Source organism: Bacillus pacificus (assembly GCF_020861345.1).
GTDB classification, from domain to species: Bacteria; Bacillota; Bacilli; order Bacillales; family Bacillaceae_G; genus Bacillus_A; species Bacillus_A pacificus.
Map to the genome: position 1 here is coordinate 4,540,001 of NZ_CP086328.1, position 215,000 is coordinate 4,755,000.

Consider the following 215,000-nt stretch of genomic DNA (forward strand, 5'->3'; position numbering starts at 1 on the left):
TAGCGCTTCTTTTAATTCTTCTTTGACCACCGTCATGCACCCCGATTCTATACGGATTATTATTTTATAATTCTTATAAAGAGTGTACTCCTTTTCTTATAAATCGTCAATATTTCTACTATAAGTATGTGGTTTATTTTTGTATATAGCCTTATTCTTATGTATCTTTCCCTATTTTTTATGCATTTACAATAGAAAAAAAGTGCGACATAATCGCACTTGGAATACTATCATCTGAGGAGGTATGCCCTACACTTCACTTTATGTAAGACAATAAAATATGTATAGACACTCGCCTTACTTCTATATATTTTATCTCCACAATGGATTTACTTTATATAAGAAAGAACATCTTCAACATGTCCCTTCACTTTCACTTTACGCCACTCTTTTACAAGCTCACCGTCTTTATTAATAAGGAATGTAGAGCGCTCAATTCCCATGTACTCTTTCCCAAAGTTCTTTTTCAACTTCCAAACATCATACAATTCCGCTACCTTATGATCTTCATCTACTAAAAGTACAAATGGAAGTTCATGCTTCTCAATGAACTTCAGATGTCTGTTCGCTGAATCAGGACTTACACCAAGAATAACTGTGTCCTTCTCTTGAAATAATCCATATGCATCTCGAAAATCACATGCTTCAGTTGTACACCCTGGAGTCATATCTTTCGGATAAAAATATAGAACTACATTTTTACCACGAAAATCAGCTAAGCGAACTTGTTCCCCGTTACTTCCCTCTAATGTAAATTCTGGAGCCATTTCTCCTACTGTGATCATTGTTATCACTCCTACTCTTTTCTTTTACTATAACAAATGCTTCCTTATTTTTCATTGTCTATTACAGACCTCATTACAAAAGCAAACGGTAATGTATATCCAATTAGCGCTTCTCCAATCGCAATCCACCGCCCAATTCCAATCGGAGATATGTCACCATATCCAACAGACAATAAAGTAACTGCGCTAAAATACAAACAAATTTCAACCAGTTGAAAAGAGTGAGCGTTTAAGCTTTCTCCATCCTCTTTCAAAACTGCAAAACCCATTTCCTCTAATACAACGTAACTTAATCCAAATGCAATCAATACTGTTGTATAAATCAAAAATAATGTAGCTAAATTATACAGCGAAAAAAAACGCGTTGAATCCGAATAGGAACTCCATAATAATTGGACACTCCTCAAAATAGCAATTGCTGCAATTAATAGAATAAATCCCCATAACATGTCCTCCACCTCATTTTATATGTATGAGACAGCCATTAGATTTATCCCTTAGAAACGAACAAGCTTTTATAATTAATTCCCTGCACCACGGTACCTTTTTACCCCTTGATTCCAAAGAGTAATTGCAATCGTAAAACAGATAACACCAACGAGCGGTGTTGCAAATGCATAGCTATTCCACTCTGTTTTCCTTAAAAAGTACGCTGCTGGATACACTCCGACAAACGCAAATGGTAGGACAAACGTTAAAATAAAGCGAATCACACGGTTATAAATATTAACAGGATAGCGGCCATAATTCCCTATGTTATACATTAGCGGCATAATCGAACTTTTCGCGTCCGACCAAAAACCAAGGCTTGCAAGCGTAACAAATATCCCTCCGTATACAAGTGCGCCCCCTCCTACCATCAACAAGAATAAGAAGATATCGTACCAGTAAAAAGATAATTGCAACTCCACTGCTGCGTAGCCCATTACAACCATTCCCGTAATCGCTCCAATTAAAGATTCAAGCTCCATTCTCTCTAATATAATTTGAAATAAACTATGAATCGGTCTCGTTAATATGCGATCCATTTCTCCTTTAATAATGTAACGATCATTAAAGTCCCATATGTTAAAGAAAGCTGAGAAAATGGCAAACGGCACTAAAAAGAAACCATAAATAAAGATGACTTCTTCTCTACTCCAACCTTTTAATGCTTGCGTATGTCCAAACACAACAAGAATAAAGATTAAATTAACAGCCTGTAGTGATAAATCAGAAAGTAACCCAACGATAAAATCGCCCCGATACTCCAATTTTGTTTTTATATATTGACTTGCATATTGCAAAAATAGTTTTATATATATCATCTCATCATCCCCCTTGTACAATTAGACGTTTTCTCGCCGTTCTCCACATGAGTACAATCGGAATAATAAGTACAATGGCCCAAATTACTTGGAATAATAATGCCTCATACAATTTACTTCCTTGTATACCTTCTGAGAAAATCATACTCGGAATATAACTAATAGCCTGAAACGGTAAAAACATCATTGCCTTTTGGGCCCATAACGGATAAAAACTAATTGGTAATAACAGACCTGAAAACAAATCAATAACAACACGTTTTGCATACATAATTCCGCTATTATTAAATAAGAAGAATGTGAGCATTCCCGTCATTAAATTAATTTGTGTATTAATAATAAAACTAAATATTAAAGATAAGAAGAAATATAACCACGTTTGAAAGTTCGTTGTAATTTGCAATGAAAATAATAAGGTAACGATGACCATACCCGGAATTGAAAAGAAGGCAAAGCGAAATATTCCTTCACCAAGACCTTGCATCACTTTCATCCCTAAATAGTTATATGGACGTATCAGTTCTACCGCTACACGTCCTTCTTGAATCTCCATCGCAATTTCCCTGTCTATATTATTAAAATAAAAAGCACGTGCCATCCACGCAATTGCGATATACGTAGTCATTTGCGAAATAGATAAACTTTCAATATTCTCTTTTCCGCTATAAATTGCTTGCCACAAAAAATAATATGCGCCGATATTAATTGTATAAATTAAAATCCCGCTATAGTAGTTTGTACGATACGCAAGCATCATTAAAAAGCGAATTCGAATCATTTCAATGTACTTACCCATGTTTAATACCTTCTTCATAAATGTTACGAATAATTTCCTCTGTAGACACTTCATTAATTTTTAAATCTTTAATTTGAAAGGCTTGTACCACTTTAGAAATAAGCATTGAAATAATAACTTCTTCATTCGGGATTTTGGCAATCCAAGCGTTTTCCTCTTTCGCTTTCGACCAAACGACATGACTATCTGGCATAACCATTGATAAAGCCTGATAGGAAACTGGTGCGACAAACTGAAAATGTATTTCTTTCTCTGCTCCCCACTGCGTACGAAGGTTATTTAAAGAACCGTCATACATAATATTGCCTTCATCCAGCATGATAACGCGCTCACATAAAGCTTCAATATCAGTAATATCATGAGTTGTTAATAAAATCGTTGTTTTATAACGTTCATTCATTTCTTTTAAAAATTCACGTATTTTCAATTTCACAAGTACATCTAACCCAATTGTTGGTTCATCTAAAAATAATAACGGCGGATTATGAATTAATGCTGCCGCTAATTCACACCGCATTCTTTGACCTAAAGATAGCTTTCGAACTGGCTTATCTAATAAAGGACCAATATCTAACGTTTCGATCACGTGCTCCATATGTTCTTTATACTGAGCGTCTGATACACCGTACACTTTTTTTAATAAACGAAACGATTCTTGTACCGCAATATCCCACCAAAGCTGTGAGCGTTGCCCGAAAACAACACCAATCGTTCTTACAAATTCTTCCCTCTGCTTATGCGGGTTCATCCCGTTTACTAAAATGTCTCCTGATGTCGGAGTCAAAATCCCCGTAAGCATTTTAATTGTCGTTGATTTACCAGCACCATTCTCACCGATATATCCAACCATTTCACCTTGTTTCACAGTAAAAGATACATCATTTACTGCTGGTACTATTTTATAATTACGATTTAATAAATCGCGAAATGCACCCTTTAAACCTGGACGACTTGAATAGGCTGTAAATTCTTTACGTAACCCTTGTACCTCAATTACCGATTTCATAACCGGACCCCCTTCCTAAATGTCACAACGAATAGTTTACCCAACTGCCTTCTCTATCACAAACAATACGTCTTTTCGAAAAACATGTTAGAATAATACATAGATTTTTGTAAGGAGATGAATGGTAGTGAAATTCACAAAATCAGAAGCATTACATAAAGAAGCTTTAGAACATATCGTTGGCGGTGTTAATAGTCCTTCTCGTTCTTTTAAAGCAGTTGGTGGCGGCGCTCCTGTTGCTATGGAACGTGGAAAAGGTGCTTATTTCTGGGATGTAGACGGAAATAAATATATCGATTATTTAGCAGCATACGGTCCTATTATTACTGGACATGCTCACCCGCACATTACAAAAGCAATTACAACAGCTGCTGAAAATGGTGTACTTTACGGAACTCCAACAGCGCTAGAAGTAAAATTTGCAAAAATGTTAAAAGAAGCAATGCCTGCATTAGATAAAGTCCGCTTCGTAAACTCTGGTACTGAAGCTGTAATGACAACAATTCGTGTCGCTCGCGCTTACACAGGCCGCACAAAAATTATGAAATTCGCTGGTTGTTACCACGGTCATTCTGATTTAGTACTTGTAGCAGCTGGATCTGGTCCTTCTACACTAGGAACTCCTGACTCAGCGGGTGTACCACAAAGTATCGCTCAAGAAGTTATTACCGTTCCATTTAATAATGTAGAAACTTTAAAAGAAGCATTAGATAAATGGGGACATGAAGTAGCAGCTATTCTTGTAGAACCAATCGTTGGAAACTTCGGTATTGTAGAACCAAAACCTGGCTTCCTTGAGAAAGTGAATGAACTTGTTCACGAAGCTGGTGCACTAGTAATTTATGATGAAGTTATTACTGCTTTCCGCTTCATGTACGGTGGTGCTCAAGACTTACTTGGCGTAACACCAGACTTAACAGCGCTTGGTAAAGTTATTGGCGGCGGACTTCCAATCGGTGCTTACGGTGGTAAGAAAGAAATTATGGAACAAGTTGCCCCTCTTGGACCTGCATATCAAGCTGGTACAATGGCAGGAAATCCTGCTTCTATGGCATCTGGTATTGCTTGTCTAGAAGTTCTTCAACAAGAAGGGCTTTATGAAAAATTAGATGAACTTGGTGCAATGCTTGAAAAAGGAATTTTAGAACAGGCTGAAAAACATAATATCGATATTACATTAAACCGCCTAAAAGGCGCTTTAACTGTATACTTCACAACAAATACAATTGAAGATTACGATGCAGCACAAGATACAGACGGAGAAATGTTCGGTAAATTCTTCAAACTTATGCTGCAAGAAGGAATTAACTTAGCACCTTCTAAATACGAGGCATGGTTCTTAACGACAGAACATACAAAAGAAGATATTGAATATACAATTGAAGCTGTAGGTAGAGCATTTGCCGCTTTAGCAAACAATAAATAATCCCGTCATTAAAAGGAAAAAAGAAAGCACACCTTTCTTTTTTCCTTTTTTCTATTTCATAAATCCTTTATCAATAGTATAATTATTCATAATTATCTGTTTAATTTTATTTTATATCCTTACTATCTTTGTATACAAGGCTGCTCACGCCTCAAATAGTAAGATTATTCAAACTTTCATAAGAGGGGGGATTGACGGATGCTCAATAAAACAAACACATGGACACCGTCTTTATTTCGAGATTACAAAAATGCAGAACACGATGCATGTGGAATCGTTTCCGTTATGGAGAAACGAAAAATTCCTACAAAAGAAAATATTGACCTTTGCATACAATCGCTCGTCAAAATGAATCATAGAGCTGGTTTCATTAATGGCGAAGGTGATGGAATCGGTATTCACATTGATGTACCAAAAGCACTTTGGAATGAAAAATTAAAAAGTAGCGGATATAATCCAACGATCGTGGATCATCCCCACTTTATCGTTGGACATTTTTTTCTAAACAAAAACGAAAATATAGTTAATTTAAAAAATCATATTCGTACACAACTAAACAACGAAAACTTTGCAATTCTTTTCGAAAGTGATGATGTAATAAACTCCGATGCACTCGGTCCACTTGGTAAACAAGAAGAACCTTTATTTTGGCAAGTTGCTCTTATCGCAGAAAATGAAGTTACAAATATTGAGCAAACATTATTTACAGTAACGATAAAAATAGAAGAAAATGAAGCGATTCATGTTGCTTCCTTAAGTCGTGATCACGTTGTATATAAAGTTCTCGGTGCTGGGGATACACTTGTTGCCTACTACAATGATTTACAACACCCACTTATTGCTTCAACTATGACACTAGGACACAATCGCTATTCTACTAATACATTATCTAACTTCTTTCGTGTACAACCATTTAGTATCCTCGGACATAATGGTGAAATTAACACAATTGCAAAATTACGCGATCAAGCTGAAATGATTCACGTTCCACTTACTGCTGGGGGCAGTGACTCCCAAGATTTAAACCGCACCTTAGAAACTCTACTTGTTCAATACAACTACAGTTTATTTGAAGCAATGGATATACTATTCCCGCCAATTATTAATGAAATTAAACTTTATGAACCACATTTACAAGATTTATATACGTATATACGTGAAGCATGGGGCCATTTTGCACAAGGTCCAGCTGGCATTATTTCACGTTATAAAGATGAAGCTGTTTTCAGCGTGGATTCCCTTGGGCTACGACCAGTATGGAAAGTAGAGACAGAAAGCTCTTATATTTTCTCTTCTGAACCTGGAGTTGTATCACCAACTGAATATGTAGCAGAACCAAAACCACTCGCTCCAGGGGAAAAAGTCGGACTAAAGTGGAATGAACAAGATGAGCTTGTTCTTTATGAATATGACAAATACCAAGCTCAAGTATATGACCGTTTTAAAAAACGAGTGGATACTAAAGATTATCATTTAAACTTATCTACTCCTGAAACGAAAGAAATCCAAGGATTATGTGATTCTATGCAAGTTGAAACAAAACAATACGTTGCTTTCGGATGGGATCGTGAACATATTCAGCTTCTTGAACAGATGGCAACAAAAGGCGTTGAGCCAATTCGCTCACTTGGGCATGACTCACCACTCGCTGCACTCGATACTGATAGACGAAATATCGCTGACTTCATTAAGGAAAGTGTAGCTGTCGTTACAAATCCAGCAATCGATCGCGATCGAGAAGTTGAACACTTCTCCACACGAACGATACTTGGCAAACGTCCAAGTTTATTGGCTGGTGCTAAACAGCCATTTGTAGTTGAGATGCTTTCCCCAATCATTTTAGAAGGAAGTGTAGCACAATCTATTGTAGAAGAATTACACACAATTACGTACGAGCAACTTATACAACTATTCAATACTCATAGCTCTATCGCTACAATCTCTGCTACATTCAGTCAGGCAGAAACTTTACAATGTGCCTTAAGTCGAATTAGTTCTGAAGCGATAACAGCCGTGAACGATGGAGCTTCCCTATTATTAATAGACGATGCTGATGCTCACCTAAATGGACGATTATGGATTGATCCGCATTTAGTTACCGCGAAAGTACATCAAGTATTAAGCGAAAATAAATTACGCCGAAACTGCTCTCTCGTTATACGTTCTGGTGCCCTTCGCTCCTTACACGATATCGTCACACTGTATGGATTAGGAGCAGATAGTATCAATCCATATTTACTATTTGCAACCGTAAATGATGGGACAAAAACACCAATTACGAATTTATATCATGCACTTAATAAAGGACTGGAAAAAGTCATTTCAACAATTGGAATTCATGAATTGCGTGGTTACGGTCGCCTCTATTCTTCTATCGGGTTACATGAAGAAATCGCAAATATATTGCAAATTACAAATTTCTTAGGTTCAAATGATTTAGCTTTTTCTCTTGAATCACTTGCTGAAGATGCACAAATGCGAGCTAACGATTATAACAATCCTAAAGTTAGAATGCGAAAATCTTTTCATATATTCCCGCGAATTTGGAAAGCAATCGGCGATGTTGCAAAGGGAAACTCTTATGATGATTACCGTGAAAAATTAAGTGAATTAGAAGAAAATAACCCAATCGCAATTAGACATCTTGTTCAAACGAAAGAAACAAAACATGTCGTTCCGGCTGAAGAAGTGTCCATCAGTATTCAAAATCATGATTTGCCATTTATTATTAGTTCCATGTCATTCGGTTCTCAAAATGAAATTGCCTTTCGTGCATATGCAGAAGCAGCCGATCAGCTAAATATGATTAGTTTGAACGGTGAAGGCGGCGAAATTAAAGATATGATTGGAAAATATCCACATACACGTGGACAACAAATCGCGTCCGGACGATTTGGCGTAAACGCCGAACTACTCAATTCATCAAACTTAATTGAAATAAAAATTGGGCAAGGTGCCAAGCCTGGTGAAGGTGGACATTTGCCAGGTTCAAAAGTAACAGCCAAAATCGCCGAAGCGCGTAATGCTACAATTGGCTCTGATTTAATTTCACCTTCTAACAACCATGATATTTATTCCATTGAAGATTTAGCTCAAATGATTACAGAAATTAAAACGGCTAATCAGCTTGCGAAAGTAGCTGTAAAAGTCCCTGTCGTCCCTAACATTGGAACAATTGCTGTTGGTATCGCAAAAGCTGGTGCTGATTTTATTAACATTAGCGGATTTGATGGTGGTACAGGAGCTGCACGTATTCACGCATTGCAACATGTAGGGCTTCCTGTAGAAATTGGTGTGAAAGCCGCTCACAATGCTTTATTAGAAGCAAATATGAGACATAAGGTAGAAATTTGGGCTGATGGTGGTATTCGAAGTGTGAATGATGCCTTGAAAATTATGCTCCTTGGAGCAAACCGCATTGGATTTGGTACATTATCCATGATTGCAATCGGCTGTACAACTTGCCGCGGATGTCATCTAGATACTTGTCACGTTGGAATTGCAACACAGATTGAATCTGAAGCTCAAGCGAAAGAACACGGATTACGCCGCTTCGTCCCGCGTGAATTAGAAAGCGCCGTGGCTGGATTATTACATTTATTCACTACTTTTGGCGAAGAACTAAAACGATTAACAGGAAATCTCGGCTATACAAATTTACAAGAAATTGTCGGGCGTTCCGATTTATTAAAACAAGTTCGAGGCAAAAATTTATTAAACTTATGTAATTTACTACAAACGATAGAACATCCATCTAGTACAAAAACAGAACACGTACTAGAAAAACAATTTGAAACAATTCATTCCCCCCATTCAAAAGAATTAGTGGGCGTTGGCGTAGAACAACGCGTTATGGGTGGTCTAGAATCTTGTTATCGCGTTCGTAGTAAATTATATGAAGACACGAAGCTTGAACCACTTACATTAAAGTATACGAATGGCTCGATTCCTGGAAATGGATTAGGTGCTTACAATAGTGAGAACTTATTTATACACGTAAATGGCGGCGCACAAGATGGTATTGGTAAAACCTCCTTTGGTGGTGGTATTTATATAACGAAAGCAAAAGGAAAAGACGGTCTATATTATAACGGTTCTGTCGGAAAAGGTTTTGGATACGGTGCACAAAAAGGGGCGCTATACGTTCAAGGTAACGCTGATGCTCGCGCTGGCATTCGCCTCTCTGGAGCAGACATGATAATTGGCGGACGCATGATAAAGCCACTCCGTGAAAAAGAGCAAGGGAATATAGGAGCATACTCTAATATTAAAGGTTTCGCTTTTGAATATATGACAAATGGGCGCGCTCTTGTTTTAGGGGATCCTGGTCCATGGATTTGCGCTGGTATGACTGGCGGTGTTGTTTATTTACGCCATGATTCAAGCTTAGGTTTAACAGAACAGGCCTTAAAAAGAAGAATCGCAAAAGGAGCAAATGTTACATTACAACCACTTAGTAAAAATGGTGTGCAAGATGTGACCGAGTTATTACTAGATTATATCCGTGTATTAAATGAACATGAGCAATACGAGGAAGTTGCTTTATTGACACCGTTACTCGATGATATGCCGCAACAGTTTTTTGAAATCATCCCGAAAAAAGAGCAGGCTGATCCATCTATCTCAACAGAGTGATATGCCTATTTTTCATCTTCAAGAAAAAAATTGACGAAGTACACTTCTCATAGTAATCTATAGTAACAATTTGAAACCTGCTGAAATTCAGCAGGTTTTTTTACTAAAAATTGATGTTTAAAAAGAATTAGGAAAAAGTATAAAATGAATCTTAATTTCTTATTAACGTCACTAAAATATCACTTGCTAACATATTGTAATGAATGTATAGTATCATGTTGTACATTCATTATGACAAGAGAAAGGATCTTATTAAGGGTATGAAACTTGGTGCTCGCATTTTAAAAACGGGTATTGCCATCACATTAGCTTTATTTGCTTGTATTTTACTTAACTTACCGAGTCCAGTATTTGCGGGAATCTCAGCTATCTTCGCTGTTCAACCGTCTGTATACCGTTCGTATTTAACTGCACTTGAACAAATTCAAGCAAACGTCATTGGTGCGGTATTCGCTATCGCATTCGCTACTGCTTTTGGACATAATCCTTTTATTATTGGATTAACATGTATATTAGTAATTGCTCTTACATTGCAATTACGATTAGAAAACACAATATCAATTGCTTTAGTAACAGTTATCGCTATTATGGAGTATCAAGGTGAAGATTTCTTTAGTTTTGCCTTACTTCGATTTGCGACGATTATGGTTGGAATTATTGCGGCTTCACTTGTAAATTTAGTGTTTATGCCGCCAAAATACGAAACAAAGTTATATCATCGCATCGTTGATAATACAGAAGAAATTGTAAAATGGATTCGAATGAATAGCAGGCAAGCTTCTGATTTTACAACATTAAAAACTGATATTGATCGTATGAAAGAAAAAATGATCAAACTAAACCATTACTATTTGCTGTATAAAGAAGAAAGAAGCTATACGAAAAAAGTAAAGTTCGCAAAAATTCGTAAGCTTGTTTTATTCAGACAAATGTTAGCGACGACAAGTCGTGCTTTAAGTACATTAAAATCATTACATCGTACTGAAAACGAACTGCGCTATATGCCAGAAGAATTCCAGGAATCTATTCAGAATGAACTTGATTCATTAACACATTATCATGAACAAGTTTTATTAAAATTTATTGGTAAAGCAAAAAAACAACAATCTGTTGAAATGCTTGATGAAGTTGAAACAGGTAAACAGGAATTAATTGATATCTTTATGGAATATCAAAACAAGGATGATGAGGAAGCATATAAAACATGGCTACATCTCTTCCCTCTTATTTCTGCTATTATTAACTATAGTGAAGAAGTAGAGCATTTAGATTTACTTGTGGATAGCTTCTACACATACCATAAACCAGAAGCAGAACTCAAAATCGACGATAAAAAAGAAGACGAATAAAAAACAGCTCCTTTTACGCTAAAGGAGCTGTTTCTGTTATATGTTGAAGTTGATATAAATTGTAATAAAAACCTCTTTTTTTCATTAATTCTTCATGAGAACCTGTTTCTTTAATTTCACCATCTTCAATGTAAATAATCGTATCCACATGCGTAATCGTCGCCAATCGATGCGCAATTATGATCGTCGTTCGATCAGCAGCTAACGTTTGAAGCGCCTCTTGAATATATCGTTCATTTTCTAAATCCAAAGCGGAAGTCGCCTCATCTAATATAAGTAACGATGGATTCTTTAAAAACACGCGTGCAATCGCTACACGTTGCCTTTGCCCACCAGATAACTTCACACCGCGTTCCCCGACGACAGTATCATAACCATCAGGTAACTCAATAATAAAATCATGAATTTGCGCAGCTTTGGCAGCTGCAATTACTTCTTCCTCTGTAGCTTTCGGATTCCCATATAAAATATTTGCCCCGATTGTATCGCTAAATAACAAATTATCTTGCAGTACAATTCCAATATGACTACGTAAATTTCTCATATCATACTTTCTAACATCTATCCCATCTACATAAACTGCGCCTGAAGAGACATCATAGAAACGCGGGATTAAACTAGCAAGAGATGACTTCCCTCCCCCACTCGCCCCTACAAGTGCTACCTTCTCTCCTGGCAACATAGTTAACGAAAGGTTATGTAATACCTCTTTTTCATCCGAATTGTAACGAAAAGATACATTATCAAATATCACTTCACCATTTAATTTTTTCGTTTGTACCGCACCTGGTACATTCACAATATCGTATTTTTCGTCTAACAGTTCAAACACCCGATCCATCGATGCGAAAGACTGTGTTAATGTCGTAGAGGAATTAACAAGGCGGCGAAGTGGACTATACAAACTATCCATATATCCAACAAAGGCAACCATAGTTCCTAATGTTAACTGCCCCTGAATCACTTCATACGCTGCAAAACCGATCACGAGTAACGGCCCTAAATCTGTTAACGTATTTACTGCCGAAAATGTTCTCGCCGTCCAACTCGTATGCGTTAACGCTTTCGTCAAAAATTCATTATTTCTTTTTTCAAATTGCTTCCCTTCATACTCTTCTAATGCAAAGCTACGTGTCACTTGCATCCCTTGAATACGTTCATGTAAATACCCTTGCATCGTTGCTAACGCTTGTGAACGCTCTTTCGTCAATTTTCGAAGACGCCCGAAAAAATATTTCACTGCCACTACATAAATAGGTAAAATTAATAGCGCAACAAATGTCAATTTTATATTCATAGAAAACATAACAATAATAGCAATAGCAATTGTTGCCGTATCTAACCAAACATTCATCAAACCAGTAATTACAAAATCCTTCGTTTGTTCTACATCATGAATGACACGTGAAATAATCTCCCCTGTTTTTGTATTCGAATAATAACGTAAACTCAACTTTTGTAAATGGCCAAAAATATGTTTTCGCAAATCATATAGTATTGTATTTGCGATACGCTGCGCAAAATATTGACGATAATATTCAATCGGCGGTCTTAACACTGCAAAAATAAAAAAAGCAATCCCAATCGCTGTTACTAGTTGGGACGTCTTATCTTGAAATGACCCTCCGCCCTGAATAACATCATCAATAATATACTTTAATAACCACGGCATAATGAGCGGGATGCCGAATTTAACTAGACCAATCATAATCGTAATAGCAATAAGCCATCGATATGGTTTAACAAATTGCAAATATCTTTTTATACCTTGCACATAATCCCCCCTCTAATAGGACAAACCTGCGGGGAAATCCCCTGCAGGTTTGTTTTAATTTCTGTACATTAAATATCTCTCATACCACATATCTACAAAGTCTGGTGCGAATGGCCCTTTTCTTTGATGAATCCATTGTGTTAGTTGTGCTACATTTCGTTTTAAAATCGTATCAATCACAGGTGGATATTGCATAATTTGACTATGTTTTTCATATTCATCTTCATCTAAAAGTGTATATGTCATATCTGGATACACTTTAATATCTAAATCATAATCAATATACTTTAACGCTTCAGAATCATATGCAAAAGGTGAGCTTAAATTACAATAATAATATACGCCCTCTTCCCTTAACATTCCAATCACATTAAACCAGTAGTTTGCATGAAAATAACAAATTGCTGGTTCACGAGTAATCCATGTTCGGCCATCTGATTCTGTCACTACTGTACGATCATTTGCTCCGATCACAAGACTTTGTGTCCCTTTTAAAATCGTTGTCTCTTCCCACATTCTATGAATGGAGCCATTATGTTTATAACTATGTATTTGTACTTTTTCTCCTTCTTTGGGAAATCCCATATATGCTCCCTTCCTTCAACTGCGAATGCCCTTTGAACTGCATTCACTTTTTTTCTATTATAACTTTTTTGTCGAAATTTTAAAACTAAAGCGATAAGACTCTATGTTTCACACTGAATACCATATCCATAGTCTTTCTTAGGGGATGGGGCCAAACGAGGAAAGGAGAATAAAGTGAAACTTTAATCAGTGGGGGTCTTACTGCTCATTAAAGTGGGATAAAAAAAGTCCTTCCTCATTTCCATGTACAGAAGGACCTTTTACCTAAAGGCAACAATATATCTTATCCTAAATTTGAAATCATTTTTTCAGTTTCAAAAGATTGAATCACACTATTTGTTTGCTCTTCAAATTTCTCATGTAATAACTTAAGTGCTAATTCTGTTCTATATATTTCTTGGCGAATAAAATGTAATTCCTTTTTATCGCACGTATCCTTTTCGCTCATTTCAATTTGCTGATACTTCTCTAGGTGAGCTTGTAACTTCAACAACTCATCCATCGTTTCCAATTGCTCTCCTACCAACTTATCAAAATCGTTCATTACTTACCCCCTTTTGGATTTATTTATCAGTTATTATTTCCTCATTACATATTTCTAATCTTTAACTTCCTTCTCCTTTGACTACATTTGTTGACTTATTAGAAGTTATGTCGTTCGTTTTATTTTCATTACCATGACCAAAGCACAAAGAAAACACTTCTCCCGAATTAGAGAAGTGTTTTTCTTTCATTACTGATTTGAACTAGAAGATTGTGATTGTTTTGCAGCTGATTGTGCATTTTGTTTTTTCACAGCATGCACGTCTGTTTCAGTTGCAAATTCAGTACCATAACTAGCGTTTGCACTTTGTGCACCAGAAGCTTGTGCTTTCTTTGCTTCTGATTGTGCGTTTGCTTGTTTTACTGCTTGCACATCTGTTTCAGTTGAAAACTCTGTACCATAACTAGCATTTGTACTTTGAATGCTAGCACCAGAAGTTGCCTTGTTATAACCTTGTTGTTTTTTACTCATCTTTCTCACCTCCACAACCAATAATGTAACCAATTCACTTAGAAGCTATCCGTGATTTTCTTTTTTTAATCTCCGTATATATCTCTTGTCACTCATTCAAACTATAGAAAATGGAGGTGGAAATATGTATATAGGACGCGATATGACTGAACTAACGATGATTTCAAAAAATGAGTGGAAAGAAGATGAATTAGCTTATTTTCATCATTCATTACAACAGATTCTGCCGTATTTAAATACAGAAGGTCAAAGTATTTACAAAGAAATTGTAATAGAAATTGAATCAAGAGGGTGATGCTAGTTGGACTCATGGGACAAAAATTTCTTACGATTAAAAAAAGTGTTCCCAATCTAGGGAACACTTTTTTGTTTATCCCGCTTTAATGGACAGTAAGACCCCCACCTCAAAATGCAGCGAAAGCAAAGAAGTTAGGTGGGGGGGGGCGGGCTGCCCATTAAAGTCCGATTGGTGACGGCTAATAATCAGTGGGGGATGAAGAAAACCCCCACTGATTAAAGTTTCACTTTATTGCATTGTAATTTTCTCAACACAACTCTCATAAATCGTACGATGCGATTTAGAGAAAGGTAATTGCTCAAATGCTTCTTTCGATACAATTTTCAATGTATCTGTTTCAACAATGTCACCAGTTACTTTTCCGTAAAATACGAATATATCCCAAGTGCGATGTGTAAAAGTATGTTGTACATTCATTGCGTATTCTTCAATAGAAATCGAAAGCTCAAATTTTTCTTTCATATAATCTATAAGCTGTTCCTTCTGATTACGAATCCCTTCGCCAAGTTCAATATTCGGAAACTCCCACATATTGGCTAATAAACCGGTACTTGGACGTTTATTAATGACGTAACGACCATCTTCTGTTTGAAGTACTCCTGCAACAATCGGTACCATCGTAGGGGCTTTCGCTTTACTTTTTACTGGTAATTCCTTTTGAACACCTTCAGCATATCCCCTGCAATGCTCACGTACAGGACAAAGTAAGCATGCTGGATTTTTAGGAATACAAATCAGTGCTCCTAATTCCATCAAACCTTGATTAAAATAAGATGGATTTTCAGCCGAAATAATTTCACGCACAATCTCTTCAAACACTTTTCTCGTTTTCGGTTTTGCAATGTCATCCCATACTGATAAAATGCGAGATAATACACGCATAACATTTCCGTCAACTGCCGGCTCTGGTATACCATATGCGATACTTAAAATAGCACCTTTTGTATAGGGACCGACTCCCTTTAATTTCTCAATCTTCTTTACATCACTTGGCACAATCCCGCCATATACTTCTTTTACTTCTTTTACGGCTGCATGTAAATTTCGCGCTCTAGAATAATACCCTAAACCTTCCCATGCTTTTAACACTTCTTCATCATCAGCATTTGCCAAAGCTTCTAGAGTAGGAAACTTCCCCATGAAATTTGCGTAATATGGTTTTACAGCTTCTACCCTAGTTTGCTGCAACATAATTTCCGAAACCCAAACACGGTATGGATCTTTATTTTTACGCCACGGTAAGTCGCGTTGCTCTTTTTCAAACCAACCAATTAAATCATTTTGAAACTGCTCTATGTTAAAATTATTTAATATTTCAAGTGTCAAACTTGGTCCCCCTCATTTTTTTGCATATAAGTACTATTATAAAGATTTTAGGAAAAAATTTAAGTAAGATGACATAGGAAATAGAAGGCAAAGGACTTGAGGTATCGAATAAAAAGAGTTACATTAATAAAAAACGGAGGTGGATTTCTATGGACACAGCCACTCACCTTGTTATGGGCGTTACTCTAGGCAGTTTGGCCACGTTAGATCCAGCCATAGCACAAAGTGATATTGGGCCACAAGCAGTTATGCTTGCTACAATTGCCGGCTCCAATATTCCTGACATCGATACAGTTTTAAAATTGCGTAATAACGCTAAATATATAAGAAATCATCGTGGGATTACTCATTCCATTCCTGCAGTGATTCTTTGGTCTTTCCTTATAAGTGGCATCTCTTTCGCCTTCTTTTCAGACGCTCCATATTTGCATCTACTACTTTGGTCCTTTATTGCCGTCTTTCTTCATGTCTTTGTAGATATTTTTAATGCCTACGGTACACAAGCATTACGGCCCTTCACAAAAAAATGGGTAGCGCTCGGCATCATTAATACATTTGATACCGTCATTTTCTTTATCCATATACTCGCAATTGCTTGTATGCTCGTAGGTTCCCATAAAGGATATACTGCCTTAGCTGCGTATATATTAATGATCGTTTACTACATCGGACGGATTATGATGCATAGAAATATAAGAAGCGTTGTACAAAAACGTTTCAAAAATGTTGAGAAAATAATCATTTCTCCTTCTTATCGATTTTATCATTATCATTTAGCAGTCGTTACAACCGATTATTACTACGTTGCTAGATGGCATCGCGGTAACATCATGATTTATGATAAGTTCGATCGGGTACCGTTCCCAGATAATGCTATTATGCACGCAGCTAAACAAGATGAAAACATCTCAGCATTTTTATCTTTCTCCCCTGTATATCGCTGGGACATTTTCGATTATGATCATTATTATGAAGTTCGATTCATTGATTTGCGATATCGCAGTAAAGACTATTATCCATTCGTTGCGATCGTTCAACTCGATCATAATTTAAATATTATTAGTTCCTATACAGGATGGATTTTTAGTGAAGAAAAACTTCGAAAAAAACTTGAGTTACTTCCACATTAAAAAAAGCGACTTCAGTCGCTTTTTTTAATGTTTCAAATGATCTTCTTGATTGATTAGATGGCTATATTTCGGATTATTTGTACGCATTTCATGAAGGCGTCCTCCATGATTATTAATCCATGATCGCACAACTTGTTCAGTCATTTCTTCTCCTTGATAACGACCTGATTTCGCATAAGTCGTTTGAAAATCTTCCCATAGTAATTCAACCCACGCACGAGCTTGCGCGTAAGAAAGCTTGTCATTTTTGTCTAATAGTTCTTTCGTTAATGCTTCATAAATATAATTCATGTTCTAGTCTCCTTTACCTAATTATCCCTTCATTTCTAAAGGATAGTTTCTTCTATTTTGCACATTCTATAATTGATACTTCTTCAAGAGGTATCAACTGATGATGAGGAGGGCGTTCGCAATGGGTAAACAAGCCGAATTTTGGTCTGAGTCAAAAAACAACAGCAAAATCGACGGTCAACCGAAAGCGAAATCACGCTTCGCTTCGAAACGACCTAACGGCACAATTAACACGCACCCACAAGAACGTATGCGTGCTGCAAATCAGCAGGAAGAGTAGTAACAAAGTAACTTAACTTCCTACACGAGGTGATAAAGATGAGCTACCGTGATCGCTTAGATAGTCGTTCTGAATTATTTAACCATACGTGGACTCGTCCGAAACATGCAAAAGCGCAAGTTAACGGACAGACGCAACAAACCCAGTCTCTCATTATATTGGCGAATGAATGTAAAAAACGCCAATTTTAGAATCTCCTATCTCCTGTAACGCCTACCAAAGATGAAAACCAGAGAGATATTCGCTCTCTGGTTTTTATTTTTCTTGCAATAAAGAAATCGGTATTCCAATCTCTTCATTATCATTTTGCTTATGTCCCCAAGCAAATACCCCATTGAAATACGTAATTTCAAATAATATACCAGGTTCTTCTACTAATTCATATGTCTCACCGATATGGAATTTGTTTATGTCAGTCATATAAGCGCGAGCCATTGCTATCTTTCGCATTAATACATCGAACTCATTTACAATTCCAAGTTGCTCAGCTTTTATCGCTTGCTCTTTCAAAACCCCAATTTCTTCCCTTAGCTCATATGGTGTCATTTCACTGTAGCGTTTTGGCATATTCATTTTGTTCCCTCATCCCTCTTCGCGTTTCATTTGTAAAAATATCTCTATCTCATCAATAGAGAATCCTTTACGATATAACGCTTGTTTCATCTTATTTTCAAATGTCCATCCATCATACTTCTTATATTTCTCATAATATTTATTCCCATGATAGTGTAACGCTTCTTGTTGCTTTTCGTCATCTTTTTCGTCTTTCAATTCTTCCAAACAAATTTGAATCACATCTCTAGAATATCCTTTACGAACAAGCATTTCGTCTAACTTTAGCTTCATTTGTAAAAAGGAATGCTTTTGATAAGATTTCTTTTTCTTTTCTATAAGAATTAAAGCATTCTCAATTTGCTTTTCCTTCGGATATTCTTGTAAACTATGCGTAATAATTAGATCCTGAACACCTTTATTTAACAACTCTCTTTTAATAACCGTTGGACCTTTTCGATTCACATTACTTTGTGTTCTCGTATATAAAATAGCATACTCTTTATCATTAATATATCGGTCATGTAATAATTTCGAAACGACTTCAGAGATGATGGCTTGTCCCACTTCTTTTTTTCGTAAAAAATCTTCTATTTCTAGTTTCGTTCTCATTTGATAGGATAAATAGGAAATTGCTTGTAAATATGCTTTTTGTACCTCTTCATTGTACAAAATATTTCCTAACGCTATTTCATCAATTTCTAAGCCCTTTTGTAATCCGTGTTTTATTAAGATTACTTCATTCACACTAAATCCGTATTCTTCACCTTGACCTTTATCGATATAAATATTAAACCGTTCTTTCGATCGTTTTTGCACTTCTATTTTTGTAATGACAGCCATACTCTCACCTCTCTATTATTTTAACATAGTCAAGGAACGTTTTTGCTTTTCAAGAATATATATAATGAGGAGGAAATAATTGTGAAAATCGCAATTTCTGGTGGTACCGGTTTTATCGGTAAATACCTTTCTACTTTTTTTATTCAAAAAGGATATACTGTTTACATTCTCTCGCGAAAAAAAACTGCTGAAACTTCCGGTCCTAACCTTCAGTATGTACAATGGACACCAGATTTACGAACCTTCCCCCTCTCTTCTATTGATGTAGTTATTAATCTAGCTGGAGAGTCTATTAATAGTAGATGGACAAAGAAACAAAAGAAAGTCATTTTAAACAGTAGAATTCAAACAACAAAAGGACTCATTAAACAATTGCAGGCACTCCCTACAAAACCACACACATTTATTAACGCAAGCGCAATTGGATACTACGGAACGTCTGAAACTGAGTCTTTTACAGAACAGCATGTGACTCCTGGAAATGACTTTTTAGCAAATACAGTATATTCATGGGAACAAGAAGCATCTAAAGCACGTTCTCTCGGAATACGAACAATCTACGCAAGATTCGGAGTCGTCTTAGGGCCAGACGGAGGAGCTCTTCCAAAGATGCTACTTCCCTATCAATTTTATATCGGAGGTACAGTCGGGTCTGGAAACCAATGGTTATCATGGATTCATATAAATGATGTCGCTTGCATGATTGATTTCATCATACACAAAGAAGAAATTGATGGACCTCTTAACATTACAGCTCCCGAGCCTATAAGAATGAAGGAATTTGGAGAAATCATTGCAACTATCATAAAAAAACCTCATTGGTTACCTGTCCCTTCATTCATGCTTCATGCTTTACTTGGTGAAATGAGCATACTTGTACTAGAAGGGCAACATGTATTACCTAGTAAAGCAATTGAGCATGGGTATCAATACACATTTCCGTCAATAGACCATGCATTACAAAATATACTTTCGCATACAATGTAGTACTTCTAAAACACAGTTTTACAGGGGGCCCTTTCAAAACTTTCATTTTCTAGCATCCGGAGCATTATTACACAAATAATCTTTCAGTTACTTTCCTTTACATTCCATTAACATTATAAAGTAACAGAAATGAGGTACCTATGAAAATATTGCTCAAACAAGCCATTGTCTATCCTATTACATCCCAAAAATTTCAAGGGGATGTACTCGTTATAGGAGAAAAAATTGCTGAGGTCAAGCCTTCCATTCAACCTACTCAAGATATGACAGTTATAGACGCACGTGCTCTTCATCTCTTACCTGGATTTATTGATGTCCATACCCATCTTGGTCTCTATGATGAAGGTACTGGTTGGGCTGGCAATGACGCAAATGAAACATCTGAAGTTTCAACACCACATATCCGTTCTTTGGACGGAATTCACCCTTTTGATATTGCATTTCAAGATGCGGTACAAAATGGAATCACAACTGTTCACGTTATGCCAGGAAGTCAAAACATTATCGGTGGTACGACTTGTGTAATAAAAACAGCTGGAACTTGTATTGATCATATGATTATTCAAGAGCCTGCTGGCTTAAAGATTGCCTTTGGAGAAAATCCTAAAAAGGTCCATAGTAATGGCACAAAAGAGTCCATTACGCGTATGGGAATTATGGGATTACTTCGGGAATCATTCTATGAAGCACAGCACTACGGGCATGAAGCTGATTTTCGAATGCTTCCTATCTTAAAAGCATTACGCCGTGAAATACCCGTACGTATCCACGCTCACCGAGCAGATGATATTAGTTCTGCTCTACGCTTTGCAACAGAGTTCAATCTTGATTTACGTATTGAACATTGTACAGAAGGACACTTTATTGTTGAAGAGCTTTCAAAACACAATTTGAAGGTTTCAGTTGGCCCCACGCTTACACGCCGTTCTAAAATCGAACTAAAAAATAAAACATGGGATACTTACCATATATTATCAAAAAATGGAGTGGAAGTTTCCATCACAACAGATCACCCCTATACACCCATTCAATATTTAAATGTTTGTGCTGCTGTCGCAGTAAGGGAAGGATTAGACGAAAAAACTGCACTAGAAGGAATCACTATATTTCCAGCGCGAAATTTACGTTTAGAGGATAGAATTGGAAGCATTGAGACTGGAAAAGACGCCGATCTTGTGCTCTGGACCCATCATCCTTTCCATTATTTAGCCAAGCCTGTACTAACTATGATTGATGGAAAAATAATTTACAAAAAAAATAAAAAAAACTAGTTTATTTTTTTGACTAGATAAAGTATTATACGATTATAAACTGAATGAAACCATAATCAATTTGTGTCGTGATTATCATTTTCAAATTGATGAATGGGGAAGGCAAATGGTGCGCCACCAGCGTTAGAAACTGGTTCTAGTGGGTTCGATTCCCACCCCGAAATTTTTTAAAGATTGATATAAAAATTTCGAGGGTGGGGTGTTTTTTCGTCATGCTACCCTCGTGTGAGGAGGAGTTAGTATGTTGAAAAAACGCGACTTACACGACAGCCACGTTCTATACGAGTTAATGGTGGATCCAGCTGTCTTCCCTTTTGTGCGTCAAAAGGCTTATTCTTATGAGGAATATTTATTTTTAACGAAACAAACGATTGAAGCTGAAGAGCGTGGGGAATTAATTTCACGCACAATTTTAGACGAATGGGGTAACCCTATCGGAACAATTACTTTATTTGATGTGCAAGAAAAAGCCGGCTTCCTTGGAACATGGCTTGGCAAACCTTATCACGGAAAAGGCTACAATAAATTGGCAAAAGATTCATTTTTTAGCGAACTTTTCTACGAGTTAGATATTGAAACGATCTTTATGCGTATTCGCAAAATAAATATTCGTTCTATTAAAGCTGCAGAAAAATTACAATATGTAAATCTAGCAAACGAAACAAGAAAATCCGTTTATGATGAAATTAACGCGAATGAAGAAGTATATAACTTATATGAAATTCCAAAAGATCAATATACACTTGCTACAATGCGAGATACAACGTTCCAAGATTCTCATCACTTAAAAGAAGCGTAATCTAAATTTTCAGAAATAATAATTAACCATTAACATTTTGATATATACGTATATCACCCCATGTCTCTGGAAACGATATATAGTAACTTTAGGACACGAGGTGATTTGTAATGGATAAAAAGAAACGTGACAAAGCAAAAAACGCATTATCTAGTACACAAGAAGTTCTCTACCAACGAGAATTTCGTAAAGCAGATCGCGCAGCGGGTTATCGCTCAAAAAGTATTTAAAGTGAGAATGAATAATTAGAAGTTCTCCCCCCTAATTATTCATTCTCATTACATATTTTTTCTACTCTATCACGTAGAAAAAAGGTTCCTTATAAATAAGGAACCTTTTTTCTGTGGATAACGTTATCCACAGAATTGATAGAATTGTGAATAAATTACAAAAACCCTTCACAAGTTTGTATGTTGTAACGCACATCAAATGTTAGAATTGTGGATATTTTTCTAAAAATTGTGGATAATGTGGATATAGTTGTTAATATTCCGACTTTACTGTTTAATGAAAGCGCACTCTTCATGTGGATAAGTCTTTATCTTGGAAAACAATAAAAAACCCTCTTTAAACATACAAAAGAGGGTTTCATATTAAGTAAATGATTGTGCAAGAGCAGGTGATTTAATAGGTATATGATTCGGTTCTACATGATTTTCTGCCAAAATTGTATCCACAATATGATCAGCTGGCTCTGGGCGATAAATGCTTTTCATCGCTTCTTTCATTTGAAGAAGCTTCATATCATCTTGTAATAACGCCTCTGTTTTTGCAAAAACCTCACTATCATCACGAATGACAACTGCAGCCCCTTTTCTTTCAAAGTACATCGCATTTTCATTTTCTTGTCCTGGAACAGGCTTATATAAAATGACAGGTACTTGCAATGCTGCCGCTTCACTTAACGTAATACCGCCTGGCTTTGTAATCATACAAGAAGTAACACGGAATAGTTCATCAATATTTTCTACATAACCAAATACTTTTAATGCATCAGGATTTTTTTCCTGTAACCCTAATAAATCCTGTTTTAACGCTTCATTTTTCCCACAAACGACAACTACTTGTAAATCAGGTACTGACATAAATGATTGGCATAGTTCTTTTACACTTCCTAATACCCCATGAGCACCTGCTACAATTAGTAAAATCTTTTTATTCTTACATAACTGATATTTATTATATATAATGTCTGGATTAATCTTTAACTCAAAACTACTACGAATCGGAATTCCAGTTTCAACAATTTGCTCCGCAGGCACACCAATATCAACCATAACTTTTTTTACGTGATCAGTTGCTACAAAATAACGATCTACTTCCCGATGAATCCATATTTTGTGCACACAAAAATCCGTTAATACGTTATACACAGGAATTGAAATACCTGTTTGCTTTTTTAATTCTGGTACAGCTATAATCGGAAAGGTATTAATAACAATATCCGGTTTCTCCGCTTGTAAAAGTAATTTCAAACGTTTTCTTCCAAAATTAGCATACCAAGATGCTATTTTTTTATCATAAATTTTTTCTACGCCATAATAAAACAAGCGGTACAATTCTTTTCCTATTGTATAACTTTTTAAATATAAATATTTTGTAATATCGGTTATAACCGGATGTGATTCTCCGAACAAATCGCATACAATTACATCTTTAATTCCTTTTTGGCGAAATGTTTGTTCTAATGTTTTCGCTACTTGCACATGACCGTTTCCGTAATGTGCAGTTAATATTAAAACCTTGGGGTTTTTTATCAAACAAATCCACTCCTAGCTTATTGTTTCTCCATATTGCATATACGACAATAGGAAAAACATTTTCCTTAAAAATTACATAAACAGACTCTAATATTTCTCTTTCAGCTATGTACCTGTCGTGGATATGCAAAGCATATAAGATTGACCCCTTAATCCTATCTGTGCTCATATCTTTACATTATACTTTCCTATAAGAGCTTTCGCAATAACTTACAAATGTTCTCTATTCCATGATACTCACTCTTTTACTTCTTAATTCTTTTTACTATTTTGATTTCCCTTTACAATTATGTAAATTTCTCCACTTATTCCTTACAAAAATATGGATATTCTATTTTCAGTATACTCTTTTCTCCATATATACTCTAGGTTTTATTGTAAAGAAAGCAAAAAGCCTAACCCAATATTTGGATTAGACTGCTTGTAAAATATGTCTTGCTTCTTCTACATTTTTTTCAGTAGGCGGTTCTACATTTGCGAGTGGATACTTATGCCCAAGTGCCTCCCATTTATATACACCAAGCTTATGGTATGGTAGCACTTCAACTTTCTGAACATTAGACAGACTTTGAATAAAACTAGATAGTTTTTGTAGATCCTCTTCATTATCAGTAATACCAGGAACTAATACGTGTCGCACCCAAATCGGTTTATTTTTATCCGATAAATAACGAGCAAATTGTAAAATATGTTCATTTGGTTTTCCTGTTAATTTACGATGTTTCTTTGAATCAATATGTTTCAAATCCAATAAAACTAAATCTGTGTACTCCATTAAAATATCTAGCTTATTTTGGAATTCTGGTTCTTCAGAATAACAACCACCTGAAGAATCAATTGTTGTATGAATTCCAATTTCCTTACATTTCTTAAATAATTCAATTAAGAAATCTAGTTGTAATAATGGTTCCCCACCACTAACTGTTATACCGCCTCCGGAAGCTTCAATAAAAGGAAGGTAACATGTCACATCCTGCATTACTTCTTCGACTGTTATTTCTTTTCCTTTACCGATCTCCCACGTATCAGCATTATGACAATATTGACAACGTAATAAACACCCTTGTGTAAATATGACATAACGAATTCCTGGGCCATCAACAGTACCACAAGACTCTACAGAATGAATTCTTCCTTTTACCATGTTACTTCCTCCTTTATTGAAACAGCCTCCCTCTGCTATTTATAAAATGCAGAGGGACACTTTTTTCATTTACATGCTTTCATGCATTGTACGGTTAATTACATCGATTTGTTGTTCACGAGTTAATTTAATAAAGTTTACAGCGTAACCAGATACGCGAATTGTTAATTGTGGATATTTCTCAGGATGTTCCATTGCATCCATTAATGTTTCACGGTTAAATACGTTAATATTTAAGTGATGTCCTTCTTTTACTGCATAACCATCAAGCATTGATACTAAGTTACGTACTTGTACTTCATCCTCTTTACCAAGTGCTTTTGGAATAATAGAGAATGTATTAGAAATGCCATCTTGTGCATCTTCATATGGTAATTTAGCTACAGATAATAATGAAGCTAACGCACCTTTTGTATCACGTCCATGCATTGGGTTCGCACCTGGTGCAAATGGTTCTCCAGTACGGCGACCATCTGGAGTGTTACCAGTTTTCTTACCGTATACAACGTTAGATGTGATTGTTAAGATTGACATTGTATGAACAGAATTTCTATATGTTTTGTGTTTACGAAGTTTATTCATAAATGTTTTCACAAGATTTACAGCAATTTCATCTACACGGTCATCATTGTTACCGTATTTAGGGAAATCTCCTTCGATTTCAAAGTCAACTGCAATTCCGTTTTCATCGCGAATTGGTTTTACTTTTGCGTATTTAATTGCACTTAAAGAGTCTGCTACTACAGATAGACCCGCGATACCTGTTGCCATTGTACGAAGAACATTTGTATCATGAAGTGCCATCTCAATACGCTCGTAGCTATATTTATCGTGCATGTAGTGAATAACATTTAATGTGTTTAAATATAGACCCGCTAACCATTCCATTGTCATATCAAACTTATGCATAACTTCTTCATAATCTAATACTTCAGAAGTAATCGGTGCGTACTCAGGACCAACTTGTGCTTTAGATTTTTCATCTTTACCACCGTTAATCGCATATAGTAATGCTTTTGCTAAGTTTGCACGTGCGCCGAAGAACTGCATTTGTTTACCAATTCTCATTGCAGATACACAACAAGCAATTCCGTAATCATCGCCGTAGTCAGCACGCATAATGTCATCATTTTCATATTGAATTGCTGATGTTTTAATAGACATTTTCGCACAGTAGTTTTTAAAGTTCTGTGGTAATTGTTTAGACCAAAGAACTGTTAAGTTTGGTTCTGGAGCTGGTCCTAAATTATCTAGTGTATGCAAGAAACGGAATGAGTTCTTTGTTACTAATGGACGGCCATCTAATGCCATACCGCCGATAGACTCAGTTACCCAAGTTGGGTCACCAGAGAATAATTCATTATAATCAGGTGTTCTTGCAAATTTCACAAGACGTAATTTCATAATGAAGTGATCCACAATTTCTTGTACGTCTTCTTCTGTTAAAGTACCATTTGCTAAATCTCTTTCAATATAAATATCTAAGAATGTAGAAGTACGGCCAAGACTCATTGCAGCTCCGTTTTGCTCTTTAATTGCTGCAAGATATGCGAAGTATAACCATTGGAATGCTTCTTGAGCAGTTGTTGCTGGCTTAGAAATATCAAAGCCATGAGAAGCAGCCATTTGTTTTAACTCTTGAAGTGCACGTATTTGTTCAGATAACTCTTCGCGTAAACGCATTGTATCTTCACTCATTACACCGCCAGTTAAATTTAAATCTGCTTTCTTCGCTTCAATTAAATGATCTACTCCATATAATGCTACGCGGCGGTAGTCACCGATAATACGTCCACGTCCGTATGCATCTGGAAGACCCGTAATAACACCTGATTTACGAGCAGCTCTCATTTCTGGTGTATAAGCATCAAATACACCTTGGTTATGAGTTTTTCTCCAATCTCTAAAAATACGACTAAGCTCTTTATCCATTTCGTATCCATAAGATTCACAAGCTTGTTCCGCCATACGAATACCACCATACGGTTGTAAAGAACGTTTAAATGGTTTATCAGTTTGGAAACCGACTACTTTTTCAGTCTCTTTATTTAAATATCCTGGTTCATGTGATGTAATAGAAGAAACAATTTTTGTATCCATATCAAGAACGCCACCGTTTTCACGTTCTTTCGTTGTTAAATCCATTACTTGATCCCAAAGTTGTTTCGTTGCTTCAGTTGCTCCTGCTAAGAAAGATTCATCTCCCTCGTAAACGTTTACATTATTTAAAATGAAATCGCGAACATCAATCTCTGCTTTCCATTTTTCACCTTTAAAGTTTTCCCATGCGTTTTTAACATTTTCTAATACTTGAGTCATCCTAATCTCCTCCATTTTTGATTAGTACAGGACTAAGATTTTTTATATAACAGCTTACACACTTAGAATACTACTTTTTTACGAAAGTGAACGAAATAGTTGTGACATGTTTGTGAAATATTGAGCAAACTACTATATACATAGTGTTAACTTCATTTGAAAGTCTTTAAAATTAACCCTTTCCTTAATTGTATTTTTTTGGTATTCTTATATACGAGTCCTATTTTGTAATATAAGAACAATACCCATTGTAGAGCTGTAATACTCTTATCTCCTAATCTGTTATAGTTTTTATAGCAGAACAAAAAAGTGTACATATGTTGTACACTTTTTTGTTACCTATAAAATGAAACTTTAATCAGTGGGGGTCTTACTGCCCATTAAAGTCGGATAAAATATCTCTTTTTCTATTTCCATCATGGAATCCACCACGACTGCCTGTTAATACAATTAATTGCTCTAACCCTTCTATATGATCACCAATAATTCGAAGTACAGCTGGTGGATGACCTATTTTAGCAAAATGTTCACTGGGTCGAATACGGTTCATCTTATCGACTTCAACACGACTTACACATGCAACTTCAAATCCTGAAAGAATAGCTTTCACTTGAGCTACACACGGTGCCAGTAAAGATCTATATCCAATTTCTTTCAAACACTTACGACTAAACGCATTCGGTACAGCGATAAGAGAGCCTACGCCTAGATCTTTTCTATCACAAGCTAAATTTAATGCATATTTAAATGCAGTTACAAGATGAAGCGGTACTCTTAAATCTAAATAATGATTTAGATCATTTAATGCAACGTCTGTTCCATCTGCAATAGCTTTCGCAAAAGGATATAACTCACTCGCTGGAATAACAAAATCGCCGTCTATAAATAACACAATTTCTCCTTTTGCGAAATACGTTCCAAGTGAGCGCCCCACATCATTTCCGAGTGCTTCTTTATATACAATTGTCGTTGCTCCCTTTTCTTTTGCAATCGTTGCTGTTTGATCAGACGAACCATTTACAACAACGATAATTTCAAAAGGTTCAATTTTGCGAAGCTCTTCTATAACGTTTCCAATTGTTTTCTCTTCATCTTGTACAGGAATAATGACCGATAATTGCTTTCCCTTATACAAATTCGATGTAACGCCCCATCCTTGATAAAAATCTTTAAAATCTAAAGTATGATAGACACTATCTCTTTTCCTATTTCCATCATAATACCCTCCGCGTTCATCGCTACCTACTATTCGCTCCGCTACAGCTTCTATATGGTCACCTATCATCCTTTTTTCAGAATGAGAAAGACCCGTGCCATACGCAGCATGCTCGGTCGGCCGAAATTTATTTGGTGTAATAACGTCAATTGCACAATGTCGACTAATTCTCCATTTGCTTTGAATAAGGCGTAAATGAGCGACAATAGGATTAACAAAACATTCATACCCAATGCTTTGAACAACTTCTTTCGTCAACGCGTGAGGTACAGATAATAAAGAATCAATCTTTAACTCTTCACGCTCTAGCATTGCATTTAATATTTGGCGCCATACTGTCACTGAGTGCGGTTTTTGTTTCTTTAAAAATAACGCATCCAAATTATTTAAAACGATGTCGGCCTGATCATGTAAAATTGGATTTAGGAATAATTGTAACTTTGAAGTTTGAATAGCAAAATCTCCATCTATAAATAGTAATACGTCACCTATCGCGTGTTTTGCGCCAACTGCACGGCCAACATCATTCCCCAGTAGCTCTGTATACTTGATTACTTTACACCCTAAACGATCAGCAACCTCTTCTGTTCCATCATTACAACCGTTTGCTACTACAATAATCTCTACTGGATTTAATCCTTTTGCCGATTGAATAACGTCTGAAATCGTATCCACTTCATTACATACAGGTATAATAATCGATAGTGACTTAGCCATTGTTTTCTTCACGAAACCATTTAATAGTTTCTTTCAACCCTTGTTCCCACGTTACTTTCGCTTGAAATTGAACAAGTTCTCTTAATTTCGTTACATCTGGTCTTCTATTTGGAATTTCTTCAAAGCCATGTGGATATACCTCTTCGAAAGGAACTTGAACAATTTTTGAAGAAGAATTCGTTAATTTTTTTATTACTGCTGCTACTTCTTTTATACTCTTTTCATTCTCAGAACCTATATTAATAATCTCACCATTTACCTTCTCATCCATTGCTCGAATCGTTGCCTCTACCGCATCACTTACATACGTAAAACAACGTGTCTGCTTTCCATCTCCATATACGAGAATGTCTTCTCCTCGCAGTGCTGCGCGGATAAATCGTGGGATTACCCCTGCATACGGACCATCTTTCGCTCTTGGACCATAAATATTAAAATAACGAACAATCGTTACAGGTAAACCTTCTAAAGCGTATCCTAAACATAATGTTTCTTCTAACGTTTTACAAATTGCATAACTCCAACGTATTTTAGAGGTTGCACCGTATAATCGATCTCCTTCTTCAGAAAAGGGCGGCTTTGCCTTACCATATACTTCTGAAGTAGACGCAAAAACTACTTTCTTCTTTCCTTTTAGCGCTGCTTGTAAAATGTTTCTCGTTCCATCAAAATTCGTTTCAATAAGCTCTATGCTCTTTTCCATTGTCGTTTTCACACCTAAAATTGCTGCTAAATGAAACACTACATCATGTTGATTTACTAATTCATAAATAGAATTTTTATCTAAAACACTTATTGGAATAACCCGAATTTCTTTCATTAACTCATCATGATATTTATTTTTCCCTTTATAGAAGTTATCAACGATAGTGACATCATAACCTCTTTTCACCAGCTCTTCAGCTAAATGCGATCCAATAAATCCTGCTCCACCTGTGATTAAACATTTCTTACTCATACACTCACCTTCTTTATAATTCCACGTGTATCTACGACTTGCTTTATCCCTTTAAAAACCTTCCAATCGATATTAGAGTGGTCTGTTAAAATTAAAATACAATCCGCTTGTTTAACGACTTGTTCATCCAAAGAAACAGATTGATACACCTTATCTCCAAATTTTGCAGAAGAAATATATGGATCGTGATACGCTATCTCATATCCTGCTTTTATTAACAATTCAATAATTGGCAACGCTGGCGATTCTCTTAAGTCATTTACATCTTTTTTATATGCAATCCCTACAATTAAAACCGTTGCAGGTGATTGCACCACACCTTTTACTTTCCGGACCACTTTCTCTGGCATTTCCTCATTAATTACATGTGCCGCCTCAATTAATTGACTAATTGCTCCATTCTTTTTTATTCTCCACTGGAAATATAAAGGATCTACCGGAATACAGTGTCCCCCTATCCCTGGTCCTGGCCAATACGGCGTAAATCCAAATGGTTTTGTAGATGCCGCTTCAAGTGCCTCATAAAAATCAATTCCTAAACTTTCACATAGTGTATTTAACTCATTTACTAATGAAATATTGACTAAGCGCTGAATATTTTCAAATAGCTTACACATTTCTGCTACTTTTGGGGAGCTAACTGGAACAACTACATCAAATATAGTGCTATACAAATCCTGTACTTTTTGTTTACACATTTCTGTTTGTCCACTAATGACTTTTGGAATCGTTTGAACTGAATATTGACTATTAGCTGGGTCAATTCTCTCAGGAGAATACCCAATATAGAAATCTTCTCCTACCTTTTTTCCTGTTTGAGAAATAATCGGAATAATAACTTCCTCGAGCGTACCTGGATATGTGGAACTTTCGAAAATGAAGGTTTGTCCTTTTTGAAGGTTTTGTTGTATATAATGCGAAGCTGAAATGAGGGCACTTAAGTCCGGTTCTCTTTGTTCATTAATTGGAGTTGGGACAGTGACAATAACATAATCACTATTTTGAAAATCAGCAATACCTTGATCCGGTGTATTTACTATTAATTTTTTTCTAGTCAATAAACTCTGTAACAATTTAGAAGAAACATCTGGAATATAACTTTCTCCCTGTATAATTGATTCTATTTTTCTAGTATCTTTATCTAATCCAAGCACTGTATGCCCTCTCTCTGCAAAATGAACTGCCAAAGGAAGACCAACATATCCTAATCCGATAATGGCAACTGTACTACTAACATTCATCTGTATTCTCTTCTTCCTTTCTCAATTGTTGAATGATATTTCTATTCCGCTCTCCATCTGTAAAACTCCCGCGCTCGTCTGTGGATTGCAATAAATATGCAATCGCCTCAAGTTGATCACCGAAAATACGATCAAATGCTGGAATACGCCCATTTACAAATCCATGTTGCTCTGGGCGTACTCGATTTGTTTTTATGACATCTACAAAGTCTACCGCTGTAATAGAAAATCCCTCCAAAATAGCTTTCATTTGAGCGAGTGGTGGAATGATAAGAGAATCATATCCGATTTTCTCTATTACCTTTTTATGCATAGCATGTGGTACTGCCGTTAATGAGTTATTCCATAAATCTGGTCGTTTCGCTACCAAATTCACAAAATATTTTCCCATGCTAATTGGGTCTGTCGGATGAAACATATCTAATAAACACTGTAAATCATTCAATGCCACATCATTTCCATCTTCGATAGCATGTAAAAATGGAATTAGTTTTTCCCCTGGAATAACAAAATCACCATCGACAAATAAACAAATATCGGCCGTAGCATGCATAGCTCCTATCGCTCGGGCTACATTATGTCCAAGCGCTTCCTCAAATTCAATAACAATGACATTCTCTAGCTTTGCTTGTTTAACTGTCTCAACGTCCGCTCCATTCGCAACAACTATAATTTCATCTATACCTGATTTTTTCACTTCTTGTATAACAGATCTTATAGTCATCTTTTCTTCTGATACTGGGATAATTGCACTATATTTCGCTTTTTTCTTTTGTAATAAAACTGGTTTATACTTTCCTATAAATTCTCTATCCCTCTTTCCTTCCGAAAAGCCGCCACGCTTACCATATATTTCGATTACGTATTGCAAAGCACGTAAATGATCCCCCATAATACGGCTAGTCGCTTTCGGATAAGGAGAACCGGGTGATGTACCAGTATGAACAGGACGCACTTTATTTGTATGAATGACATCGACTGAAGCCATATCGACAATATCTACTCCTCTAGACATCGCCATCGCTTGAAATAGTGCTGGATCCGCTAAATTCCACCAACCAAACTTCTGAATAACTTCTCTACTCATTGCATGCGGAATTGCGATTAAAGATCCAACAACAAGCTCTTTTTTATTCAAATAACGATTCAGCATAAATTTGCCAACTGTCGTATAATGCGGTCTCATCTTTAAATAAACAGACCATGTTAAATTATTCACAACAATTTGGTGACCTTGCTGAATGCCTTTTATAAAACGTTGTAGCTCTTTATTATCAATGACGATATCACCGTCTAAAAACAAAACAATGTCGCCTTTCGCTTCTCTTGCACCAATTGCCCGTCCAACATCATTACCAAGAGAATATTTATAATAAATGACATGGCAATGATGTTGTAAGGCTATTTCTTTTGTTCCGTCTGTCGATCCATTATCTACTACGATAATTTCATATGGTTTCAATTTCTCCACTTCTACTAAAACTTGTGATAAAGTACTCGCTTCATTATGCGCTGGAATAATAACTGATACCCTCATACTTGTACCACGCTTACCCTTCCAAGCGAACATAAGAAATGATAGGAATACGTACAACTACATCTTCCGGTGGTCCATAAGAAGGAGAAGTACGAACACTTACTGCCCCGTCTGTCACAGATAACAGAATACCTGCAACAATTTCGGCCGCTGTCACAACTTGCACTAGCTCACCAACATGATTACGTAATTCTTCAGTAAATAACATATATAAGTCTCCTTTCTTACGCTTCTTTAATTGATATAATACTTGTAAATGGCAATAAAACTTCTGTTCCTATTCCTTCTTGCAGTGTTAAGAAATCATCACCAACTGCTACAATTACACCTGTTAACTGTCCAACTGTCACCGTAATTTCTACGTTTTTACCCAAATACTGCTCTGCAATTTCTTTAAAAGGTGATGTATTACATTCTTTTAAAATGTTACAAATAATAGATTGAAATCTACTTGATTCAATAAATTCTTCCGTAGCTTGCTTAGAGTTTCTTTGAATAAATCTCGCGAAGTTTTGTGAAAATAAAAGTCGTTCCACAGCAGGTAATAACTTATTATCTAAAAAATAATCTAATTGTCTATTAAACAATCTCGATAACTTTTTCCAATACTTACCGAATAAACACATACACTTCTCCTCCTATTATTTTTAAATTATAAAAATATATCCATACATCTTAATGTATACAAAGCAGACTCTTTTTGTGATAGGTAAGACATACATTTTTCAACGAAACAATATGTTCTAATCACATAAAAAAAGACTACCTAAACAGATAGTCTCTTACACTTCAATATTTCGTAACATCGTATAAATGTCATTATTCACTTTACCAAAGGATTTAATGTTGTTTTGAATGTTAGATAATAAAACGACATATACACTTCCATTTTTACTAAATCCATTTAAACAGTTCCAGCCTGGCATTACACCGTGGTTCGAGTAACTTCCCGGGTCTACATACCATCCAAACCCGTAATCTTTTTTTCCACCTGTAAACATTTGATCGTAGCTTTCTTTTGAAATCAACTTTCCAGAGAAGAGCGCTTCATTAAATAAATATAAATCATGGGCACTTGTATATATATCACCACAACCATAAAGTTGTGACATACTTGGAATATTAGGTGTTGTCATATTGTTATTTACTATTTTATAACCTGTCGATGGAAATCTTGTTTGTTCTAGCTCTCTACCAAAACCAGAATGTTTCATACCAGCAGTAGCAAAAATATGTTGTTTAATATACTCTTCTAACGGTTGTCCGCTTACCTTCTCAGCAATATAGGCGAGTATTGAATAGTTAGAATCGGAATACTTCCATTTCTCTCCTGGACTTCCAATACGCTTTTGCTTTCCTATTCGTTTTATCAATTCTTCATGAGAGATATCCTCTGTTCCCTGCTCATACTCTGGAATTCCTGATGTATGTGTTAGTAAATGTTTTAACTGAATACCATTACCTTGAGGGAAATCTGGAATATACTTCGCAATCGTATCCTCTACATGTAACTTATTTTGATCTTTTAATTGCATAATAGTAGTCGCTACAAAAGCCTTTGAAATAGAACCAATATAAAAAGTTGTCTCTGAATTATTCGGTACTTGTTTTTCTTTGTTCGCCATACCGTATCCTTTATTCAAAAGAACCTTTCCGTTCTTCACAATAACCGCTGTCCCGCTAAATCCTGTTTTTTGCAAATATTGATCTAATTGAGCGTTTTCATTAATTTCTTGAGGTGGTCCCTCAGCAGGCTTTTCCACAGCTTGTGCTTGCTTCACTTGTTCTTCCTGCTCTTTTTGTTTTTTTGCTTCTTGCTTCTTTTTTTCTTCTTTCTTTTTTAGCTCTTCTTGTTTCTTCATTTCTGCTGCTGCTTTTAAAGTTTCTTCTTTCTTATTATGCGCAACAATTTTTGTATACATGAAATATACAAGTGAAAATAGTAAGACGAGAATGATTGTTCTTTTTATGTATACAATTGGCCGACGTGATTTCCCATTCGCATTATTTTTTTCGTGATCCATGATTGCTTTTTTCCCCTTATTTACCGATAATTTAATTCCACTACACAAGATTCATTCCGGATCTTTTTCATAGATTTTCGACATTCCATTCGATGTCATCCCTACTTTATCACGCACTGCACATATTACCAACCTATATGTATAAAAAAGAAAAAGAAAATTTACAAAAGTAAGATTGCTGTTAAATTTTTAACATAAAAAAGAGGATATCCCCTAAAAATTGATGTTATCAATCTTTTTGGATATCCTCTTTTTTCATTATTTATACGTGTTTTTTCATATCATCGGCAACAGATTCAACATTTGTACCTACGATAACTTGAACACTTGTGTTACTTAATTTCATAACACCTTTTGCACCAGCACGTTTTAATGCTGCTTCGTTTACTTGACCAGCATCTTTCACTTGTAAGCGTAGACGTGTTGCACAGTTATCAATAACTGTTAAATTTTCTTTTCCACCTAAAGCTAATACGTAAGTTTCACCAATTGAACCTGCAACTGGAGCTTCTTCACCTTCAGCTAGTTCCTCTTCGTCTTCACGACCAGGAGTTTTTAGGTCGAACTTCTTAATTAAGAAGTAGAATACTACAAAGTAAATTGCTGCGTAAATTAAACCGATACCTGCTAGTAACAATGGTTTTGTTGCAATACCGAAGTTTAAGAAGTAATCGATTGCACCAGCACTAAATGAGAAACCATCGTGAATGCCGAGTGTTGTTGTAATGAATAGAGACAGACCTGTTAATACAGCATGAATACCATATAATACTGGTGATAAGAACATGAATGAGAATTCAATTGGTTCTGTAATACCAGTTAAGAATGAAGTTAATGCTAGACCACCTAACATACCTGTAACCATTTTACGTTTTTCTGGTTTAGCAGCCGCAATCATTGCAAAACATGCTGCTGGTAGACCGAACATCATAATTGGGAAGAAACCAGTCATGAACATACCTGCTGAAGGATCTTTTGCAAAGAAGCGTGCAATATCACCATGAACGATATCTCCAGCCGCATTTGTAAAGTCACCAAGTACGAACCAGAAGTATGTGTTCATGACGTGGTGTAAACCGATTGGAATTAATAAACGGTTTAATAATCCAAATAAACCAGCACCAATTGAACCTAAGTTCACGATGCCATGTGCTACCGCATCAATACCACTTTGAATTGTTGGCCAAATTTGACCGAATACTAATCCTAAAAGAAGCATTACGATTGAAGTAATGATTGGTACGAAACGTTTTCCTGCAAAGAACCCTAACCATTCTGGTAGTTTAATCTTATGGAATTTGTTGTATAGTAACCCAGCAACAACCCCTGCAATAATACCACCGAGTATGGCCATATTAATTTTCGGCGTTAACGCCGCTGCTTTTGAAACCTTTGTCATTGTATCTGCTAATTTAGTTGGATCTACTGAACCGACTAAATCTTGAACACTTTTTAATTTATCGTTTAACTCTGCTGCTGAATATGTCTTACTTAGAGCATTCGTTGTATTTTGTAAAACAAGATATCCGATTGCTCCGGCAAGTCCAGCTGCTCCACTACCGTCAACAGACAAACCGATTGCAACACCAATTGCAAAAATAAGTGCTAAATTATCAAAAATTGCTGCACCGGCCTGTGCCATAACAGGAATGTTAAATACGTCTTCTTGTCCTAAACGAAGCAATAATCCTGCTGCTGGTAGTACGGCAATTGGAAGCATTAACGCTTTACCAATACGTTGTAAAAACTGCAACATTTTAATTCCCCCTATCAAATTTATGAAATCGTTATCATTATAAGTACGCCTTAGAAAACGCTTTCTATTTACATAACCATAATAACATATAGTTGTATAGATGTGTAGTTTTTATTTTCGAATTTTTTATGGATAAATCTCCTATTTCCAAACTGTTATATAAAAGGAAATTTCTCCTTTTTCACTACAGAATATTCAAAACGAAAGACCCTCTATAGAACATGCAACTTTCGTTTTATCATTCCACTTTTTCATGTTATTATTTATTTCCGAGCATATCGGGAAAAGTAAACTTAGTTAATTCGAAATAGGAGCGTTGGTACTATGCAGTGCATTGAAACAAACAACTTACAACAGTTGTTAGAACAAGTAAAACCATATACGAAAAAAGGAAAGCTTGCTACTTATATCCCCGAACTAGGAAATGCCAATCCAGATGATTTAGGGATTGCCATTTTCCATAAAGAAACAGAATACATCCATGCTGGCAACTCACAAACACTATTCACTCTTCAAAGTATTTCAAAAGTAATTACACTTGCACTTGCCCTTTTAGATCGTGGTGAAGAATATGTATTTTCTAAAGTTGGAATGGAACCAACTGGTGATCCATTTAATTCTATTATTAAGTTAGAAACGACAAGTCCTTCTAAACCACTTAATCCAATGATTAATGCGGGGGCACTAGCCATTACAAGCATGTTAGCAGGTAAAGATAATGAAGAAAAAATGGAGCGCATTCTTCATTTCGTACGTGAAATAACAGATAATCCTACTATTAATTATTCTTCTAAAGTTGCTAATTCAGAATTAGAGACAGCTTACTTAAATCGCTCACTTTGTTACTATATGAAACAAAACGGAATTATCGATTGTGACATTGAAGAGCTGATGGATTTATACACTCGTCAATGTGCAGTTGAGGTAAACTGTATCGATTTAGCACGTATCGGCTTAATTTTTGCGATGGATGGATATGATCCATATAAGAAAAAACAAATTATCCCTAAGCATATTACAAAGATTTGTAAAACATTTATGGTTACATGCGGTATGTATAACGAGTCTGGTGAATTTGCGATTCGTGTTGGTATCCCCGCAAAAAGTGGTGTAGCTGGTGGCATTTTCGGCTGCGTAAAAGGAGAAATGGGAATTGGTATTTTCGGACCAGCTTTAGATGCAAACGGAAATAGCATCGCTGGTTTTAAAATCCTTGAACTTCTTTCTGCTCAAGAAGGTTGGAGCATTTTTTAATTCAGAACCATCCTGCTATACTAGCAGGATTTTTTTTGCATAAAACCATCAATTTTATTAGCTACCGATCCCCTTACAAAAACCGTGCTGAAAGTTTCTCTATATTATGCATATTTGCTCCCCCAACCTGAATAGTATAGTACAACCTAGCGCTATATGTGGAGGTGTGAAAGATGAAACTAATATTTCAAATGGGAAAACAGCCTGTTCTTGAAAAAACAATTCTTCTTTTTATATTGAGTATTGTAGAAAGCTTAAAGCTAAAAGTTGTTTCACTCGATGAAGCTCACCGATACATATTCAATTTAGAAGTACTTGAACTATTAATGGATCGGAACATCGATGATCAAGTACTTGAACTTATTCATTTCGGAATGGGACTTGAAGACGTTCATCATGTGCTTCCTGAAGAATTTGAGCATACGATTGAAGAATTAAAGTGGCTTTGTATCCAAGTATTAAGTGAGTACAGTATGCATGAAGAATCGGAACAATTAATTGAAGATATACGTTAAAAAAGCACCTATGTAGGTGCTTTTAATGTTTTTTCAAACTATTTTTATACGTTTCAATATTTACTGGTAGCTCTTCCTCTTCTAAAGTATGTTCATTTACATCTTTATGAATGAATGCTCCTTTAGGTGGTTGATGGTCATGCCCTTTTTTCTTATGATCAAATGCTTTTCCGCGTCCCATACGGATCCCCCTTTCTTTAAAAGAAATCCGTATTAGTATGGAGAAAAGTACGTCGATATATGCAATCCTTTGCCATATTTCCAAGGAAATACTCGAACGTTGTTTTTTGTTCTCCTTACAACAACTGATCGATCCCAATAAGAATTAATAACACTCCCGCAATAACCGTAGCCCATTTCCCTAAGTATTCTGCTAAGTATCGTTTTCCTACATACGCAAAACCACTTATACAAATAAAACTAAACACACCAGAAATAATCGCTGTAAGCCAAAGGTTTAAATTTGTTACCCCAGCATCAAATCCACCTGCAATATTATTAATTGATAATGCAACGCCCAAAACAATTGCTTCTGAAAAACTAATTGTTTTAGAACCATCAAAATCTGCTTTTTCCGGATCACGTAAAATCCCCATAAGTACACTATCATCTTTAGAGTCTACGGTCTCTTTTTTACTCAAGAAAGGCTGACATAAAATAAACACTCCAATTATTCCTAAAACAATTGCCCCTATCAAATTTGCCGTAAACTCTGAAATAAATAATGCGATCCAACTCCCAAAAAAGCCAGCTAATAAAGTAAATAAAAACCCAAAAAATGCGATGATAAAATTGTTGAACCACGAAATTCTAATTTTACGAATGCCATATGCAATTCCAACACCTGCATTATCTAAATTAGAAGCAATCCCAATTAAAAAAATTGAAAATAGACCTGCCGTACTCATAAACAGCCACCCCTTTTTTCTCACTTTTCCATGCATCTTATGAAAATGTTGAGCAACTGTGCCTGTCTGTTTCATATACATGTAATAAATGCTCAACATTTTTTCAACAACAAAAAGGAGTGCCTTCGCTATGCCTAAAGAAAATCCAAATGAGCGGCTTAGTACATTAATAAAAAAACTTTTAAAAGAACGTGCCTTATCTATGCGCCAACTCGGAATGCTTACAAATATTGATCCCGCAACAATCTCAAGAATTATGAATGGTAAACAACCGCCAAAACAAAAACATCTACAAAAATTTGCAGAATGTTTGCAAGTTCCACCCCAATTGTTATTTGATGAAATGTATCCTGATTCTCCTCACATTAATAAAGAAAAGACGGATATGTACACATCTCTTGATACCATTCAGCAAACGCTGCAATCCTCTAACTTATTCGATTTCGACTACACAACAACCCGTGTGAAACAAGAACTTGAAAATTATGAACGATATGCTCAAACAACAGAAGGAGAAAAACGTATTCATGACAGTTTTGCAAGTAAGCTAGAACAAATTGATAGTGCTGGTCCTTTCATTGAACAATTAACGGATATGTATCAACAATTTTGCAATGAAACGATTCCAAAAGAAGAGCGTGCAGTTCTTGGAGGGGCATTACTGTATTTCATTTTATCGACAGATATTATTCCTGACTATCTCTTTCCAATTGGCTATTTAGATGATGCAATTGCTGTTGAATTAGCAAAAGAGAAATTAATCGAACTAAAACGAAAGACATAGAAAATAAAGAACTATTTCAGTTGTTTCTATTCAACTCTGAAATAGTTCACTAAAAAATCGTACAAGTATACATACCTGTACGATTTCAACATACTAATCTATTTTTTCGTATGACACCATTCATATATAAATGCTGTTATTACTTTTGTAAATTCGATTAATTGTTCCACTTCAACTTTCTCATTTATTGAATGAGCCTCTTCTAATGTACCTGGTCCGTAAATAACAGCTGGAATATGAAATTCACTAAACCAACCACCATCCGTTACCGTTGCAGACATATCTAAAATTGCATTTTTAGATAAAGTTGATTCATGTACTAAGCTAAGCGTTTTTACAGCTGCATGTTCACTATCTATTTCTAAAGAAGGGAAAATTTCACCACGATCCACAATCATTGATTCTCCGCCCCACTTAAATTGTGGTGGATTTTCACTTAACCATGGATCGGCAGCTGCTACTTTCCCAATATACTCTTCAATTTCTTTTATTATTTGTTCATGTGTTTCATTCGGATAAAAGTGTACTGTTATCCATAATCGGCACTCATCCGCAATAAACGCTGCATGTCTTCCGCCCTCAATAACAGCTGGATTAATTGTTGTTGTTCCAGATGGATAGCCTTCATATGTTTTCATGACTGCCCAATGACGCTCTAATTCTTGTAAACTTTGTACAATTTTCATCATTTTTTCAATCGCACTCGCTCCAAATAAACGTCCTCCAGCATGAATCATTTGTCTGCGTGTTGCATCATGAAACGTTTGGGGGCTTTTCACAGTAATCCATCCAGTAATTACGCCCCCCTGTCCTTGCATATGTAAATCACTCGTATCCACTACGACTGCAAAATCAGCATCATAACCCCTTTTGCAACATTGAAGCGTACCTGCCTCTCCAACTTCTTCTCCGATTACGGATTGAAAGATTAAATCTCCGGGCAATTCAATGCCTGCTTCTTGTAAAAGCTGAATAGCAAATAATGCCCCAGCTAATCCCCCTTTCATATCTGCCGCACCACGTCCAACTAACCAACCATCTCTTATAAATGGCTCAAACGGACTCGTTTCCCACGCCTCATCTGCTGATATTTCCGCTACATCCATATGCCCATTAATAATAAGACTTTTATGTGTGTCACTTTCTATCCCTTTTTTCACCCCAACAACGTTCGGGTCATTCGGATATACATCCCATTTATCAACACTAAAATTTCGTTTTCTTAGAAACTGTGCAACAAATTCTTGCACCTCATTTGTATTTCTCGCCGGCGGTGCTGGTGTTTCAAAACGAATTAATGTTTTTGTAAGCTCTAGTAACTCATTTTTTCGTAGATCAATCTGTTCTAATAGCTGTGCAACTTCTTCATTCATCGCTAATTCCCCTTTGCATACGTAGTATGTTCCCAGCTTTATTTTCACAAAAAAAGAGACTGTTTACAATTTTACAGTCTCCAAATTAATCACTATTATAAACTCTCTATTTCTGTTGTCTTTGTCTTTTCAATATGCTCTAAGTTACTCCCCTTATTTCTTGTCGCACGGTAAAACAGTAAACAAACAATCATAAAGGGAATACCACAATACAATGCCATTCTTTGTTCTGGAATAAAGGCCATACCTACAATTACTGTTATATTTAATACTAACGCAAGCAGTGGAACGAATGGATATAGCGGTGTTTTAAATTTCAAGTCCTTCACATCCCCGCCCTGCTTAACATATGACCTTCTAGCTAATAAGTTAGATAGAGCAATAGATGCCCAAACTAGTATTGCTCCAAATCCAGCAATAGAAAGCAACCATAAATAAACTGTATCTTCCGCATAAATACCTGATAGTAATGAGAGACAACCTACAATTGTACTTACAATCAATGCATAAATTGGAACGCCGCTTTTAGATAACTTACTAAAAATCGGACTAATCATTCCTTGATTAGACATAGACCATAGCATACGAGAAGTTGCATATAGCCCTGAATTTGCAACGGATAGAACCGCTGTAATAATAACGAAATTGATAATATCAGCTGCATAAGGAATACCAATTTTATCAAATACAACTACGAATGGACTTTCTATCACTCCTGCTTGTTGCCATGGGAATAATCCTGCAAGAATGAAAATAGATAATACAAAGAACACAAGTATACGCCAAACTGTATTATTAATTGCCTTCGGGATTGTTTTTTCTGGATTTTCACTCTCTCCAGCTGCAATACCAACTAGCTCTGTTCCTTGGAAGGAAAAATTAACAGCAATCATCGTAATTAAAATAGCGGATAATCCATTTGGAAACAACCCACCATAATCAGTAAAGCTAGAAAACATTGGTGCTGGCTCATTTCCTTTCATATCTAGAAAACCAAACATTGCTGCCCCGCCCAAAATAATAAATGCAATGATTGTAATGACTTTAATACTTGCAAACCAAAATTCAACTTCTGCAAAACTTCTTGAAGATAACGCGTTAATAGCAAAAAGTAGTACCGCAAACACTACGCACCAAATCCAAGACGGTACATCAGGAAACCATCGTTTCATTAAAATACTAACTGCAATGAGTTCAATACCTATTGTAGCCGACCAGTTTAGCCACGACATCCATCCGACTACATAACCCGCTGCAGGGGAAATATGCTTCGTAGCATACGTTTGATAAGATCCTGCGTCAGGCATCGCAACAGCTAATTCTCCGAGACAGAGCATCGTTAAATACATAACAAACCCTCCAACAAGATAAGCTACAATCGCTCCTCCAGGCCCAGCTTCATGAATTGTATACCCCGATCCTAAAAAAAGTCCGGTACCAATAACTCCTCCAAGTGCAATCATAAATATGTGTCTGCTTTTCAATTCCCTTTTTAATCCTTGGTTTTGATCCATCATACAAATCCCCCCTTTTCCCTTTGGAAACCTATTTCATGTAAGCGTTTTTAAAATTGTTTATACGAAAAATAATTATTGAAAAGAGCAAAATACATAGTATTAATCACTACCTGTTATTAAAAGATCATCCCTCACTGTTATTAATAACTTTTTATTAGCGATAGCTTGTCCTTCTACTACTTCTAATGACTCGATATACCCACTGATTCCTACCTTAATTTCTACTTTCTGTTTATCTATTGTTTCAATTAACGCTAATTTCTCCCATTCGTATACGTAAGAACTTTCCGTAACAAATAACTTCTCAACTTTCCCATAACAAGGACTATACACGCCTTCTATAACCGTCTTCACTTTGTACACTCCTCCTTCTTATTAATTGGTACTGAAACGTTGCATATCCCTCCTTTAGAGATTTCAACTATTCTTTATGCAAAATGCGTACCAATCTTAAATTCCTATTTAAAATGAGGGTTCCTCACAAAAAAATCTTCATAACCGCAAATTTTTTCTACCGTGTAAGAAGTTTTAAAAGGAAAATCGCAAAAAAATTTTGCGATTTTATAAGAATTTTAATAAAATTATAAAAAGTCAGTCTTCATAGGGTGAAATGAGGAGAAGATAATCTATGCGTACAGAAGAAATTAATTTGAAACAGATCATTGAAATGAATATGCTATATGAAACTTTGCTCAATGAACTCGATATCGGGATTCATATTATTAATGAGGAAGGTAAAACGATTATCTATAACCGTAAAATGATGGAAATTGAATCAATGGAGCGCTCAGATGTGCTATATAAAAGTCCTTTAGAAGTATTCGCATTTGAAGAAAATAAAAATAGTACTCTTATAGAAGCATTAAAATTAGGAAAAACAAACAAAAATATAAAACAAACTTATTTTAACAATAAAGGGCAAGAAATTACGACGATTAACGATACTTTCCCAATAATAGAAAACGGGAAAATTAAAGGTGCTATTGAAATTTCAAAAGAGATGAATCACTTAAAGCAAACAATAAAAATGGACTCTTCCCGAAAACAAAACACTAAATTTACCTTTGATCACATAATTGGTGATTCTGAAGCCATTCAATCCACCATTGCGGAAGGAAAAAGGGTAATTCGCACATCATCCTCCATACTTCTCGTAGGAGAAACAGGAACTGGAAAAGAACTATTTGCACAAAGTATCCATAATGAAAGTCAACGTTCGGGCAAACCATTTATTTCGCAAAACTGTGCCGCTATACCTGATACACTCATGGAAAGCTTATTATTTGGTACGAACCGCGGTGCATTTACAGGAGCTATCGATAAAGCCGGTTTATTTGAAGAAGCAAACGGAGGAACTTTGTTATTAGATGAGATCAATTCGTTAAGTCCAGCACTTCAAGCGAAGTTACTGCGAGCTATACAAGAAAAAACAATACGAAGAATCGGAGGCACACAAGAAAAAGAAATTGATGTTCGTATTATAGCAACTATTAATGAAGACCCTCTTGAAGCTATGAAACACAATCGATTGCGGGAAGACTTATATTACAGATTAAGCGTCGTTACTTTATGTCTCCCGCCTTTACGTGAACGAAAAGAAGATATTCCAGCTCTTGTTCAGCACTTTATCGAAAAGTACAACATTCAATTTGGACTCGGCGTAACAGATGTAGATATACATGTAAGAGAATTCTTATATGCATATGATTGGCCTGGAAACGTACGAGAATTGGAACATGTCATTGAAGGTTCAATGAATTTAGTTGAAGATGAAAATATCATTACAGCGTTTCACCTTCCCACTCGCTTTCGCGAACGAATAAAAAAAGAATTCAATATGCAACCTCTCCTAACTAATAACGATACTGATGCGCCAAAAACGTTAAAGCACACAATAGAAGCAATGGAAAAGAACTACATCACTCAAATTTTGAAAGAGTATCACGGTAATATTTCACAAGCTGCAAAGTTTTTAGGATTAAGTAGGCAAAACTTACAATATCGAATTAAAAAATTGCATTTACACATATAAAATAAGACGTTAATCAGTGGAGATTTTGTCCATCTTCCACTGATTACTAGCCTAACTTTTATTTCCTACTAAAACCGCATTAAATTTTTTCCAAGTACAAATAAACATTTGGTAAAATATGCTACAATAAACATATAACATACTAGAAAGGAACGATATATATGAGTAATGATAACAAATTAAAGTTATTACAATACTTAGCCTTCTTCCCTACCATTGTATGTATGATGTTACTAGTTGATATAAACGCCTATCCTTATGCAAAACTATTAGCAACAATTAGCGGCTCTTTTGCAGCTATTATGCTTGCTGCTTTTTGGAATTTGAAGATACGTATGAAGAAAGAAAAATCTTCTTAACGCCAAAACATAAAAAATCGAGCCTACACAGCTCGATTTTTTTATTACTATTAAAACTCAACATTCTCCAAATACAAACCACTTGCCTCAGCAAGGCAATTAATCTGATTACGTTGTTTCGCCTCTAAAATCTGTGGAATCGCCTCTGCATCTAATTGTCCTAACCCAACTTCAATTAATGCTCCAACAATTTTTCGGACCATGTTATGAAGGAATCCGTTACCACTTACTCTAATTTGTACAAATCCTGCTTCTTCCATCACTTCAAGTGTATATACTTCTCGCACCATAGACTTTTTCTTTGATTTTGCATTTGAAAAAGCAGTAAAGTCATGTGAACCAACTAAATGTTTCGCGGCTTCTTTCATGCTTTTCACATTTAATTTTTTATTCACATGCATGCTGTATTTACGCATAAATGGGTTCGTGTGCTCTTCATTCCAAATTTTATAAAGGTATGTTTTTGCTTTAGAATTGTAACGGGCATGGAATCGATCATGTACTTCTTCTACATTCGTAATACTAATATCATTAGGTAAATATTGATTTAAATATTTTTTTACTTTATGTTCCACTAACTTCTCATCACTTTGAAAGTTAGCAACTTGATTCAAAGCATGCACACCAGCGTCTGTTCTACTACAACCGATAATTTCAGTTTCTTTTCCGACCATTTCAGAAATGACACTTTCGATTTTTCCTTGAATCGTATTATCGTTATTACCGAGACGCTGCCATCCTTTAAAACGTGCACCGTCGTACTGAATCGTTAATTTATAATTGTGCATAATATTCTCCTTCATAGAAAATATTCCCTCATACCATGAGGGAATATTAATAAACTTTACTTTCTAACAAGCTTCACTACATTTTCTACATGAGCTGTATGCGGGAACATATCAACTGGTTGTACATATTCCACTTCATAGCTCTTCATTAACGCTTGTACATCACGTGCTAATGAAGAAGGGTTACAAGATACGTAAACAACTTGTTTCGGCTTCACTTTTAAAATTGTTTCCAGTAATTTATCATCGCAACCTGTACGAGGTGGATCGACAACAATTACATCTGGACGCCATCCTTCTTTTACCCATTTCGGTAACCATTGTTCAGCTTTACCTGCTTCATATTTCGTATTTGTAAATCCGTGACGCTTCGCATTTTTTCTTGCATCTGCAATTGCTTCTGGAATTACATCCATACCACGTACTTCCGCCGCATCATTTGCAAGCCAAAGTCCAATTGTACCAACGCCACAATACGCATCTACAATTTTCTCATTTCCAGTTAAGGCAGCGGCTTTTTTCGCTTCATTATATAAAACAACCGTTTGTTCTGGATTCAACTGGAAGAATGCACGTGCTGATAATTCAAATGATAAATCACCAAGTGTTTCTTGAATTACTTCTTTTCCAGCTAATTTAAATGTTTTATCACCGAAAATAACAGATGTTTTACGCCAGTTTACATTTTGCATAATTGATTTAACAGCTGGCATCTGTTTTTGTACTTCTGCAATAAATTGTTCTTTATTTGGCAACTCTTCTTTTGTTGTAATAAGTGTAACTTGTACTTCCCCTGTTTGAACTGCAGTACGTGTCACAATTGTACGTACTAAACCTTTTTGTTTTTTCTCATTGTAAATAGAAACATTTAATTTTTCTAAAATACGTCTTACAACTTTTGTCGCTTCATTCGTTGCTTTATGTTGAATCATACAATGAGCAATATCAATTAACTGATGTGAATTTTGTTTATACAGTCCTGTAATAACCTTTTCGTCTTTACGCCCCACTTGTAGTTGACTCTTATTACGATAATGCCATGGATTTTCCATGCCTAGCGTCGGACGAATTTTCTCTTCCAAACCGTTGTTCATATACTTCTGGAATGCTTGTACAACGATATCACGCTTTTGATTTAATTGTTCTTTATAGTCTAAATGTTGCAATTGGCAACCGCCGCACTCTTCATATACCGGACATGGCGCTTTCACGCGATGTGGTGAAGCTTTACGAACCTTTTTCACTTTCGCTTCAGCGAAGCCACGCTGAATTTTCGTCGTTTCAGCAACAACTTCTTCTCCTGGTAATGCCCCTGGAATGAAGACAACTTGTCTCTTAAAATAACCAACGCCTTCTCCGTTAATCCCAAGACGTTTAATTGTCACAGGAAACGTTTGACCAACTTCCAACTTACTCTCATGTTGCTTTTGTATCATTATTACACCTCTACTCTATACTTTTCCATAAATATAACGCTGCATAACTGCAGTATGGTTCACACTCTTGTTTCACGTTTTCTAAAAATGCATCATCAGGTTTATCATCTAATTGAAATACACCTTGTACTGCACGCTGAATCCCAATGTCTGCTTTCGGAAACATATTTTTCCGTCCAAGCCCAAACATTAAAAAGTTTTGCACTGTCCATGCACCAATCCCCCTAATTGGTAACAATTGTGCTGCAACTCCTTCTTCTGTTTCGTTTTCTATTCTAGTTAAATCTAACTTACCACCTATAATACACTTTGCTAATCCTACCATATATTCAGCTTTTCGCTGACTAAACTTCTGCACTCTCAATTCCTCTATTGAAATATTTGCTACTATTTCTGGAGTGGGGAAAAAGAATACACCGTTCTTCTCTGTTCCATATCGTTTCACAAACTGTTCTGTTAACACAGTAGCAAATTTCAAATTTATTTGTTGATGAATGATACAGCGAAGAAGACAAGCAAAATAATCAAATTCTAAAATAATTGGAGTATAAGCATATGTTTCAAATAGTGGACGTAATGATGTGCTTAAAAAATGATTTTGTATATCTTGAAACGGTTCATTCCAATGAAAAATGGCCCTCATTCGTTTCATGACTTTCTCTGAATCTCCTGTCTGACTAGAAATCCAAAACTGTGGATTTTGAACAGTACCAATCCCTTGCAGACGAACAACAATCTGTCCCTCGTCTATACAAAGCGGGACATAAATAACTTTCTCATCTAATTGAATGACGTTAAGAGGATCAAAAGATAAACGTTTTAATACTTCTTCAAAATGATACGGATACTCTAACGTAACATGTTCGCTCCACATACGTTTCCCCATCCTTTTTACACATCATTATAGCATGAGAAAACCGCAAGCATACATGCTTACGGTTGATTGCTTTTTACTAAGTCATCTAGACTTTTAAAATGATACCCTTTCTCGCGCAAATCATCAATGATTTTTGCAAGTGCTTCTGCATTATCTTTTGATATGGCATGAAGTAATAAAATAGATCCTGGATGAATCATCGTCATAACATTATTATGCGCATATTGCCATCCTCTTTGCTGATCTACTTTCCAATCCAAAAATGCAAGTGACCAAAATACATTATAGTAGCCCATTTCTTTCGTAAGAGCTAACGTTCTTTCACTAAATACGCCGCGCGGGGGACGTACATATTTCACTTCTTTTTGTCCAGTTACTTTTTTAATTTCTTCCGTTACACTCGTTAATTCTTCACGAAGTTTCTCATCGTTTACCGCTGTGAAATCAGGATGACTCCAAGAATGGTTTCCAATAATGTGTCCTTCATTCTTCATTCTTAACAATAAATCTTTTTGTGTTTTAATGTAATGCCCCGTTACAAAGAAAGTTGCTGGTACTTTTTTCTCTTTTAATACGTCTAAGATTTTCCCTGTGTATCCATTCTCATAACCATTATCAAATGTTAAATAAATATCTTTTTTCTTCGTATCCCCTAAATAAAAACCGCCATTTTTTTGTAGTAAATCTGTATATAACTTTCCTGCATCTGGTACTGTTTCATTTTTAGGGCGCGGGATTCCCCAGTTATGTGGAGTATTTGTATAAGCTAATGCCGAAACTGGAACAAGTGCCATCATAATTGAAAAAATGAGACCGATATATAACCATTTATGTTTCATAAATAGTCTCCTTTCCATATATAATCGTACTTGTAGTTTCTGTTGCTACGCATTCTTTCATGCTGAACATGTTTTTCTATATATACCAAAAAAATGCATCTCGAATGATTCGAGATGCATTTTTGTTTACTTAAATACTGGCTCTTTAAAGCTAGCTAATTTTTCAAGTGATGTTTTATCAACATCTGCATGTAAGCTATTACCGTGGGAATCCATTGTTACAACTGCTTTAAATCCATCGATACGTAAATGCCACATTGCCTCTGGAATACCAAATTGTAAGAAATCAACATCTTTCACTTCTTTAATACATTCAGCATAATATTGCGCTGCACCACCAATTGCGTTTAAATATACACCGCCGTGTTCTTCTAAAGCTGCTAATGTTTTCGCACCCATACCGCCTTTTCCAATGACAGCTCTAATACCGAATTTCTTCATAATGTCACCTTGGTACGGTTCTTCACGAATACTTGTCGTTGGACCTGCCGCTTTAATTTGCCAATTGTCATTTTCATCTTTCACAACAACTGGACCACAGTGGTAAATAATTTGCCCATTTAAATCTACTGGACAATCGTTATCCATTAAATGCTTATGAATTGCGTCACGACCTGTATACATCATGCCATTAATTGTTACAACATCACCAACGCGAAGTTCACGAATTTGCTCTTCTGTAATTGGTGCTTGTAATACAATTTCACGTTGCTCTGTTTTTTCTTGTACTTCTTGCTCCAGTGTATCTTCACCTTCTTGATATAACCAATCCATAATTTCACCTGTTTCAGGATGGATTGTTACACCAAGGCGGCGATATGCCCAGCAATTATACGCCACAGATACGTAGAAACTAGCTGGCAGACGGTTATATACGCCAATTTTACAACCAAGTAAAGTTGTTTCTCCACCAAATCCCATCGTACCAATGCCAAGCTTATTCGCATTTTCTAATACGTACTCTTCAAGTTGTTGTAATTCTGGGATTGGATTAACATCATCTAATGTACGGAATAATTGATTTTTTGCTAATTCGTAACCTGATGTGCGGTCTCCCCCGATACCAACACCAATTACACCTGCACTACATCCTTGACCTTGCGCTTGATATACTGCATGAAGAAGGCATTTACGAATCCCTTCTAAATCACGGCCAGCTCGTCCAAGTCCTTCTAGTTCGCATGGTAAGCTATACTGAATATTTTTATTCTCACAGCCACCACCCTTTAGGATTAAACGTGCATCAATATAATCTTTTTCCCATTGTTCAAACTTAATTACCGGTGTACCTGGTCCTAAATTATTTCCACTATTGTCTCCAAAAAGAGAATCAACAGAATTTGGACGAAGTTTACCATCTTTTGTCGCCCGCTCAAGCGCATTATAGATGGCTTCCTTCAACTTTAATTGGTTCACACCAACTGGTGTATAAATTTTAAACGTTGGCATCCCTGTATCTTGGCAAATTGGCGAGATGTTATCATCAGCCATTTTAATATTATTTGTAATTGTGCCAAGTGCCATCGCAGAACGAGTCCCTGCATTTTCTCGCTCTTTCGCTTGTTGAATCGCACGACGAACATCTTTCGGTAAGTTCGTTGACGTTTCAACAATTAGTTGATACATGCTTTCTTGAAGCTTTTCCATTGTTACTTCCCCCTCAATTGTGAACGCTACCAAAACGTTATGAGCTGAAAATTTCATTGTTATGCTCTTTCACTTTTTATTTGTTTCACGCTATTCAAGCATAAATGAAATTTTTCACAACTTGATTATACCTCTTTTTCTATCGTCCTTCTATTATCCACACAGAAAAAGGCTACCAAATTGGAATTGGCAGCCTTTTTAATATATTATTCGTCTTTTTTAAATTGCTCACATTTTAATTCTAATTCATCTAACATTGCAAGAAGACGATCTACATCTTCTAATTCTACTTCTTCAGGTTCAATTGTATCAATTACTTCAATGAACATATTTAAACGTTCCTTTAAATATACTAATTGTGTATCTTTATCTTGAATTGCTTTTCCCATGAAGGCACTCTCCTTTTAATTCGAGTTGCTTTTATTATACCGCAAAAATGATTACAATGGGTATGTAATTTCATCAATTTTGTCACGGTTATTCACTATAATGTAAGCCCTCTCTCTTTTTCCTCTAAAAAGTTTCACTTTATAAAAAGTACATATTCTTCTATTATAGAGAATGGACAAATTGTTATTTCAATAGTCAAAGGAGTATTTCATATGACGATATCACAAAAAATGAAGCCGATTACTCCTTCTTACGATCCATGGGAAGCGTATATGGACCTTGAAGAGTACGGCAAACTACTATTAACAAATGTTGAGTTTACAACGACGACGTTATGCAATATGCGCTGTGAGCATTGCGCTGTTGGTTACACGTTACAGCCGAAAGACCCGAATCCGCTTCCGATGGATCTTTTATTAAAACGATTAGATGAGATTCCTCATTTACGTTCTTTAAGTATTACTGGCGGAGAACCTATGCTTTCAAAAAAATCCGTCGACAACTATGTAACACCACTCTTAAAATATGCCCATGAACGAGGCGTTCGCACTCAAATCAACTCAAACTTAACTATAGATTTAGCACGTTACGAGCAAATTATTCCTTATTTAGACGTACTGCACATTTCTCATAACTGGGGAACAATTGATGATTTCGTTGAAGGTGGATTTGCAATGATGGAGCGTAAACCTACGTATGAACAACGTGCAAAGTTATTTGAACGAATGATTACAAATAGTAAAGCTCTATCAGATGCAGGTGTACTTGTATCTGCTGAAACGATGCTGAATAAACGAACTCTACCACACATTGAACATATTCATCGTCAAATCGTTGACGAAATGGGATGTAAACGTCATGAGGTTCACCCAATGTATCCAAGTGACTTTGCGAGTAATCTAGAGATTTTAACAAAAGCTGAAATTCGTGATGCAATTGAGCATTTACTAGAAATTCGCGATGAAAATGTATGGATGTTATTTGGAACTTTACCTTTCTATGCTTGTAGCGATGACGAGCGAGACATTGCCACATTTAAAAAATTACAAAAGAGCAAAAATGTCACAGTTCGTAATGATCCGGATGGCCGTTCTCGTTTAAATGTAAATATTTTCGATGGAAATATTATTGTAACGGACTTTGGTGATGTTCCACTTCTAGGAAACATACAAACAAATACGTTACAAGAAGCGTATGAAAAATGGAGCGCTTCAAAAACAGCAAAATCATTAAGCTGTCACTGTCCTGCAGTAAAGTGTCTTGGACCGAATGTTCTTGTAAAAAACAGCTACTATCCGACAGAAGATTTCTTATCAAAAACAGCAAATATTACATTATAAAAAAACGTCAGCTTATAAGCTGACGTTTTTTTATGTTATTGCGAGTGAGAAGAAGAAATGAATTTAAAATACAAATGATCATGAATTGGAATAGCCGCTCCAATTCCTTGAGAAGTAATATTTTTTACAACGAGCCTTTTTTGATTTCCCTTTAATACAAGGTATACTTCTCCAAATGTTACTTTCCCTTTTTCATTTACTGCTGGTGTATAAGCATATAAATATCCAAGTTGACTCGGACTAATGTTATACACACGTTCATGTCCTGTGCCATAACCAATAGTCGTTTTAAATGAAAGCGGCAATTGTACCTTTTCAAGTGCTTTGAGAAGCATCATTTTCTTCACATCTGCAGCATCTTTCATATCTGCTGTTAAATCGCCTTCAACCGTCTTTTGCGTTTCTTGCTTATAGCGTAGCGGATATAGGCGATCTCCTCCTCGATTATCATACACATTGCGATTTACTTGTTTATATTCCCAATTGATTGATGTATCAACCGATTCATAATGCAAAGCCCATTGACCTAAATAAATCTTCGCTCGGTACCCTACCGCAAGTGGCGCATTCGAAATTGTCGTTTCATTAAACATTCGAATTAAGTCTGGGTTTTCGATTTTAATATTCGCTGTTTTCAATAGTTCTTGAGCAAACTTACTCGGCTGCAAACGCGGTAAATCTTGCGCATCATTCGGAAACGTATTGTCTTTAGAAATATTTAAAACAGATGAAGGCATTTTTGTTTCTACCGTTGTCTTTGCAAAACTCATGTTAGGAAATAATAGAATAAACGAGACCATAGTTGAAAGACATATGCTGTATACTCGTTTCACCTGTCTGGCTCCTTCCTATGTAAAGGTATATATACTACTTTGTTTATTGTTTTCTCTGGGCACAATTGTTATGCCTATTTTTCATAATAAATAAAAACCAATTCCCATAATGACATACGCTGCTAATAAAGTACCACCTTCAAACCAATTTGTATCTCCATCATTTGAAATCGCAATCGTTAAGAAAACAGCTGTAATCATAGAAACAAGTTCTGGTATCGTAAATACTAAAGGCATCCTTTGCGTGAAGAACATAGAAAGCAGTACTAATACAGGAGCAACAAACATGGCAATTTGTAATGTAGAACCTATTGCAATCTCAACTGCAATGTTTACTTTATTTTTATACGCCATAATAATTGCAGATGCATGTTCCGCTGCATTCCCGACAATTGCGACGATAATAACCCCTATAAATAGTTCTGACCAACCAAATGATTTTGCAACTGTCTCAAATGTATGCACGAGCGCCTCTGACACATACGCTACCGCAATTGTTGCTATCGCTAAAATGAGTAATGCTTTCCCTTTCGACCACTCTGGTTCTTCCTCATGAGCGACTTCATCACTTTTATGCTGATATACACCACGGTGCGTAACTAACTTAAATAGCAATGCAGCAAGGTACATAATAATCATAATAATCGAGACACCTATACTTAACTGATACGTCTTTCCAGCGTCCATCTTCATTGAAAAAATCTCTGGAATAACAAATGCTACTACTACAGCAAAGATTAATAAAGCCGAATTATGCCTTGCATCATACACATTAAAACTTTGTCTTTTATATTTAAGCCCTCCCACAAAGAAGGATAGCCCTCCTACTAATAATAAATTTCCAAGTACAGAGCCCGTTAAAGAAGCTAACACTACCTCAATTAATCCTGCCTGAAGTGCAAAAATTGAAATGATTAGTTCAACAGCGTTACCGAAAGTAGCATTTAATAATCCACCTATTCTAGGACCAGATACAATTGCCAAACTTTCTGTCGCTCTCCCCATAAAACCCGCTAATGCGATAATCGTAATACAATACACAGCGAACATAATTGTTTGAGGCCAATGAAGTGTTTTCCCAAGTACAGACAGTGGTACACCTATAAGCGCTACTATAAGAAATATTTTATTAAACATGCTTTTCATCCTTCCATCGTATGTATTTCTCCTCGATATTATTATTATTCTTCTCCTAACTTGTCCGATTTCATCACAATTGCGTTTAAAAAATCGGATTGAAGAAAACAGTATGAAAGATATTTAAATTATCTTGTTGAAACAGACAGAATTATAAATTATGAAAAGGGGTTAAAATTATGCACTTAAAAGAAAAAATCGCAACTATTATTCAAGGTCAACGTACCGGTGTATTATCTACAGTACGAAATGAGAAACCTCATAGCGCCTTTATGATGTTTTTCCACGAAGATTTTGTACTATATGTTGCAACAGATCGACAATCAAAAAAGATAACAGATATTGAAAACAATCCAAATGTACATGTACTACTTGGTCGTGAAGGAAAAAAATTAGATGAAGATTATATCGAAGTGGAAGGCTTAGCCTCCATCGAGGAAGACTCCACATTAAAAAACAAGTTTTGGAATAATAGCTTAAAGCGTTGGTTACTCGGTCCTGAAGACCCTAATTATGTACTAATTAAAATCAACCCCGATACAATTTATTACATCGATGGTGCCGGTACGACGGAGCCCGAGTTTTTACGACTATAAAGTGAAACAAGCCCCCCTTTAGGTGGGCTTGTTTTGTCGAAAAGTTCTTCTGAAAAAAACAATAAAATAGGTGGAACTTTCTAAAGATTCTGTTATATAATAGCATTAACTTAAATAAACTGTATTAAAACAGATTGAGAGGAGAAATAAAATTGATGAAAAGAGAAGAACGTAAAAACATGATTGAGTTTATCGAAAAGAAAAAAGGGATTGAGCGTGACGAATTATTGTTTATGACAGATGATGAAGTAGAACATATTTATAATGTAACGTACTTTTTATATGAAGAAATTGCAGAGTAGTATAATAATCCCCACCTTATGAAAAATATAAGGTGGGGATTATTTCTTTATCTATCCAGCTCTTTGCGAGGCGGTAAAACCCCATTCACTTTATACGTGAGAATGATTTTCATGTATAATAATGTAAGATTGGAGGAATTTTACTATGAGTTCATGGCTCTTATTCGCACTATTATCAGCAATTGCTGCTGCCCTTGTATCTATTTTCGGTAAGATTGGTTTAGATGGAATCGATGCCAATGTTGCTACGACAGTTCGTTCTATTATCATGGCATTATTTATGGTAGGCGTTATTATTATACAAGGTAAATTTCAAAATATTGGCGACGTACTTCTAAATAAAAAAGCACTGCTTTTTATCACATTAAGTGGAGTTGCAGGTGCTTCGTCATGGCTATTTTATTTTCTTGCACTTAAAACAGGAAAAGTTTCACAAGTAGCTCCTGTCGATAAATTAAGCGTCGTATTTTCTATCATTCTCGCTATGATTATACTCGGCGAAAAATTAAACTTTATGACTGGTATTGGTGTTGTCTTTATTACAGCTGGTGTACTATTTATTGCTTTCAGCTAAAAAAACCGCTACTCGCGGTTTTTCTTTTTCTTTATGTAAAACCATACGACACATGTAACAACTACTGAAATGGATAAAATCCATATTCCATAATGATGCAAACTATACTCAACAAAACGCCACTTCTCTCCTAACTTCCAGCCAAGTCCAATAAAAACACTTATCCAAATAAACGCACCACCGTAAGCGTACAAACAAAAACGCCAAAGTGTTAAATTCGACATCCCAGCAAAATACGCTGTTAAATGACGTACTCCTGGGATAAAATAACCAACTATTAAAAGAAATGGGCCATATTTTTCAAATAAAATATGTGTTTTTTCAATGTGATGTTCTTTAATTCTAATTTTCGGGCCATATTTTTTTAAAACAGGGAGTCCAAGTTTTAAACCTAATATGTAGCTTAATGTAATGCCTAACATCGCACCAGCCATCCCACTTAAAAACGCAGCAGTTCCTGACATAACGCCTTTTGAAACGTTATAACCAACGAAAGTCAATAAAAACTCATCTGGTATCGGTAATCCAACAATCCCACCGGCCAAAGCTATAATAATTCCAAAATACCCATAATGTGCGATTAACTCGCCAATATGTTGTTCCATTCGGAAGACACATCCTATACACGATCGTTATTCCATATTGTGCCCTTTCTATCTTTCAGACAAACATGGTATACATATTCACTATACATTGTTTTTATAATGAACTCTACTTCTATCCATTCCTTTAGTAGGAAGAAATTGAACTATTAATCAGTGACCTCGCTCATTCTTAGTGCACATCAATCATGTGCTAGACTCCCGCCTTCTTCCCTTATATCTATCTCTTCTTGAAGGGCTAATCTTACTATCCACAAATACCGGGATTAAAAAATAAAAATTCATATGCTTGTTTTTTTGTTACAATAAAGGAAAGTTACTTTTCGCAACGGTTTAACTCTCAGGAAAAATGATATACCTAGCAAAAACATAGTTTGGTCGATATAATGCAACTTCTACCTATTAAAAGAACATGCACCCTTTACATACAACATCATTTTTCTAAATTATACAGGGGGAACGAACATGACCATTGAAAATCAATTTATCCAAAAGGTTTACTATAAAACATTTTTAACAGAAGAAACTTCTACTCCAGTATCAGAAGTACTCGGTGAAGCATATATAAATGAATCTACAAATGAATTCTCCAACATTTCTAATATTCGCTTTGCTCAAGGTGAATTGTATTACCAAAATAAAGACTTTGAAGCAGCGATATTTAAATGGGAGAAAGTAAATAATGAGCTTGCACTTTGGGCAACCAAAAATATTGCAGATGCTTATTTTGAACTAGGATTCTTACCAAAAGCAGAAGAAATGTATCAATCTATCCAAACGGAAGATACAACTCTTACAATGGAAGTTTCCTTACAACTTCTTTCTCTTTATATCGAACAAGATCGTTTAGGTCTAGCATTTAAGACGATTAGTGAAGCTGTTGCATTTCAACCTGACTATCCAAATATTACTTCAATTGCTCGCTCGTTCTATGAAAAACAAGAAGATTGGAATAACGCCATCGAACTTGCCGTTCAAGAAGGAATTCGAACAAAATCATTACATTGGTTCGATACTTTAATTAATTATGTGAATCAAGGATTTACGAAACAAATCAAACCAGAATATTTCTATGAATCTTTAAAAGCTTTATATGCAATTGATCAAGTCCAATTTAAGGAACTTGTTATCGCTCTTTGGAACAGCTATCAAAATGAAAAATCACATCTACCTTGGATTCAAACAATCAATCATTTATTCTTACATATTGAGACAGACAACAATGACGATTGGCATGAAATTGTTGAACGCTATCAAGATACGTACTTTGAATTAATTACTGGTGAACATTTCATGCATGAAATGCAAGGACTTGTACCTGACTTATTAACAAATTGGTTTAGTTTAACGAGAGCAAAAGACGCCCTATTCGTCTCTGCTGCAGTGTTAGCGTGGAATGAAGTTTCACCTACAACTTTAGAGTCATTACTCGTAAAAAGTGCGGGAGCCCTACTCTCTAATTCAACAGCTGAAACAAATGTAAATATGGAAACTGTTTCTCATTTATTCGAAACAATTGCTGTATGGGCTGAAAAAAATGATGTAGATTTAAGTCATCAATTTACGTTACTCGTTCATGAACTATGTGATTTAAATGTTACAAAATTACTAATTGCGGGAACTAGTGACCATGATAAATTATCATTCGTCAATTCAATATTAGGAGAAAACATCTTAACTGAAACTATAACAACTCCTATTCTATTTAAAGATGATAGCCAAACTGAAATAACAGAATTCACTGCGTTAGATGTGCACAATATACCGAACTTTGATGAATTCCATCAAATAATGGCTACACCTGAACAATCAGAACTTGAGAACAAATGTATAGAAATTAAATTACCAAGTAGATTTTTGAGAAAGAATAAATTTGCATTTCTTGTTACACCATCTGTTCAAGGACAAGTGGATAAAAACAGCTCATATTTTGAATACTTACAAGCCGCAGATAGCCTTATTTACGTATTAAATTCTGCTTCATCGTTACATGGTGAAGAACTTGATACATTACTTTATTTACGTGAACAAGTACCAAACTTACAAATTCATTTCGTATTACACACAAATAGTGCGGATACGAATGAAAAACTAATAAGTAAGATGAAAGTCCATTTCCCAAATGCGCAGTTCTTCCCATACTCTCCTTCACAAGAGGGGAGCCAACAACTTGGGGACGTGACAGAGTCTATTCTTTCTAATCTAGCAGAACGAGATATAGAACAAGAACGTATCGAAAAACTAATATGGTTTACTCAAAAGACAATCGCATACCTTGTAAATGAACGTGTGGAATTAGAAAATACATTAGTCAAATCAGTACGTTGGAATAAACATATCTCAGTAAAACTAAACGGATTTATTAACAATCTTACTGCTCTTGAAAAAGATAAAATTCGTTCTATTACAGAATCTTATCTTTTAACGAAAGAAGAAATCACAAGAGATATCCATTCTCAAATTCCTGAATTATTACAGAGCTGCTCTGACCTTGTTCAAGAAGATAGTGATTTCAAATTAGTTCATGAAGAATTAAATACTGCGATGAACGAACGAATTCAAAAACATGTACAGCAAGTGCTTCTCCCTAAATTTACTGGGTTTATTCAAGAGTGGATTGAAACAGCGCATAATGAATTTATTCAAGCTCAATCTTATTTAGATGAAATGAGTGAAACGTTTAATAAATTATATAAAGAAGAACGTATGAAACTTCCTTGCGATTTCAAATTACTAGATGATTGGCATCGAGATGTTGTACGTATGACAAATAGAATTACAGTATCGAACATCAATATTTTATTACGCTTTACACCAACACAATTTTTCTTAAAGAGTGCAGGAAAACTGTTTGGTAACATGCAAAAAAATCAATCTATGCTTGCAAACAAATATAAACAATACATTGAAACGGAAGATTATACGGAAATTGCTCAAACAATCTCAAAACAATTCTTCCTTCAATTTGAAGTATTTGAAGGCGCATTAGAACGAGATATCATGATGTTCTTTAAAGATCCACTTAGCATATTGAAACAAAATGTAGAAGCCGCTCAACTTGAAATACAGGAAGACGAGCAAACATTAGCAACGTTAAGAAGCAATCCAGAAACTTATCACGATCCGTTAGCATTCTTTAAACTGCAACTATTGCAGCACAAATTCGTTTTAAGTACGAACAAAAACAATGAAGACGTCTATGAATTTAATGAGTCTCCTACGATTTAACATAAAGTGAAACTTTAATCAGTGGGGGTTCTTCATCCCCCACCTAACTTCCTTGCTTTCGCTGAATTTTGAGATGGGGGTCTTACTGCCCATTAAAGCGGGATAAAAAACCAAGCAAACTGAAATTTGCTTGGTTTTTTACTTTAATTCATTATTTTCATATGTTCGAATGGATAATAAATTGCCGCTAATTCTCCTAATACATCCGCTTTATCAATGAGTCCTAAACCATTTCTACTATCTCTGCTTATTAAGCGATTATCTCCCATAACAAAAATCTTATTTTTAGGAACTGTAATCGGTCCAAAGTCCTCCGTTAAATTCATAAGTTTTTTTTCAGCTTGTTTTTTATTACTATACAAATACGCTTCCTCTATCACTTCATGATTCACATATAATTGATCATTTCTCACCTCAATAACATCGCCAGGCAAACCAATAACCCTTTTCACATAAAAATTATCTGTCTTTACAACAATAATATCTTCTCTCCCATAACTTTCAAATTGCTTTGCCAACTTATTCACAATCACCTTATCCCCATCTTGTAACGTCGGCTTCATAGAAGCCCCTTTTACAGTCGTAGGAAAAAATACGAAAATTTTCGCCAAAAACACGAGCAAACAAGCAATTGCAATTGTTCCAAAGAATTCACGCAAACGTTTTTTCTTTTGCATCATTCCACCATCTCATCATCTTTTTACTTTTATTATAAAGACTTCAACCGTGTATTTTCCACAAAATTCTGAATTATATAATTATAATATTACAAAAATACAAATAATGATATTCAAGAATGTATTATTTTGTACTATATCTTGCATTTATCATTATATTTTTAGTTACTTAGGAGGACTTTTTCTATGAAAGTTATGCTTAAAAATGAAAATACTGGTCAAATTAAACAAGCAAAAATTGGTTTTAGTTGGACTGTATTTTTCTTTGGTTTCTTCCCTGCTATACTCCGTGGAGACTGGAAATGGTTTTTAATTATTTTAGTCGCTAGTATATTTACATTCGGATTCTCTAACTTAGTCTTCTGCTTTATTTACAACAAGCTTTACATCAATGATTTATTATCCCAAGGTTATAAAGCAGCAGATGAATACAGCCTTTCTGCTCTACAACAAAAAAACATTGTAGCATAGTAACAAAAAAGATACTCTTCAAATAGTCTATCCACTATTCGAAGAGTACCTTTTTATATTCCCACATATACAATACACATTTGAGCCGCTACATATGTAAACCAAATCCAAAGTGGTTCATACTTTAATTTGCGTCCTCCAATATCTGTCACGCCAATAATAAAATCAGAAATGACAAATAGTAAGCCACCAAAAGCTGGTATCCACCATATTCCTGTATTCTCATAGTATAAGGCGAACGCAAAGCAAGCCATGCCTCCAACCCACAATCCGTAAATTAGCGCTCCTATCGTAAACAATTTATCTTGTTTCTCATTTCGAATAAAGAAGAACCATCCTATAATGAGAAAGAGTCCGTATACAAGTAAACCAATCCAAAAACCATTCCATGAAATGCCTGTTTGCAAAAATGCTTTTACATAAAAACAATGCGCAAGCGCGAAAGTAATCATCCCTCCAATTAGCCTGTGACCAATTGGAATTAAACCTGCCATAAATAAATCCCCTACAGTTGATAACGTCATACCTAGTGCAACCCACGTACTATAATCTACTGATGGATCTTGTAACCATATCCAAATTGCACTTGCTGTTAACGAAAAACTAAGAATAAGACGCACCGCTAAAGGTAACGGCATGTTATTTCTTGTTTTTTTCGTCTGCCCTATTGCGTACATTGCACCAATTAAAAAAAGAATGATTTGTCCAATTAATACCATATAAAGTAGATTCATAACATGTTCTCCCCAATAAATGCTTTTTGTATCTTTTTTCGTTACACCTAGTCTATTATCCTTTTTCTATTTAAAAAAAGAAGAACTGTACTGTTCTTCTTTTGTAATCGTCTTCTCTTTCTATGCTACTTGTTTTTCTTGCTCTATTTTTTGCTTAGCTGGTGTCCGATTCACCACAATAATTCCCGCGGCTACACATGCTAAACCGAATAGTACGAATGAGTGAATTGCTTCTCCTAAAATCATGCTCGATAATAGCACACCAAATACGGGTATGAAGAACATATACATTGATACTTTTCCAACCTTGTTGTACTTCATAATTGTATTCCAAATGCAAAATCCTGCTGCGGATAAGAAAGATAAGTAAATCAGCATAAGTATTGCATGTACACTGAATGTAAATGGCATAACTCCAACTTGCAAAGCCCCTATACATAATAGCCCGATAGAACCAAAAATCATTTGGTATGCTGTCATATAGCCAACATCTAATGTTTTACTACCTTCTTTCGCCAATATATTCCCATACGAGTACAACATTGCTGCACTCAGAAGTAATAAACTACCGATTCCGAAATGGAATGACAAACTACCATCACTCGGCACGTTTACTAAAATGACACCACAGAAGCCGATAGAAACTCCAATTACTTTTCTCACATTAAGAGCATCATCTTTATATAAAAAATGTGCGAGTAAAATTTGAAAGAATGATGATGTTCCTGAAATGATAGCTCCTTCAATACCAGAGCTATAACTCATCCCAATATAAAAACATATATATTGAAGAAATGTTTGAAATAAGCCAATTTGTACTAACTGCTTCCCCGTTCCTTTTTTGAAGCTCATATCTTTTCCTAACGCTTTAAAGAAGAATAAAAGCATAACCCCAGATAAAAAGAAACGATAGCCAGCAAATAATATTTGCTCTCCAACTTCTTGTGGCTGAATTCCAAGTTCAGCATAACTTAATTTAATAAAAGGAAATGCGCTTCCCCATAAAAAAGTTGCTACTATTGCAGCAATAAATACGCCAATCGGATGGGTAAAAAATTTCTCTGTCTTCACTTGTTGTCTTCCTTTCCGACCTTTTTATGAACAGTATTCATATATACCAAAGGAATTGAGAAAACACAAGTTTTCAGTTTCTAAACAAACAAAAACATATCATCTAACGAAAACATATGCTATACTATAGAATAATTACAACATAATAACTATTAAAATCAGTTTCAACAGAAATGCTGCTATCCATTATGGATGGCAGCTTTCGTCGTTTTATAGGGGTTTCGATTTTGATTCTTTTTCTCAATAAGAATTTGGAAGGAGCGAGTAGTAATGAACTCAGAAGTAAAAACATTACAAGTACAAAAGTCTATTTCTCATCCCTCTTTATGGGATACATTAAAGAAACATTATGAACTTATATTTGCAATCGCATCTGGTATTTTCATTTTAGCTGGTTGGTTATTCACAAAGAACGATGTAATGAATGTAGGCATTACTTGCTATATCCTTGCTTATATAGTTGGTGGATATGCAAAAGCAAAAGAAGGTATTGAAGATACAATTGAGGAGAAAGAGCTAAATGTCGAAATGCTTATGCTCTTTGCTGCTATCGGCGCTGCAATCATTGGCTACTGGGCAGAAGGCGCGATTTTAATCTTTATCTTCGCACTAAGCGGTGCGATGGAATCTTATACATTAAGTAAAAGTCAAAAAGAAATTTCAGCGCTTCTTGATCTACAACCTGAAGAAGCATTACGTATTTCAAATGGAACTGAAGAACGTGTTCCTGTTGGACGATTACAAATTAACGACATTATTCTAATTAAACCAGGTGAGCGCGTTCCTGCTGACGGTACAATTCATAGCGGTGAAACAAATATCGATGAGGCAGCGATTACTGGTGAACCTATTCCAAATGAAAAAAAATATGGTGATGAAGTATTTGCTGGTACTGTAAATTTACGCGGTGCTATCGAAGTTACAATTACGAAGCCGAGCGATCAAACATTATTCCAAAAAATTATCCGTCTCGTTCAAAGTGCACAGAGTGAAAAATCACCATCACAACTATTCATCGAAAAGTTTGAAGGAACATATGTAAAAGGTGTACTACTCGTTGTTGCGCTTATGATGTTCGTCCCTCATTTCTTGCTGGATTGGAGCTGGAATGAAACGTTTTATCGCGCTATGATTTTACTTGTAGTCGCATCTCCTTGTGCACTCGTTGCTGCCATTACACCAGCAACATTATCTGCTATTTCTAACGGTGCAAGAAACGGAATTCTCTTTAAAGGTGGCATACATTTAGAACGTCTCGCTTCAGTAAAAGCAATTGCCTTTGATAAAACAGGAACATTAACAGAAGGAAAACCTACTGTAACAGATGTATATGTTCGAGAAAATATGACAGAAAAAGAAGTACTTTCTATTACAGCAGCAATTGAAAGTCACTCTACACATCCTTTAGCTGAATCTATTGTGAAATATGCAAAACATACGTATGACATTACATTAAAAAAACCAGAAAACGTTGAAGATGTAACTGGTTTTGGGCTAAAAGGAATATTCGAAAACAAAGCTTATAAAATAGGTAAAGCTGATTTTATCGGTGAAGAAACAAAGACATTTCATAATGGTATTTCTGCCTCACTTGAAAAAGAAGGTAAAACTGTCGTTTATATTAGTGATGAGGATGGCATCCTTGGACTTATCGCTTTAAAAGATACTCTTCGCCAAGAAACAATAGCTGCTATTCGCGAATTACAAAGCATCGGTGTCGAGGCCATTATGATTACTGGAGATAATGAAGAAACAGCAAAAGCTATTGCCTCTGAAAGTAACATAAAGGAATATTACGCATCATGCTTACCAGAAACAAAGGTTGAAACGATTAAAAAGCTAAAAGAAAAATACGGGACAGTAGCAATGGTCGGAGATGGTATAAATGATGCCCCTGCACTCGCTACTGCTAGCATTGGTGTAGCGATGGGAGAAGGAACAGACGTAGCTTTAGAAACGGCAGACGTTGTACTTATGAAGAACGAGTTATCTCGACTTTCACAAGCAATCCGTTTATCAAAGCGAATGAACCGTATTGTAAAGAAAAACGTAATCTTTTCACTAGCTGTAATTGCAATGCTCATTTGTTCAAACTTCTTACAATTTTTAGCTCTTCCATTCGGTGTTATCGGACATGAGGGAAGTACGATTCTTGTTATTTTGAATGGCTTACGATTATTAAAAGGAAACAAATAAGAACGGGTCCCTCATAGAGGACCCGTTTTATTTTAGTGATAGCTATTATGCCCGTTCGCACTACCGCTTGTTTTATGCTTTGGATGCGAACTACTCTTTTGTTTATTATTATTTTTATTGTTGTGATTCTTTTTATTATTACTCATGAAATATCCCCCCTGTTCCCTATTATTATGGAACAAGAGCTCACTTTTCATTACGGGAATTATTGTCACCCGTCCTATAATGATGGAGTAAACCATTAATTTCACCGCCGAGTAAAATTACCCATCCAGTTAAGTAAAACCATAACATTAAAACAATGATACCACCGAGACCACCATATGTATTCGCGTAATTCGCAAACTTATCTACATAATAAGCAAATGAGTACGATACCACAATCCATCCTACAGTAGCAAATGTTGCTCCTGAAATGACTTCTCTTCTTTTTAACTTTCGATCTGGTGCAAATGTATATATAAAACTAAACAATGCAAATAGCACGAAGAAACTCGCTACTAACCGCGTAATACTCCACACGTAAGAAAAACTATCCGATAACCCAATTGCTTTAAATACCGCTGCTCCAATGACTTGTCCAAACACTGGAACAATTAGCGCAAACACAATCATAAAAATAATCGCTAATGTAAACACAATGGATAAAGCTCTCGTTTTAATAAAGGAACGTGTTTCTGTTACATCATACGCACGATTAAAAGCATTCATAACCGCATTTACCCCGTTTGAAGCAAACCATAACATTGATAATAAACCAAATGATAATAAACCACCATTTTGCTCATTTACAACTTTATCAACGTTTACTTCAATTAAAGACATTGCATCTTCGGGTACGTACGGTTCTAATAAGTTGAGCACACTTTCTGTTTGAAGGTCAATGAATCCAAGAAGCGTAATTAAGAAAACAAGCCCAGGAAAAATCGCAAGCAAGAAGAAATAAGCGAGCTGTGCTGCCAAGCCCGCTACATCATCGCGCATCGTCCGGTCATACAAATCTTTACCAAACGAATAAGTACGATTTCTTCTCACCTTTTCTAAAATTTTTCTCATATATGTTTAAACGCTTTTCTTCTCTTCTTTATCTTGCTTCAACTCAATGTACGCTTCAGTTTTTTTTTCCTCTACATTAGAGTCTTTCATAAATAGTTCACGCGCTTCTTTCATACCGCCATCTTCAGCAACTACTGGCTCTTCTTCTGCTTTCAGTTCATCTACTTTTGGAGAAACAGCTTGAATTTCAATCGTTTCTGGCTTCTCTGCTGGCTCAACCTTTTTCTTACTAAAAATTTCTTTCGTTTCTTTTAACGTCTCTACAACAGATGGCGTCAATTTTTTAATTTCTGCAACTTTCGCTTTCACTACATTTAAATCAGCAAGTTCGCGTCCTTTATCTGTAACAGTTTGCACTTTTTCTTTGATCTTTGCATTTTCACCAATTTCAATCATCTTTGTTTTTGCTTTTTCTGCAGTATTTTTTACTTTTTCACGGTTTTCTTTCTTCAACATAGATACAGCTACACCTGCAGCTACACCAATCGCAATGTTTCGAGCAATATTATTTTTCTTTGCCATATTCCTTCACCCTTTCATTTCTTATGTTAGAAAGTATTTCTTTCTAAGCTTCCTCATATTCCTTGTTCTTTTCGAATGAAAGCTAATAGCTTTGCACACCCTTCTGTTACAAGGTCATATACTTCTTGGAAATTCCCTGTATAGTAAGGGTCGGGAACGTCTGTCCAGCCACCGTCTGGAACAAAATCGGACAGCCTACCAATATAGCCTCCAGTTTTACCTAAACTTTTTAAATCTGCTATATTCTTGTTGTCCATGGCAATAATATAATCAAACTTTGTTAAGTCTTCTTTTTCTACTTGCCTTGCTTTAATTCCTTCAAAAGTGACTGCATTTTCTTTTAAAATTTTTTGTGTTCCTTTATGTGGCGGATGGCCAACATGCCAATCTCCAGTTCCTGCAGAATCAATGACAATTTTCTCTTCGAGTCCCTCTTTTACGACAAGATCTCGAAAAATCGCTTCTGCCATTGGAGAACGACAAATGTTCCCAAGACAAACAAACAATACTTGAACCATATTTTTGTTTCTTCCTTTCTTGGTGCATTTCTTTATATATACTTATAGTATAAACAACCAATTATTAAATATAAAGGAAATCCCTACTAATTTAATAGGATTGAAAAGATTCATTAACGAAAATGATAAAAAATGTTAAGATAACCTTATGTTATTTCAAAGGGGGACACTTCGGTGGATTTATCCGTAAAGTCAGAAGAAAATGTTGAATATATGGTCGAAGCTATTAAAGAAAAATTACGTATGGTTAATGCTGGAGCGATGAGAGCTGCTAGCTTTAATGAAGAAATGTACGAAGACTTACGTGACATTTATGAGCATGTTATGAAACGTGAAACATTCAGCATTAGTGAAATGCAAGCTATTACAGAAGAATTAGGTACATTAATTAAAAAGTAAAGGAGCCTCGTTTATGAGGCTCTTTTTTACTTCCAACAAATTCATGACAACTCTTCTCTTTCTCTCAACCAACTGTAAAATATTGTACAATAGAAGTAGAACCTCACCTTAGATTTTTTTCTCCATACATACTACTCACAAATAATAGCAACACTACCATTGCTAACTGTTTTTACTGGAGGTGCTTACTTATGAGCAATTGGTACAGTAAGACGAAAGATCAAACATTAATCAACTTAGAAACAAATGAACAACACGGTTTAACAGATGAAATCGTAAATGAACGTTTAAAGCAATATGGTTTTAATGAATTAGCTACAAAACAAAAACGCACTTTATGGCAACGTATTTTCGCCCAAATTAATGACGTCCTCGTATATGTCCTTATTATTGCTGCTCTTATTTCAGCCTTTGTAGGTGAATGGGCTGATGCAAGTATTATTGCGCTCGTTGTAGTTTTAAATGCTGTTATCGGTGTCGTCCAAGAATCGAAAGCAGAACAAGCTTTAGAGGCATTGAAAAAGATGGCGACACCTAAAGCTATCGTCAAGCGAGATGGTGAACTAAAAGAAATTCCATCTGAGCACGTCGTTCCAGGTGATATCGTTATGCTCGACGCCGGACGATATATCCCATGCGATTTACGCCTTATCGAAACCGCAAATTTAAAAGTTGAAGAATCTGCTCTAACTGGTGAATCTGTCCCTGTTGATAAAGATGCAATCTACCACCCTTCCATGCAAAGTGATGAACAAGTACCACTCGGTGATCAAAAAAACATGGCCTTCATGTCTACCCTTGTAACATACGGAAGAGGCGTCGGTGTTGCTGTTGAAACTGGAATGAACTCACAAATTGGTAAGATTGCTACCCTGTTGCATGAAGCAGACGATGATATGACACCACTTCAAAAAAGCTTAGCACAAGTCGGAAAGTATTTAGGCTTTGTTGCTGTAGCGATTTGTATCGTTATGTTTCTCATCGGCTTTTTACAAGGACGAGATACACTAGAAATGTTTATGACTGCTATTAGTTTAGCCGTTGCAGCTATTCCAGAAGGTTTGCCAGCTATCGTTTCCATCGTTCTTGCAATTGGTGTGCAGCGTATGATTAAACAAAATGTTATCATTCGGAAACTACCAGCTGTCGAAGCTCTCGGTTCTGTCACAATTATTTGTTCAGATAAAACAGGTACGTTAACACAAAATAAAATGACCGTTACTCACTTTTATAGTGATAACACATACGATCAATTAGAAAATTTAAATGTAAATAATAATGTGCAACGTCTATTGTTAGAAAATATGGTGCTATGTAACGATGCGTCTTACAACAATGAATCACAAACGGGAGACCCGACTGAAATTGCTCTTCTCGTTGCCGGAAGCACTTTTAATATGCAAAAAGATTATTTAGAAAAAATACATGAACGCGTTAACGAGATGCCTTTCGATTCAGATCGTAAAATGATGTCAACCGTGCATACATACGATGACAGCTATTATAGCATGACGAAAGGTGCTATCGATAAGCTCTTACCTCGATGTACCCACATATTGAAAAACGGTAAAATCGAAGTTCTAACAGAGGCTGATAAAAATCAAATATTAGAAGCTGCCGGGGCAATGTCCCGAGAAGCTTTAAGAGTACTTTCATTCGCATTTAAACAATACAATTCAAGCAATGTGGATATAGATCATCTCGAAGAAAACCTCATCTTTATTGGTCTTGTCGGTATGATTGATCCACCGCGAACTGAAGTAAAAGATTCCATTACAGAATGTAAAAAAGCCGGTATTCGCACAGTTATGATTACTGGTGACCATAAAGATACCGCCTTCGCCATTGCCAAAGAACTTGGTATTGCTGAAGACATATGTGAAATTATGATTGGAACTGAATTAGATAACATTTCAGATACAGAACTAGCAAGCAAAATTGATCACTTACATGTATTCGCTAGAGTCTCTCCAGAACATAAAGTAAAGATCGTAAAAGCATTACGTGCAAAAGGCAATATCGTTTCTATGACTGGTGATGGCGTCAATGACGCTCCATCTTTAAAACAAGCAGATGTTGGCGTAGCGATGGGCATTACAGGAACAGACGTTGCAAAAGGGGCAGCGGATGTCGTATTAACAGATGATAATTTCTCATCTATCGTGAAAGCTGTTGAGGAAGGTAGAAACATTTATCGTAACATAAAAAAATCAATTCTCTTCCTACTCTCTTGTAACTTCGGAGAAATTATCACTTTATTTTTAGCCATTTTACTCGGCTGGGCAACACCACTACGACCTATTCACATTTTGTGGGTAAATTTAATTACAGATACGCTGCCTGCATTATCACTTGGGGTTGATCCTGAAGATCCTGATGTGATGAAGGAAAAACCACGACATGCGAAAGAAAGCTTATTTAGCGGTAGCGTTCCTTTCCTTATTTTCAATGGGGTTGTCATTGGACTTTTAACGCTAATAGCCTTTATCGCCGGAGCAAAGTTCTATACTGGAGATACAAATTTATTCCCTCTTTTCCCAGAGCGAATTGATGAGGATGCTCTATTACACGCTCAAACGATGGCATTTGTCGTTCTTAGTTTTTCTCAGCTCGTTCATTCATTTAACTTGCGTTCAAGAACGAAATCAATTTTTTCAATTGGGATTTTTACAAATAAATATTTAGTCTTCTCCCTTCTTATCGGTGTTCTTATGCAAGTTTGTATCATCTCCATTCCGCCCCTTGCAAATATATTCGGTGTGCATGCATTAACGCTGCGAGATTGGGGATTTGTTCTCTTATTAAGTATCATTCCGCTCGTTGTGAATGAAATCATTAAATTAGCGAAGAAAAACTAAAAGGCAATGAGGAATAGTCCTCATTGCCTTTTCATTTACCCTTGTAATTCTTTTTTAATGTTCTCCGTTAATGTAGCCATACGTTTGCGACTTTCTTCACGCTCACGTTTGTTTTGCTCTTCAATTTGTTGTGTTTCTTGCATACCTCTTGAAATAATGTTCCAAGTTTCCTCGAGTGTTTCCATCTTAATACTAGAAGAACCGGATAATCTCGCTACTTCCACACTTTGCGTTGCGATATTTTGTGCATTTTTCTTAAGTAATTCATTTGTACGGCGATCCAGTTCAGCCATGGAATCTGCAACAAGCTTTTGACGCTTCGCATTTACCGCTTGAATGATACCATTTTTAAAGATAGGAATCGTCGTAATAAATGCTGTATTGATTTTACCAATTAATTTATTATTACCACGTTGAATCATTCGAATTTGTGGTGCTGTCAGTAACGCAACCATACGCGCTTTTTCTAAATCATCAATACGTTGTTCTAAAATTTCAACAGAGTTTTTAAGCGACTCTAATTCAATACCTGCTAATTGATCATTATTACGTACACGCTCTTCATACATCGGAACTAACTCTGTATTTAAACGCTCTAATAACATTTCTCCTGCTACTACGTATTTTTCTAAGTCTAAATAATATTTTAAGTTTTGCTCATATAAACCATCTAACGTACCAATTGATTTTTTCATTTCATCTTGATACTTCGTAATTTCCACATACACTTTATCAATTTCACGGCCCATCGTTTGATACTTGCTAAAGATTTGTTCAATCATTTTATCCGCTTTTTTGAACATACGTGAGAAGAAACCACTTTTCTCTTCCGCAAAGTCTTTGCTATCGAATCGGTCCATAATTTTACCAAGCTGTTTTAATAATTCACCAGAATCTTCTATCTTTGATAATGACATCGTATGTAAAATTTGATCAGCAAAACGTGAAATTTCCATAGAAGGTTCTTTTCCAAGTTCAATTAATTCTAATTGATCTTTAATATCTACCGCATTATAAATACGTTGTACATCCGCATCTTGTCTAAGTTGCAAGCGAACATCTTGTGCTGTTTGCTCATTTAATTCTGTTTTCGAATCTAGTACGACTGGGTTATTCATATGGTATTCTCCCTTTCCTTATAAAAATGGACGAAATAGTCCTTTTATTGTTTGTGATAAATTTTTATAGGCTGATGAACCATGAAACTCAAGATCGAAATTAACTTCTTCAAGCCAATGTGAATCAAATGCCCCAGCTTCAATATACGGTTCAATATCGTTTCTTCCCGTTGGATTGAAATGGAATACATCTACTCCAATTTGATTTAAAAATAGTAATAAAACAGCATCAGAACGAGTTAACTCTCCACTCTTCTCATTATTAAATATAACAATTTTCGGTACATCTTGTGAATAATCAAATTTCTCAAGCTGTTCTAAAATATTCGGTGGTATTTGAGAAAGTTGCGCGAAAACATATAGCGCTACATCTTGTTTCGTCTCTTTTGCAATTGGTTTACACATTTCACTTTCACACGTATGGATAATCGCTTCTGCAATACCATGTTGTAATCCTTCTGGCAATCGTTTATGCGGCCACCAATGACTGTTCATAATTAAATCTGGATGCAATTTCCCTCCGCGGTCTAATGCATCTCGATAATGGTATTGGAAATTTGCTTTTTGTTCTTTCGTAAACGGAAATGTATTAATTAATAAACTGTTATCAAATGATGTAACAGCCTTTAATCGCTGAAAATACTCTTTATCATTCTTTGAAACACCTGATATTTTCGCAAATAGGGATGGAATATAAATGTGTTTATTTTCAACAAAGAATGTCGGGCGTACAAACGCCTTTTCTTTCGTAATTAAAAATAGTTCATCGTATGTTGTTTTTAATGTACGTGCTACAGGTGTATAGGAACGGAATTGCCACGGCTTGTATAATAGTGAATTATCGTGGTGAAGTACTTGTTCAATTTCTTTTGAAGCTTGATATGCCACTGTTGCAACACGCTCGCGGCGGCGATCTGGAAATGGCTCAAGAGAAATACGACTTGGATGAGACACAATAAAACTTCTTCCTTCCTCATCAACATTCTCAAATCCATCTTTTCCTTCTGGGTGATAATAAAGTACATCGCAGCCGAGCATAATAAGAAAGTATAAGAAATATATACGGCTTTCCTGTGCATCACCGTACCAAACAATACGCGGCATTTGTTTCTTATAGTTAATCGTAGAGAACCACTTCGCTACGTAATTTTCGCTTAATTTAATCATGTCGATTAAGAAACGACGGAAGCCTTCTGTCTTTAGAGATTGATTATGTTGTTTCTCATATAATTTCAATACAGAAATAAATGTTGTATGTATATAATGCTGTAAATCCGGATTGTCTACTTTCGGTAAAAGTTGTTTCCCAGATAAGTGTGCCACTAGCCTATTTACTGTTAGACCATTTGGTGCTTCTTGATGTAATCCGAACACTTCTTGAATGTGACGAAGCTTTTCTGAATCAATCACTTTATTTAAATTTTGTTCATGTAAAACTTCAATTCCTTTCGCTTCACTATAATCAAACAGTTCATTAAAATATTCATCTACATCGTTCGGAACGCCAAGGATTCGACATGCTATATAACTAAATTTCATCTCATTCTCTGTCAGCTCATATTGTGGACGTTTTTCTAAAAGCGTTTCAAATTGCTTTACATCTGATTCATCTTTTAATGCATATGGTTGAAGTGTAAAACGTGAAAACACAACAGTTCACCTCCAAAAACATTTACTTTTTCTAAGTCTTTCTTCTATTATAAACTATTTTTGGTTATAAAAAATGGGCGCTCGCAAAACGAGCAAACCCATTTCAATTATTTATTGTCTTCTTTAGTAGCAGCAACTTCTTCTTTAGCTTGTCCAGAATTCTTCACGTAGTGAAGTACAAATGTTGCTCCAAATGCTACAACTAAAATAACGAAGAACAATGTATGGCTTATTTCAATATGAATAACAGACAATAGCATTTTTGTTGCAATAATTAAGATTAAAATATATGCTGTCGTTTCAAGTTCTGGGATACGCTCTAACAACTTTAAGAATACACCAGCGATACCACGCATCATTAAAATACCGAGCATTCCGCCTAACAATAGAATCCAAACTTCATTTGATACACCAAATGCAGCAAGTACACTATCTACAGAGAACGCGATATCCATTAATTCGACCATCGCAACCGTTCCCCAGAAGACACCAAACATTCTGAAGAGAATACTGTTTTGGTTCATACCATGAGCTTCCTCTTCTTCTGCATTACCTTTTCTTTTATCAATAAAGTATTTAATTGAAAGCCAAGCTAAGTAAAGTGCACCTAACACTTTTACCCATGCTAATTTAATTAAGAACATTCCAATTCCAATCGCAATAAAGCGGAATAAATACGCTCCAATAAGCCCATAGAATAAAGCCTTTTTACGCTTCTCTTCTGGAAGGTGTTTTACCATTACCGCTAATACAAGTGCATTATCAGCAGATAACAATCCTTCAAGTACAACAAGTGTACCTATTAATCCCCACGATACTGGATCTTGCAACACTTTAATCCACATGTCCAAGTCGAAAAACTGAGCATACGTATCAAGGATTCCTTGCAAAATACTCATCTTACCTTTATCCCCTATTCTTTGCTAGATTTATAGAAAGGTCAAAAAAAGGAAACGAATATCGTTTCCTTTCTATGCATCCAAGCCATACGCTCTTACAAGCGCACCTAAACCACCTTGGAATCCACTTCCTACTGCATTAAACTTCCACTGTCCATTATGACGATATAATTCACAAAAGACAACTGCTGTTTCGATAGAGAAATCTTCCCCTAAATCGAAGCGAAGAACTTCTTCATTCGTTTCTTCGTTTGCTAAACGAACGAAAGCATTTCCTACTTGTCCAAAGTTTTGACTACGACCTTCCGCATCATAAATCGTAACTGTAATAGCAATTTTGTGCACATCTGCTGGAACTTTCTTCAAATCTACAACAAGTTGCTCATCGTCGCCTTCACCTTCACCCGTTCGGTTATCACCTGTATGTAAAACTGATCCACAAGGAGACTGTAAATTATTATAGAAAATAAAATCAGTTTCCTTCGTACATTTTCCGTTCATATCTAATAAAAAGGCAGATGCATCTAAATCGAAATCAGCTCCACCATCATAAGACTTAATATCCCATCCAAGACCAATTACTGCTTTTGTTAAGCCAGGGCTTGTTTTACCTAAATCGATTTTCTGTCCTTTTTGTAACTGAATAGCCATTTATATTCACCTCTATATTTTTATCTAAAAAAATATATCCATCAGTAAACATGCATTTCATCGATGGATATATTAATCTATTACTCTACATCTAAACCAAAGTTATTGCATAGAGACGCTAATCCACCTTGGAATCCACTTCCGATTGCATTGAACTTCCAATCACCTGCATGGCGGTATAATTCGCCTACTACAACAGCTGTTTCAATGGAGAAATCTTCTCCTAAATCGTAACGAATTAACTCTGCATTCTTTTCTTCATCTACAATACGTACGAATGAGTTAGAAACTTGACCAAAGTTTTGGCTACGGCCTTCTCCATCGTAAATTGTGATTGTGAAACAAATACGTTCGATATGTGCAGGTACATTTTTCAAATCTACTTTAATCGCTTCGTCATCGCCTTCGCCTTCACCCGTTCTGTTATCTCCTAAATGCTCTACAGCACCATTCGCGCCTTTTGGGTTATTATAGAAAACGAAATCCTCTGCGCCTGAAACTTTACCGTTCGCACCTACTAAAAAGATACTAACATCTAAATCAAAATCAGCTTGTCCATCATAACGGTTCGTATCCCAGCCAAGCCCTACAAGTACTTTTGATAAACCTGGATTTGTTTTTGTTAAATCTACCTTTTGTCCCTTTTTTAAAGAAATAGATGCCATTTTAAATTCCTCCTTAGTTTATCCTATTGATAACGTGATACAATCTCACTTAAGTTTTTATCTTGTGTGCCTTCTCCAACTGCTGAAAACTTCCACTCATTTTCGTATCGATACATTTCTCCTGCAATTAAAGTTGTTTTACTAGCATAGTTTTCTGATAAATTATAACGTGCTAATTCCTCACCTGTATGAGGATTTTGAATACGAATGTAAGCATTACGAATCATACCAAAGTCTTGACGTCTGTTTACACAATCATAAATATTTACAACGAATACTAAACGGTTAATACGACTTGGGACTTTATGCAATTCTACAAAGATTGTTTCATCGTCACCTTCGCCTTCACCTGTTAAATTATCTCCTGAATGAATAATACTACCACAAGTAGAAAGTTTGTTTCCGAAGTATACTAAATCGTTTTTATTAACAAAACGATCTCCTTCTAACATAACAACAGATGCATCACAATCTACATTTGGTTTACTTCCAAATAATGAAGACAGAAACCCACCTGATTGCCCAATTGGATCCCAGCCTAAGCCAACCTGTAGTTTTGCTACTTTTGGTTGTCCTTTCGTTAAATCGATCTTTTGACCTTTTTCTAAAATAATAGGCATGCAGTTTCTTCCTTTCTACAAAGCATTTTCCAAGACGGAAAATATTGTATTCTCCCCTTATATTGTAGCATTATTTACCTAGTGATAAAAAGGATAAATTCTCAGTTATATGAAAACATTCATATAATTTACTTATGATGATGTAAGAAGTGGTAAATAGCACCAACCATTCCTGCACAATTACCGTTTTGCGCAAGTTCAATCTCACAATTACTATAAATCTCTTTATTTAAGTATTTACTGACCTCTTCTTTTACTTCTTTTAAAAACTCATTTCCCCTATCAGTAATTCCTCCACCTATAACAATCACTTCTGGATTAAAAATATAAGCAAGGTTACTAATTCCAATCGCTAAATGTTTAAAGAAAACCTCAACTGCTTGGGTAACTTCCCTATCACCTTTATCATACAGTTCGAAAATCTTTTTTCCATTCCAATCACTTTCATCTTTATATTTTCGCACAAGACGAATTAACCCTGAAATGGAAGCGATCTCTTCAAACGGCTTTCCTTCTACTAACATATTTCCCCATTCGCCAGCACTAAACAAATGCCCTCTATATAACTCTCCATCTATAAAAATTGCTCCTCCAATACCAGTTCCAAGGGTGAGCATAATAAAGTTTCCTTTCTCTCTTCCACTACCATTCCACTTTTCTCCAAACGCTGCACAATTCACATCATTATCAATGGATACAGGAACTTTTAATACCTCTTGCAATTTATTCATAATAGGAATCATACTATAGCCCGGAATATGATCCACACCTCCCGTCACAATCCCTTTATTAACGTCAACAATTCCCGCCGTACTAATGCCAATTCCCGAAATCGTATGTTTACCCATTAAATTTTTTGATAAAAGAATGAGTTTTTGAATGATTTGTTCCCCGCCCAAATGAATTTCCGTTGGAACTGTTTTATGCTTTAGTACTGTTCCTGTTTCTGAAACAATTCCATATTTAATTTGTGTACCACCAATATCAAATGCAATATACTCTTTCATCTGCTGTCACTTCCTCTACTGGAATGGGTGTGAAATTCCCACCACTCTACTATTATAAAGAATTTACACTCACTCTTTTCTCTCTTTAGAAATATACCACCTTTTTCTATATATAGTTTTTTTTGCATAAAACTCTTTTTCCTATGAAATATTACAAAGAGATGTATTTTAGATGGAATATTAATGTTTCAGGAGGAAATCAATGACGAAAATTTTCATTTTAGCATCAACTCTTTCTTTATCTTTTTTTAGTGGTTTAAATATCGGTAATGCAGCAACAGAAAACTTCTCTCCAGTAACAAATGCGATTGTACAAAATAACGATCATTTCGCAGAAGGTAACTCAAAAGATAATAATAAGCCACCAGGAAACGGTGGTTCTCAGGACGATAGTGGTTCTGGTGACAATGGCTCTGGTGGCAACGGCTCTGGCGGCAATGGCTCTAGCGGCAACGGTTCTGATGGCAGTGGTTCTGGCGGTAACGGTTCTGGCGGCAACGGCTCTGGCGGCAACGGCTCTGGTGGCAGTGGTTCTGACGGTAACGGTTCTGGTGGCAGCGACTCTGGTGGCAATGGCTCTAGCGGCAACGGTTCTGATGGCAGTGGCGGCAATGGCTCTGGCGGCAGTGGTTCTGACGGTAACGGTTCTGGTGGCAGCGGCTCTGGCGGCAACGGTTCTGGCGGCAGTGGTTCTGACGGTAACGGTTCTGGTGGCAGCGGCTCTGGCGGCAACGGTTCTGATGGCAGTGGCTCTGGCGGCAATGGTTCTGACGGTAACGGTTCTGGTGGCAGCGACTCTGGTGGCAATGGCTCTAGCGGCAACGGTTCTGATGGCAGTGGCGGCAATGGCTCTGGCGGCAGTGGTTCTGACGGTAACGGTTCTGGTGGCAGCGGCTCTGGCGGCAACGGTTCTGGCGGCAGTGGTTCTGACGGTAACGGTTCTGGTGGCAGCGGCTCTGGCGGCAACGGTTCTGATGGCAGTGGCTCTGGCGGCAACGGTTCTGATGGCAGTGGCTCTGGCGGCAATCGTGGTAAAGGCGATAGCAGTTCTCAAGGGGGAAATGACTCTCATGGAGGTAACCGTGGTAAAGGCGATAGCAGTTCTCAAGGTGGTAACGTAAAAGATAACGCGAAAAAACAAGGCGATAAGTTACCGAATACTGCCACACATTATCCTGCATCTATTTTAATGGGGCTTTCAACATTCCTAATTGGTATGTTACTATTCATTCGCCGTAAAAACGCAAAATAAAAACATATCCTTCCATCTTAAAAATACATGAAACAAATTGTAAAACTAAAAAGGACTTTGGATTGCATTTTATTATGCAGTCCAAAGTCCTTTTCATCCTTCCTATCCAAAAGAGCATTAATACGCTTTTCCCCAATACACCATTTGCTTAGCTTCTTTACCACAACAAATACATTCGTTAGCTAAATGCTCTTGCTCAAAAGGCATACAGCGAGAAGATACTCCGACTTCTTCTTTTAATTTCTCTTCACAAGCTAGTTCCCCGCACCACATCGCCTTAATAAATCCTTGCTTTTCATCAGCTACTTTTTTCATCTCTTCAAACTTCGTCACACTATACGTATTTTCATCACGAAATACTTTTGCTTTATTAAATAAAGAGTTATGAATTTCCTCAAGTAGTGCTGGAATGCGTTCTTCTAATTGATCCATTGCTATAAACTCTTTTTCCTTCGTATCTCTTCTTACGAGTACAACTTGATTCTTTTCGATATCTTTCGGACCAACTTCTAATCGAATTGGAATTCCCTTCATTTCATACTCATTAAATTTCCAACCAGGTGTTTTATTGCTAGCATCTAGTTTTACTCGTGCAACCTTTTGAATATGTTCTTGTAACTCTGTTGCTTTCGCTAAAACGCCTTCTTTATGCTGAGCAATCGGTACAATAACAACTTGCACTGGTGCGACTTTAGGAGGCATTACAAGCCCATTATTATCACTATGAACCATAATCAGTCCACCTATCATTCTCGTTGATACGCCCCAAGATGTTTGGTGTACATATTGCCACTTACCGTTACGATCTAAAAATTTAATATCAAATGCTTCAGAGAAATTCGTTCCAAAGTTATGGGATGTTCCCGTTTGAAGTGCTTTCCCATCATGCATTAAGCTTTCAATTGTATAAGTTGCCTTTGCGCCCGCAAATTTTTCTTTTTCTGTTTTTTGTCCTTTAATTACTGGTATTGCTAAGTAGTCTTCACAGAAAGAAGCATATAGATTTAAAATATTTAATGTTTCAGCTTGAGATTCTTCTGCTGTTTCATGAATTGTATGACCCTCTTGCCATAAGAATTCCGTTGTACGAAGAAATGGCCTCGTTGTCTTTTCCCAACGAACTACTGAACACCACTGATTATATAACTTTGGCAAATCATTATAGGATTGCACAATTTTTGAAAAATGCTCACAGAATAAAGTTTCGGATGTAGGGCGTATACAAAGTCTTTCTGCTAACTTTTCATCCCCACCATGTGTCACCCATGCTACTTCAGGAGCAAATCCTTCTACATGATCCTTCTCTTTTTGTAATAAGCTCTCTGGGATAAACATTGGCATATACACATTTTCATGACCAGTTGCTTTTAACTTCTCATCCATCACTTTCTGCATATTTTCCCATAAGGCATAGCCGTACGGGCGTAGAATCATACATCCTTTTACACTTGAATAATCAACAAGTTCTGCTTTTTTTACAATATCTGTGTACCACTGTGCAAAGTCCTCTTCCATCTTCGTAATCGCTTGTACTTGTTCTTTTGCCATAGTCAGTCTTCCTCCTTCTAGAAAATACAAAAAAGCCCGCGCCCCTAAATAGGGACCGAGCTTTGCCGGCGTTACCACCCTGATTCATGCACAAAAATTGTGCATGCTCTCTTTTTGATAACGGGAAATTCCCGCTGCATATGCAGAACGCAAAGGTAGGTTCCATATCGCCTTTTTAAGAATCTTTCAGCCTGACGGATTCTCTCTCTGCTAAAAAGGTTGAACATGTACTAGTCCTTTTTCATCGTTATAACGAAGTAAATTTGTTGAATATCATAATATAAATTTCACCCTAAAACAAGAGTGAATTTTCTTATTTTTTATATATTCTTTTCATTTTTTACAGTTTTATACGTAGCTTTTTCTCGTAATTTTCACAAGTTGATGTGCAATCATACCGATAAGTGTACCAAGTAGGACGAAGAAACCAATAAATCCATATCCCATTCCTTCCCATCCACCAATAACCATCATTGTAACGGGAAAGGATGCTAAGCAAAGAAGTATTAAACTAAGTGCAAATATAATATCAAACTGCTTGTCTGGAAACCGTTTCTTTAGTAAATACGAAATAGCAAATACAAGAATAATTGTGATTCCACCAATGATGTAAAAGATACTAAATCCATCTAGCAAATCCACATTATTCCCTCCTTTCATTCATTCCCTTATACTTAATTATATGTTTAATTTTTCTGAAAATAAATAATAAATTTTATTTAAAAACATATTTTTATTACTAGGTATTAATAGTAATATATAGTAATAGGTTTCATATAATTAGGAGGATTACTTTATGGATAAAGCATTAACGAATCGTGTCATCATTTTATCATTCGACTGTTTATCAGCTTTAGATTTTCCTATACTACAAAAATTACCTCATTTCCAATCTCTAATCAAAAAGGGTACGGTTGTCGAAAAAGTAGAGCCCATCTATCCTTCTGTAACCTATCCAAGTCACTCAACAATCGTAACTGGTAATTACCCTAATAAACATGGCGTAGTTAGCAATACGTTACTTCAACCTGGACGCGAATCACCCGATTGGCATTGGTACCGAAAATCAATACAAGGAACAACATTATATGATGAAGCACATAAAGCAAATTTAACGACAGCTGCCCTTCTATGGCCTGTTACTGGCAGAGCAAATATTGATTACAATTTACCAGAAATCTTTCCAAATAGACCGTGGCAAAATCAAGTTTTAGTTTCATTATTTAGCGGTAGCCCGCTATATCAATTAGATTTAAATCGTCGTTTCGGCCATATACGAAATGGATTGTCACAACCTGAACTCGATGATTTCGTACTTGCTTCTGCTGTGCATACAATCCAGACAAAAAAGCCTAATGTCATGTTTGTACATTTCACCGATTTAGACACCCAAAGACACTATCACGGCTTTGAATCAAAAGAAACAATAGCCGCAATTCATAGACATGATGAGCGACTAGGGAAAATTATTCAAGCTTTAAAAGACAGTGGACTATACGAAGAGAGCACCATTATCGCTCTTGGTGATCATAGCGCTTTAAGTGAAAGCAAAGCCATTCAATTAAATGTACTATTTCATCAAAAAGGGCTTATCTCTATAAATTCAAAAGGAAAATTAGTAGACTGGAATGCTTATTGCCAAAGTTGCGATGGGTCCGCCTATGTATATGTGAAAGACAAAAACGATACCGATACAATTCGAGAAGTACAACTACTCCTTGAAGAACTGCTTCAAAATAAACAAAACGGTATTGAATTTATACTTCATGATGAGGATGCGAAGGAATGCGGTGCAGATGGCAATTGTTTATTTATGTTGGAAGCACGAGAAGGGTATTATTTCACTGAAAACTATACAGGAGATTTTATAAAAGAAATTACTGAAAAAGATGTTACGCCTAGTAAAAAATATACATTTGGTACGCATGGATACTCTCCAACAAAACCTAACTATGAAACAATTTTTATAGCTGCCGGGAAAGGAATAAAAAGCGGCATTACCATACCGTATATGAGACTTATTGATGAAGGCCCCACTATCGCTAGACTACTCGGTTTACACTTAGGTGAAACAGACGGATCAATTGTAGAGGATTTACTCCAATTGTAAAGAACTGTGTATATATGTAAAAGTTATGTAAAATTCATCATTGTTTCTCTTTTTATAATTTTTATTTTTGTACACTGTTAGTAGAACAAATTTGAGGGGGAACATTATATGAAAAAAATGTCCAGACAAGAAAAAAGCTGGATATTATACGATTGGGCGAACTCCGTATATTCGCTCGTCATTACAACCGCATTATTCCCAATTTACTTTAAAGCAGCTGCAAAGGAAGCCGGGTTATCTGGTGCAACTTCAACAGCATATTGGGGATATGCAAACTCGTTCGCAACACTTTTAATTTCTATACTTGCTCCTATTCTCGGCACAGTTGCTGATTATAAAGGATTTAAAAAACGATTTTTCACATTCTTCTTTGGACTCGGTATCGTATTTACAAGTATGCTAGCAGTCGTTCCAACATCTCAGTGGTACTTATTACTAGGATGCTATATGCTCGCATTAGTCGGTTTTGCTGGAGCAAACATTTTTTATGATGCATTTTTAGTAGATGTCACTTCTGAAGATAGAATGGATCGAATTTCTACGAGAGGTTTCGCTTTAGGCTATATTGGGAGTACTATTCCATTTATCGGTTGTATCACTCTTATCATTCTTGCTCAAAAAGGAACTATCCCTTTATCAGTTGGCATTGCTAGTCAAATTTCATTTGCAATCACAGCTCTTTGGTGGGGATTATTTACAATTCCAATGCTAAAAAACGTAGAACAAACGCACTATATTGAACGTCACCCAAGACCAATTACAATGAGCTTCAAACGCCTTGCTGATACTTTTAAAAATATTAAAGAATATAAAACGGTCTTTATGTTCTTAATTGCTTACTTTTTCTATATTGATGGGGTCGATACAATTATTACTATGTCCACCGCTTACGGAACAGACCTCGGTATTAGTGCAACAAATCTATTAATCATATTATTCGTCACACAAATTGTAGCTTGTCCATTCGCTTTATTGTACGGAAAACTATCGGAGACATTTACCGGTAAAAAAATGCTATATGTCGGTATTATTATTTATATCATTATCTGCACATATGCTTATTTCTTAAAAACGACACTCGATTTCTGGATTTTAGCAATGTTAGTTGCCACTTCTCAGGGCGGGATTCAAGCACTTAGTCGTTCCTATTTTGCAAAACTAGTACCTAAAGAATCGGCAAATGAATTCTTCGGATTCTATAATATATTTGGCAAGTTTGCCGCGATTATGGGTCCAGTATTAGTCGGTGTTACAACGCAATTAACGGGAAAAACAAACGCCGGTGTCCTTAGTATTATTGTGTTGTTTATTATCGGTGGATTTTTATTAACTAAGGTCCCTGAAAATAATACATCCGTTACACCACCTAGTCCAAAAACTAAAATGCTATAAGAAGAAGATCCTCTTCATGCAAGAAGAGGATCTTTTTTATCTATAACGTCTTACAATTAAAAACTCAACAGCTGGCTTTACAACTATCGCAGCACATAACGCAAACAAAAGCGGTATGTTATGAAAATCAATCCATCTATTAAACCCTACCGATGCGAAAAACAAGCCAAAAATTAATACAACGAGTACATAATATGTAACATTGGCACTTGTTTTTAATACATGTTTTTCTAAATCCTCTTTCTCCTCAGTATCCCCTTCAACGCTATGTGATGCCAAACTTTTAAATAGATAATGTAACGCGATGCTACAAATAAATAGTGCATACCAGTTTACTTGAAGTTCAGTTAACCAATAGTAAAGTGCAAACACTAACGTACCTATAGCCACTAATACAGTAACGAAAAGGCTTATTTTCTCTTTCCCCAACAACTACTCCCCCTACTGCTTGTACAAAAATAGTTTATCAACAGTTGTTCCTAATACTTCCGCTAAACGAAAAGCTAATGCTAAGCTTGGATCATATTTATTATTCTCAATTGCATTTATCGTCTGTCTTGAAACTTTACACTTATCAGCTAATGCACCTTGTGAAATATTATTCTCAGTGCGTAATTCATAAATTTGATTTTTCACATCTTTTCTCCTAACATGTAAAATCGTTTTTACAACATTAGTATATAGTCGGTACATTTCATTGTCAAAAGACTGTCACAAGAAAAGGGAGCTATTCAGCTCCCTTACAATGGTTATTTCGAGGCTAATGAATTTGTTAGTTCCTCTTTATTAGCGACATCCCCTTTATTTATTTGCATGCGTAGAACTGGCCCTATCGCAAATAAAATAAGTGCCATCGCTATACAAAATACAGTAACTAATGAGGTCATCTCCTTTAATCCTCCAGCTATTGAAGTTCCGATTAACATTGCCCCCATAAACAGTGGTAAAATTGTTCCATTTACTCTTCCAATCATATTTTCTGGTACAAGTTGAATCATAAGCGTACCGACAACGATATTAACACAAGCTAAACAAATACCTGTTCCAAATCTCATGAAACTAGTAATCCAAAATGATGTAGATAGCCCTTCTACTAAAAACGATATCGCTAATATGCCCATACCGAATACGAACATCTTTTTCGGGTTCACTTTTGAAGTGAAAATCGCAGCAACAATACCACCAATTAACATACCTATTCCATCAGCTGCAGCTAAATATTGAACTGCTTCCTTTTCCATTCCAAGGCGTTCTATTACAAGAAACACCTCTAACGGATTCGTTAGTCCAACAGCTAAGCCCATAATGGTGAAAGTGATTGTAATCATACGTAAATTTTTCGTATGAAGAACGTATTTCCAACCCTCTTTTATATCATTTTTTAATGAATCTCTTGCCACTTGCTCTTGTTCAACCCATTTCGGTAAAAATGAAAGAGCGATAGCAGATAACAAAAATAAAATGATTAAACTATATAGCGACGTAAATAAACCAAGTTGTGTATACACAAGCGATCCTACCACTGGTCCAAAGATCAGAAATAATGACTGTAATGTTTGGTTAAATGCAATCGCATTTGCTATCTGTTCTTCTTTCACGTAGCGCTTAAATATACGCGAAGATGATGGCTGAGAGAACTGACCTACAATTGCGGAAATGAGTGTTGCAAAAAATATAGCCTGCCAATAATCCAGTTTTAACAACAGGACAATTCCTATAATAGACATTACACTTAATACATCTCCAGCGACCATTGTTCTTTTCGGATTCCAGCGATCAGCTAGCGCACCACCGATAAACGAGAAAATAAAAATAGGTGCATATTCCATAACCGATAACAATGAAACGGAAACTGGATCATTATTCGTTCGCTCCATTATGAAATATAGAAGGGCCATATTTCTGATCCAAATTGCAAATTGTTGTAAAATATCAGACGCCATAACGAGCATAAATGCTCGGTTTTTAAATAAAGCGTTCATTTTCATTCCCCTTTCATAAACCGACCGTTCGGTCTAATTTGTTTTATAGAAAAGCAACTGACTTATTATTCAGCTGCCATTCCTTTTAACAATACATCTATTGCCTTTTTATAAATACGTTTCAACTCTTTATAATCTAACTCGTAGTAAAGTACTCCAAGCCCTGATAATAACCCATTCACAATATACATAAGATCGCGCGTATTATCTTCACGAAACTCTCCAGACTGTATGCCTGCTTCAATTAGTTTCTCAAACATAACATACGATTCTCTAGTTAAAGCTAATAGTTCATCCAAAATCTCTTTACTTACAACTTGGCTCATAGAGAATTCCTCTATTGCATTTGAAATTGGTTGCTGTATGTCCTCGACATGATATTCCGCGAGACCATATAGTTTTTCAGTATTCGTACTATACAACTTCTCTTTTTCATTCCATTTTTCAAGCCAATCATACGTATGCTGCTTTACTACAAATAAAAATAATTCTTCTTTACTTTTAAAGTGATAATAAATGCTTCCTTTACTCCGCTCTGTAATTTCACAAATCTCTTCCATAGATGTAGCTGCATAGCCCTTCTGTGAAAACAACCTTTCTGCTTTATATGCAATTTCTTTCTTTATCTCTTCTGCACTTCTTCTCATATTCACACCTCTTTAAACCGACCGTTCAGTCTAATAATAACAAATTAAAAACCTCTATCGCAAGAGGCTATATTCATTATTTAAGAAAACGTACTTTCAAACCAATTTCGAATCATATGTATGATTCCAATTTCAAATCCTAATTTAACAAGAAATACGCCTCCCGCAGCTAATAAAAATAACATTACTTTCCCCTTATTTTTCACTTTCGGTTCCATTTCCATTCCCCTTAGTATATTAAAAATAGTTAAACAAACGTTTGTTTAACTGTTTGTATGCATATGTAAACCAACTAATCAAACGTTTGTTTAAAAAGAAATACGCCCCTTATAGGGCGTATTCTCATCAATCACCGCCACCTCCGCCACCATCACAGCTGCCTCCGCTATCTCCACCGAAAGATCCTCCACAATCATGTGAACCTCCATGCGAGCTATCATTATCAGATCCCGCAAAGAAAAATAATGGTGATGAGTTGTTAGATGAGTTATGAATGTTATTTTGTTTTGTAAGATTTACCTTCTTTTTGTTTGATCGAACTGCTGTTAAGATTGTTCCAACTACAACAAATAATAGTATGAAAATAATAAATTCCATATAAAAGCCTCCCTTATTCCTCGAATAATTGAATGGTTCTCTCTAGATTTTCAAGCGAAATGAAGCGTGATTCACGAAGAATTTCTTTTCCATTATAAAATAATAAAACTGTTGGACCTGTAAATACAGCATATCGCCCCGCAATCTCTTGCATGTCTTGTAGCAATATCTCTATTTTCTCTACGTAATCATAATTCTCTAATACGTAATTTACTTTCCTTAACATAACATCACAAACACCACAATTTTCTGTTTTAATAAACAGAAGTACTAATTGTTGTTCTTCAATATATGTCGCTAATTCTTCTATCGTTTCAAATGTATTCATCTTATCCGATACGATAAACTTAACTAAATCTATACAATTCAATCAAATTTATACAAGTTAGTGCTTCATCGTGTTCTCGCAACCCCGAAGGGACGAGGGGTATAACACTCCACACGAGGCAGTATCGTTACCTCCTATTATCAAGCATTTATTTTACCCATCTTGATAAATTTATCGCAGCATTTACATCCCTATCATGATGGCTATTGCATGAAGCACAACACCACTCACGTATTTTCAAACTCCACTGTCCTTCTGGTTGAACTGAATGGTCGTATTGAACTCTACAACATGAGCAAATCTTGCTTGAAGCGAACCATTTATCAGCTTTTACATACGCAATGCCATACTTCTCGCACTTGTATGATAAACATTGAAAGAAGAAGTTTAATTTTTGAAATGAAAATGCTTTCGATAGTTTTTTGTTTTTTAACAGGTTTGAGATAGATAAGTCTTCCACAACAATTCTCATTGGTTTGGTTTTCACCAATTTAGCTGTTGCTTGATGGATATGGTTATTTCGGATATTCATAATTTTCCTAGATAACCGCAGGTGCTCGATTTTTGCTTTTTCATATCCGGCAGATTGAATTTTCACACCTTTTTTAAATCTCCTAGACATATCTCTTTGCGCTGACTTTTTCCTTTTCAAAAGTTTTTTAACCTTGGCGTCTTTGTTTATATTTCGTTCTTTCGTACCATTAGAAGCTACAAACAGCTCTTTTAAACCAACATCCACACCGATTGACTCATTGGTTAGTTCTTGTGATTCAAAGTCTTCTTGGAACCCCACACTAATCCACCAGTGACGACCATCAAATGTAACTCTTGGATTGGATGGTTTTTTATTTCTTGGTAGTTGTTGGCTTGTTTTCACTTCTCCAATAGACTGAATATGAACGACTTTCTTTCCTATAATCAGCCTTTCATAATTGGCATAAAATCCTTGGATTACATCTTTTTTAGATTTATAAGAAGTGTGATAACCATTTTTGTACTTTTTGAACGAATGCTTCCTTGCCTTATCAAAATCTTTTGAAGCCTGTTTGGGAACTTGTGCGTTGATGTCTTTTAACCACTCATAATTCTTTCGCTTCTTGATCTTTGTAAATCGTTTCTGTAAAGCTAACTGTGAAACAGATTTTCCAAATAGCTTATAGTATCTATCACTCATTCTTTTACAATAGTTATAAGCGAATCTTGCAGCACCAGCATGGTTTCTAAGCACTTTTTCTTGTTCAGGCGTTGGAATCAGTCTGACTTTCTTCGCCAATATCATCAGAATGTAACTCCTTTAATGAAAGATTTGTTCTTCTGAATCGTAGCGTGTTCCACCAGCATTCTCCTAAGACTACTCGAATACAAACCTGTTAATTCTGATACTTAACTAACTCGTAAAAATTTCATTAATATTCTCACTTCATTGAATCCACCATAACACATACGTTCGATAGATTCATTAAAGTTTGATAGATTTAATTAAATTTATCTCGTTCAACTAAGGGCGCAATTCCTTAGCCAGTTCTCTTATGAACTTCTCATGTTTTCACATGAGCGCAGACTATATGTTTATCTCTTTAGAGATAGAGGATTTTTCCACCACCATAGGCTTGTGATGTACTCTCGTCAGTTATACGAGATAGTCGTTGAACGTTCATCTTATCACTTTTGACTTAGATGATTCGAGGCGGAAGACCCATTGTTCTAGTGTTTAGGATTTAACCTTGCACCATCTGATTGATTTTTTCTGCTTTCGCGACATTCACGCTCGCCATTTCTAGCCACGTTGTAGTTCAATCAGCTTTAGGGATTGCCCGCAGTTAACCCTCACTACTAGCCAATCACTTGACTAGCAGGGCTGACTGATATATTTAATTAACTTTCGTTATAATTGGTTAAATAAATCGTAACAGTTAGTTACCCTCTTAGCGTAATTTACTAAATACTTTACCTTGATACATACGAAAAGCTGAACTATCTTTAATCTTTCTCTTTTCCATTACCTGCTGAAAACGAAGCGTTTTTGCTGTTAACTCTTCTTGTAACTTTATTCTCTCTACTTCATCATAACAGCACGCAATTAAGTCTTCTATTTTTAATATATCTTTTTGTAGTTCCATTTCTGGTGGAATCATGCCCGCGTTTTTTAAAATTTTATAACTCATTCTAAGTTCTGGAGGTACCATTGAAAGGTCTTCTAATTGTAGTGGTTTTCCTTTTCCCGGAATATGATCAAGGTCTCCATTCCGTATTGCTTGTCGAATTTTTTCTTCGGCAATATTCAAAAACACATCCACAATACTCCCCCCCTTACATATTTTTACTATTATTTTACATGAAATTTCATTATCTTGCTACGCTATTACAAATTGACCTCATACAATTTTTTCTCAAATTTAACTCCAAGAAGCCCTTTCCTCCCTAATCGATATTTTATTTTCATGTGTAATCTGTATTAGAGCCGTTTCATATTGAGAAAGTCTTTTCGAATTCAATAAAGCGTTTACACCAAATCTTACATTTGCTACGATTTAATCAGCTTCAGCTCCTTGTATAGACTTCGTGATGTCTGATCATTTTTGTCTAGATTCATTTTGATTTATTGGCGCATGCCTTTAAATATATCTTTTACTTTGAAAGGAGAAATGACTATGAAATCAAAACAATTCACACTGCTATTACTATCCCTACTACTCTTCTTACCTCTTTTTCTCACAAACTTTATTACTCCAAATTTTGCATTAGCAGAGTCACCAAAGCAAGGTCAAAAAGTTGTTGGGTATTTTCCTTCGTGGGGCATTTACGGACGTAATTATCAAGTTGCAGACATTGATGCATCAAAGCTAACTCATTTAAACTACGCTTTCGCTGATATTTGCTGGAATGGAAAACATGGAAACCCTTCTACTCACCCCGATAATCCAAATAAACAAACGTGGAACTGTAAAGAATCTGGTGTACCACTGCAAAATAAAGAAGTCCCTAATGGTACTCTCGTACTCGGTGAACCATGGGCCGATGTCACAAAATCTTATCCTGGCTCAGGTACAACTTGGGAAGATTGTGATAAATACGCACGCTGCGGAAATTTCGGCGAACTGAAACGATTAAAAGCTAAGTATCCTCACTTAAAAACAATTATTTCTGTTGGTGGCTGGACTTGGTCTAACCGCTTTTCTGACATGGCCGCTGATGAAAAAACAAGAAAAGTATTCGCTGAATCTACAGTCGATTTCCTACGCGAATATGGATTTGACGGCGTTGATTTAGATTGGGAATATCCGGGCGTAGAAACGATTCCTGGTGGTAGTTATCGTCCTGAAGATAAGCAAAACTTCACCCTACTCCTTCAAGAAGTTCGAAATGCATTAACGAAAGCTGGTGCAGAAGATGGCAAACAATATTTACTAACAATCGCATCAGGTGCAAGCCAACGTTATGCCGATCATACAGAGCTAAAGAAAATCTCTCAAATACTGGATTGGATTAATATTATGACATATGATTTCCACGGTGGATGGGAAGCTACTTCTAACCATAATGCAGCTCTATACAAAGATCCAAATGACCCAGCAGCGGATACGAAATTTTACGTAGATGGTGCGATAGACATTTATACAAATGAAGGGGTTCCAGCAGATAAACTCGTATTAGGTGTACCATTTTACGGACGCGGATGGAAAAGTTGTGGAAAAGAAAATAACGGACAATACCAACCTTGTAAACCAGGTAGTGATGGAAAGCTCGCTTCTAAAGGTACTTGGGATGATTATTCTACCGGTGATACAGGTGTATACGATTATGGTGATTTAGCGGCTAATTATGTTAATAAAAATGGTTTTGTTCGCGGATGGAACGATATAGCGAAAGTACCTTATTTATATAATGCGACTACAGGTACATTTATTAGCTACGATGATAATGAATCTATGAAATATAAAACAGACTATATAAAAACAAAAGGTTTAAGTGGCGCAATGTTTTGGGAGCTTAGCGGAGATTGCCGTACAAGTCCAAAATATAGTTGTAGTGGACCAAAATTACTTGATACGTTAGTAAAAGAATTACTAGGTGGACCTATTACTCAAAAAGATACTGAGCCACCAACAAACGTAAAAAATATTGTTGTTACAAATAAAAATTCAAACTCAGTTCAATTAAACTGGAATGCATCTACTGATAACGTAGGAGTTACGGAATATGAAATTACTGCTGGGGAAGAGAAATGGAGTACAACAACAAATAGTATTACAATTAAAAACTTAAAATCTAATACAGAATACAAATTTTCAATAATAGCAAAAGATGCTGCTGGGAATAAATCACAGCCTACTTCTATTATTGTAAAAACAGACGATGCTAGCACAACACCTCCTGGTGGAAATAACAATGCTACCTTTTCAGTCACTTCAAATTGGGGAAGTGGTTACAACTTCTCGATTGTAATTAAAAATAGTGGAACGACCCCTATTAAAAACTGGAAATTAGAATTTGATTATAACGGCAATTTAACACAAGTTTGGGATTCTAAAATTAGTAGTAAAATAAATAATCATTACGTAATTACGAATGCAGGATGGAATGGTCAAATTCCTCCTGGTGGATCGATTACAATCGGAGGAGCAGGAACAGGCACTCCTGCTGAACTTGTAAATGCATCCATTAGCGAAAACTAAACGTAACTTCCACTAATTATTTCACTAAAGTTTGAATTTAGGTTTGATTCCTCTCTCCTAAATTCAAACTTTTAATTTTATGAAAAATCACAAAGAAACATTATAATAACCTATTATAATCATATTTAGTTTCCAATATGAAGTTCGTGTGAAGTTCATCTGAATTTTACATGAATTTCCTTTAAGCTCTATTGTCTTCCTATACTAATCACATTATCCTTTACATATAGGAATTATTTTTATTCCATTTCAAACTATCTATATATACATAAAGAAAGATAGTCGCCTATTAGGGAAAGGCATCTAGTATTATTATAAATATAAACATAACAAAAGAAAAAGCACGCTTATAAGCGCACCATAAGAGTGCTTCTTCATACAATTCTCATGTAAGAGTTCTCGAAAATCATGTTAATCACAAAGAAAAGGCATTAGCTTATACAAGCTAATGCCTTTTCTTTATTCATATTGTTCAGCGTTCCATTCTTCTATATTCCACACTTTTGTTATCCATGCTTCATAAAAAGAAGGCTCATGTGATACAAGTAAAACGGTTCCTTTATATCGTTGTAGCGCTTCCTGCAACGCTTTCTTTGTTTCTATATCCAAATGATTAGTTGGTTCATCTAAAATTAAAACATTACTTTTCTTTACGATAAGTTCACATAAACGTACTTTCGTTTGTTCCCCTCCGCTTAATAAACGAATAGGTTTTAATACATGTTCTTCTTTCAATCCACACTTCGCTAATGCTTGGCGCACTTCTTTCTTTGTCATATCTGGTCGCTCTGCCCAAACTTTCTCTAAGGGTGTTGTTTCTGAAGCAAACTCTTCCTGGGCAAAATACGCAGGGTTTACTCGTTCTCCAACAGAAATGGAACCGCTTAGCGGCTTAATTTGACCTAATAATGTTTTTAACATCGTCGTTTTTCCAATTCCATTATGACCAATAATCGCTATCTTTTCTCCTTTTTTCACTTGTAAATTCAACTCTGGGCATAACGGATCACTATAACCTATCCTTAGTTTCTCAGCTTGCAATATACGACTCACCGGCTCCTCATAAACATTGAAATCAAAACGGGATCGAGGTACAGGATGAATCTTTTCAATCCTTTGCATTTTCTCCAATACTTTCTCTCGACTTTTAGCCTGTTTCGCTTTACGAATTTTATTTTTTTGAATAAACGTTTCTAACTGAGAGATTTCTTTTTGTTGTTTCACATACGCCGATTGCAATTGTTTCTTTTGCACTTGATAACTTTGTACAAACTTTTCATAGTTTCCTACGTATCGCTTCACTTTCCCTCCTTCTAGATGAAAAATAACATTTGTAATACTGTTCAAAAATAATTCGTCATGCGAAATGATTACATAAGCTTTTTCATATAGTCTCAAATACGATTGCAACCATTCTATATGGGCTGTGTCTAAATAATTTGTTGGCTCATCTAGTAATAAAACATCAGCTTTTTCTAAAAGAAGCTTCCCAAGTAATAACTTTGTTCGCTGTCCCCCACTTAACTTCGATACATCCTTTTTCAAACCTATTTCAAATAAACCTAAACCGATTGCTACTTCTTCAACTTCTGTATGAATGTGATAGAAATTAGAGCTTTCCAATATAGTTTGTAATTCTCCATACTTTACTAACAGTTTTTCTACTTCTCCTGCTCCATTCATTTCTTCAGCAATTTTTAACATTTCGCATTCAATCACATACAAATCAGCAAATGCACTTTGCAAGTATCCCTCAATTGTAATTCCTTCTTGTAAATCTATATGCTGCTGTAAAAAACCTACCTTCACATGAGGAAACCATTCAATATTCCCCTCATCATGTATAAGTTCTCCTGTTAAAATCTTTAACAATGTTGATTTTCCAATTCCATTTTGCCCTACTAACCCAACATGTTCGCCCTTCAATAATCGAAAACATGCATTATATAAAATGGTCTTCTCACCATACGAATGACTTACATTTTCTACCGTTAATATACTCATTTTTTTCTCTCCTCTACTTATAGTCCATAAGCTAAATAGAGAGAGCAACAGTATAAAGCCTTATTTAATTGTGCATATAAAAAATGGGTAAGGTGAATACACCTTACCCATTACATATTATCGTAAAAAAGGATTAAGGTTCTTTACCTGCTGTCTTCAATTTAGCTTAACCGATAAAAATGGGCAGACTTCTCCCTTATCAAGCTAAAACCATTTGAAGAACAGTTGATAAAGTCATTTTATCCTTTCACTCCTTTAACATTCGTTATATTAAGAGTATAAACTACTCTTTTATATTCTATTCTCTATTGTTCTTTTTGTTCCTTCTACGTTTTATCGTTCTCTGCATAAATTTCTTTATACATCTTTTCTAATGCATATGGACTTGTAAAGATAATTGTTAACGATTTCCACATATAAATTCTTCTTTGTAATTCTATCCCATACTCTTTACTCACTATATTTTTCACTTCTGGGATATGATCTTCAGTTTGAAATTGTTGCACAGACTTCAATTCATTCGTTTTAAAATCTGTTAAAAATCCTATTACACTTCGCCCATGTTCCTGTGACCTTTCTTCTAAATCAAACTGAACCGAATGAATGAAACCTAAAACGTGAAAGATTTGAGCATGTAACCCGACAGCAGCACGCTGTTCCATTAAGTTGTAGCACTCTCGTTTCAACTCTTCTACCATTTCTAAAGAATTTCTATTAACTTTCCTTTTGCCAATAAACATAATTTTTACAATATGAGCGACTGCCCCCATACTTTTTAATACACTCTCTAGAATTTCTACCGCGTCTTCTACATAACCATTTAAAATTATTGAATGAATAAATTCATCTAATACCGCTTGAAACTTTTTAATTAAATGTAAATCACGTAATTCTGGAACATCTTTTCTCAATTGATCCCGGCCTTGAACCCACTTTAAAATTTCTGTCATTTCTTCTTCGTTTAATTCATGATGTTCCATACCATACTTCATTAATAAAATATGATTTTTTAATAAAGATTTTCCTTCTTCGAGATTATCTGCTGTTAATTCATCCACTATTTGCTCTATAGATTTCATCTTTCTCCCCCTATATAAAAAAGCCTCTTAACAGTAATTATACTAAAAACTGTTAAAAGACTTTTTCTATTTTTTCATATAAGGTGCTAATACTCTCAAAATTTCTTCCTTATCCTTCTTTAACTCAAGTGATGTTAACATATCCATCGTTCTCGGCCTAGGTAATTTCACTTGTACCTCACCAACTATTGATGCTGGTCTTTGGGATAAAATAAATACGCGATCCGAAAGCAAGATTGCCTCATCTAAGTCGTGTGTAACCATAACGATTGTTTGCTTCTCTTGGTGCCAAGAGTTTAAAAGCCAGCTATGTACTTCCATTTTTGTAAAAGCATCTAATTTACCAAAAGGCTCATCAAGTAACATAATTGGCTTTTCACATAAATATGTGCGCAGAAAACTAATTCTTTGACGCATACCACCAGACAATTCATCTGGATAATGGTCTGCATATTCATCTAGTTCAAACTGCTTTAATGCTTCCAATCCTTCTGTTAGCCTTTGTTTTTTTGGCTTTCCTTCAATTTCTAACGGAAGGACGATATTTTGCAAAGCTGACCGCCACGGTAGTAATAAATCCTGCTGCGGCATATAACTTACAACATCTTGCTCTTGCATTTGCTTATCGTTATACGTTACACTTCCACTTGTTGGATTTTCAACATTTGCGATCATATTTAATAGTGTACTTTTCCCGCAACCACTCGGTCCTACAAAAGAAACGAACTCTCCCTCTCGTATAGAAGCACTAATATTTGCTAATACATTCTTTCCATCGAAAGATTTCACAATATCTTTTATTTTTAATCCGCTCATTTTTCACTTGGAAGGAACTCATTTGTAAAGGCATCTTTCACATCAATTTTCTTCTTAATAACTTTGTTATCATATAAGAAATTCATGTAATTCGTCCAAACTTCTTCCTTCTGTACTCCCCACGCTTTTGCATCATCTTGATACTTCGTACTTAACCATTTTTGACTTTCTTGTACTAACTCTTTATTTACATCTGGAACGGCTTTAATTAAAATATCAGCAGCTTCTTTCGGTTCTTTAATTGCAAAATTATACCCCTCTGTCGTTGCACTCATAAACTTTTTCACAAAGTCTTTATCTTGCTTCGTATGTTTTTCACTCGTAATAATAACAGGACTATAGAAATCAAGCGCTGGGTCTAAGTCTTTCACCATAATCGTATTTAACTCTTTTCCTTGGCGCTTCGCTTCAATACCGTCCCATCCGTAATATATCCATTCAAAGTCTGCATCACGACCAATTGATTTAAAGAAATCTGTTTGTCCTAAGATGATTTTTTCCACTTTATTAAAATCGGCTTGATTTTTCTCCATAATTGTCTTTAATGTAGCTTCTTCCGCTGGTCCTCCCCAGCCACCATAACGTTTACCTTCAAAATCTTTCGGCGAATTCATGTTATCTTTCTTAAGCGATGCAAAAGCTGAAGTATTATGCTGAATAATCGCTCCTACTGATACAACAGGAATACCTTCCACACGAGCCAACGTTACATTTTCTTGCGCGCTTATTGCGAAGTCAGCTTTTCCTGAAGCTATCATTTGCTCTGCCGTCACATTATCACCAGGCTGAATAATTTCTACATCTAAGCCTTGCTTTTTATAATAATCTTTCGCTTTCGCTACATATAAGCCAGTATGATTCGTATTTGGAAACCAATCTAGCACTACTTTTACTTTTTGATCTTTACTTGCACTTTCTTCTTTCTTCGCCGGATTACATCCAGCCACACCTACCGCTAATAAGGCAGCCAACATAACTTTTAAACCTTTTTTCATTTTCTGCCGTCCTTTCTATATATCCATGGTGCTGTTATTCTTGCCATAAACTCCACGATAAAATACAGACATAATGTCACCATAACAATAATTGCTGCAACACCAAATACTCGGGCTGTTAAAAAGGATTTCGTAGCCCTTGTAAGCATAACTCCTAATCCTTCACTGGCACCGAGCCATTCTCCAATAATCGCTCCCATTAGGCTATATGTAACTGCAATTTTTAAACCGGAGAAAAAGTATGGAAGCACTGCTGGAAACTTTACTTTCTGGTAAACTTGCCATTTCGTTGCCTTCATCGTTTGCAACAACTTCAACATATTTTTATCTACCGTTTGAAAACCTTCTAAAATGCTAAGCGCAATCGGGAAGAAACAAACGAGTATGACTACCATTACTTTCGGTAGCATTCCATATCCAAACCAAATAATAAATAACGGTGCAAGTACAACGATTGGAATCGTTTGCGAAATAACAAGCAACGGATTTATTAAAATACGAAATAAAGGGATAACGTCCATAAGAATTGCAATGCTTGTCCCAATTAAAATCGCAAAGAAAAGTCCAATTATAACCTCTTGCAGCGTCTGCATCGTATTCGGTAATAGTAAATCTTTCATTCCAATTAATTCTTGAACAATGGCAGAAGGCTTCGGTAAAATCCACGGTTCAATTTTAAATAATGAAACAGATCCTTCCCATATCGCAATGAGAAGGATAAGCCAAATTGCTGTAATTATTTTAGATTGCTTCTGGTTTTGCATATTCATCACGGTACTTCCAAACTTTTTCATCTATCGTTACACCAGTGCTTGGACGATAATGGATTTTAATAGAAGTAATCACTTCTTCTGCTCCAGCATCCACACAAGCTTGTTGTGCCCGTTTAATGATATCAAGAAGTACATCTAATTCTCCTTCCAGCGTTGTTTCCATTGCCCCTACTTCATAACGAACTCCCGATTGTTGTACAACCTCAATCGCTTTATCAACAACAGAATACACGTCTTTGTTCTTTGCTTGTGGTACTACTGAAAACGAAATTGTAACTTGTTGTGACATAGTAAAATCCCCCTTATGAAATTAAATTTTAAAACAAGAAAAGGCTTTCCTACTGCGTAGGAAAGCCTTGTATGCAAGTTATTATAGAATAACATATGCTACATCACTTTAAGTAACTCCCTACGCTGGCATTATCCAGATCAGGTTGAGGGTCGATGTTTGCTCACATCCTCTCAGCCAATTGGCTCCCCGGTCCTTAATTCGTTTTCATTGTAGCATGATTTATTTTATTGAACAAACAAAAGCATGTATAATCATTTCATTTAACTTTTGAATTCCCCAATTAACTCTTGTAGCTCCTGTGAGAGCCAGCTTAAAGAACTGGCTAATTCAGCAATATCCTGTACAGACATTTCCTGTTCTTTCATACTTTCTTCAACATTACTACTACTATTCGCATACTTATTTGCAATAAGTGATAGTTCATTTACAACACGAACAATATTTTGGCTATTTTGCAATATATTATTTGAATTGCTAGAAACAACTCCAACTTGATTGGTAACAGTTTGTGCTGATTTCGAAATTTTTTCAAAGAAAGCACCACTACTTTCAACAAGTTTCATTCCAGACTCTATTTCTTTTGAGGTTTTTTGCATTGAAACAACAGCTTCTTCCGTTCCGGCTTGTGTTTCCCCTATTAATTTTGCTATATCTTTTGCTGATGCTTCCGTCTGCTCTGCTAATTTACGCACTTCATCAGCAACAACGGCAAATCCCTCTCCAGTTTCCTCAGCACGTGAAGCTTCAATAGTAGCATGTAAAGCTAGCGAATTCGCTTGATTTGAAATACTTGTAATTACAGTTACAATATCACTAATTTCTTTTGATCTTACTTCCAAAGAATAAATGATAGAAGATAAATCTTGTACTGCATTTTGTATTATGTTCATTTGATTCATCGTCTGTTCAATAATACCATTTCCTTTTTCTGAATGATGCTTCGTACCTTCAGACTCTTTCGTCATTTGTTTTGCAATATTAGTGATCTCTTCCATCCTATCTTCCATTTCATATACAATATCTAAATACTTTGGTACTGACGTTTCTTGCAATTGAACGCCAGCCCTTAACTCAACTATAGAACTTACGATTCCTTGGACTGCCATGCTATTTTCTTTCGTACTCACTGACAATTCTTGTGAAGATGCGGAAACCTGTTCTGCTGTCTGCTTTACTTTATCTATAATTCCTTTAAACTTCTCGATGGTATTATTAAAATACGCATTAATAATACCAATATCATCTGGTCTTTCCTCTAATTTAATACTTAAATCACCTTCACCAACTCTGCGTAATCCTTCACGTAAATCCCGCAATGGAGCAAGTGCGTTACGTACGATTAAGAATTGAATAACAGTTGCAATTAAAACAGAAATACAAATAAACATTAAACCTTGTATAATGAATTTTTCCTTTGTAATAGGAACAATAGAGGCATCTACATCGGCAGCAACAATTGCCACAATATTTCCGTCTCCATCTTTAATTGGCTCTAATATCGTTACCCATGTTCCTAATACGTCCTCATATACTTCTGTCATATTTGCCTTTTTCGTGCTCATTACCTTATCGTATGCTTTCATCCAAAGATCTGGTTGTTTATAATATTCTCCCGGCCTTACTTCAACAACATTTGCTAACTCTGTAGACAAATCGACGATTAGTAACTCACCTTTTTCGTTTTCTTTTGCTCCAACAATATAGATTTGTCCAACGCTATTCAATTCTTCCGTTGCTTCATCTAATTTCTCTGTTAACTTCTCTCTCTTTTCTCTTTGTGCTACTGGGTCTTTTGTAACATCTCTCACCATTTGTTCGTCTAATTTATGTAATACCGTATCTCCTGTTTCAAAGGAATGCCTTTCAAATATAGACATCATGCTATTTTGAAACATGTTAAAACTTAACGCTCCCATAGTACCAACAAGCGTCAAAATAACTAGCACAGTTAACAATACATTCTTTTGAAGAAATGATAGCTTGTGCCAATATTTTTTCATCAACATCACCTTTCTTAATTAACTTAATATAAAGGAAAACTATTAAAATAGAAACCTTATCAACAGCTGATAAGGTTTCTCATTTGTTCGCAAATAAAAAAAAGACCAATGAAAAAGCATTGGTCAAGACCAACCCTATCCGTCCGGTAACTGGCTAGCGTAGCCTTTCGGCCTTAGCTCCTGTAGTTTTGCGTCCTAATGTTTCCACCAGTTTGCCTTTCTCGCTGAACGAGTTGAACGATATGGGAGTTCTATGAGAATTACATTGTTCTCTATCAAAGATTACAACATAAAAATTAAAATGTCTACCTATTTAGAGATGCAAATGCAAAGTTTTAATGTATTATTTTTTCGAAATAATTTAACAAAGTACGTGAATGTTACATTTCTTGTGTTATATAATAAAAAATGTATATAACACAAGGATTGTTTTGAGTATTTATTTTAATTTTCATTCAAATTAAATTATTCGAATATATCTTAACTAATGAATTTCGGAGGTAGTTTATCATGTTTTGGCTACAATTTCTTACGTTACTACTCTGCATTTTTATTGGCGCACGCCTAGGCGGAGTTGGTCTAGGGGTAATGGGTGGCGTTGGTATGGCAATACTTGTTTTCGTCTTCCACTTACAACCTACAGCTCCTCCTATTGATGTAATGCTTATGATTTTAGCAGTAATTACAGCTGCTGGTGCACTCCAAGCTGCTGGTGGAATGGACTACCTTGTTCATCTGGCTGAGAAAGCATTACGAAAAAATCCAAAGCGCATTACATTCTTTGCTCCAATTGTTACTTATTTATTTACACTTTGTGCAGGAACTGGTCACGTTGCTTATTCTGTACTTCCTGTTATCGCAGAAGTCTCTCGCGAATCTGGGATTAGACCAGAACGACCAATGTCAATCGCCGTAATTGCTTCCCAACAAGCAATTACAGCTAGTCCTATATCAGCTGCAACAGTTGCACTTTTAGCAATGTTAGCTGACTATAAAATCACCTTATTAGATATTTTAAAAGTAAGTATCCCTTCTACTTTCATCGCTTGTATGGTAGCTGCATTTGTTGCTAGCAAAATGGGGAAAGAATTAAATGAAGACCCTGAATACTTAAAACGATTAAAAGAAGGAATGATTCCTAAGATTGAAGAGAAAAAAGAATTTGTTGGTGTAAAAGGCGCTAAATTATCAGTTATCCTTTTCCTAGTAGGAACTTTTCTTGTCGTACTTCTCGGTTCATTTGAAGTACTTCGTCCAGGATGGATAGTTGATGGGAAGTTAGCCCGTCTTTCCATGCCAAACACAATTGAAATGGTTATGTTAACGATTGCAGCTCTTATTATTATTTTCTGTAAACCAAATGTAGAAAGCATCGTGTCTGGTAACGTCTTTAAAGCGGGGGCAACAGCAGTTGTTGCTATTTTCGGTATCGCTTGGATGGGAGATACTTTCTTTAACGGAAACTTAAATATGATTCAAGGATCAATTCAGCATCTAGTAACAAGTGCGCCATGGCTATTTGCCATCGCATTATTCATTCTATCTATTTTACTATATAGCCAAGCCGCAACAGTACGTGCTTTAATGCCTCTTGGATTATCACTCGGTATTCCACCGGCACTACTGATCGCGATGTTCCCTGCAGTAAATGGATATTTTTTCATTCCAAACTACGGAACAATCGTTGCTGCCATTAACTTTGATCGTACTGGTACAACCAGCATTGGTAAATATGTTTTAAATCATAGCTTTATGATTCCAGGACTAATCGCAACATTCACTTCTATCGGAATTGGAATGCTCTTAATTTCAATTATGTTTTAAAGAAAAAGCACAAACCCAAAGTTTTAAAGGGTTTGTGCTTTTTTAATCAAACGTTTGTTTAAATATTTTTAACTGTCCATTCTTCCATTATGTTCTTTAATATTTGTGTGAAGTCCCCTTCTTACTCACTTCCTCTACTAGCTTCTTCGTACTTTCATACGCAGATTCAGCTAAACTAATCGCTGAAATAACTGAAACACCGTCCGCACCTGCTTCTATAACCGAAGCGGTATTTTCAATTGAAATGCCTCCAATTCCGACAATAGGTATTGTAATTCCTTGTTCTCTAAAATGAGCTAAACCTTTCGTTCCTTGCACCGCTTTCGTATCTTTTTTCGTACTCGTTGTGAAAATAGGGCCAACACCTAAATAATCCGCTCCGTTTTCAATTGCCCAGCGCGCTTCTTCAATTGTATGTGTAGATACACCGATAATTTTATCCCCCATTTTTTCACGAACAGAAGTAATTCCTTCATCCTCTTGCCCTACATGCACACCATCCGCATCTAACTCAAGTGCTAGTTCCACATCATCATTTACGATGAATGGTACACCATACTCCTTACAAATTGCTTGTAATTCTTTTGCGAAACAAATACGTTCTTCTCCTGTTAAAGCCCCTTCTCCCTTTTCACGAAATTGAAAAATTGTTATACCGCCTTCAAGTGCATCTTTCAATATTTGTAGTGGATCCTTCGTACAATTGTTACTTCCCATAATAAAATATACGGATAACAACCTAGACATTTCTGCCTTTGAAATACGCGACATTTATTTTCCCTCCTTACTATATAACCTCAATCTTCCCATACTTCTCTATATCACCCGAAGTGGTATTCGCTAACTGATTTAAAAATTCAATTTGGAAACTACCAGGTCCTTTTTCTACTGTCTTAGCAGCTGCTAGTTCCGCGGCTACACCATAAAACGTTAATGCCGCTATCGCTGCCTTTACATAATCCTTTTCTACCGCTACAAATGCTCCTATTACAGAAGTTAGCAAACAACCAGTTCCCGTAACTTTTGTTAAAATAGAGTGACCATTTTGAATAACAATCGTTCGCTCTCCATCTGTAACAACATCTTCTTCTCCAGTAATTACTGCAACTGTATTTAGTTCATCTGCTGCCTGCTTTGCAATACTTACGACATTACCATTTCCAGCACCAGCGTCTACCCCTTTAATTTCCCATCTCTCATTAATTACGTTCGCTATTTCAGCTGCATTTCCGCGAATAATCGCTAATTCAATTTCAGCCGGAATATGTCTCGCAACTTCTGTTCGATACGACGTTGCTCCTGCGCCAACTGGATCAAACAGTACTGGTACATTGTTCACATTTGCAGATTTACCAGCAAGTAACATCGCTTCTACTTCTTCAGGACGAAGTGTCCCCATATTTAATACTAGCGCTCCAGCAATGCTAGCCATTTCTGCCACTTCTTCTTTTGCATACGCCATTACAGGCGATGCCCCTAACGCTAACAAACCGTTAGCTGTAAAATTTGTTACAACAACATTTGTAATATTATGAACGAGCGGATTAGATTCTCTCACCAAATCCACTACTTTACTAATTTCTTTCATATTCATCCTTCTCATCTCCTAACTATAGTTATGGGAGATACACAAAAAGGCACTTTGCGCGTACGCAAAGTGCCTGAACATGTGCTTTTACACTCTCCCTACGCTGGCATTATCCAACAGGTTCAAATGGTCAATGACGGACTAGTCATACTCTCAGTTTGTATCCACAAACTCCCATGTGTTTAGTATTCATCTACTTCAAAGTCTACTCTTATTCTAGTAAAATAACAAGTTCTTTACTTTTCTATTTCTCACAGTCTCATCATGGTGCATATTATATTCTGTCACGATCATTCACTTTCAAACAGATGTTATCCCATTAAAAAACGTTCAAATCTGGAGCGAAACTGAATCTCAAGAAGATGTATGCTATAGTTAACGTATGGAAATTTGAAAGGATGTTTTAAATATGTCAAAAAGCGTTGTAATCGCTGAAAAGCCTTCCGTTGCACGTGATATTGCTCGCGTACTGAAGTGCGATAAAAAAGGAAATGGCTATCTTGAAGGTAGTAAATATATTGTAACTTGGGCTTTAGGTCACCTTGTTACATTAGCAGATCCAGAAAGCTATGATGTGAAATATAAAAAGTGGAATTTAGAAGATTTACCTATGCTACCTGAGCGTTTGAAATTAACGGTTATTAAACAAACTGGGAAACAATTTAATGCTGTAAAAAGTCAGCTACTTAGAAAAGATGTAAATGAAATTATTGTAGCAACAGACGCTGGGCGTGAAGGAGAATTAGTCGCTCGTTGGATTATTGATAAGGTTCGAATTAACAAACCAATTAAACGTCTATGGATTTCATCTGTTACTGATAAAGCAATTAAAGATGGTTTCGCAAATTTAAAACCAGGTAAAGCATATGACAATTTATACGCTTCAGCAGTTGCACGTTCAGAAGCTGACTGGTATATCGGTCTTAACGCGACTCGCGCTTTAACAACTCGCTTTAATGCCCAGCTAAACTGTGGCCGTGTGCAAACACCTACTGTCGCTATGATCGCTAATCGTGAAGATGAAATAAAGAACTTCAAAGCTCAAACTTACTACGGCATCGAAGCTCAAACGACAAATCAATTAAAACTAACTTGGCAAGATGCAAATGGCAATAGCCGCAGTTTTAATAAAGAAAAAATTGATGGTATTGTAAAAGGTTTAGATAAACATAATGCTACTGTTATGGAAATTGATAAAAAACAGAAGAAATCATTCTCTCCTGGTCTTTACGATTTAACTGAATTACAACGTGATGCAAATAAAAAGTTCGGTTACTCTGCGAAAGAAACATTAAACATTATGCAGAAATTGTATGAACAACATAAAGTGCTAACATACCCTCGTACAGATTCGCGTTACATTTCATCTGATATCGTTGGAACACTTCCAGAACGTCTAAAGGCGTGCGGCGTTGGGGAATATCGTCCTTTAGCACATAAAGTATTACAAAAGCCTATCAAGGCTAATAAATCATTTGTTGATGATAGTAAAGTAAGCGATCACCACGCAATTATTCCGACAGAAGGATACGTTAACTTCTCAGCCTTCACAGATAAAGAACGTAAAATTTATGATTTAGTTGTAAAACGTTTCTTAGCTGTTTTATTCCCAGCATTCGAATACGAACAACTAACGTTACGCACAAAGGTCGGCAATGAAACATTCATTGCACGCGGAAAGACAATTTTACATGCCGGTTGGAAAGAAGTATATGAAAATCGCTTTGAAGATGATGATGTAACTGATGACGTAAAAGAACAACTTTTACCTCGCATCGAAAAAGGCGATACATTAACTGTAAAATTAATTATGCAAACATCAGGTCAAACGAAAGCACCTGCACGTTTTAACGAAGCGACTTTACTTTCAGCAATGGAAAATCCTACAAAATATATGGATACGCAAAATAAACAACTTGCTGATACGCTAAAATCAACTGGTGGATTAGGTACTGTAGCAACGCGTGCTGATATTATCGACAAGCTATTCAATTCATTCTTAATTGAAAAACGCGGTAAAGATATTCATATTACTTCAAAAGGCCGTCAGTTACTTGATTTAGTACCAGAAGAGTTAAAATCACCTACATTAACTGGTGAGTGGGAACAAAAGCTAGAGGCAATTGCAAAGGGTAAACTGAAAAAAGAAGTATTCATTTCCGAAATGAAAAACTATACGAAAGAAATTGTTTCTGAAATTAAATCGAGTGATAAAAAATATAAACATGACAATATTTCAACAAAGTCTTGTCCAGATTGCGGTAAACCAATGCTAGAGGTAAACGGCAAAAAAGGAAAGATGCTCGTTTGCCAAGACCGTGAATGTGGTCATCGTAAAAATGTATCTCGTACAACAAACGCTCGTTGTCCGCAATGTAAGAAAAAATTAGAATTACGTGGTGAAGGTGCTGGACAAATCTTCGCATGTAAATGTGGCTATCGCGAGAAATTATCAACATTCCAAGAGCGACGTAAAAAAGAATCTGGAAACAAAGCTGATAAGCGCGACGTTCAAAAATATATGAAACAGCAGAAAAAAGAAGAAGAACCATTAAATAACCCATTTGCAGAAGCATTAAAAAAATTAAAATTTGATTAAATAAAAAAGGTTCCTACCTCTATCGGTAGGAACCTTTTATTATTAATGAATAATTTTACTTCCTTTTGCATTCTCAACAAATTTTTCACTTGATTTGTTAATTGGTGTTTTCAATAATAACGCAGCAACAATCATAACTACTACGAAAGCACTTAACACAAGTAAATCTCGCGTTACGATATCCCAAAGCATTCCGCCTACTGTTTCACGAATTGCACTAATTGCGTATGTGAACGGTAAGAACGGATAAATTGCTTGGAAGAACGCTGGTGTCATTTGAATTGGGAATGTTCCGCCCGATCCTGCTACTTGCAGTACAAGTAAAATGATCGCCATCGATTTCCCTACGTTTCCGAAAATAGAAACGAGTGAGTACACGATACAAACAAATACTCCACCTATAAATAAACTAAATAATACAAACCAGAATTTATCGACTACGTACGTACCGAGTAAGAATATATCTCCCATCGATACGATAAACGCTTGCGAAAGACCTATCGTTAAGAATGTTAATAAACGTCCGAAGTAAATTTCATGGCTCTTATAATTCGCGCCCTCTTCATGTACTTCTACTGTTAATAATGAAACCATTAATAGTGCGCCTACCCATAATGCAAGCACTGTATAGAATGGTGACATTGCTGAACCGTAGTTCGGCATCGCAAATAATTTATTCTCTTTTAAATTTACTGGATTCGCAAAGTAGTCACTTTGCTTTTCAACATCATTTTTCAATAAGCGTATGATGTCTTTTATATCCTCTTCAGATTCAAAATCACGAATTTTATCTGCTAATTCTTTAATCTTTTTCTCAGTTTCCGGCATGTCAGCTTTAATGTCTGTTAATTTCTTTTTACCGTCTACTAAGCCTTTTGATGAATCTTCTAGTAACTTTTTAACGTCTGGAAGCTTTTTGTCTGCTTCATTTAAAATTTGAGTTGTATTTTTCGACATCTCTTTTGTACGAGCAATTGCTGTATTGAAATTAGGTACAATTTCTGAATCATACGTCGATAATACATCTGTTAACTGAGCTGACCCGCCCTTCGCAGCGTTGTTAATACTTTCAATTACATCTTTTGTAGGTTTCTGTCCATTGTTAAGAAGTGTAATTCCCTTATTCGTTGCATCTACACCTTTTTGCAGACTACTTTTCGCTTTATTTAATTTTGCAATTCCATTATTAAGATTTTTATCACTATTTACATCCGCTAAAACCTTATTTGTGCTTTCTAGAACAGGGATCATATCATCGATTAAACCGATTCCAGATTGGAACTGACCATTTAAACTATTTAAAGCTACTTTCGTTGAGTCTAAACCGTTAATACCTCTGTTTTGTACATCTTCTTTTGCTTTTTGTAAATCTGCTTTTGCACCTTCAAGGCCATTTTTTGCTTTATCGTAATCTGCTTTTGCATTGTCATATGCTGCATTTGCATCAACTTTAGCTTGATCTACTGTGCTAACTGCTTTTTTATAATCTGCTACAAATGTTTCATTGTAATCTTTTTCTGCTTGATCAATTAATCCATTTGCTGCATCTAATTTTTGATTCGCTACATCTGTTACATCTTTCTTTACTTCTTGTCCTGTACCGATAACATTTACAATATCTTTAATACCATTGTTTGCATTTTCCATACCTTTTTTAACATTAGTTAAGTGACCCACTCGCCCTTTGAAAAAGCTTTGACCAAAATCAGTCGTCGCTGAGTTCTGAAGTTCAGTAAAGAAATTAATAAGATATGAAATACCATCTGTACCAGTCTGCAATTTATCTGATACCGAATTTAAATCTTTCTTTGCTTGTTCAGGGTCAAATTGGCCATTTTGTAAGCCATTTAAAACACTTTTCCCATAAGCTGTTCCTGCACGTGATGAACTTAAAACATTATTTACTGTTTGATTAATACTTTGCGCTATACTCTTATAACCATCACTATTCAACTTAGAAAGATCCGGTCTCGCTGGGAATTCAGGTAATCCATTCATTCCAGACAAGTCAGGAATATTTAATTCTACACCTGGATTCATTAGAAAATCAGTAAATGCAGCTGCACTATCCATAACACCTTTTGCTGCTACTAAATCATTTCTTATCGTCCCTGGAGCATTTTTCAATGTTTGATCTTGTCTTGCAAAGAATTTATCTAAATTCCCTAACGCTTCTTGACCATCATTAATAACACTTTCCACAACCGGCAATTCTTTCTGCGCTACTTTCACAACATCCTCTGCTCGAGTCGCATCATCTAACGCCTTATCCATCAATGTATTCATTTCTGGGAACTGCGCTTCTAACTTAAATACAAGATCTTTTACTTTCTCAATACTTGGTAAGTTTGTTTCTAAATCGATTCCAAGGTCATTGAAGATTTTAAAAATCTCACCGTTCGCTGTTTTAACAAAGTTTTTACTAATTTCTTCTGTAATACCTGATGCACCTTTTGCTGTAATTTTCGGTGCAATCGCATTTACCTTTTCATTTACATAGTAATCAAGTTCTGGTTTCTGTGGATTTTCATCCAGAACAGTTGCAATCTTTTCAGAGAAATCTTTTGGGATTGTAATGCTTGCATAGTAATCCCCGCGTTCAACTCCGTAAATTGCTTGTTTTTCATCTACAAATTTCCAGCCAAGATTTTTGTTTTTCTTCAGAGAATCTACAATCTCGTTCCCGATATTGATATCTTTTCCTCTTAAATTAGAGCCTGCATCTTGGTTAGAAACTGCAATGGGAACTTCTTTTGTATTTCCGTATGGATCCCAGGAAGCTTTAATGTTAAACCATGCATATAACGATGGTAAAATCATTAACCCTACAACAATAACAATTGCAGCCCAATGTTTCGCTACATTCCGTAAATCTGTCTTATAAATACGCCAAATTTGTTTCATAGAAGTTATCACCTAATTATATATTTTTCCTTCTTTAGAAAATGATACATACATTTTGCAATTATATCACTTTCTACATCGTGGATTAACCAGAAACGAACTATTTTTTCCCATTAACTTTGACTTACTACATTATATAACGAAGTCAGTCAAAGTATGAATACAAAATGACCAAATCGGTTTTACATTCAATAATAACAAATATATAGGAAATGTCATAAAAAATACAAGTATTTTCTCTTGGAAATACTTGTATTCCTAAAAAAATCCTCACAGCTTTTTATCATCTGTGAGGATTTCTTCTATTATATATCTACTTGTACTTCTACACCGAAATGATCTGAAATTACATTTCGGTTTGTACCATTAAAAATAACTTTTGAAGAACGAACTTTTTCACTTCGGTTACACAATATTAGATCGATTCGCAAATTATGTTTATTTTCATCCCAACCAGCAATCTCACCTTGGACAGTTGTTCCCTCATCCTTCTCTATTGCTAGTTCATATGTGTCGTACAAACCTTTTTGCATCATATATTCATAGCCCTCCCCTTGCAAACGAGCGTTATTATTAAAATCACCCATTAAGAAGGAAAGTTCATTGCTATCTACACGCTCCATCAAACGATTCACTTGATCTTTAAATGATTCTTCTTCATCATTCCACCAACCGAGGTGGCAAGAGTAAAACGTGATGTTCTTACCATTATAAGCAATTGTTGCACTTACAATTTTGCGTGTTTTCCAATACGTTGTATCTTTATTTTCTGAAATAAAGAACGTATCTTCTTTTACAACATTATGCTTCGTTATAATCGCTAATCCTTCTTCATACACATCATAACCAATATGAGAGAAATCCCAAGTAATATTGTAATCTTTTACATATAACGCTTTTAACTCTTCTAATAGTAAAAGTCCAAAATTATCTTCTTTCTTGTTACCGCATACATTTTTAGCCCCTATCGACTGACTTACTTCTTGCAATGCGATGACATCGTACTCTTCTTCTTGAATGACTTTAGCAAGATATTTTATCTTTTCTATTTGATTTTCTTCTTGCCAAGAATGACAGTTTAAAGTTAGCAATTTCATATTATTACGCACCTAACATATCTTGAATGTCTGACTTTAATACGTCAGCTTTCGGACCATATACAGCTTGTACACCTTTATCTTTTACGATAAGTCCTAAAGCACCATTTTGTTTCCACTGTGCTTCTGGTGCAACAACATCTAAATCTTTTACTGTTACACGTAAACGAGTCATACAAGCATCTACGTCAGCAATATTTTCTTTTCCACCTAATAAATCAATAACTTTTGTTGCTAATGAACCATCTTGTACATTTCCTGTTCCTTCTGATGACTCATCTTCGTTATCAATGTAGTTACCTGCACGTCCTGGTGTTGGTAAGTTGAACTTTTTAATTAAGAAATTGAATAATGTAAAGTTCAGACCGAAGAATACTAATGAAACGATAACGAAATTGATTAAATCTCTAGTTAGTCCTGCATTCACCATCATCGGTGTACGAGTAATTAGCTCAATAAATCCGAATGCGTGAACACGTAAGTTAATTAAGTCTGCTAATGCGAATGCAAGTCCTGTTGTAATTGCATATACAACATATAATACTGGAGCAATAAACATGAACATGAATTCAATTGGTTCTGTTACACCTGTTAAGAATACTGCTAACGCTGCTGATAAGAACATTGGTTTATATTTTGCGCGTTTTTCTTTATCAACATTACGGAACATTGCGAATGCAATACCCATTAACGCTGCTGATGAACCGATAACTTGTCCAGCTTTGAAACGAGCTGGTACAACATTATTTAGTAGATCGTTATATGCTTTTGTATCTCCATTTGCTAATAAGTTATTTAAATCTGTAATCCATGCAAGCCATAAAGGATCTTGTCCTGCTACAACTTGTCCAATTTTTGAGCCAGTTAACATCGTATATGTTCCGCCCAGCTCTGTATAGTTCATCGGAATCGTTAACATATGGTGTAAACCGAATGGTAATAGTAAACGCTCTAACGTTCCATATACAAATGGTGCAACAACTGGTGCACTATCTTTTGAAGCTGCAATCCAGCGACCAAATTCATTTAATCCACTTTGGATGAATGGCCATAAAAGTGATAATACAATTGCAGTTACTGTAGACCAAACAATTACAACGAATGGTACGAATCGTTTTCCGTTAAAGAATGCTAATGCCTGTGGCAGTTTATTATAGTTATAATATTTGTTATATAAAGTAGCTCCTAAGAAACCTGTGATGATCCCTACGAAAACTCCCATGTTTAATGCTGGTGCACCAAGTACAGAAGTAAAATAATCTTTTACAATTAAATCTCCTGCTAATACTGAAGAAACTTTCGCTTTTGAATCCGCTAACATTTCAGCGTTTACGCCAAATATAGCTCCTGTAATTCTGTTTGTTAAGACGAATGCTAATAGCGCTGCAAATGCACCACCTGCGCGATCTTTTGCCCAAGATCCCCCGATTGCTACTGCGAATAAGATGTGTAGATTTGTAATAATTGCCCAACCGATGTCTTCCATTACGCGAGCGATCGTATGAACTGCGTTAATATCCCCAGCAGACATCCCAATTAACTTACCGATAGAAATCATTAAACCAGCTGCTGGCATTACAGCTACAACAACTAATAACGCTTTCCCGAACTTTTGCCAAAAATCAAAAGACGTAATTTTCATCTGTTCTTCCTCCCCTTTATTTATAACAACATAATGATTTAAATTATAATTTCTGTTCCCTTTATGAAAACGATTCCTCATTTTAATTTGTTCTCATCCCTTTACGCAACCGTTTTCATAAATCTATTTTAATAAAAGCGTTTTCACTTTGCAATAGAAATTTATTTTTTTTCATAAAAAAAGATGCTCTAAGAGCATCCTTTTTTATTATGAAATACGATAAACCCTTGTTTCATAAGGCTTTAACGTGATTGTAGTTACTTGTTCATGTTCCGCAACTTCGTAGTTATTTAAAAGCAAACGTTTGCGTTCTAGCGCGAATGAACCCTCATTATATACAGCTTCCTCTTTTGAGATATTACTAATTACAACGATTTTTTCATCGCTTAATGTACGAGTATATGCATAAATTTGCGGATCATCTTCTAAAAGTAAATCGTACGTACCATAATTCAGTACATCGTGCTCTTTTTTCAAGGCAATCATTTTCTTATAGAAATTGAAAATAGAGTTCTCTTCACTCTTTTGCTTTTCAACATTAATTTCTTTATAGTTTGGATTCATCCCAAACCAAGGGGCACCTGTTGTGAAGCCAGCATTCATCTCATCGTTCCACTGCATAGGTGTACGTGAATTATCGCGGCAAGAAGCCCATATAATCTCCATCATATCTTGATGAGATACACCCTCTGCAATTTTCTCACGATATAAATTTTTAATTGCTACATCATCGTAATCTTCAATATTTGGGAATTGAACATTTGTCATCCCAATTTCTTGTCCTTGATAAATAAACGGTGTACCATGCATAAAGAAATACATCGCTCCAAGAGCTGTCGCACTTTCACGCCAATATTGTTTATCATCTCCCCAAGTTGAAACGATACGTGGCTTATCGTGATTCTCAATATATAAAGCATTCCATCCTTTATTTTCTAGACCTTTTTGCCATTTCGTTAATACTTTTTTCAACCCTACAACATCAAGATCTTTCTTCTTTTCTGCATCCCATAAGCTTAAATGTTCGAATTGGAATACCATATTGAACTTACCTTGTTCTTCTCCAACCCAAAGCTCAGCATCTTCAATCTTAACACCATTCGCTTCACCGACAGTCATAATATCGTACTTAGAAAATGTATTTTCTTTTAACTCTTCTAATAAAGGTTGAATACCATCCACATTCATATGTTTATCAAAAGATGGTACATACTTTAGTTCTTTTGGATTTGGCATATCTTTAAAGCCATCTTCTTTTTTAATATGGCTGATCGCATCCACACGGAAACCATCAATTCCTTTATCAAGCCACCAATTAACTGTATCGTATAACACTTCGCGAACTTCTTTATTCTCCCAGTTTAAATCTGGTTGTTTACGTGAGAATAAGTGTAAATAATATTGTCCTGTTACTTCATCGTATTCCCATGCCGAACCATTAAAAATACTTTCCCAGTTGTTTGGTTCCGCACCATCTTTACCATCATGCCAAATATACCAATCACGCTTCGGATTGTCTTTAGATGAACGAGACTCAATAAACCATGGATGTTCATCACTTGTATGATTAATAACTAAATCAATAATAAGCTTCATATCACGCTTATGAACTTCATCTAGTAAAGCATCGAAGTCTTCCATCGTACCAAACTCATCCATAATATCTTGATAATCACTAATGTCATAACCATTATCATCATTAGGTGACTTATACATTGGACAAATCCAAATTACATCTATACCTAAATCTTTTAAATAATCCAGTTTTGCAATAATACCTTGTAAATCCCCAATACCATCACCATTTGAATCCATAAAGCTACGTGGGTAAATTTGATAAGCAACCGCTTCTTTCCACCATGTTTTATTCATAGTCATTCTCTCCTTTTGCATCCCATCGGAAATTTTATGCAAACGTTTTCGTAACACTATCATAACAAAATATGAATAGTTTGCAACTGTTTTCATTGAACTCTATGTAGATTCCTTATTCTTATGCTTTATTTATTTCTCACAAGAGCAAATCTCATTCCTCACCTGCTCTTGTCCACGCACGTTACATATACTTTTCATATATTAATAAAAACACTGCTTATTTTTAGAAAGGAGTGATAAATTGAAACAAACAAAATTAACAGGTCGTATCGTTGTTCCTTCAGATCCTGACTATGACATAGCCCGAATGAACTTAAATTTAAGTATTCCAAAACTCCCTTGCATTATTGTTTTTTGCCAAAATAAAACTGATGTATGTAACGCCTTAAAATGGGCACGCGAGCGTCATGTACCATTTCGCTTAAGAAGCGGACGTCATAGCTATGAAAATTTTTCTCTTTTAAATCGAGGACTTATTATTGATGTGAGTGAAATGCATCGCATTACTGTTCATACAGATACATTAACAGCAACAATTGAAGCTGGTGCAAATCTTGGCACTGTTTATAAAGAGCTTTGGAATTATGATGTGACAATACCGGCTGGTACAAGTGCAAGCGTTGGAATTGTTGGATTAACACTTGGCGGGGGCATCGGTATGCTTTCACGCTTATTTGGATTAACATGTGATCAATTAATAGAAGTTGAAATGGTACAAGCATGTGGTAAATTTGGAGCAAAAATCATTCGTGCAAGCGAACATGAAAACCATAACTTGTTTTGGGCATGCCGCGGTGGTGGTGGTGGAAACTTCGGAATTATTACTTCTTTAACTTTTCGCGTACACCCTATAAAAAATGTATCAATCTTCTCCATTACATGGGAATGGGAAGATTTTATTGCTGCCTTTCAAGCTTGGCAAAGCTGGGCGCCTTATGTAGACGAACGTCTCACTTCATCAATTGAATTATTCACAAAACAACAAAACAAAATTGAAGCACAAGGTGAATTTGTTGGCTCTCCCTCTGAACTCCATTCCTTATTATCTCCTCTTCTTGAAACTGGTACCCCCTCTCTCTTTATAGATGAAGTTCCTTATATAAAGGCTGTTGAATTTTTTAACAGTGGTAACATCCCTGAAAACTTCAAGCGCTCCGGTTCCTACGTATATAAACCTATTCCTCTTAAAGGAATTCAAATCATGCAGTATTTTCTTTCACATGCACCAAATAAGGATGCGAGTATTTGGCACCAATCGCTCGTAGGTGCTGTTGAAAATATTCCGCCTACTGAAACAGCTTATTTCCATCGCAAAGCAATTATTGCGCAAGAATACATTACCTCTTGGAAATGTGATGATGAAGAAAATCGAAATATACGCTGGGTTAAAGATTTACGAGAAAGCTTAGATCCTTATACACTAGGTGACTATGTCAATTGGCCCGATATCGACATTAAAAATTGGCAAACTAGTTATTATGGCCCTAACTTTCAAAGATTACGTAAAGTGAAAACCATATATGATCCTTGCAACGTTTTTCGTTTTCAACAAAGTATCCCACCCTTTCATACGTAAAAAGGAAGAACAAAATACCGTTCTTCCTTTCTACATTGAAAATCTTTCAATTGTCTGTTTCAAGTCTATTGCTTGTTTCTCTAAATCCTTTAATAATTGATCGATCGCTATCATATTTTTAGATTGTTGCAACGTTACAAGTGCTACTTCTTGTGAACCAGCTGACGTCTCTTCAGCAATTGCTGCTACAGCCTTCGTCTGTGCACCTGTTTGATGAATGTGACTCACTTGTTCATTCATATAGCTACTAATTTGCTTCGTTGCATCCGCTACTTCCATAACACTTGATGACATTTCTTTTAAAATTAATTCGGTAGCTTCCCCACGTTTCGCCTCTTCCTTAGCTATTTTCACTTGTTCTGTCATTTTCGTTGCAACTTGTTGCACTTCCTCTTGCATATTCCGTAATAACTGCGATATATTTCTTGCAGAATGGTCACTTTCATCTGCAAGTTTACGTACTTCTTCAGCTACAACGGCAAAGCCCCGTCCATGCTCTCCAGCACGAGCAGCCTCAATAGAAGCATTAAGTGCTAATAAATTCGTTTGGCTAGCAATCTCACTCACAACAGATACAATATGTTCTACTTGTTTCATTCTTTCCTCTAACTTCTGTACATTTTGCATTGAATCTTCATTTTCTTTCGCCAATGTTTGAATACCTTGAATTAAAGACGTAAAGACACGAGTACTATGCCCTAAAGCTTGAACCATTTCTGAAGACAACTCATCAGACTGTTTTGCTTTCTCTTCTACTTCACTTGCAATAGAAGTTGTTGTATCAACAGCGGAAACAATCGCTTGAATTGATGCCGCTGATTGCTCAGCGCCAGAAGAAATCTCTGCAAGAGTTTCAGAAACACCTTGTGCTTGTTTCGTTGCTTCGCCTGTTTGTTTTCTAATTTGCTGTACTTGATTGTTTGTATACGAAAATGTTGTATCAATATTTTTTACCATGCCCCTTAAGTTCCCAAGCATCATATTAAATGCAACGCTTAAAGATTTAATTTCATCATCAGTCTTCGGTAACGGAACATCTTCACGAATGTCTCCTTCAGCCGCTTTTCTCGCCGCCTCCTCTAACTTTCGAAGCGGTTTAATTAAAAATATGGCTGCTCCATATGCTAAAATTCCAGACCATACTACTCCTAATAGCATAACGATAATATTATATGCAGTTTGACTTACATAACTTTGAAAATAATCATATATCACATAAATAAAAAATATACTTGTTGAATATGTAATTAAAGCTAAAACTGTAGTGAATAGCATAAGTTGTGTACGTAAGCCAAAGGAAAATGCCTTCCTTTCTTTTTCCATCTCTTCTTTCCCCCTTTTTATAAGTAATATAAGTACTACCTATATATTATTATCCATATTTTCCTTATAGAAAGATATATTGATTTTCATTTTTTTATTTACATATTTATTACATTACTTTTTCTGTATATAAAATGAAAATAATGTATAATTTTATTTGGATGCCAATTACATATTCAACTAAATAATTTAAGGTTAGGTGATTCTATGTTAAAAATTTTATATCGATTAAACGTTATAAACAGATTAATATTGTTAGTAGCAGTCCCCATTCTTTCCATATTAATTATTAGCGTTGTAAATTATATAAATTTACAACACATGCACAAACAGCTTCAAACTGTATATGTGGATCGTCTACAACCCATAAAATGGCTAGGATCTATTGAGAGCAGCCTGTACCAAGAGTTTAGTTATGTAAAGGAACTCATTATTACGGAAGACGAGAATCGACGTACTACAATTTTAAATAAATTAAATGATACAAATAAAGAAACCGAAAAATTACAGGCTCAATACGAAAATACATATATAACAGGCGAAGAAAAAAAACTCCTTAGCCAATATAAAGAAAAACTAGAAAACTATAAAAAGCATCGTACTCAAATGCTTGATTTCATTAAAGAAAATAAACTTAATCAGGCGTATTCATTTTACCTAACTACAGTTGATCCTAATTTATCGGCTACAGTAGATGCTTTAAAAAATCTTAGTGATTATAACGAAAAGTTAGCTGAGAGTCTGTATAACGACAGCGAACACTCTTATAAACAAGTGATAAGCATAACTATTATTTTATTCATTGCCTGTTTAGTTCTTTGCATTCTTATCTCCTTATTTACTGCTAAATCAATTATAAATCCAATCAATTCATTACGGAGCATAATGAATACAGCTGGAAAAGGGGATTTAACCATTGCCGTACCAAAACAATATCATCATGAATTTGGTCATATGTTTAATAGTTTTGATCAAATGATATCAAACTTACGACAAATTATTAACAATGTGATTCAAACAAGTGCAAAAGTCAAAAGCTCTACAAATCATATTGTTGAAACAGCAACCGTTTCCTCTTCCACTATGGATAACATCGCAAATGCAATGAAACAGTTGTCTCACCATATTAATGATCAGTCTGCAAATATTAAAGATAGTTCTACAGCAATGGATGAAATAGCAAATGGAGTGCAAAGCATAGCTGAATCTTCTACAACGATTTCAAACTTAGCTATTTCTACTTCTGATAAGGCGAATGTAGGAACTGAAATCATTGAAAAATCCATTTCTCAAATGACAACTATCCATACTGTCATGGATGAAATATATAAAGTGGTAGATCAATTGGTTGTTCGTACACAAGATATCGATAAAGCATTACAAACTATTACTTACATTTCTGAACAAACAAATCTATTATCTTTAAATGCCGCAATTGAATCCGCCCGCGCCGGTGAACATGGAAAGGGATTTGCTGTTGTATCTGAAGAAGTTCGTAAACTTGCTGAACAATCAAAACAAGCAGCTACAGATATTACAAAACTTAACTTGCTTGTACAAAATGATACAAAAGATGTAGTCAACGTTATGGGGAAAGGACAACAAGAAATTCAAGAAGGCATTCATGCTGTGCAAAATGCAAAATTAGCATTCCATAATATTGTGAATCATATTAATGAAGTTACAGATCAAATACAAGATATAACAGCAAGTGCAGAAGAAATGTCAGCAAGCTCAGAAGAGATAAATAGCGCACTTATTAATATCTCTTCAATTTCACAAAATATAGTTTCGGAGACTAATTATACATCCCAATCTTCACAAGCCCAATCGGTATCAATACAGGATATTACACATATGTCTCTTCAAATGCAAAAGCTTGTTGAAGAATTAGAAACGTTTGCCACTCAATTTAAAATCAAAAACTTGTAAGTATATGAAAAACCACCTGAATTAGGTGGTTTTTCCATTTGAACTATACATTCAAATTTATTTATATAAGAACTGTCATTTGAAAAAAAATAAAGGATTCTGACAATTTGTGACTAATAACAGAAATAAGGGGCAACATTTGTAAAATATATTTTTGACTGGGGGTTTTGTATGATTCAGGTTCGAAATCTAGTAAAATCATTTGGCTCACTTGACGTTTTAAAAGGAATTGATTTAGAAGTACAAGAAAAAGAAGTTGTCGTTTTAATTGGTGCCAGTGGTTCCGGTAAAAGTACATTACTTCGCTGTCTTAACTTTTTAGAAATGTACGATGAAGGTGAAATTCACTTACAAGGTGAACGAATTGATCCAAAGCATTCAAATTTAAACAAAGTCCGCGAAAATGTCGGTATGGTTTTTCAACACTTTAACCTCTTTCCTCATATGACCTCACTAGAAAACATCATAGAAGCACCTATTCATGTAAAAAAATTAGAAGCAGCAAATGCAAAAAAAATCGGAAATCAGCTTCTGCAAAAAGTCGGCCTACAAGATAAAGCAGATGTAACGCCCCATCTCCTATCAGGTGGTCAAAAACAGCGTATTGCTATTGCACGAGCTCTTGCTATGAATCCTAAAATTATGCTATTTGATGAACCTACCTCAGCTTTAGACCCTGAACTTGTTGGAGAAGTATTGCAAGTTATGAAAGAACTTGCTGAAGAAGGAATGACCATGGTTATTGTTACTCATGAAATGAATTTCGCAAGAGATGTAGCTGATCGCGTCATTTTTATGGATGATGGAAAAATTGTAGAAGATGCTCCGCCAGCACAATTCTTTTCAGCTCCATCACATGAACGAGCGAAACAATTTTTACGCAACGTTTTATAATATAACTTCTGTTTCAAACGAAAAGAAATACATTCATACGGTGCACAACTAATCATCTAAATAAAATATTTCAATAACATACTTAAAACCATCCGTATGATCAATATATAGGAGGGGTTTTATGAAAAGAAAACTATTAACTATTGTTGCGAGTATTACATTATGCGCTTCCTTTATACTAGGAGCCTGTAGTAAGGAAAGTGCTACTACTTCTTCAAATGGTAAAAAAGAATTTCGTTATGCGATGAGTGGCTTATATAAACCTTTTAACTATAAAGAAAATGACGGAAAACTTGTCGGTTTTGATGTAGAACTAGGTGAAGCACTTGCGAAAAAAATGAATATGAAACCAACCCCTATTACAAATCCATGGGAAACGCTAATCCAAGGTCTCAAAGCGAAAAAGTATGATGTAATACTGGGCAGTATGGCAATTACAGAAGAACGCTTAAAAGCTGTTAATTTCTCAAATCCTTATTATCGTTCTGGTGCCCAAATTTTTGTAGCTAAAAAGAATACATCTATCTCTTCTCCAGAAGATTTAAAGGGTAAGAAAATTGGTGTTGTAAAAGCTAGTACCTTTAAAGACCTTGTTGCAAAACATACAGATCAAATTACAGAATACGATAGCGATATTACTGCACTTATGGACTTAGAGCCTGGACGTATCGACGCAGTAATTACAGATCAAATGGTTGGTTTACGCATGATCAAAGAAGGTAAATCAAATATAAAAGAAGCTGGAAAACCACTAAACCTTGATGAAATGGGAATTGCTATTCGTAAAGATGATAAAGAAATGGTCGAGAAAGTAAATAAAGCTTTAGATGAAATTATTAAAGATGGTACGTATGAAAAAATCAGTAAAAAATGGTTTGGGCGTAATATTCTTGGTGAAGAGGAAAAAACGAAGTAATTTAGCCCTTCAAAGTTTCCATAAATCATGCCCCACTTTGTGTGGGGCATTTCATTCTCTACTAAAATCTATACAATATGAGGTGAAACGCATGTTTGAAATTTTTATCTCTACCTATCCCACACTCTTAAAAGCTACTATTGTCACATTACAATTAACACTAACATCCCTATTACTCGGTTCACTAATTGGATTACTATTTGCTTTCTTTCGAATCTCTAACAATAAAGTTTTAAATAGTATTGCTCACGTATACATCGCCATTATTCGTGGTACACCTTTAATTGTTCAAATCGCCATTCTCTATTTCGGGATTACATCCGTTGTTGTTTTTACTCCTTTTTGGGCAGGAGCCATTGCTTTAGCAATCCATAACGGTGCATATATTACTGAAATTTTCCGAGGCTCTATCCAATCTGTCGATCGTGGGCAAATGGAAGCTGCTCGCTCTCTAGGTATGCCGTATCCTTTAGCGATGCGCCGTATTGTATTACCGCAAGCATTCCGTCAATCTATTCCTCCTTTAGGAAATCAGTTTATTATTGGATTAAAGGACTCTTCCCTCGTTGCATATGTAGGATTGTCCGAATTATGGGGATCAGGTTTATCCATTGCTGCAGGTAACTTCCAACAATTAGATACATACATAATTGTTGGTTTATATTATCTTGTTCTTGTTCTCCTATTCACGTACCTTGTTAACCTTTTAGAAAAACGACTACAACGAAAAGAAACTAGCTCTATACAAACTGTCAAAAAGAAAACAAAAGAAATTTCTCTTTGAGCAAACTAGCAGGTTGAGGTCTATTTCCTTAACCTTTTTTTGTTTCTGCTCCATACTTTTTACTTCAATAATATTTTTCCATGTATAAGAAATTTATCATATTTCCACAGTCTACCTCTTTACACAGCATAAAATTATCCATAATATAGTAAAGATGGGTGTACACGTATAGACATCTTAAATAGTATAAGGAGGTCGCTATGCTAGATTTAATTTATAAAGATTGGCTGAAACAAAGATATCAAATTTATAACCTTCAGCAACTTACAAGCTACATAAATAACCTAACCAGCCTGGCTGAAACATTAGGATTCTATCAATTACAAAAAGATTTACAACAATTATCTACAACTCTAAAAGACTCTAGTTCTGTTTACGATGTAGTCGAGCATATCACAGAAATGATGCTTTCTTTTAAACAGGATGAGCAGCTACTTAAAGTTTACATAATTGGCACTATCCCTGAGGTACTTCATAATACCTCCATTCAATTTGTCGAAAACATAAATAATGCTGATTGTGTTGTTGTATATAAAGAGACTATTCCTCTTCATTTCATACAACAGCCTATCATTTATTTTTATGAGAACGTAGATGATGAACAAATTATGCATCACGTAGTACAAGAGGTGTTACATACAAAATTACCTTTTGAAACAATCCAGAAGAGATTACAAAAATATATGTCAGTATCTCGCCAAACCCCTCCACTATTAGTAGTAACCGCTGACGACTTATTAACAAAATTTATAAAAACTGAATATACAACTTTACTAAACGTATATCATTTCACTAGCGGAAAGCACTTTTTCACAGAAAAAATCTATGAACAGTTTCCATTCTTCATACTAATTGTGGATTGGATGATGCCACAAATGGATGGTTTAGAACTTATTAATCGATTAAAGAGATTGTTGCCTAGTCGACATTTCCGAATTTTTATGACCTCTACTAAATCAACAGCCCACCACCTGGAGGAAGCATTTAAAGCCGGTGCTGATGATTTTATTGAAAAGCCGTTTTCACCTTTAGAATTTAAGGTTCGTTTGGCGCACTTATTAGAAGGAAGGAATGAAGGCTATTGATTATAGTTACAATTGTACAATCCATAGTTATCTTTTTAATAGTTGCTATTCTTATAGCGTATATATATTTAATTTCACTAAAATTACGTAGTAGAAATTTCAAAAGAAAAAATCATAAATGGAAAGAAGAAAATAGAAAATTTCTATATGAATTTATCATGCATAATAAATGCCATGATTTCAAAATTGAACATACAGCAGATATTCACGCACTAGAATCTCTCTGCATTAAAGCTACACAGCTCGTATCCGGGATTGATGAAAAACAACGCATTCATCATTTATTACAAGTCTATTTGTTTCCCCATTATAAAGAAAAATTAGTTCACGGCACTCATATAGAAAAACAAAATATATTAGATATTATTTCTTTCTTCAAAATAAAAGAGTTTGAAAATGAGGTAAAAGCTATCTGCACTCAAACATCTGGATCTATCCAGCATCAAGCATTTACTACATTAAGTACATTAAACACAAGACAAGCAATTTTACTTGCTACAAGAGTCCATGACTCTATTCCCATCACTATGATCGCTTTAAGTATTTCTCAAACTGAAAATTTTTCTGTTTGGGTTGAGTTTTTCCATACATTACCTAAACAATTTCAATATGAAATTTTAAATGCAATCGGTACACGGGAAGAGAATAGCTGCTATCTTTTCCTCATTCAAAACTTAACGAATGAAGATGAAGAAATTATTATTCGCTCGTTACATGCTATTTCAAAGTTAATGCCGAAAGCAGAAACAAAAGAGCATGTTAAACATTTATTTAAAAAGGACAGTTGGCAAATTCACCTCATGCTTATTCGTGTAATAAGCCCCTTTAAAGATGAAATGTATTTCCCTTATTTACTAGAACAAGCAGGGCATCAATCTTGGTGGGTACGTCGTGAAGTCCAATATGCAATTCAATATTATTCAAACTGGCAAGAAAAATATATTGAAATTGCCTTACATCACCCTGATCGTTTCGCACGTGAAAGTGCATTAGAGGCTCTAGCACGAAAGGATGTGACAACACATGCATTATCTTGATATATTTTTAAAAATTTCACAATGGCTCTTCTTACTCTACATGGGCGTTGCTATCTTATTCTATACCGCTATATTTCTTATTTCTGCATTCACCTTGAGAAAAAAACGGGAACGTGATGAAAATAGAGAATTACTTCATTATTTGCAGTCTAGTATTACTCGACCTGTTTCTATTATTGTTCCTGCGTATAACGAAGGAGTCACTATCGTATCAAGTGTCCAATCACTCTTAACGTTAGAATATCCTGAGTTTGAGGTAATCGTTGTAAACGATGGATCAAGTGATGATACGTTAGAACAATTAAAAGATCATTTCCAACTATATGAAATCCAGAACGTGGTTAGATTACAATTAGAAACAGAGACCATTCGAAAAACATATCGCTCATCTGTTAATAAACAAATTATTGTTGCCGATAAAGAAAACGGCGGCAAAGCGGATGCTTTAAATGCAGGTATCAACATTTCAAACTATCCGTATGTTTGTTCATTAGATGCTGATTCTCTCTTAGAACGTGATGCACTTATGAAAGCTATGAAACCAATTTATGAATCTCCAGAGAAAGTTATGGTAACTGGCGGAAGTGTTCGTATTGTGAATGGTTCTTACATACAAAATGGTCAAATGATCGAAAATCGTCTTCCAAAACAACCTCTTGCTCTCATGCAAATTATTGAGTATTTGCGTGGATTCTTATTTGGGCGCTTAGCATGGAGCAAGTATAATATTCTTCCTATCATTTCTGGTGCATTCGGTATTTTCGATAAAGGAGAAGTTATTCGTGTTGGAGGGTATCAACGAAAAACTGTCGGAGAAGATATGGAACTTGTCGTTCACCTCCATAAAAAAGCTTTACAAGATGGAGAAGAGAAGAAAATCATTTATAATCCAAACGCAATTTGTTGGACACAGGCTCCCGATGATTTAACAACCTTCCGCAAACAACGGAGTCGTTGGCACCGTGGTTTAGGTGAAACCTTATGGCGCCATAAGGATATTTTATTCCGTCCAAAATATAAAGCTTTCGGTATGATTGCAATGCCGTTTTATTTATTACTAGAATGGCTCGGTCCTATTATTGAAATACTTGGCTATTTACTACTACTATATCATTTACTATTCGATGAAATTTTCACAGAATATGTATTTTTACTGTTAGCTGCTACCGTACTATACGGATCATTCCTATCCGTAGGAGTTGTTTTATTAGAAGAATGGAGTATGAAAAAGCAAAATAGTATTAAAGATTTCACACTCTTACTTCTCTGGTCGTTAACTGAATCATTTTGGTATCGTCCGCTGACTGTTTGGTACCGATTTTTAGGACTATTTCAAAGTCTTTTCCGAATTAAAGGTTGGGGGAAAATGAAACGTAAATCTCTTGAAAACCAATCTTCAGAACGTTTTTGGTGGCTACGAAGAATTGCCTTCATCCTAATTATTTTAGCAGTTATTTTCGGGATAGATGCAACAAAACACCGATTGCAACCAACGCTCCTAAAAAGCACTGCAGATAATATTTCATATGGTTTTAAAGCAGAGCGAAATAAGCAAACCCTTCAGCATTATACAGGAGGCAAATGGGAAGATTGGACAATTAAAGGTGTGAACCTAGGTATGGCAAAACCAGGGGCATTTCCAGGTGATGCTGCAATTACAAAAGCAGAATATAAAAAATGGTTGAAACAAATTAGCGAAATGGGTGCAAATACGATTCGTATTTATACCATTCACCCTCCTGCTTTTTACGAGGCTTTATTTGAATTTAACCAACAAGCAAAACAACCTTTATATTTCTTCCATGGTGTATGGGTTGAAGAAGAACAACTGTTAGAAACAAAAGATGCTTACAAATCAAAAAATGAACTCTTTAAAAATATTGAAAGAACAGCCGATGTAATTCATGGTAATACAACAATCGCTGCTGAAAAAGGACATGCTTACGGCGAATATAATTATGATGTGTCACAATATTTAGCTGGTTGGATTCTGGGGATTGAGTGGGATCCTGACATGGTCATCGAAACAAATAAAAAACATGCTGATAAAACTTCATTTAAGGGGAAATATTTCGAAGCGAAGAACGCCAGTCCGTTTGAAATTTGGCTAGCTGAAGGAATGAATCATATCGCTCAATATTCTATTAGCAAATATGAGACCGCTCAGCCTATCGCTTTTTCCAACTGGGTTACAACAGATTTACTAGATCACCCTGCTGAACCGTTCATCGGTGAAGATGCTGTATCTATAAATCCAAATCATATCTTTGCTAATAAGAATTACCCAAGCGGGGCGTTTGCCTCTTATCACGTGTATCCTTATTACCCTGACTTCTTAAATTTCGATCCAGATAAAACAAATTTCAAAGACCATCGCGGGCAATCCAATAGTTACGCTGCTTATTTAAAAGACTTGCATGATTCACATGAAATGCCTGTTGTTATTTCAGAATTTGGTATCCCAGGATCCCGAGGTATTTCTCATAAAAATATACATGGAAAAGACCAAGGGCATATGAATGAAGATGAACAAGGGAAACGTAATGCAGAGCTCTTCGAAGATATTATTCAGGCGAAATTGGCCGGCGGTATTGTATTCATTTGGCAAGATGAATGGTTTAAATTCTCTTGGAATACAACTAAATATGATAATACGGAAGAACGACCACATTGGAACAACGTACAAGTTCCTGAACAACATTTCGGTTTGCTATCATTTGAATCCCATACTATTAATGTCGATGGTGATACGAGTGATTGGAAAACAAAAACAAAAATTGGAGATAAGAATGGTTACACGACTTTCGTAACACACGATGAGTCCTATTTATACTTATCCATTCATCGTCCAAAAGCTAGATCTCTTGAAGAGGAACCTATTACAATTGGAGTAAACATATTACCTGAACAAGGAAATAAAGAATTTAACGGCCTTTCTATGAAAGAAGGCGCTGATTTTAAAATTGATCTGCACGGCGGACAATCTAATCAAGTACTTGTTGATTCTTACTATGATGTATTCTCTTATGAATTTGGTTGCCAACGAAATCTAGTTCCTTATACAAAACCTGAAAAAAATAGCGGGCAATTCTCCCCTATTTATACAGCATTAAGTTTGCCAATTACATTACCACTTACTCAGGAGCAATTGCCATTTGAAAAATTTAATGTCGGAGCATTAACTATGGGAAATAGCAATCCGGCTAGTGCTGATTACAACTCACTTGCAGATTTTTCTACTCCTGCAAAAGAAACCATTGAGCTTCGAATTCCTTGGATGGTATTAAATGCAAAAGCACCAAACATAAAAGAATTTATTGGTGATATTTATGCAAACGAAGAAATAGATGGTTTAACTACGAAACAAATTATTAACGCAATTGGATTTACAGTTCAAATTGGAGCTGAAAACATTACAACTGCACAAGATGGCGAATATGCTATGTATAACTATTCAAAATGGGGTGATGTTGTCGAATACACATCACGACTCAAGAAGAGTTACTACTACATGCAAAAAGTATATCAAGCTACAAAATAACAAAAAGCAAGCTACCTTTTAGTAGCTTGCTTTTTGTTATTTTGTATATATATTTACTGATTTACTTTTTTAATACTCTCTTCTTCCTCTATATGTTCCTCACGATATGAAATATTATGAGGATCTAGCCCATTTCCTAAAGAACCATAGAAATGCTCTCTATGCGGATCCACTAATTCACTTCCTTGATAATACACACGTGGTGTATTCCATAGCGCTGCCAAAGCTTTTGTCATCGGCATCTCATGATAACGTTCCGGCCACATTTCTTTAATTTTCTCTTTTACTAACGGGTAGTATTTAGAGCTCATAGCAGGGAACAAATGATGTTCTGTATGATATGAGAAATTGAAGTGTAAAACGTCTATCCAACGCGGCACTGTTACTGATAAACAGTTTGCTAACGGATCATTTACTGGAACAATTGGATTTAAGCGGTGATTTGTTGCGATATATGCCATTACAATAAAGTTAGCAATTAACAATGGAATCACATATGCAAATAACCATTTTCCAGGTCCCATAATAAACAATAAACTAATCCAAACAGTCCAAGGCAAAAGAAGTTGAAGCCATACAGATTTTTGATTGGATGACTTAAACTCTTTTATAAAATGAAAGAACATTCGAGTCGAATGCAATGTAAATTGAATTGTTAGTGACAGAAAACTAAAGAATGAACGTATATGAAGAGGCATGCGATATACCCAGCTCAAAAACTTACTCTTTTTAAGCTTCTCAAGTGTAGGCCATGCATCTGGATCATTCTCTTCATGTTGTGTATGAACGTGATGCGTTGCATTATGCCACTTTCGCCAAAGTTTAGGACCTGTTGATAATGGCATAAATGCAATCGCTCCTAAGAAATCACGAAGCCATGCCTTTCTTACAACAGTTCCATGTAAAATCTCATGCCCTAAAAACCCAAGTGAAGCAAAACATAATCCAAGAACGATCGCAATTCCTAGATTAGCCCACACATTCAATTCAAATACACCAATCGATATTAACCCCGCCAATGCCACAAGCAAATAAGCCAGTCCACCAAACAGACGAGTAGGAACTGGTTTAAATGCCTTTTTCGGCAAATGTGGTGATACACGTGCTGCATACCACCCAAACGTATGAAGCTCCTTCATCCTTTTGCCCCTTTCTTATGCCGCGCCTTGCGCAACTTACATATATCAATTCTTGCTTCCAGATTGATTTTACTAGGTGATTAAAAAAGCCTCTATTATAAGGAAAATATACTCACTCTATCGTCACTTACTTTTCGCTTTTATTATCAATGAAAAACATTTCTCTTTTTACTCTCTATCAACCTTTCCACATGATAAATCATATCAATAGAATTTCCACATTGTCAATAACTTTTATGACCTAGTAATAAAAGTTGGTTATATTTTTATAATTATACTTTATTTCACTAAAGAAAAAACATAGATTTTATAAGGTTTCATCCATTATACATATACGTACTTTGCCATGCTATAGACTCTATCTTATTCAAGAACTCTCTATGTAAACAACAAATACACTCATCTAAATCTAGTTTTACACAACTTCTACCTCTTCATACCGACAACATCTGATAATTATATTAAGATAATTTCATCTTTCTTTTAAATAAAAATAGCCTCCCTCTCAAACAGCACACATGAATTTCATATCATATGGAAATATTAAAAGGAAAATTGTTCTAAATCAGGAGGTTTCCTTAATGACAAGCGATACATTTCCACAATTCCCATCATCTTATTGGATTGAATCTACTCAAATCCCGACTTTTCCCCCTTTATCTGAAAATATAAAGACAAAAGTTGCTGTTATCGGTGCTGGTATTACAGGTATTACTACTGCCTATTTACTTGCAAAAGAAGGCATCGATGTTGTATTACTTGATTCTGGTCTTATTTTAAACGGGACGACTGGGCATACAACAGCAAAGATAACAGCGCAACATGATCTTATTTATGATGAATTAATCAATCATTTCGGTATGGAAAAAGCCGGGCTTTACTATGAATCAAATAATCATGCTCTACAATTTATTAATGAAACTGTGCAAACATATAAAATCGACTGTAATTTCTCAAATGAAGATTCATATTTATATACAACTACCGATAAGGGATTAAGAAGTTTATCGAAAGAATATGAAGCATATCAAAAATTAAATATACCTTGTGACTATGTTCAATCTCTACCGATTCCAATTCCAGTACAATCTGCACTTGTCATGAAAAATCAAGCCCAGTTTCATCCCCTTCTTTATTTGAAAACACTTTTAGAAAAGTTTGTGGAGATGGGCGGAAAAGTTTACGAACAAACGACTGCTATGGATGTAGAAAAAGGAGATTCTCCACAAGTCATTACAAAGGGCGGACATCGCATTACTTGTGAATATGTTGTCTCTTGTTCACACTTTCCTTTTTATGATGCGAATAGCTTTTTCTTTACGCGAATGTACGCAGAACGCTCTTATGCTCTTGCTATTAAAACAAAAACAGATTATTCAGGTGGCATGTATTTAAGTATTGATGACCCAAAACGCTCCTTACGCTACACTACAAGCAATGGGGAAAAATTAATTTTAATTGGCGGAGAAAGTCATAAAACAGGACAAGGAATAAACACGATGCTTCATTACGAAGCACTTTATTCTTTTGCGGAAGCAACGTTTGGAATAGATGAAGTTCCTTATAGATGGTCAGCACAAGATTTAATTACGCTAGATAAGCTCCCTTATATTGGACATATTAACGAGAGCAATCCAAATATATTTGTTGCAACTGGATATCGTAAATGGGGAATGACAACTGGAACTGCTGCCGCTCATTTACTGAAGGATTCCATTCTAAAAGTAGACAGTCCATATAAAGAACTGTATGCACCATCACGCTTCCATGCAAATCCAGATATAAAAACGTTCTTCTCCCAAAATCTTGATGTTGCGAAACATTTAATTGAAGGAAAGATTGAAACTGCATTACGTAAACCAGAAGATCTCGAAGTTGGTGAAGGATCTGTCGTACATGTTAACGGGAAACGAGCAGGTGCTTATAAGGACAAAGATGGAAAATTACATATTGTCGATACAACTTGTACACATCTCGGCTGCGAAGTTGAATGGAATAATGGTGATTGTACTTGGGACTGTCCTTGCCACGGTTCACGCTTTTCAATTGAGGGAGATGTTATTGAAGGTCCGGCAGATCAACCGTTAAAACGAGTTGATAATGAGTAAACAAATAAAGAAGTTCAACAGGAATCCTGTTGAACTTCTTTATTTGTTATAAAACCTTTTCATATAAATCCCGATACAAGAAGGAAAATATTAACACCAAATAAAATAATATACTCATCTACAAATTAAAAGGGGTGATTACTATGCAACCTTCAGCTCCACCTCATCTAGAGTCTACAGAAACTATCTTTTCGAGCTCTATTACAAAACTTGTTGTTTTTATTTGTTGGCTAGCTATTCTAGCTGATGGATATGATTTAGGTATTTACGGTGCCGTTCTGCCAAAGCTCCTAGAAGACAAAAGCTGGGCACTTTCGCCGGCACATGCTGGTACAATTGCTAGCTATGCTTTATTTGGTATGTTTATTGGCGCTATTCTAGTTGGAACCATTACAGATCTAATTGGACGGAAATGGACGCTTATATGCTGCTTAGCACTTTTTTCTATCACAATGGGCCTAGCTGCACTTGCTCCTTCTCCCGAATTATTTGGTTTATCTCGGTTTATCGGAGGAATCGGATTAGGTGGTGTTATTCCAACAGCTTCAGCACTTACTGTTGAATATTCACCAAAAAAGCGACAATCTTTTATTTATGCTCTTATGTTTACTGGCTATCCTTTAGGGATCGTGTTAGGCGCTATTTTGTCGATGTTTATGTTAGAAGGTTTCGGATGGAGAACTATGTTTGGCATCGGAATGATTCCACTACTCCTTATTCCTTTCATTATTCGTTATTTACCTGAATCCATTCAATTTTTATTATCACGTAATCGCCAAAAAGAAGTTGACCAAATCCTTAATCGTTTTCAAATTGAATTCTATGTGAAAGATGAAACTCATCAACCCTCATCTAATATGCGAAAGAGAAATGGATTTCTTACTTTATTCTCAAAAGAATACAGAAAAGCAACGCTGCTCTTTTGGATCACTTATATAATGGGTATGTTTTTAATATACGGTTTAAATACTTGGTTACCTCAGATGATGCGACAGGCAGGATACCCTCTTGGATCTAGTTTATCATTCCTACTTATGCTAAATATTACTGCCGCTATCGGTGCATTATTTGCTGGAGCAATCGCCGATCGTATAGGAGCTAAAATTGTTATTAGCATCTCCTATCTTATGGCAGCTATATGTATTGGACTATTAACAATTAAACCATCTGTTACAATCATCTATCTTTTAATTGGTCTTGCTGGAATTGGATCAGTTGGCATTACTCAAATATTAAATGCATATGTAACACAATACTTCCCATCACATATCCGAGCTACTTCCTTAGGCTGGGGACTTGGACTTGGCCGAGTTGGCGCAATTACTGGTCCTATTCTTGTCGGTATTATTATGACAATGCAATATGACTTAGCATGGAATTTTTACTTATTCTCATTTGCAGGTCTTCTTGCAGCTATATCTGTTTTCTTTATTCCTACAAAATAAAAAGAGCACAAACTTACTTGTGCTCTTTTTCGTATACCGCAAACAACATATCTCGAAACAATGTATTTAAACTCTCAATATCGATCCCTAATCCCTTTTCAATTCCTTTTACGTATTGCTGATAGTAATGAATTTGTTCTTCTAAAAATTGATTCAACACCTCAATTTTCAATCCAACATCTAATTCAGTACCTGCCTTTTTCTTTATTAACAACCGTTCAATTTCATCTAATACGCTACGCTCTATTGATAATTCTGTAATTAATCGATCGAATTCTACAGGAGGCAAAGTTATTTTCTCCTCTAGCCACTTACAAGCCAAAATAGGACGCAATACATAAAAGTACTTTTTCAATTTTACATTCTCACCTTGCAAAAATTCACGATAATTTTTTGAAGCCATATGTAGGTAATGGTATATCGTTGCTTTTGGATCAAAATTCTTTTCACTCATTTGCTGAAGCTTTTCTGGAAAATTAGAGTTTTTCGAATAAAAAATGGGTGATCGAATCCATTCGAGTAAAGCTGGGTTTGACTTTGCAAATAGTTGTAACGCTTTTTTTATATCCCATCCGCTTATATCTAAATCATCACTAATCGGATACTCAATTACATCTCGTTTATCATGAATGGATAAATACCATTCTACCGGGTGCATATAAACGAATCTAACATCATAATCACTATCTTTTGATGGAAATCCCCATGCACGACTCCCTGACTCCACAGCGAATAAAATTTTCACATCATTTTCTTTCTCAATTCGTTCTAACTCCAACTTAATTTTCTCTCTCATTTCATACCCTCTCTATTTTTTGATTATTTCCTTGGAAATTCGACAAATATATTACTAAGTTTACTACATACTAAAATAGCTGTCAGAAAATTTCCGACAGCCTGTCAAAATTCGTTATTTTTTACTTGTTCTTTTCAGTTACACTAACCGCAATTCGTTCAAACTCTTTTTGAATCTCCTCTTTGTATGCATCTACTTTTGAAAAATCCATAGCAGCAATATAAATTCGTTCTAATTTATCACGAACTGATTTCGCTTTCGCTAAAAAAGACATCGCCTCATTCATTTTTGCTTTATATTGAATAGAGACGTCACGAATTTCCTCCGCATACTTCTCATCCGTCCCTGGTGTTACAATAAGGGCATACATATCTATAATTTCATCACCTTCACGGCTCGGAAAATATTCATGTGGTGCGGTGCTATCGAAAATCGCAAACCCTAATTCTCTTACGATAACCATATCAAGACTATTTGGATCAAACCCACAATGATATACTTCAACTTCAAATCCTTTTTCTTCTGCTACCTTAGCTAATTTTTTGAGCATTGTTGATTTCCCAGAACCTGGGCGTCCTTTTATAAAATAACGATGTGGTAATCCTTCTGTTAAGTTAGGAACAAAATCAACTGCTCCTTTCGGTGTAGCTGCTCCTAAAAACCGATGTTTCACAAGCGATTGTTTCCCAACTTTATCTGTAAATAATTTCTGAATGAGCTGCTCGGTTAGTTCGTTCGCTTTATTAAAATCAATATTACTAATATATATTTTCTCCCACTCATCATGTATAACTAATGCCTCGTTAAAACGAGCGTAAGCAGCTTGAAAAGCTTTGCTTGCTTCTGAAACAAATCGTTCAATTTCCACTTTCTGCTTTCTTAACTTATCTGAATCCCAAGCAATTCCTAAATTAATATACTCCTCGACAACTCCTGGCATTTTTGGCTCAATAACATGCGGTGATGTTCCATCAACAATTCCTACTTTTAACTTCGGGATAATGACACCATCAACCGATTTATTATCAGAAGAACAGTGTAAAAATTCAATATCATATCCCTTTTCAACCCATTCACGACCTATTACCTTAATTAAAGAAGATTTTCCCGTTCCAGGTCCACCCTTTAAAATAAATAATCTGTTTAGTCCTTTTAAATTCTCTTCATATAAATTATGAAATCCTCTAGCTGTATTTCCACCAGCATAATAATTCAATACCTTCCCTGTCACTGCACTCACTCCTTCGCAGCATTCTATTTACATAAGCTACAATATGCGAGCAACTTTATTTGGGTGAATACCTATTTTGTGTTGCACAGAAAAAGGAAATGAATTACAATTTTATTATCACGAAAATTCCGAACTTTAAATTGAATATACCTTTATCAAGAGAGGCAGAGGGACCGGCCCTTTGAAGCCCAGCAACCTCAGTTTATACAAACTGAATAGGTGCTAATTCCTGCAAAATGCATTGCATTTTGAAAGATAAAACGTAACTATTGTGTGCAAAACTCATCTTTCTTGATTATGAAAGGTGAGTTTTTTATATTTCAAAATATATACTTGGAGGTATTTAAAGTGAAAGTAATTGACCTATCCCAAACATTTGAAAACAATATGTCTCAATTTCCTGGAACACCAAAAATCAATTTAGAAGCCATTACAAGTGTTGAAGAGACAGGATATCAAGTTACAGATTTTCATTCTGTCGTTCATGTTGGTACACATTGTGATGCTCCTGCTCATTTCATTTCAGGCGCAACGACTATTGATCAATTGCCCCTAGATCAATTTGTAGGTGAAGCTGTTCTTATTGATGTAACTCATGTACAAGAACGAAAACTACCTAAAGAAGTATTACACAATGCTGACATAAAAGAAGGTGATATTGTCATTTTCCATTCCAACCTATCTAATAAATGGAATACAGAAGCGTATGAACAAGAAGCCTTTTATCTTTCCGAAGAATTAGCTGAAGAATTAGTTCAATTAAAAGTAAAATCTGTCGGTTTAGATTTCATTTCTCCTGACGAGGTAACGACAGAAACATCACCGATTCATCACATACTACTTGGGAATAATATTTATTTAATCGAAAACTTAACAAACTTAGATGCCATTAATGCGAAACGTTTCTTTTTCTCAGCAGCACCTTTAAAAATTAAAAATAGCGACGGTGCTTTCGCAAGAGCATTCGCTGTAATTTTTTAAACAAACTATACAAAAAAGCAAAGATCATCATTGACCTTTGCTTCTATTTCTTTTATTTAAACTAAGAAAGAATTGCTCAACGCGAGGACGTAACCAAGCTAAATAATCTTTCTCTTTCTTCTTTGTACAAGCTATTTCTTCCCCATCGACCATTCCGACAAGCTCTAGCTCTAACAGTTGCCTCGTAAATGCTAACATATTTATTTCTTCTTCCGGATACTCTTCTTTTAATTTCTCCTCAATTTCCCCTAATAAAAAACCGTCACGCATCATTGCCAATGCATCAATCCAAAGTGGCGGCATTTCATATTTTTCTCCTGTAATTGTATCTTTTACAATATAATTCTTTTGCTCTTTTCGAAATTGAATCGTGTGCAAGCATACAGTCGAATTTAATGTTAATTCCATCATACCACCTCTTTCATAATATCTGCATAGAAAAAAGGATGCGCGTGCACCCCTTCTTTTTCTAACACTACCGAACCGTTACATGAATAACAAATCTCATGTCGATATTTTCCTCCATTATAAACGAAGTATTTTATAAAAAAAACCCTTCTCGAAACATTTTATAAAATGTTTATATTTACGCAACAAGAACACTTTTCTGAAAAATATTTTCTTCTAGCGCATTATGCTATCGGTAAAAAAATCTCCACTTTCATTCCTAGCTCTCCGCTACTTTGAATCGCAATACTTCCTTGCTACTCCTCATGATCAATACAAAAACTCTACATATTATCTCATTAAATGATAAGGAAATTACTTTCAGGACAATATGTACGTTTATAACGCGAAAAGGAAGGAGATTTCCCCTTCCTTTTCATCACAATTTATATCCACCTTACTCGATCATGTAGCAATCCATCCGTAAAGTCATTTCCACCAACTACAAAATCATTCATATATAAATTCAAATATTCTCCGTACTTACTTTCTGTATTTAGTAATAATTCCTCTACATAATAGGCACCTTGTTTAAAGTTATCGAACAGTAAACTACACAAGCCAGCATAAATGCCACATCCTACTTGGAAGTATGTCGCATTCGTTTTATATTTATGAAAAACTTGACTGCTATTCATCACGTTATACATATAGGTCTCGCTATTTTCATAAACGAGTAATACACCGACTAGATCCTCGCCCGCAATCTCTTCTTCAGCTGGATTAAATACTTTACGATTCCAATTCCATAGATCTTCTACCTTATCTAAATTCTGTCTAATTATATTTGTTGTATACTCGTTAATTCGATAAAGAAACCCTACTTCCATGTTAAAGTTTTTCCCTAAAATTAAAACTTCCTCATGCGGCATCAAACAACCATAAAACTCTTTCTCTCCCAACTTTACTTTATACTCTGAAGCATATACATCTTCATAAAAGTAAAGAGGACGATGATGACTCATATACATCGGATAACTCCATATCGCTTCATCTAGAAATCGCTCTACTGCCCATGAAGCATACAGTGTATGAGGCTTTATAAGTGCTGTATCATTCAAAAATGACGTATCATGTTCTACTATATAGCATGCTCTTGGCTTTTCATTCGGGCGTTCCTTCATAAGTTCAACAACCATCCATTGAACGACACCTGGATTCATACCTGAGCCTATAATTGCTTTTGTATTTGTAAATTTATCTTTTTCCTTCTCAAATCTCGTATATCTTTCCGTAAGCTGAAAGCCGATTAAACTATCGTCCTGATCTACTGCCTCGTTTTCCAAAGCTGAATTAATATAACAAATTCCAAGTTCATTACAACAGCTTAATACTCTGATCGTATCTGCCCCCGAAACATCAATAACAACGCTCGTACTACTTTCTTTTAAATGCTTTTTAAATGTCACTACATCTTGGAGGTCTATTTCGGATAAAAACAATTGATCTTTCAAATTTGGAAACAACTCGTCATAATACGTCCTATCTTTTTGTTTTATATCAACCAAATAAAATGTAACATTCTTTATCACTTCATAAATCGGGTCTTTTTCATTTACTATCGCTTGATTTAAAATCGCTAAAACTGCTTTTGCTGCTCCACCAGCACTGCCAAGTAATGTAATCGATAACGAATTTGGAAACTGCTCCACCAACAAAACCCCTTTAATATATTAGTTAAGCAGTTCTCCCTCAAAAAAATAAATTGAATACATCAAAAGATAGCTCGTACATATTCTTTATAATTTCGCACAAAATTTCCTCTTCAACAGTCATACTAACATATTTATATTCAATTCATTTTTTCCCTCATATTCAAATCGATCTAAACAAATAGGCTCGACCTTTTCTTCTACATATAAAAGAAAAAGCCAGCCCTTTCAATTAACTTACGGACAATGGACAGATTTTACATGTTGAATATTTACATACATTTTCGCATCACGCGCCTTTAATATTTCAATATGACCTTCATCAATTTTTGCCATCTTTCCGATTTTATTAGATTCCTCACCTAAATCGAACACCATGATTTTGCCAGCCATTTTAATAAGCTGTTCTTCAAAAGTTCGAGCTAACGTAATATTTAATGGATTCACGGGGAGTTCATTTTTATTGAGGGCATAAGGCACTTGATTTTCTTTATACGGAATTAACCATTTCAAATGCTTTAAAGATATATACACTGTTTTATAAACCGGGCTATAAAAAACGATATAATCGTTCATTACACTTGTAACATATCCATGTATTGGAGCATTTCCAGCTACATAAATTTCTGTAAAAATCCCTTTAGAGGTACTTAATACTTTCCTCAAAGAAATTGAAGGAGATTCTCTCTTAATGACAGAATCAACATCTGGTTTTGCTACTTCTTCATCATGTGGTCGTAAAATTTTATAATGTTGTACATGATATAAAGATATATATACGTAGTCTTGTCCATTGTAAAGAACAACGATATCATTTCCTACGTCTATTAATACACCTTTAAATCTTTTTTCACCGATTAATTTAATATATATATTTTCTCCAATATTTTTATTCAACTCATTCATCTATATCCTCCTTCCTATAAATTTCTTCTTTCCTGTCTTCGGTAAAAAAATAATCAGGGCAAAGTTCTGTCTTAATAGTAAGTAATTCCTTTTCATACTATCGAAATAAGAAATTGTTCTTCTCTTTCCCTCATAATGCCCCTCTTATTTATTAAACATTATTCATCTTCATTCTTTTTACATTTAACTACTTGACTCACACTCTTAATATGATAATTAATGATATAAATGACCTCATCACAGTTTACTAGTGTAATACATTCCTCATGCACTTCACTTAATAAGCCTTCTACACACTCTGGGCCGCCACGATTAATCTTTACCCACTTATACTTCAAGTCACATAATACATCGACAAAAGTATCATCATCAGAGCAGAAACATGAAACATAGCAATCGTCACATTTACTTTCTTTCACTTTCTTAACTAGACTCTTCACGTGTTTCAATTGGTAATATACTAATTCACCAAGAGGGAGTTGTAATGTAAGGTAATCTCTTCCTAACGATACAAGTACCCCTACTCGACTCTCTGGGCCACGAAGATTTACTTTTACAGTCTCACCAACTAAGCACTTAATTTGCTCACAGCATAATACACTCTCCAAATTCATATCCTCCTTTCTTATTATCTTCCTCTACTTGATGGTCTTTGTGCGCGCTCTCGACCTGAACAACAGCTTTCATTATTACTTTCTTCGCTCTCTTCGCACGCTACTGTGACACTCTTAATATGAGGTACTGCAACTAATATAACTTCTTCTTTTACAATTAATGTCACAAACTCACAAGAAACATCTTGTAAGATACCTTCAACTTTCTCTGGGCCACCACGATTAATTTTCACCCAACGATATTTGAAGCTTTGAAGTAGCTTTTCAAAGTCACCTTCACACTCACATTCCAACCATCCACAATCATCTGCTTTACAATCTTTCACATTTTTTGTAACGCTTTTCAGATGACGAATCTGATAGTAATAGAGCTCTCCTTTTTCATTCTTTAATACAAAGTAATCCGAACATACTGCGACTATTGTTCCTTTTTGAGATTCTGGACCACCCCTGTTTACTCTCACAAAAGATCCAATTAAATCTTCCAAGAAATCACAATGAAATAAACTCACGAGAAAACCCCTTCCATTAATTTATAAGCTTTTGCACTGATAGTATATGTATCTGTACAGGTTACGTTCTCTATGTTTGTCCTAGCTAGAAAAAATATGCTTTTAACATGGTAGACTACTACCTATCAAAATTTGAAGAAAGGCTAACAACTCCTTATGCTTTAATATCTTTAAACAAAAAATCCCTTATGAAGATACATTTCTGCATATCTTCATAAGGGATTTCCCATAGTTTAATCTTCGTCTTTAACATCCATATCTTCTGGAATGGGTTCGTTCAATATTTCTTCCACTAATTGCTTATATTTCTCCATTTGTTCTAAATGTGTATTGAATTGTTCTTTATTTAATAAATATTGCTCTCCATCAAATAGTGCACGAATTTTCTTTTGCTGAATTAACTCTTCAATATACGACTTTGGTAAATTCAAATACTCCGCAGCTTCTTCTACTGTTATATACAACTCGTTCATTCCTTTATTATTTTTTCCTATATACTGTATCTTACTTTATTTTTGTAAACAAATAAAAAAGATTTTGTAAATGCAACCTAAAAAGCAGGTAGATGCATTCCATATATTGTATAATAGTATATAGTAAGAATTTTTTAAATATAGAATGGTATTACCCATTTACACAAAGGAGAGTTAACATATGGCTACTCGTCACATCATTACAATGTTAGAAAAAACATTACAAATTGAAACAGAAAACACAATTTCTCATTTAACTGCATCTTTATCTGATCGTATTCTTTCTCAAAGTGCAGCAATACAGGAAAACAATTGTTACCATACAATTGGAGAATGGTACAAAAATCATTTCTTATTCCAACAAGATGATTTCCTTTGGGCTAAATACGTTTTCTATGACGCATATTGTGAGGAAATAAAAAAACAAGGTCATCTTACAAAACGTGTTCGCCAAATATTAGAATCATTAGCTCGAATGCATGGAAAACAGTACATTGCTTCTATATTAAATATGCCATTTCCTAACGAACGGGCTAAAGGAACAGCATAATGTAATACTGTTCTGCGTCAGCAAAACATAGATTCATTGTTTTATAGGAGGATTTACAAATAAAACGTTCATTTCACATGAACTGATGAAACCGGTGTCATTATAATGATTGAAAATATAGTAAACAGGAAAACCCCCATTTATCTCTCTCGTCATTTGAATAGAGAAGTAAATGGGGGTATACTTGTTCCTTTACTATTTCATCATCTGTTTAATCAATTCACGATTTCTCTTCTTAAATACTTCATTATGCGAAGAAACCATTCCATACTCACTTGCATCTGGCTGAATAAATTGTTTCGCTTTATTTACAGCATTTCCAGCATCTTGGAATGCTCCCGCAATTAAGTGTAATTTTCCTTCATGCTTTAAAATATCCCCAGCGGCATATAATCCGTCTACTGAAGACTCACTATTTGCATTCCCTGCAATATAAAAATTATCTATAATCGCAACATCTAACTCACTATTTTCTAATAATGTAATGTCACGTTCATATCCATGATTAATAATAACTTCATCAATCAGTAAATGAGAAACTTCACCTGTCTCATGATTCGTTAATTCTACATATTCAATCGCTTCATGACTATCACCAGCAATTAATTTTGTAATCGATGTATGAAAGAAACACTCAGCTGAGCTGTTCAGCAGTTGCTTCACTTGTGCTTCATGACCAGATAATTCTTCTTTTCTATATGTTACGTATACTTTTTTCGCGATTGGTTCTAATTCATTTGCCCAATCAACGGCAGAATTTCCTCCGCCGGAAATAATGATCGTTTTATCTTTGAAACGCTTTAAAGATTTCACTGTATAATTTAAATTCGATACTTCAAATCGCTCAGCACCTTCAATTGATAACTTTTGTGGTTTCAATATACCACTTCCAGTTGCCACAATAACTGTTTTTGAAAAGTGTTCTTTTCCATCGTTTGCTTTTAACGTAAAAGTGCCATCTTTATTACGAATAATCGATTCTACTTTTGTATTTAATACAACTTCCGGCTGAAATGTTAACCCTTGTTGTACAAGTTGCTCAATTAATTTATCACCTGTAACTGGTAATAGTCCACCTACATCCCAAATCATCTTCTCTGGATAAACATGTATTTTTCCACCTAGCTGTGGTTGAAATTCTATTATTTTCGTTTTCATTTCTCTGAGTCCACTATAAAAAGCTGAATAAAGCCCTGCAGGTCCTCCACCTATCACAGTTACATCAAACAATTCTTCTCGATTCATTCGTGCTCACTCCTCAGCTACTAATCATTGATTATCATTCTCAATAAAATATAACCTGTTTCCGCAAAATTTACAATTAAAATTACTATTGACAATACAACTAGATAAAATTATATTATTTAATGAATCAATAGTGATAATCATTATCAATTTGTTAATAATTAGAAAATTTGAGATTACATCTTCTTTTATTAGTATGGTTAATACTATATTGTGACATCTCACATTCAAGATTTTTAATAAACATTTTGTATTACCACTACTCTTTCAAAAAGATTGCAGTTAAACAAATTATTGTATACACATATCATCTATTTAAAGGAGACAAACGATGAAAAAGTTATTTATTTCACTAACAGTTCTTTTCGTCCTTGTTATGAGCGCTTGTAGCAATGGCTCTACAGACAAAAAGAATGATGCAAAAGGTAGTAAATCAGAAACAATTACATACCAATCTGAAAATGGTAAAGTAGAAGTTCCTGCAAATCCAAAACGCGTTGTTGTTTTATCATCATTCGCTGGTAACGTAATGTCATTAGGTGTAAATCTTGTTGGGGTAGATTCATGGTCTAAACAAAACCCACGTTTTGATAGCAAACTTAAAGATGTTGCTGAAGTATCAGATGAAAATGTTGAAAAAATCGCTGAACTAAATCCAGATTTAATCATCGGTTTATCAAATATTAAAAATGTTGATAAGTTAAAGAAAATCGCTCCTACTGTAACATACACTTACGGAAAAGTTGATTACTTAACACAGCATTTAGAAATTGGTAAGTTATTAAACAAAGAAAAAGAAGCAAAAACTTGGGTTGATGACTTCAAGAAACGTGCACAAGAAGCTGGTAAAGAAATTAAAGCAAAAATCGGTGAAGATGCTACAGTGTCTGTTGTAGAAAACTTCAACAAACAGCTTTATGTATACGGCGAGAACTGGGGCCGTGGAACAGAAATTCTGTACCAAGAAATGAAATTAAAAATGCCTGAAAAGGTAAAAGAAAAAGCATTAAAAGAAGGTTACTACGCATTATCTACTGAGGTATTACCTGAGTTTGCTGGTGATTACTTAATCGTAAGTAAAAACAAAGATACTGATAACTCATTCCAAGAGACAGAATCATATAAAAACATCCCAGCAGTAAAAAATAATCGCGTATACGAAGCAAACATGATGGAATTCTATTTCAATGATCCACTTACATTAGATTTCCAACTGGACTTCTTCAAGAAGAGCTTTCTTGGTAAATAATACAAACATGAGGAATTCTTAAATTAAGAATTCCTCTTCCTTTATTCTATGAAAAGAAAAGATGTGAAACGAATGACAAAAGAACATGACAATACACGTTCTATAGCTTTTACATACAAATTAATTTTAAGCATAATTGCATTCTTTCTTATTTTTATGGTGGCAATGGTATTAGGTGCTGCAGATACTTCAATAAAAGACGTATGGTTAGCACTCACTTCCTCCGCTAAAGGGGATAAAATATCTATTATTCGCGAAATACGTTTGCCCCGTGAAGTTGCTGCTATTTTTGTAGGGGCTGGACTTGCTGTTTCTGGAGCAATTATGCAAGGATTAACACGAAATCCACTTGCAGACCCTGGATTATTAGGATTATCTGGTGGAGCAAATGCTGCACTTGCGTTAACGCTAGCCTTCAACCCTTCCATCAGCTATCTTTACTTAACATTTGCTTGCTTTATAGGTGCTGCAATTGGCGCAATTATGGTATTTGGCATTGGCATGATGAAAAAAGGTGGACTCTCCCCTCTTCGAATTGTATTAGCTGGTGCTGCCGTTTCAGCATTTTTGCTTGCAATTTCAGAAGGTGTCGGCATTTATTTTAAAATTTCACAAGAGGTATCACTTTGGACTGCTGGGGGCGTAATTGGAACAACTTGGGGACAATTAAAAATTATTATTCCAGTCATTTCAATTAGTATCTTTATCGCTATCTTACTAGCAAAAAAATTGACAGTTCTTAGTTTCAGTGAAGAAGTAGCTATTGGACTAGGTCAAAAAATTATTGTTATTAAAACCATTCTATTTATCATTATTATCTTACTTGCAGGTGCGTCTGTAGCACTTGTCGGAAATATGGCATTTATCGGTTTAATGGTACCTCACATGGTACGCCCAATTGTCGGTCCAGATTACCGATTTGTTATACCGATGTCAGCAATTGCTGGTGCTTCCTTTATGCTACTTGCAGATACAATCGGACGTACCATTAACGCTCCGTACGAAACACCAGTTGCTGCTATTGTCGCAATTGTAGGATTACCATTCTTCCTATTCATTGTACGTAAAGGAGGAAAAATGTTCTCATGATCCCATCTATTCTAAGAAAACAACGTCTTATTATACTCGCTTTACTTATCCTAACCATTACAACTATTGTAATTGGAATGGGGCTCGGTTCAGCATCTTTATCTTATGATCGACTACTCCCAACATTAATGGGACAAGGAACTTTTAAAGAGGAGTTCGTTTTATACTCATTAAGACTCCCTAGAATTGTCATTACATTATTAGCTGGTATGGCTCTCGCTTTATCAGGAGCTATTCTGCAAGGACTTACCCGAAATGATTTAGCTGAACCTGGTATTCTCGGAATCAACTCTGGGGCCGGTGTTGCTGTTGCTATTTTCTTCTTATACTTTCCAATAGATGTAGGTTCATTTCTTTACTTACTACCTGTCGTTGGATTTATTGGAGCATTTCTAACAGCTGTTCTAATCTACGTATTTTCATATAGTAAATCAACTGGACTTCAGCCGGTGCGATTAACATTAACCGGTATCGGTTTTGCATTCGCACTATCTGGAATGATGATTGTCCTTATTTCATCCGCAGATCGTATGAAAGTGGACTTTATCGCCAAATGGATTGCCGGTAACATTTGGGGAGATGACTGGATCTTTGTTTTAGCAATGCTTCCATGGTTAATCGTATTCATTCCGTTTGTTTTCTATAAGGCAAACCGATTAAACATTCTAGCATTAAACGAACCGGTCGCAATTGGCGTTGGAATTGAAATTGAAAAAGAACGCAGATACTTATTAGTGGCGGCCGTTGCGCTTGCAGCTGCAGCTGTTTCCGTAACAGGAGGAATTAGCTTTATTGGACTAATGGCTCCTCACATCGCAAAATCTTTAGTAGGTCCAAGGCATCAAATCTTCATGCCTATCGCCCTTTTAATCGGCGGATGGCTATTACTATTAGCAGACACAATTGGACGAAATATCGTTGAGCCTAACGGTATCCCGGCAGGTATTGTTGTCGCTTTAATTGGTGCTCCTTACTTTATGTATTTGTTGCTTAAGAAGGCGTAAAAAACACCCTCAAGAATGAAATCTTGAGGGTATTTTTATCTCCAGCATTTTATTCACTTTTATACATATCAACGCGTTTTACAAAACCATCAGCGACACTGAAATAGATAGCGTAGCCCTCCTTGCGGTATACAAGGGCATCACTATCTATCCCTTCTTCTATTCCATACGGCTCACCTAACCAACTCTTTAACTCATTTACAGGAATATTCATATGTAACCAAATTCTGTTAACTTTTGAAGGAAACATATCCAGGTTATAATCACCATAAGTAACAGTATTAGCTGCATCACAAGCTGTACACTTTGCTTCCTGTAAAGCATCAGGTGTACCAAATTCTTGTTTCACTGCAGATTGTTCTTGTCCAATCACATTCAATCCAAATGGTCCCAAATTCCCGTCAATTAAAGCTGTTTCTAGAACCTGTTTTAGTTCTTGCTTTGTTTTAACTTTAAAATTATAAGAAGAACCAGCGCTATCATTCACCGATATTGATGGAATTGACTTATCTGCATCCGATTCTTTTGCAAGAGTAGTATTTTCTTGAGAAGAACTCTTCTCTCCATTACTACGCCATACTATTTTCTCTCCATGCCAAGCACTGTTATTGTCCTCTTTCATCAAGTACATTCCACTTATACCAAATAGCATCAATATAACCATGCCAAGTGGAATATAGATTCTTTTATCTTTTTTTATAACCTGTAGTACACCTTTCACCTTATTGAAGGTCTTTGAAAGTCTTTCATTAGTTGTACAAGCGAGTAAATATTTATAGAAAGAATCCCAGCCCTGTGTCTTTTTATACAATCTTTTCAAACTAATCATAACAGCGAATGGTACCTCTTCATTTTGTGATATTCGGTAAAAAGAATTTACTTTCTGACGCTTCGATTTCATAAATCGAGCAAGCAAAATAGCAAGGTATTGAGAAGAGCTAAACTCTTTTAATTCTTCACCAGGATATAAATCATGCTCATCTTTTCGTTTAACCATACGCATTTCATAGTCCAAAATCAGATTTAATTTTTGATTCTCTTTCAAACCATGATGCAAAAATTTCATTGTAAACTCAGTCCTTGTCATCAAACCTAAATTCCTAAGATCATGATCATAAACTACCATCGGTAATTGTTTAAATAACTCTGCAGTAAAGGTGATAAAAGTATCCTTTTCTTTTTCGTATAGTTCTAACGATTTGCACATAAGCGCTGCAAATTTTAATAAGTTCGCATAATATTTAATACTTTTCCCATTCTTTATAATTGTTCGTTCCATAATTGGATACTTGCTAACGTGTTGATAAAACTGGTTAGATACTTGGACTGCTTTGTCAATTTCTTTTTTCTGTAATAAAGATTGTATATGAGAAATCGTTTCTATTGCCCATGTTACTACCTGTCCTTGCTCACCTTTAATTAATTGCAATTTATAAACGTTATCTTGCAAATATAACTTTTGAAATTCTATGCCACTCTTTTTCAGCTGCTTATTAACAGTTACAAATGCGCCACCATATAAACTCAATTGAACATACTTATAATGGGTTTTTAATTGTTCCAGATCCACCTTCAACTGTTCATTATATTTATCCCACATTTGTCGTACATTCTCTTGCGCGTTTACTATTTTTAAAGCATCTGGGTCTAATAATTTTGCAAGTCCTTTAACTAAGAAGGAGCCTCCAAACCCCATAATTAACGATGCCATTATTTGTGATACAAGCTGCACAATTTTTTTCCCTGGAAGCCTACTTTGTATATCTCTTAATAATTCTGTATATTGACCATATGCCTCATAGTAATTTTGAAAGTTTTTAATCGTGGTATCCATTGAAAGGTTCATTCTTTTCTTTAACCCCTCAAAAACATTACCTGTAAAATATAATTTTTTAAATAAATGTCCATGTTGATTTTTTGATATTTCTTCAAGAAATTCATAATACACTTTCCCTAAATATGGAAAACTTAGTATCCCCTTCAGCTCATCTCTAATTTCGCCCACCTGAGTTAATTGAAAAAAACGGGTAATATATTGTGAATACATTTCTTTATTATCTGGATTTTGTAAGGGCTTAAAGACTTCTTCTTCTAGCATTTTATTCCGTTTTTCAATACTTTCATGAATTTTTTGGAAAAGTGCCTCTCCTACTCTCTCGACAAAAGATTCAATTTCTTCTGCTACATTATGAGTAAGTTGCTCATATAATTGTTTTTTGGTTTCTAAATACAGCTCTACTGGATTATCAGCTTGCTCTTTTTCTTTTATATAACTCAAAACAGATTCCCCAACAAATCTAAAATATCTAATCCATCTACAGACGTAGACAAAATAGAACCCGCATCCGTTATATCCACAACACTATTCACTACATCTAAAGCGTCCAAATGAGTAGTATCAATCACATCTATATCTATATTCGGGGATATGAATTCTGGACTTGTATCAATTGTCATCCCTTCCCCTAGTGGATTCGAGTTCATATCATATAATTTTTCTCCTGTAGCTGTATTCATTGTTAAGCCACCCGAACTATTAGGCTGTGAGTACCCTATTATCCCTTCAACATTATCATGAAAAGTTTCCCCACCATACATATTTTGGCTAAAAGAAACGGTATGTCCACCTCCAAAATCAAAGGTCGTTCCATCATACGCATTCTCTTGAACACGAGCAATTGTTTCTCCATGACCATCCATTATAACGCCACCACCTTCAACAGGAGACGGCTGATACTCCGCGACCACTTCTCCGCTTCTGCTTTTCAAATCATATCCGCCAGTCAAATTCGGTAAAATAATCTTTTCTTCCAAACTATCATTAGTAGACTGTATTCCCTGAAATAATTGATTCATTAACATTTCACTATTCCCCAAACTCCATTCATCCTTTCATCTTAATAACAGGATTTCAATGATTTTATTATACGAAAAACAGGAATAAATATCCATTCAAAACATAATCATCGTAATGCTCTCTAAATCAATTATTCTCCTTTTCTAATCAAGATTTTAAAGATTCATCTTCTAACTAATAGTCACACCCTTAATCGTCTTAAGATAAAAAAAATACTGATAAGACTTTGATTAAACATTTTAATAATGTTATATTCTTATGTATTAAATTCATACTTAAAAGGAGTATTACTAAATGAAAGCTATCGCTATTATTCTTATCTTAATTGGCATTTTCGGTATATTAATGGGAGGCATGATGTTCGGAGATATCGGTATTGCTGCCATTATTGGTTCATTAGCAGCATTATTCTCTGGAATTGGTTTCTGGAAATTAGATTCTCAGCTAAAAAATATATCTAAATAATTTAAAATCTAAATAGCCGTGTATATAATTTCTTTCACGGCTATTTTTAATCAATAATTAACTTTACTGCTGTCCATACCCTTCAAACTTCTTCGCCAAATTCTCCATCTCATCTTCTGGCAATAACTTAGGCTCTCCGACGCTTTTCGTTTGATAATAAATTTGTGCACAAAACTCAATTTCTTCTGCAACGGTAAATGCCATTTTTATATGATTTGCACCTGCAATTAAACCGTGATTCGCAAGTAAAACAGCACGGCGATCAATCATCCCTTCAAAAGCCGCCTCTGCTAATTGCTTCGTACCAAATGTTTCATACGGTGCACAACGAACATTAGGGCCTGCGAAAGCAATTAAATACGATACTGCGGGCAGTTCCCATCCTAATGATGCAATCGTCTTCGCATAAGGAGAATGTGTATGCACAAGCGCATTTATATCTTCACGCTTTCTATAATAAATAAGGTGCATATCGAGTTCGCTCGATGGTTTTCTCTCTCCCTCTACTACATCGCCATCTAAGTTTAATATAACTACATCTTCAGGCTTCGTTTCATAATAATCTAAACCACTTGGGCTAATGGCAACAAGACCTTGCTCGCGATTGAAAATACTAATATTACCGCCTGTCCCCTTTGTTAAACCGCTAGAAATCATTTTCTTTCCATACGCTACAATTTCTTCTCTTTCTTTTTGTAATAACATATACATCCCCCTCAGTATGAAGCTTATGATGACTGACTTTTTAACTCTATCTACTTATTGAAATAGCTTTTTTAAGTTCTCTGTAAACGGTGCTTTTACAATCCCTTTTTCCGTAATAATCGCTGTTACATTTTCATATGGCGTGACATCAAATGCTGGATTATATACTTTACTTTCTTTCGGAGCAGAATATTGCCCGAAGCGATTGATCACTTCAGAAGCATCTCTTTCCACTGGATTGGTATTAATTGCTCTTCCATCATCTTCTCCCCTTACTTCGCGTAGTGCATTGACTGTTCGTTTAACGTTTCTACAAAGCTTGTACCTGTTTTATATTGATTCGCTCGTAAAATAAATTTCTTTGCAACTTGAAGACAAATACGTTCCGCTCTAGCACGTGATTCCTCATTCTCAATACAAGTAATGTCTTTTACTTTCGCTAGCCCAACAATACGACGAATTAACTCAAGACCCGTCACCGCAGCTGTATCCTCTAATACAGATTGTAAATAGATTTCGTTAAAGCCTTCTTCCTTCGCCATAATCTCTGGCACATGAATATCCCAAGCGTCTAAAAACTTCTTCTTAAATAAATCAATTACCTCCACCATTGTCGATTGTAACCAATCCATCACCTATTTCTTTACACTTTAGCCCCTTTGCATGTTCAAACTTACATAATTTCTCTTTCACATATACAATCACATCGCTAGCTTCCATTAAAAAATACTTCGTGAACTTAGACATGGTTTCCCCTCCACACTAATTGTAAGCGTTTTCTAAAAGCTATAAAAAATAATAGGATTAAATCTTTCATCCTATAATATATGTTCTTCTTTTTGAAATGTATATCTAGGTTTTATTATATCTTGTTAATATCTTGAGTCAATGTTTCTATATCATTGCAATATGCTTCCTAATTATATATTTGAGAGGACAAAAATTGTTCAAAAAGATTCTAGTTCATTTTATTTTATTTATCACACAATTCTTTGTAAAATAGAAATACGCAGTTCCTTTTCAAAAAGACAACTTCTAAGAAATATTTCCTTCCTAAGAATTTATACTTACATCATATCTCTAACATACACACTACTCTTTCAAGCACTCATTGAAAATTTATAAACTTAAAGTTACCTTTCAATTCCCTGTTATCCTTAATTGAGAATAAATATTAATTAAATTGATATAAAGTTCGTTTATTCTCTTGACAAAATAACCACTTCTATATGATAATTAATATCGAATTAGAATTATTATAGTTAATTAAAAAATATATTTTATGAGCACACTATTTTTTGATGCTCAAAACCAACATTTAGGAGGAATTTTAATATGTTATTAATCGGCACAGAAGTAAAACCGTTTAAAGCTAATGCTTACCATAATGGAGAATTTATCCAAGTTACTGACGAAAGTTTAAAAGGAAAATGGAGTGTAGTTTGTTTCTACCCAGCTGACTTCACATTCGTTTGCCCAACTGAACTTGAAGACTTACAAAACCAATATGCAACTCTTAAAGAGTTAGGCGTTGAAGTATACTCTGTATCTACAGACACTCACTTCACTCACAAAGCATGGCATGATAGCTCAGAAACTATCGGTAAAATCGAGTACATCATGATTGGTGACCCAACTCGCACAATCACTACAAACTTCAACGTTTTAATGGAAGAAGAAGGTCTTGCTGCTCGTGGTACATTCATCATCGATCCAGACGGCGTTATCCAATCTATGGAAATCAATGCTGACGGTATCGGCCGTGACGCAAGCATTCTTGTTAACAAAATTAAAGCAGCTCAATACGTACGTAACAACCCAGGTGAAGTTTGCCCAGCTAAATGGCAAGAGGGTTCTGCAACACTTAAACCAAGCCTTGACCTTGTAGGCAAAATCTAAGGAGTTCGATCAAAATGATACTAGATGCAGATATAAAAACACAACTATCCCAATATCTTCAATTAATGGAGAACGATATTTTACTTAAAGTAAGCGCAGGAGACGATGACGTATCTAAAGATATGTTAGCTCTAGTAGACGAATTAGCTACTATGTCATCTAAGATTACAGTAGAAAAAGTTGAATTAGAGAGAACACCAAGCTTTAGCGTAAACCGCCCTGGTGAAGACACTGGTGTCGTATTCGCTGGTATTCCATTAGGACACGAATTTACTTCATTAGTGTTAGCTTTACTACAAGTAAGTGGACGCGCTCCAAAAGTTGAACAAAAATTAATCGATCAAATTAAAAACATTCAAGGCGAATATCATTTTGAATCTTATATCAGCCTAAGTTGTCATAACTGTCCTGATGTTGTACAAGCTCTTAACGTAATGAGCGTTCTTAATTCTGGTATTACACATACTATGATTGATGGCGCTGCATTCAAAGAGGAAGTAGAAAGCAAAGACATCATGGCAGTACCAACAGTTTTCCTAAACGGCGAATCTTTCGGAAGCGGTCGTATGACACTTGAAGAAATTTTAGCTAAAATGGGTAACGGTCCAGATGCATCAGAGCTTTCTGATAAAGATCCATACGATGTTCTTGTTGTTGGTGGCGGCCCTGCTGGTGCAAGTGCAGCAATTTATGCAGCACGTAAAGGAATCCGCACTGGTATCGTTGCTGAACGCTTCGGTGGTCAAGTAATGGATACTATGGGTATTGAGAACTTCATCAGCGTAAAACGCACTGAAGGTCCTAAGCTAGTAGCAAGTCTTGAAGAGCACGTTAAAGAATATGACATCGATGTAATGAATCTACAACGTGCGAAACGTTTAGAGAAAAAAGAACTTATTGAAGTGGAACTTGAAAACGGCGCTATTCTGAAAAGTAAAAGCGTAATCGTTTCAACAGGTGCTCGCTGGCGTAATGTTGGCGTACCAGGTGAAGCTGAGTTCAAAAATAAAGGTGTAGCATACTGCCCACACTGTGACGGTCCATTATTCACTGGAAAAGACGTAGCAGTTATTGGCGGAGGTAACTCTGGTATTGAAGCAGCTATCGACTTAGCAGGTATTGTTAATCACGTAACTGTTCTTGAATTCATGCCAGAATTAAAAGCTGATGCTGTATTACAAGAACGTCTTAACAGCTTACCAAACGTAACTGTTCTGAAAAACGTTCAAACGAAAGAAATTACTGGTACTGATAAAGTAAACGGTATTTCTTACATCGATCGTGAAACTGAAGAAGTTCATCACGTTGAATTACAAGGTGTATTCGTACAAATCGGTCTTGTTCCAAACACAGACTGGTTAGGCGAAACAGTTGAACGCGTTCGCGGTGAAATCGTAACAGACAAGCACGGCGCTACAAACGTACCAGGAGTGTTTGCTGCAGGTGACTGTACAAATAATCCGTACAAACAAATCATCATCTCTATGGGTTCAGGTGCAAACGCAGCTTTAGGTGCATTTGATTACTTAATCCGTAACTAATATAGACGTGAGTAAAAGACGCATTACCAATTAGGTAATGCGTCCTTTTTATTACAATGTATCTACGTAGTCGTCAAAATCCTTCCAACATAGTATTGTATACGGCGACCCTATATCCAATACTACTTTTACATCCTCTGCCACTACTTTGATTCTTTTTAATGTGCTGTCTCTTTTTCCGGCCGGATAAATAGCAATTTTTACAACTTCCTGTTTTCCACCCTCATAAATCTTTATTTTCAATTCTAATTGGTCTATTTCTTCTTTTGAAGGAATCTCTTTTCCTTCCCAATCACACATTTCGAACAGAGGATATCGATCTCCATGCCATTCCTCAACAATTTCAATGACTTTAAGGATAATATAATTCCCCGATACTAATTCATAACTAACAGCATCACCTGCTTTTAAAGAAGTATTAGCTATAAATCTCTTCGGTACTTTTTTCGCTTCTGGCTGCGGAGAATTTAACTGTTCTCTTAATTTATTTAAAACTACTTCACGTTTCTTCTGTAATTTAGGTTCTTCTTCCCAGCGAGCTAAATCTGTACCACTCTCTATTATTTGCAATGCCTCCTGCTTAACATTCTCTTGAAGTCTCCCTAACCTCCATTGTATGGAAGCAAATACTAACCAAAAGGCAATAGTTTCTTCATCATCTAATTCATTCTTGTACTCCTCAATTACAATCCTACTTGCTTCCTCATTTGAATATTCATTTGCTAACAAATCCTTATATAGTAACTTAATATCTTCAGCAATATCGTCTGATAATATTGCTACTCCCCCAAGCACCCATACATTAACACTCCAATCTATACACTAAAAACCTCTCATTCCCATTCTTCTCATAAGCTCCAGGCAATCTTACTTCCCTCTTCAGCTCAAACGCAGTCTGATTTTCTAAGAAGAAAATATAGTCCTCAGAAGGATAATATAAAATAATATCCACTTCTCTCCCCGTTTCTTCTACAGAAAGTAAAATGTTATTTACTACGTTCATAAATACTTGTACAGAAAATGGGTTGAAGAAATAAAATCGGTTATCACGTGGATCAATCTCATATTCCTGCGCTAAACAGCATTCAAACCCAATTTTATCTTTACTGTTTCTTACCTTGCGTGCATAACGATCAAGATTATCCAACGCTTCTTTATAAAACTCTTCATTCATTTCAATTCCAATCGCTGAAGCACCGCACTTATGGTGCATATAAAAGTTCAATCGTCCTTTTCCACATCCAAAGTCTACAATCTGGTCGCTACTTCTTATTTCATATTGATTCAATAACTCATCTAATCCACTATACGGCGTCGGTTCATAACGATGATAATGCATAGACTTGTTAAATCCTTTTTGCTCACCGACTGTTTTTATATGTAAAACTGCATCATAATATTGTTCGTTCATTCGACTTCTCCTATTAAGAAATGGTACTTATTATTATACACCATGTACTGGATGCTCATTTTTCATCGAATTAATAGGTACGTGAAATTATATCGACGTTTCGACAAAGGATATCGACTTAACGACAAGTTCCTACAAAAAACAGGAGCTCCCTAGCCCCTGTCTTCTAACACTTTCAATACAGTTTGTTTTAATATTTCTACCCCATCCATAATACAACTATGATCAAACTTCATATACGGATGGTGTAATCCAGGTTGTAGGTCTGCTCCTAATCCAAGCATGACAGCTTTTAAATGTGGTCTCTTCACTGTGTAGTAATGGAAATCATCGCTTCCTGTCGTATAAAGTGGCCCCGTACATTTATCTTCCCCATACACTTCAAGAATACCTTTACGCATAAATCGCTCAGCTTCTTCTGAAACTTCAGCTCCTGGCGCGAGATCAATCCACTCATATGAAGTTTTCGATCCCATCGATGCAGCTGATTCTATGACATGCTCTATTTTTTTCTTCAATTCTTCTAATAATGTATTACTCTCCGCTCTGACATCTAAGCTAAAATGCCCGTTACCCGGAATAATATTTAAATTATCACCACCAGCTTGGCACCTCGTCATCTTTACTGAATAGGAACTTTGCGGTGGTAGCCATATGTTTTTCAAACCGATATTAATCATGGAAATAACATCAATTGCATTTATCCCTTGATGTGGGCGTGCTCCATGTGCATCTTCTCCGTGAATCGTACCCTCTAAAAATCCTGCTGCTCCGTGACGAATTGATGGGGCAGCCTGTTTCAAAGATAGTTCTTCAATCGGGCGCAAATGAACACCGAATAGGAAATCCGCATCATCCACAGCACCTTTCTCTACCATTTTTAAAGCACCATTCCCTTTCTCTTCTGCTGGCTGAAAAATAAATCTAACTGTACCACTTTTCCATCTCATATTCTTTAATTGTAAAATAAGTCCCATTACAATCGTCATATGAGCATCGTGACCACACGAATGATTCGCTTTAAATTCTCCATTCACTTCTTGCCAAAGTGCATCCATATCAGCGCGAATCGCAATAACAGGATTTCCGCTTCCAATTTCAGCAATCACGCCTGGGCAATCATCAAATATTTTATATGAAATTCCTTCTTCTTTTAAAAAGTTAGTAATATACGCTGTCGTTTCATACTCTTTCCAACTCACTTCAGGGTTTTCATGTAAATGCTGAAAAATTTCAGTTAAACGCTCTTGTAGTTCTAATGTTTTCAAAGCTACATTCTCCTTCCCAAATTCCAAAACCATTTAGGTTAATTATACTTATGAAAAACAGATGTTTTTATGAACATATTGAATTTTAAGAAAAAAGTCAATTATTTATTTTTAAACACTGAAAAAGCTTACTCTACATCTATATTACAAACTAAACAAACAACTAGAATATTACTTATTTTCTGTCTTTTATATTGACGCTTACATATATTTTTAGTTATCATAACCTAATAAACGTCTATTTTACGACAATTCTAAAAATACAAACAAACATACATAACAAGGAGGACCTTTATGAAAAAAGAAATACCTTTTGGTGTAGCCATGATCCCTATTATCATTACAGTTGCAGTTATGATGGTTACAATTGTTGTATTAAAACAAAGCCCTCACGTCCCACTTATTATTGGTACAACCGTTGCTTCCATCGTCGCTTGGCGTTACGGTTACAAATGGAACGACATTGAAGAAGCAATGTATAAAGGAATTCGCCTCGCATTACCCGCTATCGTTATCATTATCCTAGTAGGTTTAACGATCGGTGCTTGGATTGGTGGTGGAATTGTCGCAACAATGATTTATTACGGTTTAAATCTATTAACTCCATCACTATTTTTAGTTTCCATTACAATTATTTGTTCTATTGTTGCATTAGCTATTGGTAGCTCTTGGTCTACAATGGGAACAATTGGTGTTGCAGGAATGGGCATTGGCCTTAGTATGGGAATCCCAGCTCCAATGGTTGCCGGTGCTATCATTTCCGGTTCTTATTTCGGCGATAAAATGTCACCGCTTTCAGACACAACAAACTTAGCCGCAGGATTAACAAATACAGATTTATTCACACATATTCGTCATATGTTATTTACTACAATTCCAGGTTTAATTATTACTCTTATCGTTTATGCGTTCTTAGGAAGAAGCTTCGGCGCTAACAATATTGATGCAAAAAGTATCGAGCAAACGTTACAAGTATTGCAGCAAAACTTTGTTATCTCGCCTTTCCTACTAATCATACCTGTAGTCGTTATGGTATTGGTCGCTAAAAAAGTTCCTGCTATACCAGCTATTCTCGTAGGTATTATTTTAGGATTTTTATCACAAGTCTTTATTCAAGGTGGTTCTGTCTCATCAGCTGTTGCTGCACTCCAAAGTGGATTTGTCATAGACACTGGCAACAAGCTAGTAGACGAGCTATTTAATCGTGGTGGTTTAAGCTCTATGATGAATACCGTCTCTATGACAATTGTCGCTATGACTTTCGGAGGAGTATTAGAACATACAGGTATTCTTCGCTCCATTGTAAATCAAATTTTAAAATTAGCGACATCAGCAAAAGGACTTATCGCTTCAACTATCGCATCTTGCTTTGCAACAAACCTTACTTGCTCTGAACAATATATCTCGATTGTTGTTCCTTCAAGAATGTACGCGAATGCATACACAGAAAAAGGACTACATTCTAAAAATTTATCCAGAGCATTAGAAGATGGCGGAACATTAACTTCTGTTTTTGTACCTTGGAATACATGCGGTGTATTTATACTCGCAACACTCGGCGTAGGTGCTTTCGAATATGCTCCTTATGCTATATTGAATTTCATCGTACCTATTATCTCGATTATTTACGGTATAACTGGTCTCACAATTACGAAACTATCTGACATTGAAAAAGCGGAACTACTAAAAAAACAAAAAGCTCAATTAGAAGCTTAAAGATAACGGTAAATTCAGTTCGTATATTGCGCGAGGACGCCCTTGTTGATAAGGCATTTCCTCGCCGCAAATATGAACATACCCATAATCAACTAGTTTCTTTAATAACCTTTCAGTTGATCGTCGAGTCACTTGTAAGTATTCAGAAAGATCTGCTGCTGTAAACTTCAATGACGGATGTGATTGACTAAATTGAATAATCTTTGATAAATTTGCTGGGCTAAGTTTCGTTTCCTTCGCTATTTTCATTAGTTCCGGGTTGTCGTTCTTCAAACTTTGTACTCTCTGTTCTTTCGGGAACGGACCAAATAGTTCTTTATCACTTGTTAGTATATAAAAACAGTGGTCTATTGGATTATTCTTCGCGAAACCTTGGGCGATTTTAGCATTTTGCTCCGCTTCTTTCACAGTTTTTCCGTAACCAAATCCAATAGCTATCGTTCCTTCTATACTCGCAAATAAATTATTTATCATATTTGTTTTTATAATGGATTCAATATCACCACGAGTTGTATACAAAATGAACGTCATTTCATCAATTGTTTTAAATGAACCACGTAGTTCTTTTGAAATGACATTTAATTGCTCAAGCAAAACATCTCGTAATTCTAAAGAAGAAATAATACAAGCACCAACAGTAGCTGAATGGCTTCTTGCTAACTCAGCTTTTATTTTTGCATCTTTTAACCCATGTATAATAGATTGCTTTGGATCTATCATACGTTCTGAAGGAATACCTATTTTTTGAAGTTCATCATAGACAGCATGAATACTAGTTAAAGCTAAATGAGCTTCTCCAGATTGATATTTAGCTACATGAAAATCAATAACTCTATTTATTTCATCTTTACTCCACAGCATATTTTCATAATCAAACACTTGTGGACTTTCTTTTATACCGATATCCTCGAGCACATTTACAATAAATGAGCGGTCTACTAAATCAATTGAGATTTGATGTGGTTGAATACCTTGGTGATACATGACAGAAAGAATGGAAGATGCGATGGTTGTCTCGTCTTGCTGTAAGTACGTACTCGGAATTCGTAATTGTTCTCTTATTTCTTTTGCCATATAATAAGGTAAAGCACCTGAGAAAAAGATGAAATCACAAGGCTTTAAACGCTTTAATAGTTCAGAAGATTCTGCCGGATGAAGGTAAATATATGGATCAATTTCTATTTCTTCTATTTTATGAGCAATAGGTAAAAGTGTCTCCATAAACTCTTTTGAACCGACAACTGCAATTTTTATCATCATTTCTCTAACTCCTTATCATTAATTAACGACTATTTAACGTCAACTATATCAAATGTACAAAACCATTGTAAACAGGAAGGGGTCTTTATTCAATGAAAATTACAGCTATTCACCTTTATGCAATTCGTTTACCGCTTCGCGATCCGTTTGTTATTAGTTATGGTTCTTATTCTGATATGCCTTCTATTATCGTCAAAATGGAAACAGATGAGGGCATTATCGGGTACGGTGAAGGCGTCGCTGATGATCACGTTACAGGCGAATCATGGGAAAGTACTTTTCATACTTTAAAGCATACACTAGCTCCTGCCCTTATCGGCCAAAATCCAATGAATATCGAAAAAATACACGATATGATGGACAATACAATTTACGGTGTTCCAACAGCGAAAGCCGCAATTGATATTGCTTGCTTTGATATAATGGGTAAAAAATTAAATCAGCCTGTATATCAACTAATTGGTGGGCGCTACCATGATGAGTTCCCTGTTACTCACGTTTTAAGCATCGCAGACCCAGAAGAAATGGCCGAAGAAGCTGCCTCTATGATTCAGAAAAGTTACCAATCTTTCAAAATGAAAGTCGGTACAAATGTAAAGGAAGATGTAAAACGTATTGAAGCTGTACGAGAGCGTGTAGGAAATGACATCGCGATTCGCGTTGATGTAAACCAAGGTTGGAAAAATAGCGCCAACACATTAATGGCACTTCGTTCATTAGGACATGTAAACATCGATTGGATTGAACAGCCTGTCATCGCAGACGATATTGACGCAATGGCTCACATTCGTTCTAAAACAGACCTTCCACTTATGATTGATGAAGGATTAAAGAGCTCTCGTGAAATGCGCCAAATTATTAAATTAGACGCTGCTGATAAAGTAAACATAAAACTAATGAAATGCGGTGGCATATATCCCGCTGTAAAACTCGCTCATCAAGCTGAAATGGCAGGCATTGAATGCCAAGTTGGATCTATGGTCGAATCATCCGTTGCCTCTTCCGCAGGATTCCATGTCGCTTTCTCGAAAAAAATCATTACGAGCGTCGAGCTAACAGGTCCATTAAAGTTCACGAAAGACATCGGAAACTTACATTACGACGTACCATTTATTCGCTTAAACGAAAAGCCAGGACTCGGCATTGAAATAAATGAGGATATCCTGCAAGAACTTACCGTCTTTCAAGACGTTGTACGCTAAAGGAGGACTAACGCATGACAGTTCTATACGAAGGCAGATTAAAACAAAATAATGAGCAATTTCACGTTACATTACTCACACTAGAGAACATCGAACAAATCTTATCACTACAAAACGTTGTAGTTGAGACGCTTGAGGATAAAAGTCGCTTACAACCACTATCGTTAGAAGAATTTCAATACATTCTAGAAGGAAATGGCATGATGATCGGTGCTTTTATCAAAAACGAACTCATCGCATTTCGCGCCCTACTCGTCCCTCCTATCGACGATGAACATTTAGGACTTGATATCGGCTTACCAGAAAGTGAACTACACCGCGTCATCTATCAAGAAATCTCAAACGTTCATCCGAACTGCCGCGGAAATGGGATGCAAAAAATATTAGCGACAGTCATCATGGACGAATTACAAAAAGAAAACGGCAAATATGATTATGTGTGCTGCACTGTTGCACCTTTTAACATTCCAAGTTTAAAAGATAAGTTCTCACAAGGGATGGAGATTGCCGCACTGAAGGAGAAGTATGGTGGTAGTATGCGGTATGTTTTTGTGAAGGAATTGCGTGAAGACAAGGAAAAAGATTGGACGGAGATTAAGAGCGTTCCGATGAGTGACACTGTTGGACAGCAGGCTTTATTTTCAGAGGGGTATCGTGGGTATGAGATGGAGCTTTCTAATGGAGTTTATATGATAAATTCCAAAAAATAATAGTTTTTAAAGCTAGTGCTCCAGTAGTGTTTGGGAGTAAAATCCTCCCAAACACTACTTTTTTATTAGGAAATTAGCAAACAACAAATTTTCTTCCTATCTACTCAAAAGTATTTATAAAATTACAACATAGCTGCTTTAAAATACCAGTCTTTTAAATAATCTTCCACCCTATTACTTTTAATGGCTTCTTTAATTTGCCATCCCTCTATTGGAACAATTACTATATCTCCCTGTGATCCTCTTAAACTCTCTAAAGTAAATGTTTTAGCAAATCCCTTCCAAGCAATAAAAAAACCCAATTTAGCTCTTTTTCTCCTATTCTCTATTTTACTTTTAAATATAATAAGTTCATTTTTACCTATCTTTTTATCCCAATTCTTACACTCACATATGAAAATTTGTGACTCTTTACGCCAAATTTCACCCTTTGATTCATTAGTAATATATATATCAATTTCTTCAGTTTGAGTTTTTTCGTTTGCAAAAACCCTAAAACCTTCTACTTGCTCAAAAAACTTCTTTATTAGACATTCTAAGGCTCTTCCTTTTTTTTGAGAATTCCCCTCATTTTCAACAATTCGAATTAAATTTTCAAAACTATTCTGATCACTTATTAACATATCGTTTTTCAGATTCACTACATTTTTATTAATCTGATTATCAAAATGTTTAATATCTAAAATTCCCTTTTCAACCTTTTTCTGATATCTTGAACTTCGTTGTTCATACTCCATTAAATCCATATCATATCTGCATTCATTTTGAGCTAACACTTGTCCAATTCGATTAGCAATTGACTTTATAATTGATACTATAGACACATTACTAACTAATTGATATATATTTTTTTTAGATATACCCTCTAGTTTCAGTTCCAATAGACCATGAAAATCAAGGTACTCTTCAATAGTTAGATTCCTAATCCCATAGTTATCTCTAACAAAATAATTCCTCCACCTATTACTGAACGTTGGACATATATCACTATGCCGAAATTTAATTTCTTTTGTTCCTGGGACCATTTGCACAGAATAAATCAAATGCTGATTCTTAATATTTTCCTTAAGAACAGGATAAAGGTGCTTCGTTTCGCTATAATAATAACAATCTTCTTTTCTATCAAAAACATTTATAATTTCATGTATCCCCTTCTTTAATGGTTGAGGTTCTGGAAAAGAAAACACTTCAAAATTTCTTTTATCTCTAAATCCAACTATATATACTCTTTCCTTATTATGAGGCTCCCCCCCATACTCTTTAGCTTTTAATGCCTTATATACCACCTGATACCCTAGTTCATTAAGAACCTTTATAAACTGATTAAATGTTTCACCTTTATTTACTCTTAAATCACACTTTATACCTTCTAATAGAATTGCCTTAGGCTGCTTTTCTGCAATAATCTCTACAACTTTCTTCATTAAATTATTATCCGCAAATGATTTAGTATGAAGGAGAAAACTTGAAGTTAAAACATCAAAATTAGGAATGTTTTTCAATTCTATTTCATTTATATCATCTTCAACAATTTCTACTGCAACATTATTATTTCGAAAAATTTCACAAGCATCATGCCTTATATCATTTGCCCAGATAACTTGAAATCCTGCTTCTATAAACGCTTTAGTCATTCCACCTATCCCAGCAAATAATTCAATCACCCTATACTTCATATTCATTTTCCTCCTACAAATATTCTGTTACCTAACCCTATATATATCCTATAAATTTGTTCATTATTTATCTCATACTAGTCGTACAATTATTAAACCGTTACTATTCAATTATTCATATAACTTCTTCTAGTAACTTTACTTATTACATTCCCAACTTAAAGGATCTTTCTATACAAACATTTCCCCCAATTATTAGCAACTGAATTAAGTACTTTGTTTAGCCAAGAGAAAAATATTTAACGTAAATAAGTATTAATATAAAAAATCTAGAGCTATGCTATCAACCCTAGATTTTTTGTTTTATTAATTTTTCATCATGACTTTCTGCCACTGTCCTTCTTTTAACCAAACTTCCTAATTATTTTACTTCTTGTTATTTAGTTAAATTCCCCTCTTTATCCCTTTTATCATAATATTTATTCGCTAATTTTGTTAATATCACAAAAGATATAGTTAACAGAAGATATACATCTTTTAAGTTCTTCGTGACAAGATTATAGCTATCGCTTATGCAATAACTTAAAACAATTAAAACAAAAATTGTTGTGCCTGCATAAGCAAAGAATTCTCCAACACTAAAGTCTCTGCCTCTTTTACCTCGAATAAACGAATCGAACAACCCGGTCAAGGTTAACCCTACCGTAACAATGTTTGTTGTTTCTTTAAAAACAGGTTTATCAGTAATAAAATTATCTATACCACCCATTGTAAGAAAGATACTTCCCATAAAAAACATAGCTAAAACAAGTGTCCAACTCCTGGTTTTCCAATCCTTTTCTGCTGTCCAATCAACTATAAATTTGTCTATAAATATCTTTGCGATGCCCTCAATTAAATTACCAATTAAAGCAATACAGATTATACCAAAAATCATACCAAAAATTATGAAAAATAACAAAGTCAAGCTTACAATTTGAATAAATGGTTCTTGCATTTCCATATCCTCCAATATTCCCTCTACATTTAGCAGAATTATATATAAATTTTACTAAACTTTTGTTGAGTTGAGAAAAAAACATTAATTTTCTAAAATATTTTTCATTCAAAAAATCTATTCTCTATTAATAGAATACGGATATAAGGTATTAAATTATTTAGAATAAACTCAAAATACATCTCACCACTAAACCGTCATCTTCCAACTAGATAACGCTAACCAATTCTCCATTTCCTTATAATCAGGCATGATCTTCCCGACAAGACGCCAAAAAGAGCGATCATGATTTAAATGAACCATATGACACATTTCATGAACGACTACATAATCAATTACCCGCTGTGGTGCCATCGCTAACTTCCAATTGAATGTTAGCTGTAAATTTGCATCGCAAGTACCCCAAGTACGACTACTATCTGTAATACGAATAGAACGTGGTTTTGTTTTGAAATTACTTTGATGCGCTTTAATACTCTTCTCTACTAAAGTTTTACACTGCTTATAATAAAATCGTTTTAAAGCTTGCTGTATTTTCTCATCTTTAAGATCTTTCACATAAATATGTAGCTTATCTCCTTCAAACACTGCATTGTCTTGCGTAATATTTGCATCTTGAGAAATTTGTATCGGATACGTATTTCCTAAATACAAAAAGCCTTCTCCTTGATCATAATCCTTTTCCTGTGGTCCACGCGCTCGCTCCGCCATTTCCTTACGTGTTGTCTGAATCCAATCCCACTTCTCTTCTAGCAACTGGACTAAATATTCAACAGGTGTCCCTTTGGGAGCTTGCACCTCAACATTCCCGTAAGAATCCACCAAAAAACGCATCGATTTTTTCTTTTTATAAGTTATATGAAAATTAATTGTTTCGCCTAAATATGTATGTACCATTTCATCACCTAGCATATTATTTTTACAAATAAAAAAGAGTAGGATACGAACACCCTACTCTATCTATTATATCATTTACCGCTTTAACGGACTCATTATCCTCTATACTTTACAGCTAATCCTTTAATGAAATTCCTTGCGTATCTATCGCCGCACTCTTTGTAATTTTTATGGCCTTTTTTTCTTAATAGAGCGCCTAGTTCTCCCTTAGTCACCGTAACGCCTACGCTATCTAATATATCAAGTACATCCTCACTCGTTAAAGATAGTGCTATTTTCATTTTCTTTAGAAGAAGGTTATTCGCACTCTCTTTGCTTTGTACAGGTGCCGGTTGCCCTGGTTTCGGATCTTGCTTACCTCGTTTTAAAGTAATAAATCCATTTAAAAATGCCTCTAACATCATCATATCGCATGTTTTTACGTACTCATCTTCTTCCACATCAGGGTTTTCAGGTTCGTGCTGAGGCGCTCTCTTTATTTTTGTAAGCATATCAACTACATCTTCTTTCGTTACTTCCATTCCGCCAAGTTTAAAAATTTCTACCATATCTATATCTTTTATATCTAAAGCATATCTTACTCTTTTTAATATATCGTTATTGCTCATTGCCATTATTTTCCCTCCTGAAATGTTGATTATTTTTAACTTTTTATTTGTAATACAGTTTACCGTAACTAATCTCAATTTAATTATTTTTTATTATTTCAATAATTAAATTTAACAAAAAAGGTAGTGCCTTCGGATCCTGTTTGAATTTCTATTTTTGCATTATGACGGGCAGCAATGGCATAACATACGCCTAATCCCAATCCAGTTCCATTATCTTTGGTTGTGTAAAATGGAGTCCCCAGTTTCTCTAATACTTCAGGCCTGATACCATTCCCTTCATCCCGCACTGCAAGCACCACACATTTTTGCCCTTCCTTATAGGTGCTAATGGTTAGAGTTTTCCCTGTACTCATCGCTTCTAAGCCATTACGGTATAGGTTCATTAATAATTGCCTTATCTCATTACGATTTAAGAGTAATTCTGGAACGTCATTTGTATCGACTTGAATATATTTATTTTGATTATGCGTATCAATCTTTATTAAAGGAATAATATCACGGATAATTGAGTTTAAATCTAACATCTGCAAATCTGATTTCTTTGTATTACCGATTGAGAGAAATTCAGTAATAATAGAATTGGCACGATCAAGTTCTTCAACCATTAAATTAAAGTAGTTATTATGTTTCTCATAGTTGTTCTCTTCTTTTAATAACTGCAAAAATCCTCGTACTGTTGTCATTGGATTTCTAATCTCGTGGCTAATACCTGCTGCCATTTGCCCTATTAACTCTATGTTGGATAACCTTTTCAATTCCTGCTCATATTGCTTTTTTTCCGTTATATTTTTACAAATACAACAAATGCCATCATCATACGGATATGCAATGACTTCATACCAATATTCATCAGAGGTAGAAAGAAATTCGAAATGAACTGTATTTCGCTCTGACATTACACGATGAAGCTCCTTATATATAACTGTATCGATGCTACTTGGGAAGACCTCCCATATATTCTTACCTAATACATCTTTTGCTGTTTTTCTTTGCGGGAAATGTTGATGCTTATTTACGTACGTAAATTCCCATTTATTATTCAAAGTCAAGAATCCATCCGTAATACTTTCAATCACACTTGTAACTTTTTCATTAGCAACAGCTAGTTCTCTCGTTCTTTCTTCCACCATACTTTCAAGTTGATCCATATATAACAAGTTTGAAAACGTAGGAGCTGTAGCATCAACGATAGATTTTGCCAGTTGAATTCGGGAAGCATCGTAATTATGAGCTTTTGCCCCTTTACCAACGACGATTACCCCTAATACTTCTCCCATCGAAACTAATGGCAGCATCAGTAGGCCCTTACTATCTATATTTTTTGTTTGAATAACCTTTCGAAGCTTGGCTTCATAGGTTTTCTCCATCCAGTCAGTTTCTGCCCAATCACAGTCCGCGCTTAATTTCGTTGTTTTAATCGTTGTTTTATCTAGCCGGTCTAAAAGGTGGGCAGCCATGTTTTTACTCTCTAAAATCTGTCCTAAGTAAAAAAAACATTTATCAAAAATCTCCTGTACCGAGGAACACACTGATAAATCACGGGTAACATTTAGTAACAGCTGCTTCTCGGCAATAAGATTTTCTTTTTGGGTTAAATTTTTTGCGTTTTGAATGGCGACCGCCGCCATATTTACATAAGCTTCAACACTTTGAATTTCTGAATCTGTTAAGTTCATTGGAACTCCATAATCAAATAAAAAAACAAGACCAAATAACTCTTGCCCAAATGAGATAGGCAGAGCTAATAAAGACTTAATTTTGAACGCATCGACTGGTCTCGGATCCGGTCGATGATCCTTTGAGGTATCAGGAATATAGATCGTTTTTTTAGTTTCAATAACTTCTTTTGCCAGTAAGTCTATTTCAGGATCAATTACCTGCGTATCGAGCGTTACGCCATTTATGGTCTCTGGTTTTCCCGCAAACCCTCTAAATGTTCCATCTTCTTCAGGTAAATAAATTCCAACAGCGTCACACCTAACAATCTCCTCTGATATCGCCATTGTTACACGCTGCAATACTTCACGTAGTTCTAATTTTGTATTTATTATTTTTGTTATATTTGCGAGCCTAGAATATCTCGTCTGATCACTTAACATTTACATAGCCTCCAATTATAGGCGTAATAAAGTGAAACTTTATTTAATAAGTGGGGGTTTTGTTCATCCCCCACTTATTATTAGTTGAACCAATCAGGCTTTTATGGGCAGTCCGACCCCCACCTAACTTCTTTGCTTCCGCTGAATTTTGAGGTGGGGGTCTTACTGCTCGTTAATGCGGGATAAAATTGCTACACTCCATCCCTTCTAACTTTCAAAAGTTACACAGTTTCACTCCCCTGTGTCTCACTAACACTCGCCTCAAACTGATTAAGCAATGTACGCACTTCATCCGTCGACTTCGTACTCATCAACTGATTTCTCAATTCAGCAGCTCCAGGGAAGCCTTTTACATAAATTTTGAAGAAGCGATGTAGTCCTGTGATAGAGCGTGGTAATACTTCTGCATATTGATCTTGAAGATCGAGCTGTAGTCTTAAAAGATCTAGATGTTCTTTACTACTATGCTCTCTTGGTTCTTTTTCAAAGGCAAATGGATTTTTAAAGATGCCTCGTCCAATCATAACACCATCAATACCGTATTTTTCAGCAAGTTCCAGCCCAGTTTTACGGTCAGGAATGTCTCCGTTTATCGTTAGGAGCGTATTTGGTGCAATACGATCACGTAATTTTTTAATCTCCGGAATTAGCTCCCAGTGTGCATCTACTTGGCTCATCTCTTCTCTTGTACGTAAGTGAATAGAAAGGTTTGCAATATCTTGTTTGAAAATATGCGTTAACCAATCTTCCCACTCACTTAACTCTTTAAAGCCAAGTCTTGTTTTTACGCTGACAGGTAGTCCGCCTGCTTTTGCAGCTTGAATAAGTTCTGCCGCAACGTCTGGACGTAGAATAAGACCACTACCTTTCCCTCTTGATGCTACGTTCGGTACAGGGCAGCCCATATTAATATCAATGCCTTTAAATCCTAACTCTGCCATACCAATACTCATTTGACGGAAATATTCAGGATTATCTCCCCAAATATGTGCCACCATTGGCTGTTCATCTTCTGTAAAAATTAAACGACCACGTACGCTTTTCATACCTTCTGGATGACAATAGCTATCTGAGTTTGTGAACTCTGTGAAGAATACATCTGGACGACCAGCTTCACTTACTACGTGACGGAAAACAACGTCTGTCACATCTTCCATTGGTGCAAGTACGAAAAATGGTCGTGGTAAATTACGCCAAAAATTATCTATCATTTCAAATTCAAATCCTCTCACTATGAATACAATTTCAAACTCTCAATAAACCAAAAAGCAGATGGTATAGTTTTTCCTATATCAACTGCTTTCCTATTATACCAACTTCAGCCAAGCTACACACTCCACATGAGTCGTATGCGGGAACATATCAACAGGTTGTACTTCCTGCGTCTTATATCCACCTTCTTCTAGTACTTTTAAGTCACGTGCTAATGTTGCTGGGTTACATGATACGTATACGACGCGTTTTGGTTTCATGTCGATGATTGTGTTAAGTAGTGCCTCATCACAACCTTTACGCGGTGGATCTACGACCATTGTGTCAGCGATTACGCCTTCTTTGTACCATTTTGGAATAACTACTTCTGCTTCTCCTACGCCAAATTCAGCGTTTGTCATGTTGTTTAGTGCTGCGTTACGCTTTGCGTCTTCGATCGCTTCTGGGACAATTTCAACGCCGTACACTTTTTTCGCTTTTTGTGCTAGGAATAAGGAGATTGATCCAATTCCACAATAGGCATCAATTACTGTTTCATTGCCATCTAATTTTGCGTATTCTAACGTTTTATCGTATAACACTTTTGTTTGTTCTGGGTTTACTTGGTAGAATGAACGTGCTGAAATCGCAAATTTAATATCGCCGATAAAGTCATAAATATATTCTGATCCGTACAGTACTGTCGTTTTGTCTCCGAAGATTACATTTGTACGTTTCGGGTTTACGTTTTGAACAATTGATTTTACTTCTGGGAATTTCGTAGCAATTTCTTCAATGATTGCTTTTTTGTTTGGCAGTTCTGCTGTACGAGTAATGAAGACAAGCATAATCTCCCCTGTTACTTGTCCGTAACGAGCCATTACGTGACGAAGTGTTCCTTTGTTACGCTCTTCGTTGTACGCCGAAATACAGTGTTTTTCACAAATACGTTTTACTTCTTGAATCAATGTATCGTTTTCTTCTGCTTGAATTAAACATGATTCCATATTAATAATGTCATGCGTTCCTTGACGATAGAAACCAGCTACAAGTCCGCCTTCACGTTCTCCAATTGGTACTTGTGCTTTATTACGGTATACCCACGGATTCTTCATGCCGAGTACAGGGTGAACAGGAACATCGCTTAGTCCTCCGATGCGCTGCATAACGTCGCGTACTTGTTTTTCTTTCGCTTGTAATTGTCCTTCATATGTTAAATGCTGAAGCTGACAACCGCCGCACTGATTGTACACTGGGCATTCGGCATCTTTACGATATGGGCTCTCTGTATGAAGCTTCATTAAACGACCGAATGCGAAGTTTTTCTTCACTTTAATAATTTTAATTTGCGCTTCTTCATCTGGTAATCCGTTCTTAACGAAAATAGGATAGCCTTTTACTTTCGCAACACCGGCACCATCATGTGTTAAATCTTCAAATACTACATCTATAAACTCGTTTTTTTCAACTGGTGGCGTCATTTTTGTACTCATTTTCCGACCTCTCTTTTTCATAACACTGCGTTACATTTTATCATACTTATATGGTCTATTTCTATTGGAAGAAAAAAAGCTATTGACGATAGTTCTCTGTTAATGTTACGCTACTACTAATTTAATACGGACGATGTTACCTCATATATACTCGATAATATGGATCGAGAGTTTCTACCCGGCAACCTTAAATTGCTGGACTATGGGGAAAACTAATGAATATTAGACCATGTGCAAAAAGGACTCATATTGATTAGCTTTCTCTCATAGATGAAAGTGAATCCATATGGGTCTTTTTTTATTTCCATTTTTCTAAAAGGTCAGACATCTTACGTATGACATAAAACCTCTTTGTTTTATTTTTAGTAATACAACGAGCGTTTTATGTACAAACTTTATACGAACTTCTGAAAGGGGCAACTACATGCAATATGTAATGAGCATTATCGGTATTCTTGTCGTTTTAGGTTTATGTTTTGCTTTGTCAAACAACAAAAGTAAAATCAACTTCCGTGCAATTGCTATTATGATTGGTTTTCAAATTTTAATCGGTTGGTTTATGTTTGGCACAAAGATTGGTCAACAAATCATTATTTTCATTGGTAAAGTTTTCAACAAACTAATTAAACTTGGTACGACAGGTGTTGATTTTCTCTTTAATGGAATTCAAAGAGACTTTGTCTTTTTCTTAAACGTACTATTAATTATCGTATTCTTCTCAGCACTACTTTCTATCTTTAGTTATTTAGGTGTGTTACCATTCATCGTTCGCGTTGTCGGCGGTGCGATTTCAAAAATTACTGGTTTACCACGCGTTGAATCGTTCCATGCGGTAAACTCTGTATTCTTCGGTTCAAGTGAAGCGTTAATCGTTATTAAAAATGATTTACAACATTTCAATAAAAACCGTATGTTTATCATTTGTTGTTCTGCAATGAGCTCAGTTTCTGCTTCTGTTACAGCATCATACGTAATGATGTTAGATGCAAAATACGTACTAGCAGCTCTTCCGCTAAACTTATTCTCAAGCTTAATCGTTTGTTCGTTATTAACACCAGTTGATACGAAAAAAGAAGACGAAGTGATTCAAAAATTTGATAGAACGCTATTCGGAGACAGCTTTATCGGTGCGATGATTAACGGCGCGCTTGATGGTTTAAAAGTAGCTGGTATCGTTGCAGCATTAATGATCGCCTTCATCGGTGTGATGGAAGTTGTAAACTACGTAATTAGTGCAGCTTCAGGGGCAATGGGACATGCTGTTACGTTACAACAAATCTTCGGTTACGTACTTGCTCCATTCGCATTCTTAATGGGGATTCCAGCTCAAGATATTATCCCAGCTGGCGGAATTATGGGTACGAAGATTGTATTAAACGAGTTTGTAGCAATCCTTGATTTAAAAGGTGTTGCAGCAACATTATCTCCACGTACAGTTGGAATCGTTACAGTATTCTTAATTAGCTTCGCAAGTATTAGCCAAATTGGTGCGATTGTTGGTACAATTCGTGCTCTTTCTGAGAAACAAGGAAGCGTCGTATCGAAATTTGGTTGGAAAATGCTATTTGCATCAACACTTGCTTCTATTTTATCTGCGACAATCGCTGGATTGTTTATTTAATAAAAAATCACCTTACTCGTTGAAGTAAGGTGTTTTTTTTATCTATTGTTACTTTTCTCATTCCATACATCTTCTTCAAATGCTATGATGAACAAGGGTATGTCCCCACCTCTCTTACAGCGGTGGGGATTTTAAATATAAATATGTAACATAATACACAATAGAAGGTGATTTTATGAGAAAATATGTTGCAATCGCTTTATGCACCTCTGCCATTCTAGCAGGTTGTAATACTAGCAATGTAAACCAGGAACCTAAAAAAGAGAAAAAGGTTCAAGAAACTAAGAAACAAGCAGATACTGTGCAAGAACAAGGTAAAATTTCTTATCAGCCCATTACACACGAAGCTACAAATACTACCATTCATATGACAGATATAAAAGATGCTTTAACTGAAGTACAATATAAAATTTGGCGTACTGCTGATGGAAGGGAACACACTAAATCTTTTTCTTCTAAAGAAAAGGAGAAACAGTTTACACTTCCTTTTGATATAAAAGAATTTGAAGGAAAACGCGGTGAGTTTCAAATTGAAGCAATAGGTATAAAAGAAGATGGGAAAACCATTCCACTCACAAAATCTGCTATTACTTTCGAGCAAAAAGTTCCCGTTCTTATGTACCATGCAATCGATGATTATCACGGACAAGGCATTAAAGACTTATTCGTATCACCTGCTAACTTTGAAGCCCAAATGAAATATTTAAAAGACAACGGCTATACATTACTAACTTTTGAACGTTGGGGTGATATTAATAAAGTAAATAAACCTATCTTTGTTACATTTGATGACGGTATGAAAAATAATATGAATGCATTCCATGTTTTACAAAAGCTAAAAGACGATACGTTTAAACCAACAGCAACAGAATATATGATTGTTGATAACGTTGATGTAGAAGGATCACTGTCTACTTCTGAAATAAAAGAAATGGTCGATTCCGGCATTTTCTCAGTGCAATCTCATACAGCGACGCATGCAGACTTACCGAAAATTACAAACTATGAAGAGGAATTAAAAGGATCAAAAGAAAAGTTAGAAAAAATAACAGGTAAGCCCGTTATCGCAGTTGCTTATCCATTCGGTCATGTAGATGATAAAGTCGTTGCAGAAACGAAGAAATATTATCAATTTGCGACGACAACAAAACCCGGAAAATTCATTACAAAAGGTGAACCCGATGAATTGTTAAAAATGAAGCGTGTTCGCATACACCATACGACGACCGTAGAACAGTTTGCTTCTTCGATTCAATAACGATGAGGGCTCAATATATTTTGAGCTCTCTTTTTACGCTATATTTATATATATTTTTTGAATTTTCTTGTATTATATATAGTAAGAAATCTTTCAAATTAAAGGAGATTATACATATGTCATTTGAACAAACGTTAGAGAAATATGCTGCCCTTGCAGTCAATGTTGGTGTTAATATTCAACCAGGACAAACATTATCAATTAGCGCACCTCTTGAAGCTGTACAATTTGTACGCCTCGTTACAGAAAAAGCATATAAATCTGGTGCAAAACACGTATATGTGGATTGGAATGATGAGACGTTAACACGCTTAAAGTTTGATCTAGCTCCTGAAGAAGCATTCGCTGAGTTCCCATCTTGGAAAGCACACGCTCGTGAAGAATTAGCAAAAGAAGGCGCTGCATTTATGTCTATTTATGCAGAAAACCCTGATTTATTAAAAGGTGTAGAACCAACGCGTATCGCAACAGCTCATAAAGTAGCTGGTGAAGCAATGAAAGTATACCGTGATTACGTACAAGCTGATAAAGTAAGCTGGTGTGTCATTTCTGTTCCTACGAAAGAATGGGCTGCGAAAGTATTCCCTGACGTTGCACCAGAAGAACAAGAAGCAAAACTATGGGATGCTATTTTCAAAGCGACTCGTGCTGATTTAGAAAATCCTGTGGAAGCATGGAAAGAACACGATAAAACATTACATACAAAAGTTGATTACTTAAACGAAAAGCATTATAAAGCTCTTCACTATACAGGTCCTGGAACAGATTTAACGATCGAACTTCCAGAAAAACATGTATGGGCTGGTGCTGGTAGCTTAAATGAAAAGAACGTACCATTTATGGCGAACATTCCAACTGAAGAAGTGTTTACAATGCCACTTAAAACAGGTGTAAACGGCCAAGTATCTAGTACAAAACCGTTAGCATTTGCAGGTAACATTATCGATAACTTCACGTTAACATTTGAAAACGGACGTATCGTAGATTATAAAGCTGAAGTTGGAGAAGAAGCTTTAAAACATTTAGTAGAAACAGATGAAGGTTCTCACTTCTTAGGAGAAGTAGCTTTAGTACCTCATGATTCACCAATTTCAAACACAAATATTTTATTCTACAACACGCTATTTGATGAAAACGCATCTTGCCACCTTGCAATCGGAAATGCTTATGCATTTAACTTAGTTGGCGGAAAAACGATGTCTAAAGAAGAACTTGCTGAAAATGGCGCAAACGCTAGTATTACACACGAAGATTTCATGATTGGATCAGCTGAGCTTGATATCGACGGCATTACTGCTGATGGCAGACATGAGCCAATCTTCCGTAAAGGTAATTGGGCGTTTTAACAAAAGCAAAAGGCTATCTTCCGCACTGGAAGATAGCCTTTTATGATGCAGATGAAACCTTAAGCCCAATGACACCCAAAACAATAAAAAGAATACAAAATGCTTGAAATAAACTAATATGCTCTTTAAAAAAGTACACACTAATGATTGTAATAAGCAATGTTCCAACGCCAGACCAAATAGCATAAGCAATACTTAAATGGATCTTTTTCACAACGATGGCGAACACGCTGAAACAAATTCCATAAAACACGAAAATCAGTACACTCGGAACAAGCTTTGTTAAACCGTTTGATAATTTCATCGCAATTGTTCCAGCTACTTCAAAAATAATTGTTACAAGTAATAATAGCCAATATACCATACTAGAATCTCCTTCTCTGTTACCTTATAGAGATTCTAGTATACTACTTATAGTCCTAATGAAATATATTTAATTTCTAAATATTCCTCGATACCGAAATGACCTCCTTCACGGCCAATACCACTTTCTTTAAAGCCACCGAACGGTGCTTGTGCAACTGATGGAAGTCCATCATTTAATCCGATAATACCGTACTCTAACGCTTCGCTAATTTGGAATGCTTGACTAATATCTTTCGTGAAAATGTACGCTGCTAAACCGTATGGTGTATTGTTTGCACGTTCAATTACTTCTTCAACCGTTTTAAATTTCGCAACAGGTGCAACTGGTCCAAATGTCTCTTCATTCATACAAAGCATCGTATCATTCGCCAATCCAATTACAGTTGGTTGCATAAAGTATCCGTCTAGCTCTGCAACCTTTTGACCACCATATAAAACTGTTCCACCCTTTTGAATAGCATCTTCAATATGTTCCTGTACTTTCGAAACTGCATTCTCGTCAATAAGTGGTCCTACAGTCGTTCCGTCACCGAAACCGTCTCCTACTTTCAACTGCCCTACTGCCTTTTGAAACTTCTCTGCGAATACTTCGTAAACTTCTTCCTGAACAAATACTCGGTTTGTACATATACACGTTTGTCCTGCGTTACGGAATTTCGAACCGATTACTGCCTCTACTGCTTTATCTAAGTCTGCATCATTCATAACAATAAACGGTGCGTGACCGCCTAACTCAAGTGAAACCTTTTTCATCGTTTGTGCCGCACTAGCCATTAACTCTTTCCCAATTTCCGTTGATCCTGTAAAGGACACTTTTCGAACACGCCCATCTTCCATCCACGTATCAGCAATTGCTTTCGCACTACCTGTTACAATATTTATTACGCCTTTTGGAATGTCTGCTTCATGAGCTAATTCAGCTAATTTTAACGCAGTTAACGGCGTTTGACTTGCAGGTTTTACAACCGCTGTACATCCTGCTGCAAGCGCCGGAGCTACCTTTCTCGTAATCATAGCGGCCGGGAAGTTCCAAGGCGTAATAGCTGCCATAACGCCAACTGGTTGCCTCATAACTAAAATACGTTTATTCGGATGAGAAGCAGGAATCATTTCACCATATACGCGTTTTCCTTCTTCTGCATACCATTCGACAAAACTATTTGCATAATTCACTTCACCAAGCGCTTCTGCAAACGGCTTTCCTTGTTCTCTCGTCATAATCGCTGCAATCTCTTCTTTATTTTCATCGATAAGTGTAAACCATTTTTTTAATTTCACTGCACGGTCTGCCGCTGTTAACTTAGACCATGATTTAAAAGCTTCATGTGCAGCATCAACGGCTTGCTTTGCCTCAGTTACCCCACCCTTTGGTACAGTCGCAAATATTTCCTTCGTTGCTGGATTATTTACTTCGATTTGTTCTTGCAATGTAATCCACTCACCATTTATATACATCGCCTTTTTCTCTACATTTACAAACGTCGCTTTTTTATCCAATGTTCTCTTCCTCCTCTATAAGTTTCTTTATTTTCCTCGTGGCAGCAGATTGACTTATTTTTAAAAACTCCGCTACTTTATAACTCGATCCATATGTTTTATATGCTTTCAAAATAATATTTCGTTCTACTTCTTCTAACATTTTATAGAGACTTTGACCAGACTGTTCAACTGTTGATTCTTGCATCGCTATTGGCAAATCTTCTATCGTAACGATATCATCAGCAGTTATAACAATTCGCTCAATCACATTTTCAATTTCTCTATTATTTCCTTCCCACGGGTAACCAACAAACATTTGCAATGTGCTAGGCGCTAATTTTACATTCCGACCATATTTCTCGTTAAAGTGTTGTAAATAATGATAAATAAGTGGCAAAATGTCTTCTGTTCTTTCCCGTAGTGGCGGGATTACAATGGGAATAACATTCAGACGATAATATAAATCTTTCCGAAATGTTCCTTGTTTCACCATCATACTTAAATCTCTATTTGTTGCCGCTACAATTCTAACGTCCACCTTTTTTAATTCTCTTCCGCCTATAGGGCGAAACGTTTTTTCTTGCAACACTTGCAAAAGCTTCGCTTGAATTTCAAGCGGCATTTCACCAATTTCATCTAAGAAAAGAGTTCCTTTATGCGCTGATTCTAATAGCCCCTTTTTCCCTTCACGATTCGCACCTGTAAAAGATCCGCCTGAGTATCCAAAAAGCTCTGATTCAATTAAATTCGTTGGCAATGCCGCACAGTTAATTTCATAGAAACTTTCATTCTTCCGGTTACTCACTTCATGTAAATGACGCACCAATCGACTCTTTCCTACTCCTGTCTCACCTAAAACGAGAACAGTACTATCTACCACGGATACTTTCTTAATTGTCTCGACTATTTTTTGCATAGCGATACTTTTAAAAATAAGTCCTTCATGTTCATATGTTTCTCTTAATTCTTTTTTATATGTTTTTAACTGATTATCCATTTCTTCTACCTTTTGACGTAATTGATAGAGTTCTGTAAGATCACGAGAGTAACTGATCACCCTTCTTAAATTGCCCTCTTCATCAAAAACAGGCCTTGTACGAACGTGTAAATACTCTCCTGATTTTGTCGTTTGAACGAGTTCAATCGGTCTCTTTTTTTCAATTACTTCTAACGTTGCCGATGGATAAAAGATACCATCCTTCTGCAATTCTTTTACATGTTTACCTACTAACTCTTTAGCAGCCAATTGATAGTGCCTTTCACATGTACTATTTACACGTACAACGATTCCCTTTTCGTCAGTCACAAAAATTTCGTCAAACGCATATTCAAATACATCTTGTAAATCCATTAACACTCGTTCCTTTTCTGCAACCATCCTAGCCACCCCTAACTTCCAATCCGTCGATTCACTTCACTACCTTTATTATAAAGTGAATTTTCTGGATTTTATATAGAGTCAGCTAGAATGTTTGCTGTTTTATTATTTAACTTTTAAACACGAGCAATATTTGCTTTCTCATAACAGACTTGCAATGATTCTTCAATGATTGTTAATCCTTCTTCAAGTTGCTCATCTGTAATCACTAGTGGCATTAGCACACGAATAACATTACCGTATGTTCCTGCTGATAGTAGAAGTAAGCCGCGTTTATTTGCTTCTGCGCATAAATTAGCTGTTAACGTTTTATCAGGTGCTTTCGTCTTACGATCTTGAACGAGCTCAAATGCACACATTGCTCCTAAACCGCGCACATCACCGATGCAATTATATTTATTTTTCATCTCTTCGAATCGGTTTATTACGACCTTTCCTAATTCTATCGCTCTATCATTTAAATTCTCTTTTTCTATTACATCAAGTACTGCTAATGCTGCCGCACATCCTAGCGGGCTTCCTGCATACGTTCCACCAAGTTCTCCTGGTGCAGACTCATTCATAATTTCTTTGCGCCCAATAACACCACTAATCGGTACACCAGCACCTAATGATTTAGATACCGTAATTAAATCCGGAACGACATCATAATGATCAATGGCGAAATATTTTCCTGTACGGCTAAATCCAGTTTGAATTTCATCCGCTACAAATAAGATGCCGTGTTCTGAACAAATATTGCGTACTTCTTGCACAAACTTCTTACTTGGGACGATAAATCCACCTTCCCCTTGAACAGGTTCCATTACAACAGCTGCAATCGTTTCTGGTGCTACTTCTGATATGAAGAAATTCTTAAACTCTTCAATCATAAAGTTATCGTACTGCTCTTCCGTTAATCCTTCTGGGCGACGGTATTCATACGGAAATGGCGCTTTATAGACTTCAGGCGCAAATGGACCAAATCCAAATTTATATGGTTTTACTTTACTTGTCATTGTCATTGTCATTAATGTACGCCCGTGGAATCCTTTAGAAAATGCGATAATACCAGGTCTTTTTGTATATTTACGAGCGATTTTCACAGCGTTCTCGACTGCTTCTGCACCACTATTTAAAAATAGTACTTGCTTATCAAAACTTCCCGGCGCTAATGCCGCAAGTTTTTCTGCTAATTCAATATATGGCTCATACATCATGACATTAAAGCCAGTATGAATGTATTGATCTACTTGTTTATGGAGCGATTCTTTAACAGCTGGGTGACAATGTCCTACGTTAATTGTTCCTATCGCTCCAGCGAAATCAATGTACTGATTACCATCAACATCAGTAACAAGAGCACCATTTGCAGATTGTACAAACGTTGGGATGCCGTTACTTACTCCTTTTGGTACTATATTTTGGCGGCGTTCTAGTAAAGACGCTGCTTTCGGTCCAGGAATTTGTTCATTTACTTTAGCAAATTTTTTTGTATTCATTACGTACCCCATCCTTTTCTTTACATTGTTTTCTCTTTTCATTGCAAAATGTATGCCAATATTCTTTTTCAGTATTCATCCTACACACCTTCTATTTCGCCATAAAAAATAAGTCTATAAAGACTCATTCAGAGTCTTTATAGACTTATTTTTCTTACACATTAGACTTTCCTTTTTCCCAAACAAACTCACCTGAATGAGAAATAAAGTCCCCAACAGATTGTACTACTAAATCAGCAAGTGGTTCTAATGTTTGACGATTCCCTGTACCAGATAGTACTCCAATTGCATAGCAATCACCATTTTTCGCTAAATATAAATCAGTCGGTGTATCCCCAACGACCGCTACTTCACATGCCTTTAAATGAAACCTCTCACAGAAGGATTCTATAATTCTTTTATCTGGTTTTTGTGCCGCAAATGTATCTGAAGCTACAACATAATCAAAAAAGGTCTCTAATTGATACTGTTTTAAAAATAATTCTGTCGGTGCGAAATCATCAGCTGTAACAACACCTAAAATAAATCCTCTATCCTTTAAGCTTTGTAAAATTCTCGGTAAATCTGCCGTCATTTTCATGTAAGAACGATGCTCGTACATAAGGGCAAACAGTTTTTCACTTACCCATTCATGCAATTCCTCTTCCTTAGATGACGTAATATACTTACAAAGCCCCTTTGCCACATCAAGGCTTGTTCCTGCCGCTATTGCGCTACGTGGGTGAACAAATACCCCATCCACACCGATCTCTTTTAATAAAGTCGGCTGCATTGACTGTGGCAGTTGGTATAATTTTATACATTCAGCCACAAGTTCTTCAGCCACTTTTATCCAAATTGAATGAAAATCCATTAATGTCCCATCTTTATCAAATAGTATTGCTTTTACTTTCTCCATAACACCCCACCTCTCATCTCTTATCTCCTCCAGTGTATCAATAAAGTATGGATATAAAATAAACGAATTGTAAAAATACCATAAAAATCAAACTAACTTCAAATTTACAATTCTTCTATATAATAAAAAAGGATGCCTTTACAGGGCATCCTCTTGATGTTCAGGAACAAATAGTTCCAGACAATGATACATATTTTCGAATTCCATCGGTGCATCTCCACCATATTCACCATCTAAATTAATCATTAGTTTATCTGGTGAATGCACTTTAATTCGGTTCGCTTGTGTGTATAGTACTTTTGGATTGTTAATATGTTCACCACGCTGCGCTTGTGTTGCAGCTTTAATTAAGTCGGCAATGGAACCTTTTTTCAGCACTAATAAATCAAATAAGCCATCGTTAATCGATGCATATGGTGCTACCTTTTCAAAGCCGCCCACTGAACGAGTATTCGTAATTAAAAACATCGTAATTTCTTCTTGTAGTAATTTTCCATCATACTCAATTTCAACATATGTTGGATGTAGTGATGGTAGCATTTCGATACCTTTTAAATAATAAGCAAGTTGTCCTAATACAGTCTTTAGCTTACTTGGTACTTCATATGTTAATTCTGTAATACGACCGCCACCAGCGATGTTAATAAAATATGTATCGTTTGCTCTACCAAGGTCTAATGGCACAGTTTTTCCTTCACAAATAATATCCGCCGCCTCTTCAATAGAACGAGGTACACCGATTGCACGTGCAAAGTCATTTGTTGTTCCAACTGGAATAATTCCAAATTTCGGACGGAATTCATGACCAACTAGACCGTTTACGACTTCATTTAACGTGCCGTCACCACCAGCCGCAATAACAACATCAAATTTACGCTCTACAGCTTGCCTCGCCGCCACAGTTGCGTCTCCAGGACCCGTTGTCGCATGACAAGATGCTTCATATCCAGCTTGTTCTAATTTTTGTAATACTTCCGGTAAGCTCTTCTTAAATAGCTCACGCCCAGAAGTAGGATTATAAATAATTCTTGCTCGCTTCATCATTTATTAGCACAGGAAATTTCTTTATGTATCGACAAAGAACATACCGAACTTCTATTCAGTATTCCCGTGCCTACCTCCTCTCATCTTCCTATCCTTCTTTTATCTCGCTCAAACAGGCAGTAAGAACCCGATTCGTGTAGCCCATCAAAAGTAAATATTCATTTCAATGGTTTTGTTTTATTTGACAAAAAATTTATGTCCATCTATTTCTTCACAACAATTTACATATAACGAATAATAATTATCTATTATTTCATGAGATGAAAAAACCTCTATGTCTAGATTTATCATTATTCCCACCTTTTTGCAACTATCATACCATAGTTGCCATACAAACATTTTTCCACTTTTGACAGTTAATCAAACGTTTGTTTAAATAATTTTCTCTCATTTAAACAAACGTTTGATTAACCTAGAAAAACACCCATGTACGGGTGTTTTTCTGCTTAATCTTTAAAAGTTACTACTATTATCGCTTATTAATCTCTTCAAGTAAGATTTTGTTAACAAGCGGTGGATTTGCTTGTCCTTTTGTAGCTTTCATAATTTGACCAACTAAGAAGCCAATTGCACGGTCTTTACCGTTTTTAAAGTCTTCGATAGATTGCTCATTATTATCAAGAATTTCTGTTACAACTTTACGAAGTGTACCCTCGTCAGAAATTTGAACAAGGCCTTTCGCTTTAACGATTTCTTCTGGGTCTCCACCTTTTTCAATTAATTCGTTAAATACTTTCTTCGCAATTTTAGAAGAAATTGTACCTTTTTCAATTAATTGAACCATTTTAGATAAACCAGCAGGCGTTAATGCAACGTCTTTTAATTCTTTTTGTTGTTTGTTTAAGTACGCAAGCACTTCACCCATTAACCAGTTCGATGTTAATTTCGCATCAGCACCATCTGCAACAGTTGCTTCAAAGAAATCAGACATTTCTTTCGTTAATGTTAATACGTGTGCATCATAAGCCGGTAAGCCTAATTCTGCAACGTAGCGAGCTTTACGTGCATCTGGAAGTTCTGGAATAGAAGCACGAACTGCTTCTTTCCACTCATCGTCGATGTAAAGTTCAACTAAGTCCGGCTCTGGGAAGTAACGGTAATCATCAGATCCTTCTTTCACACGCATTAAGATTGTTTTCTTCGTTGCTTCATCATAACGACGTGTTTCTTGTTGGATGATACCACCAGATAATAATTCTTTTTCTTGGCGAGCTTGCTCAAACTCAAGACCTTTTTGTACGTAAGTGAAAGAGTTTAAGTTTTTCAGTTCCGCTTTTGTACCGAACTTCTCTTGTCCAACTGGACGAAGGGAAATGTTCGCATCACAACGCAAGGAACCTTCTTCCATCTTACAATCAGATACGCCGGTGTATTGAATGATTGATTTTAACTTCTCTAAGTATGCATATGCTTCTTCTGGCGTACGCATATCTGGCTCAGATACGATCTCAATCAAAGGCATACCTTGACGGTTGTAGTCTACTAATGAGCCGTCAGCTGTATGCGTTGATTTACCAGCATCTTCTTCTAAATGAAGACGTGTAATACCGATACGTTTCTTTTTACCGTCTACTTCAATTTCAATCCAACCATTTTCACCAATTGGCTTATCAAACTGAGAGATTTGGTAAGCTTTCGGATTATCTGGATAGAAATAGTTTTTACGGTCAAACTTCGTTTCTGTTGCGATTTCACAGTTTAATGCCATTGCAGCTTTCATTGCAAAGTTAACTGCTTCTTTATTTAAAGTAGGAAGTACTCCTGGGTATCCTAAGTCAATTACACTTGTTTGTGTATTTGGTTCCGCTCCGAATTCTGTTGGACTCGCAGAGAAAATTTTCGAATTTGTTTTTAACTCAACGTGAACCTCTAAACCAATAATTGTTTCTAAATTCATCTATGCTCGCCTCCTTACAGACTTGCTTTTTTTGTATGATGGTCTGTTGCTTGCTCAAACGCATGTGCAACGCGGTAAATTGTCGCTTCATCGAAGTGTTTACCAATGATTTGTAAACCAAGTGGCATGTTGTTAGCACCGAATCCACATGGAACAGAAATCGCTGGAACACCTGCTAAGTTTACTGGGATTGTTAAAATGTCATTTGCATACATTGTCATTGGATCATCAACTTTTTCGCCCACTTTAAATGCCGGAGTTGGCGTTGTTGGTCCAATAATAACATCGTAGTTAGCAAATACATTTTCAAAGTCGTTTTTAATTAATGTACGTACTTGTTGTGCTTTTTTGTAATATGCATCATAGTAACCAGAGCTAAGAGCAAATGTACCAAGCATAATACGACGTTTTACTTCATCACCGAAGCCTTCGCTACGTGTGTTTTTGTAAAGATCCATTAAGTTATTCACATTATCAGAACGAACACCATAACGTACGCCATCAAAGCGTGAAAGGTTAGCTGATGCTTCAGAAGAAGATAATAAGTAATACGTTGCTAGAGCGTATTTAGAGTGTGGAAGAGATACTTCCTCCCAAGTTGCGCCCATACCTTCTAATACTTTTAAAGCAGCTAGTACTGACTCACGAGCTTCTTCGCCAACACCTTCTCCTAAGTATTCTTTCGGTACAGCAATGCGTAAACCTTTAACGTCGCCTGTTAAACCAGCTAAGTAGTTTCCTACTTCAACGTTAGCAGAAGTTGCATCCATACGGTCAAGACCTGAAATAGCTTGTAATAAGTATGCATTGTCTTCTACTGTACGTGTAATCGGTCCGATTTGATCAAGTGAAGATGCAAATGCTACTAATCCGTAACGAGATACACGTCCGTAAGTTGGTTTTAAACCTACAACGCCGCAATATGCAGCTGGTTGACGGATAGAACCACCCGTATCAGAACCTAGAGAGAATAATACTTCTCCTGCTGCTACAGCTGCTGCAGAACCACCACTAGATCCGCCTGGAACGTAATCTAAGTTCCACGGATTTTTCGTAGCGTAGAAACCTGAGTTTTCATTTGAAGAGCCCATTGCGAACTCGTCCATATTTAATTTACCGATTGTAATTGTGTCAGCAGCTTTTAGCTTTTGCACAACTGTCGCATCATAAATTGGATCGAAGTTTGCTAACATTTTGCTTGCACAAGTCGTACGAAGACCGTTAGTTACAATGTTATCTTTAACACCGATTGGCATACCGAATAATAAACCATTATCTTCAGCACCAATTTTCGCATCTAATTCTTTCGCTTTCGCGCGTGCGTTTTCTTCATCTAATGTAAGAAAAGCTTTTACGTTATCTTCAACATCCGCAATACGTTTGTAAGATTCTTCTACTAAATCCGTAACGGAAATTTCTTTGTTGTTTAATTTCTTATGTAACTCTGATACTGAATGATCAAATAATGACATCGAAATTCCCCTCCTCTATTCTAATACTGCTGGAACACGGATTTGATTATCTTTGTGATCCGGTGCATTTTTTAATACTTCTTCAACTGGTAAACCTTTTTCTGGTACATCTTCACGCATAACATTTTTCATAGTTAATACATGAGTTGTTGGTTTTACATCTGTTGTATCTAATTCATTTAACTGTTCTGCAAATGTAACAATTGCATCTAGTTGTTTTTGAAATTTTTCTGCTTCTTGATCAGTAATTGCAAGACGTGCTAAATGTGCTACGTGCTTTACATTCTCAACGGAAATTCTTGACACGGCTAGGCCACCTCCATAATATATCGTTCAATCTACAATACTATTGATGATACCAAATTTTCAGTACTTCAAGCAAGTCAACACACGGCACTTACAGCATTTTTACATAAAAAAAGAAAGGCAAACGCCTTTCTTTACGATTTACTCTTTATCTAACGGTTTATTTTTCGGAAATCTCTCGTTATCTTCTTCATTATCACGAATTGTTTTTTGTAATACAAAACAAGACATCGTTAAAAATAATGTTCCAAGTAAATAATATCCTTTTACACTAAGCGTTTCATCTAGCGTATAAATTCCAATTAGCATACCTGAAAGCGCGCAAACAAATGAAGTCCATGCTAAAAACGTGAACGCTTGCGTATTACGTCTTCTCATCGTTCTCCCCCTCGTTAGCTGTACATCCATTATAGATAAGTATATTTACCATGATGGATTTTTATGTAAATTCTAGTTTACTATTTATAAATCTATCACAAAAAAATATTATTTTAAAGATAGTTTTCTTTCTAATCTGAAAAAACAGTTAAAAACATTGACATTTATTTCAATTCTACATAAAATAAAAATAAATATTACGAACCTCGAAATATACGGGAGTGGAATTAATTGTTGCAATACGAACATTTTTTAGACTTACTGCTAGATAACGCCAAGAAACTTTTCTATCCTGAAGAATGGGTAAGCTTAGATTTAACACTTTCTAAAACTGAAGTATTTTGTTTACTTTGGATGGAGCGAAATACGGATATTACAATGACAAAAATCGCTGATCTTCTTGATATACCGATGAGTACAACGACAGGTGTTGTAAATCGCCTTGTAAAAAAAGGATATATTGAAAGATACCGTGATGAAAACGACCGACGCATTGTATTAATTCGTTTAACAGAAAACGGTGTAATGCTCGTTCAAGAAGTAAAACAAAATGCAGCCCATTATTTTAACCTAGTGACCGAAGCATTATCGGAAGAAGAAAAAGCATTTTTACTACAAATCTTCCAAAAGATTATGAATCACATTGCTACATCACAGCAAAAAACAGAAGAAAAGGTTTCTGCACCTAAAATGAAAAACATTCCGATTGAATAAAAACCTTAATAGGGTTTTTATTCAAAAAAATATTTCGTTACTCGTAATATTCGATGCTCGAAACAAAGGGGATATGAATGATGAGAATTATTTTGTATACAGGTAAAGGCGGCGTAGGAAAAACTAGCATTTCAGCGGCAACTGCACTTCAAAGCGCAAAACAAGGATTAAAAACTTTAGTAATGAGCACAGACCCAGCTCATAGTTTAGGAGATTCATTTGGTATAAAACTATCTTCTGAACCATTAGAAATTCGTGAAAACCTATGGGCACAAGAAATTAATACAATTTATGAAATGGAAAAGGACTGGGGAAAGTTACAGAAATATATTACACTACTTTTCACTTCCAAAGCAGCTGATGATATTACAACCGAAGAGTTAACGATGTTTCCCGGTATGGAAGATTTAATTAGTTTACTTCGCGTACTCGATTATTATAAACAAAACACATATGACGTTATTATCATTGATTGTGCTCCAACAGGAGAAACATTAGCAATGCTCAGTTTTCCAGACATGCTCGGCTGGTGGATGGAAAAACTCTTCCCTATTAAAAGAAAAGTTTTAAAAGTTGTTCGCCCTGTAGCTCAACCACTTCTTGGTGTCCCCCTTCCAACCGATGATATTATGGACGAATTAACAAATACACTTGAACAACTTGGAGAAATGAGAGATATTTTATCAAACCGAGACGTAACAAGTATCCGCATCGTTGTAAATCCCGAAAAAATGGTCATTAAAGAGGCTCAGCGTAGCTTTACGTATTTAAATTTATACGATTATAACGTAGATGCGATTATGATTAACCGCGTCATCCCTAACACTGTCATCGATCCTTATTTTCAAGCTTGGAAAGATACTCAAAAGAAATATAAAACATTAATTCAAAATAGTTTTGATCCACTTCCTATTTACGAAGCTCCAATGTTTGAACAAGAAGTTGTTGGCTTACCTATGTTAGAACGCGTTGGAGATGCTTTATTTAAAGAAGATTATTGTCCTACTGAAGTAAAATTTAACGGTCGCACTCAATATGTAAAAAAAGATGGCGATGAGTATATTTTCGTTCTGTCCATTCCCTTCTCTAACAAAAGTGAACTTGCATTAAATCAAAAAGGTGACGAGCTTATCATTCGTGCTGGTTCTGTTAAACGAAACATCACATTACCCAAAACGTTAACACACCTTTCTATTCAAGGAGCAAAATTTGAAGATGATGTACTAAACATTCGTTTTGGAGGTGTCGTGCATGCATGAGGAATTAATAAGGAAGGTAATTCGTACAAAAATAAAAATGGGTATGCATATATTAGAAGAGTTACCTGCACCCATCCAGCAATCAGCTAAGCAAATACTAAATATTTTACAAGAGGAGCTAGCTGCTTATCCGAAAGAACAAGGGCATCATAAAAATAATTTAAAAAATATTATAATCGAATGAATATCTCTGGATAGAGGGCCTTTTTAGGCTTTCTATCTCTATATTGGAGCGATGTAAGTTGTTTAAAAAACATTCCACTATTATGCTTTGGATGATTCCCTTGTTATTTCTCATTCATAACCTTGAAGAATCTTTCCAAATGCCACAATATCTTGCTAATCAATTTTCAATTACTTTTATAACTAGCCAACAATTTTTCATTGCGATTTCTGTATTAACTCTCTTTGTCTTACTTATCGTCTTTCTATATCAACTAAACTTCTTGTCTTCTATATACTGGATTATTTTTATACAAGGAGCTATCTTCTTCAACTCTGTTCAACATATTATTTTGTTTTTCATTTATCATTTCTATAACCCTGGCGTAATATCCGCAACTTTCATTGTCATCTTTTCTATTTTCTTTTTTTTATCTCAAAAGCACTTAATTCAGAAAAAGCAATTCGTAATTACACTCTTTTTCAGCTTATTTTCTTACCCCATTATAATTTGGATTACCTTACTATTCGCTAACTACTTTCATTCATAAAAAAGACCAGGAAAATTCCTGGTCCATTACTCTACTTAACAAACATTGGATTCTATGTTATACAGAATTGGAAGGTACAGAATTAGGGTTTGTTTTGTTTGTTAAGTAGATTATATGTTGAACGAACTAACAGCGGAGGGGTTCCTTCTGTTAGTCCATTAAACCCAATCATTATTTCACAATTTTTTCAAGTTCATCAAGTGAAAGATCTACTGAAATGGAACCATCATTTGTTTCTTTCTTAATTGCCTCTGTTACTTCTTTTGAATGATATAGTTCAATTACTTTTTTCAGTGTTGGATCATCTTTATCTTTCGTACGAGCTGCGAAAATATTAATATATGGCTTCGCATTTTCATTCTTTGGATCTTCTAAGAAAATTGGATCCTTCGCTGGATCTAATCCAGCTTGACCAGCAACACCGTTATTAATAACTGAAGCTGCAACATCTTTTAATACACGAGGTGTTTGCTGTGCGATAACCGGTGTAATTTTTAATTTCTTCGGATTTTCAGCAATGCCGCTTGGATCTCCAAATAAGCCAAAGTCTTTCTTAAGCTTTAATAACCCAGCTGCATCAAGAAGTTTTAATGCACGTGCTTGGTTCGTTGGATCATTTGGAATCGCAATTTCAGAACCATCTGGAATTTCATTTGCTTTCTTATGTTTTTCAGAGTATAAACCCATTGGTGCAATTTGCGTTGTACCAACAGCTGTAATATCTAATTTATGCTCCTTTTTAAATTGCTCTAAGAAAGCAATATGCTGGAATGAGTTTAGCTCAATATCTCCATCAGCTAACGCTTTATTTGGCGTCGTGTAATCAGAGAACTCAACCAGTTTAACTTTAATTCCTTCTTTTTCAGCTTTCCTCTTCAAAATTTCCCAAGCGTCTCCATCCGTTCCAGTTACACCGACACGAACTACTTTTTCTTTCGCCCCTGCCCCCGTGTCTCCACTTGAGCAACCGCTTAACGCTGAAACCCCTACAATCGCTGATAATGCAAATGCTAAAATTTTCTTCATTTTCTTTCCCCTCTTTCTTTTTATGATCTGCGTAAAAAGACTTTCGCAAAGTAGTTTCCTAAATTTTGAGCTAACTGTACGAGAATAATAAGTAAAACGACCGTTACGAACATAACTGATGTATCAAAACGTTGATAACCATATGTCATTGCTAAGTCACCAAGACCGCCACCACCGACAAGCCCAGCAACTGCAGAAAATTCAATTAAACCAACTGTCATAAATGTAACACCTAAAATTAATGGTGCTAACGCTTCTGGTACAAGGATTTCAAAAACAATTCTAATTGGTGAAGCACCCATCGCTTGAGCTGCTTCGATTACCCCTTTCGGAACAGAAACAAGATTTGTTTCAACCATTCTAGCAATACCGATTGATGCAACTAACGTCATTGGGAAAATTGCTGCCGCCGTTCCAATTGTCGTTCCGATAACACTTCTTGTTAGCGGGCTTAAAGCTACTAAGAATATGATGAATGGAATTGGACGAATTGTATTAATGATAATATTAAGAATAGAAAAGACCCATTTATTTTCTAAAAAGTTTCCTTTTCTCGTCACATATATAAGTAAACCTAGAGGTATACCAAGAATTGTAGCAAATATAAGGGTTACAATTACCATTAAGAGAGTATCCCCCGTTGCATCTAGTATGCGCGGCCAAAATATACTCCAATCAACTCGCATGAGCTTCTACCTCCTTCAGCTGCACTTGCAGTCTTAGATGTTGTAATGCTTTTTGAATTTCCCTCTGTTCACCTTGCAATTCTACAAGAAGATTTCCAAATAGCACATTTTGAAGTTCAATAATATTTCCGTACAGTACATTTACATCGACATTATAGTTTTTTGCGATATATGATAGTACTGGCTGTCCTGTCTCCTCGCCAGTAAATGTTAGACGATAAATCTGACCACCATTTTGAATTTTTGCTAAAACACTTTCCGGTAAATGATCATTAATAACAGAACGTACAAAGTTTTGAGTCGTCTTTGTTTTTGGTTGTGTGAAAACATCAAACAGTTTTCCTTCTTCAATAACTTTTCCTTTCTCCATTACAGCTACACGGTGACAAATTTCTTTCACAACATGCATTTCATGTGTAATAAGAAGAATTGTTAAGTTGTATTCTCGATTTACTTTCTTTAATAAGTTCAAAATTTCTGTCGTTGTTTCTGGATCTAAAGCTGATGTTGCTTCGTCACATATAAGAATATCTGGTGATGTTGCGAGCGCTCTAGCAATACCAACACGCTGCTTTTGTCCACCTGATAGCTGCTCTGGGTAATTGTTTGCTTTATCTTCTAACCCTACAAACTTCAGCAATTCATTTACTCTTTCTTTTATCTCATTCTTTGGTACTTTCGCTAACTTTAATGGATAAGCAATATTCCCAAATACTGTTCTTGAATTAAATAAATTAAAACTTTGAAAAATCATCCCGATTCTTTGTCTTAGCTTCCGTAATTCTTTCGTCGATAATGATGTAATCTCTTTATCATCTATTGAAATCGTTCCTGCCGTTGGTCTCTCTAACATGTTTACTAGGCGTAATAACGTACTCTTTCCAGCGCCACTAAAACCGATAATGCCAAAAATTTCGCCTTTCTCAACTGATAATGTTACATCCTCCACCGCATGAACAGATTGCCCACCTGTTTCATATACTTTACTTACATTGTTAAAAGAAATCATTTTTTCCCCTCCTATATGCTGTGAAAACTTGAAGCAGAGCTCTCGAGGTAAAATAAAAAGTGCTCTCCTTCTTATCAACCATAAAGATAAGAAGGAGAGCACTTATATGTACTCGTTCACATCTTCTCATCTTCCAAGCCTTTCATAGGCTTGCTGGAGTTAGCACGGTATTAAAAAAACCCGTTGCTGAGGTATCGTAGGGCCAGTCCCTCCACCTCTCTGGATAAGAATGTATCGATTTAATTGTCGTTTAATTAATTCTCATTATAGAACTCAGAATAATAAGAGTCAATATATTTTTTAGAAAAATATTAATTATTTCTTTATTAAAATTTTCAGATGAAAAATTCAAGAAAAAATAGTAATCTTTAAAGTTATGTAAAATTCTCCTCTTGCATATTTTTTAAAAGGATAATCTTCTCTACTAATTGAATACCATTATTTGAATATGAAATCGGAGGAAGATAAATATATGAAAACAGCTCTTTTACTCATTGATATTCAAAATGATTATTTTCCACACGGCAAAATGGAATTACGTAATCCAGTCGAAGCAAGCGCATATGCCCGTCGGCTACTACAGCTCTTTAGAAAGAAAAACGAACCTATTTTTCATATCCAACATGTAGCAATAAAAGAGGACGCTACTTTTTTCCTCCCCAATACAGAAGGTGTACATATTCATGAAAGTGTACGCCCACTTAGAGAAGAAACGGTTATACTCAAGCATTATCCAAATAGTTTTCGCAAAACTGATCTTCTAAAGCAATTACAACGTTTAGCTATTGAACACGTTGTCATATGCGGGATGATGACTCATATGTGTATTGATGCTACCGTAAGGGCTGCCTTTGATTTCGGCTTGCAATGTACTGTTATACATGATGCTTGTGCTACAAAAGACCTTTCTTTTAAGAATGCTACTATACCAGCCGTTTATATTCATAACACAATTTTAGCTAGTTTAAATGGTGTCTATGCAAATGTAATGAGTACAGAGGAGTTTTTAGCTACAAAAAAACACTCTCTTCAGTGAGCAAAACCGAAAAGAGTGTTTCTTGTCAAACCATAGATTTTCTTTCAAATTGTATTATACAGGAAATCCTTAAAATGAATACAAAAAAATGTGACTAATAAGTCAACTTTTCTCATTGTTTTGTTTCTATTTACATGTTTATCTTGATATGAATAGGGTTTAGCTAGTTCCACTTACCAAATAGTAATATATGGTAAGTGTTTTTTATTCAAATTAACTAGTTTCTTCTACTATTTATCTGTTTGTTTTTGTTTCTTTTTCAAATACTCCGCACGCAATTTTTCAATTTGCTGCTTTTTATCAAACTTGACAGGCGTCTGTTTTTCATGAAACTTTGCGACAGCTACCTGACCTTTATAATCCAATTGATATTTTCCCATTTTGTTCACCTACTTTTCTTATCTTGAAAGAGAATTTATTCAACCAATATAATATACCTTATTTTACTGAAGTAAACCTTATATTATTTTTTCTGCTTATATGTATCTTAATCCACATATAAGCAGAAAAAAGAGATCTTCGCAGACTGCGAAGATCTCTTCTACTATTTCTTATAAAGTTTCAGAAGTAGTTTTTGCTTGCATGTGAAGTGCTAAGTAGTCAGGGCCACCAGCTTTAGAGTCTGTACCAGACATGTTAAAGCCACCAAATGGTTGGTATCCTACGATTGCACCAGTACATCCACGGTTGAAGTATAAGTTACCTACGTGGAAGTCTTCACGTGCTTTTTCAATATGGTCACGGTTGTTAGAGATAACTGCTCCTGTTAAACCGTATTCTGTATTGTTTGCAATCGCAAGTGCATGGTCAAAGTCTTTTGCTTTACAGAATGCTACTACTGGTCCGAAGATTTCTTCTTTCATTAGGCGAGCATCTTCTGCAACGTCAGCAACGATTGTTGGTTGGATGAACCAGCCTTTAGAATCGTCTCCTTCGCCACCTGCTAAGATTCTACCTTCTTCTTTACCAATTGCAACATAGCTCATTACTTTATCGAATGCAGCTTGGTCATTAACAGGACCCATGTTTGTACCTAATACAGCTGGGTTAGCAACTGTTAATTCTTTCGTTAATTCAACAGCACGATTTAATACGTGATCGTATACATCTTCGTGGATTACTGCACGAGAACATGCAGAACATTTTTGTCCTGAGAATCCGAATGCTGATGCAACGATAGATTTAGCTGCTAATTCAAGATCTGCTTCTTTATCAACAACGATTGTATCTTTACCACCCATTTCAGCGATAACGCGTTTTAACCAAATTTGGCCTGGGTTTACTTTCGCTGCACGCTCATAAATACGGATACCTACATCACGAGATCCAGTGAAGCTAATGAAACGTGTACGAGGGTGATCTACTAAGTAATCACCAACTTCAGAACCACTACCTGGTACGAAGTTTACTACGCCAGCTGGTAAGCCAGCTTCTTCTAATACTTCCATGAATTTCGCTGCTACTACAGGAGTTGTACTAGCTGGTTTTAGTAATACTGTATTACCAGAAACTAAAGCAGCTGTTGTCATACCTGCCATAATTGCGAATGGGAAGTTCCAAGGAGAAATGATAACACCTACTCCTAATGGAATGTAAGAGAAACGATTATATTCAATTGGACGGCTTTCTACTGGAATTCCGTCTTTTAATTTCAACATTTGACGACCATAATATTCCATAAAATCGATTGCTTCTGCTGTATCAGCATCTGCCTCATTCCATGGTTTACCTGCTTCTTTTACAAGAATAGCAGAGAATTCATGTTTTCTACGACGAACGATCGCTGCAGCACGGAATAAAATGTCTGCACGCATTTCTGGTTTTGACTTTCTCCAAGTTTGGAATGTTTCATCCGCTACTTGCATTGCTTTTTCAGCTAACTCACGGCTTGCTTTTGAAACGCGACCAACAAGTTCCTCTTTATTTGCAGGGTTTACAGAAACAATTTTGTCTTCTGTAGTGATTTTTTCTCCCCCAATAATTAATGGATAGTCTTGTCCAAGATAAGATTCTACTTTCTTTAAACCTTCTTCAAACGCTAATTTGTTAGCCTCTACTGAAAAATCTGTAAATGGCTCATGTTTGTATGCTACTACCATTATTTTTAGCCTCCCCTTAGAAAAACGTTTACATTTTACAACATTATTCTACACGATAATTTAGATTTATTCAAATATTCCTAGACTTATATTTTAAAAATTAATTAATTTTTAAAATATAATAAAAAAATAGAGTTATACAAATGTATAACTCTACAAAATATGAGTATATTCCAAAACGTTTTTGCTAATCAATAAAATAGTTACTAACAAGAATAAAGTTCTTACATATCCAACACCTTTTTGAACTGCAAATTTCGATCCAAAATAAGCGCCCAAAATCATCGATAATCCCATAATAATACCGTATTCAAAATGAATTACGTCTAAAAATAAAAAAGTGATTAACGATACGATATTACTAACAAAGTTCAAAAGTTTTCCAGATGCTGCTGCTTGAATAAAATCCAAACCAATTAATAAAAATGCGAAAATTAAGAAGGATCCTGTCCCTGGTCCAAAAAACCCATCGTAAAACCCTATCATTAAAATAACAAAGAAAAATATTAATGTTTTTCTTTTCGTCATCTTCTTATAGGTAGATACACTTCCCCAATCCTTTTTCGCAATAATATAAATAGCAATAAACACCAACATCACAAGCACTAACGGACGTAAAATATCCGGCGGAATAAACTTTACTACTAAAGCACCTGCGACTGCCCCTATAATAGTTAACGGGATTAACTTTCCTACAATTTTAAAATCAACCTTTCCCGATCGAATAAAGTAAATCGCACTCGTAAACGTCCCCATCGTTGCAGCTAATTTATTCGTTGCAATTGCCGAAGCTGGTGGTAAACCAACAAACATAAGTGCCGGAAGCGAAATTAATCCTCCACCACCAACAACTGAATCAATAAAAGCTGCTAAAAAACCGAATGCAATTAATAAAATAATGACTTGAAAACTTAATTCGTCCATGCGCTTTACCCCTTACCCCATTATTTACAACATTTTAAATTATAACAAAATTACCCAAGAAAAAAAGCCGTTCCATAAAGGAACAGCCCTTGTATTTAATCTAAAATTTTCACATACGGTTCATCTTGCTTCGCTTCACGTATAATAATCGCTTCTGGACGCTCTACAGATTTAATCGTTACTTGTACTTTCATATAATTCGGGAAGTATTCCATAACAAGCCCGGCTACATATTGTGTAAAGCCAATTATTTCTGCTTTCCCATTAAACTGGACAGGAATATCGAGCTTTATTTCTCTTAATTCATCGTCTCTATACATACCAGTACCGATAACAGCTGTATAGTCGCCTTGGAAATAATCACTTAATTTTGCCTTGAAGTTTGATACTCTCGCCAGATCTTCACGTTTATTATCTGTTTTCGCTTGTTCAGATGGGAACAAATAATATTTCTCATTAATTTGTTTCCAATCCTCAACCGTTTCACTGCCTTTTTCAACATTCGCATAAGAAACAAAGTTACCTGGTACGAGCGAAGACTTTGGAGCCTGACGATAAATCGCAAATGTTATCGGAAGGTTTTTTGTCTCAGGATCTTGTTGATGCATAACTTTCAAGATTTCTGGCACCATTTTTTTCCCTTCCGCTAACATCTTTTCATTCGAAATTGCAGCCTCACGCGGATAACCATGCTCTTCCTCATAATAATGAACCGAATTCATCGCTAATCCAACTACAATGCCGCTACGCTCATTTTTTTCGCCTTTATTCACATAATAATCATGCTCTAAAATATTTGAAATATATATTGGATTTTTTTTATTTTTCACTTCTAGTGATTCGGATCCTGTACCTAATGCAGGATTTAACCCTATGTTCGGGAATTTAACCGCATCTTTTTTTAGTGTACCTTCTAGTTCCTTTTGTTCTGCATCTGTACGTTTTCTTTTAACAAGCATCTGTATATACTGAGTATTTAGGGATTTCCCGCCTTTTAAAACATTATCTTTCGTACTAAATGATTCTTTCGCAATACGCATTAATCCTGTTTCAAATTCATCTATATCAAGACGATTACTTACTCCTTGCACAACTAAGCCACGTGCGTTTCCTCCCTCAAATGGAATAGTCGTCTTATAATATTCATCCGAAATAGAGTAATTCGGGACGATTGCTTGCTCTTTTGCTTTCCCCGATTTCTCAACCACTTTTTCATCTTTGTCGGCACCTGCACTACACCCACTTACAAGTAGGCCAAGGCTTAATACCGCTAATGCTATTTTTTTCATGGTAAGTTTGCACCTCTTACTTATTTAGCTCTTGTAAGAACCTCTCTTCATTCCAAACCTCAACATTATGTTTCTCCGCTTGTGCTAATTTCGAACCTGCCGCTTCACCTGCAACAACTAAATCCGTACTTTTACTAACACTTCCTGTTACTTTTCCACCTAATGCCTCAATCTTCTTCTTCGCTTCACTACGTCCCATAACTTCTAATTTCCCTGTTAAAACGACAGTTTTTCCTGCGAAGTACGACTCAACGTTTTGTAAATCAGCAATTTTCATGCCTTTATATGTCATGTTCACGCCGTATTCTTTAAATTGTTGTAATAACTCTAATACGTCTTCATTATCGAAATACGTTACTACGGATTGAGCCATTTTTTCACCAATTTCATTAATTGCTTTTAATTCTTCTTCCGTTGCCTTCACAAGCGCATCCATCGTTTCGAAATGCTCTGCAAATGTACGTGCTGCTTTCGCTCCAACATGGCGAATACCAAGACCGAATAATAATCGCTCTAATGAGTTTTCTTTAGAATTCTCAATTGCTTGTACTAAATTCGTTGCTGATTTTTCTCCAAATCGTTCTAGCTGTAATAATTGCTCTTTCGTCAACGAATATAAATCAGCAAATGTACGAATATAATCTGCCTCAAAGAGTTGTGTAATGACACGTTCTCCAAGTCCATCAATATTCATTGCATTTCTTGAAACGAAATGGATTAACCCTTCTCGAATTTGAGCAGGACAAGTTGGATTTATACAACGAAGTGCTACCTCTTCTTCTAAACGAACTAGTTCACTCTCACATGCTGGGCAATGCGTTGGCATATGATATTCTTCTTCCTCACCAGTACGCTTATCGAAAATAACATTTACAACTTCAGGAATAATATCTCCAGCCTTCTTCACAACAACGTAGTCACCAATTCGAATATCTTTTTCACGAATTAAATCTTCGTTATGTAAAGAAGCACGACGAACGATTGTACCAGCCACTCGCACTGGCTCTAGCTCTGCAGTCGGTGTTACAACCCCTGTACGACCAACACTTAATTCAATGCCTGTTAATCTTGTTACAACTTCTTCAGCTGGGAATTTATAAGCAATTGCCCATCTTGGACTCTTTGCTGTAGTGCCTAGACTTTCTTGAAGAGCAACATCATCTACTTTTATAACGATCCCATCAATCTCATAATCAAGATGCGGACGTTTTTCTTGCCATTCTTCTACATAAGCTATAACTTCTTCAATTGTTTCACATGTGCGTCGATTTGGATTTGTTTTGAATCCAAGTTCACCTAAGAAATCAAGCGATTCACTATGTGATAGGATTGTTTTTTCTTCTACATTCGCAAGACCGTATACAAACATAGATAAGTTACGCTTCGCTGCAATTTTCGGATCAAGTTGGCGGATTGAACCTGCTGCCGCATTACGCGGATTTGCAAATACATCTTCACCATTTTGCTCTTTTTCTTCATTTAACTTAACGAATGAACGCTTCGGCATATAAGCTTCGCCTCGTGCTTCTAACGTTACTTCTTCATTTAAACGAAGCGGGATTGCTTTAATCGTTTTTAAATTTTGAGTAATATCTTCACCTGTTACACCATCACCACGTGTTGCCCCTTGAATGAAGCGTCCTTTTTCATAATGAAGTGAAACAGCAAGTCCGTCAATTTTTAATTCGCATATATATCTTACATTCGCATCATCAATTCCTTGACGTACTCGTCGGTCAAAATCACGTAAATCTCCTTCGTTAAATGCATTTCCTAAACTTAACATCGGTGACTTGTGTGTTACTTTTTCAAATATATCAAGAACCGTTCCCCCAACGCGAACAGAGGGAGAATCTTCACTCATAAACTCTGGGTTCTCTGCTTCTAATTTTATAAGCTCCTGCATATTACGGTCATACTCCGCATCAGAAACAGAAGGATTGTCTAACACGTGATATTGATAGTTAAATGTATTTAACAAATCACGTAGTTCTTCTATACGTTTTTTTGCTATCTCTTTTGACATATCCTCATTCCTTTCCTATTGTTTCGTCACAGGTGCAAATTTTGCTAACAAACGTTTAACACCAATTGGGCTTGGGAACGCAATATCTAATTCTTTTGCATCACCTTCACCTTTTACACTTACGACTGTACCGATTCCCCATTTTTGGTGGGAAGCTTTATCGCCTACCGCCCAGCCGATTTGTTCGCCGCCTGTCGTCTTAGCTGCAGGACGCGCGAAAGCTGAGCGAGAACGTGTTGTAGTTGTCGTTTTACTGCTACTTGCCGTTCTTCCTTTTGCACCAAACGAAGTTTCACGCTTCGGCGCTGTTTCATTTAATGATTCTACTAGTTCTGTCGGGATTTCTGTAATGAATCGGGATGCGGCATTCATACTTGTTCTACCAAATAAAGTACGCATTTGTGCATTTGATAAATACAACTCTTCTTCTGCACGAGTAATACCTACATAAGCAAGACGACGCTCTTCTTGCATTTCATCTTCTTCCATTAGAGAACGAGTATGCGGGAATATTCCCTCCTCTAAACCAACAATAAAGACAACTGGGAATTCTAACCCTTTCGCTGAGTGCATCGTCATTAAAATAACTTCCTCACCAGCAGTTGGGTCTTCATCTACACGATCAATATCTGCAACAAGTGCTAAGTCTGTTAAGAATGCAACAAGGCTCTTATCTTCGCTTTGAGATTCAAATGTTTGCGTAACAGATAAAAACTCATCTAAGTTCTCTAGACGACCTTCCGCTTCTAACGTACGCTCGTTTTTCAACATGTCGCGATAGCCAGTTTTTTCAATAACTTCTTCTACCAATTCTGTAACAGATAAATACTCTTGCATATTTACCCAGTTGTGTAATAAACCTGCGAATTCTTTTACTGCCTTTGTAACCTTTGCACTTACTCCAACATGCTCAATCTCATCGAATACAGCTGTTAATGAAATTCCATTTTGTACACCGTAATTAATAATTTTATCGATAGAAGTCGCACCAATTCCGCGCTTTGGCACGTTAATAATACGTGCGAAACTAATCTCATCATCTGGATTCCCAATTAAGCGTAAATACGCCAAAATGTCTTTAATCTCTTTACGGTCGTAGAACTTCGTACCGCCGACAATTTTGTAAGGAATATTAGATTTCAGGAAAATCTCCTCGACCATACGAGACTGCGCATTTGTACGATATAACACCGCAAAATCAGTATATTTTCGTTTTCCCATTTGAATATCGTCGCGAATTTTTTTCGCAACAAAGTATGCTTCGTCCTTTTCCGTTGCAGCACGATAGTAAGAGATTTTGCTTCCAACTTCATTATCTGTCCATAATTTCTTCGGTTTACGATTCGTATTTCTTTCAATGACAGCATTCGCTGCATTTAAAATATTTTGTGACGAACGATAATTTTGTTCTAACAGAATAACTTGCGCATTCTCATAGTCTTTTTCGAATGACAAAATGTTAGAAATGTCCGCACCACGCCAGCGATAAATTGACTGATCTGAGTCACCTACAACACATAAATTTTTAAAACGTGCTGCCAAATGTTTAACAAGAAGGTACTGCGCTTTGTTCGTATCTTGATACTCATCCACGTGAATATACTGGAATTTACGCTGATAAAACTCTAGTACTTCTGGAACACGTTCAAATAGTTGAATCGTCGTCATAATTAAATCATCAAAGTCTAGTGAGTTATTTTTCAAAAGACGTTTTTGATATTCTGTATATACATCGCTCGTTAATTTTTCATATGGATCAGCAATTGTAATTTTCTTCGCATATTTATCCGCAGATAACAATTCATTTTTCGCATTACTAATACCAGCTAAAATAGAGCGCGGCTCAAATTTCTTCGGATCAATATTACGCTCTTTCATAATTTTTTTAACTACAGTTAACTGATCACCTGAATCTAAAATTGTAAAGTTACGATTAATACCAATGCGATCGATATCACGTCGTAAAATACGTACACACATAGAGTGGAACGTAGAAATCCAAATATCTTCAGCTTCTGGTCCGACAAGTGTATCAATACGCTCGCGCATTTCACGAGCCGCTTTATTTGTAAAGGTAATAGCTAGTACATTCCATGGCGCTACTCCTTTTTCACCAAGTAAATACGCAATACGATGTGTTAACACACGTGTTTTACCACTACCTGCGCCTGCCATTAATAGAAGTGGTCCGTTCGTTGTTTGTACTGCTTTTTGTTGCTGCGGATTTAAACCATTTAATAATCTATCTGTCATACTCATATACGCCTGCACCTACTCTCCTTTTACTGCTTTAACCGTTTTTAACGCTGCTTTTATATCATCATAAATAATATTTCCAACAACTACTGTATCAGCATGCTGCGCCATTTCCTTCGCCTGTTCAGCATTAGAAATACCACCGCCATAATATAACTTAGCTTGTTTCAATTGTGCTTTTACATTTTTAACAAGTTCAACATCTCCATACGTACCGCTATACTCTAAATAAAATATCGGTAAACGTAATAGCTTGTCTGCTAAACGCGCGTATGCAATCACATCATCTTCTGTTACATCACACTTTGCATCTGTAAGCTGGGCTACTTTCGCTTCAGGATTTAAAACACAATATCCTTCCATAAAAATTTCGTCCCAATCCATAATATCCCCAAATTCTTTCAAAGCCTCATGATGAACGCCTGTTACCCATTCCACCTTTCGGCTATTTAAAACGCTTGGGATATAATAAAAATCGAATCCTGGTGTAATTGCTTCCACATCAGAAACCTCTAACACACAAGGAACTGCATATCTACGAATGCTAACTAGCATGTGTAGTACATTATCAATTGTCACCCCATCACTTCCGCCTACAATAACAGCATCTGTTCCAGACTCACAAATCATTTCTAAATGTTCGTCACTTAATTCCTTATTCGGATCAAGCTTAAATACATGTTTCCATCCGGAAATATCGTACATGAAAACACCCTTTCTTTTCTCAAGTTGTATATATTTCTGTTTAAAATAACAGTTTATTTTCATTAGGATTTTTTAAGTTCACCTTAAATATTTGTTTAAAGCGGAGAATTAAGTTTGGAATCCCCTCTTCCACATTTTTTAAACGAGAGGATTTAATTTTGAACTTCCTTTTATGCATTCTTTCATTATAACAAAAAAAGCTACTTACACACACGCACAATCCAACATCTTTTTCCACGTCAAATGTTGGATTACATATCCGAAAAATCAAAAGGGATACTAATAAAAGAAATAGTATTATCTATTTCAACTTTCATAAAAGGAGTGTTTTTCTAATGAAGCAAAATATCGGTACAATAAATGCCCTAATTCGAATTACACTCGGACTTGTCCTCTTCGGTTGTAGTGCAACGAAACTCGTGCGCAAACCTTGGTGCACTTGGTCTAACATTTTGCTATGGATTGGTGCAATGAAAGTTGCAGAGGGAATTGTTCGTTTCTGCCCTATTGTTGAAATGTGGAAATTCGGAAAATACATGAACATGGGGGCATTTAAAATGCCTAGCATGAATTTCACTGAAAAGGGACATACTAAAGAAGAAGTGAACCAAACTTCCAATCATGACAAACCACAGTCAAATGGAAGTTATGACGCTTCTGACAAAGAGATTGAGTCAGCGATTGAAGATATAATCCTGGCAAAACCGCTTTGAATCATTTGTCACGATGCAAGATGCTCTCAAAGGGACTTAGCTGCTGCAGTGGGCGGTTAAGTCTTCTTTATTTTATCACAAAAACAGAACGTATATTCCCATTTAGAACATTAAAATATACATAATCAATAAAATTCAGAAAATTAGGTGTACACCTCTTGCTTAAAATGATATAAAAGTGATATCATTTTTATATCAGGAGGCGATCATATGAAAGAAAAACAAGTATTTTATGTTAATGGTTTTCTTGGGATTATTGGAATTTTGATTTTAGCCGCTATCGGTGTATTTTTCCTCGTGCAAGAAATTTTCATAGGAGCAGCATTAACTATTATTTTAGCTGCAGTTCTTGCTACAGGTATTGGTATTGTTCAACCAAATCAAGCAAAAGTCATTACGTTTTTCGGTAATTATTTAGGAACAATTCGTCAAAACGGTTTATTTTTAACGATTCCGTTCGCGTTCCGTCAAACTGTATCATTACGTGTTGAGAACTTTAATAGTAAGAAATTAAAAGTAAATGATGTTGACGGAAATCCAATTGAAATTGCAGCTGTTATCGTCTATAAAGTTGTTGATTCTGCAAAAGCGATGTTCGGCGTTGAACATTATGATCGATTTGTAGAAATTCAAAGCGAAACGGCAATCCGCCACGTTGCAACGAAATATCCTTATGATAATTTCCAAGATGAAACTTGCATTACGTTACGTGGAAATACTGAAGAAATCTCTGAAGAATTAAAACGTGAATTAGAAGCACGCCTTGAAATTGCTGGCGTAGAAGTGTTAGAAACTCGTTTAACACATTTAGCTTATGCAACAGAAATTGCCCATGCAATGCTACAACGCCAACAAGCAAAAGCAGTATTAGCTGCTAGAAAAGAGATTGTTGAAGGTGCTGTGAAGATGGCAAAAGATTCAATCCATATGTTAGATGAAGAAGGCGTACTTGAATTAGATGACGAGCGTAAAGCGAATATGGTGAACAACCTATTAGTTGCCATCGTTTCAGATAAAGGTGCGCAACCAGTTATTAATACAGGAAGCCTATACTAAAAGGTTGTAAATCACTATGGCTAAAAAGAAAAGCTTTCCATTACGTATTGATCCTGAATTACACGCAGTCATCGAAAAATGGGCGAATGATGAGTTTCGTAGCGTCAATGCACACATCGAGTATTTACTTCGAGAAATGGCAAAGCAAAAAGGGAAATTGAAAAAAGATAAAGATGTATAAAAAATCTCGCTGATTTCTCAGCGAGATTTTTTACATATTAGCTTCTCATCATCTCATGCCCAATTGCACGATATCCTATATCACTTCGGTAAAATAGACCATCACTCTCAATTTTACCGATTTCTTTATACACCTTATCTTTCGCTTCTTGTAAACTATTCGCCTTACAAGCAACAAATAATACACGACCACCGTTCGTTACAAAGTCACCATGTTTCATTGCTGTACCTGCATGGAAAACAATCACATCTTGCAATGCATCTAGCCCTTTAATAATTTCACCTTTTTTATATGCTTCCGGATATCCTTTCGAAGCAAGTACAACGCCAATAACTGCTTCTTCTGACCATTGTAACGTTAGTTCACTCTCATCTAATACAGCGTTACATACATCAACTAAATCATTTTCTAGGCGTGGTAATACAACTTCTGTTTCAGGATCACCAAAGCGAGCATTAAACTCAATTACCTTTGGACCATCATTTGTTAAAATAAGTCCCGCATATAAAATGCCTGTAAACGATCGATTTTCTGCAATCATCGCTTTAGCAGTTGGATGCAATACGTTTTTTATCGCCTCTTGAACTGCTGATTCCGGAATTTGTGGTACTGGAGAATATGCACCCATTCCACCTGTATTTGGACCTTTATCTCCATCAAAAGCTCGTTTATGATCTTGCGCGATTACCATCGGATGCACATTTGTTCCATTCACAAATGCCATTAATGAAAATTCTTGTCCATCTAAAAACTCTTCAATAACGACCTTCTTACTCGCTTCGCCGAACTTTACATCTTGTAGCATTTCTTTCACAGCCTGTAATGCTTCTTCAAGCGTCATCGCTACTGTTACACCTTTACCAGCAGCTAATCCATCTGCCTTAATAACAATTGGTGCACCAACTTTTTGAATGTACTGTACTGCTTCTTCATAATCTGTAAAAGTTTCATATGCCGCAGTTGGAATATCATATTTTTTCATCAATTCTTTCGTAAAAGCTTTACTACCTTCAATAACAGCAGCCGCTTTATTCGGACCAAATACGCGAAGTCCCTCTTCTGTAAAACGATCAACAATTCCATTCATAAGCGGAATTTCTGGTCCAACGAAAGTTAATTCAACCTTATTCTCTTTAGCAAATAAAACTAACGCATCAAAATCATTTTCATCAATATCAACTGGTGTTGCAATATCGCGCATACCTTCATTGCCCGGTGCTACATACACCTTTTTCACTTTTGTAGATTGTGCAAACTTCCAAGCTAAAGCATGCTCACGCCCACCGCGTCCAATTACTAAAACATTCATATTTCATCCCCCAATACTTAAATAAGTACAAACTAGAAGCTATGCTCCTAGTTTGTTTTCATATCACTGTAAGTTTAAAAAGGAGGATCAAGAGAACCGAGCAGGTCGAGGCGCATTTGCCAGGAGGACACGGAGTGTAGTTTTCCTACATGAGTACCGCACTGGCAATGCAACGACGACATGCGAAGGTTATCTTAACCGGACTTTTTAAACATCCTCTATTAGTGTTTGAAATGACGTACGCCAGTGAACACCATCGCAATCCCATACGTATCCGCCACTTTAATAGAATCTTCATCACGGATCGATCCGCCTGGTTGAATGATTGCTGTAATTCCTGCTTTTGCTGCTTCTTCTAATGTATCTGGCATTGGGAAGAAAGCATCAGATGCAAGCGCGCTACCTTGTGCTTTTTCACCAGCTTGTGTAATTGCAATTTTTGCAGAACCTACACGGTTCATCTGTCCCGCACCGACACCAATTGTCATATCATCTTTCGCTAAAACAATTGCATTTGACTTCACATGTTTTACAACTTTCCAAGCTAGTTTTAAATCTTTCCATTCTTGCTCTGAAGGTTCACGTTTTGTTGGAATTGAAATTGTACTTTCATCTAATGATAACGTATCTTCCTCTTGAACAAGAAGTCCGCCTTGTACAGAAGTTAGTTTTTTGCTCGCACTTGTCGATTTTTCAATATTTACAGTTAGTAAACGTAAGTTTTTCTTACTTTGCAACACTTCTAAAGCTTCTTTTGAGAAAGAAGGTGCAATAATAATTTCTAAGAAAATTTCATGTAACTTTTCAGCTGTAGATTTGTCAATCTCACGATTCGCTGCAATAATCCCTCCAAAGATTGATACTGGATCCGCTTCATAAGCACGTGTGTATGCTTCATGAATATCAGTTCCTACTCCAACACCACATGGATTCATATGTTTTACTGCTACTACTGCTGGTTCTGTAAATTCTTTTACAATGCTAAGTGCTGCATCTGCATCATTAATATTGTTATATGATAATTCTTTACCATGTAATTGTTCTGCGTATGCAACAGAAGAAGTTGCTGCAAATGGCGCTTTATAGAAAGTTGCCTTTTGATGTGGGTTCTCGCCATAACGTAAGTCTTGCTTTTTCTCAAATGTCACAGTTAATGTTTCTGGGCTTTCTTCACCCATTTGCTCTGTTAAGTAGTTAGAGATTAACGCATCATATGCTGCTGTATGGCGGAATACTTTCGCTGCTAATTTACGTTTCGTTTCTTCTTTTACTTCACCGTTCTCTTCCAGTTCTGCTAATACAACATCGTAATCTACTGGATCTACAATTACCGATACAAATTTGTGATTTTTCGCAGCAGAGCGAATCATTGTTGGGCCACCAATATCAATATTTTCAATTGCATCAGCAAATGTTACATCAGGCTTAGCGATTGTTTCTTTGAATGGGTATAAGTTAACGACAACAAAATCAATTGGCTCTATACCTAACTCATTCATTTGTGCTACATGCGTTTCATTATCGCGAACTGCTAATAGACCACCATGAATATTTGGATGTAATGTTTTCACACGACCATCCATAATTTCTGGGAAACCAGTTACTTCAGAAATACCGATTACTTGTAAGCCGTTTTCTTCTAGTAATTTTTTTGTACCGCCTGTTGATATAACTTCGATTCCTTGTTCTAGTAAACCTTTAACAAATTCTACTACTCCTGTTTTATCTGAAACACTTACTAATGCACGCTTTTTCATTTACCCTTCACCCCTGGTTGTATGTTAGTTAACAGTTGGTTCTTTCGTAGATTGAACAATTTGATTCACTGTATTTACGTATAATTTATGTTCAACTTGTTGAATTTTCTTTTGTAAGCTTTCTCTCGTATCCCCTTCAGAAACAACTACTGCTTCTTGTGCAATAATTGGCCCTGTATCCATACCTGCGTCTACATAATGAATCGTTACTCCAGTTACTTTCACACCTGCTTCTAACGCTTGACCAACAGCATCTTTCCCTGGAAAACTCGGTAATAGTGATGGATGAATATTAATAATCCTTCCGCCGTAAGCTTCTAGTAAAGTTGGTCCAATTAAACGCATATATCCAGCTAAAATAACATAATCAATTTCATACTCTTCTAGCTTCTTTAATATCTCTTTTTCAAACGCTTCTTTTGACTCATATGCTTTCGCTGAAAAAGCGAAACACGGGATATGATGATAATGTGCTCGCCCAACAGCGCGTGCTTCTGGTTTATCACATACTAATAAACTAATTTCTGCATCCAATCTTTTTTCTTCTACTGCATTAACGAGAGATTGAAAGTTAGATCCGCTTCCAGAAGCAAAAACTGCTAATCTACTCATAGCGCTGTGCCTCCATTAAAAGTAACGCCAGCTCCTTGTACAGTGCGTCCAATAATACGAGCAGTTTCTCCTTGCTCTTCAAGAAGACGAACAACATCTTTTGCATCTTCTTCCTTCACCGCTACTACCATACCAATACCCATGTTAAAAATATTGAACATTTCTTTCTCTTCCAGCTTGCCAACTTCTTGAAGTAAACTAAAAATCGGCTGAATTTCCCAAGATCCTAATTCAATTTCTGCACCGATTTCTTCTGGTAACATACGTGGAATATTTTCAATGAATCCGCCACCTGTAATATGTGCCATACCGTATACTTCATATTTCTTCAATAGTTCTAAAATAGGTTTGACATAAATTTTCGTTGGTTTTAATAATTCTTCACCAAGAGGTAGCTCTAAGCGTCCGTAAATGCGATCTAAAGATAGTTCTCCATCTTCTAGTAATACTTTTCGTACTAAAGAATAACCGTTACTATGAATACCGCTAGATGCTAAGCCAATTAATACGTGACCAGCTTCAATATTTTCACCCGTTACAATTTTCTTTTTATCAACGATCCCAACTGTAAAACCAGCTAAATCGTATTCTTCTGTAGAATACATTCCTGGCATTTCAGCTGTTTCTCCACCAATTAAAGCACAACCTGCTTGGCGACAGCCCTCTGATATACCTTTGACGATGTTTTCAATTTTACTAGGTTCAGCTTTACCACAAGCAATATAATCAAGGAAGAAAAGCGGCTCTGCTCCTTGGACAACAATATCATTTACACACATTGCTACCGCATCAATACCAATTGTGTCATGTTTATCTGCCATAAAAGCGAGCATCAATTTCGTTCCCACGCCATCTGTTCCAGATACTAATACAGGTTCTTCTAATGCAAATTTTGATAGGTCAAACATACCTCCAAAACCGCCTAAACCGCCTAGTACTTCTTTTCTCATTGTTGTTTGTACGTGTTTTTTCATGCGAGATACCGCTTCATATCCAGCTTCAATATCTACTCCTGCTTGCTTATATGCATTCGCCATCGTTATCTACACCTCGTCTTTTAATTTCTCCCTATCCTGTGCGGGCCGTTTTAAGAAAGAAGCTAGCTTCTACATCAAAAAGAAGTAGAAGCTTTTTTCTTCTTATTTCATACTTTCTAAAAGCTCTTGCTCATAATCATAAAGAGCTGTTGGATAATCTCCATTGAAGTACGCCATACATAGGCCACCGTATTTCCCTTCATATGGACGTCCAATTGCATCTACTAATCCATCTTCACTTAAAAATGTTAATGAGTCTGCACCGATCATTTCACGAATTTCTTCTACCGTATGATTTGCTGCAATTAATTCTTTTCTCGTTTGAATATCAATGCCATAGAAACATGGATATTTCAAAGGTGGTGAAGCTATTCTTACGTGAACTTCTGTCGCTCCAGCCTCGCGAAGCATACGAACAATTCGTTTACTCGTTGTTCCTCGTACGATAGAATCATCAATCATAACAACTCGTTTTCCTTCAACTACACCTCTTACTGCTGAAAGCTTCATCTTAACCCCTTGCTCTCGCAGTTCCTGAGAAGGTTGAATAAACGTACGTCCAACGTAACGATTTTTAATTAATCCTAACTCATATGGAATACCTGTCGCCTCCGCATAACCAATTGCTGCTGAAATGCTAGAGTCTGGTACACCAGTAACAACATCAGCTTCAATAGGAGCTTCTGCCGCCAAACGTTTCCCCATGTTTTTACGTGCTGCATGGACGTTAACACCAGCGATATTTGAATCTGGGCGTGCGAAGTAAATGTATTCCATACTGCAAATTGCATGTTCTACATCATTTGTAAAACGATCTACGTGAATTCCCTCATCATTAATGATAAGTAATTCACCCGGTTCTACATCACGAATGTATGTTGCACCTACTACATCAAAAGCACATGTTTCTGATGCTACAACGTAAGCATCTCCCATCTTTCCAATTGAAAGGGGACGGAATCCATTTGGATCTAGCGCAACGATCATTTCATTTCCAGTTAGTAAAAGATATGCAAACGCACCTTTCACTTTATTTAGAGCTTCTTTTACACTTTCAATTAACGAATCTTTCGTACTACGTTTAATAAGGTGTAAAAGTACTTCTGTATCTGAACTTGTTTGAAAAATACTTCCCTCTGCCTCTAATTCGCGGCGAAGCATTTTTGCATTAATTAAATTCCCGTTATGAGCTAATGCCATACTATGATCAGAAAAACGGAATAGTAATGGTTGAACGTTAGCCACTTCACTTCCACCAGCCGTCGCGTATCGTACGTGTCCGATTGCTGATTTCCCGTTCAATCCTTCTAGCTCTCCTCTTGAAAACACTTCCGATATTAAACCTAACCCCTTGTGACCGACGATTTTTTCTCCATTATTTACGACAATGCCTGCGCCTTCTTGCCCACGGTGCTGTAAACTGTGCAATCCGTAGTATGAAACTTGTGCCGCATTTTCATGCCCCCAAATTCCGAAAACGCCACATTCTTCGTTTAACCCCTTTATTTCAGCAAGCATGGGATTGCCCCTTTCCAAGCCTTTCTCATTTCATCTACATTTGCTGTAAGTAATACTTCATTTTCTTCATTATGAATTGTCACTTCATTTGTATTTGTTACTTCTCCAACTTGAATTGCTTCTACCGCTTTCTCAAACGCTTCTTTATTTTCACGTTTTACAGTTATCACAAAGCGAGATTGCGATTCCGCAAATAATGCCGCTGTTGCTTCCCCGTCTAATTTCACAGTAGCACCTAAGCCGTTAGCACCAATTGCACTTTCTGAAATTGCAACTGCTAAACCACCTTCAGCAACGTCATGTGCAGATTGAATAAGGCCCGCTTGAATTGCTGCTAATACTTGTTTTTGACGTTTTAATTCTACGTCTAGATCGATACTTGGTGATTGGCCGAAAATTTTGCCGTGAAGCATTTTCTGTAATTCACTTCCACCAAACTCAGCTTTCGTCTCTCCGATAATATAAACTAAATCGCCAGCTTGCTTAAATTCTTGTGTTGTTACATGTTTTAAGTCATGTACTAGTCCGACCATCCCAACTGTCGGTGTTGGATATACCGCTTCACCACTACGTTCGTTATACATTGATACGTTTCCGCCTATAACTGGTGTTTGTAATGTGCGACAAGCTTCACTCATACCATCTACTGATTTCTCAATTTGCCAGAAGATTTCTGGTTTCTCTGGATTACCGAAGTTTAAGCAATCTGTAATTGCAAGTGGCTCTCCTCCAGAACATACGATATTACGTGCTGCCTCTGCTACTGCAATTTTACCGCCCATTTCTGGATCTAAATAAATGTAGCGAGAGTTACAATCTGTCGTCATTGCTAATCCTTTTTCTGTACCGCGTACACGTACAACTGCTGCATCTGAACCCGGTGTAACAACTGTGCTTGTGCGAACTTGATAATCATATTGATCATAAACCCACTCTTTACTTGCAATCGTCGGTTGTTGTAATAGAGCGAATAACGTTTCTTTATAATTTTCTACTTTTGGTGTTTCCATTTTCATCTGCTGGAATTCAGCAAAGTATGCTGCTTCTTGTGATGGTTTATGATAAATTGGCGCTTCTTCTGCAAGAGCATCCGCTGGTACTTCAGCTACCATTTCACCTTTATGGAATAAACGAAGCATTTTGTCTTCCGTTACTTTCCCCATCGTAACGGCTGCAAGACCATACTTCTCAAATAAATCTACTATCTCTTGCTCTCTACCTTTTTTCACAACAATTAACATACGCTCTTGTGATTCAGATAGCATCATTTCATATGGTGTCATTCCTGTTTCTCGTTGTGGTACATCATCTAAGTACATTTCAATACCCATTCCTGCTTTACTTGCCATTTCTGCAGAAGATGATGTTAAACCAGCTGCACCCATATCTTGAATTCCAACAAGTGCATCCGATTGAATAAGTTCTAAACAAGCTTCAATAAGAAGTTTCTCCATAAATGGATCTCCTACTTGAACTGCTGGACGCTTCGCTTCTGAGCTTTCAGATAACTCTTCAGATGCGAATGTAGCACCGTGGATACCATCACGACCAGTTGATGCTCCTACGTACATTACTGTGTTTCCAGCACCGTGCGCTTGCCCTTTTTTAATGTCTTCGTGGTTAATTAAGCCTACGCACATTGCATTTACAAGTGGATTTCCTTCATAACATGGATCAAACTGTACTTCGCCGCCAACAGTCGGAATACCGATACAGTTACCGTATCCCGCAATTCCTGCTACTACTTCTTCGAATAAGTATTTCACACGTGGTGATTGTAATTCTCCAAATCGAAGTGAGTTTAATAGAGCTACTGGACGTGCTCCCATAGAGAATACGTCACGAATAATACCGCCAACACCTGTTGCTGCTCCTTGATAGGGCTCAATAGCAGAAGGGTGGTTATGACTTTCCATTTTAAATACAACCGCTTGATTATCACCGATGTCTACAATTCCAGCACCTTCCCCAGGCCCTTGCAAGACTCGCTCACCTGTTGTTGGGAATTTTCGAAGTACTGGTTTTGAATTTTTATAACTACAATGTTCAGACCACATAACAGAGAATAATCCTGTTTCTGTATAATTTGGCAGACGGCCTAAAATCTTTTCAACCATGGCGAACTCTTCGTCTGTTAGCCCCATTTCCGCATATATGCGCTCTTCTTTAATTTGTGTTGGATTTGGTTCAAGCATTAACGACATATGTTTCCCTCCACTGTTTTAAGATAGATTGAAAGACTTTTAACCCTTCAGCACCGCCAAGTAATTCATCTACAGCACGCTCTGGGTGTGGCATCATACCCAGTACATTTCCTTTTTCGTTTACAATACCAGCAATATCTGAAACGCTTCCGTTCGGGTTTTCTACGTAACGGAATGCGATTTGATTATTCTCTTCTAATTGTTTAAGAGTCTCTTCATCACAATAGTAATTCCCCTCACCATGTGCAATTGGAATATTGATTACTTCATCTTTTTCATATTGTGATGTAAACATTGTTTCATTATTTTCAACACGTAACTGAACTGTTCGACACATAAATTTTAAGTTTTCATTTCTCATTAATGCTCCTGGTAATAATCCTGATTCAACAAGAATCTGGAATCCATTACATACACCTAAAATTGGCTTTCCTTGCTCAGCAGCTTTCTGTACTGCTTTCATTGCATTCGCAAAGCGAGAAATAGCACCGCAGCGTAAGTAGTCACCATAAGAGAAACCACCTGGTAGTAGAATTGCATCATATTCATCTAAATTCTCTGTATCGTGCCAAACGTAATCTACTTCTTCGCCAAGCTCATCTTTAATTGCATGGAACATATCGACATCACAGTTTGAACCTGGAAATACTATTACGGCAAATTTCACTGTGCGACAACCTCCTCAACTTCATAACGGAAGTCTTCCATTACAACGTTTGCTAATAGTTTTTCACACATTTCCTTTACCTTGCTATCTAAGTCGGTTACCGATTTATCAATTGTTAGTTCCATGTACTTTCCAATTCGAACATCCTGTACTTCTGTGAATGAAAGGCTATGAAGTGCTCCTTTTACTGCTGTTCCTTGTGGATCTAATACGCTTTCTCTTAATGTTACATATACCTTAACTTTATACATGTGAAATTCCCCCTAAACGTTTTAAAATCTCTTCATAAGCATCTGTTAAATTTCCAAGATCACGACGGAATACGTCTTTATCAAACTTCTCATTGCTCGTTTCATCCCATAAACGGCAAGTATCTGGTGAAATTTCATCTGCTAAAATGATTTCTCCTTCATCCGTTTCACCAAACTCTAATTTGAAATCTACTAATCTTACACGACAGCTTGCGAAATGATCAATCAACACTTGATTGATTTGTAGAGCCATATCTCGTAATACGCTTACTTGCTCTGGCGATGCAACGTTTAATACACGAATATGATCTTCCGTTACAAGCGGATCTCCTAAATCATCATCTTTGAAGTAAAATTCTACGATTGGTTCTGCAAGTACAGTTCCCTCTTCCATTCCTAATCGTTTTGAAAGACTTCCTGCAATTACATTTCTTGTGACAACTTCTAAAGGAATAATACTCACTTTTTTAACAAGTTGTTCTGTTTCAGATAGCTTCTCAACAAAGTGTGTTTTAATTCCTACTTCTTGTAACTTTCTGAACAATAAAGTTGTAATCTCATTGTTCAAACGACCTTTTCCTGTAATCGTCTCTTTTTTCTCCCCATTGAAAGCAGTCGCACTATCTTTGTACTCTACCCAAACCATATCTGCTGATTCTGTACGATAAATTCTTTTTGCCTTACCTTCATACAGCAATTCTAGCTTTTGCATTTCGCAAGCCCCCTGTAGTTTGAAAAATGTGAATAATGTTTTTATAAAGAATGGCACAGAATGACTCTATTCTGTGCCATATGAAATTTTACGCTTCGTTTAATCCAAGGCGTTCAAAGATTGTATCAACGTGTTGCATATGATGCTCATAGTTGAAGCATTCATTAATTTCTTCTTGTGTTAACTTGCTCGTAATACGCTCATCAGCTTCTACAAGCTCTTTAAATTGTACTTGTGTTTCCCAAGCTTCCATCGCTTTAGGTTGTACGATATCGTAAGCTTCTTCACGCACCATACCTTTGTCAATTAACGTAAGCATTACGCGCTGAGAATAAATTAAGCCGTATGTTCTTGTCATATTACGTTTCATATTCTCTGGGTATACAGTTAAGTTTTTAACAATATTACCAAAGCGGTTTAGCATGTAATTTAACGCGATTGTAGCATCTGGTAAAATTACGCGTTCTGCTGAAGAGTGAGAAATATCACGCTCATGCCATAATGGAACATTCTCATAAGCTGTCATCATATAACCGCGGATAACACGAGCTAAACCAGTCATATTTTCAGATCCAATTGGGTTACGCTTATGCGGCATTGCAGAAGAACCTTTTTGACCTTTTGCGAAAGCTTCTTCAACTTCACGTGTTTCACTCTTTTGTAAACCACGAATCTCAACTGCCATCTTTTCGATAGACGTTGCGATTAATGCAAGTGTTGACATGTAATGTGCATGGCGATCACGTTGCAATGTTTGTGTTGAAATTGGTGCTGCTTCTAATCCTAAGTTTTCACAAACATACTTTTCTACGAATGGATCGATATTTGCATATGTACCAACCGCACCAGATAATTTACCAACACGAACTGTATTAGCAGCTTGTTTGAAACGCTCTACGTTACGTTTCATTTCTTCATACCAAAGACCAAGTTTTAAACCGAATGTTGTTGGTTCTGCATGAACACCGTGTGTTCTTCCCATCATGATCGTGTATTTATGCTCTTTCGCTTTGTTAGCTAAAATACTTACAAAGTTTTCTAAGTCTTTTAATATGATTTCATTCGCTTGTTTTAAAATGTAAGATAACGCTGTATCTACTACGTCTGTAGATGTTAAACCGTAATGAATCCATTTACGTTCCTCGCCTAATGCTGGTGTTTCTGATACAGCACGAGTGAATGCAACTACGTCATGACGTGTCTCTTTTTCAATTTCATAAATACGATCAATATCAAATGATGCATGCTCACGAATTTTTTTAACATCTTCTTTCGGAATATCGCCAAGCTCAGCCCATGCTTCACAAGCTAAAATCTCAACTTCTAACCACGCTTTAAATTTGTTCTCTTCCGTCCAAATTGCACCCATTTCTGGGCGTGTATAACGACTAATCATCTTTTTCCCTCCAACAGTTGTTCTTGATGGTCCCAAATATGCAAACTCTTCGCTTTTTCTAGAGCGACTTCAATATTATCATTTAAAATATTAACATGCCCCATTTTTCGCTGCGCTTTTGCTTCTTCTTTTCCATACAAGTGTAAATAGCACCCGGTTAATCTATTCACTTGTCTTAGGACCCCTTCTATATGTTCGCCTAAAATGTTTACCATGACAACTGGTTTTAACAAATTTGTTTCTCCAAGAGGTAAATTACAGATTGCTCGAATATGTTGGCCGAATTGACTCGTTTCACATGCATCCTGTGTATAGTGTCCTGAATTGTGAGGTCTTGGTGCTAATTCATTAATGTAAATCTCACCATCAGCTGTAGCAAACATCTCTACCGCTAGTGTTCCCACAAGTTCTAGTTCATCCGCAAGCACTTTTGCATAAGCAATAGCTTTTTGAGAAAGTTCTTCTGTAATGCGAGCTGGAACGATGGATTCATGCAAAATGTTATTTACATGAATATTTTCCGCTACCGGAAATACTTTCGTTTCACCACTTACACTACGAATGACAATAACTGATACTTCTTTTTCAAAAGGCACCCATTTCTCTAAAATACACTCTGCCGCATTCGCAAGCTCTCGCGCTGTATCAACGTCAGCCTCACTTCTTAAAACAACTTGCCCTTTCCCATCATATCCGCCTGTCGTCGTTTTTAAGACGGAAGGATATGATAACTCAGCGATTGCTTCAGTAAGCTGACCTTGATTTTGAACTACTCTATACGTTGCTACTGGTAATCCTGCTTTCTCAATCGCATTCTTTTCTGTAAAACGATTTTGCGTTTTACTTAACAACTGACTGCCTTGCGGTAAGTAAGCATGTTTTTCAAGCCATTGTAAACATCTATAATCAATATTCTCAAATTCATATGTGACAACATCACTGATCTCTGCTAAATGCTGAATTGCTTTTAAATCGTCATATGATGCAACAATTTCAATATCAGCAACTTGTGCACATGGTGAGTTTTTTGTAGGATCTAAAACAGCAATTTTATATCCCATCTCCTTAGCCGCCAATGCCATCATTCTTCCTAGCTGGCCGCCTCCAATAATACCGATTGTTTTTCCAGGTAAAATGATTCTCGTCATACTAGCTCACTACCTTCGCGCACATCTTTTTCAATTGCTTCTCTTCTCAATTCTAATGCATCATATATGTCATCATGGAATGATCCAAGTATTTGTGCAGCAAGTAAACCAGCATTTGTTGAACCAGCCTTACCAATTGCAACAGTTGCAACTGGAACCCCTCCTGGCATTTGGACGATGGATAATAATGAATCTAAGCCGTTTAACGCTTTTGATTGGACTGGAACTCCGATTACAGGAAGATTCGTCTTCGCTGCAACCATTCCTGGTAAATGTGCTGCTCCACCAGCTCCAGCAATAATAACTTTCAATCCACGTTCACGAGCCGTCTCTGCATATTCAAACATATAATCCGGAGTCCGATGAGCGGATACAACTTTTTTCTCATACGGTATATTTAATTCATCTAAAATGTCACAAGCATATTTCATTGTTTCCCAGTCTGACGTGCTTCCCATTATGACTCCAACTAGTGATTTCATATTAGAATCCCCCCGATTCAAATAAAAAAAGCCTGAAATAGAACAGTTTCTCTTTTACTATGAGAGAAAGCGCTCTACTCAGGCATACGTATCCCTTGTGAATAGAAAAATACCGAGTGACTTTCCCTCATAGTCTAACGAATAACGGTCGTTAGGTAGAGACTTGCAGGCCATATCCCCGCGATTATATGAGGTCTTATATATTATTCTTTCTATGGCTATATTAACAATATTTCATAAACAATGTCAACAAATAATCGAATGTTTTTTTATTACTCATCAATAACGTTCGTGTTTTAGTTATATTCAAAAGAATAATTGTAACTATATGCAAGAAGGATAAGCAATTAGAATATATATTTCTAGAGATCTACCATACACAAAACGGTTTGTATATTAATTCCGTATACTTTTATATAAAGTGAAACTTTAATTAACCCTCACCAATCGGGCTTTTACGGGCAGTTGATCCCCCACCTAGCTTCTTTGCTTCCGCTGAAATTTGAGGTGGGGGTCTTACTGCCCGTTAATGCGGAATAAAGCATATCGTTTCTATTCCATTGTATCGCATTCATTACTGTAAGGATTGAATACTTATTTTCATTCTTATATCATCCCGCTTTTCTTACTCTCATTATGTAAAATATATACTTGTAGTAAAAGAAATAACAGTTCCTATCATAAGGGTTGTTTTGGAGCACTTAGAAAGCCTGAAAAGCAAAAAATCATTACTATTACCCTCAATAGCCTCATTTTCATTCTTTTCTCTCATTAAGATTACTAAATTTACGAATTACGACATTTGATATATAAAAATAAACACAAAAAAACCTAAGTCGAAACGACTTAGGTTTTTGCTTGGCGACGTCCTACTCTCACAGGGACAAGGTCCCAACTACCATCGGCGCTAGAGAGCTTAACTTCCGTGTTCGGTATGGGAACGGGTGTGACCTCTCTGCCATCATCACCAAACTATGAAGGCATATTCCTTCAAAACTAGATAACATTGCTTCATATTATATGGTTAAGTCCTCGATCTATTAGTATTCGTCAGCTCCACATGTCACCATGCTTCCACCTCGAACCTATCAACCTGATCATCTTTCAGGGATCTTACTAGCTTACGCTATGGGAAATCTCATCTTGAGGGGGGCTTCATGCTTAGATGCTTTCAGCACTTATCCCTTCCGCACATAGCTACCCAGCTATGCCCTTGGCAGAACAACTGGTACAC

195 protein-coding genes, 2 rRNA genes, 6 pseudogenes, 7 riboswitches and 1 other annotated feature (2 of these 211 running past the window's edge) are annotated in these 215,000 nt (G+C 35.8%); of the genes and pseudogenes, 63 read left to right on the forward strand and 140 right to left on the reverse strand.

Annotated features, from left to right (window positions below; all coding sequences use genetic code 11):
* The 6 genes from perR to LMD38_RS23495 all read right to left on the reverse strand — a co-directional run.
* On the reverse strand, window positions 1–30 hold the beginning of the coding sequence (perR, locus tag LMD38_RS23470; protein ID WP_000237834.1) for a peroxide-responsive transcriptional repressor PerR. 399 nt of this gene lie to the left of the window's left edge; only the first 30 of its 429 coding nucleotides appear in the window; the start codon lies at window positions 28–30; the stop codon falls past the left edge of the window.
* Between the two features lie 299 nt (window positions 31–329).
* Window positions 330–785: a thioredoxin-dependent thiol peroxidase gene (gene bcp, locus LMD38_RS23475; RefSeq protein ID WP_000633721.1), complete on the reverse strand. Its 456-nt coding sequence runs from the start codon at window positions 783–785 to the stop codon at window positions 330–332.
* A 44-nt stretch (window positions 786–829) separates the two neighbouring features.
* Window positions 830–1,234 carry a potassium channel family protein gene (locus LMD38_RS23480; protein ID WP_000964350.1) on the reverse strand — a complete coding sequence of 135 codons (405 nt, stop codon included), beginning with the start codon at window positions 1,232–1,234 and terminating at the stop codon, window positions 830–832.
* 72 nt (window positions 1,235–1,306) lie between these two features.
* Complete coding sequence (locus LMD38_RS23485) at window positions 1,307–2,092, reverse strand: ABC transporter permease (RefSeq protein ID WP_061183160.1); 786 nt, start codon at window positions 2,090–2,092, stop codon at window positions 1,307–1,309.
* Window positions 2,093–2,096: 4 nt separating this feature from the next.
* Entirely contained in the window at window positions 2,097–2,888 is a 792-nt protein-coding gene (locus LMD38_RS23490) for an ABC transporter permease (RefSeq protein WP_000521517.1), read from the reverse strand.
* Window positions 2,881–3,894, reverse strand: coding sequence for an ABC transporter ATP-binding protein (locus LMD38_RS23495; protein WP_000843645.1), 1,014 nt, complete (start codon window positions 3,892–3,894; stop codon window positions 2,881–2,883). Before LMD38_RS23495 ends, LMD38_RS23490 begins: the two co-directional genes overlap by 8 nt.
* Before the next feature lie 121 nt (window positions 3,895–4,015).
* On the opposite strand from LMD38_RS23495, the gene hemL reads away from it, so the two are divergent.
* The 3 genes from hemL (at window position 4,016) to LMD38_RS23510 (ending at window position 11,304) form a co-directional block, all read left to right on the forward strand.
* Window positions 4,016–5,320: a glutamate-1-semialdehyde-2,1-aminomutase gene (gene hemL / locus LMD38_RS23500; RefSeq protein ID WP_000260535.1), complete on the forward strand. Its 1,305-nt coding sequence runs from the start codon at window positions 4,016–4,018 to the stop codon at window positions 5,318–5,320.
* Between the two features lie 198 nt (window positions 5,321–5,518).
* The gene (locus LMD38_RS23505; protein WP_100634462.1) at window positions 5,519–9,955 is read left to right on the forward strand and encodes a glutamate synthase-related protein; all 4,437 of its coding nucleotides are present in this window, start codon (window positions 5,519–5,521) and stop codon (window positions 9,953–9,955) included.
* A 260-nt stretch (window positions 9,956–10,215) separates the two neighbouring features.
* Complete coding sequence (locus LMD38_RS23510; RefSeq protein WP_000765784.1) at window positions 10,216–11,304, forward strand: aromatic acid exporter family protein; 1,089 nt, start codon at window positions 10,216–10,218, stop codon at window positions 11,302–11,304.
* 13 nt (window positions 11,305–11,317) lie between these two features.
* Here the strand turns inward: LMD38_RS23510 and LMD38_RS23515 are convergent, their stop codons facing one another.
* From LMD38_RS23515 to LMD38_RS23530, 4 genes are all read right to left on the reverse strand, one after another.
* On the reverse strand, window positions 11,318–13,078 hold the full coding sequence (locus LMD38_RS23515; RefSeq protein WP_001161621.1) for an ABC transporter ATP-binding protein: 1,761 nt from the start codon (window positions 13,076–13,078) through the stop codon (window positions 11,318–11,320).
* Window positions 13,079–13,132: 54 nt separating this feature from the next.
* Window positions 13,133–13,663, reverse strand: a complete 531-nt coding sequence (gene ntdP, locus LMD38_RS23520) for a nucleoside tri-diphosphate phosphatase (protein ID WP_000506628.1) — start codon at window positions 13,661–13,663, stop codon at window positions 13,133–13,135.
* A gap of 283 nt (window positions 13,664–13,946) precedes the next feature.
* Window positions 13,947–14,207: a YgaB family protein gene (locus LMD38_RS23525; protein ID WP_000997582.1), complete on the reverse strand. Its 261-nt coding sequence runs from the start codon at window positions 14,205–14,207 to the stop codon at window positions 13,947–13,949.
* A gap of 189 nt (window positions 14,208–14,396) precedes the next feature.
* The gene (locus LMD38_RS23530) at window positions 14,397–14,678 is read right to left on the reverse strand and encodes a gamma-type small acid-soluble spore protein (RefSeq protein WP_000039045.1); all 282 of its coding nucleotides are present in this window, start codon (window positions 14,676–14,678) and stop codon (window positions 14,397–14,399) included.
* A gap of 124 nt (window positions 14,679–14,802) precedes the next feature.
* Between LMD38_RS23530 and LMD38_RS23535 the strand changes: the two genes are divergently transcribed.
* Window positions 14,803–14,973 (forward strand): hypothetical protein, encoded by a 171-nt coding sequence (locus LMD38_RS23535; protein ID WP_227585549.1) that lies wholly within the window; start codon window positions 14,803–14,805, stop codon window positions 14,971–14,973.
* A gap of 231 nt (window positions 14,974–15,204) precedes the next feature.
* Here LMD38_RS23535 and mutY read toward each other — a convergent pair whose 3' ends face one another.
* Window positions 15,205–16,302, reverse strand: a complete 1,098-nt coding sequence (gene mutY, locus LMD38_RS23540; protein WP_000171402.1) for an A/G-specific adenine glycosylase — start codon at window positions 16,300–16,302, stop codon at window positions 15,205–15,207.
* A gap of 149 nt (window positions 16,303–16,451) precedes the next feature.
* On the opposite strand from mutY, the gene LMD38_RS23545 reads away from it, so the two are divergent.
* On the forward strand, window positions 16,452–17,432 hold the full coding sequence (locus LMD38_RS23545) for a metal-dependent hydrolase (protein ID WP_000379130.1): 981 nt from the start codon (window positions 16,452–16,454) through the stop codon (window positions 17,430–17,432).
* 24 nt (window positions 17,433–17,456) lie between these two features.
* Here the strand turns inward: LMD38_RS23545 and LMD38_RS23550 are convergent, their stop codons facing one another.
* Window positions 17,457–17,723 carry a YfhJ family protein gene (locus LMD38_RS23550; protein WP_227585548.1) on the reverse strand — a complete coding sequence of 89 codons (267 nt, stop codon included), beginning with the start codon at window positions 17,721–17,723 and terminating at the stop codon, window positions 17,457–17,459.
* A 121-nt stretch (window positions 17,724–17,844) separates the two neighbouring features.
* On the opposite strand from LMD38_RS23550, the gene LMD38_RS23555 reads away from it, so the two are divergent.
* Together LMD38_RS23555 and LMD38_RS23560 are read left to right on the forward strand one after the other, a co-directional pair.
* Complete coding sequence (locus tag LMD38_RS23555) at window positions 17,845–18,003, forward strand: small, acid-soluble spore protein K (RefSeq protein WP_000517891.1); 159 nt, start codon at window positions 17,845–17,847, stop codon at window positions 18,001–18,003.
* 38 nt (window positions 18,004–18,041) lie between these two features.
* Window positions 18,042–18,194, forward strand: a complete 153-nt coding sequence (locus LMD38_RS23560; protein ID WP_000122093.1) for a YpzG family protein — start codon at window positions 18,042–18,044, stop codon at window positions 18,192–18,194.
* A 64-nt stretch (window positions 18,195–18,258) separates the two neighbouring features.
* On the opposite strand, the gene LMD38_RS23565 is transcribed toward LMD38_RS23560, so the two are convergent.
* Together LMD38_RS23565 and recX are read right to left on the reverse strand one after the other, a co-directional pair.
* Entirely contained in the window at window positions 18,259–18,576 is a 318-nt protein-coding gene (locus LMD38_RS23565) for a YfhH family protein (protein ID WP_001057035.1), read from the reverse strand.
* A 9-nt stretch (window positions 18,577–18,585) separates the two neighbouring features.
* Window positions 18,586–19,398 (reverse strand): recombination regulator RecX, encoded by an 813-nt coding sequence (gene recX, locus LMD38_RS23570; RefSeq protein WP_000268520.1) that lies wholly within the window; start codon window positions 19,396–19,398, stop codon window positions 18,586–18,588.
* Window positions 19,399–19,479: 81 nt separating this feature from the next.
* On the opposite strand from recX, the gene LMD38_RS23575 reads away from it, so the two are divergent.
* The 4 genes from LMD38_RS23575 (at window position 19,480) to LMD38_RS23590 (ending at window position 22,685) form a co-directional block, all read left to right on the forward strand.
* Window positions 19,480–20,385: a TIGR01777 family oxidoreductase gene (locus LMD38_RS23575; protein WP_227585547.1), complete on the forward strand. Its 906-nt coding sequence runs from the start codon at window positions 19,480–19,482 to the stop codon at window positions 20,383–20,385.
* Window positions 20,386–20,525: 140 nt separating this feature from the next.
* Complete coding sequence (locus LMD38_RS23580; RefSeq protein ID WP_000698300.1) at window positions 20,526–21,656, forward strand: amidohydrolase; 1,131 nt, start codon at window positions 20,526–20,528, stop codon at window positions 21,654–21,656.
* Between the two features lie 241 nt (window positions 21,657–21,897).
* Window positions 21,898–22,455 carry a GNAT family N-acetyltransferase gene (locus tag LMD38_RS23585; RefSeq protein ID WP_000914741.1) on the forward strand — a complete coding sequence of 186 codons (558 nt, stop codon included), beginning with the start codon at window positions 21,898–21,900 and terminating at the stop codon, window positions 22,453–22,455.
* Between the two features lie 110 nt (window positions 22,456–22,565).
* Window positions 22,566–22,685, forward strand: coding sequence for a YfhE family protein (locus LMD38_RS23590; RefSeq protein WP_000358480.1), 120 nt, complete (start codon window positions 22,566–22,568; stop codon window positions 22,683–22,685).
* 363 nt (window positions 22,686–23,048) lie between these two features.
* On the opposite strand, the gene LMD38_RS23595 is transcribed toward LMD38_RS23590, so the two are convergent.
* The 11 genes from LMD38_RS23595 to nagE form a co-directional block, all read right to left on the reverse strand.
* The gene (locus LMD38_RS23595; RefSeq protein ID WP_000594706.1) at window positions 23,049–24,215 is read right to left on the reverse strand and encodes a diglucosyl diacylglycerol synthase; all 1,167 of its coding nucleotides are present in this window, start codon (window positions 24,213–24,215) and stop codon (window positions 23,049–23,051) included.
* 412 nt (window positions 24,216–24,627) lie between these two features.
* Window positions 24,628–25,359, reverse strand: coding sequence for a pyruvate formate-lyase-activating protein (gene pflA / locus LMD38_RS23600; RefSeq protein WP_000238472.1), 732 nt, complete (start codon window positions 25,357–25,359; stop codon window positions 24,628–24,630).
* 69 nt (window positions 25,360–25,428) lie between these two features.
* Window positions 25,429–27,678 carry a formate C-acetyltransferase gene (gene pflB, locus LMD38_RS23605; RefSeq protein ID WP_000195487.1) on the reverse strand — a complete coding sequence of 750 codons (2,250 nt, stop codon included), beginning with the start codon at window positions 27,676–27,678 and terminating at the stop codon, window positions 25,429–25,431.
* Window positions 27,679–28,048: 370 nt separating this feature from the next.
* Window positions 28,049–29,611, reverse strand: a complete 1,563-nt coding sequence (locus LMD38_RS23610) for a glycosyltransferase family 2 protein (RefSeq protein WP_227585546.1) — start codon at window positions 29,609–29,611, stop codon at window positions 28,049–28,051.
* The gene (locus LMD38_RS23615) at window positions 29,604–30,569 is read right to left on the reverse strand and encodes a UDP-N-acetyl-alpha-D-glucosaminuronate decarboxylase (RefSeq protein ID WP_000037033.1); all 966 of its coding nucleotides are present in this window, start codon (window positions 30,567–30,569) and stop codon (window positions 29,604–29,606) included. The genes LMD38_RS23610 and LMD38_RS23615 overlap by 8 nt, the downstream gene beginning before the upstream one ends.
* Entirely contained in the window at window positions 30,566–31,810 is a 1,245-nt protein-coding gene (locus LMD38_RS23620) for a nucleotide sugar dehydrogenase (protein WP_076867591.1), read from the reverse strand. The genes LMD38_RS23615 and LMD38_RS23620 overlap by 4 nt, the downstream gene beginning before the upstream one ends.
* Entirely contained in the window at window positions 31,800–33,380 is a 1,581-nt protein-coding gene (locus LMD38_RS23625) for a glycosyltransferase family 2 protein (RefSeq protein ID WP_227585550.1), read from the reverse strand. The genes LMD38_RS23620 and LMD38_RS23625 overlap by 11 nt, the downstream gene beginning before the upstream one ends.
* Window positions 33,361–33,555, reverse strand: coding sequence for an LSm family protein (locus tag LMD38_RS23630; RefSeq protein WP_000899480.1), 195 nt, complete (start codon window positions 33,553–33,555; stop codon window positions 33,361–33,363). The genes LMD38_RS23625 and LMD38_RS23630 overlap by 20 nt, the downstream gene beginning before the upstream one ends.
* Window positions 33,556–33,571: 16 nt before the next feature.
* Window positions 33,572–33,973 (reverse strand): LSm family protein, encoded by a 402-nt coding sequence (locus LMD38_RS23635; RefSeq protein ID WP_000335520.1) that lies wholly within the window; start codon window positions 33,971–33,973, stop codon window positions 33,572–33,574.
* 156 nt (window positions 33,974–34,129) lie between these two features.
* Entirely contained in the window at window positions 34,130–35,371 is a 1,242-nt protein-coding gene (locus tag LMD38_RS23640; protein ID WP_014893337.1) for a serine hydrolase domain-containing protein, read from the reverse strand.
* A gap of 262 nt (window positions 35,372–35,633) precedes the next feature.
* A complete protein-coding gene (nagE, locus tag LMD38_RS23645; protein WP_227585545.1) occupies window positions 35,634–37,127 on the reverse strand; it encodes an N-acetylglucosamine-specific PTS transporter subunit IIBC in 1,494 nt (497 codons plus the stop codon).
* A 324-nt stretch (window positions 37,128–37,451) separates the two neighbouring features.
* Here nagE and glsA point away from each other — a divergent pair, with 324 nt between their 5' ends.
* The gene (glsA, locus tag LMD38_RS23650) at window positions 37,452–38,381 is read left to right on the forward strand and encodes a glutaminase A (protein ID WP_001149853.1); all 930 of its coding nucleotides are present in this window, start codon (window positions 37,452–37,454) and stop codon (window positions 38,379–38,381) included.
* 173 nt (window positions 38,382–38,554) lie between these two features.
* Window positions 38,555–38,896 carry a DUF3969 family protein gene (locus LMD38_RS23655; protein ID WP_000766605.1) on the forward strand — a complete coding sequence of 114 codons (342 nt, stop codon included), beginning with the start codon at window positions 38,555–38,557 and terminating at the stop codon, window positions 38,894–38,896.
* Between the two features lie 22 nt (window positions 38,897–38,918).
* On the opposite strand, the gene LMD38_RS23660 is transcribed toward LMD38_RS23655, so the two are convergent.
* Window positions 38,919–39,077: a hypothetical protein gene (locus LMD38_RS23660; protein WP_000532411.1), complete on the reverse strand. Its 159-nt coding sequence runs from the start codon at window positions 39,075–39,077 to the stop codon at window positions 38,919–38,921.
* Between the two features lie 115 nt (window positions 39,078–39,192).
* Complete coding sequence (gene ytaF, locus LMD38_RS23665; protein WP_000100734.1) at window positions 39,193–39,804, reverse strand: sporulation membrane protein YtaF; 612 nt, start codon at window positions 39,802–39,804, stop codon at window positions 39,193–39,195.
* A 130-nt stretch (window positions 39,805–39,934) separates the two neighbouring features.
* Here ytaF and LMD38_RS23670 point away from each other — a divergent pair, with 130 nt between their 5' ends.
* Window positions 39,935–40,588: a helix-turn-helix domain-containing protein gene (locus tag LMD38_RS23670; protein WP_001123724.1), complete on the forward strand. Its 654-nt coding sequence runs from the start codon at window positions 39,935–39,937 to the stop codon at window positions 40,586–40,588.
* A gap of 98 nt (window positions 40,589–40,686) precedes the next feature.
* Here LMD38_RS23670 and LMD38_RS23675 read toward each other — a convergent pair whose 3' ends face one another.
* The 3 genes from LMD38_RS23675 to LMD38_RS23685 all read right to left on the reverse strand — a co-directional run bounded on the left by LMD38_RS23675 (window position 40,687) and on the right by LMD38_RS23685 (window position 43,832).
* Window positions 40,687–41,961: an acetylornithine deacetylase gene (locus LMD38_RS23675; protein WP_228919999.1), complete on the reverse strand. Its 1,275-nt coding sequence runs from the start codon at window positions 41,959–41,961 to the stop codon at window positions 40,687–40,689.
* Window positions 41,962–42,056: 95 nt separating this feature from the next.
* Entirely contained in the window at window positions 42,057–43,478 is a 1,422-nt protein-coding gene (locus tag LMD38_RS23680) for an amino acid permease (RefSeq protein WP_016716380.1), read from the reverse strand.
* Between the two features lie 99 nt (window positions 43,479–43,577).
* The gene (locus tag LMD38_RS23685) at window positions 43,578–43,832 is read right to left on the reverse strand and encodes a biotin/lipoyl attachment domain-containing protein (RefSeq protein ID WP_016716379.1); all 255 of its coding nucleotides are present in this window, start codon (window positions 43,830–43,832) and stop codon (window positions 43,578–43,580) included.
* A gap of 274 nt (window positions 43,833–44,106) precedes the next feature.
* Here LMD38_RS23685 and LMD38_RS23690 point away from each other — a divergent pair, with 274 nt between their 5' ends.
* Both LMD38_RS23690 and LMD38_RS23695 read left to right on the forward strand, forming a co-directional pair.
* Window positions 44,107–45,510 carry a sigma-54 interaction domain-containing protein gene (locus LMD38_RS23690; RefSeq protein WP_001258436.1) on the forward strand — a complete coding sequence of 468 codons (1,404 nt, stop codon included), beginning with the start codon at window positions 44,107–44,109 and terminating at the stop codon, window positions 45,508–45,510.
* 161 nt (window positions 45,511–45,671) lie between these two features.
* Window positions 45,672–45,869, forward strand: a complete 198-nt coding sequence (locus tag LMD38_RS23695) for a hypothetical protein (RefSeq protein WP_000063916.1) — start codon at window positions 45,672–45,674, stop codon at window positions 45,867–45,869.
* A gap of 50 nt (window positions 45,870–45,919) precedes the next feature.
* Here the strand turns inward: LMD38_RS23695 and truA are convergent, their stop codons facing one another.
* From truA to LMD38_RS23725, 6 genes are all read right to left on the reverse strand, one after another.
* Entirely contained in the window at window positions 45,920–46,657 is a 738-nt protein-coding gene (gene truA / locus LMD38_RS23700; RefSeq protein ID WP_000553123.1) for a tRNA pseudouridine(38-40) synthase TruA, read from the reverse strand.
* A 56-nt stretch (window positions 46,658–46,713) separates the two neighbouring features.
* Window positions 46,714–48,093: a 23S rRNA (uracil(1939)-C(5))-methyltransferase RlmD gene (rlmD, locus tag LMD38_RS23705; RefSeq protein ID WP_000615223.1), complete on the reverse strand. Its 1,380-nt coding sequence runs from the start codon at window positions 48,091–48,093 to the stop codon at window positions 46,714–46,716.
* 10 nt (window positions 48,094–48,103) lie between these two features.
* The gene (locus LMD38_RS23710) at window positions 48,104–48,967 is read right to left on the reverse strand and encodes a DNA-3-methyladenine glycosylase family protein (RefSeq protein ID WP_227585544.1); all 864 of its coding nucleotides are present in this window, start codon (window positions 48,965–48,967) and stop codon (window positions 48,104–48,106) included.
* Between the two features lie 59 nt (window positions 48,968–49,026).
* Window positions 49,027–49,809: a delta-lactam-biosynthetic de-N-acetylase gene (gene pdaA, locus LMD38_RS23715; RefSeq protein ID WP_000681212.1), complete on the reverse strand. Its 783-nt coding sequence runs from the start codon at window positions 49,807–49,809 to the stop codon at window positions 49,027–49,029.
* A gap of 126 nt (window positions 49,810–49,935) precedes the next feature.
* Complete coding sequence (gene fumA, locus LMD38_RS23720) at window positions 49,936–51,456, reverse strand: class I fumarate hydratase (RefSeq protein WP_000413517.1); 1,521 nt, start codon at window positions 51,454–51,456, stop codon at window positions 49,936–49,938.
* 206 nt (window positions 51,457–51,662) lie between these two features.
* A complete protein-coding gene (locus LMD38_RS23725; RefSeq protein ID WP_000513558.1) occupies window positions 51,663–51,845 on the reverse strand; it encodes an SE1561 family protein in 183 nt (60 codons plus the stop codon).
* A 213-nt stretch (window positions 51,846–52,058) separates the two neighbouring features.
* On the opposite strand from LMD38_RS23725, the gene yfkAB reads away from it, so the two are divergent.
* Window positions 52,059–53,186, forward strand: a complete 1,128-nt coding sequence (gene yfkAB, locus LMD38_RS23730) for a radical SAM/CxCxxxxC motif protein YfkAB (protein WP_000156010.1) — start codon at window positions 52,059–52,061, stop codon at window positions 53,184–53,186.
* A gap of 35 nt (window positions 53,187–53,221) precedes the next feature.
* Here the strand turns inward: yfkAB and LMD38_RS23735 are convergent, their stop codons facing one another.
* Together LMD38_RS23735 and cax are read right to left on the reverse strand one after the other, a co-directional pair.
* The gene (locus LMD38_RS23735; protein WP_014893338.1) at window positions 53,222–54,019 is read right to left on the reverse strand and encodes a YfkD famly protein; all 798 of its coding nucleotides are present in this window, start codon (window positions 54,017–54,019) and stop codon (window positions 53,222–53,224) included.
* Window positions 54,020–54,100: 81 nt separating this feature from the next.
* Window positions 54,101–55,156 carry a calcium/proton exchanger gene (cax, locus tag LMD38_RS23740; RefSeq protein ID WP_000482144.1) on the reverse strand — a complete coding sequence of 352 codons (1,056 nt, stop codon included), beginning with the start codon at window positions 55,154–55,156 and terminating at the stop codon, window positions 54,101–54,103.
* Between the two features lie 179 nt (window positions 55,157–55,335).
* Between cax and LMD38_RS23745 the strand changes: the two genes are divergently transcribed.
* The 3 genes from LMD38_RS23745 (at window position 55,336) to LMD38_RS23755 (ending at window position 56,628) form a co-directional block, all read left to right on the forward strand.
* Window positions 55,336–55,752 carry a pyridoxamine 5'-phosphate oxidase family protein gene (locus tag LMD38_RS23745; protein ID WP_000550219.1) on the forward strand — a complete coding sequence of 139 codons (417 nt, stop codon included), beginning with the start codon at window positions 55,336–55,338 and terminating at the stop codon, window positions 55,750–55,752.
* A 155-nt stretch (window positions 55,753–55,907) separates the two neighbouring features.
* A complete protein-coding gene (locus tag LMD38_RS23750) occupies window positions 55,908–56,054 on the forward strand; it encodes a BH0509 family protein (RefSeq protein WP_000817786.1) in 147 nt (48 codons plus the stop codon).
* Window positions 56,055–56,199: 145 nt separating this feature from the next.
* Entirely contained in the window at window positions 56,200–56,628 is a 429-nt protein-coding gene (locus LMD38_RS23755; protein ID WP_000100306.1) for an EamA family transporter, read from the forward strand.
* A gap of 8 nt (window positions 56,629–56,636) precedes the next feature.
* On the opposite strand, the gene LMD38_RS23760 is transcribed toward LMD38_RS23755, so the two are convergent.
* Window positions 56,637–57,233, reverse strand: coding sequence for a DedA family protein (locus LMD38_RS23760; protein ID WP_016716373.1), 597 nt, complete (start codon window positions 57,231–57,233; stop codon window positions 56,637–56,639).
* A 462-nt stretch (window positions 57,234–57,695) separates the two neighbouring features.
* Here LMD38_RS23760 and LMD38_RS23765 point away from each other — a divergent pair, with 462 nt between their 5' ends.
* Complete coding sequence (locus LMD38_RS23765; RefSeq protein ID WP_016716372.1) at window positions 57,696–60,458, forward strand: tetratricopeptide repeat protein; 2,763 nt, start codon at window positions 57,696–57,698, stop codon at window positions 60,456–60,458.
* 143 nt (window positions 60,459–60,601) lie between these two features.
* Here LMD38_RS23765 and lepB read toward each other — a convergent pair whose 3' ends face one another.
* Entirely contained in the window at window positions 60,602–61,138 is a 537-nt protein-coding gene (lepB, locus tag LMD38_RS23770; protein ID WP_000983296.1) for a signal peptidase I, read from the reverse strand.
* Between the two features lie 183 nt (window positions 61,139–61,321).
* On the opposite strand from lepB, the gene LMD38_RS23775 reads away from it, so the two are divergent.
* The gene (locus tag LMD38_RS23775; protein ID WP_227585543.1) at window positions 61,322–61,606 is read left to right on the forward strand and encodes a hypothetical protein; all 285 of its coding nucleotides are present in this window, start codon (window positions 61,322–61,324) and stop codon (window positions 61,604–61,606) included.
* A 53-nt stretch (window positions 61,607–61,659) separates the two neighbouring features.
* Here the strand turns inward: LMD38_RS23775 and LMD38_RS23780 are convergent, their stop codons facing one another.
* Complete coding sequence (locus LMD38_RS23780) at window positions 61,660–62,340, reverse strand: lysoplasmalogenase (protein ID WP_001051060.1); 681 nt, start codon at window positions 62,338–62,340, stop codon at window positions 61,660–61,662.
* Window positions 62,341–62,460: 120 nt separating this feature from the next.
* Window positions 62,461–63,411 (reverse strand): DMT family transporter, encoded by a 951-nt coding sequence (locus tag LMD38_RS23785; RefSeq protein ID WP_227585542.1) that lies wholly within the window; start codon window positions 63,409–63,411, stop codon window positions 62,461–62,463.
* Window positions 63,412–63,681: 270 nt separating this feature from the next.
* Here LMD38_RS23785 and LMD38_RS23790 point away from each other — a divergent pair, with 270 nt between their 5' ends.
* Complete coding sequence (locus tag LMD38_RS23790; RefSeq protein ID WP_228920000.1) at window positions 63,682–65,607, forward strand: heavy metal translocating P-type ATPase; 1,926 nt, start codon at window positions 63,682–63,684, stop codon at window positions 65,605–65,607.
* A 186-nt stretch (window positions 65,608–65,793) separates the two neighbouring features.
* Here LMD38_RS23790 and LMD38_RS23795 read toward each other — a convergent pair whose 3' ends face one another.
* Genes LMD38_RS23795 through LMD38_RS23805 form a run of 3 tightly spaced genes read right to left on the reverse strand, consistent with a single transcriptional unit; the run spans window position 65,794 to window position 67,703 of the window.
* Window positions 65,794–66,663, reverse strand: coding sequence for a YihY/virulence factor BrkB family protein (locus LMD38_RS23795; RefSeq protein WP_098921050.1), 870 nt, complete (start codon window positions 66,661–66,663; stop codon window positions 65,794–65,796).
* Window positions 66,664–66,669: 6 nt separating this feature from the next.
* Entirely contained in the window at window positions 66,670–67,185 is a 516-nt protein-coding gene (locus LMD38_RS23800) for a DUF4075 domain-containing protein (protein WP_001085393.1), read from the reverse strand.
* 53 nt (window positions 67,186–67,238) lie between these two features.
* Window positions 67,239–67,703 (reverse strand): low molecular weight protein-tyrosine-phosphatase, encoded by a 465-nt coding sequence (locus LMD38_RS23805; RefSeq protein WP_000250909.1) that lies wholly within the window; start codon window positions 67,701–67,703, stop codon window positions 67,239–67,241.
* 174 nt (window positions 67,704–67,877) lie between these two features.
* Between LMD38_RS23805 and LMD38_RS23810 the strand changes: the two genes are divergently transcribed.
* Both LMD38_RS23810 and LMD38_RS23815 read left to right on the forward strand, forming a co-directional pair.
* Window positions 67,878–68,102, forward strand: coding sequence for a DUF1128 domain-containing protein (locus LMD38_RS23810; RefSeq protein ID WP_000366197.1), 225 nt, complete (start codon window positions 67,878–67,880; stop codon window positions 68,100–68,102).
* Between the two features lie 191 nt (window positions 68,103–68,293).
* Entirely contained in the window at window positions 68,294–70,960 is a 2,667-nt protein-coding gene (locus tag LMD38_RS23815; RefSeq protein ID WP_227585540.1) for a cation-translocating P-type ATPase, read from the forward strand.
* Window positions 70,961–70,995: 35 nt separating this feature from the next.
* On the opposite strand, the gene LMD38_RS23820 is transcribed toward LMD38_RS23815, so the two are convergent.
* The 7 genes from LMD38_RS23820 to LMD38_RS23850 form a co-directional block, all read right to left on the reverse strand.
* The gene (locus LMD38_RS23820; protein ID WP_001064413.1) at window positions 70,996–72,078 is read right to left on the reverse strand and encodes a toxic anion resistance protein; all 1,083 of its coding nucleotides are present in this window, start codon (window positions 72,076–72,078) and stop codon (window positions 70,996–70,998) included.
* Window positions 72,079–72,096: 18 nt separating this feature from the next.
* Window positions 72,097–73,728 (reverse strand): YceG family protein, encoded by a 1,632-nt coding sequence (locus LMD38_RS23825; protein ID WP_000492880.1) that lies wholly within the window; start codon window positions 73,726–73,728, stop codon window positions 72,097–72,099.
* Window positions 73,729–73,835: 107 nt separating this feature from the next.
* The gene (locus LMD38_RS23830; RefSeq protein ID WP_000025691.1) at window positions 73,836–74,627 is read right to left on the reverse strand and encodes a TerC family protein; all 792 of its coding nucleotides are present in this window, start codon (window positions 74,625–74,627) and stop codon (window positions 73,836–73,838) included.
* Between the two features lie 72 nt (window positions 74,628–74,699).
* On the reverse strand, window positions 74,700–75,278 hold the full coding sequence (locus LMD38_RS23835; RefSeq protein ID WP_001007530.1) for a TerD family protein: 579 nt from the start codon (window positions 75,276–75,278) through the stop codon (window positions 74,700–74,702).
* Window positions 75,279–75,358: 80 nt separating this feature from the next.
* Window positions 75,359–75,943, reverse strand: a complete 585-nt coding sequence (locus LMD38_RS23840; RefSeq protein ID WP_000146721.1) for a TerD family protein — start codon at window positions 75,941–75,943, stop codon at window positions 75,359–75,361.
* Window positions 75,944–75,966: 23 nt separating this feature from the next.
* Entirely contained in the window at window positions 75,967–76,563 is a 597-nt protein-coding gene (locus LMD38_RS23845; protein ID WP_001121593.1) for a TerD family protein, read from the reverse strand.
* A gap of 128 nt (window positions 76,564–76,691) precedes the next feature.
* Window positions 76,692–77,570, reverse strand: coding sequence for an ROK family protein (locus LMD38_RS23850; protein ID WP_227585538.1), 879 nt, complete (start codon window positions 77,568–77,570; stop codon window positions 76,692–76,694).
* A 202-nt stretch (window positions 77,571–77,772) separates the two neighbouring features.
* On the opposite strand from LMD38_RS23850, the gene LMD38_RS23855 reads away from it, so the two are divergent.
* A complete protein-coding gene (locus tag LMD38_RS23855; RefSeq protein WP_228920002.1) occupies window positions 77,773–78,822 on the forward strand; it encodes an LPXTG cell wall anchor domain-containing protein in 1,050 nt (349 codons plus the stop codon).
* Window positions 78,823–78,939: 117 nt separating this feature from the next.
* Here the strand turns inward: LMD38_RS23855 and proS are convergent, their stop codons facing one another.
* Both proS and LMD38_RS23865 read right to left on the reverse strand, forming a co-directional pair.
* Complete coding sequence (gene proS, locus LMD38_RS23860) at window positions 78,940–80,370, reverse strand: proline--tRNA ligase (RefSeq protein WP_016716361.1); 1,431 nt, start codon at window positions 80,368–80,370, stop codon at window positions 78,940–78,942.
* 47 nt (window positions 80,371–80,417) lie between these two features.
* Window positions 80,418–80,624, reverse strand: a binding site (T-box leader).
* Between the two features lie 94 nt (window positions 80,625–80,718).
* Complete coding sequence (locus LMD38_RS23865) at window positions 80,719–81,012, reverse strand: YesK-like family protein (RefSeq protein ID WP_000364817.1); 294 nt, start codon at window positions 81,010–81,012, stop codon at window positions 80,719–80,721.
* A 154-nt stretch (window positions 81,013–81,166) separates the two neighbouring features.
* Between LMD38_RS23865 and LMD38_RS23870 the strand changes: the two genes are divergently transcribed.
* Entirely contained in the window at window positions 81,167–82,480 is a 1,314-nt protein-coding gene (locus LMD38_RS23870) for an alkaline phosphatase family protein (protein ID WP_016716360.1), read from the forward strand.
* Window positions 82,481–82,588: 108 nt separating this feature from the next.
* On the forward strand, window positions 82,589–83,872 hold the full coding sequence (locus LMD38_RS23875) for an MFS transporter (RefSeq protein ID WP_000738829.1): 1,284 nt from the start codon (window positions 82,589–82,591) through the stop codon (window positions 83,870–83,872).
* A gap of 36 nt (window positions 83,873–83,908) precedes the next feature.
* On the opposite strand, the gene LMD38_RS23880 is transcribed toward LMD38_RS23875, so the two are convergent.
* From LMD38_RS23880 to LMD38_RS23920, 10 genes and pseudogenes are all read right to left on the reverse strand, one after another.
* The gene (locus tag LMD38_RS23880) at window positions 83,909–84,301 is read right to left on the reverse strand and encodes a hypothetical protein (protein ID WP_014893342.1); all 393 of its coding nucleotides are present in this window, start codon (window positions 84,299–84,301) and stop codon (window positions 83,909–83,911) included.
* 12 nt (window positions 84,302–84,313) lie between these two features.
* The gene (locus LMD38_RS23885; protein WP_001974760.1) at window positions 84,314–84,565 is read right to left on the reverse strand and encodes a helix-turn-helix transcriptional regulator; all 252 of its coding nucleotides are present in this window, start codon (window positions 84,563–84,565) and stop codon (window positions 84,314–84,316) included.
* A 56-nt stretch (window positions 84,566–84,621) separates the two neighbouring features.
* Complete coding sequence (locus LMD38_RS23890) at window positions 84,622–85,854, reverse strand: MFS transporter (RefSeq protein ID WP_073530583.1); 1,233 nt, start codon at window positions 85,852–85,854, stop codon at window positions 84,622–84,624.
* 65 nt (window positions 85,855–85,919) lie between these two features.
* A complete protein-coding gene (locus LMD38_RS23895; RefSeq protein WP_016716358.1) occupies window positions 85,920–86,501 on the reverse strand; it encodes a TetR/AcrR family transcriptional regulator in 582 nt (193 codons plus the stop codon).
* Window positions 86,502–86,581: 80 nt separating this feature from the next.
* Window positions 86,582–86,725, reverse strand: a complete 144-nt coding sequence (locus LMD38_RS23900) for a histidine kinase (protein WP_073530580.1) — start codon at window positions 86,723–86,725, stop codon at window positions 86,582–86,584.
* Window positions 86,726–86,846: 121 nt separating this feature from the next.
* A complete protein-coding gene (locus LMD38_RS23905; protein WP_000394354.1) occupies window positions 86,847–87,098 on the reverse strand; it encodes a hypothetical protein in 252 nt (83 codons plus the stop codon).
* Window positions 87,099–87,111: 13 nt separating this feature from the next.
* A complete protein-coding gene (locus tag LMD38_RS23910; protein ID WP_100633954.1) occupies window positions 87,112–87,426 on the reverse strand; it encodes a thioredoxin family protein in 315 nt (104 codons plus the stop codon).
* Between the two features lie 148 nt (window positions 87,427–87,574).
* Window positions 87,575–88,705: an RNA-guided endonuclease InsQ/TnpB family protein gene (locus LMD38_RS23915; RefSeq protein WP_228920003.1), complete on the reverse strand. Its 1,131-nt coding sequence runs from the start codon at window positions 88,703–88,705 to the stop codon at window positions 87,575–87,577.
* 18 nt (window positions 88,706–88,723) lie between these two features.
* A pseudogene (locus tag LMD38_RS28915) lies at window positions 88,724–88,833 on the reverse strand (IS607 family transposase); the annotation flags it as partial.
* A gap of 518 nt (window positions 88,834–89,351) precedes the next feature.
* The gene (locus LMD38_RS23920) at window positions 89,352–89,723 is read right to left on the reverse strand and encodes a DnaJ family domain-containing protein (RefSeq protein WP_073530577.1); all 372 of its coding nucleotides are present in this window, start codon (window positions 89,721–89,723) and stop codon (window positions 89,352–89,354) included.
* 354 nt (window positions 89,724–90,077) lie between these two features.
* On the opposite strand from LMD38_RS23920, the gene LMD38_RS23925 reads away from it, so the two are divergent.
* Window positions 90,078–92,102, forward strand: coding sequence for a glycosyl hydrolase family 18 protein (locus LMD38_RS23925; RefSeq protein WP_227585337.1), 2,025 nt, complete (start codon window positions 90,078–90,080; stop codon window positions 92,100–92,102).
* A gap of 459 nt (window positions 92,103–92,561) precedes the next feature.
* Here LMD38_RS23925 and LMD38_RS23930 read toward each other — a convergent pair whose 3' ends face one another.
* From LMD38_RS23930 to LMD38_RS23960, 7 genes are all read right to left on the reverse strand, one after another.
* Window positions 92,562–94,106, reverse strand: a complete 1,545-nt coding sequence (locus LMD38_RS23930) for an ABC-F family ATP-binding cassette domain-containing protein (protein WP_073530576.1) — start codon at window positions 94,104–94,106, stop codon at window positions 92,562–92,564.
* A gap of 326 nt (window positions 94,107–94,432) precedes the next feature.
* On the reverse strand, window positions 94,433–95,185 hold the full coding sequence (locus LMD38_RS23935; RefSeq protein WP_000835394.1) for a hypothetical protein: 753 nt from the start codon (window positions 95,183–95,185) through the stop codon (window positions 94,433–94,435).
* Between the two features lie 66 nt (window positions 95,186–95,251).
* Window positions 95,252–96,001, reverse strand: a complete 750-nt coding sequence (locus tag LMD38_RS23940; protein WP_227585336.1) for an ABC transporter ATP-binding protein — start codon at window positions 95,999–96,001, stop codon at window positions 95,252–95,254.
* Window positions 95,998–96,996: an ABC transporter substrate-binding protein gene (locus LMD38_RS23945; RefSeq protein WP_016716349.1), complete on the reverse strand. Its 999-nt coding sequence runs from the start codon at window positions 96,994–96,996 to the stop codon at window positions 95,998–96,000. Before LMD38_RS23945 ends, LMD38_RS23940 begins: the two co-directional genes overlap by 4 nt.
* Entirely contained in the window at window positions 96,993–97,766 is a 774-nt protein-coding gene (locus LMD38_RS23950) for an ABC transporter permease (protein ID WP_228920005.1), read from the reverse strand. The genes LMD38_RS23945 and LMD38_RS23950 overlap by 4 nt, the downstream gene beginning before the upstream one ends.
* Window positions 97,738–98,058: an MTH1187 family thiamine-binding protein gene (locus LMD38_RS23955; protein WP_000082897.1), complete on the reverse strand. Its 321-nt coding sequence runs from the start codon at window positions 98,056–98,058 to the stop codon at window positions 97,738–97,740. The genes LMD38_RS23950 and LMD38_RS23955 overlap by 29 nt, the downstream gene beginning before the upstream one ends.
* Before the next feature lie 100 nt (window positions 98,059–98,158).
* Window positions 98,159–98,260, reverse strand: a riboswitch (TPP riboswitch).
* A 61-nt stretch (window positions 98,261–98,321) separates the two neighbouring features.
* Window positions 98,322–100,061, reverse strand: a complete 1,740-nt coding sequence (locus LMD38_RS23960; RefSeq protein ID WP_100634617.1) for a methyl-accepting chemotaxis protein — start codon at window positions 100,059–100,061, stop codon at window positions 98,322–98,324.
* Between the two features lie 142 nt (window positions 100,062–100,203).
* A riboswitch (cyclic di-GMP riboswitch) is annotated at window positions 100,204–100,288 on the reverse strand.
* Window positions 100,289–100,571: 283 nt separating this feature from the next.
* On the opposite strand from LMD38_RS23960, the gene LMD38_RS23965 reads away from it, so the two are divergent.
* Window positions 100,572–101,885: an anaerobic C4-dicarboxylate transporter family protein gene (locus LMD38_RS23965; protein ID WP_061182793.1), complete on the forward strand. Its 1,314-nt coding sequence runs from the start codon at window positions 100,572–100,574 to the stop codon at window positions 101,883–101,885.
* 96 nt (window positions 101,886–101,981) lie between these two features.
* On the opposite strand, the gene thiE is transcribed toward LMD38_RS23965, so the two are convergent.
* Both thiE and thiM read right to left on the reverse strand, forming a co-directional pair.
* Complete coding sequence (thiE, locus tag LMD38_RS23970) at window positions 101,982–102,656, reverse strand: thiamine phosphate synthase (protein ID WP_061182792.1); 675 nt, start codon at window positions 102,654–102,656, stop codon at window positions 101,982–101,984.
* Between the two features lie 16 nt (window positions 102,657–102,672).
* Entirely contained in the window at window positions 102,673–103,488 is an 816-nt protein-coding gene (gene thiM, locus LMD38_RS23975) for a hydroxyethylthiazole kinase (RefSeq protein ID WP_338083326.1), read from the reverse strand.
* A 63-nt stretch (window positions 103,489–103,551) separates the two neighbouring features.
* Window positions 103,552–103,661: riboswitch (TPP riboswitch) on the reverse strand.
* A 221-nt stretch (window positions 103,662–103,882) separates the two neighbouring features.
* On the opposite strand from thiM, the gene topB reads away from it, so the two are divergent.
* Window positions 103,883–106,072 carry a DNA topoisomerase III gene (gene topB, locus LMD38_RS23980; protein ID WP_016716345.1) on the forward strand — a complete coding sequence of 730 codons (2,190 nt, stop codon included), beginning with the start codon at window positions 103,883–103,885 and terminating at the stop codon, window positions 106,070–106,072.
* 42 nt (window positions 106,073–106,114) lie between these two features.
* Here topB and LMD38_RS23985 read toward each other — a convergent pair whose 3' ends face one another.
* The 4 genes from LMD38_RS23985 to LMD38_RS24000 all read right to left on the reverse strand — a co-directional run bounded on the left by LMD38_RS23985 (window position 106,115) and on the right by LMD38_RS24000 (window position 113,587).
* Window positions 106,115–108,976, reverse strand: coding sequence for a YhgE/Pip domain-containing protein (locus LMD38_RS23985; protein ID WP_100634620.1), 2,862 nt, complete (start codon window positions 108,974–108,976; stop codon window positions 106,115–106,117).
* Between the two features lie 305 nt (window positions 108,977–109,281).
* Window positions 109,282–110,073, reverse strand: a complete 792-nt coding sequence (locus tag LMD38_RS23990; protein ID WP_000771972.1) for an endonuclease/exonuclease/phosphatase family protein — start codon at window positions 110,071–110,073, stop codon at window positions 109,282–109,284.
* A 4-nt stretch (window positions 110,074–110,077) separates the two neighbouring features.
* The gene (locus LMD38_RS23995) at window positions 110,078–111,715 is read right to left on the reverse strand and encodes a PTS transporter subunit IIBC (RefSeq protein ID WP_000705540.1); all 1,638 of its coding nucleotides are present in this window, start codon (window positions 111,713–111,715) and stop codon (window positions 110,078–110,080) included.
* A gap of 207 nt (window positions 111,716–111,922) precedes the next feature.
* The gene (locus LMD38_RS24000; protein WP_061182356.1) at window positions 111,923–113,587 is read right to left on the reverse strand and encodes a glycoside hydrolase family 13 protein; all 1,665 of its coding nucleotides are present in this window, start codon (window positions 113,585–113,587) and stop codon (window positions 111,923–111,925) included.
* 244 nt (window positions 113,588–113,831) lie between these two features.
* On the opposite strand from LMD38_RS24000, the gene LMD38_RS24005 reads away from it, so the two are divergent.
* Entirely contained in the window at window positions 113,832–115,166 is a 1,335-nt protein-coding gene (locus LMD38_RS24005; RefSeq protein ID WP_227585335.1) for an FAD-binding oxidoreductase, read from the forward strand.
* 30 nt (window positions 115,167–115,196) lie between these two features.
* Here LMD38_RS24005 and LMD38_RS28860 read toward each other — a convergent pair.
* Both LMD38_RS28860 and LMD38_RS28865 read right to left on the reverse strand, forming a co-directional pair.
* Window positions 115,197–115,769 (reverse strand): annotated as a pseudogene (locus LMD38_RS28860) (methyl-accepting chemotaxis protein); the annotation flags it as partial.
* A gap of 417 nt (window positions 115,770–116,186) precedes the next feature.
* Window positions 116,187–116,489, reverse strand: a pseudogene (locus LMD38_RS28865) (methyl-accepting chemotaxis protein); the annotation flags it as partial.
* Window positions 116,490–116,696: 207 nt separating this feature from the next.
* Here LMD38_RS28865 and LMD38_RS24015 point away from each other — a divergent pair.
* From LMD38_RS24015 to LMD38_RS24045, 7 genes are all read left to right on the forward strand, one after another.
* Entirely contained in the window at window positions 116,697–118,421 is a 1,725-nt protein-coding gene (locus LMD38_RS24015) for a methyl-accepting chemotaxis protein (RefSeq protein ID WP_016716341.1), read from the forward strand.
* A gap of 171 nt (window positions 118,422–118,592) precedes the next feature.
* Entirely contained in the window at window positions 118,593–119,315 is a 723-nt protein-coding gene (locus tag LMD38_RS24020; protein WP_016716340.1) for an amino acid ABC transporter ATP-binding protein, read from the forward strand.
* A 121-nt stretch (window positions 119,316–119,436) separates the two neighbouring features.
* Window positions 119,437–120,231 carry an ABC transporter substrate-binding protein gene (locus tag LMD38_RS24025; protein WP_016716339.1) on the forward strand — a complete coding sequence of 265 codons (795 nt, stop codon included), beginning with the start codon at window positions 119,437–119,439 and terminating at the stop codon, window positions 120,229–120,231.
* Window positions 120,232–120,322: 91 nt separating this feature from the next.
* Window positions 120,323–121,015, forward strand: coding sequence for an amino acid ABC transporter permease (locus LMD38_RS24030; protein WP_000461542.1), 693 nt, complete (start codon window positions 120,323–120,325; stop codon window positions 121,013–121,015).
* 200 nt (window positions 121,016–121,215) lie between these two features.
* Entirely contained in the window at window positions 121,216–122,100 is an 885-nt protein-coding gene (locus LMD38_RS24035; RefSeq protein ID WP_001992429.1) for a response regulator, read from the forward strand.
* Window positions 122,097–123,137, forward strand: coding sequence for a HEAT repeat domain-containing protein (locus LMD38_RS24040; protein ID WP_227585334.1), 1,041 nt, complete (start codon window positions 122,097–122,099; stop codon window positions 123,135–123,137). The genes LMD38_RS24035 and LMD38_RS24040 overlap by 4 nt, the downstream gene beginning before the upstream one ends.
* Window positions 123,124–126,678, forward strand: coding sequence for a glycosyltransferase family 2 protein (locus LMD38_RS24045; protein WP_227585333.1), 3,555 nt, complete (start codon window positions 123,124–123,126; stop codon window positions 126,676–126,678). Before LMD38_RS24040 ends, LMD38_RS24045 begins: the two co-directional genes overlap by 14 nt.
* A gap of 53 nt (window positions 126,679–126,731) precedes the next feature.
* Here the strand turns inward: LMD38_RS24045 and LMD38_RS24050 are convergent, their stop codons facing one another.
* Entirely contained in the window at window positions 126,732–127,817 is a 1,086-nt protein-coding gene (locus LMD38_RS24050; RefSeq protein ID WP_100634628.1) for a Delta(10) desaturase DesB, read from the reverse strand.
* Window positions 127,818–128,398: 581 nt separating this feature from the next.
* Here LMD38_RS24050 and LMD38_RS24055 point away from each other — a divergent pair.
* Both LMD38_RS24055 and LMD38_RS24060 read left to right on the forward strand, forming a co-directional pair.
* The gene (locus tag LMD38_RS24055) at window positions 128,399–129,925 is read left to right on the forward strand and encodes an FAD-dependent oxidoreductase (protein ID WP_073530566.1); all 1,527 of its coding nucleotides are present in this window, start codon (window positions 128,399–128,401) and stop codon (window positions 129,923–129,925) included.
* A 143-nt stretch (window positions 129,926–130,068) separates the two neighbouring features.
* Window positions 130,069–131,370: an MFS transporter gene (locus tag LMD38_RS24060; protein ID WP_001183095.1), complete on the forward strand. Its 1,302-nt coding sequence runs from the start codon at window positions 130,069–130,071 to the stop codon at window positions 131,368–131,370.
* A 13-nt stretch (window positions 131,371–131,383) separates the two neighbouring features.
* Here LMD38_RS24060 and LMD38_RS24065 read toward each other — a convergent pair whose 3' ends face one another.
* Together LMD38_RS24065 and LMD38_RS24070 are read right to left on the reverse strand one after the other, a co-directional pair.
* Window positions 131,384–132,166, reverse strand: coding sequence for a nucleotidyltransferase domain-containing protein (locus LMD38_RS24065; protein WP_001208293.1), 783 nt, complete (start codon window positions 132,164–132,166; stop codon window positions 131,384–131,386).
* Window positions 132,167–132,287: 121 nt separating this feature from the next.
* Complete coding sequence (locus LMD38_RS24070; protein WP_227585332.1) at window positions 132,288–133,397, reverse strand: PRK06851 family protein; 1,110 nt, start codon at window positions 133,395–133,397, stop codon at window positions 132,288–132,290.
* A gap of 149 nt (window positions 133,398–133,546) precedes the next feature.
* Window positions 133,547–133,659, forward strand: a riboswitch (SAM riboswitch).
* A gap of 86 nt (window positions 133,660–133,745) precedes the next feature.
* Here LMD38_RS24070 and LMD38_RS24075 point away from each other — a divergent pair.
* Window positions 133,746–134,378, forward strand: a complete 633-nt coding sequence (locus LMD38_RS24075; protein ID WP_000862960.1) for a cyclase family protein — start codon at window positions 133,746–133,748, stop codon at window positions 134,376–134,378.
* A 27-nt stretch (window positions 134,379–134,405) separates the two neighbouring features.
* Here LMD38_RS24075 and LMD38_RS24080 read toward each other — a convergent pair whose 3' ends face one another.
* From LMD38_RS24080 to LMD38_RS24105, 6 genes are all read right to left on the reverse strand, one after another.
* A complete protein-coding gene (locus LMD38_RS24080; protein WP_000424113.1) occupies window positions 134,406–134,786 on the reverse strand; it encodes a hypothetical protein in 381 nt (126 codons plus the stop codon).
* A 425-nt stretch (window positions 134,787–135,211) separates the two neighbouring features.
* Window positions 135,212–136,477, reverse strand: coding sequence for a hypothetical protein (locus tag LMD38_RS24085; RefSeq protein WP_000434744.1), 1,266 nt, complete (start codon window positions 136,475–136,477; stop codon window positions 135,212–135,214).
* 237 nt (window positions 136,478–136,714) lie between these two features.
* Window positions 136,715–137,383, reverse strand: a complete 669-nt coding sequence (locus LMD38_RS24090; protein ID WP_001004262.1) for an LSm family protein — start codon at window positions 137,381–137,383, stop codon at window positions 136,715–136,717.
* Window positions 137,384–137,541: 158 nt separating this feature from the next.
* Entirely contained in the window at window positions 137,542–137,991 is a 450-nt protein-coding gene (locus tag LMD38_RS24095) for a hypothetical protein (RefSeq protein ID WP_000446703.1), read from the reverse strand.
* Window positions 137,992–138,011: 20 nt separating this feature from the next.
* The gene (locus LMD38_RS24100) at window positions 138,012–138,509 is read right to left on the reverse strand and encodes a spore coat protein (protein WP_073530562.1); all 498 of its coding nucleotides are present in this window, start codon (window positions 138,507–138,509) and stop codon (window positions 138,012–138,014) included.
* Window positions 138,510–138,742: 233 nt separating this feature from the next.
* The gene (locus LMD38_RS24105; RefSeq protein WP_001004507.1) at window positions 138,743–138,982 is read right to left on the reverse strand and encodes a helix-turn-helix domain-containing protein; all 240 of its coding nucleotides are present in this window, start codon (window positions 138,980–138,982) and stop codon (window positions 138,743–138,745) included.
* A gap of 181 nt (window positions 138,983–139,163) precedes the next feature.
* Here LMD38_RS24105 and LMD38_RS24110 point away from each other — a divergent pair, with 181 nt between their 5' ends.
* Complete coding sequence (locus LMD38_RS24110; protein WP_000235471.1) at window positions 139,164–139,532, forward strand: hypothetical protein; 369 nt, start codon at window positions 139,164–139,166, stop codon at window positions 139,530–139,532.
* A gap of 195 nt (window positions 139,533–139,727) precedes the next feature.
* Here the strand turns inward: LMD38_RS24110 and LMD38_RS24115 are convergent, their stop codons facing one another.
* The gene (locus LMD38_RS24115; protein ID WP_001078292.1) at window positions 139,728–140,777 is read right to left on the reverse strand and encodes an NAD(P)/FAD-dependent oxidoreductase; all 1,050 of its coding nucleotides are present in this window, start codon (window positions 140,775–140,777) and stop codon (window positions 139,728–139,730) included.
* Window positions 140,778–141,108: 331 nt separating this feature from the next.
* Between LMD38_RS24115 and LMD38_RS24120 the strand changes: the two genes are divergently transcribed.
* The 3 genes from LMD38_RS24120 to LMD38_RS24130 are packed head-to-tail and all read left to right on the forward strand — an operon-like array spanning window position 141,109 to window position 144,119.
* Window positions 141,109–142,026 carry an iron-hydroxamate ABC transporter substrate-binding protein gene (locus LMD38_RS24120; protein WP_000732578.1) on the forward strand — a complete coding sequence of 306 codons (918 nt, stop codon included), beginning with the start codon at window positions 141,109–141,111 and terminating at the stop codon, window positions 142,024–142,026.
* Between the two features lie 48 nt (window positions 142,027–142,074).
* Complete coding sequence (locus LMD38_RS24125; RefSeq protein ID WP_011039957.1) at window positions 142,075–143,115, forward strand: FecCD family ABC transporter permease; 1,041 nt, start codon at window positions 142,075–142,077, stop codon at window positions 143,113–143,115.
* Entirely contained in the window at window positions 143,112–144,119 is a 1,008-nt protein-coding gene (locus LMD38_RS24130) for a FecCD family ABC transporter permease (RefSeq protein ID WP_000613093.1), read from the forward strand. Before LMD38_RS24125 ends, LMD38_RS24130 begins: the two co-directional genes overlap by 4 nt.
* Before the next feature lie 49 nt (window positions 144,120–144,168).
* Here LMD38_RS24130 and LMD38_RS24135 read toward each other — a convergent pair whose 3' ends face one another.
* Entirely contained in the window at window positions 144,169–146,397 is a 2,229-nt protein-coding gene (locus LMD38_RS24135; protein ID WP_061183774.1) for a hypothetical protein, read from the reverse strand.
* Window positions 146,394–146,996: a hypothetical protein gene (locus tag LMD38_RS24140; RefSeq protein ID WP_228920008.1), complete on the reverse strand. Its 603-nt coding sequence runs from the start codon at window positions 146,994–146,996 to the stop codon at window positions 146,394–146,396. The genes LMD38_RS24135 and LMD38_RS24140 overlap by 4 nt, the downstream gene beginning before the upstream one ends.
* A gap of 274 nt (window positions 146,997–147,270) precedes the next feature.
* On the opposite strand from LMD38_RS24140, the gene LMD38_RS24145 reads away from it, so the two are divergent.
* Window positions 147,271–147,441 carry a hypothetical protein gene (locus LMD38_RS24145; protein ID WP_000643652.1) on the forward strand — a complete coding sequence of 57 codons (171 nt, stop codon included), beginning with the start codon at window positions 147,271–147,273 and terminating at the stop codon, window positions 147,439–147,441.
* Window positions 147,442–147,504: 63 nt separating this feature from the next.
* Here LMD38_RS24145 and LMD38_RS24150 read toward each other — a convergent pair whose 3' ends face one another.
* The 4 genes and pseudogenes from LMD38_RS24150 to LMD38_RS24165 form a co-directional block, all read right to left on the reverse strand.
* The gene (locus LMD38_RS24150; RefSeq protein WP_000926546.1) at window positions 147,505–148,146 is read right to left on the reverse strand and encodes an L-fuculose-phosphate aldolase; all 642 of its coding nucleotides are present in this window, start codon (window positions 148,144–148,146) and stop codon (window positions 147,505–147,507) included.
* 54 nt (window positions 148,147–148,200) lie between these two features.
* Window positions 148,201–148,377 (reverse strand): annotated as a pseudogene (locus LMD38_RS24155) (S-methyl-5-thioribose-1-phosphate isomerase); the annotation flags it as partial.
* Between the two features lie 41 nt (window positions 148,378–148,418).
* Window positions 148,419–148,778, reverse strand: a pseudogene (locus LMD38_RS24160) (5-methylthioribose kinase); the annotation flags it as partial.
* On the reverse strand, window positions 148,741–148,893 hold the full coding sequence (locus LMD38_RS24165; RefSeq protein WP_073530559.1) for a 5-methylthioribose kinase: 153 nt from the start codon (window positions 148,891–148,893) through the stop codon (window positions 148,741–148,743). The pseudogene LMD38_RS24160 and the gene LMD38_RS24165, both read right to left, overlap by 38 nt.
* A gap of 588 nt (window positions 148,894–149,481) precedes the next feature.
* Here LMD38_RS24165 and ahpC point away from each other — a divergent pair.
* Both ahpC and ahpF read left to right on the forward strand, forming a co-directional pair.
* Window positions 149,482–150,045 (forward strand): alkyl hydroperoxide reductase subunit C, encoded by a 564-nt coding sequence (ahpC, locus tag LMD38_RS24170; protein ID WP_000924422.1) that lies wholly within the window; start codon window positions 149,482–149,484, stop codon window positions 150,043–150,045.
* A 14-nt stretch (window positions 150,046–150,059) separates the two neighbouring features.
* The gene (ahpF, locus tag LMD38_RS24175; RefSeq protein WP_000599493.1) at window positions 150,060–151,586 is read left to right on the forward strand and encodes an alkyl hydroperoxide reductase subunit F; all 1,527 of its coding nucleotides are present in this window, start codon (window positions 150,060–150,062) and stop codon (window positions 151,584–151,586) included.
* A gap of 51 nt (window positions 151,587–151,637) precedes the next feature.
* On the opposite strand, the pseudogene LMD38_RS24180 reads toward ahpF, so the two are convergent.
* The 3 genes and pseudogenes from LMD38_RS24180 to LMD38_RS24190 all read right to left on the reverse strand — a co-directional run bounded on the left by LMD38_RS24180 (window position 151,638) and on the right by LMD38_RS24190 (window position 154,265).
* A pseudogene (locus LMD38_RS24180) lies at window positions 151,638–152,385 on the reverse strand (hypothetical protein).
* A 3-nt stretch (window positions 152,386–152,388) separates the two neighbouring features.
* On the reverse strand, window positions 152,389–152,997 hold the full coding sequence (locus tag LMD38_RS24185; RefSeq protein ID WP_061183773.1) for a class I SAM-dependent methyltransferase: 609 nt from the start codon (window positions 152,995–152,997) through the stop codon (window positions 152,389–152,391).
* A 152-nt stretch (window positions 152,998–153,149) separates the two neighbouring features.
* On the reverse strand, window positions 153,150–154,265 hold the full coding sequence (locus LMD38_RS24190; RefSeq protein ID WP_000853529.1) for a M20 peptidase aminoacylase family protein: 1,116 nt from the start codon (window positions 154,263–154,265) through the stop codon (window positions 153,150–153,152).
* Between the two features lie 294 nt (window positions 154,266–154,559).
* Here LMD38_RS24190 and nhaC point away from each other — a divergent pair, with 294 nt between their 5' ends.
* A complete protein-coding gene (nhaC, locus tag LMD38_RS24195; RefSeq protein WP_000711544.1) occupies window positions 154,560–155,981 on the forward strand; it encodes a Na+/H+ antiporter NhaC in 1,422 nt (473 codons plus the stop codon).
* On the opposite strand, the gene LMD38_RS24200 is transcribed toward nhaC, so the two are convergent.
* Entirely contained in the window at window positions 155,970–157,241 is a 1,272-nt protein-coding gene (locus LMD38_RS24200; protein WP_000972831.1) for a hypothetical protein, read from the reverse strand. The two genes, nhaC and LMD38_RS24200, sit on opposite strands and share 12 nt — an antisense overlap.
* Before the next feature lie 92 nt (window positions 157,242–157,333).
* On the opposite strand from LMD38_RS24200, the gene LMD38_RS24205 reads away from it, so the two are divergent.
* Both LMD38_RS24205 and LMD38_RS24210 read left to right on the forward strand, forming a co-directional pair.
* Window positions 157,334–158,443 (forward strand): mandelate racemase/muconate lactonizing enzyme family protein, encoded by a 1,110-nt coding sequence (locus tag LMD38_RS24205; RefSeq protein WP_016716329.1) that lies wholly within the window; start codon window positions 157,334–157,336, stop codon window positions 158,441–158,443.
* A 14-nt stretch (window positions 158,444–158,457) separates the two neighbouring features.
* The gene (locus LMD38_RS24210; RefSeq protein WP_061183771.1) at window positions 158,458–159,153 is read left to right on the forward strand and encodes a hypothetical protein; all 696 of its coding nucleotides are present in this window, start codon (window positions 158,458–158,460) and stop codon (window positions 159,151–159,153) included.
* Window positions 159,154–159,275: 122 nt separating this feature from the next.
* On the opposite strand, the gene dcm is transcribed toward LMD38_RS24210, so the two are convergent.
* The 7 genes from dcm to rlmD (LMD38_RS24245) all read right to left on the reverse strand — a co-directional run bounded on the left by dcm (window position 159,276) and on the right by rlmD (LMD38_RS24245) (window position 168,057).
* On the reverse strand, window positions 159,276–160,829 hold the full coding sequence (gene dcm / locus LMD38_RS24215; protein WP_061183770.1) for a DNA (cytosine-5-)-methyltransferase: 1,554 nt from the start codon (window positions 160,827–160,829) through the stop codon (window positions 159,276–159,278).
* Between the two features lie 376 nt (window positions 160,830–161,205).
* The gene (locus LMD38_RS24220) at window positions 161,206–161,766 is read right to left on the reverse strand and encodes a hypothetical protein (RefSeq protein WP_061183769.1); all 561 of its coding nucleotides are present in this window, start codon (window positions 161,764–161,766) and stop codon (window positions 161,206–161,208) included.
* 189 nt (window positions 161,767–161,955) lie between these two features.
* Window positions 161,956–162,663 (reverse strand): M48 family metallopeptidase, encoded by a 708-nt coding sequence (locus LMD38_RS24225; RefSeq protein ID WP_061183768.1) that lies wholly within the window; start codon window positions 162,661–162,663, stop codon window positions 161,956–161,958.
* A gap of 95 nt (window positions 162,664–162,758) precedes the next feature.
* The gene (locus tag LMD38_RS24230) at window positions 162,759–163,277 is read right to left on the reverse strand and encodes a YehS family protein (protein WP_001251709.1); all 519 of its coding nucleotides are present in this window, start codon (window positions 163,275–163,277) and stop codon (window positions 162,759–162,761) included.
* 92 nt (window positions 163,278–163,369) lie between these two features.
* Window positions 163,370–165,373 (reverse strand): GAF domain-containing sensor histidine kinase, encoded by a 2,004-nt coding sequence (locus LMD38_RS24235; RefSeq protein ID WP_073530557.1) that lies wholly within the window; start codon window positions 165,371–165,373, stop codon window positions 163,370–163,372.
* A 221-nt stretch (window positions 165,374–165,594) separates the two neighbouring features.
* Window positions 165,595–166,584 carry a tRNA dihydrouridine synthase gene (locus tag LMD38_RS24240; protein ID WP_000566719.1) on the reverse strand — a complete coding sequence of 330 codons (990 nt, stop codon included), beginning with the start codon at window positions 166,582–166,584 and terminating at the stop codon, window positions 165,595–165,597.
* 96 nt (window positions 166,585–166,680) lie between these two features.
* The gene (rlmD, locus tag LMD38_RS24245) at window positions 166,681–168,057 is read right to left on the reverse strand and encodes a 23S rRNA (uracil(1939)-C(5))-methyltransferase RlmD (RefSeq protein ID WP_073530556.1); all 1,377 of its coding nucleotides are present in this window, start codon (window positions 168,055–168,057) and stop codon (window positions 166,681–166,683) included.
* Between the two features lie 121 nt (window positions 168,058–168,178).
* Window positions 168,179–168,280, forward strand: a riboswitch (purine riboswitch).
* A gap of 201 nt (window positions 168,281–168,481) precedes the next feature.
* Here rlmD (LMD38_RS24245) and LMD38_RS24250 point away from each other — a divergent pair.
* The 3 genes from LMD38_RS24250 to LMD38_RS24260 all read left to right on the forward strand — a co-directional run bounded on the left by LMD38_RS24250 (window position 168,482) and on the right by LMD38_RS24260 (window position 172,282).
* Window positions 168,482–169,678: a NupC/NupG family nucleoside CNT transporter gene (locus LMD38_RS24250; protein WP_001200497.1), complete on the forward strand. Its 1,197-nt coding sequence runs from the start codon at window positions 168,482–168,484 to the stop codon at window positions 169,676–169,678.
* Between the two features lie 175 nt (window positions 169,679–169,853).
* Window positions 169,854–170,936, forward strand: coding sequence for a polysaccharide deacetylase family protein (locus LMD38_RS24255; RefSeq protein ID WP_100634646.1), 1,083 nt, complete (start codon window positions 169,854–169,856; stop codon window positions 170,934–170,936).
* Between the two features lie 116 nt (window positions 170,937–171,052).
* Complete coding sequence (locus tag LMD38_RS24260) at window positions 171,053–172,282, forward strand: aminopeptidase (RefSeq protein WP_000007360.1); 1,230 nt, start codon at window positions 171,053–171,055, stop codon at window positions 172,280–172,282.
* Window positions 172,283–172,322: 40 nt separating this feature from the next.
* Here the strand turns inward: LMD38_RS24260 and LMD38_RS24265 are convergent, their stop codons facing one another.
* The 10 genes from LMD38_RS24265 to LMD38_RS24310 all read right to left on the reverse strand — a co-directional run bounded on the left by LMD38_RS24265 (window position 172,323) and on the right by LMD38_RS24310 (window position 182,981).
* Window positions 172,323–172,646, reverse strand: coding sequence for a DMT family transporter (locus tag LMD38_RS24265; RefSeq protein WP_000263262.1), 324 nt, complete (start codon window positions 172,644–172,646; stop codon window positions 172,323–172,325).
* Window positions 172,647–172,693: 47 nt separating this feature from the next.
* Entirely contained in the window at window positions 172,694–174,145 is a 1,452-nt protein-coding gene (gene gabD, locus LMD38_RS24270) for an NADP-dependent succinate-semialdehyde dehydrogenase (RefSeq protein WP_227585297.1), read from the reverse strand.
* Window positions 174,138–175,505, reverse strand: coding sequence for a sigma-54 interaction domain-containing protein (locus LMD38_RS24275; protein WP_000225163.1), 1,368 nt, complete (start codon window positions 175,503–175,505; stop codon window positions 174,138–174,140). The genes gabD and LMD38_RS24275 overlap by 8 nt, the downstream gene beginning before the upstream one ends.
* Before the next feature lie 116 nt (window positions 175,506–175,621).
* Entirely contained in the window at window positions 175,622–176,986 is a 1,365-nt protein-coding gene (gabT, locus tag LMD38_RS24280) for a 4-aminobutyrate--2-oxoglutarate transaminase (protein ID WP_227585296.1), read from the reverse strand.
* A 154-nt stretch (window positions 176,987–177,140) separates the two neighbouring features.
* Window positions 177,141–177,884: an HAD family hydrolase gene (locus tag LMD38_RS24285; protein WP_016716323.1), complete on the reverse strand. Its 744-nt coding sequence runs from the start codon at window positions 177,882–177,884 to the stop codon at window positions 177,141–177,143.
* Window positions 177,885–178,022: 138 nt separating this feature from the next.
* Window positions 178,023–178,928: a diacylglycerol kinase gene (locus tag LMD38_RS24290; protein WP_000977677.1), complete on the reverse strand. Its 906-nt coding sequence runs from the start codon at window positions 178,926–178,928 to the stop codon at window positions 178,023–178,025.
* Window positions 178,929–179,397: 469 nt separating this feature from the next.
* Window positions 179,398–180,825 carry an Asp-tRNA(Asn)/Glu-tRNA(Gln) amidotransferase subunit GatB gene (gatB, locus tag LMD38_RS24295; RefSeq protein ID WP_001047674.1) on the reverse strand — a complete coding sequence of 476 codons (1,428 nt, stop codon included), beginning with the start codon at window positions 180,823–180,825 and terminating at the stop codon, window positions 179,398–179,400.
* 14 nt (window positions 180,826–180,839) lie between these two features.
* Complete coding sequence (gatA, locus tag LMD38_RS24300; RefSeq protein ID WP_000051445.1) at window positions 180,840–182,297, reverse strand: Asp-tRNA(Asn)/Glu-tRNA(Gln) amidotransferase subunit GatA; 1,458 nt, start codon at window positions 182,295–182,297, stop codon at window positions 180,840–180,842.
* 15 nt (window positions 182,298–182,312) lie between these two features.
* Window positions 182,313–182,603 carry an Asp-tRNA(Asn)/Glu-tRNA(Gln) amidotransferase subunit GatC gene (gene gatC / locus LMD38_RS24305; protein ID WP_000086999.1) on the reverse strand — a complete coding sequence of 97 codons (291 nt, stop codon included), beginning with the start codon at window positions 182,601–182,603 and terminating at the stop codon, window positions 182,313–182,315.
* Between the two features lie 141 nt (window positions 182,604–182,744).
* Window positions 182,745–182,981 carry a YiaA/YiaB family inner membrane protein gene (locus LMD38_RS24310; protein ID WP_001254396.1) on the reverse strand — a complete coding sequence of 79 codons (237 nt, stop codon included), beginning with the start codon at window positions 182,979–182,981 and terminating at the stop codon, window positions 182,745–182,747.
* A 231-nt stretch (window positions 182,982–183,212) separates the two neighbouring features.
* Here LMD38_RS24310 and LMD38_RS24315 point away from each other — a divergent pair, with 231 nt between their 5' ends.
* From LMD38_RS24315 to LMD38_RS24330, 4 genes are all read left to right on the forward strand, one after another.
* Window positions 183,213–183,695 carry a MarR family winged helix-turn-helix transcriptional regulator gene (locus tag LMD38_RS24315; RefSeq protein WP_000942476.1) on the forward strand — a complete coding sequence of 161 codons (483 nt, stop codon included), beginning with the start codon at window positions 183,213–183,215 and terminating at the stop codon, window positions 183,693–183,695.
* A 77-nt stretch (window positions 183,696–183,772) separates the two neighbouring features.
* Complete coding sequence (locus tag LMD38_RS24320; protein WP_227585295.1) at window positions 183,773–184,954, forward strand: ArsA family ATPase; 1,182 nt, start codon at window positions 183,773–183,775, stop codon at window positions 184,952–184,954.
* The gene (locus tag LMD38_RS24325; protein ID WP_000544085.1) at window positions 184,947–185,138 is read left to right on the forward strand and encodes a DUF3926 domain-containing protein; all 192 of its coding nucleotides are present in this window, start codon (window positions 184,947–184,949) and stop codon (window positions 185,136–185,138) included. Before LMD38_RS24320 ends, LMD38_RS24325 begins: the two co-directional genes overlap by 8 nt.
* A gap of 58 nt (window positions 185,139–185,196) precedes the next feature.
* A complete protein-coding gene (locus LMD38_RS24330; RefSeq protein ID WP_227585294.1) occupies window positions 185,197–185,667 on the forward strand; it encodes an HXXEE domain-containing protein in 471 nt (156 codons plus the stop codon).
* Between the two features lie 171 nt (window positions 185,668–185,838).
* Here LMD38_RS24330 and LMD38_RS24335 read toward each other — a convergent pair whose 3' ends face one another.
* The 3 genes from LMD38_RS24335 to LMD38_RS24345 are packed head-to-tail and all read right to left on the reverse strand — an operon-like array spanning window position 185,839 to window position 188,388.
* Complete coding sequence (locus tag LMD38_RS24335) at window positions 185,839–186,693, reverse strand: MetQ/NlpA family ABC transporter substrate-binding protein (protein ID WP_000721607.1); 855 nt, start codon at window positions 186,691–186,693, stop codon at window positions 185,839–185,841.
* Between the two features lie 20 nt (window positions 186,694–186,713).
* Window positions 186,714–187,379 carry a methionine ABC transporter permease gene (locus tag LMD38_RS24340; protein WP_061129657.1) on the reverse strand — a complete coding sequence of 222 codons (666 nt, stop codon included), beginning with the start codon at window positions 187,377–187,379 and terminating at the stop codon, window positions 186,714–186,716.
* Window positions 187,369–188,388, reverse strand: a complete 1,020-nt coding sequence (locus tag LMD38_RS24345; RefSeq protein ID WP_000622992.1) for a methionine ABC transporter ATP-binding protein — start codon at window positions 188,386–188,388, stop codon at window positions 187,369–187,371. Before LMD38_RS24345 ends, LMD38_RS24340 begins: the two co-directional genes overlap by 11 nt.
* A 123-nt stretch (window positions 188,389–188,511) precedes the next feature.
* Window positions 188,512–188,618: riboswitch (SAM riboswitch) on the reverse strand.
* Between the two features lie 242 nt (window positions 188,619–188,860).
* On the opposite strand from LMD38_RS24345, the gene LMD38_RS24350 reads away from it, so the two are divergent.
* Complete coding sequence (locus LMD38_RS24350; RefSeq protein WP_227585293.1) at window positions 188,861–189,424, forward strand: cysteine hydrolase family protein; 564 nt, start codon at window positions 188,861–188,863, stop codon at window positions 189,422–189,424.
* Window positions 189,425–189,654: 230 nt separating this feature from the next.
* Here the strand turns inward: LMD38_RS24350 and LMD38_RS24355 are convergent, their stop codons facing one another.
* The 7 genes from LMD38_RS24355 to pcrB all read right to left on the reverse strand — a co-directional run bounded on the left by LMD38_RS24355 (window position 189,655) and on the right by pcrB (window position 198,723).
* On the reverse strand, window positions 189,655–189,804 hold the full coding sequence (locus tag LMD38_RS24355) for a hypothetical protein (protein ID WP_000521648.1): 150 nt from the start codon (window positions 189,802–189,804) through the stop codon (window positions 189,655–189,657).
* A 171-nt stretch (window positions 189,805–189,975) separates the two neighbouring features.
* Entirely contained in the window at window positions 189,976–191,523 is a 1,548-nt protein-coding gene (gene pruA / locus LMD38_RS24360; protein WP_000259559.1) for an L-glutamate gamma-semialdehyde dehydrogenase, read from the reverse strand.
* A 153-nt stretch (window positions 191,524–191,676) separates the two neighbouring features.
* Complete coding sequence (locus LMD38_RS24365; protein WP_000343961.1) at window positions 191,677–192,447, reverse strand: TSUP family transporter; 771 nt, start codon at window positions 192,445–192,447, stop codon at window positions 191,677–191,679.
* A 95-nt stretch (window positions 192,448–192,542) separates the two neighbouring features.
* Entirely contained in the window at window positions 192,543–193,736 is a 1,194-nt protein-coding gene (locus tag LMD38_RS24370) for a CamS family sex pheromone protein (RefSeq protein ID WP_073531300.1), read from the reverse strand.
* Between the two features lie 16 nt (window positions 193,737–193,752).
* Window positions 193,753–195,762, reverse strand: coding sequence for an NAD-dependent DNA ligase LigA (ligA, locus tag LMD38_RS24375; protein WP_000031440.1), 2,010 nt, complete (start codon window positions 195,760–195,762; stop codon window positions 193,753–193,755).
* Between the two features lie 15 nt (window positions 195,763–195,777).
* Window positions 195,778–198,021, reverse strand: coding sequence for a DNA helicase PcrA (gene pcrA / locus LMD38_RS24380; RefSeq protein WP_033669338.1), 2,244 nt, complete (start codon window positions 198,019–198,021; stop codon window positions 195,778–195,780).
* Between the two features lie 12 nt (window positions 198,022–198,033).
* Complete coding sequence (pcrB, locus tag LMD38_RS24385; RefSeq protein WP_000272093.1) at window positions 198,034–198,723, reverse strand: heptaprenylglyceryl phosphate synthase; 690 nt, start codon at window positions 198,721–198,723, stop codon at window positions 198,034–198,036.
* 335 nt (window positions 198,724–199,058) lie between these two features.
* Here pcrB and LMD38_RS24390 point away from each other — a divergent pair, with 335 nt between their 5' ends.
* The 3 genes from LMD38_RS24390 to LMD38_RS24400 all read left to right on the forward strand — a co-directional run bounded on the left by LMD38_RS24390 (window position 199,059) and on the right by LMD38_RS24400 (window position 200,673).
* Complete coding sequence (locus LMD38_RS24390; protein WP_061183757.1) at window positions 199,059–199,436, forward strand: YgaP family membrane protein; 378 nt, start codon at window positions 199,059–199,061, stop codon at window positions 199,434–199,436.
* Between the two features lie 210 nt (window positions 199,437–199,646).
* Window positions 199,647–200,492 carry an SPFH domain-containing protein gene (locus LMD38_RS24395; RefSeq protein ID WP_000660683.1) on the forward strand — a complete coding sequence of 282 codons (846 nt, stop codon included), beginning with the start codon at window positions 199,647–199,649 and terminating at the stop codon, window positions 200,490–200,492.
* 16 nt (window positions 200,493–200,508) lie between these two features.
* Window positions 200,509–200,673, forward strand: a complete 165-nt coding sequence (locus LMD38_RS24400) for a type II toxin-antitoxin system antitoxin (RefSeq protein ID WP_001085173.1) — start codon at window positions 200,509–200,511, stop codon at window positions 200,671–200,673.
* Between the two features lie 37 nt (window positions 200,674–200,710).
* Here LMD38_RS24400 and purD read toward each other — a convergent pair whose 3' ends face one another.
* The 14 genes from purD to LMD38_RS24470 all read right to left on the reverse strand — a co-directional run.
* On the reverse strand, window positions 200,711–201,982 hold the full coding sequence (gene purD, locus LMD38_RS24405; RefSeq protein ID WP_073531303.1) for a phosphoribosylamine--glycine ligase: 1,272 nt from the start codon (window positions 201,980–201,982) through the stop codon (window positions 200,711–200,713).
* 221 nt (window positions 201,983–202,203) lie between these two features.
* A complete protein-coding gene (purH, locus tag LMD38_RS24410) occupies window positions 202,204–203,739 on the reverse strand; it encodes a bifunctional phosphoribosylaminoimidazolecarboxamide formyltransferase/IMP cyclohydrolase (protein WP_016716317.1) in 1,536 nt (511 codons plus the stop codon).
* A 24-nt stretch (window positions 203,740–203,763) separates the two neighbouring features.
* Entirely contained in the window at window positions 203,764–204,351 is a 588-nt protein-coding gene (gene purN, locus LMD38_RS24415; protein ID WP_000088580.1) for a phosphoribosylglycinamide formyltransferase, read from the reverse strand.
* Window positions 204,348–205,388 (reverse strand): phosphoribosylformylglycinamidine cyclo-ligase, encoded by a 1,041-nt coding sequence (gene purM, locus LMD38_RS24420; protein ID WP_001262449.1) that lies wholly within the window; start codon window positions 205,386–205,388, stop codon window positions 204,348–204,350. Before purM ends, purN begins: the two co-directional genes overlap by 4 nt.
* Window positions 205,389–205,490: 102 nt before the next feature.
* Window positions 205,491–206,906, reverse strand: a complete 1,416-nt coding sequence (purF, locus tag LMD38_RS24425; protein ID WP_000879025.1) for an amidophosphoribosyltransferase — start codon at window positions 206,904–206,906, stop codon at window positions 205,491–205,493.
* Window positions 206,891–209,110: a phosphoribosylformylglycinamidine synthase II gene (gene purL / locus LMD38_RS24430; protein WP_000055585.1), complete on the reverse strand. Its 2,220-nt coding sequence runs from the start codon at window positions 209,108–209,110 to the stop codon at window positions 206,891–206,893. The genes purF and purL overlap by 16 nt, the downstream gene beginning before the upstream one ends.
* Window positions 209,094–209,777: a phosphoribosylformylglycinamidine synthase subunit PurQ gene (purQ, locus tag LMD38_RS24435; protein WP_000666779.1), complete on the reverse strand. Its 684-nt coding sequence runs from the start codon at window positions 209,775–209,777 to the stop codon at window positions 209,094–209,096. Before purQ ends, purL begins: the two co-directional genes overlap by 17 nt.
* Window positions 209,774–210,028, reverse strand: coding sequence for a phosphoribosylformylglycinamidine synthase subunit PurS (purS, locus tag LMD38_RS24440; RefSeq protein WP_000278826.1), 255 nt, complete (start codon window positions 210,026–210,028; stop codon window positions 209,774–209,776). Before purS ends, purQ begins: the two co-directional genes overlap by 4 nt.
* A complete protein-coding gene (gene purC / locus LMD38_RS24445; RefSeq protein WP_227585292.1) occupies window positions 210,021–210,740 on the reverse strand; it encodes a phosphoribosylaminoimidazolesuccinocarboxamide synthase in 720 nt (239 codons plus the stop codon). Before purC ends, purS begins: the two co-directional genes overlap by 8 nt.
* Window positions 210,741–210,828: 88 nt before the next feature.
* Complete coding sequence (gene purB, locus LMD38_RS24450; RefSeq protein WP_000625677.1) at window positions 210,829–212,136, reverse strand: adenylosuccinate lyase; 1,308 nt, start codon at window positions 212,134–212,136, stop codon at window positions 210,829–210,831.
* Window positions 212,133–213,284 carry a 5-(carboxyamino)imidazole ribonucleotide synthase gene (gene purK, locus LMD38_RS24455; RefSeq protein WP_000196805.1) on the reverse strand — a complete coding sequence of 384 codons (1,152 nt, stop codon included), beginning with the start codon at window positions 213,282–213,284 and terminating at the stop codon, window positions 212,133–212,135. The genes purB and purK overlap by 4 nt, the downstream gene beginning before the upstream one ends.
* Window positions 213,281–213,766 carry a 5-(carboxyamino)imidazole ribonucleotide mutase gene (purE, locus tag LMD38_RS24460; protein WP_000839371.1) on the reverse strand — a complete coding sequence of 162 codons (486 nt, stop codon included), beginning with the start codon at window positions 213,764–213,766 and terminating at the stop codon, window positions 213,281–213,283. Before purE ends, purK begins: the two co-directional genes overlap by 4 nt.
* Window positions 213,767–213,876: 110 nt before the next feature.
* A riboswitch (purine riboswitch) is annotated at window positions 213,877–213,978 on the reverse strand.
* Between the two features lie 644 nt (window positions 213,979–214,622).
* Window positions 214,623–214,738: ribosomal RNA gene (rrf, locus tag LMD38_RS24465) — 5S ribosomal RNA — on the reverse strand.
* 48 nt (window positions 214,739–214,786) lie between these two features.
* Window positions 214,787–215,000, reverse strand: a 23S ribosomal RNA gene (locus LMD38_RS24470); it runs 2,709 nt beyond the window's last position.

What these genes read in the sequence shown, in the direction of transcription:
- bcp (WP_000633721.1), bottom strand. Translation starts at nt 785, where the DNA reads ATGATCACAGTAGGAGAAATGGCTCCAGAATTTACATTAGAGGGAAGT.
- LMD38_RS23480 (WP_000964350.1), bottom strand. Translation starts at nt 1,234, where the DNA reads ATGTTATGGGGATTTATTCTATTAATTGCAGCAATTGCTATTTTGAGG.
- LMD38_RS23485 (WP_061183160.1), bottom strand. Translation starts at nt 2,092, where the DNA reads ATGATATATATAAAACTATTTTTGCAATATGCAAGTCAATATATAAAA.
- LMD38_RS23490 (WP_000521517.1), bottom strand. Translation starts at nt 2,888, where the DNA reads ATGGGTAAGTACATTGAAATGATTCGAATTCGCTTTTTAATGATGCTT.
- LMD38_RS23495 (WP_000843645.1), bottom strand. Translation starts at nt 3,894, where the DNA reads ATGAAATCGGTAATTGAGGTACAAGGGTTACGTAAAGAATTTACAGCC.
- hemL (WP_000260535.1), top strand. Translation starts at nt 4,016, where the DNA reads ATGGTAGTGAAATTCACAAAATCAGAAGCATTACATAAAGAAGCTTTA.
- LMD38_RS23505 (WP_100634462.1), top strand. Translation starts at nt 5,519, where the DNA reads ATGCTCAATAAAACAAACACATGGACACCGTCTTTATTTCGAGATTAC.
- LMD38_RS23510 (WP_000765784.1), top strand. Translation starts at nt 10,216, where the DNA reads ATGAAACTTGGTGCTCGCATTTTAAAAACGGGTATTGCCATCACATTA.
- ntdP (WP_000506628.1), bottom strand. Translation starts at nt 13,663, where the DNA reads ATGGGATTTCCCAAAGAAGGAGAAAAAGTACAAATACATAGTTATAAA.
- LMD38_RS23525 (WP_000997582.1), bottom strand. Translation starts at nt 14,207, where the DNA reads ATGAACGATTTTGATAAGTTGGTAGGAGAGCAATTGGAAACGATGGAT.
- LMD38_RS23530 (WP_000039045.1), bottom strand. Translation starts at nt 14,678, where the DNA reads ATGAGTAAAAAACAACAAGGTTATAACAAGGCAACTTCTGGTGCTAGC.
- LMD38_RS23535 (WP_227585549.1), top strand. Translation starts at nt 14,803, where the DNA reads ATGTATATAGGACGCGATATGACTGAACTAACGATGATTTCAAAAAAT.
- LMD38_RS23545 (WP_000379130.1), top strand. Translation starts at nt 16,452, where the DNA reads ATGGACACAGCCACTCACCTTGTTATGGGCGTTACTCTAGGCAGTTTG.
- LMD38_RS23550 (WP_227585548.1), bottom strand. Translation starts at nt 17,723, where the DNA reads ATGAATTATATTTATGAAGCATTAACGAAAGAACTATTAGACAAAAAT.
- LMD38_RS23555 (WP_000517891.1), top strand. Translation starts at nt 17,845, where the DNA reads ATGGGTAAACAAGCCGAATTTTGGTCTGAGTCAAAAAACAACAGCAAA.
- LMD38_RS23560 (WP_000122093.1), top strand. Translation starts at nt 18,042, where the DNA reads ATGAGCTACCGTGATCGCTTAGATAGTCGTTCTGAATTATTTAACCAT.
- LMD38_RS23565 (WP_001057035.1), bottom strand. Translation starts at nt 18,576, where the DNA reads ATGAATATGCCAAAACGCTACAGTGAAATGACACCATATGAGCTAAGG.
- recX (WP_000268520.1), bottom strand. Translation starts at nt 19,398, where the DNA reads ATGGCTGTCATTACAAAAATAGAAGTGCAAAAACGATCGAAAGAACGG.
- LMD38_RS23580 (WP_000698300.1), top strand. Translation starts at nt 20,526, where the DNA reads ATGAAAATATTGCTCAAACAAGCCATTGTCTATCCTATTACATCCCAA.
- LMD38_RS23585 (WP_000914741.1), top strand. Translation starts at nt 21,898, where the DNA reads ATGTTGAAAAAACGCGACTTACACGACAGCCACGTTCTATACGAGTTA.
- LMD38_RS23590 (WP_000358480.1), top strand. Translation starts at nt 22,566, where the DNA reads ATGGATAAAAAGAAACGTGACAAAGCAAAAAACGCATTATCTAGTACA.
- pflA (WP_000238472.1), bottom strand. Translation starts at nt 25,359, where the DNA reads ATGGTAAAAGGAAGAATTCATTCTGTAGAGTCTTGTGGTACTGTTGAT.
- pflB (WP_000195487.1), bottom strand. Translation starts at nt 27,678, where the DNA reads ATGACTCAAGTATTAGAAAATGTTAAAAACGCATGGGAAAACTTTAAA.
- LMD38_RS23610 (WP_227585546.1), bottom strand. Translation starts at nt 29,611, where the DNA reads ATGGCTAAGTCACTATCGATTATTATACCTGTATGTAATGAAGTGGAT.
- LMD38_RS23615 (WP_000037033.1), bottom strand. Translation starts at nt 30,569, where the DNA reads ATGAGTAAGAAATGTTTAATCACAGGTGGAGCAGGATTTATTGGATCG.
- LMD38_RS23620 (WP_076867591.1), bottom strand. Translation starts at nt 31,810, where the DNA reads ATGAATGTTAGTAGTACAGTTGCCATTATCGGATTAGGATATGTTGGT.
- LMD38_RS23625 (WP_227585550.1), bottom strand. Translation starts at nt 33,380, where the DNA reads ATGTTCGCTTGGAAGGGTAAGCGTGGTACAAGTATGAGGGTATCAGTT.
- LMD38_RS23630 (WP_000899480.1), bottom strand. Translation starts at nt 33,555, where the DNA reads ATGTTATTTACTGAAGAATTACGTAATCATGTTGGTGAGCTAGTGCAA.
- LMD38_RS23635 (WP_000335520.1), bottom strand. Translation starts at nt 33,973, where the DNA reads ATGTGTTTATTCGGTAAGTATTGGAAAAAGTTATCGAGATTGTTTAAT.
- LMD38_RS23640 (WP_014893337.1), bottom strand. Translation starts at nt 35,371, where the DNA reads ATGGATCACGAAAAAAATAATGCGAATGGGAAATCACGTCGGCCAATT.
- nagE (WP_227585545.1), bottom strand. Translation starts at nt 37,127, where the DNA reads ATGTTGCAGTTTTTACAACGTATTGGTAAAGCGTTAATGCTTCCAATT.
- glsA (WP_001149853.1), top strand. Translation starts at nt 37,452, where the DNA reads ATGCAGTGCATTGAAACAAACAACTTACAACAGTTGTTAGAACAAGTA.
- LMD38_RS23655 (WP_000766605.1), top strand. Translation starts at nt 38,555, where the DNA reads ATGAAACTAATATTTCAAATGGGAAAACAGCCTGTTCTTGAAAAAACA.
- LMD38_RS23660 (WP_000532411.1), bottom strand. Translation starts at nt 39,077, where the DNA reads ATGGGACGCGGAAAAGCATTTGATCATAAGAAAAAAGGGCATGACCAT.
- ytaF (WP_000100734.1), bottom strand. Translation starts at nt 39,804, where the DNA reads ATGAGTACGGCAGGTCTATTTTCAATTTTTTTAATTGGGATTGCTTCT.
- LMD38_RS23670 (WP_001123724.1), top strand. Translation starts at nt 39,935, where the DNA reads ATGCCTAAAGAAAATCCAAATGAGCGGCTTAGTACATTAATAAAAAAA.
- LMD38_RS23675 (WP_228919999.1), bottom strand. Translation starts at nt 41,961, where the DNA reads ATGAATGAAGAAGTTGCACAGCTATTAGAACAGATTGATCTACGAAAA.
- LMD38_RS23680 (WP_016716380.1), bottom strand. Translation starts at nt 43,478, where the DNA reads ATGATGGATCAAAACCAAGGATTAAAAAGGGAATTGAAAAGCAGACAC.
- LMD38_RS23690 (WP_001258436.1), top strand. Translation starts at nt 44,107, where the DNA reads ATGCGTACAGAAGAAATTAATTTGAAACAGATCATTGAAATGAATATG.
- LMD38_RS23695 (WP_000063916.1), top strand. Translation starts at nt 45,672, where the DNA reads ATGAGTAATGATAACAAATTAAAGTTATTACAATACTTAGCCTTCTTC.
- truA (WP_000553123.1), bottom strand. Translation starts at nt 46,657, where the DNA reads ATGCACAATTATAAATTAACGATTCAGTACGACGGTGCACGTTTTAAA.
- rlmD (WP_000615223.1), bottom strand. Translation starts at nt 48,093, where the DNA reads ATGATACAAAAGCAACATGAGAGTAAGTTGGAAGTTGGTCAAACGTTT.
- LMD38_RS23710 (WP_227585544.1), bottom strand. Translation starts at nt 48,967, where the DNA reads ATGTGGAGCGAACATGTTACGTTAGAGTATCCGTATCATTTTGAAGAA.
- pdaA (WP_000681212.1), bottom strand. Translation starts at nt 49,809, where the DNA reads ATGAAACATAAATGGTTATATATCGGTCTCATTTTTTCAATTATGATG.
- fumA (WP_000413517.1), bottom strand. Translation starts at nt 51,456, where the DNA reads ATGGAAAAGCTTCAAGAAAGCATGTATCAACTAATTGTTGAAACGTCA.
- LMD38_RS23725 (WP_000513558.1), bottom strand. Translation starts at nt 51,845, where the DNA reads ATGGGAAAAGCAATTCAAGATAAAGATACACAATTAGTATATTTAAAG.
- yfkAB (WP_000156010.1), top strand. Translation starts at nt 52,059, where the DNA reads ATGACGATATCACAAAAAATGAAGCCGATTACTCCTTCTTACGATCCA.
- cax (WP_000482144.1), bottom strand. Translation starts at nt 55,156, where the DNA reads ATGTTTAATAAAATATTTCTTATAGTAGCGCTTATAGGTGTACCACTG.
- LMD38_RS23745 (WP_000550219.1), top strand. Translation starts at nt 55,336, where the DNA reads ATGCACTTAAAAGAAAAAATCGCAACTATTATTCAAGGTCAACGTACC.
- LMD38_RS23750 (WP_000817786.1), top strand. Translation starts at nt 55,908, where the DNA reads ATGAAAAGAGAAGAACGTAAAAACATGATTGAGTTTATCGAAAAGAAA.
- LMD38_RS23755 (WP_000100306.1), top strand. Translation starts at nt 56,200, where the DNA reads ATGAGTTCATGGCTCTTATTCGCACTATTATCAGCAATTGCTGCTGCC.
- LMD38_RS23760 (WP_016716373.1), bottom strand. Translation starts at nt 57,233, where the DNA reads ATGGAACAACATATTGGCGAGTTAATCGCACATTATGGGTATTTTGGA.
- LMD38_RS23765 (WP_016716372.1), top strand. Translation starts at nt 57,696, where the DNA reads ATGACCATTGAAAATCAATTTATCCAAAAGGTTTACTATAAAACATTT.
- lepB (WP_000983296.1), bottom strand. Translation starts at nt 61,138, where the DNA reads ATGATGCAAAAGAAAAAACGTTTGCGTGAATTCTTTGGAACAATTGCA.
- LMD38_RS23775 (WP_227585543.1), top strand. Translation starts at nt 61,322, where the DNA reads ATGAAAGTTATGCTTAAAAATGAAAATACTGGTCAAATTAAACAAGCA.
- LMD38_RS23780 (WP_001051060.1), bottom strand. Translation starts at nt 62,340, where the DNA reads ATGAATCTACTTTATATGGTATTAATTGGACAAATCATTCTTTTTTTA.
- LMD38_RS23790 (WP_228920000.1), top strand. Translation starts at nt 63,682, where the DNA reads ATGAACTCAGAAGTAAAAACATTACAAGTACAAAAGTCTATTTCTCAT.
- LMD38_RS23795 (WP_098921050.1), bottom strand. Translation starts at nt 66,663, where the DNA reads ATGAGAAAAATTTTAGAAAAGGTGAGAAGAAATCGTACTTATTCGTTT.
- LMD38_RS23800 (WP_001085393.1), bottom strand. Translation starts at nt 67,185, where the DNA reads ATGGCAAAGAAAAATAATATTGCTCGAAACATTGCGATTGGTGTAGCT.
- LMD38_RS23805 (WP_000250909.1), bottom strand. Translation starts at nt 67,703, where the DNA reads ATGGTTCAAGTATTGTTTGTTTGTCTTGGGAACATTTGTCGTTCTCCA.
- LMD38_RS23815 (WP_227585540.1), top strand. Translation starts at nt 68,294, where the DNA reads ATGAGCAATTGGTACAGTAAGACGAAAGATCAAACATTAATCAACTTA.
- LMD38_RS23820 (WP_001064413.1), bottom strand. Translation starts at nt 72,078, where the DNA reads ATGAATAACCCAGTCGTACTAGATTCGAAAACAGAATTAAATGAGCAA.
- LMD38_RS23830 (WP_000025691.1), bottom strand. Translation starts at nt 74,627, where the DNA reads ATGAGTATTTTGCAAGGAATCCTTGATACGTATGCTCAGTTTTTCGAC.
- LMD38_RS23835 (WP_001007530.1), bottom strand. Translation starts at nt 75,278, where the DNA reads ATGGCTATTCAGTTACAAAAAGGACAGAAAATCGATTTAGGTAAAACA.
- LMD38_RS23840 (WP_000146721.1), bottom strand. Translation starts at nt 75,943, where the DNA reads ATGGCATCTATTTCTTTAAAAAAGGGACAAAAGGTAGATTTAACAAAA.
- LMD38_RS23845 (WP_001121593.1), bottom strand. Translation starts at nt 76,563, where the DNA reads ATGCCTATTATTTTAGAAAAAGGTCAAAAGATCGATTTAACGAAAGGA.
- LMD38_RS23850 (WP_227585538.1), bottom strand. Translation starts at nt 77,570, where the DNA reads ATGAAAGAGTATATTGCATTTGATATTGGTGGTACACAAATTAAATAT.
- LMD38_RS23855 (WP_228920002.1), top strand. Translation starts at nt 77,773, where the DNA reads ATGACGAAAATTTTCATTTTAGCATCAACTCTTTCTTTATCTTTTTTT.
- proS (WP_016716361.1), bottom strand. Translation starts at nt 80,370, where the DNA reads ATGGCAAAAGAACAAGTACAAGCGATTACGAAGATGGAAGAGGACTTT.
- LMD38_RS23870 (WP_016716360.1), top strand. Translation starts at nt 81,167, where the DNA reads ATGGATAAAGCATTAACGAATCGTGTCATCATTTTATCATTCGACTGT.
- LMD38_RS23875 (WP_000738829.1), top strand. Translation starts at nt 82,589, where the DNA reads ATGAAAAAAATGTCCAGACAAGAAAAAAGCTGGATATTATACGATTGG.
- LMD38_RS23885 (WP_001974760.1), bottom strand. Translation starts at nt 84,565, where the DNA reads ATGTACCGACTATATACTAATGTTGTAAAAACGATTTTACATGTTAGG.
- LMD38_RS23890 (WP_073530583.1), bottom strand. Translation starts at nt 85,854, where the DNA reads ATGAACGCTTTATTTAAAAACCGAGCATTTATGCTCGTTATGGCGTCT.
- LMD38_RS23895 (WP_016716358.1), bottom strand. Translation starts at nt 86,501, where the DNA reads ATGAGAAGAAGTGCAGAAGAGATAAAGAAAGAAATTGCATATAAAGCA.
- LMD38_RS23900 (WP_073530580.1), bottom strand. Translation starts at nt 86,725, where the DNA reads ATGGAAATGGAACCGAAAGTGAAAAATAAGGGGAAAGTAATGTTATTT.
- LMD38_RS23905 (WP_000394354.1), bottom strand. Translation starts at nt 87,098, where the DNA reads ATGGAATTTATTATTTTCATACTATTATTTGTTGTAGTTGGAACAATC.
- LMD38_RS23910 (WP_100633954.1), bottom strand. Translation starts at nt 87,426, where the DNA reads ATGAATACATTTGAAACGATAGAAGAATTAGCGACATATATTGAAGAA.
- LMD38_RS23915 (WP_228920003.1), bottom strand. Translation starts at nt 88,705, where the DNA reads ATGATATTGGCGAAGAAAGTCAGACTGATTCCAACGCCTGAACAAGAA.
- LMD38_RS23925 (WP_227585337.1), top strand. Translation starts at nt 90,078, where the DNA reads ATGAAATCAAAACAATTCACACTGCTATTACTATCCCTACTACTCTTC.
- LMD38_RS23930 (WP_073530576.1), bottom strand. Translation starts at nt 94,106, where the DNA reads ATGAGTATATTAACGGTAGAAAATGTAAGTCATTCGTATGGTGAGAAG.
- LMD38_RS23935 (WP_000835394.1), bottom strand. Translation starts at nt 95,185, where the DNA reads ATGAAATCTATAGAGCAAATAGTGGATGAATTAACAGCAGATAATCTC.
- LMD38_RS23940 (WP_227585336.1), bottom strand. Translation starts at nt 96,001, where the DNA reads ATGAGCGGATTAAAAATAAAAGATATTGTGAAATCTTTCGATGGAAAG.
- LMD38_RS23945 (WP_016716349.1), bottom strand. Translation starts at nt 96,996, where the DNA reads ATGAAAAAAGGTTTAAAAGTTATGTTGGCTGCCTTATTAGCGGTAGGT.
- LMD38_RS23950 (WP_228920005.1), bottom strand. Translation starts at nt 97,766, where the DNA reads ATGAATATGCAAAACCAGAAGCAATCTAAAATAATTACAGCAATTTGG.
- LMD38_RS23955 (WP_000082897.1), bottom strand. Translation starts at nt 98,058, where the DNA reads ATGTCACAACAAGTTACAATTTCGTTTTCAGTAGTACCACAAGCAAAG.
- LMD38_RS23960 (WP_100634617.1), bottom strand. Translation starts at nt 100,061, where the DNA reads ATGAAAAAATATTGGCACAAGCTATCATTTCTTCAAAAGAATGTATTG.
- LMD38_RS23965 (WP_061182793.1), top strand. Translation starts at nt 100,572, where the DNA reads ATGTTTTGGCTACAATTTCTTACGTTACTACTCTGCATTTTTATTGGC.
- thiE (WP_061182792.1), bottom strand. Translation starts at nt 102,656, where the DNA reads ATGTCGCGTATTTCAAAGGCAGAAATGTCTAGGTTGTTATCCGTATAT.
- thiM (WP_338083326.1), bottom strand. Translation starts at nt 103,488, where the DNA reads ATGAGAAGGATGAATATGAAAGAAATTAGTAAAGTAGTGGATTTGGTG.
- topB (WP_016716345.1), top strand. Translation starts at nt 103,883, where the DNA reads ATGTCAAAAAGCGTTGTAATCGCTGAAAAGCCTTCCGTTGCACGTGAT.
- LMD38_RS23985 (WP_100634620.1), bottom strand. Translation starts at nt 108,976, where the DNA reads ATGAAACAAATTTGGCGTATTTATAAGACAGATTTACGGAATGTAGCG.
- LMD38_RS23990 (WP_000771972.1), bottom strand. Translation starts at nt 110,073, where the DNA reads ATGAAATTGCTAACTTTAAACTGTCATTCTTGGCAAGAAGAAAATCAA.
- LMD38_RS23995 (WP_000705540.1), bottom strand. Translation starts at nt 111,715, where the DNA reads ATGAAAATTACGTCTTTTGATTTTTGGCAAAAGTTCGGGAAAGCGTTA.
- LMD38_RS24000 (WP_061182356.1), bottom strand. Translation starts at nt 113,587, where the DNA reads ATGAATAAAACATGGTGGAAAGAAGCGGTTGCTTATCAAATTTACCCA.
- LMD38_RS24015 (WP_016716341.1), top strand. Translation starts at nt 116,697, where the DNA reads ATGTTAAAAATTTTATATCGATTAAACGTTATAAACAGATTAATATTG.
- LMD38_RS24020 (WP_016716340.1), top strand. Translation starts at nt 118,593, where the DNA reads ATGATTCAGGTTCGAAATCTAGTAAAATCATTTGGCTCACTTGACGTT.
- LMD38_RS24025 (WP_016716339.1), top strand. Translation starts at nt 119,437, where the DNA reads ATGAAAAGAAAACTATTAACTATTGTTGCGAGTATTACATTATGCGCT.
- LMD38_RS24030 (WP_000461542.1), top strand. Translation starts at nt 120,323, where the DNA reads ATGTTTGAAATTTTTATCTCTACCTATCCCACACTCTTAAAAGCTACT.
- LMD38_RS24035 (WP_001992429.1), top strand. Translation starts at nt 121,216, where the DNA reads ATGCTAGATTTAATTTATAAAGATTGGCTGAAACAAAGATATCAAATT.
- LMD38_RS24045 (WP_227585333.1), top strand. Translation starts at nt 123,124, where the DNA reads ATGCATTATCTTGATATATTTTTAAAAATTTCACAATGGCTCTTCTTA.
- LMD38_RS24050 (WP_100634628.1), bottom strand. Translation starts at nt 127,817, where the DNA reads ATGAAGGAGCTTCATACGTTTGGGTGGTATGCAGCACGTGTATCACCA.
- LMD38_RS24055 (WP_073530566.1), top strand. Translation starts at nt 128,399, where the DNA reads ATGACAAGCGATACATTTCCACAATTCCCATCATCTTATTGGATTGAA.
- LMD38_RS24060 (WP_001183095.1), top strand. Translation starts at nt 130,069, where the DNA reads ATGCAACCTTCAGCTCCACCTCATCTAGAGTCTACAGAAACTATCTTT.
- LMD38_RS24065 (WP_001208293.1), bottom strand. Translation starts at nt 132,166, where the DNA reads ATGAGAGAGAAAATTAAGTTGGAGTTAGAACGAATTGAGAAAGAAAAT.
- LMD38_RS24080 (WP_000424113.1), bottom strand. Translation starts at nt 134,786, where the DNA reads ATGGAATTAACATTAAATTCGACTGTATGCTTGCACACGATTCAATTT.
- LMD38_RS24090 (WP_001004262.1), bottom strand. Translation starts at nt 137,383, where the DNA reads ATGAATGAGTTGAATAAAAATATTGGAGAAAATATATATATTAAATTA.
- LMD38_RS24105 (WP_001004507.1), bottom strand. Translation starts at nt 138,982, where the DNA reads ATGAACGAGTTGTATATAACAGTAGAAGAAGCTGCGGAGTATTTGAAT.
- LMD38_RS24110 (WP_000235471.1), top strand. Translation starts at nt 139,164, where the DNA reads ATGGCTACTCGTCACATCATTACAATGTTAGAAAAAACATTACAAATT.
- LMD38_RS24115 (WP_001078292.1), bottom strand. Translation starts at nt 140,777, where the DNA reads ATGAATCGAGAAGAATTGTTTGATGTAACTGTGATAGGTGGAGGACCT.
- LMD38_RS24120 (WP_000732578.1), top strand. Translation starts at nt 141,109, where the DNA reads ATGAAAAAGTTATTTATTTCACTAACAGTTCTTTTCGTCCTTGTTATG.
- LMD38_RS24125 (WP_011039957.1), top strand. Translation starts at nt 142,075, where the DNA reads ATGAAAAGAAAAGATGTGAAACGAATGACAAAAGAACATGACAATACA.
- LMD38_RS24130 (WP_000613093.1), top strand. Translation starts at nt 143,112, where the DNA reads ATGATCCCATCTATTCTAAGAAAACAACGTCTTATTATACTCGCTTTA.
- LMD38_RS24145 (WP_000643652.1), top strand. Translation starts at nt 147,271, where the DNA reads ATGAAAGCTATCGCTATTATTCTTATCTTAATTGGCATTTTCGGTATA.
- LMD38_RS24150 (WP_000926546.1), bottom strand. Translation starts at nt 148,146, where the DNA reads ATGTTATTACAAAAAGAAAGAGAAGAAATTGTAGCGTATGGAAAGAAA.
- LMD38_RS24165 (WP_073530559.1), bottom strand. Translation starts at nt 148,893, where the DNA reads ATGTCTAAGTTCACGAAGTATTTTTTAATGGAAGCTAGCGATGTGATT.
- ahpC (WP_000924422.1), top strand. Translation starts at nt 149,482, where the DNA reads ATGTTATTAATCGGCACAGAAGTAAAACCGTTTAAAGCTAATGCTTAC.
- ahpF (WP_000599493.1), top strand. Translation starts at nt 150,060, where the DNA reads ATGATACTAGATGCAGATATAAAAACACAACTATCCCAATATCTTCAA.
- LMD38_RS24185 (WP_061183773.1), bottom strand. Translation starts at nt 152,997, where the DNA reads ATGAACGAACAATATTATGATGCAGTTTTACATATAAAAACAGTCGGT.
- nhaC (WP_000711544.1), top strand. Translation starts at nt 154,560, where the DNA reads ATGAAAAAAGAAATACCTTTTGGTGTAGCCATGATCCCTATTATCATT.
- LMD38_RS24200 (WP_000972831.1), bottom strand. Translation starts at nt 157,241, where the DNA reads ATGATGATAAAAATTGCAGTTGTCGGTTCAAAAGAGTTTATGGAGACA.
- LMD38_RS24205 (WP_016716329.1), top strand. Translation starts at nt 157,334, where the DNA reads ATGAAAATTACAGCTATTCACCTTTATGCAATTCGTTTACCGCTTCGC.
- LMD38_RS24210 (WP_061183771.1), top strand. Translation starts at nt 158,458, where the DNA reads ATGACAGTTCTATACGAAGGCAGATTAAAACAAAATAATGAGCAATTT.
- dcm (WP_061183770.1), bottom strand. Translation starts at nt 160,829, where the DNA reads ATGAAGTATAGGGTGATTGAATTATTTGCTGGGATAGGTGGAATGACT.
- LMD38_RS24220 (WP_061183769.1), bottom strand. Translation starts at nt 161,766, where the DNA reads ATGCAAGAACCATTTATTCAAATTGTAAGCTTGACTTTGTTATTTTTC.
- LMD38_RS24225 (WP_061183768.1), bottom strand. Translation starts at nt 162,663, where the DNA reads ATGGTACATACATATTTAGGCGAAACAATTAATTTTCATATAACTTAT.
- LMD38_RS24230 (WP_001251709.1), bottom strand. Translation starts at nt 163,277, where the DNA reads ATGGCAATGAGCAATAACGATATATTAAAAAGAGTAAGATATGCTTTA.
- LMD38_RS24235 (WP_073530557.1), bottom strand. Translation starts at nt 165,373, where the DNA reads ATGTTAAGTGATCAGACGAGATATTCTAGGCTCGCAAATATAACAAAA.
- LMD38_RS24240 (WP_000566719.1), bottom strand. Translation starts at nt 166,584, where the DNA reads ATGATAGATAATTTTTGGCGTAATTTACCACGACCATTTTTCGTACTT.
- rlmD (WP_073530556.1), bottom strand. Translation starts at nt 168,057, where the DNA reads ATGAGTACAAAAATGACGCCACCAGTTGAAAAAAACGAGTTTATAGAT.
- LMD38_RS24250 (WP_001200497.1), top strand. Translation starts at nt 168,482, where the DNA reads ATGCAATATGTAATGAGCATTATCGGTATTCTTGTCGTTTTAGGTTTA.
- LMD38_RS24255 (WP_100634646.1), top strand. Translation starts at nt 169,854, where the DNA reads ATGAGAAAATATGTTGCAATCGCTTTATGCACCTCTGCCATTCTAGCA.
- LMD38_RS24260 (WP_000007360.1), top strand. Translation starts at nt 171,053, where the DNA reads ATGTCATTTGAACAAACGTTAGAGAAATATGCTGCCCTTGCAGTCAAT.
- LMD38_RS24265 (WP_000263262.1), bottom strand. Translation starts at nt 172,646, where the DNA reads ATGGTATATTGGCTATTATTACTTGTAACAATTATTTTTGAAGTAGCT.
- LMD38_RS24275 (WP_000225163.1), bottom strand. Translation starts at nt 175,505, where the DNA reads ATGGTTGCAGAAAAGGAACGAGTGTTAATGGATTTACAAGATGTATTT.
- gabT (WP_227585296.1), bottom strand. Translation starts at nt 176,986, where the DNA reads ATGAATACAAAAAAATTTGCTAAAGTAAATGAACAAATTCCTGGACCG.
- LMD38_RS24285 (WP_016716323.1), bottom strand. Translation starts at nt 177,884, where the DNA reads ATGGAGAAAGTAAAAGCAATACTATTTGATAAAGATGGGACATTAATG.
- LMD38_RS24290 (WP_000977677.1), bottom strand. Translation starts at nt 178,928, where the DNA reads ATGATGAAGCGAGCAAGAATTATTTATAATCCTACTTCTGGGCGTGAG.
- gatB (WP_001047674.1), bottom strand. Translation starts at nt 180,825, where the DNA reads ATGAATTTAGAAACAATTATTGGTTTAGAGGTTCACGTTGAGTTAAAA.
- gatA (WP_000051445.1), bottom strand. Translation starts at nt 182,297, where the DNA reads ATGTCATTATTTGATCATTCAGTATCAGAGTTACATAAGAAATTAAAC.
- LMD38_RS24310 (WP_001254396.1), bottom strand. Translation starts at nt 182,981, where the DNA reads ATGAGAAGACGTAATACGCAAGCGTTCACGTTTTTAGCATGGACTTCA.
- LMD38_RS24320 (WP_227585295.1), top strand. Translation starts at nt 183,773, where the DNA reads ATGATGAGAATTATTTTGTATACAGGTAAAGGCGGCGTAGGAAAAACT.
- LMD38_RS24325 (WP_000544085.1), top strand. Translation starts at nt 184,947, where the DNA reads ATGCATGAGGAATTAATAAGGAAGGTAATTCGTACAAAAATAAAAATG.
- LMD38_RS24335 (WP_000721607.1), bottom strand. Translation starts at nt 186,693, where the DNA reads ATGAAGAAAATTTTAGCATTTGCATTATCAGCGATTGTAGGGGTTTCA.
- LMD38_RS24340 (WP_061129657.1), bottom strand. Translation starts at nt 187,379, where the DNA reads ATGCGAGTTGATTGGAGTATATTTTGGCCGCGCATACTAGATGCAACG.
- LMD38_RS24345 (WP_000622992.1), bottom strand. Translation starts at nt 188,388, where the DNA reads ATGATTTCTTTTAACAATGTAAGTAAAGTATATGAAACAGGTGGGCAA.
- LMD38_RS24350 (WP_227585293.1), top strand. Translation starts at nt 188,861, where the DNA reads ATGAAAACAGCTCTTTTACTCATTGATATTCAAAATGATTATTTTCCA.
- LMD38_RS24355 (WP_000521648.1), bottom strand. Translation starts at nt 189,804, where the DNA reads ATGGGAAAATATCAATTGGATTATAAAGGTCAGGTAGCTGTCGCAAAG.
- pruA (WP_000259559.1), bottom strand. Translation starts at nt 191,523, where the DNA reads ATGGTAGTAGCATACAAACATGAGCCATTTACAGATTTTTCAGTAGAG.
- LMD38_RS24365 (WP_000343961.1), bottom strand. Translation starts at nt 192,447, where the DNA reads ATGGACGAATTAAGTTTTCAAGTCATTATTTTATTAATTGCATTCGGT.
- LMD38_RS24370 (WP_073531300.1), bottom strand. Translation starts at nt 193,736, where the DNA reads ATGAAAAAAATAGCATTAGCGGTATTAAGCCTTGGCCTACTTGTAAGT.
- ligA (WP_000031440.1), bottom strand. Translation starts at nt 195,762, where the DNA reads ATGTCAAAAGAGATAGCAAAAAAACGTATAGAAGAACTACGTGATTTG.
- pcrA (WP_033669338.1), bottom strand. Translation starts at nt 198,021, where the DNA reads ATGAGTATGACAGATAGATTATTAAATGGTTTAAATCCGCAGCAACAA.
- pcrB (WP_000272093.1), bottom strand. Translation starts at nt 198,723, where the DNA reads ATGTACGATATTTCCGGATGGAAACATGTATTTAAGCTTGATCCGAAT.
- LMD38_RS24390 (WP_061183757.1), top strand. Translation starts at nt 199,059, where the DNA reads ATGAAGCAAAATATCGGTACAATAAATGCCCTAATTCGAATTACACTC.
- LMD38_RS24395 (WP_000660683.1), top strand. Translation starts at nt 199,647, where the DNA reads ATGAAAGAAAAACAAGTATTTTATGTTAATGGTTTTCTTGGGATTATT.
- LMD38_RS24400 (WP_001085173.1), top strand. Translation starts at nt 200,509, where the DNA reads ATGGCTAAAAAGAAAAGCTTTCCATTACGTATTGATCCTGAATTACAC.
- purD (WP_073531303.1), bottom strand. Translation starts at nt 201,982, where the DNA reads ATGAATGTTTTAGTAATTGGACGCGGTGGGCGTGAGCATGCTTTAGCT.
- purH (WP_016716317.1), bottom strand. Translation starts at nt 203,739, where the DNA reads ATGAAAAAGCGTGCATTAGTAAGTGTTTCAGATAAAACAGGAGTAGTA.
- purN (WP_000088580.1), bottom strand. Translation starts at nt 204,351, where the DNA reads ATGAGTAGATTAGCAGTTTTTGCTTCTGGAAGCGGATCTAACTTTCAA.
- purM (WP_001262449.1), bottom strand. Translation starts at nt 205,388, where the DNA reads ATGGCGAATGCATATAAGCAAGCAGGAGTAGATATTGAAGCTGGATAT.
- purF (WP_000879025.1), bottom strand. Translation starts at nt 206,906, where the DNA reads ATGCTTGCTGAAATAAAGGGGTTAAACGAAGAATGTGGCGTTTTCGGA.
- purL (WP_000055585.1), bottom strand. Translation starts at nt 209,110, where the DNA reads ATGTCGTTAATGCTTGAACCAAATCCAACACAAATTAAAGAAGAGCGC.
- purS (WP_000278826.1), bottom strand. Translation starts at nt 210,028, where the DNA reads ATGTATAAAGTTAAGGTATATGTAACATTAAGAGAAAGCGTATTAGAT.
- purC (WP_227585292.1), bottom strand. Translation starts at nt 210,740, where the DNA reads ATGCAAAAGCTAGAATTGCTGTATGAAGGTAAGGCAAAAAGAATTTAT.
- purB (WP_000625677.1), bottom strand. Translation starts at nt 212,136, where the DNA reads ATGATTAGTCGTTATACACGCCCAGAAATGGGTGCAATTTGGACGGAA.
- purK (WP_000196805.1), bottom strand. Translation starts at nt 213,284, where the DNA reads ATGACGAGAATCATTTTACCTGGAAAAACAATCGGTATTATTGGAGGC.
- purE (WP_000839371.1), bottom strand. Translation starts at nt 213,766, where the DNA reads ATGAAATCACTAGTTGGAGTCATAATGGGAAGCACGTCAGACTGGGAA.